208 protein-coding genes, 8 tRNA genes, 6 rRNA genes, 5 pseudogenes and 1 riboswitch (2 of these 228 cut by a window edge) are annotated in these 230686 nt (G+C 33.3%); of the genes and pseudogenes, 170 read left to right on the top strand and 57 right to left on the bottom strand.

Translation table 11 applies throughout. The features are described 5' to 3' along the window. The 3 genes from amaP to KI230_RS10985 form a co-directional block, all read left to right on the top strand. Window positions 1–495, top strand: partial view of an alkaline shock response membrane anchor protein AmaP gene (amaP, locus tag KI230_RS10995; protein WP_000825819.1) — the 3' portion only. The gene continues 42 nt to the left of window position 1, outside the view; only the last 495 of its 537 coding nucleotides appear in the window; its start codon lies beyond the left edge, outside the window; the stop codon is at window positions 493–495. A gap of 12 nt (window positions 496–507) precedes the next feature. After that, complete coding sequence (locus KI230_RS10990) at window positions 508–747, top strand: DUF2273 domain-containing protein (protein ID WP_000002683.1); 240 nt, start codon at window positions 508–510, stop codon at window positions 745–747. 62 nt (window positions 748–809) lie between these two features. Continuing rightward, window positions 810–1319, top strand: a complete 510-nt coding sequence (locus tag KI230_RS10985; protein ID WP_000215236.1) for an Asp23/Gls24 family envelope stress response protein — start codon at window positions 810–812, stop codon at window positions 1317–1319. Window positions 1320–1478: 159 nt separating this feature from the next. Here KI230_RS10985 and sfaD read toward each other — a convergent pair whose 3' ends face one another. Further along, the gene (sfaD, locus tag KI230_RS10980; RefSeq protein WP_214958265.1) at window positions 1479–3455 is read right to left on the bottom strand and encodes an IucA/IucC family protein; all 1977 of its coding nucleotides are present in this window, start codon (window positions 3453–3455) and stop codon (window positions 1479–1481) included. A gap of 101 nt (window positions 3456–3556) precedes the next feature. On the opposite strand from sfaD, the gene sfaA reads away from it, so the two are divergent. The 3 genes from sfaA to sfaC are packed head-to-tail and all read left to right on the top strand — an operon-like array spanning window position 3557 to window position 7571. Next, on the top strand, window positions 3557–4750 hold the full coding sequence (sfaA, locus tag KI230_RS10975; protein ID WP_000170408.1) for a staphyloferrin A export MFS transporter: 1194 nt from the start codon (window positions 3557–3559) through the stop codon (window positions 4748–4750). Further along, window positions 4737–6494, top strand: a complete 1758-nt coding sequence (sfaB, locus tag KI230_RS10970) for a staphyloferrin A synthetase SfaB (RefSeq protein ID WP_000262633.1) — start codon at window positions 4737–4739, stop codon at window positions 6492–6494. The genes sfaA and sfaB overlap by 14 nt, the downstream gene beginning before the upstream one ends. A gap of 6 nt (window positions 6495–6500) precedes the next feature. Further along, a complete protein-coding gene (sfaC, locus tag KI230_RS10965; RefSeq protein ID WP_000951637.1) occupies window positions 6501–7571 on the top strand; it encodes a staphyloferrin A biosynthesis protein SfaC in 1071 nt (356 codons plus the stop codon). A gap of 100 nt (window positions 7572–7671) precedes the next feature. Here sfaC and KI230_RS10960 read toward each other — a convergent pair whose 3' ends face one another. Beyond that, entirely contained in the window at window positions 7672–7797 is a 126-nt protein-coding gene (locus tag KI230_RS10960; RefSeq protein ID WP_001789076.1) for a hypothetical protein, read from the bottom strand. A gap of 165 nt (window positions 7798–7962) precedes the next feature. Between KI230_RS10960 and KI230_RS10955 the strand changes: the two genes are divergently transcribed. From KI230_RS10955 to KI230_RS10935, 5 genes are all read left to right on the top strand, one after another. After that, window positions 7963–8946, top strand: coding sequence for an ABC transporter substrate-binding protein (locus KI230_RS10955; protein ID WP_001214662.1), 984 nt, complete (start codon window positions 7963–7965; stop codon window positions 8944–8946). Window positions 8947–8957: 11 nt separating this feature from the next. Beyond that, window positions 8958–9989: a FecCD family ABC transporter permease gene (locus KI230_RS10950; protein WP_000974922.1), complete on the top strand. Its 1032-nt coding sequence runs from the start codon at window positions 8958–8960 to the stop codon at window positions 9987–9989. After that, a complete protein-coding gene (locus KI230_RS10945) occupies window positions 9986–10240 on the top strand; it encodes an iron chelate uptake ABC transporter family permease subunit (RefSeq protein WP_000989096.1) in 255 nt (84 codons plus the stop codon). Before KI230_RS10950 ends, KI230_RS10945 begins: the two co-directional genes overlap by 4 nt. Next, the gene (locus KI230_RS10940; protein ID WP_214958264.1) at window positions 10237–11205 is read left to right on the top strand and encodes a FecCD family ABC transporter permease; all 969 of its coding nucleotides are present in this window, start codon (window positions 10237–10239) and stop codon (window positions 11203–11205) included. Before KI230_RS10945 ends, KI230_RS10940 begins: the two co-directional genes overlap by 4 nt. Window positions 11206–11439: 234 nt before the next feature. Beyond that, window positions 11440–12810 carry a YjiH family protein gene (locus KI230_RS10935; protein ID WP_001549577.1) on the top strand — a complete coding sequence of 457 codons (1371 nt, stop codon included), beginning with the start codon at window positions 11440–11442 and terminating at the stop codon, window positions 12808–12810. Between the two features lie 131 nt (window positions 12811–12941). Here KI230_RS10935 and KI230_RS10930 read toward each other — a convergent pair whose 3' ends face one another. After that, window positions 12942–13202 (bottom strand): SunI/YnzG family protein, encoded by a 261-nt coding sequence (locus tag KI230_RS10930; protein ID WP_001251935.1) that lies wholly within the window; start codon window positions 13200–13202, stop codon window positions 12942–12944. Window positions 13203–13378: 176 nt separating this feature from the next. On the opposite strand from KI230_RS10930, the gene KI230_RS10925 reads away from it, so the two are divergent. The 22 genes and pseudogenes from KI230_RS10925 to fmtB all read left to right on the top strand — a co-directional run bounded on the left by KI230_RS10925 (window position 13379) and on the right by fmtB (window position 39209). Further along, entirely contained in the window at window positions 13379–13894 is a 516-nt protein-coding gene (locus tag KI230_RS10925) for a metal-dependent hydrolase (protein WP_000147089.1), read from the top strand. A gap of 43 nt (window positions 13895–13937) precedes the next feature. Next, window positions 13938–15125 carry a UTP--glucose-1-phosphate uridylyltransferase gene (locus tag KI230_RS10920; RefSeq protein WP_000884746.1) on the top strand — a complete coding sequence of 396 codons (1188 nt, stop codon included), beginning with the start codon at window positions 13938–13940 and terminating at the stop codon, window positions 15123–15125. Window positions 15126–15143: 18 nt separating this feature from the next. Then, on the top strand, window positions 15144–15827 hold the full coding sequence (gene trhA, locus KI230_RS10915) for a PAQR family membrane homeostasis protein TrhA (RefSeq protein ID WP_000047255.1): 684 nt from the start codon (window positions 15144–15146) through the stop codon (window positions 15825–15827). Window positions 15828–16005: 178 nt separating this feature from the next. After that, window positions 16006–17349, top strand: coding sequence for a multidrug efflux MFS transporter SdrM (gene sdrM, locus KI230_RS10910; protein ID WP_001237506.1), 1344 nt, complete (start codon window positions 16006–16008; stop codon window positions 17347–17349). Between the two features lie 98 nt (window positions 17350–17447). Beyond that, on the top strand, window positions 17448–17921 hold the full coding sequence (gene sepA / locus KI230_RS10905) for a multidrug efflux transporter SepA (RefSeq protein ID WP_000636857.1): 474 nt from the start codon (window positions 17448–17450) through the stop codon (window positions 17919–17921). A 322-nt stretch (window positions 17922–18243) separates the two neighbouring features. Beyond that, entirely contained in the window at window positions 18244–19686 is a 1443-nt protein-coding gene (gene lmrS / locus KI230_RS10900) for a multidrug efflux MFS transporter LmrS (protein WP_001141006.1), read from the top strand. Window positions 19687–19833: 147 nt separating this feature from the next. Continuing rightward, window positions 19834–20898 (top strand): iron-sulfur carrier protein/transcriptional regulator SalA, encoded by a 1065-nt coding sequence (gene salA / locus KI230_RS10895; RefSeq protein ID WP_000958531.1) that lies wholly within the window; start codon window positions 19834–19836, stop codon window positions 20896–20898. Between the two features lie 88 nt (window positions 20899–20986). Continuing rightward, window positions 20987–21171: pseudogene (locus KI230_RS10890) on the top strand (hypothetical protein). 183 nt (window positions 21172–21354) lie between these two features. Next, window positions 21355–22905, top strand: a 16S ribosomal RNA gene (locus tag KI230_RS10885). A 548-nt stretch (window positions 22906–23453) separates the two neighbouring features. Further along, a 23S ribosomal RNA gene (locus KI230_RS10880) occupies window positions 23454–26375 on the top strand. Between the two features lie 72 nt (window positions 26376–26447). Continuing rightward, a 5S ribosomal RNA gene (gene rrf / locus KI230_RS10875) occupies window positions 26448–26562 on the top strand. The 16S, 23S and 5S rRNA genes sit together here with 6 tRNA genes alongside, the layout of an rRNA operon. 10 nt (window positions 26563–26572) lie before the next feature. Then, window positions 26573–26647, top strand: a tRNA-Asn gene (locus KI230_RS10870). Between the two features lies 1 nt (window position 26648). Beyond that, window positions 26649–26720, top strand: a tRNA-Glu gene (locus KI230_RS10865). Between the two features lie 7 nt (window positions 26721–26727). Further along, window positions 26728–26803, top strand: a tRNA-Val gene (locus KI230_RS10860). A gap of 29 nt (window positions 26804–26832) precedes the next feature. Further along, window positions 26833–26916 (top strand) — tRNA-Tyr (locus KI230_RS10855). A 9-nt stretch (window positions 26917–26925) separates the two neighbouring features. After that, window positions 26926–27000 (top strand) — tRNA-Gln (locus KI230_RS10850). Window positions 27001–27003: 3 nt separating this feature from the next. Beyond that, a tRNA-Lys gene (locus KI230_RS10845) sits at window positions 27004–27076 on the top strand. Window positions 27077–27212: 136 nt separating this feature from the next. Then, complete coding sequence (gene rocF, locus KI230_RS10840; RefSeq protein WP_045177717.1) at window positions 27213–28121, top strand: arginase; 909 nt, start codon at window positions 27213–27215, stop codon at window positions 28119–28121. A 188-nt stretch (window positions 28122–28309) separates the two neighbouring features. After that, a complete protein-coding gene (gene cdaA, locus KI230_RS10835; RefSeq protein ID WP_000347896.1) occupies window positions 28310–29119 on the top strand; it encodes a diadenylate cyclase CdaA in 810 nt (269 codons plus the stop codon). Window position 29120: 1 nt separating this feature from the next. Further along, on the top strand, window positions 29121–30053 hold the full coding sequence (locus tag KI230_RS10830) for a CdaR family protein (RefSeq protein WP_000894032.1): 933 nt from the start codon (window positions 29121–29123) through the stop codon (window positions 30051–30053). A gap of 26 nt (window positions 30054–30079) precedes the next feature. Beyond that, complete coding sequence (glmM, locus tag KI230_RS10825; protein WP_138271856.1) at window positions 30080–31435, top strand: phosphoglucosamine mutase; 1356 nt, start codon at window positions 30080–30082, stop codon at window positions 31433–31435. A 277-nt stretch (window positions 31436–31712) separates the two neighbouring features. Then, the gene (gene fmtB / locus KI230_RS10820) at window positions 31713–39209 is read left to right on the top strand and encodes an LPXTG-anchored DUF1542 repeat protein FmtB (RefSeq protein WP_053520969.1); all 7497 of its coding nucleotides are present in this window, start codon (window positions 31713–31715) and stop codon (window positions 39207–39209) included. Window positions 39210–39527: 318 nt separating this feature from the next. Here fmtB and KI230_RS10815 read toward each other — a convergent pair whose 3' ends face one another. Genes KI230_RS10815 through KI230_RS10800 form a run of 4 tightly spaced genes read right to left on the bottom strand, consistent with a single transcriptional unit; the run spans window position 39528 to window position 44785 of the window. Beyond that, window positions 39528–40634, bottom strand: a complete 1107-nt coding sequence (locus KI230_RS10815; protein ID WP_000648723.1) for a mannitol-1-phosphate 5-dehydrogenase — start codon at window positions 40632–40634, stop codon at window positions 39528–39530. After that, window positions 40634–41068 (bottom strand): PTS mannitol transporter subunit IIA, encoded by a 435-nt coding sequence (locus KI230_RS10810; RefSeq protein ID WP_001292149.1) that lies wholly within the window; start codon window positions 41066–41068, stop codon window positions 40634–40636. Before KI230_RS10810 ends, KI230_RS10815 begins: the two co-directional genes overlap by 1 nt. A gap of 11 nt (window positions 41069–41079) precedes the next feature. Beyond that, window positions 41080–43212: a BglG family transcription antiterminator gene (locus tag KI230_RS10805; protein ID WP_000927340.1), complete on the bottom strand. Its 2133-nt coding sequence runs from the start codon at window positions 43210–43212 to the stop codon at window positions 41080–41082. 34 nt (window positions 43213–43246) lie between these two features. After that, window positions 43247–44785, bottom strand: a complete 1539-nt coding sequence (locus tag KI230_RS10800) for a PTS mannitol transporter subunit IIBC (RefSeq protein ID WP_000083807.1) — start codon at window positions 44783–44785, stop codon at window positions 43247–43249. Between the two features lie 680 nt (window positions 44786–45465). On the opposite strand from KI230_RS10800, the gene glmS reads away from it, so the two are divergent. From glmS to KI230_RS10785, 3 genes are all read left to right on the top strand, one after another. Then, the gene (glmS, locus tag KI230_RS10795) at window positions 45466–47271 is read left to right on the top strand and encodes a glutamine--fructose-6-phosphate transaminase (isomerizing) (RefSeq protein ID WP_000334463.1); all 1806 of its coding nucleotides are present in this window, start codon (window positions 45466–45468) and stop codon (window positions 47269–47271) included. Window positions 47272–47502: 231 nt separating this feature from the next. Further along, on the top strand, window positions 47503–48285 hold the full coding sequence (locus tag KI230_RS10790; protein ID WP_045177727.1) for an ABC transporter ATP-binding protein: 783 nt from the start codon (window positions 47503–47505) through the stop codon (window positions 48283–48285). Between the two features lie 66 nt (window positions 48286–48351). Beyond that, a complete protein-coding gene (locus tag KI230_RS10785) occupies window positions 48352–49209 on the top strand; it encodes an HAD family hydrolase (RefSeq protein WP_045177730.1) in 858 nt (285 codons plus the stop codon). A gap of 659 nt (window positions 49210–49868) precedes the next feature. On the opposite strand, the gene KI230_RS10780 is transcribed toward KI230_RS10785, so the two are convergent. Continuing rightward, window positions 49869–50027: a hypothetical protein gene (locus tag KI230_RS10780; RefSeq protein WP_001792784.1), complete on the bottom strand. Its 159-nt coding sequence runs from the start codon at window positions 50025–50027 to the stop codon at window positions 49869–49871. 420 nt (window positions 50028–50447) lie between these two features. Between KI230_RS10780 and KI230_RS13865 the strand changes: the two are divergent. Both KI230_RS13865 and KI230_RS10775 read left to right on the top strand, forming a co-directional pair. Beyond that, a pseudogene (locus KI230_RS13865) lies at window positions 50448–50546 on the top strand (recombinase family protein); the annotation flags it as partial. 160 nt (window positions 50547–50706) lie between these two features. Next, the gene (locus KI230_RS10775; protein ID WP_001802298.1) at window positions 50707–50811 is read left to right on the top strand and encodes a hypothetical protein; all 105 of its coding nucleotides are present in this window, start codon (window positions 50707–50709) and stop codon (window positions 50809–50811) included. Between the two features lie 498 nt (window positions 50812–51309). Here the strand turns inward: KI230_RS10775 and KI230_RS10770 are convergent, their stop codons facing one another. The 3 genes from KI230_RS10770 to czrA form a co-directional block, all read right to left on the bottom strand. Next, on the bottom strand, window positions 51310–52401 hold the full coding sequence (locus KI230_RS10770) for a lytic regulatory protein (protein ID WP_045177732.1): 1092 nt from the start codon (window positions 52399–52401) through the stop codon (window positions 51310–51312). Window positions 52402–52666: 265 nt separating this feature from the next. Beyond that, the gene (gene czrB, locus KI230_RS10765) at window positions 52667–53647 is read right to left on the bottom strand and encodes a CDF family zinc efflux transporter CzrB (RefSeq protein WP_000019744.1); all 981 of its coding nucleotides are present in this window, start codon (window positions 53645–53647) and stop codon (window positions 52667–52669) included. Window position 53648: 1 nt separating this feature from the next. Beyond that, window positions 53649–53969 carry a Zn(II)-responsive metalloregulatory transcriptional repressor CzrA gene (czrA, locus tag KI230_RS10760; RefSeq protein WP_000003759.1) on the bottom strand — a complete coding sequence of 107 codons (321 nt, stop codon included), beginning with the start codon at window positions 53967–53969 and terminating at the stop codon, window positions 53649–53651. A gap of 151 nt (window positions 53970–54120) precedes the next feature. Here czrA and KI230_RS10755 point away from each other — a divergent pair, with 151 nt between their 5' ends. From KI230_RS10755 to KI230_RS10730, 6 genes are all read left to right on the top strand, one after another. After that, on the top strand, window positions 54121–54786 hold the full coding sequence (locus KI230_RS10755) for an SDR family oxidoreductase (RefSeq protein ID WP_045177733.1): 666 nt from the start codon (window positions 54121–54123) through the stop codon (window positions 54784–54786). A 434-nt stretch (window positions 54787–55220) separates the two neighbouring features. Beyond that, on the top strand, window positions 55221–56159 hold the full coding sequence (locus tag KI230_RS10750) for a type I phosphomannose isomerase catalytic subunit (protein WP_001127960.1): 939 nt from the start codon (window positions 55221–55223) through the stop codon (window positions 56157–56159). 30 nt (window positions 56160–56189) lie between these two features. Then, entirely contained in the window at window positions 56190–56420 is a 231-nt protein-coding gene (locus tag KI230_RS10745) for a hypothetical protein (RefSeq protein ID WP_000808817.1), read from the top strand. A gap of 671 nt (window positions 56421–57091) precedes the next feature. Continuing rightward, entirely contained in the window at window positions 57092–58465 is a 1374-nt protein-coding gene (locus KI230_RS10740; RefSeq protein ID WP_000123402.1) for an EVE domain-containing protein, read from the top strand. A gap of 456 nt (window positions 58466–58921) precedes the next feature. Continuing rightward, the gene (locus KI230_RS10735; protein ID WP_001123303.1) at window positions 58922–59335 is read left to right on the top strand and encodes a thiol-disulfide oxidoreductase DCC family protein; all 414 of its coding nucleotides are present in this window, start codon (window positions 58922–58924) and stop codon (window positions 59333–59335) included. Window positions 59336–59534: 199 nt separating this feature from the next. After that, on the top strand, window positions 59535–59978 hold the full coding sequence (locus KI230_RS10730; RefSeq protein ID WP_000070866.1) for a Dps family protein: 444 nt from the start codon (window positions 59535–59537) through the stop codon (window positions 59976–59978). 120 nt (window positions 59979–60098) lie between these two features. Here KI230_RS10730 and deoD read toward each other — a convergent pair whose 3' ends face one another. Further along, on the bottom strand, window positions 60099–60809 hold the full coding sequence (gene deoD, locus KI230_RS10725) for a purine-nucleoside phosphorylase (RefSeq protein ID WP_000160304.1): 711 nt from the start codon (window positions 60807–60809) through the stop codon (window positions 60099–60101). A gap of 314 nt (window positions 60810–61123) precedes the next feature. Here deoD and deoC point away from each other — a divergent pair, with 314 nt between their 5' ends. From deoC to KI230_RS10710, 3 genes are all read left to right on the top strand, one after another. Next, complete coding sequence (gene deoC, locus KI230_RS10720; RefSeq protein ID WP_045177736.1) at window positions 61124–61786, top strand: deoxyribose-phosphate aldolase; 663 nt, start codon at window positions 61124–61126, stop codon at window positions 61784–61786. Between the two features lie 278 nt (window positions 61787–62064). Continuing rightward, window positions 62065–63366: a pyrimidine-nucleoside phosphorylase gene (locus KI230_RS10715; protein ID WP_001242317.1), complete on the top strand. Its 1302-nt coding sequence runs from the start codon at window positions 62065–62067 to the stop codon at window positions 63364–63366. Between the two features lie 13 nt (window positions 63367–63379). Continuing rightward, window positions 63380–63730 carry a DoxX family protein gene (locus KI230_RS10710; protein WP_001024035.1) on the top strand — a complete coding sequence of 117 codons (351 nt, stop codon included), beginning with the start codon at window positions 63380–63382 and terminating at the stop codon, window positions 63728–63730. 151 nt (window positions 63731–63881) lie between these two features. On the opposite strand, the gene KI230_RS10705 is transcribed toward KI230_RS10710, so the two are convergent. After that, the gene (locus KI230_RS10705) at window positions 63882–64352 is read right to left on the bottom strand and encodes an S-ribosylhomocysteine lyase (protein WP_000164421.1); all 471 of its coding nucleotides are present in this window, start codon (window positions 64350–64352) and stop codon (window positions 63882–63884) included. Between the two features lie 310 nt (window positions 64353–64662). Between KI230_RS10705 and KI230_RS10700 the strand changes: the two genes are divergently transcribed. The 3 genes from KI230_RS10700 (at window position 64663) to KI230_RS10690 (ending at window position 68110) form a co-directional block, all read left to right on the top strand. Continuing rightward, a complete protein-coding gene (locus KI230_RS10700; protein ID WP_001291497.1) occupies window positions 64663–65847 on the top strand; it encodes a M20 family metallopeptidase in 1185 nt (394 codons plus the stop codon). Next, window positions 65847–67040, top strand: a complete 1194-nt coding sequence (ldmS, locus tag KI230_RS10695) for an L-aspartate--L-methionine ligase LdmS (protein WP_045177741.1) — start codon at window positions 65847–65849, stop codon at window positions 67038–67040. The genes KI230_RS10700 and ldmS overlap by 1 nt, the downstream gene beginning before the upstream one ends. 398 nt (window positions 67041–67438) lie before the next feature. Then, window positions 67439–68110: a DUF2750 domain-containing protein gene (locus KI230_RS10690; RefSeq protein WP_000120549.1), complete on the top strand. Its 672-nt coding sequence runs from the start codon at window positions 67439–67441 to the stop codon at window positions 68108–68110. 129 nt (window positions 68111–68239) lie between these two features. On the opposite strand, the gene coaW is transcribed toward KI230_RS10690, so the two are convergent. Beyond that, on the bottom strand, window positions 68240–69043 hold the full coding sequence (gene coaW / locus KI230_RS10685; RefSeq protein ID WP_000862728.1) for a type II pantothenate kinase: 804 nt from the start codon (window positions 69041–69043) through the stop codon (window positions 68240–68242). Between the two features lie 423 nt (window positions 69044–69466). On the opposite strand from coaW, the gene KI230_RS10680 reads away from it, so the two are divergent. The 3 genes from KI230_RS10680 to pyrG all read left to right on the top strand — a co-directional run bounded on the left by KI230_RS10680 (window position 69467) and on the right by pyrG (window position 72915). Next, window positions 69467–70327 (top strand): GNAT family N-acetyltransferase, encoded by an 861-nt coding sequence (locus KI230_RS10680; RefSeq protein ID WP_001040736.1) that lies wholly within the window; start codon window positions 69467–69469, stop codon window positions 70325–70327. A 111-nt stretch (window positions 70328–70438) separates the two neighbouring features. Continuing rightward, window positions 70439–70969, top strand: coding sequence for a DNA-directed RNA polymerase subunit delta (gene rpoE / locus KI230_RS10675; RefSeq protein ID WP_000701483.1), 531 nt, complete (start codon window positions 70439–70441; stop codon window positions 70967–70969). Between the two features lie 335 nt (window positions 70970–71304). Then, a complete protein-coding gene (gene pyrG / locus KI230_RS10670) occupies window positions 71305–72915 on the top strand; it encodes a CTP synthase (RefSeq protein WP_000159960.1) in 1611 nt (536 codons plus the stop codon). Window positions 72916–73023: 108 nt separating this feature from the next. Here pyrG and KI230_RS10665 read toward each other — a convergent pair whose 3' ends face one another. Continuing rightward, window positions 73024–73545 (bottom strand): DUF2529 domain-containing protein, encoded by a 522-nt coding sequence (locus tag KI230_RS10665; protein ID WP_000036005.1) that lies wholly within the window; start codon window positions 73543–73545, stop codon window positions 73024–73026. A gap of 217 nt (window positions 73546–73762) precedes the next feature. Here KI230_RS10665 and fdaB point away from each other — a divergent pair, with 217 nt between their 5' ends. The 28 genes from fdaB (at window position 73763) to fabZ (ending at window position 98211) form a co-directional block, all read left to right on the top strand. Beyond that, complete coding sequence (gene fdaB, locus KI230_RS10660) at window positions 73763–74623, top strand: class IIb fructose-bisphosphate aldolase FdaB (protein ID WP_001131841.1); 861 nt, start codon at window positions 73763–73765, stop codon at window positions 74621–74623. A 465-nt stretch (window positions 74624–75088) separates the two neighbouring features. Then, a complete protein-coding gene (murA, locus tag KI230_RS10655; protein WP_000046602.1) occupies window positions 75089–76348 on the top strand; it encodes a UDP-N-acetylglucosamine 1-carboxyvinyltransferase in 1260 nt (419 codons plus the stop codon). Between the two features lie 88 nt (window positions 76349–76436). Further along, window positions 76437–76772 carry a winged helix-turn-helix transcriptional regulator gene (locus KI230_RS10650; RefSeq protein ID WP_000451438.1) on the top strand — a complete coding sequence of 112 codons (336 nt, stop codon included), beginning with the start codon at window positions 76437–76439 and terminating at the stop codon, window positions 76770–76772. 237 nt (window positions 76773–77009) lie between these two features. Further along, on the top strand, window positions 77010–78437 hold the full coding sequence (locus tag KI230_RS10645; RefSeq protein WP_001206093.1) for an aldehyde dehydrogenase family protein: 1428 nt from the start codon (window positions 77010–77012) through the stop codon (window positions 78435–78437). 246 nt (window positions 78438–78683) lie between these two features. Then, window positions 78684–80000 carry a transcription termination factor Rho gene (gene rho / locus KI230_RS10640; RefSeq protein WP_001115101.1) on the top strand — a complete coding sequence of 439 codons (1317 nt, stop codon included), beginning with the start codon at window positions 78684–78686 and terminating at the stop codon, window positions 79998–80000. A 117-nt stretch (window positions 80001–80117) separates the two neighbouring features. Continuing rightward, on the top strand, window positions 80118–80372 hold the full coding sequence (locus tag KI230_RS10635) for a type B 50S ribosomal protein L31 (protein ID WP_000808968.1): 255 nt from the start codon (window positions 80118–80120) through the stop codon (window positions 80370–80372). A gap of 346 nt (window positions 80373–80718) precedes the next feature. Next, window positions 80719–81318 carry a thymidine kinase gene (locus KI230_RS10630; protein ID WP_000273356.1) on the top strand — a complete coding sequence of 200 codons (600 nt, stop codon included), beginning with the start codon at window positions 80719–80721 and terminating at the stop codon, window positions 81316–81318. Next, window positions 81319–82395, top strand: coding sequence for a peptide chain release factor 1 (gene prfA, locus KI230_RS10625; protein WP_000460242.1), 1077 nt, complete (start codon window positions 81319–81321; stop codon window positions 82393–82395). It begins immediately after the preceding gene. Further along, window positions 82382–83218: a peptide chain release factor N(5)-glutamine methyltransferase gene (prmC, locus tag KI230_RS10620; protein ID WP_000248735.1), complete on the top strand. Its 837-nt coding sequence runs from the start codon at window positions 82382–82384 to the stop codon at window positions 83216–83218. Before prfA ends, prmC begins: the two co-directional genes overlap by 14 nt. 83 nt (window positions 83219–83301) lie before the next feature. Beyond that, window positions 83302–84348 (top strand): L-threonylcarbamoyladenylate synthase, encoded by a 1047-nt coding sequence (locus tag KI230_RS10615; RefSeq protein ID WP_000379892.1) that lies wholly within the window; start codon window positions 83302–83304, stop codon window positions 84346–84348. Further along, window positions 84345–84764 carry a low molecular weight protein arginine phosphatase gene (locus KI230_RS10610; protein ID WP_000697334.1) on the top strand — a complete coding sequence of 140 codons (420 nt, stop codon included), beginning with the start codon at window positions 84345–84347 and terminating at the stop codon, window positions 84762–84764. Before KI230_RS10615 ends, KI230_RS10610 begins: the two co-directional genes overlap by 4 nt. Before the next feature lie 106 nt (window positions 84765–84870). Then, complete coding sequence (locus tag KI230_RS10605) at window positions 84871–85395, top strand: TIGR01440 family protein (RefSeq protein WP_000654185.1); 525 nt, start codon at window positions 84871–84873, stop codon at window positions 85393–85395. A 26-nt stretch (window positions 85396–85421) separates the two neighbouring features. Then, window positions 85422–86660 (top strand): serine hydroxymethyltransferase, encoded by a 1239-nt coding sequence (gene glyA / locus KI230_RS10600; protein WP_000120494.1) that lies wholly within the window; start codon window positions 85422–85424, stop codon window positions 86658–86660. 27 nt (window positions 86661–86687) lie between these two features. Then, entirely contained in the window at window positions 86688–87317 is a 630-nt protein-coding gene (upp, locus tag KI230_RS10595) for a uracil phosphoribosyltransferase (protein WP_000048712.1), read from the top strand. A 23-nt stretch (window positions 87318–87340) separates the two neighbouring features. After that, on the top strand, window positions 87341–88468 hold the full coding sequence (gene wecB / locus KI230_RS10590) for a non-hydrolyzing UDP-N-acetylglucosamine 2-epimerase (protein WP_000723418.1): 1128 nt from the start codon (window positions 87341–87343) through the stop codon (window positions 88466–88468). 67 nt (window positions 88469–88535) lie between these two features. Beyond that, window positions 88536–88988 (top strand): ATP synthase subunit I, encoded by a 453-nt coding sequence (locus KI230_RS10585; protein ID WP_001801792.1) that lies wholly within the window; start codon window positions 88536–88538, stop codon window positions 88986–88988. 20 nt (window positions 88989–89008) lie between these two features. Continuing rightward, a complete protein-coding gene (atpB, locus tag KI230_RS10580; RefSeq protein ID WP_000349655.1) occupies window positions 89009–89737 on the top strand; it encodes a F0F1 ATP synthase subunit A in 729 nt (242 codons plus the stop codon). 42 nt (window positions 89738–89779) lie between these two features. Then, window positions 89780–89992: a F0F1 ATP synthase subunit C gene (gene atpE, locus KI230_RS10575; RefSeq protein ID WP_001048816.1), complete on the top strand. Its 213-nt coding sequence runs from the start codon at window positions 89780–89782 to the stop codon at window positions 89990–89992. A 197-nt stretch (window positions 89993–90189) separates the two neighbouring features. Further along, a complete protein-coding gene (locus KI230_RS10570) occupies window positions 90190–90711 on the top strand; it encodes a F0F1 ATP synthase subunit B (RefSeq protein WP_000140679.1) in 522 nt (173 codons plus the stop codon). Further along, window positions 90711–91250 (top strand): F0F1 ATP synthase subunit delta, encoded by a 540-nt coding sequence (locus tag KI230_RS10565; protein WP_045177753.1) that lies wholly within the window; start codon window positions 90711–90713, stop codon window positions 91248–91250. The genes KI230_RS10570 and KI230_RS10565 overlap by 1 nt, the downstream gene beginning before the upstream one ends. Window positions 91251–91271: 21 nt before the next feature. Beyond that, entirely contained in the window at window positions 91272–92780 is a 1509-nt protein-coding gene (atpA, locus tag KI230_RS10560) for a F0F1 ATP synthase subunit alpha (RefSeq protein ID WP_000974881.1), read from the top strand. Between the two features lie 30 nt (window positions 92781–92810). Continuing rightward, the gene (gene atpG, locus KI230_RS10555) at window positions 92811–93677 is read left to right on the top strand and encodes an ATP synthase F1 subunit gamma (protein ID WP_000157603.1); all 867 of its coding nucleotides are present in this window, start codon (window positions 92811–92813) and stop codon (window positions 93675–93677) included. A gap of 21 nt (window positions 93678–93698) precedes the next feature. Continuing rightward, window positions 93699–95111: a F0F1 ATP synthase subunit beta gene (gene atpD / locus KI230_RS10550; protein WP_000511135.1), complete on the top strand. Its 1413-nt coding sequence runs from the start codon at window positions 93699–93701 to the stop codon at window positions 95109–95111. A 19-nt stretch (window positions 95112–95130) separates the two neighbouring features. Next, the gene (locus KI230_RS10545; protein ID WP_001094394.1) at window positions 95131–95535 is read left to right on the top strand and encodes a F0F1 ATP synthase subunit epsilon; all 405 of its coding nucleotides are present in this window, start codon (window positions 95131–95133) and stop codon (window positions 95533–95535) included. 368 nt (window positions 95536–95903) lie between these two features. Beyond that, window positions 95904–95996, top strand: coding sequence for a hypothetical protein (locus tag KI230_RS10540; protein ID WP_045177772.1), 93 nt, complete (start codon window positions 95904–95906; stop codon window positions 95994–95996). A 131-nt stretch (window positions 95997–96127) separates the two neighbouring features. Beyond that, entirely contained in the window at window positions 96128–96361 is a 234-nt protein-coding gene (locus tag KI230_RS10535; protein WP_000384523.1) for a DUF1146 family protein, read from the top strand. Between the two features lie 110 nt (window positions 96362–96471). Beyond that, on the top strand, window positions 96472–97737 hold the full coding sequence (murA, locus tag KI230_RS10530) for a UDP-N-acetylglucosamine 1-carboxyvinyltransferase (protein WP_000358006.1): 1266 nt from the start codon (window positions 96472–96474) through the stop codon (window positions 97735–97737). 33 nt (window positions 97738–97770) lie between these two features. Beyond that, window positions 97771–98211: a 3-hydroxyacyl-ACP dehydratase FabZ gene (gene fabZ / locus KI230_RS10525; RefSeq protein ID WP_000447678.1), complete on the top strand. Its 441-nt coding sequence runs from the start codon at window positions 97771–97773 to the stop codon at window positions 98209–98211. 60 nt (window positions 98212–98271) lie between these two features. Here the strand turns inward: fabZ and KI230_RS10520 are convergent, their stop codons facing one another. Continuing rightward, complete coding sequence (locus KI230_RS10520) at window positions 98272–98712, bottom strand: YwpF-like family protein (protein ID WP_000846746.1); 441 nt, start codon at window positions 98710–98712, stop codon at window positions 98272–98274. Between the two features lie 193 nt (window positions 98713–98905). On the opposite strand from KI230_RS10520, the gene KI230_RS10515 reads away from it, so the two are divergent. The 7 genes from KI230_RS10515 (at window position 98906) to yidC (ending at window position 104854) form a co-directional block, all read left to right on the top strand. Further along, on the top strand, window positions 98906–99301 hold the full coding sequence (locus KI230_RS10515) for a single-stranded DNA-binding protein (protein WP_000932694.1): 396 nt from the start codon (window positions 98906–98908) through the stop codon (window positions 99299–99301). Window positions 99302–99689: 388 nt separating this feature from the next. Beyond that, window positions 99690–100385, top strand: a complete 696-nt coding sequence (gene sceD, locus KI230_RS10510; protein ID WP_000752001.1) for a lytic transglycosylase SceD — start codon at window positions 99690–99692, stop codon at window positions 100383–100385. A gap of 398 nt (window positions 100386–100783) precedes the next feature. Beyond that, window positions 100784–100886: riboswitch (TPP riboswitch) on the top strand. Between the two features lie 79 nt (window positions 100887–100965). Further along, window positions 100966–101655: a thiaminase II gene (gene tenA / locus KI230_RS10505; protein ID WP_000396072.1), complete on the top strand. Its 690-nt coding sequence runs from the start codon at window positions 100966–100968 to the stop codon at window positions 101653–101655. Next, on the top strand, window positions 101648–102478 hold the full coding sequence (gene thiD, locus KI230_RS10500) for a bifunctional hydroxymethylpyrimidine kinase/phosphomethylpyrimidine kinase (protein ID WP_000594959.1): 831 nt from the start codon (window positions 101648–101650) through the stop codon (window positions 102476–102478). Before tenA ends, thiD begins: the two co-directional genes overlap by 8 nt. After that, window positions 102462–103253, top strand: a complete 792-nt coding sequence (gene thiM, locus KI230_RS10495) for a hydroxyethylthiazole kinase (RefSeq protein ID WP_001108479.1) — start codon at window positions 102462–102464, stop codon at window positions 103251–103253. Before thiD ends, thiM begins: the two co-directional genes overlap by 17 nt. Before the next feature lies 1 nt (window position 103254). Continuing rightward, a complete protein-coding gene (gene thiE, locus KI230_RS10490) occupies window positions 103255–103896 on the top strand; it encodes a thiamine phosphate synthase (protein WP_000483164.1) in 642 nt (213 codons plus the stop codon). 85 nt (window positions 103897–103981) lie between these two features. Then, complete coding sequence (gene yidC, locus KI230_RS10485; protein ID WP_000725802.1) at window positions 103982–104854, top strand: membrane protein insertase YidC; 873 nt, start codon at window positions 103982–103984, stop codon at window positions 104852–104854. Between the two features lie 465 nt (window positions 104855–105319). Here yidC and KI230_RS10480 read toward each other — a convergent pair whose 3' ends face one another. Both KI230_RS10480 and cls read right to left on the bottom strand, forming a co-directional pair. Beyond that, the gene (locus KI230_RS10480; RefSeq protein WP_001187630.1) at window positions 105320–105967 is read right to left on the bottom strand and encodes an HD domain-containing protein; all 648 of its coding nucleotides are present in this window, start codon (window positions 105965–105967) and stop codon (window positions 105320–105322) included. Window positions 105968–105994: 27 nt separating this feature from the next. After that, window positions 105995–107479, bottom strand: coding sequence for a cardiolipin synthase (gene cls, locus KI230_RS10475; RefSeq protein WP_000571549.1), 1485 nt, complete (start codon window positions 107477–107479; stop codon window positions 105995–105997). 165 nt (window positions 107480–107644) lie between these two features. Between cls and csoR the strand changes: the two genes are divergently transcribed. From csoR to KI230_RS10460, 3 genes are all read left to right on the top strand, one after another. Continuing rightward, entirely contained in the window at window positions 107645–107938 is a 294-nt protein-coding gene (gene csoR, locus KI230_RS10470; protein WP_000138932.1) for a copper-sensing transcriptional repressor CsoR, read from the top strand. Between the two features lie 11 nt (window positions 107939–107949). Further along, window positions 107950–108159 carry a putative copper chaperone CsoZ gene (gene csoZ / locus KI230_RS10465; protein WP_000581792.1) on the top strand — a complete coding sequence of 70 codons (210 nt, stop codon included), beginning with the start codon at window positions 107950–107952 and terminating at the stop codon, window positions 108157–108159. A gap of 127 nt (window positions 108160–108286) precedes the next feature. Next, window positions 108287–108424, top strand: coding sequence for an Lmo0850 family protein (locus KI230_RS10460; protein ID WP_000828354.1), 138 nt, complete (start codon window positions 108287–108289; stop codon window positions 108422–108424). Window positions 108425–108687: 263 nt separating this feature from the next. Here KI230_RS10460 and KI230_RS10455 read toward each other — a convergent pair whose 3' ends face one another. Next, entirely contained in the window at window positions 108688–109890 is a 1203-nt protein-coding gene (locus KI230_RS10455) for an FtsW/RodA/SpoVE family cell cycle protein (RefSeq protein ID WP_001109939.1), read from the bottom strand. 317 nt (window positions 109891–110207) lie between these two features. Between KI230_RS10455 and KI230_RS10450 the strand changes: the two genes are divergently transcribed. The 3 genes from KI230_RS10450 (at window position 110208) to cshA (ending at window position 114688) form a co-directional block, all read left to right on the top strand. Continuing rightward, window positions 110208–111278, top strand: a complete 1071-nt coding sequence (locus KI230_RS10450) for a D-alanine--D-alanine ligase (protein ID WP_000159631.1) — start codon at window positions 110208–110210, stop codon at window positions 111276–111278. Window positions 111279–111292: 14 nt separating this feature from the next. Then, window positions 111293–112651 carry a UDP-N-acetylmuramoyl-tripeptide--D-alanyl-D-alanine ligase gene (locus KI230_RS10445; RefSeq protein WP_045177762.1) on the top strand — a complete coding sequence of 453 codons (1359 nt, stop codon included), beginning with the start codon at window positions 111293–111295 and terminating at the stop codon, window positions 112649–112651. Between the two features lie 516 nt (window positions 112652–113167). Further along, window positions 113168–114688: a degradosome RNA helicase CshA gene (gene cshA / locus KI230_RS10440; protein ID WP_001178942.1), complete on the top strand. Its 1521-nt coding sequence runs from the start codon at window positions 113168–113170 to the stop codon at window positions 114686–114688. Window positions 114689–115057: 369 nt separating this feature from the next. Here cshA and KI230_RS10435 read toward each other — a convergent pair whose 3' ends face one another. Continuing rightward, a complete protein-coding gene (locus KI230_RS10435; protein WP_001190841.1) occupies window positions 115058–115753 on the bottom strand; it encodes a response regulator transcription factor in 696 nt (231 codons plus the stop codon). Then, on the bottom strand, window positions 115753–118410 hold the full coding sequence (locus KI230_RS10430; protein WP_000072283.1) for an ATP-binding protein: 2658 nt from the start codon (window positions 118408–118410) through the stop codon (window positions 115753–115755). Before KI230_RS10430 ends, KI230_RS10435 begins: the two co-directional genes overlap by 1 nt. A 137-nt stretch (window positions 118411–118547) precedes the next feature. On the opposite strand from KI230_RS10430, the gene kdpF reads away from it, so the two are divergent. The 23 genes from kdpF to KI230_RS10315 all read left to right on the top strand — a co-directional run bounded on the left by kdpF (window position 118548) and on the right by KI230_RS10315 (window position 140761). Beyond that, entirely contained in the window at window positions 118548–118658 is a 111-nt protein-coding gene (gene kdpF, locus KI230_RS10425) for a K(+)-transporting ATPase subunit F (RefSeq protein WP_001789641.1), read from the top strand. Window positions 118659–118681: 23 nt separating this feature from the next. Next, window positions 118682–120358 (top strand): potassium-transporting ATPase subunit KdpA, encoded by a 1677-nt coding sequence (gene kdpA, locus KI230_RS10420; protein ID WP_000402656.1) that lies wholly within the window; start codon window positions 118682–118684, stop codon window positions 120356–120358. Window positions 120359–120376: 18 nt separating this feature from the next. After that, a complete protein-coding gene (gene kdpB, locus KI230_RS10415; protein WP_000546597.1) occupies window positions 120377–122404 on the top strand; it encodes a potassium-transporting ATPase subunit KdpB in 2028 nt (675 codons plus the stop codon). 19 nt (window positions 122405–122423) lie between these two features. After that, on the top strand, window positions 122424–122984 hold the full coding sequence (locus KI230_RS10410) for a K(+)-transporting ATPase subunit C (protein WP_001092409.1): 561 nt from the start codon (window positions 122424–122426) through the stop codon (window positions 122982–122984). Between the two features lie 208 nt (window positions 122985–123192). After that, window positions 123193–123672, top strand: a complete 480-nt coding sequence (locus KI230_RS10405; RefSeq protein WP_001287079.1) for a PH domain-containing protein — start codon at window positions 123193–123195, stop codon at window positions 123670–123672. Next, window positions 123665–125248 carry a PH domain-containing protein gene (locus KI230_RS10400; RefSeq protein ID WP_045177766.1) on the top strand — a complete coding sequence of 528 codons (1584 nt, stop codon included), beginning with the start codon at window positions 123665–123667 and terminating at the stop codon, window positions 125246–125248. The genes KI230_RS10405 and KI230_RS10400 overlap by 8 nt, the downstream gene beginning before the upstream one ends. Continuing rightward, window positions 125235–125726, top strand: a complete 492-nt coding sequence (locus tag KI230_RS10395) for a PH domain-containing protein (RefSeq protein WP_072353916.1) — start codon at window positions 125235–125237, stop codon at window positions 125724–125726. Before KI230_RS10400 ends, KI230_RS10395 begins: the two co-directional genes overlap by 14 nt. A 3-nt stretch (window positions 125727–125729) precedes the next feature. Beyond that, window positions 125730–126089 (top strand): holo-ACP synthase, encoded by a 360-nt coding sequence (gene acpS / locus KI230_RS10390; protein WP_000581197.1) that lies wholly within the window; start codon window positions 125730–125732, stop codon window positions 126087–126089. 65 nt (window positions 126090–126154) lie between these two features. Further along, a complete protein-coding gene (alr, locus tag KI230_RS10385) occupies window positions 126155–127303 on the top strand; it encodes an alanine racemase (protein ID WP_001281154.1) in 1149 nt (382 codons plus the stop codon). Window positions 127304–127387: 84 nt separating this feature from the next. After that, on the top strand, window positions 127388–127558 hold the full coding sequence (mazE, locus tag KI230_RS10380; protein ID WP_000948331.1) for a type II toxin-antitoxin system antitoxin MazE: 171 nt from the start codon (window positions 127388–127390) through the stop codon (window positions 127556–127558). Next, on the top strand, window positions 127555–127917 hold the full coding sequence (locus KI230_RS10375; protein ID WP_000621175.1) for a type II toxin-antitoxin system PemK/MazF family toxin: 363 nt from the start codon (window positions 127555–127557) through the stop codon (window positions 127915–127917). The genes mazE and KI230_RS10375 overlap by 4 nt, the downstream gene beginning before the upstream one ends. A gap of 349 nt (window positions 127918–128266) precedes the next feature. Then, window positions 128267–129268 carry a SpoIIE family protein phosphatase gene (locus KI230_RS10370; protein WP_000390829.1) on the top strand — a complete coding sequence of 334 codons (1002 nt, stop codon included), beginning with the start codon at window positions 128267–128269 and terminating at the stop codon, window positions 129266–129268. A 118-nt stretch (window positions 129269–129386) separates the two neighbouring features. Then, the gene (locus tag KI230_RS10365) at window positions 129387–129713 is read left to right on the top strand and encodes an anti-sigma factor antagonist (RefSeq protein WP_001052491.1); all 327 of its coding nucleotides are present in this window, start codon (window positions 129387–129389) and stop codon (window positions 129711–129713) included. Window position 129714: 1 nt separating this feature from the next. Further along, window positions 129715–130194: an anti-sigma B factor RsbW gene (gene rsbW, locus KI230_RS10360; protein ID WP_001190829.1), complete on the top strand. Its 480-nt coding sequence runs from the start codon at window positions 129715–129717 to the stop codon at window positions 130192–130194. Then, window positions 130169–130939, top strand: a complete 771-nt coding sequence (sigB, locus tag KI230_RS10355; RefSeq protein WP_001041102.1) for an RNA polymerase sigma factor SigB — start codon at window positions 130169–130171, stop codon at window positions 130937–130939. Before rsbW ends, sigB begins: the two co-directional genes overlap by 26 nt. Before the next feature lie 433 nt (window positions 130940–131372). Further along, window positions 131373–133523, top strand: a complete 2151-nt coding sequence (locus KI230_RS10350) for a Tex family protein (RefSeq protein WP_000370140.1) — start codon at window positions 131373–131375, stop codon at window positions 133521–133523. Next, on the top strand, window positions 133516–133971 hold the full coding sequence (locus KI230_RS10345; protein WP_001058111.1) for a SprT family protein: 456 nt from the start codon (window positions 133516–133518) through the stop codon (window positions 133969–133971). The genes KI230_RS10350 and KI230_RS10345 overlap by 8 nt, the downstream gene beginning before the upstream one ends. Window positions 133972–134618: 647 nt before the next feature. Continuing rightward, window positions 134619–134701: transfer RNA gene (locus KI230_RS10340), tRNA-Leu, on the top strand. Between the two features lie 21 nt (window positions 134702–134722). After that, a tRNA-Gly gene (locus KI230_RS10335) sits at window positions 134723–134796 on the top strand. A 118-nt stretch (window positions 134797–134914) separates the two neighbouring features. Beyond that, a 16S ribosomal RNA gene (locus KI230_RS10330) occupies window positions 134915–136464 on the top strand. Window positions 136465–136907: 443 nt separating this feature from the next. After that, a 23S ribosomal RNA gene (locus KI230_RS10325) occupies window positions 136908–139829 on the top strand. A 72-nt stretch (window positions 139830–139901) separates the two neighbouring features. Then, window positions 139902–140016, top strand: a 5S ribosomal RNA gene (gene rrf, locus KI230_RS10320). Between the two features lie 328 nt (window positions 140017–140344). Beyond that, window positions 140345–140761 (top strand): hypothetical protein, encoded by a 417-nt coding sequence (locus tag KI230_RS10315; protein WP_000688533.1) that lies wholly within the window; start codon window positions 140345–140347, stop codon window positions 140759–140761. A 76-nt stretch (window positions 140762–140837) separates the two neighbouring features. Here the strand turns inward: KI230_RS10315 and ilvA are convergent, their stop codons facing one another. The 10 genes from ilvA to KI230_RS10265 form a co-directional block, all read right to left on the bottom strand. Beyond that, window positions 140838–142106: a threonine ammonia-lyase IlvA gene (gene ilvA / locus KI230_RS10310; protein WP_000216862.1), complete on the bottom strand. Its 1269-nt coding sequence runs from the start codon at window positions 142104–142106 to the stop codon at window positions 140838–140840. Between the two features lie 14 nt (window positions 142107–142120). Continuing rightward, window positions 142121–142693, bottom strand: coding sequence for a 3-isopropylmalate dehydratase small subunit (gene leuD, locus KI230_RS10305; protein ID WP_000718949.1), 573 nt, complete (start codon window positions 142691–142693; stop codon window positions 142121–142123). After that, window positions 142694–144064 (bottom strand): 3-isopropylmalate dehydratase large subunit, encoded by a 1371-nt coding sequence (leuC, locus tag KI230_RS10300; protein ID WP_000531834.1) that lies wholly within the window; start codon window positions 144062–144064, stop codon window positions 142694–142696. 13 nt (window positions 144065–144077) lie between these two features. Further along, entirely contained in the window at window positions 144078–145124 is a 1047-nt protein-coding gene (gene leuB, locus KI230_RS10295; RefSeq protein ID WP_000221945.1) for a 3-isopropylmalate dehydrogenase, read from the bottom strand. A 2-nt stretch (window positions 145125–145126) separates the two neighbouring features. After that, window positions 145127–146656 carry a 2-isopropylmalate synthase gene (locus tag KI230_RS10290; RefSeq protein WP_214958263.1) on the bottom strand — a complete coding sequence of 510 codons (1530 nt, stop codon included), beginning with the start codon at window positions 146654–146656 and terminating at the stop codon, window positions 145127–145129. Between the two features lie 29 nt (window positions 146657–146685). Next, window positions 146686–147690, bottom strand: a complete 1005-nt coding sequence (ilvC, locus tag KI230_RS10285) for a ketol-acid reductoisomerase (RefSeq protein WP_001633966.1) — start codon at window positions 147688–147690, stop codon at window positions 146686–146688. A gap of 136 nt (window positions 147691–147826) precedes the next feature. Then, window positions 147827–148081 (bottom strand): ACT domain-containing protein, encoded by a 255-nt coding sequence (locus KI230_RS10280; protein WP_000196911.1) that lies wholly within the window; start codon window positions 148079–148081, stop codon window positions 147827–147829. Beyond that, window positions 148081–149850: a biosynthetic-type acetolactate synthase large subunit gene (ilvB, locus tag KI230_RS10275; protein WP_000047810.1), complete on the bottom strand. Its 1770-nt coding sequence runs from the start codon at window positions 149848–149850 to the stop codon at window positions 148081–148083. Before ilvB ends, KI230_RS10280 begins: the two co-directional genes overlap by 1 nt. Window positions 149851–149877: 27 nt before the next feature. Beyond that, window positions 149878–151566, bottom strand: a complete 1689-nt coding sequence (gene ilvD / locus KI230_RS10270; RefSeq protein ID WP_001255780.1) for a dihydroxy-acid dehydratase — start codon at window positions 151564–151566, stop codon at window positions 149878–149880. 317 nt (window positions 151567–151883) lie between these two features. Beyond that, window positions 151884–152039 carry a hypothetical protein gene (locus KI230_RS10265; protein WP_001791591.1) on the bottom strand — a complete coding sequence of 52 codons (156 nt, stop codon included), beginning with the start codon at window positions 152037–152039 and terminating at the stop codon, window positions 151884–151886. A gap of 37 nt (window positions 152040–152076) precedes the next feature. Between KI230_RS10265 and tsaE the strand changes: the two genes are divergently transcribed. Genes tsaE through tsaD form a run of 4 tightly spaced genes read left to right on the top strand, consistent with a single transcriptional unit; the run spans window position 152077 to window position 154636 of the window. Next, complete coding sequence (gene tsaE, locus KI230_RS10260; RefSeq protein WP_000590798.1) at window positions 152077–152538, top strand: tRNA (adenosine(37)-N6)-threonylcarbamoyltransferase complex ATPase subunit type 1 TsaE; 462 nt, start codon at window positions 152077–152079, stop codon at window positions 152536–152538. After that, window positions 152519–153181, top strand: coding sequence for a tRNA (adenosine(37)-N6)-threonylcarbamoyltransferase complex dimerization subunit type 1 TsaB (gene tsaB / locus KI230_RS10255; RefSeq protein ID WP_001086736.1), 663 nt, complete (start codon window positions 152519–152521; stop codon window positions 153179–153181). The genes tsaE and tsaB overlap by 20 nt, the downstream gene beginning before the upstream one ends. Then, window positions 153154–153618 carry a ribosomal protein S18-alanine N-acetyltransferase gene (gene rimI, locus KI230_RS10250; protein WP_000372755.1) on the top strand — a complete coding sequence of 155 codons (465 nt, stop codon included), beginning with the start codon at window positions 153154–153156 and terminating at the stop codon, window positions 153616–153618. Before tsaB ends, rimI begins: the two co-directional genes overlap by 28 nt. Further along, window positions 153611–154636 carry a tRNA (adenosine(37)-N6)-threonylcarbamoyltransferase complex transferase subunit TsaD gene (tsaD, locus tag KI230_RS10245; protein ID WP_000159038.1) on the top strand — a complete coding sequence of 342 codons (1026 nt, stop codon included), beginning with the start codon at window positions 153611–153613 and terminating at the stop codon, window positions 154634–154636. The genes rimI and tsaD overlap by 8 nt, the downstream gene beginning before the upstream one ends. A 101-nt stretch (window positions 154637–154737) precedes the next feature. Here the strand turns inward: tsaD and KI230_RS10240 are convergent, their stop codons facing one another. Next, a complete protein-coding gene (locus tag KI230_RS10240) occupies window positions 154738–156348 on the bottom strand; it encodes a MutS family DNA mismatch repair protein (RefSeq protein ID WP_045177642.1) in 1611 nt (536 codons plus the stop codon). Between the two features lie 88 nt (window positions 156349–156436). Between KI230_RS10240 and KI230_RS10235 the strand changes: the two genes are divergently transcribed. Continuing rightward, window positions 156437–156565 (top strand): hypothetical protein, encoded by a 129-nt coding sequence (locus KI230_RS10235; protein ID WP_001790685.1) that lies wholly within the window; start codon window positions 156437–156439, stop codon window positions 156563–156565. A gap of 144 nt (window positions 156566–156709) precedes the next feature. On the opposite strand, the gene KI230_RS10230 is transcribed toward KI230_RS10235, so the two are convergent. Continuing rightward, entirely contained in the window at window positions 156710–158638 is a 1929-nt protein-coding gene (locus KI230_RS10230; RefSeq protein WP_000602053.1) for an ABC-F family ATP-binding cassette domain-containing protein, read from the bottom strand. Window positions 158639–158890: 252 nt separating this feature from the next. On the opposite strand from KI230_RS10230, the gene KI230_RS10225 reads away from it, so the two are divergent. From KI230_RS10225 to KI230_RS10195, 7 genes are all read left to right on the top strand, one after another. Next, window positions 158891–159526, top strand: coding sequence for a redox-sensing transcriptional repressor Rex (locus tag KI230_RS10225; protein ID WP_001283612.1), 636 nt, complete (start codon window positions 158891–158893; stop codon window positions 159524–159526). Between the two features lie 303 nt (window positions 159527–159829). Beyond that, window positions 159830–160909: a YeeE/YedE family protein gene (locus tag KI230_RS10220; RefSeq protein WP_045177640.1), complete on the top strand. Its 1080-nt coding sequence runs from the start codon at window positions 159830–159832 to the stop codon at window positions 160907–160909. A gap of 59 nt (window positions 160910–160968) precedes the next feature. After that, window positions 160969–161193: a sulfurtransferase TusA family protein gene (locus tag KI230_RS10215; protein ID WP_000581077.1), complete on the top strand. Its 225-nt coding sequence runs from the start codon at window positions 160969–160971 to the stop codon at window positions 161191–161193. A 207-nt stretch (window positions 161194–161400) separates the two neighbouring features. Next, on the top strand, window positions 161401–162651 hold the full coding sequence (locus KI230_RS10210) for an ammonium transporter (RefSeq protein ID WP_001052271.1): 1251 nt from the start codon (window positions 161401–161403) through the stop codon (window positions 162649–162651). Window positions 162652–162833: 182 nt separating this feature from the next. Next, on the top strand, window positions 162834–163784 hold the full coding sequence (locus tag KI230_RS10205; protein WP_000790325.1) for a LacI family DNA-binding transcriptional regulator: 951 nt from the start codon (window positions 162834–162836) through the stop codon (window positions 163782–163784). Window positions 163785–163932: 148 nt separating this feature from the next. Next, window positions 163933–165417 (top strand): sucrose-6-phosphate hydrolase, encoded by a 1485-nt coding sequence (locus tag KI230_RS10200; RefSeq protein ID WP_000141416.1) that lies wholly within the window; start codon window positions 163933–163935, stop codon window positions 165415–165417. Next, window positions 165414–166373, top strand: a complete 960-nt coding sequence (locus KI230_RS10195) for a carbohydrate kinase family protein (protein WP_001253310.1) — start codon at window positions 165414–165416, stop codon at window positions 166371–166373. Before KI230_RS10200 ends, KI230_RS10195 begins: the two co-directional genes overlap by 4 nt. A 187-nt stretch (window positions 166374–166560) precedes the next feature. On the opposite strand, the pseudogene KI230_RS10190 reads toward KI230_RS10195, so the two are convergent. From KI230_RS10190 to agrB, 5 genes and pseudogenes are all read right to left on the bottom strand, one after another. After that, window positions 166561–166670: pseudogene (locus tag KI230_RS10190) on the bottom strand (hypothetical protein). 71 nt (window positions 166671–166741) lie between these two features. After that, window positions 166742–167458 carry a quorum-sensing response regulator AgrA gene (agrA, locus tag KI230_RS10185; RefSeq protein ID WP_000688498.1) on the bottom strand — a complete coding sequence of 239 codons (717 nt, stop codon included), beginning with the start codon at window positions 167456–167458 and terminating at the stop codon, window positions 166742–166744. An 18-nt stretch (window positions 167459–167476) separates the two neighbouring features. Continuing rightward, window positions 167477–168769 (bottom strand): quorum-sensing sensor histidine kinase AgrC, encoded by a 1293-nt coding sequence (gene agrC / locus KI230_RS10180; RefSeq protein WP_001789596.1) that lies wholly within the window; start codon window positions 168767–168769, stop codon window positions 167477–167479. 24 nt (window positions 168770–168793) lie between these two features. Further along, window positions 168794–168934 (bottom strand): cyclic lactone autoinducer peptide AIP-I precursor, encoded by a 141-nt coding sequence (gene agrD, locus KI230_RS10175; protein ID WP_001093929.1) that lies wholly within the window; start codon window positions 168932–168934, stop codon window positions 168794–168796. Then, on the bottom strand, window positions 168931–169500 hold the full coding sequence (gene agrB, locus KI230_RS10170) for an accessory gene regulator AgrB (RefSeq protein WP_001105707.1): 570 nt from the start codon (window positions 169498–169500) through the stop codon (window positions 168931–168933). The genes agrD and agrB overlap by 4 nt, the downstream gene beginning before the upstream one ends. Window positions 169501–169789: 289 nt before the next feature. Between agrB and hld the strand changes: the two genes are divergently transcribed. Continuing rightward, window positions 169790–169870, top strand: coding sequence for a delta-hemolysin (hld, locus tag KI230_RS13905; RefSeq protein WP_000046022.1), 81 nt, complete (start codon window positions 169790–169792; stop codon window positions 169868–169870). Window positions 169871–170466: 596 nt separating this feature from the next. Here hld and KI230_RS10160 read toward each other — a convergent pair. After that, window positions 170467–171252 (bottom strand): carbon-nitrogen family hydrolase, encoded by a 786-nt coding sequence (locus KI230_RS10160; RefSeq protein ID WP_000867940.1) that lies wholly within the window; start codon window positions 171250–171252, stop codon window positions 170467–170469. Window positions 171253–171612: 360 nt separating this feature from the next. After that, window positions 171613–172239: a nitroreductase family protein gene (locus KI230_RS10155; protein WP_000522384.1), complete on the bottom strand. Its 627-nt coding sequence runs from the start codon at window positions 172237–172239 to the stop codon at window positions 171613–171615. A gap of 196 nt (window positions 172240–172435) precedes the next feature. Between KI230_RS10155 and KI230_RS10150 the strand changes: the two genes are divergently transcribed. Next, window positions 172436–173695, top strand: coding sequence for an SdrH family protein (locus KI230_RS10150; RefSeq protein ID WP_000120323.1), 1260 nt, complete (start codon window positions 172436–172438; stop codon window positions 173693–173695). Between the two features lie 24 nt (window positions 173696–173719). Here the strand turns inward: KI230_RS10150 and mroQ are convergent, their stop codons facing one another. Next, window positions 173720–174463: a CPBP family intramembrane glutamic endopeptidase MroQ gene (mroQ, locus tag KI230_RS10145; RefSeq protein WP_000197635.1), complete on the bottom strand. Its 744-nt coding sequence runs from the start codon at window positions 174461–174463 to the stop codon at window positions 173720–173722. A 174-nt stretch (window positions 174464–174637) separates the two neighbouring features. Here mroQ and groES point away from each other — a divergent pair, with 174 nt between their 5' ends. Both groES and groL read left to right on the top strand, forming a co-directional pair. Beyond that, window positions 174638–174922, top strand: coding sequence for a co-chaperone GroES (groES, locus tag KI230_RS10140; RefSeq protein WP_000917289.1), 285 nt, complete (start codon window positions 174638–174640; stop codon window positions 174920–174922). Window positions 174923–174997: 75 nt separating this feature from the next. Continuing rightward, the gene (gene groL / locus KI230_RS10135) at window positions 174998–176614 is read left to right on the top strand and encodes a chaperonin GroEL (RefSeq protein ID WP_000240645.1); all 1617 of its coding nucleotides are present in this window, start codon (window positions 174998–175000) and stop codon (window positions 176612–176614) included. Window positions 176615–177144: 530 nt separating this feature from the next. Here groL and KI230_RS10130 read toward each other — a convergent pair. Then, window positions 177145–178452: a TrkH family potassium uptake protein gene (locus KI230_RS10130; protein WP_001045085.1), complete on the bottom strand. Its 1308-nt coding sequence runs from the start codon at window positions 178450–178452 to the stop codon at window positions 177145–177147. A gap of 160 nt (window positions 178453–178612) precedes the next feature. Between KI230_RS10130 and KI230_RS10125 the strand changes: the two genes are divergently transcribed. Both KI230_RS10125 and KI230_RS10120 read left to right on the top strand, forming a co-directional pair. After that, a complete protein-coding gene (locus KI230_RS10125; protein WP_000825510.1) occupies window positions 178613–179524 on the top strand; it encodes an iron-hydroxamate ABC transporter substrate-binding protein in 912 nt (303 codons plus the stop codon). 61 nt (window positions 179525–179585) lie between these two features. After that, window positions 179586–180430 (top strand): annotated as a pseudogene (locus KI230_RS10120) (class I SAM-dependent methyltransferase). A gap of 372 nt (window positions 180431–180802) precedes the next feature. On the opposite strand, the gene KI230_RS10115 reads toward KI230_RS10120, so the two are convergent. Beyond that, window positions 180803–182026 carry an ArgE/DapE family deacylase gene (locus KI230_RS10115; RefSeq protein ID WP_214958262.1) on the bottom strand — a complete coding sequence of 408 codons (1224 nt, stop codon included), beginning with the start codon at window positions 182024–182026 and terminating at the stop codon, window positions 180803–180805. A gap of 435 nt (window positions 182027–182461) precedes the next feature. On the opposite strand from KI230_RS10115, the gene lukH reads away from it, so the two are divergent. Beyond that, window positions 182462–183514: a bi-component leukocidin LukGH subunit H gene (gene lukH, locus KI230_RS10110; RefSeq protein ID WP_000791404.1), complete on the top strand. Its 1053-nt coding sequence runs from the start codon at window positions 182462–182464 to the stop codon at window positions 183512–183514. Window positions 183515–183535: 21 nt separating this feature from the next. After that, window positions 183536–184552 carry a bi-component leukocidin LukGH subunit G gene (lukG, locus tag KI230_RS10105; protein WP_000595401.1) on the top strand — a complete coding sequence of 339 codons (1017 nt, stop codon included), beginning with the start codon at window positions 183536–183538 and terminating at the stop codon, window positions 184550–184552. Window positions 184553–185052: 500 nt separating this feature from the next. Here the strand turns inward: lukG and sph are convergent, their stop codons facing one another. Next, complete coding sequence (sph, locus tag KI230_RS10100) at window positions 185053–186045, bottom strand: sphingomyelin phosphodiesterase (RefSeq protein ID WP_078369135.1); 993 nt, start codon at window positions 186043–186045, stop codon at window positions 185053–185055. A 388-nt stretch (window positions 186046–186433) separates the two neighbouring features. Here sph and eap point away from each other — a divergent pair, with 388 nt between their 5' ends. Continuing rightward, on the top strand, window positions 186434–188179 hold the full coding sequence (gene eap, locus KI230_RS10095) for an extracellular adherence protein Eap/Map (protein WP_001823221.1): 1746 nt from the start codon (window positions 186434–186436) through the stop codon (window positions 188177–188179). Window positions 188180–188193: 14 nt separating this feature from the next. Next, a complete protein-coding gene (locus KI230_RS10090) occupies window positions 188194–188484 on the top strand; it encodes an MAP domain-containing protein (RefSeq protein WP_000671712.1) in 291 nt (96 codons plus the stop codon). 323 nt (window positions 188485–188807) lie between these two features. Here KI230_RS10090 and KI230_RS10085 read toward each other — a convergent pair whose 3' ends face one another. Then, window positions 188808–190094: an aminotransferase class I/II-fold pyridoxal phosphate-dependent enzyme gene (locus KI230_RS10085; protein ID WP_214958261.1), complete on the bottom strand. Its 1287-nt coding sequence runs from the start codon at window positions 190092–190094 to the stop codon at window positions 188808–188810. Window positions 190095–190293: 199 nt separating this feature from the next. Here KI230_RS10085 and KI230_RS10080 point away from each other — a divergent pair, with 199 nt between their 5' ends. The 7 genes from KI230_RS10080 (at window position 190294) to pmtD (ending at window position 194633) form a co-directional block, all read left to right on the top strand. Next, on the top strand, window positions 190294–190392 hold the full coding sequence (locus KI230_RS10080; RefSeq protein WP_000990056.1) for a Trp-rich small protein: 99 nt from the start codon (window positions 190294–190296) through the stop codon (window positions 190390–190392). 242 nt (window positions 190393–190634) lie between these two features. After that, the gene (locus KI230_RS10075) at window positions 190635–190811 is read left to right on the top strand and encodes an SE1626 family protein (protein ID WP_000681968.1); all 177 of its coding nucleotides are present in this window, start codon (window positions 190635–190637) and stop codon (window positions 190809–190811) included. A 258-nt stretch (window positions 190812–191069) separates the two neighbouring features. Further along, window positions 191070–191450, top strand: coding sequence for a PSM export ABC transporter transcriptional regulator PmtR (gene pmtR / locus KI230_RS10070; protein ID WP_000691584.1), 381 nt, complete (start codon window positions 191070–191072; stop codon window positions 191448–191450). Next, on the top strand, window positions 191447–192343 hold the full coding sequence (pmtA, locus tag KI230_RS10065) for a phenol-soluble modulin export ABC transporter ATP-binding protein PmtA (RefSeq protein ID WP_214958260.1): 897 nt from the start codon (window positions 191447–191449) through the stop codon (window positions 192341–192343). The genes pmtR and pmtA overlap by 4 nt, the downstream gene beginning before the upstream one ends. Further along, window positions 192344–193024 carry a phenol-soluble modulin export ABC transporter permease subunit PmtB gene (gene pmtB, locus KI230_RS10060; RefSeq protein ID WP_000645727.1) on the top strand — a complete coding sequence of 227 codons (681 nt, stop codon included), beginning with the start codon at window positions 192344–192346 and terminating at the stop codon, window positions 193022–193024. Further along, window positions 193021–193893 carry a phenol-soluble modulin export ABC transporter ATP-binding protein PmtC gene (gene pmtC / locus KI230_RS10055; protein ID WP_000763045.1) on the top strand — a complete coding sequence of 291 codons (873 nt, stop codon included), beginning with the start codon at window positions 193021–193023 and terminating at the stop codon, window positions 193891–193893. The genes pmtB and pmtC overlap by 4 nt, the downstream gene beginning before the upstream one ends. Further along, window positions 193893–194633, top strand: coding sequence for a phenol-soluble modulin export ABC transporter permease subunit PmtD (pmtD, locus tag KI230_RS10050; RefSeq protein WP_001221651.1), 741 nt, complete (start codon window positions 193893–193895; stop codon window positions 194631–194633). The genes pmtC and pmtD overlap by 1 nt, the downstream gene beginning before the upstream one ends. Window positions 194634–194698: 65 nt before the next feature. Here pmtD and KI230_RS10045 read toward each other — a convergent pair whose 3' ends face one another. After that, the gene (locus KI230_RS10045; protein WP_000182842.1) at window positions 194699–195262 is read right to left on the bottom strand and encodes a thioredoxin family protein; all 564 of its coding nucleotides are present in this window, start codon (window positions 195260–195262) and stop codon (window positions 194699–194701) included. Window positions 195263–195382: 120 nt separating this feature from the next. Between KI230_RS10045 and KI230_RS10040 the strand changes: the two genes are divergently transcribed. Genes KI230_RS10040 through KI230_RS10030 form a run of 3 tightly spaced genes read left to right on the top strand, consistent with a single transcriptional unit; the run spans window position 195383 to window position 197363 of the window. Further along, window positions 195383–195907 carry a membrane protein gene (locus KI230_RS10040; protein ID WP_000966288.1) on the top strand — a complete coding sequence of 175 codons (525 nt, stop codon included), beginning with the start codon at window positions 195383–195385 and terminating at the stop codon, window positions 195905–195907. A gap of 59 nt (window positions 195908–195966) precedes the next feature. Further along, window positions 195967–196524 (top strand): HAAS signaling domain-containing protein, encoded by a 558-nt coding sequence (locus KI230_RS10035; protein WP_001033971.1) that lies wholly within the window; start codon window positions 195967–195969, stop codon window positions 196522–196524. Then, window positions 196521–197363, top strand: coding sequence for a DUF4097 family beta strand repeat-containing protein (locus tag KI230_RS10030; protein WP_000713071.1), 843 nt, complete (start codon window positions 196521–196523; stop codon window positions 197361–197363). The genes KI230_RS10035 and KI230_RS10030 overlap by 4 nt, the downstream gene beginning before the upstream one ends. Window positions 197364–197419: 56 nt before the next feature. Here KI230_RS10030 and KI230_RS10025 read toward each other — a convergent pair whose 3' ends face one another. Then, a complete protein-coding gene (locus KI230_RS10025; RefSeq protein WP_001188074.1) occupies window positions 197420–198460 on the bottom strand; it encodes a C45 family autoproteolytic acyltransferase/hydrolase in 1041 nt (346 codons plus the stop codon). A 450-nt stretch (window positions 198461–198910) separates the two neighbouring features. Between KI230_RS10025 and KI230_RS10020 the strand changes: the two genes are divergently transcribed. After that, window positions 198911–199084, top strand: coding sequence for a hypothetical protein (locus KI230_RS10020; protein ID WP_000267034.1), 174 nt, complete (start codon window positions 198911–198913; stop codon window positions 199082–199084). Between the two features lie 346 nt (window positions 199085–199430). Continuing rightward, window positions 199431–199639 (top strand): annotated as a pseudogene (locus tag KI230_RS10015) (transposase); the annotation flags it as partial. A gap of 17 nt (window positions 199640–199656) precedes the next feature. Here KI230_RS10015 and KI230_RS10010 read toward each other — a convergent pair. Continuing rightward, on the bottom strand, window positions 199657–200058 hold the full coding sequence (locus KI230_RS10010) for a YolD-like family protein (protein ID WP_000205106.1): 402 nt from the start codon (window positions 200056–200058) through the stop codon (window positions 199657–199659). 269 nt (window positions 200059–200327) lie between these two features. Here KI230_RS10010 and pglS point away from each other — a divergent pair, with 269 nt between their 5' ends. Further along, window positions 200328–201356, top strand: coding sequence for a 6-phosphogluconolactonase (pglS, locus tag KI230_RS10005; RefSeq protein ID WP_000181326.1), 1029 nt, complete (start codon window positions 200328–200330; stop codon window positions 201354–201356). Between the two features lie 119 nt (window positions 201357–201475). Here pglS and KI230_RS10000 read toward each other — a convergent pair whose 3' ends face one another. After that, window positions 201476–202855: an aldehyde dehydrogenase gene (locus KI230_RS10000; protein ID WP_045176501.1), complete on the bottom strand. Its 1380-nt coding sequence runs from the start codon at window positions 202853–202855 to the stop codon at window positions 201476–201478. Between the two features lie 50 nt (window positions 202856–202905). Here KI230_RS10000 and KI230_RS09995 point away from each other — a divergent pair, with 50 nt between their 5' ends. Continuing rightward, window positions 202906–203079 (top strand): hypothetical protein, encoded by a 174-nt coding sequence (locus KI230_RS09995; protein WP_072384913.1) that lies wholly within the window; start codon window positions 202906–202908, stop codon window positions 203077–203079. A 192-nt stretch (window positions 203080–203271) separates the two neighbouring features. Here KI230_RS09995 and KI230_RS09990 read toward each other — a convergent pair whose 3' ends face one another. Both KI230_RS09990 and KI230_RS09985 read right to left on the bottom strand, forming a co-directional pair. Then, window positions 203272–204201: a manganese-dependent inorganic pyrophosphatase gene (locus tag KI230_RS09990; RefSeq protein WP_001140871.1), complete on the bottom strand. Its 930-nt coding sequence runs from the start codon at window positions 204199–204201 to the stop codon at window positions 203272–203274. 52 nt (window positions 204202–204253) lie between these two features. Next, entirely contained in the window at window positions 204254–204814 is a 561-nt protein-coding gene (locus KI230_RS09985; RefSeq protein WP_000149686.1) for a cysteine hydrolase family protein, read from the bottom strand. 371 nt (window positions 204815–205185) lie between these two features. Here KI230_RS09985 and KI230_RS09980 point away from each other — a divergent pair, with 371 nt between their 5' ends. Together KI230_RS09980 and KI230_RS09975 are read left to right on the top strand one after the other, a co-directional pair. Next, a complete protein-coding gene (locus KI230_RS09980) occupies window positions 205186–206283 on the top strand; it encodes a glycosyl hydrolase family 28-related protein (protein WP_000275730.1) in 1098 nt (365 codons plus the stop codon). Window positions 206284–206487: 204 nt separating this feature from the next. Then, window positions 206488–208050: an SLC13 family permease gene (locus KI230_RS09975; protein ID WP_138277929.1), complete on the top strand. Its 1563-nt coding sequence runs from the start codon at window positions 206488–206490 to the stop codon at window positions 208048–208050. A 10-nt stretch (window positions 208051–208060) separates the two neighbouring features. Here KI230_RS09975 and KI230_RS09970 read toward each other — a convergent pair whose 3' ends face one another. The 3 genes from KI230_RS09970 to KI230_RS09960 all read right to left on the bottom strand — a co-directional run bounded on the left by KI230_RS09970 (window position 208061) and on the right by KI230_RS09960 (window position 210130). Further along, a complete protein-coding gene (locus KI230_RS09970; protein WP_001802312.1) occupies window positions 208061–208168 on the bottom strand; it encodes a hypothetical protein in 108 nt (35 codons plus the stop codon). A 71-nt stretch (window positions 208169–208239) separates the two neighbouring features. Next, window positions 208240–209034 (bottom strand): prephenate dehydratase, encoded by a 795-nt coding sequence (locus tag KI230_RS09965; protein WP_001177828.1) that lies wholly within the window; start codon window positions 209032–209034, stop codon window positions 208240–208242. 19 nt (window positions 209035–209053) lie between these two features. Continuing rightward, on the bottom strand, window positions 209054–210130 hold the full coding sequence (locus KI230_RS09960) for a nitric oxide synthase oxygenase (RefSeq protein ID WP_000897635.1): 1077 nt from the start codon (window positions 210128–210130) through the stop codon (window positions 209054–209056). Between the two features lie 183 nt (window positions 210131–210313). Here KI230_RS09960 and KI230_RS09955 point away from each other — a divergent pair, with 183 nt between their 5' ends. From KI230_RS09955 to KI230_RS09940, 4 genes are all read left to right on the top strand, one after another. Next, entirely contained in the window at window positions 210314–211783 is a 1470-nt protein-coding gene (locus tag KI230_RS09955) for a nicotinate phosphoribosyltransferase (protein ID WP_000284433.1), read from the top strand. Further along, a complete protein-coding gene (nadE, locus tag KI230_RS09950; protein ID WP_214958259.1) occupies window positions 211776–212597 on the top strand; it encodes an NAD(+) synthase in 822 nt (273 codons plus the stop codon). Before KI230_RS09955 ends, nadE begins: the two co-directional genes overlap by 8 nt. A 270-nt stretch (window positions 212598–212867) precedes the next feature. Then, the gene (locus KI230_RS09945; protein ID WP_000011542.1) at window positions 212868–213470 is read left to right on the top strand and encodes a DUF2179 domain-containing protein; all 603 of its coding nucleotides are present in this window, start codon (window positions 212868–212870) and stop codon (window positions 213468–213470) included. Next, the gene (locus KI230_RS09940) at window positions 213451–213624 is read left to right on the top strand and encodes an NETI motif-containing protein (protein ID WP_000669862.1); all 174 of its coding nucleotides are present in this window, start codon (window positions 213451–213453) and stop codon (window positions 213622–213624) included. The genes KI230_RS09945 and KI230_RS09940 overlap by 20 nt, the downstream gene beginning before the upstream one ends. Window positions 213625–213914: 290 nt before the next feature. Here KI230_RS09940 and KI230_RS09935 read toward each other — a convergent pair whose 3' ends face one another. Next, window positions 213915–214241, bottom strand: coding sequence for a staphostatin A (locus KI230_RS09935; protein WP_000434933.1), 327 nt, complete (start codon window positions 214239–214241; stop codon window positions 213915–213917). 30 nt (window positions 214242–214271) lie between these two features. Further along, a complete protein-coding gene (gene scpA, locus KI230_RS09930; protein ID WP_000827762.1) occupies window positions 214272–215438 on the bottom strand; it encodes a cysteine protease staphopain A in 1167 nt (388 codons plus the stop codon). 860 nt (window positions 215439–216298) lie between these two features. Between scpA and purB the strand changes: the two genes are divergently transcribed. The 6 genes from purB (at window position 216299) to KI230_RS09900 (ending at window position 224277) form a co-directional block, all read left to right on the top strand. Then, on the top strand, window positions 216299–217594 hold the full coding sequence (gene purB, locus KI230_RS09925) for an adenylosuccinate lyase (RefSeq protein ID WP_000572878.1): 1296 nt from the start codon (window positions 216299–216301) through the stop codon (window positions 217592–217594). Between the two features lie 108 nt (window positions 217595–217702). Continuing rightward, the gene (locus tag KI230_RS09920) at window positions 217703–218005 is read left to right on the top strand and encodes a YerC/YecD family TrpR-related protein (RefSeq protein ID WP_001165363.1); all 303 of its coding nucleotides are present in this window, start codon (window positions 217703–217705) and stop codon (window positions 218003–218005) included. A 171-nt stretch (window positions 218006–218176) separates the two neighbouring features. Beyond that, window positions 218177–218869 carry a heptaprenylglyceryl phosphate synthase gene (pcrB, locus tag KI230_RS09915; protein WP_000272070.1) on the top strand — a complete coding sequence of 231 codons (693 nt, stop codon included), beginning with the start codon at window positions 218177–218179 and terminating at the stop codon, window positions 218867–218869. Next, window positions 218866–221058, top strand: coding sequence for a DNA helicase PcrA (gene pcrA / locus KI230_RS09910; protein WP_000992921.1), 2193 nt, complete (start codon window positions 218866–218868; stop codon window positions 221056–221058). Before pcrB ends, pcrA begins: the two co-directional genes overlap by 4 nt. A gap of 3 nt (window positions 221059–221061) precedes the next feature. Continuing rightward, window positions 221062–223065 carry an NAD-dependent DNA ligase LigA gene (ligA, locus tag KI230_RS09905; protein ID WP_000774568.1) on the top strand — a complete coding sequence of 668 codons (2004 nt, stop codon included), beginning with the start codon at window positions 221062–221064 and terminating at the stop codon, window positions 223063–223065. A 12-nt stretch (window positions 223066–223077) separates the two neighbouring features. Then, complete coding sequence (locus tag KI230_RS09900) at window positions 223078–224277, top strand: CamS family sex pheromone protein (protein ID WP_000831695.1); 1200 nt, start codon at window positions 223078–223080, stop codon at window positions 224275–224277. An 88-nt stretch (window positions 224278–224365) separates the two neighbouring features. On the opposite strand, the gene putP is transcribed toward KI230_RS09900, so the two are convergent. Beyond that, complete coding sequence (gene putP, locus KI230_RS09895; RefSeq protein WP_000957020.1) at window positions 224366–225904, bottom strand: sodium/proline symporter PutP; 1539 nt, start codon at window positions 225902–225904, stop codon at window positions 224366–224368. A 366-nt stretch (window positions 225905–226270) separates the two neighbouring features. Here putP and gatC point away from each other — a divergent pair, with 366 nt between their 5' ends. From gatC to KI230_RS09870, 5 genes are all read left to right on the top strand, one after another. Further along, window positions 226271–226573, top strand: coding sequence for an Asp-tRNA(Asn)/Glu-tRNA(Gln) amidotransferase subunit GatC (gene gatC, locus KI230_RS09890; protein WP_000170162.1), 303 nt, complete (start codon window positions 226271–226273; stop codon window positions 226571–226573). A 1-nt stretch (window position 226574) separates the two neighbouring features. Next, entirely contained in the window at window positions 226575–228032 is a 1458-nt protein-coding gene (gene gatA / locus KI230_RS09885) for an Asp-tRNA(Asn)/Glu-tRNA(Gln) amidotransferase subunit GatA (RefSeq protein WP_000027917.1), read from the top strand. Between the two features lie 12 nt (window positions 228033–228044). Further along, window positions 228045–229472: an Asp-tRNA(Asn)/Glu-tRNA(Gln) amidotransferase subunit GatB gene (gatB, locus tag KI230_RS09880; RefSeq protein WP_000545370.1), complete on the top strand. Its 1428-nt coding sequence runs from the start codon at window positions 228045–228047 to the stop codon at window positions 229470–229472. Between the two features lie 39 nt (window positions 229473–229511). Further along, complete coding sequence (locus tag KI230_RS09875; RefSeq protein WP_001789566.1) at window positions 229512–229658, top strand: hypothetical protein; 147 nt, start codon at window positions 229512–229514, stop codon at window positions 229656–229658. 523 nt (window positions 229659–230181) lie between these two features. After that, a protein-coding gene (locus KI230_RS09870; protein ID WP_001231451.1) for a diacylglycerol kinase crosses the window boundary here: on the top strand, window positions 230182–230686 show its 5' portion. 443 nt of this gene lie beyond the right edge of the window; 505 of the gene's 948 nt are visible here — the first part of the coding sequence; it begins with the start codon at window positions 230182–230184; its stop codon lies beyond the right edge, outside the window.

Below are 230686 nucleotides of genomic sequence, written 5' to 3'. Positions count from 1 at the left end.
GTAATCGTGGGGTTCCTGTTATTCATGTATATCCAAGATGGACGTATAACTGAATATCAAGACTACTTCCTTCAATTTGAATGGTTCCAACCATTACTTATTTCACTTGCTGCACTATTGATATTAATAGGTCTTATATTAGTATTTAGTATCTTCAAACCTACGCATCGAAAACCTGGATTATACAAAGACTTCGATGATGGTCATGTTTACGTATCTCGTAAAGCTGTTGAAAAGACGGCATTCGATACGGTTGCAAAATATGATCAAGTAAGACAACCAAATGTAGTTGCGAAACTATATAACAAAAAAAATAAATCTTATATCGACATTAAAACTGACTTTTTCGTACCAAATAATGTTCAAGTTCAATCTTTAACTGAAGCAATTCGTTCTGATATTAAAAAGAATGTAGAATATTTCACAGAAATGCCAGTACGTAAGTTAGAAGTTAATGTGAGAGATCAGAAAACTTCTGGTCCACGAGTGTTGTAAGGGAGGTATATCATGGCTAACAATCATAACCAAAACGGACAAGACTCTACACAACAAGTGATTAATTTTTTAAAAGTATTTAAATGGAGAATCGTTGGTTTCCTAGCGTTTCTATTAATCGCGATATTATTCTTAACGTTAGGTTTTTGGAAAACAGTACTTATCATCGTTTTATGTTTAATTGGTGTAGGTATTGGGTATATGAAAGACCGTAAGCAAGATTTTATGAATTTTTTAAATCGATGGAGTTAATTCATCAATTTAGAATTTAATTAAAAAAATATAAAAATTAACAAGTAAAAGGAGAATCTATTATGACTGTAGATAACAATAAAGCAAAACAAGCATACGACAATCAAACTGGTGTTAACGAAAAAGAAAGAGAAGAGCGTCAAAAACAACAAGAACAAAATCAAGAGCCTCAATTCAAAAATAAATTAACATTCTCTGATGAAGTTGTTGAAAAAATTGCTGGTATCGCTGCACGTGAAGTTAAAGGTATCTTAGACATGAAAGGTGGCTTAACTGATACATTCACTAATGCATTCTCAAGTGGAAATAACGTTACTCAAGGTGTATCTGTTGAAGTTGGTGAAAAACAAGCTGCTGTAGACTTAAAAGTAATTTTAGAATATGGTGAATCAGCACCTAAAATCTTCCGTAAAGTAACTGAATTAGTAAAAGAACAAGTTAAATATATTACTGGTTTAGATGTTGTTGAAGTTAACATGCAAGTTGACGATGTAATGACTCAAAAAGAATGGAAACAAAAACACGAAAAAAATAATGAAAACAATAACCAAGAAAGACAAGGTTTACAATAAGTTATTCGATAAAAAGCTCGGCACTCAATTTAAGTGCCGAGCTTTTTTGTGATTTTTAATAATTTGAATATGGAAAATGTATTATTCTCTCATTTGTATAGATTGTATTTAATAAGTTAATGTAATCCTTGAGCTCACGATTAATAAAATTCTATAACCTTAATTATTTTCTCGATACAAAGGGTTATTAACTTTAATATAAGTATAATGATGTGCCTCATCTTCAAGACGCATTGTTGTAACACACTTATAATCTATAAATGGCGCGAACATGGTATCTTTAATTTCATTTATGCGATTCTCATTTACTTGATTAGATTTGTGTGTCGAAAGTACAAGTTGATCAAAAATGTTATCTAGTACATCACGAACGATATACCACATATGTGTTTCTAAGTTTGAATCATTTGATGCTTTAGAGATTGTAAGAATTAATTCGCCTAAATGGTTTTGAACGGTAGAATAAAAGGCTTTGTTAAACACAGACGTTTTTGAATCAGTAAGAATTCTTGATTTTTCATGGAAATGAGATGTACTGTATCCCATTTCATTTAGTTGTACTTTATCAATTCTTAAACCTTCAAAGTCTCTAATATACATCGTGTCCAATAGACCATCTTTCCGAAATGTTGCAATAGCATTTTGCAAGTGAGCCTCTAATGCAATGCCATATTTAGTAACTAGTGGGATTACGAGACCAAGCAATGCTTTACTATAAGTTTCAATCCACGATTTCGCCGATGATTCAAAATCAGACAATGATGCAGCTGATTGATAACGTTTAATCAATGTCACGATAGGTGATTCATTGTTAAATGGGTAGGTTGCAACTAAGCTTGAAGGAATCATTGGTGTGACTTCTTGTGGAATCATTTGGTATATGTTTTTTCTAAATAATGTACCTAATTGTTCACTTCGTTCAGTTTGATAGTCTACTTCGTCTTGCTCATTATAAAAATGAATACCAGTAACTTCATCAATAATTGTTGATGCATAGGACTTAAATATGACATCTTTCTCCAAAATATCATTTAAAATACGTGTCATTAGTGGACCATTGTGCGTCGTTTGTTCTGATAATGTACGAATTTCACCTGTAATATGAACGTTTGTCGACAATTTGATGTGTGGCGACATAGCTGGGTATTTAGGAACTAATGTTCTGAAAGATAAACCGGCATAATAATCCAACGTATGTTTTGCTTCAATGATTAATTCTTTATCTACTTCTGCTTGATAATCAGAATGTAATACGTCATCTAATTGCCATGGATGAACAATCATAATGTGATAATCATTAAAGTTAAACTTTGGCGTAAATTCATTTTCTAATTGTTTAATTAATTCCGGAAATAGTTGATGAACAGTTGTATCATAATCTTTAGACAGTGACATAGTCCGGCCTAATTTACTGTGAATCAGTACTATTTTCAACTTAATAGGTTGATTGAATTCTGAAGAATATAGGAATGTTTGTAATGCATTTAAACCTTTACGTAATTTAGCCCCAGGATGTAGCGGATGACCTTCAATAACGGCTTGCTCTGAACGCAAGTAACTATCTTCGCTATTTTCGATAATATTAAATAAAGGTGCAGAATCATGTTGCATTGACAGTGCTTGATAGCTAATTGCAAATGTCATATTAGTTGCACTGTTTATTAAATCTTGCTGAAATTGATCACTAGCAGCATTTTTTAAATCTGGTGCTTCAATTAAAATACACTCAAGAATTTCATTTGGATGGTGTACTCGTGTAATCGTATTTGTAATGTCATCTTTAATGTAGAAAGGGCCTTCAACATCAATTCGATCAAAGGCGTGTTCTCCAGTGATAGGAGCATATAATGTTTGCTTAGCTTGTGGGAACTGGATTTCTAGTATATGAGTCGTTGAGATATCTAACATAATCAAATCACGACTCAATATTTTCTTACTTTGAGTGCGCGCTTTAACTAAGTTTTCGCGATGCATTGATGTGACTAATCTCTGAGTGACTTTATCTCTTCCTTGTAAAATCATCTCTTTAAAAATATTAGCCCAATCGCTATTATGTTGTTGTAAAAATAAATATGTTTCTTGTTCTTCTTTGTTAAATTTTAATGTCTGTTCTTTAAAAATTAAGTTCAAGTTCATAATTCACCTCTATGAAATATTTTACAAAAGCAAGATAGATTTGTATAATCCATATTAATGATAATGATTCTTATTATCAACAGAATGCGGGTGTAAGTTTTATGACAAAATATTTTTTTAGCAGTTCTTTTCTACTATTTCTAGGTAATTGGATTGGACAAATAGGGCTAAATTGGTTTGTACTTACCACTTATCATAACGCAGTTTATCTGGGGATTGTCAATTTTTGCAGACTTGTACCAATATTATTACTAAGTGTGTGGGCAGGGGCAATTGCCGATAAATATGATAAAGGGCGATTGCTGAGAATTACAATTTCATCATCATTTTTAGTAACTGCAATTTTATGTGTGCTCACGTATAGTTTCACTGCAATTCCAATTAGCGTCATTATTATATATGCGACATTAAGAGGAATTTTAAGTGCTGTTGAAACACCTTTAAGACAAGCAATCTTACCAGATTTATCAGATAAAATATCTACTACACAAGCTGTATCATTTCATTCATTCATCATTAATATTTGTCGTTCAATAGGGCCTGCCATTGCTGGTGTCATATTAGCAGTCTATCATGCGCCAACAACATTTCTTGCACAGGCAATTTGTTATTTTATCGCAGTTTTATTATGTTTACCATTACATTTTAAAGTAACTAAAATACCTGAAGATGCAACAAGATACATGCCGTTAAAAGTTATTATAGATTACTTCAAATTACATATGGAAGGTCGACAAATATTTATAACATCATTATTGATTATGGCGACAGGTTTTTCATATACGACACTTTTACCAGTTTTGACAAACAAAGTATTTCCGGGGAAATCTGAAATATTTGGTATCGCTATGACGATGTGTGCCATTGGTGGTATTATTGCAACGCTAGTTTTACCTAGAGTACTTAAATATATTGGTATGGTAAATATGTATTATTTAAGTTCACTTTTATTTGGCATTGCTTTGTTAGGTGTGGTATTTCACAATATTGTCATCATGTTCATTTGTATTACATTGATTGGGTTATTTAGTCAATGGGCACGTACGACAAATCGCGTTTATTTTCAAAATAATGTTAAAGATTATGAACGTGGTAAAGTACTGAGTATTATTATGATGGATAGAGGTATGATTCCATTGGGAAGTCTGTTAATGAGTATATGTGCAGATGTGTTTGGCATTGTTAGAACTTTTTCAATAATGGGAATAAGTACTATATGCATTACAATGGTATTCTATTTTATAAATAGAAAGTTGAAGTTAAAGTTGGAGGAAAGTAATCATGGTATATCTTGAATGGGCAAAGGCAGATAGAAATATTCAATATCGTGTAATTAACGCCATTATTAAAGAACGTATTTACCCCGAGCAAACATTTATTTCGCAAAAAGGATCTTTAATTGAAATTCAGTATCATATGCATGTGTTGACTATTGAAATTGTTAGAAAAAGTGCATTAGAACGCTACGAGTTTACAGGTGATATTACTTATTTAAATAAAGGTGAAACGTCATTAATTATAACTTTAGAAGGTTTATTAGATGTGTTGAATCATGACTTTGATATCCCTATTTCAGAGCGACTACGCGAAGAGTTAATACACAGTCGAGATAGTTTAGTTGAAACATATAAGCAAATGTCTCACAGACAAACGTTAATAAGTCAAAGTTTTAAATTTTCAAGATTACCACAAGATATTAACTTTTTTTCATGGTTACAACATGTAAAAGATAGTGATAAGACAGATGATTTAACTTATTCTGAGAGTTTGGTACCAGAGGGGCATCCAACACACCCTTTAACCAAAACGAAATTGCCCTTAACTATGGAAGAAGTACGAGCATATGCACCTGAGTTTGAAAAAGAAATCCCTTTGCAAATTATGATGATTGAAAAAGACCATGTTGTGTGCACAGCTATGGATGGTAATGATCAATTTATTATTGATGAAATAATTCCTGAATACTACAATCAGATTCGTGTGTTTTTGAAGAGTTTAGGTTTGAAAAGTGAAGACTATAGAGCGATTTTAGTACATCCTTGGCAATATGATCATACGATAGGGAAATATTTTGAAGCATGGATTGCTAAAAAAATATTAATTCCAACGCCGTTTACAATACTTTCAAAAGCAACTTTATCATTCAGGACGATGTCTTTAATTGATAAACCATATCATGTTAAGTTGCCCGTCGATGCACAAGCAACAAGTGCCGTTAGAACAGTCTCAACTGTGACTACTGTAGATGGACCAAAGTTAAGTTATGCTTTACAAAACATGTTGAATCAATATCCAGGATTTAAAGTTGCTATGGAACCGTTCGGTGAATATGCAAATGTTGATAAAGATAGGGCACGTCAGCTTGCTTGTATCATAAGACAAAAGCCTGAAATTGATGGAAAAGGTGCAACAGTAGTTAGTGCAAGTCTAGTTAATAAAAATCCAATAGATCAAAAAGTTATCGTGGATAGTTACTTAGAGTGGTTAAATCAAGGAATTACTAAAGAAAGTATTACGACATTTATTGAACGATACTCTCAAGCATTAATCCCGCCTTTAATTGCTTTTATTCAAAATTATGGAATTGCATTAGAAGCACACATGCAAAATACAGTAGTGAACTTGGGGCCACATTTTGACATTCAATTTTTAGTGAGAGATTTAGGTGGTTCTAGAATTGATTTAGAAACATTACAACATCGTGTATCAGATATTAAAATTACAAATGATAGTTTAATAGCTGATTCTATAGATGCAGTGATTGCAAAATTCCAACATGCTGTTATTCAAAATCAAATGGCAGAATTAATCCATCATTTTAATCAGTATGATTGTGTTGAAGAAGCCGAATTATTTAACATAGTACAGCAAGTAGTAGCGCATGCCATTAACCCAACACTACCACATGCAAATGAGTTAAAAGATATTTTGTTTGGACCAACAATTACTGTCAAAGCGTTGTTAAATATGAGAATGGAAAATAAAGTAAAGCAATATTTAAATATTGAGTTAGATAATCCGATAAAAAAAGAGGTGTAGTACTACATGGCACACGTTAACATAAATATATCGAAGATTAAATATAACGCCAAAGTACTTCAAACAGTTTTTCAAAGTAAAAATATGCAATTCACACCAGTAATTAAGTGCATAGCTGGTGACCGTACAATTGTAGAAAGCTTAAAAGCGTTAGGTATCAATCATGTTGCAGAATCCAGATTGGATAACATAATTAGTATTGCAGATCAGGATTTAACATATACGTTATTGCGTACGCCTGCCAAAAAAGAGATTTCAGATATGATAGAAAAAGTTGATATGAGTATCCAAACAGAATTATCTACCATACATCAAATAAATGAAGTAGCAGAAGTTTTAGGAAAAAAACATAAGATTTTATTAATGGTAGATTGGAAAGATGGCCGTGAAGGTGTTCTGACTTATGATGTTTTAGATTATATTAAAGAGATTATTCACTTGAAAAATATCCATTTTGTAGGTTTAGCATTCAATTTTATGTGTTTTAAATCTGATGCACCAAGTGATGATGATATCTTTATGATTAATCGATTCGTCTCAGCTGTTGAAAGAGAAATAGGATATCGATTGAAAATTATTTCAGGTGGTAATTCGAGCATGTTACCACAACTTTTATATAATGATTTGGGTAAAATAAATGAATTGCGAATAGGTGAAACGTTGTTTAGAGGTGTTGATACAACGACAAATCAAGCGATAGCTATGTTATATCAAGATGCGATTACATTGGAGGCTGAGATTTTAGAAATTAAACCTCGAGTTAATACACAAACGCATGAATCATTCTTACAAGCTATTGTAGATATTGGTTATTTAGATACAAAAGTCGATAATATTTCACCTATGGATCAGCATATCAATATTTTAGGCGCTTCGAGTGATCATTTAATGCTTGATTTAAATGGTCAAGGACACTATCAAGTTGGAGATCATATATCTTTTTCATTAAATTATGAAGCACTTTCTCATTCGATGTATATGAAAAATTTACATAAGGTATATATTGATGATTCAAAGATTGATACGCTACTTCAAAATTTTGATGTGAAATCTCCTGCTATGGTAAACCAATATTAATATATTTATCAATAAGTCTAAGTTGACAAGTTATACTACATATCGTTTGCACGGTTGTATCATAATTGTTCAACTTAGATTTTTTGTATTTGTTGATTTATCAAATTAAGTGCAACAGTTCGTCACATAAAATTGCAACAGATAATATCAGCTGAATTACAGGGATAACGGTCATACTAAATGGTGTCAATTGTATTAATGCAAAGATGATATAGCAATGATACATTATCAATATTTTTTCTAAGGAAATGTGCTAATTGTAGTCATAATTACTAGAGGAAATATATAGTCATACATTTTAGTAATATAAAAAAGATTGAACGCTACTTGACAATGATAATTGTTATCAATAAAATAATAAATGAAGTTATACATATTAAGGAGTGGAACGATGAGAGGTCTAAAAACTTTTAGTATATTGGGATTAATAGTTGCCTTACTTTTAGTTGCAGCTTGTGGTAATACGGATAATTCAAGTAAAAAAGAATCATCAACTAAAGATACTATTTCGGTAAAAGATGAAAATGGTACAGTAAAAGTACCTAAAGATGCAAAACGTATCGTTGTATTAGAGTACTCATTTGCAGATGCATTAGCAGCATTAGACGTTAATCCAGTTGGTATTGCTGATGATGGTAAGAAAAAACGTATCATTAAACCAGTTAGAGAAAAAATTGGGGATTATACTTCTGTAGGTACACGTAAACAGCCAAACTTAGAGGAAATTAGTAAATTAAAACCGGATTTAATTATCGCTGATAGCAGTAGACATAAAGGTATTAATAAAGAATTAAACAAAATTGCACCAACATTATCATTAAAGAGTTTTGATGGAGACTACAAACAAAATATTAATTCGTTCAAAACAATTGCTAAAGCTTTAAATAAAGAAAAAGAAGGCGAAAAACGTCTTGCTGAGCATGATAAATTAATCAATAAGTATAAAGATGAAATTAAATTTGATAGAAATCAAAAAGTGCTTCCAGCAGTAGTTGCTAAAGCTGGTTTATTAGCACATCCAAACTATTCATATGTTGGACAATTTTTAAACGAACTAGGATTTAAAAATGCATTAAGTGACGATGTAACAAAAGGTTTAAGTAAATATTTGAAAGGACCTTACTTACAATTAGACACTGAACATTTAGCTGATTTAAATCCAGAGCGTATGATCATTATGACAGATCATGCTAAAAAAGATTCTGCTGAATTCAAGAAGTTACAAGAAGATGCAACATGGAAAAAGTTGAATGCAGTTAAAAATAATCGCGTGGATATTGTTGACCGTGACGTTTGGGCAAGATCTCGTGGCTTAATTTCTTCTGAAGAAATGGCTAAAGAACTTGTTGAATTATCAAAAAAAGAACAAAAGTAAGGTGGAAGTAAATGGCTATAAAAGAAATAAGTAGCCAATCTGCCATAAATCATAAAAGAAAAAGACGCACAACACTCACGTATATAGTGAGTTTGTGCTTTCTTTTTATTTGTATATATTTAAATATGGCGATTGGTTCTTCGAAAATTAATTTTAGCGATATCGTTCACTATGTTACTGGTCATACAGATACGAAAGCAACGTTTTTATTGCATAATGTACGTATGCCAAGGATGATTGCAGGGTTATTTATTGGCGGTGCATTAGCGGTATCTGGTTTGTTAATGCAAGCAATGACACGCAATCCGCTAGCATCACCTAAAATTTTTGGTGTCAGTTCTGGTGCATCGTTTTTCATTGTATTTGTGACGATTATCATTCCATCATTAGAATATTATGCATTATATTTAGGTGTGATAGGTGCATTTATAGGTGGTTTAACTGTTTATACGCTTTCAGGTGCTACGAAAGGTATGACACCCATTAAATTAGCATTGGCTGGTATGGCCATCCATTTGTTTTTTAGTAGTATGACCGAAGGTATTATTATTTTGAATGAGAATTCAAACGAACAAGTGATGTTTTGGCTTGTCGGTTCATTATCCAGTATGAAGTGGGATGAGATTTTAACCATTCTACCATGGCTTATTGGTGCTTTAATTGCAACGATTTTTATTGGACGTCAACTAACGATAATGGAACTAGGCGATGACATTGCTAAGGGATTGGGTCAAAATATAAATAAAGTTAGAATTATCATTGGACTATTAGTCATTATTCTTACAGGTATGTCGGTGTCAGTGGCAGGACCAATTGGATTTGTCGGCTTAATCGTACCGCATATAGTCAAACGCTATGTGAGTAAGAATTATTTAGTCATGATTCCATTAACATTTATTATAGGTGCAGATTTGTTACTACTATCAGATGTATTAAGTCGTTTAATTACATATCCTTATGAATCACCAGTAGGGATTGTGACATCATTCGTAGGTGCACTTTACTTCTTATTTATAACGATTAAAGGGGTGAAAAGAATATGATGACAACGAAAATTATACGTCGTTATAGTTTAATCACAATCCTTTTAATTGTGAGTATATTCATAAGTTTATGTGTAGGGTCTGTCATGATTCCATTAACATTTATTATAGGTGCAGATTTGTTACTACTATCAGATGTATTAAGTCGTTTAATTACATATCCTTATGAATCACCAGTAGGGATTGTGACATCATTCGTAGGTGCACTTTACTTCTTATTTATAACGATTAAAGGGGTGAAAAGAATATGATGACAACGAAAATTATACGTCGTTATAGTTTAATCACAATCCTTTTAATTGTGAGTATATTCATAAGCTTATGTGTAGGGTCTGTCATGATTTATCCGATTGATGCTATTAAGGGAATCTTTGCACAAGATGATTTTATTTTAAATGAGTATCGTATACCTAGAACATTACTTGGTATTATTATCGGTAGTAGCTTGGCTATTTCAGGTGCAATTATACAAGCTGTAATAAGAAACCCGTTAGCCTCACCTGATGTTATAGGTATTTCTAAAGGTGCCAGTTTAGCTGCTGTGATTATTATTATGATTTTTCCAACAGCACCATTGTTTGTATTACCTATAGGTTCATTCTTAGGTGCCTTTGCAGTAAGTTTATTTTTATCATTTTTAATTTCAAAATATGATGTTAAAGGTTCAAAGCTTGCCTTAATTGGTTTAGCAATAGGCGCAATATGTACGGCGATTGTGCAGTTCTTATTAATCAGAAATCCACTGGAAGCAAACAAAGCGCTTGTTTGGTTGACAGGTAGTCTATATGGTCATGATATGTCGAATATTTATACTATATTACCTTGGTTTTTAATAACGATACCAATCATCATTTTATTGAGTTATCAATTAGATGTATTGAATCTAGGTGATGCTGTTGCAACCGCACTCGGTTTAAAAGTTAAAACTATTAAAATGCTATTGCTAATTTTAGCAGTAATATTAGCAGGATCCGCAATTTCAGTTGTCGGTGGTATTAGCTTTTTAGGATTAATTGCACCTCATATTGCGAGACAATTAATAGGAAATAAAACATTACACGTTATTATCATGTCGGGGTTAATTGGTGCTATATTGTTAACATTTGGAGATGGTTTAGCCCGTGGCATTCATCCGCCACTGGATATTCCTGTAGGGGTTATCATTGCAATTATCGGTGCACCATACTTCTTAATATTATTACGAAGAATGAAATAACTAACATATGATTAGAGTTAAAAAAGGTTAAGTACGAAATCAGTAATTGTACTTAACCTTTTTTGAATTCATCTTGAAAAATTACAAGAAATAGCGTATATTTAATAACTGTAATTATTCATTATTTTGCATACATAAACATTTTGAAAGATATAATGATAAGGAATATGTTTGTTAACTGAATAGAATTCTGTATATACTTAAAACGAATACATAGAGAAATGGATTGATTTTATGGATAGCTTTTCAAGGAAAGAGATAGTCATTGGGAGACTTAAGTTTATTACGATGTCTTTAATTGGTATCTTATTATTTCTAGTACCAATTCCAGTCGAACAAGATGGACAGAAGCAAACAACGTTGCCCGTGGCATTTTTAGCAGGCGTGCTTAAAGATGTATTAGGTGGCGTAATGCCATTTTTAATTGTGACGATAATTACTTTATCGGGTATCATAACTCTGATTTGTTCAACTATTTTAAAAGATAAATTGAAACCTGACGGGCTAATGAACAATGCTTTTAACGTTAGAATTGGTTGGTTAATTTTACGAATATTAGCAGTTGTTTTTGCATGGATGACATTTTTACGAATTGGTTCAAAGGTCATTTACTCAGATGAAACAGGTGGATTATTGTTCTCAAGTTTATTGCCAACATTAGTGGCAGTATTCTTATTTGCAGCTCTATTTTTACCGCTATTAATGGAATACGGTTTGTTAGAGATGTTGGGTCCTATTTTTAGACCGGTTATGAGACCTTTATTTACATTGCCAGGACGTTCGACGGTAGATAATTTAGCATCATTTATTGGAGACGGAACTGTTGGGGTCTTAATTACAAGTAGACAATATGGTGAAGGATATTATTCTCGTCGTGAGGCAACAGTTATTTCAACGACATTTAGTGTAGTTTCTATCACCTTTGCAATTGTAGTTGCTGAAACAGTGCACATGCAAAATCAATTTTTTGCTTTCTATTTATCAGTGATAGTATCCTGCCTCGTTGCAGCAGTCATTATGCCAAGAATTTGGCCTTTAAATAAAATTCCTGATGAGTATGCTAAGGAGGTACCTGAAAGTGCGCGTACTGAGGCATTGCCAGAAGGAAAGACGGCATTGAGACATGGCTTTGATACTGCAACAGAAGTTGGTATTAAAGCACCGGGCGTTATTGACTTTTTTAAGTCAGGATTAAAAACAGTCATTGATATGTGGTTTGTTATTTTGCCTGTAGTGATGAGTATTGGTACTATTGCTACCATTATTGCGAACTACACGCCCTTTTTTGTCATATTGGGTAAACCTTTTGTTCCATTTTTAGAGTTAATGCAAATACCTGAAGCGGCACAGGCTTCTCAAACGATTATTATCGGTTTTGCCGATATGTTTTTACCTTCTATTTTAATTGAAGGTGTACAAAATGATATAACTCGTTTTGTTATTGGGGCACTTAGTATATCGCAGTTAATATACTTGTCTGAAGTAGGTGGCGTCATACTTGGTTCGAAGATTCCTGTAAGCATCGGCAAATTGTTTATGATTTTCTTGATTAGAACAATCATTACACTACCAATTATTTCTTTGATGGCACATCTTTTGTTATAAATATATGTGAAAAAGGACAACTGTTAAAATTATGGGAACAGTTGTCCTTTTGTATTTGTTTATGCTGGGTGTTGAATCAATTAAAAAAATCATTCATGAAGCCCTTACCATGAATGATTTTTTTATACAATTTATTTAGTTAATTCATTGTAAACTTTTTGATCATTTTGAGTATAAATAATGTATTCGTGGTCTTCAGTATCGATAATAACGCGATTCGTTTTACCAAATGTTGAGCCGATTCTAGATACATCTTTGCTGTCTAATTTAGGAACTGCATGAATATCTTGGTCTTGTGTAATATTTTTAATTTCACTTGTAGGAATTTTGATATCAGCAACTCTCCATTGAATACGCACTTCATTATTATCTTTCTTTACTGTCATTGCCATTATTCAAACACATCCTTTAAATATTTTGTAAATACATCATAAACGATTTTGTAATCGTTTTCAAGAGTTATGTGATACTTTTTTAAATTGTGTCATACTAATGAATTTTAACCCGAAAATATGTTCGTGTTTTTGTTAGGGATATGGTAAAATGTGAGTATTAAAGGAGAACAAATATGACAGGTAAAACACATGCTTCATGCGGCATGCTCGTTGGAGCGCTAACAACACAATATTTTCAAACGGATATTTTTTTGTCGGTTACGGTTATCATTCTAGCAACTCTAGCTAGCTTATTACCCGATATATGTCACACTCAAAGTAAGATTGGCAGAAGGTTTAAGGTAATTAGTTTTTTTGTGAGATTGATCTTTGGACATCGAACCTTTACGCATTCAATATTATTTATCGCAATCATAGCATTTTTATTGCAAATTATTCAGACGCCTAATTATTATATGGCAGCAATTATAATTGGGTTAGTGTCACATGTTATACTAGATATGATAACACCAAAAGGCGTGAAATTATTTTATCCGTTACCGTTTAATGTGAAGACACCGATCCAATTTAAAACAGGTGGACTTGTAGACTTATCTTTAGCTACTGCGTTAATGGTCGGAACAGTTTATGTTTTATTTCAGCCTTTCATCAATGATATAATAAGCAACTGGAATACTAAGTTTTTATAGAAAATAAATTATTAAAGGTTACAAACTCAGCAGGAGGCATAAAATGCTAGATAAAAATCAATTAGCTAAATATAAACAAGATCATTTGTGTGAATATGAAAAATTAATGAGTAACAATGAAAAAGAAGCACTTGAAGAGAAGGTAGCGTCATTAGATTTAGATTTTATTGCCAAATTATATAACGATTTATACATCAATAAGAAAACAATAGATGATGTATCTGCAGTTTCTGAAGTGAAATATGATATTAAATCACAAATGAGTGATGATGAGATTAAGCGTTTAGAGGAACAAGGACTTCAAGCTATTAAAGAAGGACAATTTGCAGTACTTTTGATGGCAGGTGGTCAAGGAACAAGACTTGGTTACAAGGGCCCTAAAGGTTCGTTTGAAATTGAAGGTGTAAGTTTATTTGAACTTCAAGCTAACCAATTAAAAACATTGAATCATCAATCTGGACATACGATTCAATGGTATATTATGACAAGTGATATCAATCATGAAGAAACTTTAGCTTATTTCGAAGCACATAGTTATTTTGGATATGATCAAGAAGCAATCCATTTCTTTAAACAAGATAATATTGTGGCGCTTAGTGAAGAAGGGAAGTTAATTTTAAATCAACAGGGTCGTATTATGGAAACGCCGAATGGTAATGGTGGCGTGTTTAAATCTTTAGACAAGACAGGATACTTAGAAGAAATGTCTAATAATGGCGTTAAGTATATTTTCTTGAATAATATCGACAATGTTTTAGTAAAAGTGTTGGATCCACTATTTGCAGGATTTACGGTAGAACATGATTACGATATTACTTCTAAAACGATTCAACCAAAACCAGGAGAAAGTGTTGGACGTTTAGTTAATGTCGATTGTAAAGATACAGTACTGGAGTATTCAGAATTAGATCCAGAAGTTGCAAATCAATTTAACAATGCTAATATCGGTATTCATGCATTTAAACTTGGTTTTATTTTAAACGCTGTAAATCGTGAGTTACCTTATCATTTAGCTATTAAGAATTTGAAGCAATTAGATGAGAACTTTGGTGTTATTGAACAACCAACTTTAAAATTCGAATTGTTCTATTTTGACATATTTACTTATGGAACTAGTTTTGTCACGTTACAAGTTCCTAGAGAAGAAGAATTTTCACCTCTTAAAAATAAAGAAGGTAAAGATAGTGTTGCAACTGCAACAGAAGATTTACGTAGAATGGGTTTAATTTAATGATAGGCGGTGACTATGATGTCCAAATCAACTAAAAAAAGTAATGACACAATCGTAGAAACATTTAAGGATATCATCCCTTTATCATTTGGAGAAGAAATTGGTAATGCGGCATCTCATGGTGTTGCAGCTTTGTTAACATTATTAGTGTTACCCTATGCGGCTGTGCACAGTTATATTGCACATGGTACGCTTGCGTCTGTGAGTATGTCTATTTATGTTATTTCTATCTTTATGATGTTTATTTCATCTACTATTTATCATTCTATGCAAAATGAAACACCTCATAAATATATTTTAAGGATTATCGATCACAGTATGATTTACGTAGCAATTTCTGGTACATATACGCCTATTTTGTTAACAGTTGTAGGTGGTTGGATAGGTTGGACAGTATTTATTTTATTATGGGGAACGACACTTTGGGGGATTTTATATAAATCCATAGCTGTCAAAGTTAACCAAAAGTTAAGCTTAATTGTCTATTTAGTGATGGGCTGGGTAGGTATTATCTTGTTACCAATTATTTTTATTCGCACATCATGGATATTCATATTATTCATTTTCTTAGGTGGTGTGTCTTATACAATTGGTGCATGGTTTTATGCACAAAAGAATAGACCATATTTTCATATGATTTGGCATATTTTTATTGTAATAGCATCACTATTGCATTTAATTGCAATCTTATATTTTATGTAGTCGTTTAGAAAAGCTGGGGGAAACTCCGCTTTTTTTATTACATAAATCATTCTAATAGGGGATTGTATTGTAATAGAATTATCGTTAAGATTTGAAAGTCAAAAGTGTTTATACATATGAAAACCAATTATTTGTAAATGAAATCTTATAAATAAATATATATAGAAGGAGGTATTTCATGCGATTAAAGTCAATCATAACTGTTATAGCTTTAATATTAATTATGTTTATGTCAGCGATTGAATCATCTATTATTTCGCTTGCATTACCTACAATTAAACAAGATTTAAATGCAGGAAATTTAATTTCATTAATTTTCACAGCGTATTTTATCGCATTAGTAATTGCCAATCCTATAGTGGGCGAATTACTTTCGAGATTTAAAATTATTTATGTGGCAATTGCAGGATTACTTTTATTTAGTATAGGTAGTTTTATGTGTGGTTTAAGTACTAATTTTACTATGCTAATTATATCACGCGTGATACAAGGTTTTGGATCAGGTGTATTGATGTCATTATCGCAAATTGTTCCAAAGTTAGCATTTGAAATTCCGTTACGATATAAAATTATGGGCATAGTTGGCAGTGTTTGGGGTATTTCGAGTATCATTGGGCCACTTCTAGGTGGTGGTATATTAGAATTTGCAACATGGCATTGGTTATTCTACATAAATATACCGATTGCGATCATTGCCATTATATTAGTTATATGGACATTTCATTTTCCAGAGGAAGAAACAGTTGCTAAATCAAAATTTGATACTAAAGGGCTCACGCTATTTTATGTATTTATTGGATTGATTATGTTTGCTTTATTAAACCAACAGCTATTACTTTTAAATTTCTTGAGTTTTATCTTAGCTATCGTTGTGGCAATGTGTTTATTTAAAGTAGAAAAACATGTTTCTTCACCATTTTTACCTGTGGTGGAATTTAATCGTTCGATTACTTTAGTTTTTATAACTGACCTTCTAACAGCTATTTGTTTAATGGGATTCAATTTATATATTCCAGTCTACCTTCAAGAACAACTAGGATTATCTCCATTGCAAAGTGGATTGGTTATTTTTCCTTTATCTGTAGCTTGGATTACATTGAATTTTAATTTACATCGAATTGAAGCAAAACTATCAAGGAAAGTTATTTACTTACTATCATTTACATTGCTACTAGTAAGTAGTATTATCATTTCATTTGGTATTAAATTGCCGGTACTTATAGCATTTGTGTTAATTTTGGCAGGATTAAGTTTTGGATATATTTATACGAAAGATAGTGTAATTGTCCAAGAGGAAACTAGCCCATTACAAATGAAGAAAATGATGTCATTTTATGGATTAACTAAAAATCTTGGGGCATCAATAGGTTCAACAATAATGGGATATCTTTATGCGATACAATCAGGAATCTTTGGTCCAAACTTACACAATGTGTTAAGTGCTGTTGCTGTAATTAGCATTGGGCTTATTGTTTTATGGGTCGTATTTTTTAAAGAACAGTCATCTCAATCAAAAGAATAGAATTATGATTAAAATTGATGTAGTGTAATTAAAGTAAGAAATAATAAATTCCCTAGATACTAGATAAATCGTTCAATATTTTATTAATAAGGAGGCCAATGATTGTGAATTATCTTAAACATAAGTTTTATAACTTGTTAACTACAATGATTGTTCTCTTTATTTTTGTACTTTCTGGTGCGATTTTTTTAACATTTCTAGGGTTTGGTTTATATGGATTAAGTAGAATACTTATTTATTTTAGGTTAGGTGACTTTACATATAATAGAAGTATGTACGATAACCTATTATATTATGGCAGTTATATAATCTTTGGGTACTTCATCATATTTGCAGTCGAGCATTTAATGGATTATTTTAGAAAAATGTTGCCTGAAAATGCATATTTTAGAGGCGCGACTTTTCATTTGATTTCTTACACAGTTGCAACAACGTTATTTTATTTCATCATTCATTTAAATTATGTTTATATCAATATCGATTTTTGGGTCATCATGGTTATTATAGGGTTCTTATATGTTTGTAAGCTTCAATTTTACCCTGAAAGTAAAAATTTAAATAATAGAAAATAGATATCTGAAGTTGAGGGCACATATGTGTTCCAACTTCTTTTTGTTCAATAGAAGAATCGATAATAGTGAGTCTTAGTGCTCAATTTGTGGTAAATAAGTTAAATAACCATTGTATGAGTCTGAGACATAAAATAAATTATTAGGCCCTACAATGTTATATTGTTAGTTTTTTAAGTACACATTAGCTGTGCCTAATGTGTAAGAACCAATAATGATTTAATATGTAGTGCTACTTTATCATTTGAGTACTACTCCCATTATGTTCATGGCTATATGTATTGAAGGGACAAGTGTATATCTGTTTTAAAAAGGAGGAATTATGATGGCTAAAGTTGAATTAACAACCCGGAGACGAAACTTCATAGTTGCTGTTATGTTGATTAGTGCGTTTGTAGCTATTTTAAATCAAACATTATTAAATACAGCGTTACCTAGTATAATGAGAGAATTAAATATTAATGAAAGTACATCGCAATGGCTAGTTACTGGGTTTATGCTTGTTAATGGCGTCATGATACCTCTGACGGCATATCTAATGGATAGAATTAAAACTAGACCTTTATACTTAGCGGCGATGGGGACATTTTTATTAGGTTCTATTGTTGCAGCCTTAGCTCCGAATTTTGGAGTTTTAATGTTAGCACGTGTAATTCAAGCGATGGGTGCAGGCGTACTTATGCCCTTAATGCAATTTACGTTATTTACATTGTTCAGTAAAGAACATCGAGGTTTTGCAATGGGACTAGCAGGTTTAGTAATTCAATTTGCACCAGCAATAGGCCCTACAGTTACAGGATTAATTATTGATCAAGCGAGTTGGCGAGTACCATTTATTATAATTGTAGGAATTGCTTTAGTTGCCTTTGTTTTCGGCTTAGTTTCAATCTCAAGTTACAATGAAGTGAAATATACGAAATTAGATAAGCGCTCAGTAATGTATTCAACTATTGGATTCGGGTTAATGCTATACGCATTTAGTAGTGCAGGAGATTTAGGATTTACAAGTCCAATAGTAATAGGTGCGTTGATAATAAGTATGGTTATTATCTATTTATTTATACGTAGACAATTTAATATTACTAATGCACTTTTAAATTTAAGGGTTTTTAAAAATAGAACATTTGCATTATGTACGATTAGTTCAATGATTATAATGATGTCAATGGTTGGACCTGCGCTGCTTATACCGCTATATGTTCAAAACAGTTTATCTTTATCTGCCTTGTTATCAGGACTTGTTATCATGCCTGGTGCAATAATAAATGGTATTATGTCAGTTTTTACAGGTAAATTTTATGATAAGTATGGTCCTAGACCATTGATTTATACTGGTTTTACAATTTTAACAATTACTACAATTATGTTGTGTTTCTTGCATACAGACACATCTTATACGTATTTAATAGTCGTATATGCAATTAGAATGTTTTCAGTTTCTTTACTCATGATGCCGATAAATACTACAGGAATTAATTCTTTGAGAAATGAAGAAATCTCACATGGCACGGCTATTATGAACTTTGGTCGTGTAATGGCTGGTTCACTAGGCACAGCTTTAATGGTTACATTAATGAGTTTTGGTGCAAAAATATTTTTATCTACATCGCCATCGCATTTAACTGCAACTGAAATTAAACAGCAATCCATTGCTATAGGGGTGGATATCTCATTTGCTTTTGTAGCTGTGCTTGTTATGGCAGCTTATGTGATAGCACTTTTTATAAGAGAACCTAAAGAAATAGAAAGTAATAGAAGGAAATTTTAAAATAATTATAGTAGTTGGTCTATTTAAAATAATAGGCTAACTGCTTTTTTTATTTAATAAAAAGTTTTATACTTTTAGTGATAGACTAAGCAAAAATTGTTATTTGCTATGATGTAGATGTCTTAAAATGATTAAGGGGGATTTGCTTTGTTAACGGTAGATCAAGTGAAAGAATTGGTAGGAGAAATTAAAGATCCTATTATAGATGTGCCTTTAAAAGAAACAGAAGGTATTGTTGAAGTTTCTATTAAGGAAGAAAAAGAACATGTGAGTGTTAAATTAGCAATGGCACAATTAGGTGGTGCACCGCAATTAGATTTACAGATGGCTGTTGTTAATGCATTAAAAGAAAACGGTGCGAAAACGGTCGGTATACGATTTGAAACATTGCCGGAAGAAAAAGTAAATCAATTTAAACCAAAAGAAGAAAATAAACCTAAAACGATAGAAGGCCTATTATCTCAAAATAATCCAGTCGAATTTATTGCAATAGCCTCCGGTAAAGGTGGTGTCGGTAAATCTACTGTTGCAGTAAATTTAGCCGTTGCCTTAGCTCGTGAAGGGAAAAAAGTCGGATTAGTAGATGCCGATATATATGGATTTAGTGTACCAGATATGATGGGTATTGATGAAAAGCCTGGAATTAAAGGGAAGGAAGTAATTCCAGTTGAACGTCATGGCGTTAAAGTTATATCAATGGCCTTTTTTGTGGAAGAAAATGCGCCAGTTATATGGAGAGGGCCAATGTTAGGTAAAATGTTGACGAATTTCTTTACAGAAGTTAAATGGGGAGACATTGAATATTTAATACTCGATCTTCCACCTGGAACAGGAGATGTAGCTTTAGATGTTCATACGATGTTACCTTCAAGTAAGGAAATTATTGTAACGACACCTCATCCTACAGCAGCATTTGTTGCAGCTCGCGCAGGTGCGATGGCAAAACATACGGATCATTCTATTCTTGGCGTAATTGAAAACATGAGTTATTTTGAAAGTAAAGAGACGGGTAATAAAGAATATGTCTTTGGCAAAGGTGGCGGTACTAAGTTAGCTGATGAACTTAATACTCAATTACTTGGGGAATTACCTTTAGAGCAACCATCTTGGAATCCAAAAGATTTTGCACCGTCAATATATCAATCAGATGATCGTCTAGGTAAAATTTATAGCTCGATTGCACAAAAAGTTATAGCTGCTACAAATAAATAGGTATAATATATGCTAAACGTACAAAATTACTTTTATTTTGTACGTTTTTATGTTGATTTGTTTTGGAATGCTGGTAAAATAAGTTCTTGTGTTAAGCAATAAACGCGTTGAAAAAGAAGCGGGTTGTGAACACAAAAAGTTTTAAAAAAGTTATTGACTTTAAATTCCAAAGTTGATAATATGATAAAGTCGTCAAAAACGACGCAGTTGTTTTTAAAGAAGGATTTCAAAAGTGTAAAACTTACCATTGAAATAACTATAAAAACAATATAGAATAAATAAAGTAATCGTTCAAAAAGTTATTGACTTCAAGAAACAAATGAAGTAGAATAAAAGAGATTGAACATTAATGAACATTGAAAACTGAATGACAATATGTCAACGTTAATTCCAAAAAACGTAACTATAAGTTACAAACATTATTTAGTATTTATGAGCTAATCAAACATCATAATTTTTATGGAGAGTTTGATCCTGGCTCAGGATGAACGCTGGCGGCGTGCCTAATACATGCAAGTCGAGCGAACGGACGAGAAGCTTGCTTCTCTGATGTTAGCGGCGGACGGGTGAGTAACACGTGGATAACCTACCTATAAGACTGGGATAACTTCGGGAAACCGGAGCTAATACCGGATAATATTTTGAACCGCATGGTTCAAAAGTGAAAGACGGTCTTGCTGTCACTTATAGATGGATCCGCGCTGCATTAGCTAGTTGGTAAGGTAACGGCTTACCAAGGCAACGATGCATAGCCGACCTGAGAGGGTGATCGGCCACACTGGAACTGAGACACGGTCCAGACTCCTACGGGAGGCAGCAGTAGGGAATCTTCCGCAATGGGCGAAAGCCTGACGGAGCAACGCCGCGTGAGTGATGAAGGTCTTCGGATCGTAAAACTCTGTTATTAGGGAAGAACATATGTGTAAGTAACTGTGCACATCTTGACGGTACCTAATCAGAAAGCCACGGCTAACTACGTGCCAGCAGCCGCGGTAATACGTAGGTGGCAAGCGTTATCCGGAATTATTGGGCGTAAAGCGCGCGTAGGCGGTTTTTTAAGTCTGATGTGAAAGCCCACGGCTCAACCGTGGAGGGTCATTGGAAACTGGAAAACTTGAGTGCAGAAGAGGAAAGTGGAATTCCATGTGTAGCGGTGAAATGCGCAGAGATATGGAGGAACACCAGTGGCGAAGGCGACTTTCTGGTCTGTAACTGACGCTGATGTGCGAAAGCGTGGGGATCAAACAGGATTAGATACCCTGGTAGTCCACGCCGTAAACGATGAGTGCTAAGTGTTAGGGGTTTCCGCCCCTTAGTGCTGCAGCTAACGCATTAAGCACTCCGCCTGGGGAGTACGACCGCAAGGTTGAAACTCAAAGGAATTGACGGGGACCCGCACAAGCGGTGGAGCATGTGGTTTAATTCGAAGCAACGCGAAGAACCTTACCAAATCTTGACATCCTTTGACAACTCTAGAGATAGAGCTTTCCCCTTCGGGGGACAAAGTGACAGGTGGTGCATGGTTGTCGTCAGCTCGTGTCGTGAGATGTTGGGTTAAGTCCCGCAACGAGCGCAACCCTTAAGCTTAGTTGCCATCATTAAGTTGGGCACTCTAAGTTGACTGCCGGTGACAAACCGGAGGAAGGTGGGGATGACGTCAAATCATCATGCCCCTTATGATTTGGGCTACACACGTGCTACAATGGACAATACAAAGGGCAGCGAAACCGCGAGGTCAAGCAAATCCCATAAAGTTGTTCTCAGTTCGGATTGTAGTCTGCAACTCGACTACATGAAGCTGGAATCGCTAGTAATCGTAGATCAGCATGCTACGGTGAATACGTTCCCGGGTCTTGTACACACCGCCCGTCACACCACGAGAGTTTGTAACACCCGAAGCCGGTGGAGTAACCTTTTAGGAGCTAGCCGTCGAAGGTGGGACAAATGATTGGGGTGAAGTCGTAACAAGGTAGCCGTATCGGAAGGTGCGGCTGGATCACCTCCTTTCTAAGGATATATTCGGAACATCTTCTTCAGAAGATGCGGAATAACGTGACATATTGTATTCAGTTTTGAATGTTTATTTAACATTCAAATATTTTTTGGTTAAAGTGATATTGCTTATGCGAGCGCTTGACAATCTATTCTTTTTAAAGAAAGCGGTTGTCAGACAATGCATTAAGAAAAATTAAAGCGGAGTTTACTTTTGTAAATGAGCATTTGATTTTTTGAAAATAAAGCAGTATGCGAGCGCTTGACTAAAAAGAAATTGTACATTGAAAACTAGATAAGTAAGTAAAATATAGATTTTACCAAGCAAAACCGAGTGAATAAAGAGTTTTAAATAAGCTTGAATTCATAAGAAATAATCGCTAGTGTTCGAAAGAACACTCACAAGATTAATAACGCGTTTAAATCTTTTTATAAAAGAAAACGTTTAGCAGACAATGAGTTAAATTATTTTAAAGCAGAGTTTACTTATGTAAATGAGCATTTAAAATAATGAAAACGAAGCCGTATGTGAGCGTTTGACTTATAAAAATGGTGGAAACATAGATTAAGTTATTAAGGGCGCACGGTGGATGCCTTGGCACTAGAAGCCGATGAAGGACGTTACTAACGACGATATGCTTTGGGGAGCTGTAAGTAAGCTTTGATCCAGAGATTTCCGAATGGGGAAACCCAGCATGAGTTATGTCATGTTATCGATATGTGAATACATAGCATATCAGAAGGCACACCCGGAGAACTGAAACATCTTAGTACCCGGAGGAAGAGAAAGAAAATTCGATTCCCTTAGTAGCGGCGAGCGAAACGGGAAGAGCCCAAACCAACAAGCTTGCTTGTTGGGGTTGTAGGACACTCTATACGGAGTTACAAAGGACGACATTAGACGAATCATCTGGAAAGATGAATCAAAGAAGGTAATAATCCTGTAGTCGAAAATGTTGTCTCTCTTGAGTGGATCCTGAGTACGACGGAGCACGTGAAATTCCGTCGGAATCTGGGAGGACCATCTCCTAAGGCTAAATACTCTCTAGTGACCGATAGTGAACCAGTACCGTGAGGGAAAGGTGAAAAGCACCCCGGAAGGGGAGTGAAATAGAACCTGAAACCGTGTGCTTACAAGTAGTCAGAGCCCGTTAATGGGTGATGGCGTGCCTTTTGTAGAATGAACCGGCGAGTTACGATTTGATGCAAGGTTAAGCAGTAAATGTGGAGCCGTAGCGAAAGCGAGTCTGAATAGGGCGTTTAGTATTTGGTCGTAGACCCGAAACCAGGTGATCTACCCTTGGTCAGGTTGAAGTTCAGGTAACACTGAATGGAGGACCGAACCGACTTACGTTGAAAAGTGAGCGGATGAACTGAGGGTAGCGGAGAAATTCCAATCGAACCTGGAGATAGCTGGTTCTCTCCGAAATAGCTTTAGGGCTAGCCTCAAGTGATGATTATTGGAGGTAGAGCACTGTTTGGACGAGGGGCCCCTCTCGGGTTACCGAATTCAGACAAACTCCGAATGCCAATTAATTTAACTTGGGAGTCAGAACATGGGTGATAAGGTCCGTGTTCGAAAGGGAAACAGCCCAGACCACCAGCTAAGGTCCCAAAATATATGTTAAGTGGAAAAGGATGTGGCGTTGCCCAGACAACTAGGATGTTGGCTTAGAAGCAGCCATCATTTAAAGAGTGCGTAATAGCTCACTAGTCGAGTGACACTGCGCCGAAAATGTACCGGGGCTAAACATATTACCGAAGCTGTGGATTGTCCTTTGGACAATGGTAGGAGAGCGTTCTAAGGGCGTTGAAGCATGATCGTAAGAACATGTGGAGCGCTTAGAAGTGAGAATGCCGGTGTGAGTAGCGAAAGACGGGTGAGAATCCCGTCCACCGATTGACTAAGGTTTCCAGAGGAAGGCTCGTCCGCTCTGGGTTAGTCGGGTCCTAAGCTGAGGCCGACAGGCGTAGGCGATGGATAACAGGTTGATATTCCTGTACCACCTATAATCGTTTTAATCGATGGGGGACGCAGTAGGATAGGCGAAGCGTGCGATTGGATTGCACGTCTAAGCAGTAAGGCTGAGTATTAGGCAAATCCGGTACTCGTTAAGGCTGAGCTGTGATGGGGAGAAGACATTGTGTCTTCGAGTCGTTGATTTCACACTGCCGAGAAAAGCCTCTAGATAGAAAATAGGTGCCCGTACCGCAAACCGACACAGGTAGTCAAGATGAGAATTCTAAGGTGAGCGAGCGAACTCTCGTTAAGGAACTCGGCAAAATGACCCCGTAACTTCGGGAGAAGGGGTGCTCTTTAGGGTTAACGCCCAGAAGAGCCGCAGTGAATAGGCCCAAGCGACTGTTTATCAAAAACACAGGTCTCTGCTAAACCGTAAGGTGATGTATAGGGGCTGACGCCTGCCCGGTGCTGGAAGGTTAAGAGGAGTGGTTAGCTTCTGCGAAGCTACGAATCGAAGCCCCAGTAAACGGCGGCCGTAACTATAACGGTCCTAAGGTAGCGAAATTCCTTGTCGGGTAAGTTCCGACCCGCACGAAAGGCGTAACGATTTGGGCACTGTCTCAACGAGAGACTCGGTGAAATCATAGTACCTGTGAAGATGCAGGTTACCCGCGACAGGACGGAAAGACCCCGTGGAGCTTTACTGTAGCCTGATATTGAAATTCGGCACAGCTTGTACAGGATAGGTAGGAGCCTTTGAAACGTGAGCGCTAGCTTACGTGGAGGCGCTGGTGGGATACTACCCTAGCTGTGTTGGCTTTCTAACCCGCACCACTTATCGTGGTGGGAGACAGTGTCAGGCGGGCAGTTTGACTGGGGCGGTCGCCTCCTAAAAGGTAACGGAGGCGCTCAAAGGTTCCCTCAGAATGGTTGGAAATCATTCATAGAGTGTAAAGGCATAAGGGAGCTTGACTGCGAGACCTACAAGTCGAGCAGGGTCGAAAGACGGACTTAGTGATCCGGTGGTTCCGCATGGAAGGGCCATCGCTCAACGGATAAAAGCTACCCCGGGGATAACAGGCTTATCTCCCCCAAGAGTTCACATCGACGGGGAGGTTTGGCACCTCGATGTCGGCTCATCGCATCCTGGGGCTGTAGTCGGTCCCAAGGGTTGGGCTGTTCGCCCATTAAAGCGGTACGCGAGCTGGGTTCAGAACGTCGTGAGACAGTTCGGTCCCTATCCGTCGTGGGCGTAGGAAATTTGAGAGGAGCTGTCCTTAGTACGAGAGGACCGGGATGGACATACCTCTGGTGTACCAGTTGTCGTGCCAACGGCATAGCTGGGTAGCTATGTGTGGACGGGATAAGTGCTGAAAGCATCTAAGCATGAAGCCCCCCTCAAGATGAGATTTCCCAACTTCGGTTATAAGATCCCTCAAAGATGATGAGGTTAATAGGTTCGAGGTGGAAGCATGGTGACATGTGGAGCTGACGAATACTAATCGATCGAAGACTTAATCAAAATAAATGTTTTGCGAAGCAAAATCACTTTTACTTACTATCTAGTTTTGAATGTATAAATTACATTCATATGTCTGGTGACTATAGCAAGGAGGTCACACCTGTTCCCATGCCGAACACAGAAGTTAAGCTCCTTAGCGTCGATGGTAGTCGAACTTACGTTCCGCTAGAGTAGAACGTTGCCAGGCATAATATTAATCCACAGTAGCTCAGTGGTAGAGCTATCGGCTGTTAACCGATCGGTCGTAGGTTCGAGTCCTACCTGTGGAGCCATGGCTCCTTGGTCAAGCGGTTAAGACATCGCCCTTTCACGGCGGTAACACGGGTTCGAGTCCCGTAGGAGTCATTATTTTGGAGAATTAGCTCAGCTGGGAGAGCATCTGCCTTACAAGCAGAGGGTCGGCGGTTCGAACCCGTCATTCTCCACCATTTTGATTATTAAATTATATGAATAAGCTGGAGGGGTAGCGAAGTGGCTAAACGCGGCGGACTGTAAATCCGCTCCTTCGGGTTCGGCAGTTCGAATCTGCCCCCCTCCACCATCTATATATTGGGCTATAGCCAAGCGGTAAGGCAACGGACTTTGACTCCGTCACTCGTTGGTTCGAATCCAGCTAGCCCAGCCATTAGAGCCATTAGCTCAGTTGGTAGAGCATCTGACTTTTAATCAGAGGGTCAGAGGTTCGAATCCTCTATGGCTCACTACTTGCACTTTCCATTTTTGGGAAGTGTTTTTTTTATGAAGTAATAAGATAAACAGATTATATGTGTAGCTATTGCTTGATAATGGTAAGCGCATACATTATTCTTTAATTACATAGAGCAAAGGGGGACGCTTATGACAAAGACAAAAGCAATTGATATTATAGGTGCACCATCAACATTTGGACAAAGAAAATTAGGTGTTGATTTAGGACCAACAGCAATTAGATATGCTGGATTAATTTCAAGATTAAAGCAATTAGACCTTGATGTATATGACAAGGGGGATATTAAGGTACCTGCTGTGAACATTGAAAAATTTCATAGTGAACAAAAAGGATTAAGAAATTATGATGAAATTATAGATGTTAATCAAAAATTAAATAAAGAAGTTTCAGCATCAATTGAAAATAACAGATTTCCTCTAGTTCTTGGTGGAGATCATTCTATTGCGGTAGGTTCAGTATCAGCAATAAGTAAACATTATAATAATTTAGGTGTTATTTGGTATGATGCACATGGTGATTTAAATATACCTGAAGAGTCACCAAGTGGAAATATTCATGGTATGCCTCTAAGGATTTTGACAGGCGAAGGTCCCAAAGAACTTATAGAATTAAATAGTAATGTAATCAAGCCAGAAAACATCGTACTAATTGGTATGAGAGATTTAGATAAAGGTGAAAGACAATTTATCAAAGATCATAATATTAAAACATTTACTATGTCAGATATTGATAAATTGGGGATAAAGGAAGTAATTGAAAATACAATAGAATATTTGAAGTCACGCAATGTTGATGGCGTTCATTTATCTTTAGATGTTGATGCTTTAGATCCGCTTGAAACGCCAGGCACTGGTACTAGAGTTTTGGGTGGTCTTAGTTATAGAGAAAGCCATTTTGCATTGGAATTACTGCATCAATCACATTTAATTTCCTCAATGGATTTAGTTGAAGTAAATCCATTGATTGACAGTAATAATCATACTGCTGAACAAGCGGTTTCATTAGTTGGAACATTTTTTGGTGAAACTTTATTATAAATAAATGATTTGTAGTGTATAAAGTATATTTTGCTTTTTGCACTACTTTTTTTAATTCACTAAAATGATTAAGAGTAGTTATAATCTTTAAAATAAATTTTTTCTATTTAAATATATGTTCGTATGACAGTGATGTAAATGATTGGTATAATGGGTATTATGGAAAAATATTACCCGGAGGAGATGTTATGGATTTTTCCAACTTTTTTCAAAACCTCAGTACGTTAAAAATTGTAACGAGTATCCTTGATTTACTGATAGTTTGGTATGTACTTTATCTTCTCATCACGGTCTTTAAGGGAACTAAAGCGATACAATTACTTAAAGGGATATTAGTAATTGTTATTGGTCAGCAGATAAGTATGATATTGAACTTGACTGCAACATCTAAATTATTCGATATCGTTATTCAATGGGGGGTATTAGCTTTAATAGTAATATTCCAACCAGAAATTAGACGTGCGTTAGAACAACTTGGTAGAGGTAGCTTTTTAAAACGCTATACTTCTAATACGTATAGTAAAGATGAAGAGAAATTGATTCAATCGGTTTCAAAGGCTGTGCAATATATGGCTAAAAGACGTATAGGTGCATTAATTGTCTTTGAAAAAGAAACAGGTCTTCAAGATTATATTGAAACAGGTATTGCAATGGATTCAAATATTTCGCAAGAACTTTTAATTAATGTCTTTATACCTAACACACCTTTACATGATGGTGCAATGATTATTCAAGGCACGAAGATTGCAGCAGCAGCAAGTTATTTGCCATTGTCTGATAGTCCTAAGATATCTAAAAGTTTGGGTACAAGACATAGAGCTGCGGTTGGTATTTCAGAAGTATCTGATGCATTTACCGTTATTGTATCTGAAGAAACTGGTGATATTTCGGTAACATTTGATGGAAAATTACGACGAGACATTTCAAACGAAATTTTTGAAGAGTTGCTTGCTGAACATTGGTTTGGCACACGCTTTCAAAAGAAAGGTGTGAAATAATATGCTAGAAAGTAAATGGGGCTTGAGATTTATTGCCTTTCTTTTGGCATTGTTTTTCTTTTTATCTGTTAACAATGTTTTTGGAAATATCTTTAACACTGGTAATCTTGGTCAAAAGTCTAGTAAAACGATTCAAGATGTACCCGTTGAAATTCTTTATAACACTAAAGATTTGCATTTAACAAAAGCGCCTGAAACAGTTAATGTGACTATTTCAGGACCACAATCAAAGATAATAAAAATTGAAAATCCAGAAGATTTAAGAGTAGTGATTGATTTATCAAATGCTAAAGCTGGAAAATATCAAGAGAAGTATCAAGTTAAAGGGTTAGCTGATGACATTCATTATTCTGTAAAACCTAAATTAGCAAATATTACGCTTGAAAACAAAGTAACTAAAAAGATGACAGTTCAACCTGATGTAAGTCAGAGTGATATTGATCCACTTTATAAAATTACAAAGCAAGAAGTTTCACCACAAACAGTTAAAGTAACAGGTGGAGAAGAACAATTGAATGATATCGCTTATTTAAAAGCCACTTTTAAAACTAATAAAAAGATTAATGGTGACACAAAAGATGTCGCAGAAGTAACGGCTTTTGATAAAAAACTGAATAAATTAAATGTATCGATTCAACCTAATGAAGTGAATTTACAAGTTAAAGTAGAGCCTTTTAGCAAAAAGGTTAAAGTAAATGTTAAACAGAAAGGTAGTTTAGCAGATGATAAAGAGTTAAGTTCGATTGATTTAGAAGATAAAGAAATTGAAATCTTCGGTAGTCGAGATGACTTACAAAATATAAGCGAAGTTGATGCAGAAGTAGATTTAGATGGTATTTCAGAATCAACTGAAAAGACTGTAAAAATCAATTTACCAGAACATGTCACTAAAGCACAACCAAGTGAAACGAAGGCTTATATAAATGTAAAATAAATAGCTAAATTAAAGGAGAGTAAACAATGGGAAAATATTTTGGTACAGACGGAGTAAGAGGTGTCGCAAACCAAGAACTAACACCTGAATTGGCATTTAAATTAGGAAGATACGGTGGCTATGTTCTAGCACATAATAAAGGTGAAAAACACCCACGTGTACTTGTAGGTCGCGATACTAGAGTTTCAGGTGAAATGTTAGAATCAGCATTAATAGCTGGTTTGATTTCAATTGGTGCAGAAGTGATGCGATTAGGTATTATTTCAACACCAGGTGTTGCATATTTAACACGCGATATGGGTGCAGAGTTAGGTGTAATGATTTCAGCCTCTCATAATCCAGTTGCAGATAATGGTATTAAATTCTTTGGATCAGATGGTTTTAAACTATCAGATGAACAAGAAAATGAAATTGAAGCATTATTGGATCAAGAAAACCCAGAATTACCAAGACCAGTTGGCAATGATATTGTACATTATTCAGATTACTTTGAAGGGACACAAAAATATTTGAGCTATTTAAAATCAACAGTAGATGTTAACTTTGAAGGTTTGAAAATTGCTTTAGATGGTGCAAATGGTTCAACATCATCACTAGCGCCATTCTTATTTGGTGACTTAGAAGCAGATACTGAAACAATTGGATGTAGTCCTGATGGATATAATATCAATGAGAAATGTGGCTCTACACATCCTGAAAAATTAGCTGAAAAAGTAGTTGAAACTGAAAGTGATTTTGGGTTAGCATTTGACGGCGATGGAGACAGAATCATAGCAGTAGATGAGAATGGTCAAATCGTTGACGGTGACCAAATTATGTTTATTATTGGTCAAGAAATGCATAAAAATCAAGAATTGAATAATGACATGATTGTTTCTACTGTTATGAGTAATTTAGGTTTTTACAAAGCGCTTGAACAAGAAGGAATTAAATCTAATAAAACTAAAGTTGGCGACAGATATGTAGTAGAAGAAATGCGTCGCGGTAATTATAACTTAGGTGGAGAACAATCTGGACATATCGTTATGATGGATTACAATACAACTGGTGATGGTTTATTAACTGGTATTCAATTAGCTTCTGTAATAAAAATGACTGGTAAATCACTAAGTGAATTAGCTGGACAAATGAAAAAGTATCCACAATCATTAATTAACGTACGCGTAACAGATAAATATCGTGTTGAAGAAAATGTTGACGTTAAAGAAGTTATGACTAAAGTAGAAGTAGAAATGAATGGAGAAGGTCGAATTTTAGTAAGACCTTCTGGAACAGAACCATTAGTTCGTGTCATGGTTGAAGCAGCAACTGATGAAGATGCTGAAAGATTTGCACAACAAATAGCTGATGTGGTTCAAGATAAAATGGGATTAGATAAATAAATACTGTATTACAAATAAGCCGATGCGTATGCATCGGTTTTTTTGTGTTTCTAGAAAAAATTTATAGTACAAACGTAAAATGATATAAACAAAATAAAAACAAAGTAATCAATATGTAATATAAAATACACTGGTACTCAATATATAATGATGATAAAATTAATTTTAATTAGATAGAGTTGCTTTGTGTTTTTAATGCAGATGCTACTACTTATCTTAACAGTTGATTAAGTGAAATCATTTAACAGCGAGAATAATCAACCAGGAGGATGACTTAATGAATTTATTCAGACAACAAAAATTTAGTATCAGAAAATTTAATGTCGGTATTTTTTCAGCTTTAATTGCCACTGTTACTTTTATATCTACTAACCCGACAACAGCGTCTGCAGCAGAGCAAAATCAGCCTGCACAAAATCAACCAGCACAACCAGCTGATGCCAATACACAGCCTAACGCAAATGCTGGTGCTCAAGCTAATCCTGCAGCACAGCCAGCTGCACCTGCCAACCAAGGACAACCAGCAGCACAACCAGCTAACCAACGTGGACAGGCTAATCCAGCAGGAGGAGCAGCACAACCAAATACACAACCAGCTGGACAAGGTAATCAAGCTGATCCGAATAACGCTGCACAAGCACAACCTGGAAATCAAGCAGCACCGGCAAACCAAGCAGGTCAAGGAAATAACCAAGCAACACCTAATAATAATGCAACACCGGCAAATCAAACACAGCCAGCGAATGCTCCAGCAGCAGTGCAACCAGCAGCACCTGTAGCAGCAAACGCACAAACTCAAGATCCAAATGCTAGCAATACTGGTGAAGGCAGTATTAATACGACATTAACATTTGATGATCCTGCCATATCAACAGATGAGAATAGACAGGATCCAACTGTAACTGTTACAGATAAAGTAAATGGTTATTCATTAATTAACAACGGTAAGATTGGTTTCGTTAACTCAGAATTAAGACGAAGCGATATGTTTGATAAGAATAACCCTCAAAACTATCAAGCTAAAGGAAACGTGGCTGCATTAGGTCGTGTGAATGCAAATGATTCTACAGATCATGGTAACTTTAACGGTATTTCAAAAACTGTAAATGTAAAACCAGATTCAGAATTAATTATTAACTTTACTACTATGCAAACGAATAGTAAGCAAGGTTCAACAAATTTAGTTATTAAAGATGCTAAGAAAAATACTGAATTAGCAACTGTAAATGTTGCTAAGACTGGTACTGCACATTTATTTAAAGTACCAACTGATGCTGATCGTTTAGATTTACAATTTATTCCTGACAATACAGCAGTTGCTGATGCTTCAAGAATTACAACAAATAAAGATGGTTATAAATACTATTCATTCATTGATAATGTAGGTCTATTCTCAGGATCACATTTATATGTCAAAAATAGAGATTTAGCACCGAAAGCAACTAACAATAAAGAATATACTATTAATACTGAAATCGGTAACAATGGTAATTTTGGTGCTTCATTAAAAGCAGATCAATTTAAATATGAAGTAACATTACCACAAGGTGTAACTTACGTTAATAATTCATTAACTACAACATTCCCTAATGGTAATGAAGACAGTACAGTATTGAAAAATATGACTGTTAATTATGATCAAAATGCAAATAAAGTTACATTTACAAGCCAAGGTGTGACAACGGCACGTGGTACACACACTAAAGAAGTTTTATTCCCAGATAAATATTTAAAATTATCATATAAAGTTAATGTTGCGAATATCGATACACCTAAAAATATTGATTTTAATGAAAAATTAACATATCGTACTGCTTCAGATGTTGTAATTAATAATGCGCAACCAGAAGTTACACTAACTGCAGATCCATTTTCAGTAGCGGTTGAAATGAACAAAGATGCGTTGCAACAACAAGTAAACTCACAAGTTGATAATAGTCATTACACAACAGCATCAATTGCAGAATACAATAAACTTAAACAACAAGCAGATACTATTTTAAATGAAGATGCGAATCATGTTAAAACTGCAAATCGTGCATCTCAAGCGGATATTGATGGTTTAGTAACTAAATTACAAGCTGCATTAATTGATAATCAAGCAGCAATTGCTGAATTAGATACTAAAGCTCAAGAAAAGGTTACAGCAGCACAACAAAGTAAAAAAGTTACGCAAGATGAAGTTGCAGCACTTGTAACTAAAATTAACAATGATAAAAATAATGCAATCGCAGAAATTAATAAACAAACTACAGCACAAGGTGTCACAACTGAAAAAGATAATGGTATCGCAGTGTTAGAACAAGATGTGATTACACCAACAGTTAAACCTCAAGCGAAACAAGATATTATCCAAGCAGTTACAACTCGTAAACAACAAATTAAAAAGTCAAATGCATCATTACAAGATGAAAAAGATGTAGCAAATGATAAAATTGGTAAAATTGAAACAAAGGCAATTAAAGATATTGATGCAGCAACAACAAATGCACAAGTAGAAGCCATTAAAACAAAAGCAATCAATGATATTAATCAAACTACACCTGCTACAACAGCTAAAGCAGCAGCTCTTGAAGAATTTGACGAAGTTGTTCAAGCACAAATTGATCAAGCACCTTTAAATCCTGATACAACAAATGAAGAAGTAGCGGAAGCTATTGAACGTATTAATGCAGCTAAAGTTTCTGGTGTTAAAGCAATTGAAGCGACAACGACTGCACAAGATTTAGAAAGAGTTAAAAACGAAGAAATCTCAAAAATTGAAAATATTACTGACTCTACGCAAACAAAAATGGATGCCTATAATGAAGTTAAACAAGCTGCAACAGCTAGAAAAGCTCAAAATGCTACAGTTTCAAATGCAACAAATGAAGAAGTAGCAGAAGCTGATGCAGCAGTAGATGCAGCTCAAAAGCAAGGTTTACATGACATCCAAGTTGTTAAATCAAAACAGGAAGTTGCTGATACAAAATCAAAAGTATTAGATAAAATCAATGCAATTCAAACACAAGCAAAAGTTAAACCTGCAGCTGATACGGAAGTAGAAAACGCATATAATACACGTAAACAAGAAATTCAAAATAGCAATGCTTCAACTACAGAAGAAAAAGAAGCTGCATATACAGAATTAGATACTAAAAAGCAAGAAGCAAGAACAAATCTTGATGCTGCAAATACAAACAGTGATGTAACAACAGCTAAAGACAATGGTATTGCTGCAATTAATCAAGTGCAAGCGGCCACAACTAAGAAATCGGATGCTAAAGCGGAAATCGCTCAAAAAGCAAGTGAACGCAAAACTGCAATTGAAGCAATGAATGATTCGACTACTGAAGAACAACAAGCAGCGAAAGACAAAGTTGATCAAGCAGTAGTTACTGCAAACGCTGATATAGATAATGCTACAGCAAATACAGATGTAGATAATGCAAAAACTACAAATGAAGCTACAATCGCAGCCATTACACCTGATGCAAATGTTAAACCTCAAGCGAAACAAGCAATTGCAGATAAAGTACAAGCTCAAGAAACAGCAATTGATGCTAATAACGGTTCAACAACAGAAGAAAAAGAAGCTGCTAAACAACAAGTTCAAACTGAAAAAACGGCTGCTGATGCCGCAATAGATGCAGCTCATTCAAATGTGGAAGTTGAAGCGGCTAAAAATGCAGAAATTGCTAAAATTGAAGCGATTCAGCCAGCAACAACAACTAAAGATAATGCGAAACAAGCAATTGCTACGAAAGCGAATGAACGTAAAACAGCAATCGCTCAAACGCAAGATATTACTGCTGAAGAAATTGCAGCGGCTAATGCGGACGTAGATAATGCTGTGACACAAGCAAATAGCAACATTGAAGCTGCTAATAGTCAAAATGATGTAGACCAAGCGAAAACGACAGGTGAAACTAGTATTGATCAAGTAACACCAACAGTTAATAAAAAAGCAACTGCACGTAATGAAATCACAGCAATTTTAAATAACAAATTGCAAGAGATTCAAGCTACACCAGATGCAACAGATGAAGAAAAACAAGCAGCTGATGCAGAAGCAAATACTGAAAATGGTAAAGCAAATCAAGCCATTTCAGCAGCAACTACTAACGCACAAGTTGATGAAGCGAAAGCTAATGCAGAAGCAGCAATTAATGCGGTAACACCAAAAGTTGTTAAGAAACAAGCGGCTAAAGATGAGATTGATCAATTACAAGCAACGCAAACAAATGTTATCAATAATGATCAGAACGCTACAAATGAAGAAAAAGAAGCAGCTATTCAACAATTAGCAACAGCAGTTACAGACGCGAAAAATAATATTACAGCTGCAACTGATGATAATGGTGTAGATACAGCGAAAGACGCTGGAAAGAATTCAATTCAAAGCACACAACCAGCAACAGCAGTTAAATCGAATGCGAAAAATGAAGTTGATCAAGCTGTGACAACTCAAAATCAAGCAATTGATAATACAACTGGCGCTACAACTGAAGAGAAAAATGCAGCAAAAGATTTAGTTTTAAAAGCTAAAGAAAAAGCGTATCAAGATATCTTAAATGCACAAACAACTAATGATGTTACGCAAATTAAAGATCAAGCAGTTGCTGATATTCAAGGTATTACTGCAGATACAACAATTAAAGATGTTGCGAAAGATGAATTAGCAACAAAAGCAAACGAACAAAAAGCGCTTATTGCACAAACTGCAGATGCGACTACTGAAGAAAAAGAACAAGCAAATCAACAAGTAGACGCACAATTAACACAAGGTAATCAAAATATTGAAAATGCACAGTCAATCGATGATGTAAACACTGCAAAAGATAATGCAATTCAAGCAATTGACCCAATTCAAGCATCAACAGATGTTAAAACGAATGCAAGAGCAGAATTGCTAACTGAAATGCAAAATAAAATAACTGAAATACTTAATAATAATGAGACTACTAATGAAGAAAAAGGTAACGATATTGGACCAGTTAGAGCAGCATATGAAGAAGGTTTAAATAATATTAATGCAGCAACTACTACAGGTGATGTAACTACTGCTAAAGATACAGCAGTACAAAAAGTTCAACAACTTCATGCAAATCCTGTTAAGAAACCAGCAGGTAAAAAAGAATTAGATCAAGCTGCAGCTGATAAGAAAACACAAATAGAACAAACACCAAATGCATCACAACAAGAAATTAATGATGCAAAACAAGAAGTTGATACTGAATTAAATCAAGCGAAAACAAATGTCGATCAATCATCAACAAATGAATATGTTGATAATGCAGTTAAAGAAGGAAAAGCTAAAATTAATGCAGTTAAAACATTTAGTGAGTACAAAAAAGATGCTTTAGCTAAAATTGAAGATGCATATAATGCTAAAGTAAACGAAGCGGATAACTCTAACGCATCGACTTCAAGTGAAATTGCTGAAGCGAAACAAAAACTTGCTGAATTAAAACAAACTGCGGATCAAAATGTTAATCAAGCTACTTCTAAAGATGACATTGAAGTTCAAATTCATAATGACTTAGATAATATTAACGATTACACAATTCCAACAGGTAAAAAAGAATCAGCTACAACAGATTTATATGCTTATGCAGATCAGAAGAAAAATAATATTTCAGCTGACACTAATGCAACACAAGATGAAAAGCAACAAGCAATTAAGCAAGTTGACCAAAATGTTCAAACTGCATTAGAAAACATTAATAATGGTGTGGATAATGGTGACGTTGATGATGCATTAACACAAGGTAAAGCAGCAATTGATACTATTCAAGTAGATGCTACTGTTAAACCTAAAGCGAACCAAGCTATTGAAGCTAAAGCAGAAGATACGAAAGAATCAATTGATCATAGTGACCAGTTAACTGCTGAAGAAAAAACTGAAGCATTAGCAATGATTAAACAAATTACAGATCAAGCTAAACAAGGTATTACTGATGCAACAACAACTGCTGAAGTTGAAAAAGCGAAAGCTCAAGGACTTGAGGCATTTGATAACATTCAAATTGACTCAACAGAAAAACAAAAAGCTATCGAAGAATTAGAAACTGCACTAGACCAGATTGAAGCAGGTGTAAATGTCGACGCTGATGCTACAACTGAAGAAAAAGAAGCGTTTACGAATGCTTTAGAAGACATTTTATCAAAAGCAACTGAAGATATTTCTGATCAAACTACAAATGCAGAAATCGCTACTGTCAAAAATAGTGCGCTTGAACAACTTAAAGCACAACGTATTAATCCAGTAGTTAAGAAAAATGCTTTGGAAGCAATTAGAGAAGTGGTTAACAAGCAAATAGAAATAATTAAAAATGCAGATGCAGATGCATCGGCGAAAGAAATTGCACGTACAGATTTAGGTAGATATTTTGACAGATTTGCTGATAAATTAGATAAAACACAAACAAATACAGAGGTTGCTGAATTACAAAATGTAACGATACCTGCAATTGAAGCGATTGTGCCTCAGAATGATCCAGATGCTAATGATACTAATAATGGTACAGATAATAATGATGCAACAGCAAATTCAAATGCTAATGCAACACCAGAAAACACTGGACAACCTAACGTATCTGAGACGACAGATAATGGCAAAGCAGACGCTTCTCCGACAACACCAAATAATAGTGATGCGGCAACAGGTGAAACAACAGTAACATCAGCAACTGATGATGCAAAGGATAAACCGCAAGCTAATAACAATTCTAGTGCAGATGCATCAACAAACAGTCCGACAATGGATAACGATGTAACTAGTAAACCAGAAGTAGAATCAACTAATAACGGCACAACTGATAAACCTGTAACAGAAACAGATAATGCAACGCCAGCAGAAAGCACAACAAATAACAATAGTACAACTACAGCAACAAACGAGAATGCACCAACAGGATCAACAGCAACGGCTCCAACAACTGCGAGCACAGAAGCAGCATCATCTGCTGATAGCAAAGATAATGCATCTGTAAATGATTCAAAACAAAATGCTGAAGTAAATAATAGTGCTGAATCTCAATCAACTAATGGCAAGGTTGCACAACCAAAATCTGAAAATAAAGCTAAGGCAGAAAAAGATGGTAGAGATTCAACAAATCAAAGTATGGTTGAATCAACAACTGAAACATTGCCTTCAGCAGACATAACAGAACCAAATGTACCTTCTAATACATCAAAAGATAAAGAAGAAAGTACGACAAATCAAACTGATGCAGGACAACTTAAGTCTGAAACTAACGTTGCATCTAACGAAGCAGATAAATCGCCAAGCAAAGCTGATACTGAAGTTTCGAATAAACCATCAACATCTGCATCTTCTGAAGCAAAAGATAAAATGACTTCAACTAATGTTAGCCAAAAAGATGATACGGCAACAGCAGATACTAATGATACGCAAACATCAGTTGGCCCAGTTGCAAACAATAAAGCTAAAGATATGCAAACTAATGATACGCAAAAATCAGTTGGTTCAGCTGCAAACAATAAAGCTACGCAAAACGACGGTGCCAATGCATCTCCAGCAACAGTTTCAAATGGTAGTCATAGTATGCATCAAGATATGCTTAATGTAACTAAGCCTGAAGAAAACAAAGCAAATGCAAAATCAGACCAACAAGGAAAAGTTAATAAGCCTAAACAACAAGCTAAAACTTTACCAGATACTGGTATGTCACATAATGACGATTTACCATATGCTGAATTAGCTCTAGGTGCAGGTATGGCATTCTTAATTAGAAGATTCACTAAGAAAGACCAACAAACTGAAGAATAAAATTTATTCAAGAATGTGAACATCTAGTTATTTCATAGGGAAATATTCCTTACTAAGTAACCAAGTCTAACAGTTAATATGAATTTGTTTTAGTAATGACCAATAGCAATTGAATAGGTCGCTGTGGCTCGAAAATAAAACAAATTATTAACGCAAAAATACTCCTTTCATACATAACACAAGTTAAGTGTCTATGTTGAAGGGAGTATTTTTTATGTTCAGAAATTTAATATTGTTAATTCAACGGAACTACTACATTATTACTGATTGTTAACGAATAACGTTGGAAACTTCTTGTTTCAAACAAAGCTCAATAAATTATGAAAGTGAATTGTACGCTTCAATTATTTCATCGGCTAAGCCATCGTCAACTTTAGCATATTCGCTTAAAAACGCTTTTAAACCGTGTTCTTTAATGTAATTATTTTTCTCAACAGTTTCTTGGTCTGCTGTATCATCATACTTCAATAACAATGCAGCTGTATTTAATAAACCAGTGCGTTCTAAATCTTTATTATAAAGATATGTTAATGGTTTTATAATTCTATCTTTAGGGCCAATTTTACGTAACGTACCTCGTCCGACACGTGTCACTTCATCAGATAAATAAGAATTGTTGAAACGGTCTATTATTTTTTCAACATAACCAGCTTGTTCCGCTTCAGTAAAATCAAATTCATTAGTAATATATTGACTTGTTTCAGCTAAAACACGGCGTAAGCCAGCTTCAATTGAACTATCTTTTACAGCGTCTAATACGGTAGCTTTACCTGCAAATTTACCAGCATACGCTAAATATGCATGTCCTGTATTCACAGTTAATAATTTACGCTCAATATATGGTGTTAAATCATCAACATATTTAATATGATTTAGTTCTGGACCATACCATGCATCTTTTTCAACAACCCATTCGTAAAATGGCTCAACCATAACGTCTAATATATTTTCATTCTTTTGTAATGGTACAATTCTATCAACTGCTGAGTTAGCAAAATGAATATTGTTACCAAGAGGGCCAGTAATATCAAGTACTGCTTTTTTCAATGTATCAGTTGCCATAATAGCATTCTCACAAGCAACAATATTAACATGGTTTGTTTTTTCTTTTAAGAAAGGCGCAAAAGATTTAGCAATAATAGGTAGTATGTTAACACCAACAGCTGTTGTAATAATATCAGCTTCTAGAATTGCTTGTTTCAACGCTTCAGAAGGTTGCATTGAATTAATTGCATCAACATTATTCACGCGCGTCGTTGTTTTAGACTCATCAGCTAAAATAACATCGTATTGATGATCATGAGCTAAAGCATTAATGATTTCTTCATTGACGTCTGCAAATGTTACTTTAACATTGTTGTCTGCAAGAATATAACCAATGAAACCACGACCTATGTTACCAGCACCAAAGTGAACTGCTTTCATTATGCATCTGCCTCCTCGAATACTTGTTTAATTTCTTCTGCAGATTTTGCTTGAACGATACGATCCACATTTTCTTCTTCGCTAAATGTAATTGCAATTTTAGATAACAAGTCTAAATGTTCGCCATCTTTACCAGCAATTCCCACGACAACTTTAACTACTTCGCCATCCCAGTCAACGCCTTCAGGGATTTGTAATAATGTTAAACCTGAGTGAATCACATTTGTTTTAGCTTCATCTGTGCCATGAGGAATTGCTAAGCCATTTCCCATAAATGTTGATACGACTTGCTCACGATCTTTCATTGCTTGAATATAAGCATCTGTTACAGCACCACTATCAACTAAGGCTTTACCTGCTTTTTCAATTGCTTCATTTTGGCTGTTAACATTTACATTTAAAAAGATATTGTCATTACTAAATAATTCGCTCATTTTGTACACTCCTAAATAAATTGTTTTTTAATTCGTTCTAAAAATTTGTTTCTTAATAATGTTTCAAGTTCCTGTGGATTTTCCATAAAAGTATCAATAGATTCTAATTTCAAACTTAAAAATTCGGACAAGTCACTTACCAGTGATGCCATAAAATCATTGTCAGGAATAAACATGGAAATCATATATTTAATTGTTTGATTGTCATTTTGAATACTAGGCAATGTTAATGGTTCTTCTAAAACTGTGATTAGAATCATAGGGTGTTTAATCATATTGTCTCTTAGGTGTGGTATCGCAACAGGATATGGACTTAATATCCATCCTGGATTGTCAATCAATCGTTGCTCTAGTAGTTCAGCGAATGACGTTGGATCGTTTATTACATCGCATTGATATAGATAATCTGCGATATATGTTTGCCACTGTTTAACTTCGGTACTAACTATTTTCACTGAATCAAGCAAAGTTAAACCCGAACGCATATGATGCATTAATTGTTCTGATTTTTCGTCACTTAAATGTTTTTCGAAAACTGAAGTTAAGTATGAAGTTTGTTCATTTTCAAAAGATGTGTTGCCATCAACATCTTTCGTTTCAACATGAACATCATCCTTATCAATCATGTTTGATGATTTATCATGCGTCTCTTGGAACGTAGACTTTGTATTTAAAAACTGTGCGACATAACTGATATCACTATCTGGTAATAATGGGTTTACCGTTAAATAGGGGGAGTCGATGTCTAAATTCACAGTAGAAATAATGCCATCATATTGACTTAAATCTAGTGACTTCAAATCGCTGACTGATGCTTGTGTAATACGCTCAATCTCACTAAAAACTTGCTCTAGACGAGTTGATAATAGACGACTAGTTCCCATACCACTGCTGCAAACGACTAATATGTTTAAAAATCGATTACCTTGGTTTTTAATCGAGCCACCAAAGTGTAAAACTATAAAAGCAATTTCACTCTCTGGAAAAATCAAATCAGGCCAACAATCATTTAAAGCTAATCTTACATTTTCAAATAGTCTTGGATATTTGAACTTAATCATGTCTGTTAACGGATTATAGGTCTCGATATTAGCTTGCAAACGATTGATTGCAGGATTAAGGTGTAGCGTCAGTCCATCTACTAAAGTATCCAAATCTGCAAATGTCATACCGGAAATCATTTCTACTTTGTTAACAAACGCTTTAATTTTGTTTTCTTCACAACGATTATTTAATGATGTATCATTAAGATTTTTTCGTTTAGCTCCACGTAAATGGATAGTAATGAAAGCAATTTCTGCCTGATTAAACGTGACGTCATATATTTGACCAAGTTTATCAGCAAGTTCGCTTGCTACTTTGTGTTCAAATGTGTTTTGTACAGAATCATAAATATCATCGTTTAATGCGACATACTCTCCATTTTTTATACGTGAAATGGATAGCACGATATGGACAGTTAAAGTTAAATAACTTGATTCGGTAAGTTGGTAGGGTAAGGCACTTAGGTAGTCCATTAATAGTCTTTCAACATTAAAAATACGCTCTAAGTCAACAAAGTCTTTGTGGATTTGATTTAATGAATGAAAGACAAAATGATTTTCAATTACTGAATAAACGCTAGTACTATTTAAGTTATTCACCATCAATTGACTTAAAAATTCACGTTTCTTTGATTCAGTACCTACCAAGTAAATGCCTTCGCCACGCTTTCGAGATAAAGATAGTTGGTACTTATTTAAATCAAGCTCTAAATCATCTAACATCTTTGCTAAAGTCTGGACAGAAACGCCAATTTCTTGCGCTAAACTATATTGTTTAACTGGCTCCTTGGCTTGTATCAAAGCGTATATAATAATTACTTTCTGCTCTTCAACAGATAAGTCAATGGTTTGATGTTGTGCAATCGATTGCTTCAAATCGTTTAAATCAGAATCTGCGCCAGCAATGCGTAGCCCTTTTTTGTTTGCGCGTTCTAAAGTTAATGAAAATGAAGTTAAATATGCTTCAACACCTTTTAATTCACGGTGAATAGTACGAGAGGACACCGCAAGTTGCTGAGCAATGTCGTGTATAGTGATATATTGACCGTGGTACTTAATCAATAGGGCTATCATTTCTTTTTCACGTGTACTCAATAACATGGCGGTATCCTCCATTTTTTAATTTATTTAATTATTATGCTTGATCATCTTTTTTTAGATTATTTAAAAGTTCTTCATATCTTGGTGAATTAAGGAAATTATCCACTGAAATATGGATGGCATTTGGTGTTTGTTTAATAGCACGATCAGTTAGTTTTTTCTGAGTGATAACTAATTGAGCATCTTTTGGCAATTGATTAATCGCAGTATTTGTAACTGTAATATCATTAATGCCCGCCTTTTTAAATTTATTACGTAACATGCTTGCACCCATTGCACTAGAACCCATACCCGCATCGCAGGCAAAAATAACATGATTTATATTATTGTAATTGTGTGCATCAACATCTTCAGTGTTGTAATTATCCAATAGCGCTTCAGGATCATCATCTGATGAAGATGTTTCACTAACATTACCACTAGCATTTTCTTCTGTATTAACATTTTTATCAGAAGATACTAACTTAGAAGCAACGCTTGATTTTTTCCCTTTAGTATTTTCCATTTGAGCTGTCGCAGCTTCTAAATCCTGCTTTGGTTCTCTAGTGAACTTCATAATTAAAGCAGCTACAACGAATGATACAAGTGCAGCAAGGAAGACACCGAGTAACATGTGCAAGAATTCACCTCTAGGTGCATTTAAACAGTAAACTATAAATGAACCTGGTGACGCGGGACTTTTAAATCCAAATCCTGTTGCTTGATAAGTTGCAACCCCAGTCATTCCACCTAAAATAACAGCGATAAATAATAAAGGACGCATTAATACATATGGGAAATAAATTTCATGAATACCACCTAAGAAGTGGATAATTCCAGCACCATATGACGTTGCTTTTGCAGTGCCTTTTCCAAAAATCATATAAGCAAGTAAGATACCTAAACCTGGTCCAGGGTTAGATTCAATTGTGTATAAAATTGATTGACCAGCTTTTGCAGCTTGATCTGCACCAAGCGGTGTGAATACACCATGGTTAATCGCATTGTTTAAAAATACAATTTTTGCAGGCTCTACTAAAATACTTACAAGTGGAAGTAGGTGTGCATGTACTAATGCTTCAACTGCCACTGATAAAATATGCATAATAAATTTCATAAGTGGTGCTAAAATTTTAAATCCTGCAATCGTCATGATAAATCCTAAAATACCAGCAGAAAAGTTATTAAATAACATTTCAAAACCTTGCGGCGTTCTAGGTTGAATCAATTGGTCGGTCTTCTTCATTAACCAACCAACAAGTGGACCCATAATCATTGCACCAAGTAACATTGGTGTATCAGGTAATGCAACGATGACCCCCATAGTTGCTGTTGCTGCGATGATACCACCACGTAAATCATAAATTAAACGACCGCCACTAAATGCGATCAATAATGGGATTAAATAAGTAATCATTGGTCCTGCTAAAGTAGCTAAATCTTTGTTAGGTAACCATCCATTATCTATAAAAATGGCCGCGATAAAACCCCAAGCGATGAAAGCGCCAATGTTTGGCATGATCATACTACTTAAGAATGATCCAAATGCTTGAACACGACGACCAATTCCTTTTTTCTCTTCAGTTTGTGACATGTTTACACCTCTTTTTTAATATATGTGACTATATATAGTGTATAGAGAGGTTACTTGTTACTCAATATAAACAAAAATCAACTTTGTCAAAATAAATGTGACAAAATTAAATAAAGTGTCATCAATGTGACAGTATAGATATTTTGAAAAAGTAAAACAAAAAAATTGTTTTAGGATTTTTAAAATTTTATTGTGAAAATATTTGCAAAACAAAACAACACCGTTGTACAATAATGATTAATGGAAAGGGGGAAAGTTCGGCAGTACAGTTAAAGCGCCTGTGCAAATAAATATTTGTATTTGAAGATTAAAGGTTAATATATGAGTGGCCTTTATAGAGTGCAATATATGTATTTGTAGACGAGGAGGATAGTGATCGAATAGATCGGCGGATGCTATCCCGGATGTGGCTCATTCGTTAGCTTATTAAGTAAAACATTAGGGTGACTTAATGGACAAAGTTAATAAGATCGCCAGAAATTGAATATAAAAAATATTAATATGGAAAGTACAGTGTGAGCAATTTGTATAGTTGTAAAAATAACTATGCTTAATTTGTTATGGATGAATGCGATGATAGCATGTTCCTATTTATATTATGAAAGCAGATTGTCAATCTAAATTATCGGCAATAAATCATAATTTACGCGTACTATTCCAATATGGAGGAAAATGTCGTTATGTGTGGAATTGTTGGTTATATTGGCTATGATAATGCCAAAGAATTATTATTAAAAGGTTTAGAAAAATTAGAATACAGAGGTTATGACTCTGCAGGTATCGCAGTAGTAAATGATGATAATACCACTGTATTTAAAGAAAAAGGTCGTATTGCAGAATTACGTAAAGTTGCTGATAGTAGCGATTTTGATGGACCTGTTGGAATCGGTCACACACGTTGGGCAACACACGGTGTACCGAATCATGAAAACTCTCATCCACATCAATCATCAAATGGCCGTTTTACTCTAGTTCATAACGGTGTTATTGAAAACTATGAAGAGTTAAAAGGTGAATACTTACAAGGTGTATCATTCATTTCAGAAACAGATACAGAAGTTATCGTTCAATTAGTTGAATACTTTTCAAATCAAGGACTTTCAACTGAAGAAGCATTTACAAAAGTTGTGTCATTATTACATGGTTCATATGCATTAGGTTTATTAGATGCTGAAGACAAAGACACAATCTATGTTGCTAAAAATAAATCACCATTATTATTAGGTGTTGGTGAAGGTTTCAATGTTATCGCATCAGACGCACTTGCAATGTTACAAGTGACAAGCGAATATAAAGAAATCCATGACCATGAAATCGTTATTGTTAAAAAAGATGAAGTTATTATTAAAGATGCAGATGGAAACGTTGTAGAACGTGATTCATATATTGCTGAAATTGATGCATCAGATGCTGAAAAAGGTGTTTATGCACACTACATGTTAAAAGAAATTCATGAACAACCAGCAGTAATGCGTCGTATTATTCAAGAATATCAAGATGCAGAAGGTAACTTGAAAATTGATCAAGACATCATCAATGATGTTAAAGAAGCAGACCGCATTTACGTTATTGCAGCAGGTACAAGCTACCATGCAGGTTTAGTAGGTAAAGAATTTTTAGAAAAATGGGCTGGCGTACCAACTGAAGTACACGTTGCATCAGAGTTTGTCTACAACATGCCATTATTATCTGAAAAACCATTGTTCGTTTATATTTCTCAATCAGGTGAAACTGCAGATAGCCGCGCCGTATTAGTTGAAACTAATAAATTAGGTCATAAATCATTAACAATCACTAATGTTGCAGGTTCAACTTTATCACGTGAAGCAGACCACACATTGTTATTACACGCGGGTCCTGAAATCGCAGTTGCATCTACAAAAGCATATACTGCACAAATTGCAGTATTATCAATCTTGTCTCAAATCGTTGCAAAAGAGCACGGTCGTGAAGCAGATATTGATTTATTGAGAGAATTAGCAAAAGTAACAACAGCAATAGAAGCAATTGTTGACGATGCACCAATTATGGAACAAATTGCTACAGATTTCTTAGAAACAACACGCAATGCATTCTTTATCGGACGTACTATTGACTATAACGTAAGTTTAGAAGGTGCGTTAAAACTTAAAGAAATTTCTTACATTCAAGCAGAAGGTTTTGCTGGTGGCGAACTTAAACATGGTACGATTGCATTAATCGAAGATGGCACGCCAGTTGTAGCTTTAGCAACTCAAGAAAACGTTAATTTATCAATTCGTGGTAATGTTAAAGAGGTAGTAGCACGTGGTGCGCATCCATGTATCATTTCTATGGAGGGTCTTGAAAAAGAAGGCGACACTTATGTCATTCCTCATGTACATGAATTGTTAACGCCATTAGTATCAGTGGTTGCATTACAATTAATTTCATACTATGCAGCATTACACAGAGATTTAGATGTTGATAAACCACGTAACCTTGCTAAATCAGTTACTGTGGAATAATTCACTTTTTTAGAATCAATCATGTATTAAAATTAAAGTATATGGCACCCTTTTAGATTAATCGACTAGAAGGGTGCTTTTTTAGGTCGACTTAGCTTTTACTTCATCTTAATTTGGCAGAAATGCGTAAAAATGAAGTGTTTTATTTATTTAAATAGTCTGACAATTAAGGGTGTTATGTTAATATGATTTTATGAGAAGTATGGAGTAGCAATAAAGGGGTGACCTCGCATGTTAATTCAATTAGATCAAATTGGGCGAATGAAGCAAGGAAAAACAATTTTAAAAAAGATTTCTTGGCAAATTGCTAAAGGTGATAAATGGATATTATATGGGTTGAATGGTGCTGGCAAGACAACACTTCTAAATATTTTAAATGCGTATGAGCCTGCAACATCTGGCGGTGTTAACCTTTTCGGTAAAATGCCAGGCAAGGTAGGGTATTCTGCAGAGACTGTACGACAACATATAGGTTTTGTATCTCATAGTTTACTGGAAAAGTTTCAAGAGGGTGAAAGAGTAATCGATGTGGTGATAAGCGGTGCTTTTAAATCAATTGGTGTTTATCAAGATATTGATGAAGAAGTACGTAATGAAGCACATCAATTACTTAAATTAGTTGGAATGTCTGCTAAAGCGCAACAATATATTGGTTATTTATCTACAGGTGAAAAACAACGAGTGATGATTGCGCGAGCTTTAATGGGGCAACCCCAGGTTTTAATTTTAGATGAGCCAGCAGCTGGTTTAGACTTTATTGCACGAGAATCGTTGTTAAGTATACTTGACTCATTGTCAGATTCATATCCAATGCTTGCGATGATTTATGTTACGCACTTTATTGAAGAAATTACTAGTAACTTTACTAAAATTTTGCTATTAAAAGATGGGGAAAGTGTACAACAAGGATTAATAGATGATATTTTGACATCTGAAAACATGTCACGATTTTTCCAGAAAAATGTAGCAGTTCAAAGATGGAATCAACGTTTTTCAATGATGATGTTAGAGTAAATACTTTGCAAATAATAAGTAATAATGACACAATTTAATTAAATAGCATTGATAGTGGAGGATAATATGGATAACGTAAAAGCAATATTTTTAGACATGGATGGTACGATTTTACATGAAAATAATAAGGCATCAACTTATACCAAAGATGTTATTAACCAGTTGCGAGAAAAAGGCTATAAAGTATTTTTAGCAACAGGCCGTTCACATTCTGAAATATATCAACTAGTACCACAAGATTTTGTTGTTGATGGTATTATTAGCTCAAATGGTACTATTGGTGAAGTAGATGGACATACAATTTTTAAACATGGATTATCTTTAACACAGGTAAAGCAAATAGTTGATTTGGCTAAACAACAACATATTTATTATGAAGTATTCCCATTTGAAGGAAATAGAGTAGCTTTAAAAGAAGATGAAACATGGATGAGAAAGATGATTCATAGCCAAGATCCAATTAATGGTGTGAGTCATAGTGAATGGTCTTCTAGACAAGATGCACTTGCAGGCAAGATTAAATGGGTAAGTGACTTTCCGGAGGGTGAATATTCAAAAATTTATCTTTTCAGTTCGAATTTAGAAAAAATCACGACATTTAGAGATGAATTGAAGCAAAATCAAGTGCAACTACATATAAGTGTTTCAAATTCATCGAGATTTAATGCAGAAACAATGGCTTATCAAACTGATAAGGGCACTGGTATTAAAGAAATGATTGAACACTTCGGCATTCGTCAAGATGAAACGTTGGTTATTGGAGATAGCGACAATGATAGAGCAATGTTTGAATTTGGACATTACACAGTCGCAATGAAAAATGCACGTCCTGAAATCCAAGCATTAACTTCAGATGTAACGGCATACACGAATGAAGAGGATGGCGCAGCAAAATATTTAGCAAAGCATTTTTTAGCTGATTAATAACATCGGCAGTTATTTATTATTTAATTTACAATAGTTGAAGAGTAATTTACAAAGGAGCAGTAAAGTTATTTTCTATTAGAAAATGTCTTACTGCTCCTTTGTATGCTAGTAATCCAGATACTAGTGTTATTTCTTCTTTTTGTCTTTCTTCTCCATATATGGAATGAAGAAAATCACAAATAGGGCACAGAGTATAGCTACAATTGAACCGTATGTCATATTAGCATCACCTTTTATATGGTTTATGCATTTAAGTATACTATAACAACTACCGTTATTTTAAGTAGGGGTGTATTTGCGTTAGAGCCCCTAACAACTCCAAAATCGCATTTGTGATTTTGGGATAATCAAACATTTCATTCCATAAGTAAGATATGTTTCACTTTATATGAGTTTTTTACATTCACATTCTGTAGTGGTTGTAAGAAAATTTTTTCTTTCTCTTAGGCAGTAATAGGCAATTTACCTGTACTAGTATGAACTTAGTAGTTAAATCGTTCATTAAGATTAAAAAAAACTTAGGAATCTCTTCCAAATGCAATTCGTCTTGGTAAGCATTAATTTCATCTAATATTTTTGTTATTGATTCAACTTTATCTTTTTCTAGGGAGGCCGGAAATACAAGGTTTTACTTGAAATTTAAAACCATCAGCGAATTATTTAAATCTACGATTTATTCGACCACTTGTACTTTCTTTTCTTGGCTTATACATGACTATTTTCAAGTTATCCGTTACAAGTTCATTATATACACCTTCTATTAGCTCAAACGATTGTGTTAATGAATTAAATAAGGCATCACTTGATTTACTCATTGTTATGCATGATTATAAAACGAGAATAATAAAGTAGTAGCACACCTATATATAGTGGAATCCTTTGATTATCTTTCGTTTTAAAGTTAATGCTTTCTTTCCAGTCAAACTGTGCTTGATGATCAGGTTTTGTCTCGAATCTTGTTGTATCTTTAGGCGACATCTATTGATAACATTTCATAATATAAGGAGTAAATTCATCATGTTTAAGTATATAAGCTCTAAATGTATAATATGCACAGGTTAATCCATGTTTTTCCTTCGAATATTGCCAAAGTATACGCTTATAGTAAAATTTTTGTTCACTAGTGTCTGAAAGTAATTTTTCGAGGATAGGATAATACTTATCAATAATAGACTGACGATTTCTCTTTCAAAGTTTTCATTTTTCAATGTCTATTTTGAAGGGAGCATATCAGCCGAAAAGGTTGGTGCTCTTCTTTATCAGAGAATAAAAAATGAGAAATTAAATTTTTATATGATGAACAAACGATAACAGGGGAAGAAATAGCTAGTTAGACAAGGGTATGTCACTCAACTGTTTATCGAGTTGATTAAGAAATGAAAAAACTTATACTATGAATTACTGTTTAAAAGTGTGCATGTTATAATATTTATTGAGCAAGTTGGATAGATGGTGGCTAATCTCTTAATAAAGGGGTGATGCCTATGGTTATAGTTGTTACTCCTAGAAAGGACTAGCATGTCTGATTTTGAAATGCTGATGGTTGTATTAACAATCATTGGTTTAGTATTGATTAGTACTCAAGACCATAAAAAATAACCTTCTATTCGCTTTGACCGGCATTTTGAAGGCTATTTTTAAATAAAATATAAGGTCACCGTCTTTTTAACGGGCTCATTAGGGTAACATGTTTCCGAGTGTTGCCCTTTTTGTGTTTCAAGAGTTAAAGATTTTCATCTTTTGCTTCTACTTACTACAAATATATTTTAACACATTTTTCTTATGAATTGTAGTTCTGAACATAATCAGAATTAATAAAACCAACTTTCCATACAGCAGAAAATACAATTAAAAGTATAGAATGTAATCACGAATTATATAAAAAGTATTGGAGACCTCTTCATATATAGATAATTCACTTAGTTATTTTAGAAAGAAGCCCCTAACAACTAAAGTTGAAAAATAGAGGAACACAGTTGGATGCTACGCATCAACTGCATAAGAGCCCCTAACAACTAAAGTTGAAAAGTAGGAGCGCCTGCGCTAAGCGCATGCATAAGAGCCCCTAACAACTAAAGTTGTAAGGGGCTCTAAAATTTATTTTGGTTGATTGTCTTCTGGTTTATCTGAAGTCATTGTTTTTGTTGTATTATCATTTAATGAATCTTGTGCTTTTTCTGTTTTTGTTTCAACAGATGTTGTCACTTTATCATTTTCTACTTTTGTATTTTTTGGTTCAGTGACAACTTTTTTATTCTTGTCAGCTGTTTTTACTTTATCTTTAGTAATTTTTTGACCACGTTTTAAGTAATATTGAACGATACCCATTAAAATGATTGCATGAATAACAACGAATAAAATAATTGTCATTACTGTATAAACTCTTATGATATTTTCTGCAACACTTTGAGAGAGTGATTGCGTATTAAATGAAATCAAGTAACCAACAGGTGTTTTAAATAAAATAATAATTAAGTTTAATAATAGTATTCCAATGAAAAATTTGAAAAATGTTTTTTGACCATTTTTCATTGCTTTAAATCCATTAGCTAAGTGTGTTTTTACTTTATCGTTAGTTGATTCAACGAAACTAGTCATAAAGTTGAAAACAGGTATTAACAATAACCAAGTAATAATTGCTTTAATCAATAAAACAACAATGATTATGATGCTTTGAGTTGTAATAGCAATACCAATCAGGTGTGTACTATCTGCATATGATGATTGTACTGAATTCATAATCATTTCTGATACTGGAGAAAATAATTTGTATAGTAATGATGTCAGAAGTGAAAGAACGATAATCATTGCTATAGATACAAGACCGATCAGAACGCTCTTTAAATAATTACCTTTTTTAAATGCAATAAATAAATCGGTAAATTTTACTTTTTCATGACTCATTGCTCGTTTCATAACATTTGTAATTCCGATAAAAATTTGAACTAAAACAAACAGTGAAACTACAGCTGCTATAAGTAATACAGCGATAACTTTTAAATATGCATCTACTGGTGGTTTTTGCCCAAATTGTGAATAAATTGCAATAGTTTGTGCATACTTAGCAAGCTGGAAATTAGCAAGTAAATATACAACTGCAATTACAGCAAATGCTATAAGTGCATATATCAATGTTATTAATAATTGTGGTTTAGCATTTTTAAATGCTGATTTAAAGTAAGTAAACAAAGTGGTGCCTCCTTTTCTTCATATAAATACAATAACAAAAAACACGTTATTTTCATATTAATATCTAATAAAAATTAATTAAAGTGACTAAAGTTAGAGAATTATAATAGTAAATTGTCAAAAATATGACTAATGTAAGAAATAATAGTTGAAAATTTGTTAATAAACATTGCATCATCAAAGACCAAACAAGTCGCCATAAAGACATAAAAAACCTACTGCCATTGAAAAGTTTAATCGATGCAATGGCAGTAGGTTAAAATTATTAATGTACATGCGCGTGATGATGAGCATGATGGTTATGTGAATGACTATGTGTTCCTGAACATATAATCGATTCATCATGTTTGTGATTAGGCGTTTCTAATTGAATAGTCATATGGTGAATATTTAAATGTAATAAATCATGCTCAATGTTTTCTAATAATAATTCACATTCTTTCATTGTCAATGTATGGTCTACAACAACATGACAACTCAATGCATTCATATCATTTGAAATTGTCCAAACATGGCAATCATGCACACTTTGTATTCGTGAATCCTTTTTAATAGTAGTTATAACTTCATCTATATCAACATCACTTGGTGTGCCTTCCATTAAAATGTTAATTGAAGATTTTGTGATACCCCAAGCACTTTTTAAAATAATAACGGAAACTAAAATACTTGCGATAGGATCGGCGATTGTCCATCCAAATGCCCAAATTAAAATAGCTGCAGTAATGGCGCCAACTGAACCTAATAAGTCTCCGATAACATGTAGAAAAGCACCACGCATATTTAAATTGTGTGAAGTGTCGCCGCCTTTAAACATAAAGAATGCAACAACGATATTGACAATTAAACCGATAATACTAATGATTAACATTTCTTTTGATTGAACTTCAGAAGGAACAAAGAAACGTTTAATCGCTTCAAAAACAATCAAAATACTTATTACAAAAAGCGTTACACCGTTAAATAACGCTGCGAGTACTTCGAAACGTTTATAACCAAATGTTTTTGTAGTTGTGGCATTCTTTTCAGCATAAATAAATGCGACAAGTGCAACACCTAATGAGAATGTGTCGCTAAACATATGGATACCGTCAGATAGTAATGCCAAGCTGTTAGCAAGGAGACCGCCGATGATTTCGATAAACATATATAGACCGATTATTAAAAACGATATAAACAATACTTTCTTATTATTTGTAGTTACATGACTATGCATATGGTCATGATGATGATGTGAATGAGACATATTATAACCCACTTTCTTTAGGATGATTCGCGTGATGTATGGCTTGCTTTAACATAGTTGCTACGTGGATGTCATCTAATGAATAAATCATTGATTGGCCTTGTCGTTTTGCTTTCACAAGATGCACACTTTTAAGTAATTTTAATTGGTGCGAGACATTTGATTGAGATAAATTCAATTGATGTGAAATGTGACCAACACTTGCTTCGCTGACTGATAACAATTCCATGATACGTATTCGATTGTAATCGCCTAATGCCTTGAAAATTTCAGTTACGCGTTCTAATGTATCTGTATTTATTTCTGAATATTGTTCTGACATTATATGACAATCCTTTCATATGAATATTTGTTCATATATTAATTTAATACGTTCCCAGTAGTATGTCAATTGATTTTTATAGTTGTAACAAGTTTTACATATCTCATAAAGTGGTATGGCATAGAGAATAATAAATAGGAGAGTGTTGTAAATGAATATTTTGGTTATAGGTGCTAATGGCGGTGTAGGTTCGTTACTAGTGCAACAATTAGCAAAAGAAAATGTACCATTTACTGCTGGTATTAGGCAATCAGATCAACTTAATGCGTTAAAATCACAAGGTATGAAAGCAATTCTTGTTGATGTTGAAAATGATTCAATAGAGACTTTAACTGAGACGTTTAAACCATTCGATAAAGTTATCTTTTCAGTAGGTTCTGGAGGGAACACGGGTGCAGATAAAACAATTATTGTCGATTTAGATGGTGCTGTTAAATCAATGATTGCGAGTAAAGAGGCCAATATTAAACACTATGTCATGGTTTCAACATATGATTCGAGACGTCAGGCTTTTGATGATAGCGGTGATTTAAAGCCATATACAATAGCTAAACATTACGCTGATGACTATTTAAGACGTTCAGGTTTGAATTATACAATTTTACATCCAGGGGCACTTACAAATGCAGCAGGATCTGGAAAGATAGAAGCTGCACAATATTTTGATGGTAAAGGTGAAATTCCTAGAGAAGATGTTGCGACAGTATTAAAAGAAATTGTCACATCCAATCATTTTAATCACCAAGAGTTTCAAATTATTAGTGGTGATCAGGACATTAAAGATGCTTTAACTCAATTTGAAAATGAAACGGATTAATAAGGATAGTAAATATGATTTGAAGCGGGTTACGTTTTCGTAACTCGTTATTTTTTGAAAATGATGAATTATAAGTATGAATAAGTACGTATTGTCTATGCGTTTTACAAAGAATTTGAACAATGTATGGCACAACTATTAAAGTTGTTTATTAATTGGTATAATGGGCGAGTAAATTTAAAGGGAAATATGTACAAATGTAAGAGAGATATAATCTCTATGCTATAAATTTTTGAAAATGTTAAAGTACTGTAAATTTAAGTGAAGCGCTTTAATTGGCAGTACTGCAATGTTAGTAAATATGGTACAATCACTAATAGTTAATTTGAAATGTGGAAGTTAATAATACGATGTAAATGAGAACAAAATCAAAATATAATGGAACAACAACATCAGAGTTCTATTGCTTACTTAATCACAATGGAGGTGCAACAATGCCATTATTTTTACAACCAATTTTAAAAACAAAATTATGGGGCGGTCAACGTCTAAGTGAGTTTGGATATCAATTAGACAATGATACAACTGGGGAATGTTGGTGTGTGTCAGCACATCCAAATGGTACGAGCGAGATTATTAATGGACCATATCAAGGTCAAACATTAGACCGTATTTGGTCAGAACATCGTGAATTGTTTGGTGATTTCCCAAGCAAAGATTTTCCGCTTCTAACTAAAATAGTGGATGCAAGAGAATCACTTTCTATTCATGTGCACCCTGATAATTCTTATGCTTATGAGCATGAAAACGGGCAATATGGCAAATCTGAATGTTGGTATATTATAGATGCAGAAGAAGATGCAGAAATAGTTATAGGGACATTAGCAGAGTCTAGAGAAGAAGTTGCGAATCATGTTCAACACGGAACGATAGAGTCGATACTTAGATATATTAAAGTAAAACCTGGAGAATTCTATTTTATTCCAGCAGGAACAGTACATACTATTTCTTCAGGAATATTAGCATACGAAACGATGCAATCGTCAGACATTACATATAGACTTTATGATTTCAATCGTCAAGATAATCAATATAATGATAGACCGTTAAATATTGAAAAAGCTTTAGACGTTATTCAGTACAATGCACCATTACCTAATATTTTGCCTGAAAGCGAAATTATTGAAAACCATAAGTGTACACACATTGTATCGAATGATTTCTTTACATTGGTTAAATGGGAAATTTCTGGCACGTTAAATTATATGAAGCCTAGAGAGTTCTGTTTAGTTACAGTGTTGGAAGGTGAAGGACAAATGATTGTCGATGGTGAAATTTTCAAACTGACTACTGGTACAAACTTTATTTTGACTTCTGAAGATTTGGATAGTGTCTTTGAAGGCGATTTCACATTGATGATTAGCTATGTGTAATAGTGTAATAACAATTTAGGAGTGAATGATTTGAAGCAATTTCTATATATTGCGTTAGTATGTGGTGTGATAGCAGGTCTTGGTGCTTTCTTACATATACCGCAGTATCCGAGCATGACAATTCCACGTATAGTAGCTATTTTAGGAATTATCAGTGCTATGTTGACTTTTAAAGACAAGCAAATCAGCGCCTCATTAAAGTTTAGCGCATTGTTAATTAATGTGCTGCCATTATGCGGTACCTTTGTAGCTTCAAATTAATTGTCGATAGCGCGTTTGAATAAAGTACAGTGCATTAACAGAAGAAATATGATCGTGTTAATGACATTGATGAAAATAAAGCACATCAACATAACCTCTCACTTGCATAGTAGTGAGGGGGTTTTTGTTGGTTTATATAAAATGAAGTAATTAATATTTAATGAAAATTAAGACATGATAAAATTCTAACGGCAGTATAGATATTTAAAAATGTGTATCAATGGCGCTATAGAGATAAGCAAGCATAGTGGTATCATATATAAATTTGTAATTTTTATTGCATAGTGTATGCAAGCATGTTTTTTATATGCAAAATAGGTAGCTAAATATGTTAAACTGTTTGTAACAATTTTTATCATTAAGACAGATATAATAAATAAAATATAGAAAACTGATTAAAAGGTATACAGTTGCTCGTATGTGTTTCCAACTGTATTTAGAGTCGCACTTGTTGTAAAGCAAAATAGTTCGACTTACTTAGAAGTGAAAACGATAAGGGTCTGGGACGTAAATTAATGTCCTGGGCGCTACAATGTTATAGGAAATGCGATTAAAATCGCAGTGAACAAAGGGGATATAGTTGTTCGCATACGCGTCCAACTGCATAAGAAACACTAAAAGAATGTAATTCATAGTGTTTCTAAAATTTATTCAGGTTAAGGAGTATTAAGATGACAGCAGAAACGAATTATTTTTGGTTGAATTGTGGATATAACCGTTGGAATCATAATGAACCGTTAGTAGGACAAACAGCTTTATTTGAATCAGGCGCACATTTTAACCCATCTCAAGGATTTAGAGCGTTTAAAAAGGCTAAAGTAGGAGATCAAGTCATCTTTTATCAAGTTCAGACGGATACTGGACTACTTGGATGTGGTGAAATTATTAGTGTTGAAACAGGTGCACAAAATAAAATACGTGTACAGTTTCGTTTTAATGAACAATTGAAACCATTAACAGCAGATTATTTAAAGCGTAGTGAAGCTTTGGAATTTCGTATGAGTAATATGAAAGAGACATTGTTCAATCAAATCACTGCAGAAGAGTTTGATTTAATAAGTGGTCTTGGTAAAGGCGAAATTAAGATACCGCGTTATTTCTTTTTAGCTGAAACTGAAGAATTTGAACCTGGAAACCAATATACGATTTATACGCACACGTACAACGGTATTAAACGTAATGGTTATCATTTTTATACTCAGTTAGAAGAAGGCGACAATATTATTTTTTATAATCGAACGAAAAATCAATCTGTCGTTGGAATTGGAGAAGTATCAAAGCATATTCATGAAAAACCACCAATTCCTGGTAGAACAAATAGTACAGTGATTGAAGTGTCTTATGAGAAAGACATTACACCGATTACATTAAGTACATTAAATAAGCATCCTAAATTGAAAAACTTATATTTCCTTCAAGAAAATGCAAAACAGGCTATTGCAAGTATGTCACAAGCACAGTATGATGCAATTATTGAAATGAGCGATAATAATGGATTGAAATCTCCATTTGAAATGGTTCAAAAACCAGATATGCTTGAAAGTGAAAAAGAAGAAGCGTTAAAGCCATTTATTTTACTTGTTGTAGATCGAAAAGAAGAAGGCTTAAAAGCGGCTAATGACTTATTGCAAAAAGCGAATGCAAATCCTGTTATAACAACAGGTCATCCTGATTTTTCAGAAGATATGCTTTATGGCAAGTATTTACCAAATGAAACAGGGGCATTATACTATCGTGAAGGGTTTATTACTCAATTAATGCCTAAAAAGGATAAAAGTTATTTAGTTATTGATAATTTTAATCGTATAGATACAGACATTTTCCAAACGTATATTAATGTGTTAGAAGGCTATGAAGTAACATTACCACGTTATAATAAAGACGGTAATATGATTAAATGGTCACGACAAAAAGATTCTTTCTATTATTTCAATCCTAATTGGCATATTGTAGGTATTACATATGACAGTTTAGAGGAAATTAAGGAGAAATATTCAGAGCAGTTTTTAAAATACACACGTATAGTCAAAGTCAAACATGACTAATGATATATGGTAGTTTTTGAAAAGAAGTAAGGATAGGATTAAAAATTGCATAATTGCATATTTGAATAACCGCATAAAGAAAAATGACGGGTAATCAACCATAAGAGCTAATTAAGAGCTTATGATAGATTACTCGTTTTTATTTTAATAAATAATAAAGACAGTATATGAATATAAATGAATTTATGTTACTGAATTAAAACTTTATATGAGTTTTCCAGTCGTATGTTGAATAAGACGAATGACCAAACGCTAAGTTAATAATAAGAAATAAGATTACACTGTAGATTGAGAAATTTAAAGTAAATAAAAAATACATTATACAATAAATATAAAACTGAAAAATAAATTTTATGGCAATTTCGTGTCGCGAGGACTTATCAAGTGACAACCTTGTTTAAATGTTTTTAAATTAGGAAAAATGACTATAAGTACTATTAAAGGAGCGAATAAATTATGCCAATCGTATATTATGATGGAAACTGTATATATTGTTATAACTATGTCATTTGGTTAATTCAACATGACCTACCAAGAAATTATCAATTTGCCACGTTAAAAGGTGAAGTTGGACAACAATTTTTTAAACAACATCCAGAAGCGGCAAATAAAAATAGTGTGATTTTACAGAAAGGTGATCGTATATATTTTGAATCGCAGGCGATTATTAAACTAATCACAGCACTACCTAATCGAACTAAATTATTGGGCGTAGGTTTATGGCTTGTACCTAAACCAGTCCGTAATTTCGGTTATCGAATGTTTGCTAATAATAGAAATAGAATGTGGAAAACAACATGGCACCAACCAAATGATTATGAAAAATCGTTCTTTTTAGATGATAATGCGAAAGTAAAACTTACTGATTGATAAAACATACTTGCTAATTGATAATGGATATACTAGATGATGAATTAAAATTTAGACATTTAAAAAGCGGAACACCTTACATTTAGATTAGAATAATTATAAAAAAGAGAGTAAAAACACTTTACAGATTAGAATAATTATAATATAATAATTAATATAAACAAGCAAGACGTAGACAATTTTAAGGAGTGTATTAAATATGAGTAATCAACAAGATGTTGTAAAAGAATTGAATCAACAAGTAGCAAACTGGACAGTAGCTTACACAAAGCTACATAATTTCCACTGGTATGTGAAAGGACCTAACTTCTTCTCATTACACGTTAAATTTGAAGAATTATATAATGAAGCAAGCCAATATGTAGACGAATTAGCTGAAAGAATTTTAGCGGTAGGAGGAAACCCTGTAGGTACATTAACTGAATGCTTAGAGCAATCAATTGTTAAAGAAGCTGCGAAAGGTTACTCTGCAGAACAAATGGTTGAAGAATTATCACAAGACTTCACAAATATCTCAAAACAATTAGAAAACGCAATCGAAATTGCTGGTAATGCTGGCGATGATGTATCAGAAGATATGTTTATAGGTATGCAAACATCAGTAGATAAACATAATTGGATGTTTAAATCTTACTTAAGCTAATCTACAGATAAGTAATAATATAAATAAAAGCCAACACATAAATGGGGATACGCCCAGAATGTGTTGGCTTTTTGAGTTTAATCGCATTGTTAAAGAGCAATTAAAGTCAATTTAAATAAGTTACTCTGCGATTTCTAAAGCGATTTCCATCATTTGTGTAAATGAATTTTGACGTTCTTCAGGTGTAGTAGCTTCGTCACGTAAAATATGATCACTTACTGTGAAAATACCAAGTGCTTTTTTACCAGCATGAATCGCATTTAAATATAAACCAGCTGATTCCATTTCGATACCTAAAATACCCATTTTTTTCCAAGCATCATTGAATGTTGGATCGGCATTGTAAAATGTATCAGAAGATAATACGTTACCTACGTGTGTAGTAGCACCGATTTGGTCAGCGACATTTTTAGCTTTAGTTACTAACTCGAAGTCAGCGATAGGCGCGAAATGACCTGGAATATTGTATTGATCTACATAATTTGAATTAGTTGATGCAGCTTGTGCAATAATAACATCGTATAAGTTAACATTTTCTTGTAATGCGCCACAAGAACCGATACGAATGATTGTATCTACATCAAAGAAGTTGTATAACTCATATGAGTAAATACCAATACTTGGAATACCCATACCAGAACCCATTACAGAAACTTCTTTACCTTTATATGTACCAGTGTAACCAAACATGTTACGTACATCGTTAAATTGTTCAACATTTTCTAAAAAATTATCAGCAATATATTTTGCGCGTAGCGGATCGCCAGGCATTAATACTGTTTTAGCAATTTTTACTCCATTTGGTTGAATATGTGGTGTACCTTTTGTCATTTGTTATCTTCTCCTTAATATTCATTAATAATTTTAAGATAACATTTGTTTCCCTTTTTTGCGAATTTTTGTACTATAGAATTAAAGAATTATAAAAATATAATCCTGATTAGCTTGTTGTCAAGTCATCGTTCATAATGAAGATATCACGTTCAATTGTATTGTTTGTTTATGGGAAATGAATTAATGTAATAGTATATGTATGCGGTTACATAAAAAGCGAACATCTAACCTGATATTTAAATGAACCTGACGCTCAATCAACTAATTTACAACCGTATTTTTATAATCAACCATAAAGGAGGAGATAGAAAATGAATAGTGCAAAATTGATTGATCACACTTTATTGAAGCCTGAGTCAACACGTACGCAAATCGATCAAATCATCGATGAAGCGAAAGCATACCATTTTAAATCTGTATGTGTGAATCCAACGCATGTTAAATATGCAGCAGAGCGACTAGCTGATTCAGAGGTGTTAGTTTGTACGGTAATAGGATTCCCATTAGGTGCATCGACAACTGCGACGAAAGCATTTGAAACAGAAGATGCGATTCAAAATGGTGCAGATGAAATTGACATGGTCATCAACATCGGCGCATTAAAAAATGGACGTTTTGATGATGTACAACAAGACATTGAAGCAGTGGTTAAAGCTGCGAAAGGTCACACAGTAAAAGTGATTATTGAGACGGTATTGTTGGACCATGACGAAATCGTAAAAGCGAGTGAATTAACAAAAGCGGCTGGTGCGGACTTCGTTAAAACTTCAACAGGTTTTGCAGGTGGCGGTGCGACTGCAGAAGACGTTAAATTAATGAAAGATACAGTAGGTGCTGATGTAGAAGTAAAAGCATCAGGTGGCGTACGTAATTTAGAAGATTTCAATAAAATGGTTGAAGCAGGTGCGACACGTATTGGTGCGAGCGCAGGCGTTCAAATTATGCAAGGTTTAGAAGCAGATTCAGATTACTAATTTTATAAAAATATGTAAGCATGGGACATCGTAACCATATATAAGTATGTCGATATCAGCTTTAAGACATCATAAATGCCATGATGATTCTAAGATAATTTAATAGGGACTTTAACGTTATAACCAATCTATTTAAGAATAATAACATCGCATTGAAATTGTGATATTAAAAATGAAATCGATAGCTTGCTATAATAATTTTCGCTTGTGCTTTTAAAAATGGACTAGAGAAAGCGCAGATGCTTTGTCCTAAGCTTTTTAAGAAAAGGATGATAAAAATGAGAATGATAGACATTATTGAGAAAAAGCGTGACGGTCATACACTAACAACGGAAGAAATTAATTTCTTTATTGGCGGCTATGTTAAAGGGGATATTCCTGATTACCAAGCATCAAGTTTAGCAATGGCGATTTATTTCCAAGATATGAATGATGATGAGCGTGCAGCATTAACGATGGCTATGGTTAATTCTGGTGATATGATAGATTTGAGTGATATTAAAGGTGTCAAAGTAGATAAGCACTCAACAGGTGGTGTAGGAGATACAACTACATTGGTTTTAGCACCATTAGTAGCAGCTGTAGATGTTCCTGTTGCAAAAATGAGTGGGCGTGGATTAGGTCATACAGGTGGTACGATTGATAAATTAGAAGCAATTGATGGTTTTCATGTTGAAATAGATGAAGCAACATTTGTGAAATTGGTTAATGAAAATAAAGTGGCAGTTGTAGGACAATCAGGAAATTTAACTCCTGCAGACAAAAAATTATATGCCTTAAGGGATGTTACTGGTACTGTCAATTCAATACCATTAATTGCCTCTTCAATTATGAGTAAAAAGATTGCTGCTGGTGCAGATGCAATTGTATTAGATGTAAAAACTGGTAGCGGTGCATTTATGAAAACATTAGAAGATGCTGAAGCATTAGCGCACGCAATGGTACGTATTGGTAATAATGTGGGACGTAATACGATGGCGATTATTTCTGATATGAATCAGCCACTTGGACGTGCGATTGGCAATGCGCTTGAGTTACAAGAAGCAATTGATACGTTGAAAGGACAAGGTCCGAAAGATTTAACAGAACTTGTATTAACATTAGGTTCTCAAATGGTTGTACTTGCAAACAAAGCTGAAACGCTTGAAGAAGCGAGAGCGTTGCTAATTGAGGCAATTGATTCAGGTGCAGCATTAGAAAAATTCAAAACATTTATTAAAAACCAAGGTGGCGACGAAACCGTTATTGACCATCCAGAGCGTTTGCCACAAGCTCAATATCAAATCGAATATAAAGCTAAAAAATCAGGTTATGTGACTGAGTTAGTCTCTAACGATATAGGTGTCGCTTCGATGATGTTAGGAGCGGGACGTTTAACAAAAGAGGATGATATTGATTTAGCGGTTGGTATTGTTTTAAATAAAAAAATTGGTGATAAAGTAGAAGAAGGAGAATCATTATTAACGATTCACAGTAATCGCCAAGATGTAGACGATGTTGTTAAAAAATTAGATTCAAGCATAACAATTGCTGATCATGTTGTATCGCCTACATTAATTCATAAAATCATTACAGAGTAGGAGTTGAAGCTGATTGAACATACTAAGATATTTATTAGGAATAGGTTTTAGTGTAATAGGTGTATTGCATTTTACACGAGAACGACAATTTAGAAATATCATACCGAAATGTTTGCCACTTCGAAAAACAGCGGTTCTTGTTACAGGAATCTTTGAGATATTATTTGGACTTGCACTTTTAATTAAAAGACCATCTCAATGCTTGAAAAATACAATCAATCTATTCTTGCTAGCTGTATTCCCAGCTAATATCTATATGGCAGTTAAAAAGTTACCTTTAGGAGATAAACAATTGCCAACATGGCAACTATATTTAAGGTTACCTATGCAGTTCGTGTTAATGGGACTAATTAAGAAATTATAGTGGTTCTCAAATAAATCGGACAAATGTTAAAGATTTTACTTTTTCATTTGTTCGATTTTTTGACTTTGAAGCATAATAAAAAGCAGTTGGACAATGGCGATTGTAACATCATTGTTCGACTGCTTTTCTGATTAACTTGATTGACTAAGATTTATTTTCCTGTACCGAAAACATCATGCCATTCGTTTCGTTTGTCTAGAAATGCTTGAGCGATAGTTTTAGCACCTTCTAATGAATGACTTGCTGCCCAGCCACATTGTACTTCATTACAAGCAGGCACTTCAGTAGCATTTAGCACATCATTTAAAGTTGCTTCAACAATATTTAATACATCATCATAATTATCATGATTAATAAATGATACATAGAAACCAGTTTGGCAACCCATAGGACTTAAATCAACAACTTTGTCACTATGATTTCTAATATTTTCAGCCATTAAATGTTCTAATGAATGTAGTCCTGGCATATCCATATGTTCTTTGTTTGGTTGTTTGAAACGAATGTCGTATTTGTGAATGACATCTCCGTTTAATCCTTCCATCGTTCCCGCTAATCTAATAAATGGGGCAACCACTTTAGTATGATCTAAATTGAAACTTTCAACATTCATTTTTGTCATTTTGAATTTCCTCCTATTTACTACTCAAAACTATAAAACGCTTATGATTTGTTGCAATATAAAACTTAAGTTTGTTGTAAGTTGTGTTTCTAACAATACTTAAATTGTAACAATAGGGCTTATGTTTTACAATTTGAAACTGTTTTATAAATTTATGAAAGGCTTTTAGTTATTAGAAAATTTTGTAAATAAAGAAAAACTAGATGACATCATGAGATAAAACCGATAGAATAAGTAATAATTCATTTTGAAAGAACAAAATATTGTGGATGATTAAAATGAGTGTAGGGTAAAAGGGAGATAGTAAAAAATGAGTGAAAAACAACAAATTCTCGATTATATAGAAACAAATAAATATAGTTATATCGAAATCAGTCATAGAATTCATGAACGTCCTGAACTTGGTAATGAAGAAATATTTGCGTCTCGAACTTTAATAGATCGTTTGAAAGAGCATGATTTTGAAATTGAAACCGAGATTGCTGGGCATGCAACTGGGTTTATAGCGACATATGATTCAGGTCTTGACGGGCCAGCTATAGGTTTTTTAGCAGAATACGATGCTTTGCCAGGGTTGGGTCATGCTTGTGGTCATAATATCATTGGAACTGCAAGTGTGCTTGGTGCAATTGGTTTGAAGCAAGTGATTGACCAAATTGGTGGTAAAGTAGTCGTTCTTGGATGTCCAGCTGAAGAAGGTGGGGAAAATGGTAGCGCTAAAGCTTCTTATGTCAAGGCTGGTGTGATTGATCAAATAGACATTGCCTTAATGATTCATCCGGGAAATGAAACTTATAAAACGATTGATACTTTGGCAGTGGATGTTTTAGATGTTAAATTTTACGGAAAAAGTGCTCATGCCTCTGAAAATGCAGATGAAGCGTTAAATGCATTAGACGCTATGATTAGTTATTTTAATGGTGTAGCACAACTACGACAACATATTAAAAAAGATCAACGTGTGCATGGTGTGATTTTAGATGGCGGGAAAGCAGCTAATATTATTCCAGACTATACACATGCTCGTTTTTATACTAGAGCAATGACGCGTAAAGAATTGGATATATTAACAGAAAAAGTAAATCAAATCGCACGTGGAGCTGCGATACAGACTGGTTGTGATTATGAATTTGGTCCAATTCAAAACGGTGTGAATGAATTCATTAAAACGCCGAAATTAGATGATTTATTTGCTAAATATGCTGAAGAAGTTGGTGAAGCAGTTATTGATGATGATTTTGGTTATGGCTCTACGGATACAGGGAACGTAAGTCATGTTGTGCCAACAATACATCCTCATATTAAAATAGGATCACGTAATTTAGTAGGACATACGCATAGATTTAGAGAAGCGGCTGCGAGTGTACATGGTGATGAAGCATTAATTAAAGGTGCTAAAATAATGGCGTTGATGGGGTTAGAGTTAATTACAAATCAAGACGTTTATCAAGACATTATTGAAGAGCATGCGCATTTGAAAGGGAATGGGAAGTAATGACAAATAATGGTAATGAGCCGAACTTAACGTTAAGTGATTTATATGACAAAGATGTTGTCTATACGTCAAGACCTTCGTATATATCGAATCCATGGTTGAAACCGGACGAACATCAATCTAATTTTTTAACTGGTAGGGAGTTATTAATAGCAAATCAATTACCTGTTATTGTTCACGAAGCTAGTGCGACAGACAAATTGCATCAGCTATTTCAAGTTATTGGTAAGGAAGTACCGAACTCAATTTATACATTTAACAATCAGCAATCTTACGAAAACTTGATCAAACAATTGGCACATAAGGAAAATAAAAAGATTTATTTTCAATATATTCATGATGAAACAATCTTGAATCAGCAATATTATGCATTAGATAAAACGTTATTTGTTGCTTTAAATAATAAAGCAAGAATACCTGAATGGACAAATGGGAAGTTTTTACCAAAAAGAAAAGTTGTAAAAATTGAGCAATTCGAAAACGAGATTAAGAATTGGGAATTCCCGTTAGTAATTAAGCCGGGAGATGATCTTCCGACAGCAGGTGGCTATGGCGTTATGATTTGTTATCATGATGCAGATTTACAAAAAGCGATAACGCGTATTAAACAGGCAACTGCTGAAACGAATTCGCTTATTATCGAACAGAAGATTGAAGAAAAAGCGAATTATTGCGTTCAGTTTGCATACTCGGAATCGCTAGGCATTCAATATCTTGGTGCGGCAACGCAATTAACGGATAAGTACGGATTTTATAACGGAAATGAAAATACTACTAATGTACCAGAGCACGTTATAGAAGCAGGTAGACAAATTATGGAAAACGGTGTGAATCAAGGATTCTTTGGTGTAGCTGGTTTTGACCTACTCGTCGATGAGGATGATAACGTTTATGCGATTGATTTAAACTTTAGACAAAATGGTTCAACGAGCATGTTATTACTTGCTAACGAGTTGAATTCAGGATATCAAAAGTTTTATAGTTATCATTCAAAAGGTGATAACACACATTTCTTCAATACGATTTTGAAATATGTCAAAGAAGGTAGTTTATACCCGTTATCTTATTATGATGGTGATTGGTACGGTGAAGATAAAGTTAAATCAAGGTTTGGCTGTATTTGGCATGGTGATTCAAAAGAAACAGTACTGGAGAATGAACGCGCATTTTTAGCTGAACTTGAACACTATTAGAGTTCGGAACATAAGGCGCTACAATGTTGTGTTGCCAGTAGTTGACTGAATATGCGTTTGTAACAAGCTTTTTTCGATTCTAGTCAACAGTAATTAAATTTATGATATGGCAATACTTTGTAATACTAATATTAAATGGCGACTTTTATTTCACTATGTTATAAGAGTTGCCATTTTGTTGATAAAGGTATACTAAAGGTTATCGTTTTGAAATTTTTAGTAACTAAATATGTTTCGTGTTATAGACCGAATTTGTGTATACGTAAAATTTAATGCTATTGAATTTTTAAAATGAAAAACATGACATTAAATTGAATTCATAATATGTCTAATTGACTAACTTGTTGGAGTCATTTACTATTTTATGTATGACATATTTTAAAAAGTGAGGGTCAAGCATGTCTTATAAAGCATATCCATTCTTTAGAGATATATTAATAAATGAATGTATTTATTTCGCCTCTAAAAATAAAAAACTAGTACGCCTAAATTATAAAAGTGAAGCGTATGTAGGCGTTTGGACAGAAGAAAGTGTGGCCGTATCATTTTTAACAAGTCGTGATATTCCATTTGATAAAGTTGTAAAAATGGACGTTGATCGTTTTGCTACTTATGAATTAGATGAATTGTTTGATGAACAAGACCATATTATTATGAATCAAACAATGGAAGAAGAAGGGCATCTACTAAACGTTGTAGCTGTTACACAAGAAGTGATGACGGAATTAGATAAAATTAGAATCAAAGAATTTGTCCAAGATGTAGCGAAATATGATGAAGTATACGGCTTAACTAAAAAAGGTAGTAAGCAGTTTATTCTCATTAGTGAAAATGATAGCGACGAAAAAAAGCCGCATATTATGCCTGTATGGAGTATTAAAAACAGAGCGTTAAAAGTTCGAGATGAAGATTTTGAAGAGTGTGATTTAATTACGATTGAAGGTTCTGTTTTCGGAGAATGGCTAGATGAACTTAGAGATGATCATAAAGCCGTTGCGATAGATTTAAAAACTGGCGTGGTTGGTACAATTGTTTCAGCGCAAAAATTGTCTAATGAACTTACATTTTAATTGAATTGAGTTGTAATTAATTAAGTGATAATAAATGGAACAATACGTATTCAAAACACTTAGACCATAAAATAAAAGGCCATTTATATAGCGTTTATTTAAAACAACGCGCATATAAATGGTCTTTTTCTATTTACCTAAATATAATGCACCAATAGCACCTGAAAATGCGCCGTTTTCAACATAGTACGGTTTGCAACCGCGTAACACAGTATAATCTTCCACAACTTTGCGTAATAAAGCGTTATTATGAAATGAAGAACCGATATAAACGATATTTTCAGTTTTAAATTCACGTGCAACAGTAATGGCCATTGTCGTAACAACTTCGCCAACGACACCAATAACGGCTGCTAATTTATTGCTAGGTGTAAAATCAGCATCTAAATGATGTAGTACATGACCAAAATTAGCTGCTGTTAAATCACCGGGAATGGGTGGTTCGGTATCTTTATAAATATGTCTAACCTTTAAATCGATAGTGTTACGATCACCGTGTTGTGCCATGTCAGTTAACTGTTTATAATCAGTGATTTGACTTAGTAAATAACCGAGTCCTTGAATCATGCCTCCACCTGTACCGATACCGCCTACACGACGTTGTGATTGGCCGTCGAAATAATGTAGTGACGTACCGGTACCAACATTTGCAAAAATATAATCTGCTAAGTCATGGCCTTGCTCTTTTAACAAAATACCTAGTCCTTGAGATGCAGCATCAAACTCTACAAAAATTTGTGCAGGAATGTTGATGTTTTCAGCAATGACACCTGCATTACCTCCAGTTAAGCATAATTTTTCAATTTGCTGTTGGTTTAACCATTCCACAACTTGATCAATATTTTTAGTTAATTCAGTTTTAAAAGTACGTTGGTTATCTTGCTCTTGAACGATTTTAATTAGTGTACCGCCAGCGTCAATGCCAACTTTCATAAGATTCCCACCTCATTATTAATGTCTATCCTTAAATAATAGTATAGTAAAATGACTAAAAAACAAGTAATAATAGTAATTATTAACAAATTTGATGCCATTGCATTTCAACATTGTAAGCGTATCGCAATTAATGTTTTACAAACGTGGACGTTAAGTTATATATATTATTTTCTAGGAATTTTGAAGTTGTATAGGATTGTTAGTTAGTGACGCAATATTAAAAGTAGTTCGTACGCAGTGTATTTGTAACTCTCTGATTAAAATGATAAGTAATGAGGAATAGTACATTAATTTTGAAATTTAAAAAATATAAATAAGTAATTTATTTAACTTAGAGCAAATAATGGTATCGTAGTGAAATAATAGGTAAAATAATATGGGGATTCATGCTTCATATATAAAAAGATAGGGGTTAAATATATGGCTAAAGAACTTTGTTTTGAAGGTATCACTTTAAAAGCATTTGATGAACAATATCGTTCAGCAATTAATGATTTTGACTTGAATGAAAGACAACAAATATATTCATCTTTACCTAAAGAAGTTATTGATGATGCAATTAATGATGCTGATAGGATTGCTAACGTAGCAATAAACGATAAAAATGAAGTGGTGGGCTTTTTTGTATTACATCGTTACTATCAGCATGAAGGTTATGATACACCTGAAAATGTCGTTTATATTCGTTCATTATCGATTAATGAAAAATATCAAGGTTTTGGATATGGCACGAAAATAATGATGTCATTGCCGCAATATGTTCAAGGTGTATTTCCTGATTTTAATCATCTATATCTAGTAGTAGATGCGGAAAATGACAATGCTTGGAACCTATACGAACGTGCTGGATTCATGCATACAGCTACTAAAGAAGAAGGACCAATTGGCAAAGAACGACTATATTACTTGGACTTAGATTCAAAACATGTTTCGTCATTAAAGCTTGAAGAAGAAAGTCGTTCAGAAGTGACCAATGTACATATCATTAATTTAATGATTGATGGCCAAAAGGTTGGCTTTATCGCATTGGAGCAGATTGGTGAACGCATGAACATTGCTGCTATTGAAGTGGATAAATCATATCGCTTTAATGGTATTGGTTCAAGTGCGCTGCGACAATTGCCAACTTACTTAAGAAAAAACTATGACAACCTTAATGTGATTACGATGATTCTGTTTGGAGAGAATAATGATTTTAAACCATTATGTCTAAATAGTAATTTCGTTGAAATCGAACAAACTGATGATTATGTCGTTTTTGAAAAATATTTAAATTACTAACAGTGATTGCGAAATATGATATTGTCATTTATAATTTAGTTTTGTTACTATATATAAATGAATTCAGACGTATAAATTTAGATTATATCCTTCGAAAGGAAGTATTGGGCAATGAAAATTCAAGATTATACAAAACAAATGGTTGATGAAAAATCATTTATTGATATGGCTTATACATTATTGAATGATAAAGGCGAAACAATGAACTTATATGATATCATCGATGAATTTAGAGCGTTAGGTGATTATGAGTACGAAGAAATTGAAAATCGTGTTGTACAATTTTACACGGATTTAAACACAGATGGTCGTTTTTTAAATGTTGGAGAAAATTTATGGGGATTACGTGATTGGTATTCGGTAGATGATATTGAAGAGAAAATCGCACCAACTATTCAAAAATTCGATATTCTGGATGCAGATGATGAAGAAGATCAAAACTTAAAATTATTGGGCGAAGATGAAATGGATGACGACGATGATATTCCAGCTCAAACAGATGATCAAGAAGAACTAAATGATCCAGAAGATGAGCAGGTTGAAGAAGAAATCAATCATTCGGATATAGTCATTGAAGAAGATGAAGATGAACTAGACGAAGACGAAGAAGTGTTTGAAGACGAAGAAGACTTCAACGATTAATTTTTTGTTTGACTTTTAGTTGAAAGATGATAAAATTTTATTCGGGCTCCTTTAAATAGGACACGTGTATAAAATTTATACGCTCCCCTTACAGAATTTGTGAGAGGGAGCGTTTTTTTATTTAATTGAGTAAATCAAGAAATGATAACGCAAAAATCAAAGTTGTAAATGATATACATAGTGACATAGCAGTATGGAAACGGTAAGTAAACAGAATTTAATTTTGTCGAATTCGACAAATAAACAACTTGAATGAGCTTGCTTTAATGTTATGTTTTACGTAATTTTTACAATTGATGAGGAAGCATTCCCTTTAATAATTAGGAGGTCAAGACATGACAAAATTTATTTTTGTAACAGGTGGCGTAGTTTCATCATTAGGGAAGGGTATTACAGCATCTTCTCTAGGTAGATTATTAAAAGATAGAGGTCTAAATGTAACAATTCAAAAATTCGATCCATACTTAAATGTTGACCCAGGTACAATGAGTCCTTATCAACATGGTGAAGTATTCGTAACGGATGATGGTGCAGAAACTGACCTAGACTTAGGACATTACGAAAGATTTATTGATATTAATTTAAACAAGTTTTCAAATGTGACAGCCGGTAAAGTGTATTCACACGTATTGAAAAAAGAACGTCGTGGTGATTACTTAGGCGGAACAGTTCAAGTTATTCCGCATATTACAAATGAAATTAAAGAACGTTTATTACTTGCAGGGGAAAGTACGAATGCAGACGTTGTTATCACTGAAATTGGCGGTACAACAGGTGATATTGAGTCATTACCGTTTATTGAAGCGATTCGTCAAATTCGTAGCGATTTAGGTAGAGAAAATGTTATGTATGTTCACTGTACATTACTGCCTTATATTAAAGCTGCTGGAGAAATGAAAACGAAGCCAACACAACATAGTGTTAAAGAATTACGAGGCTTAGGTATTCAACCAGACTTAATCGTTGTAAGAACTGAATATGAAATGACACAAGATTTAAAAGATAAAATTGCATTATTCTGTGACATTAATAAAGAAAGTGTTATTGAATGTCGTGATGCAGACTCTTTATACGAAATTCCATTACAATTAAGCCAACAAAATATGGATGATATCGTTATTAAACGTTTACAATTAAACGCGAAATATGAAACACAGCTTGATGAATGGAAACAGTTGTTAGATATCGTTAATAATTTAGATGGTAAAATTACAATTGGTTTAGTAGGTAAATATGTTAGCTTACAAGATGCATATTTATCAGTTGTTGAATCATTGAAACATGCTGGATATCCTTTTGCCAAAGATATTGACATTAGATGGATTGATTCAAGTGAAGTAACAGATGAAAATGCAGCCGAATACCTTGCAGATGTCGACGGTATTTTAGTACCAGGTGGATTTGGTTTCCGTGCAAGTGAAGGTAAAATTAGTGCAATTAAGTATGCTAGAGAAAACAATGTACCATTCTTTGGTATTTGTTTAGGAATGCAACTTGCAACAGTTGAATTTTCAAGAAACGTATTAGGCCTTGAAGGCGCACATTCAGCTGAATTAGACCCTGCAACACCATACCCAATTATAGATTTATTACCAGAACAAAAAGATATCGAAGATTTAGGTGGTACATTACGCTTAGGCTTATATCCATGTTCAATTAAAGAAGGCACATTGGCACAAGATGTTTATGGTAAAGCGGAAATTGAAGAAAGACATCGTCATCGTTATGAATTTAATAATGACTATAGAGAACAATTAGAAGCAAATGGTATGGTGATTTCTGGTACAAGTCCAGATGGACGTTTAGTAGAAATGGTAGAGATTCCGACAAATGATTTCTTTATTGCTTGTCAATTCCACCCAGAATTCTTATCTAGACCAAATCGTCCGCACCCGATTTTTAAATCATTTATTGAAGCTTCATTAAAATATCAACAAAATAAATAAATTTGCTAATAAAACCGGTACTTTCATTGTTAAACATTGAAAGTACCGGTTTTTCGTATAATTTTAATATTATGTTAGTGACAAGGTATGAAATAACAATAGTGACTTTTATAATTCTAAGTCTCTTGTCATTTCAATCATTTGTGTATAAATGTCATAGTATACATAATTCAATGCCATCGCATGTGGTTGGACAATCTTATCGTAATCTTCAGTGTAGACTATAGGTCTTGGTGTAGATAAATCGATAAAATGTACGAGATGATCAGGGAAATCATCTGTTTTAGGTTTGTTGCTTATTAAGACCACATCGATATCTAAGTCGATAAGTTTTTGAATATCTAATGCAACTTGATCATTATAAAATGGTGCGAATAATAATACACGATCAGTTGAGTCAATTTCTTTAAAGTCTTTAATAGCGTCAAGTTTTCGGCTAGATTTTAAACGCTCATCACTATGTAGAATGAAACTTTCGAAAAACTGTAAATCATCATAACCTTTTACATAAACATAACCTTCGCCACCAATTGCTTGAATTAAACATTGGGCGGCCATTTGAATTTCTAAAGATTGTTTTTCTAGCCTATTAAAGATACCTATTAGTTGTGTGTTTAAGATTTTTGACATCTTTATCCTCCAATCTACTTATAAAATATTGTAATTAATGACTACATATTATGCAACGGCTTAAATTGTATAAAAATGTATACGTTTGCATTTAGTATAACTATCGCATTTTTCAAAAAATACACATTTAATCTGCAGTATTTCAATGCATTGACGCTATTTTTTTGATATAATTACTTTGAAAAATACGTGCGTAAGCACTCAAGGAGGAACTTTCATGCCTTTAGTTTCAATGAAAGAAATGTTAATTGATGCAAAAGAAAATGGTTATGCGGTAGGTCAATACAATATTAATAACCTAGAATTCACTCAAGCAATTTTAGAAGCGTCACAAGAAGAAAATGCACCTGTAATTTTAGGTGTTTCTGAAGGTGCTGCTCGTTACATGAGCGGTTTCTACACAATTGTTAAAATGGTTGAAGGGTTAATGCATGACTTAAACATCACTATTCCTGTAGCAATCCATTTAGACCATGGTTCAAGCTTTGAAAAATGTAAAGAAGCTATCGATGCTGGTTTCACATCAGTAATGATCGATGCTTCACACAGCCCATTCGAAGAAAACGTAGCAACAACTAAAAAAGTTGTTGAATACGCTCATGAAAAAGGTGTTTCTGTAGAAGCTGAATTAGGTACTGTTGGTGGACAAGAAGATGATGTTGTAGCAGACGGCATCATTTATGCTGATCCTAAAGAATGTCAAGAACTAGTTGAAAAAACTGGTATTGATGCATTAGCGCCAGCATTAGGTTCAGTTCATGGTCCATACAAAGGTGAACCAAAATTAGGATTTAAAGAAATGGAAGAAATCGGTTTATCTACAGGTTTACCATTAGTATTACACGGTGGTACTGGTATCCCGACTAAAGATATCCAAAAAGCAATTCCATTTGGTACAGCTAAAATTAACGTAAACACTGAAAACCAAATCGCTTCAGCAAAAGCAGTTCGTGACGTTTTAAATAACGACAAAGAAGTTTACGATCCTCGTAAATACTTAGGACCTGCACGTGAAGCTATCAAAGAAACAGTTAAAGGTAAAATTAAAGAGTTCGGTACTTCAAACCGCGCTAAATAATTAATATTTAGTTTTTAAGTTATTAATAACGTAGGGATATTAATTTTAAAAGAAGCAGACAAAATGGTGTTTGCTTCTTTTTTATGTCGTATAAGTAATAAATAAAACAGTTTGATTTTAAAATGAAAGCGTAAAAATGGTAAAATATACCAAAATTGATTGTGATATAATTATAAGGAAAATGAGCAATTTATGAAAAAAGTTTACGTACAAATCGTAGAATTAAAACTAAATAATTATCAAAACAACGTCAATATTTAGTTGAATAATCAGACTTTAGACCATGGTCAAGTGGGGAAGAACAGCATATATTAGTAAAGGTGAATGATTTGTTATTAATCAATCGAAAATAGAAAGACAAGATTTTAACGATTAAAATAAACTATTTTACAAATAAAGTAAAATTAATTTATAATGCTAATAATGCAAAAAATTAAAAAGTAATGGACAAAGGAGATAAATGATATGGCTCAAGAGGTAATAAAAATAAGAGGTGGACGCACACTAAATGGGGAAGTTAATATCAGTGGCGCGAAAAACAGTGCTGTAGCTATCATTCCTGCAACATTATTAGCTCAAGGACATGTGAAATTAGAAGGGTTACCGCAAATCTCTGATGTTAAAACTTTAGTGAGTTTATTAGAAGATTTAAATATTAAGGCATCACTAAATGGTACGGAATTAGAAGTTGATACAACTGAAATACAAAATGCTGCATTACCAAATAATAAAGTTGAATCATTACGTGCTTCATACTATATGATGGGTGCCATGTTAGGTAGATTTAAAAAATGTGTGATTGGTTTACCGGGAGGATGTCCACTTGGGCCACGTCCAATTGATCAACATATTAAAGGATTTAAAGCTTTAGGTGCTGAAATTGATGAATCAAGTACGACATCAATGAAAATTGAAGCTAAAGAGTTAAAAGGTGCGCATATTTTTCTAGATATGGTTAGCGTAGGTGCAACAATTAACATTATGCTAGCTGCAGTTTATGCAACAGGACAAACTGTAATTGAAAATGCTGCTAAAGAACCGGAAGTAGTTGATGTTGCTAACTTCTTAACAAGTATGGGAGCTAATATTAAGGGAGCGGGTACATCAACAATTAAAATCAATGGCGTCAAAGAATTACATGGTTCTGAGTATCAAGTTATACCTGATAGAATTGAAGCAGGCACATATATGTGTATCGCTGCAGCATGTGGAGAAAATGTTATATTAAATAATATTGTTCCGAAACATGTAGAAACATTAACTGCTAAATTTAGTGAATTAGGTGTGAATGTCGATGTAAGAGACGAAAGAATTCGCATCAATAATAATGCACCATATCAATTTGTTGATATTAAAACACTAGTATATCCAGGTTTTGCTACTGATTTGCAACAGCCTATTACACCATTATTATTTATGGCAAATGGTCCTTCATTTGTAACTGATACGATTTATCCAGAGCGTTTTAAACATGTTGAAGAATTAAAGCGCATGGGTGCAAATATTGAAGTTGACGAAGGCACAGCAACGATAAAACCATCAACATTACATGGTGCTGAAGTTTATGCTAGCGATTTAAGAGCAGGAGCTTGTTTAATTATTGCTGGTTTAATTGCTGAGGGTGTAACTACAATTTACAATGTAAAACATATTTATAGAGGTTATACAGATATTGTAGAACACTTAAAAGCTTTAGGTGCAGATATTTGGACGGAAACTGTATAGATTTATCTTGTTTTGTGGTATAATAATTATACTGATTAAAAAAGGGTGTTCGTTTACATTCTAAATTTATTGATGAGAGGTGAAGATGATGGAAGTATGTCCGTATCTCGAAGAAACTTTTAAAATACTTGGTAGAAGTTGGAATGGATTAATCATTAATTATCTCTCAAGATGTAATGACTGTTCAGCACACTTTTCCGATATGAAAAGAGATTTGAAAACAATAACACCACGTGCTTTAAGTCTTAAGTTGTCAGAGCTTGCACAATGGGAGTTAGTTGAGAAGCAAATCATTTCTACGAGTCCAGTACAAATTATTTATGTGCTAACTGAAAAAGGTAAAGCGTTAGCAGAGGCTTTACATCCAATTGAAGCATGGGCGCAATCATATGTCGATTTAACAGATCAACGTACTGCTAAATAATTACATGACCTTTAAACATAGCATTGATTATAACTATTTCTAAGTCTTCGCATTATTTGCGATGATGTGGGAATGGTTATTTTTATTTAAAAATATAAAAAAATAGATGCAGCAAAATTTTAAAGCATTTTATTTTGAACATATTAAAAGGGAGCGTATCATAATGGAATGTAATGTTTATATCGTATGCATTACGGATAAATAATATATAAATCATTCTTGAGGAGTGAAAGAATAATGAGAGACTACACAAAGCAATACATTAATGGCGAATGGGTAGAAAGTAATAGTAATGAAACGATAGAAGTTATAAATCCAGCAACCGAAGAAGTAATCGGGAAAGTTGCTAAAGGTAATAAAGCTGATGTTGATAAAGCCGTCGAGGCGGCAGACGATGTTTATTTAGAGTTCCGTCATACATCTGTGAAAGAAAGACAAGCGTTATTAGATAAAATTGTAAAAGAATATGAAAACAGAAAAGACGATATTGTACAAGCTATTACGGATGAATTAGGTGCTCCTTTATCATTATCTGAGCGTGTCCATTATCAAATGGGACTAAACCATTTTGTTGCAGCGAGAGACGCATTAGATAACTACGAATTTGAAGAACGCCGCGGAGATGATTTAGTTGTTAAAGAAGCAATCGGTGTATCTGGATTAATTACACCGTGGAACTTCCCTACAAACCAAACATCATTAAAATTAGCAGCAGCATTTGCGGCTGGTAGTCCAGTTGTACTTAAACCATCTGAAGAAACACCATTTGCAGCTGTTATTTTAGCTGAGATTTTTGATAAAGTCGGTGTTCCTAAAGGTGTATTTAACCTTGTTAATGGTGATGGTGCTGGCGTTGGGAATCCTTTATCTGAGCATCCTAAAGTACGCATGATGTCATTTACAGGATCAGGCCCTACTGGTTCTAAAATTATGGAAAAAGCTGCTAAAGATTTTAAAAAGGTATCATTAGAGCTTGGTGGCAAATCACCATACATCGTCCTAGATGACGTAGATATTAAAGAAGCGGCTAAAGCAACAACAGGCAAAGTTGTTAATAATACTGGTCAAGTATGTACAGCTGGTACACGTGTTTTAGTGCCTAACAAAATTAAAGATGCATTCTTAGCTGAATTAAAAGAACAATTTAGCCAAGTGCGTGTCGGTAATCCAAGAGAAGATGGTACACAAGTAGGCCCTATCATTAGTAAAAAACAATTTGATCAAGTACAAAATTATATTAATAAAGGTATTGAAGAAGGTGCTGAATTATTTTATGGTGGTCCTGGTAAACCAGAAGGACTTGAAAAAGGATACTTTGCACGTCCGACAATTTTTATTAATGTAGATAATCAAATGACGATAGCACAAGAAGAAATTTTTGGGCCAGTAATGTCAGTTATCACTTATAACGATTTAGATGAAGCGATTCAAATTGCAAATGATACAAAATATGGTTTGGCAGGATATGTTATTGGTAAGGACAAAGAAACATTGCATAAAGTAGCTCGTTCTATTGAAGCAGGTACAGTAGAAATAAACGAAGCAGGTAGAAAGCCAGATTTACCATTTGGTGGCTATAAACAATCTGGTTTAGGTCGTGAATGGGGCGATTATGGTATTGAAGAGTTCTTAGAAGTGAAATCTATAGCTGGATATTTTAAATAAATTTGATTTTTGAATTAAAAATCGCAATAAAACAGTGCACATGACTAATTAAGTTTTGTGTACTGTTTTAATTTTGCAATTTTTATAAATAGATTTTGTAATTAAAATAAAAATTTGCTATAGTTATTCATGTATTTAAAAGGTTGGGGATTAGCATAATGGGATTGTGCTAGCACAGTTATTTATGCATTGTCATGCCTATCTATTACTTACTAACTAAAAAATAATGAAATGGGTGTAAACTATATGCCTGAAAGAGAACGTACATCTCCTCAGTATGAATCATTCCACGAATTGTACAAGAACTATACTACCAAGGAACTCACTCAAAAAGCTAAAACTCTTAAGTTGACGAACTATAGTAAATTAAATAAAAAAGAACTTGTTCTAGCTATTATGGAAGCACAAATGGAAAAAGATGGTAACTATTATATGGAAGGTATCTTAGATGATATTCAACCAGATGGTTATGGTTTTTTAAGAACAGTGAACTATTCTAAAGGGGAAAAAGATATTTATATATCTGCTAGCCAAATTCGTCGTTTTGAAATTAAACGTGGGGATAAAGTAACTGGGAAAGTTAGAAAACCTAAAGATAACGAAAAATATTATGGCTTATTACAAGTTGACTTTGTCAATGACCATAACGCAGAAGAAGTGAAGAAACGTCCGCATTTCCAAGCTTTGACACCACTTTATCCAGATGAGCGTATTAAATTAGAGACAGAAACACAAAATTATTCAACGCGCATCATGGATTTAGTAACACCGATTGGTTTAGGTCAACGTGGTTTAATAGTGGCGCCACCTAAAGCAGGTAAAACATCGTTATTAAAAGAAATAGCGAATGCAATCAGTACGAACAAACCAGATGCAAAGCTATTTATTTTGTTAGTTGGCGAGCGTCCTGAAGAGGTAACAGATTTAGAACGCTCAGTAGAAGCTGCTGAAGTCGTTCATTCAACGTTTGACGAACCACCAGAACACCATGTTAAAGTAGCTGAATTATTACTTGAACGTGCAAAGCGTTTAGTAGAAATTGGGGAAGATGTCATTATTTTAATGGATTCTATAACGAGATTAGCACGCGCTTATAACTTAGTTATTCCACCAAGTGGTCGTACATTATCAGGTGGTTTAGATCCTGCATCTTTACACAAACCAAAAGCATTCTTCGGTGCAGCGAGAAATATTGAAGCGGGTGGAAGTTTAACAATACTTGCAACTGCATTAGTTGATACGGGTTCACGTATGGACGATATGATTTACGAAGAATTTAAAGGAACAGGTAACATGGAGTTACATTTAGATCGTAAATTGTCTGAACGTCGTATCTTCCCTGCAATTGATATTGGCAGAAGTTCAACGCGTAAAGAAGAATTGTTGATAAGTAAATCTGAATTAGACACATTATGGCAATTAAGAAATCTATTCACTGACTCAACTGACTTTACTGAAAGATTTATTCGCAAACTTAAAAGGTCTAAGAATAATGAAGATTTCTTCAAGCAGCTACAAAAGTCTGCAGAAGAAAGTACTAAAACGGGTCGACCTATAATTTAATAAACATTATATAGGGGCTTGCGTTTTGAATTAATTACCTTTATAATTACACAGTATTGGGTAAAAACTCACAAATAACTCTGTTCCAGATGGTTCAGGGCAAAGGAGCTGAAAATAATGAAACAAGGAATTCATCCTGAGTATCACCAAGTAATCTTTTTAGATACTACTACAAACTTCAAATTCTTAAGCGGTTCTACAAAAACATCTTCAGAAATGATGGAGTGGGAAGATGGAAAAGAATACCCAGTTATTCGTTTAGATATTTCATCTGATTCACATCCATTCTACACTGGACGTCAAAAATTCGCTGCTGCGGATGGACGTGTGGAACGTTTCAACAAAAAGTTTGGTCTTAAATCAAACAACTAATATAGTAATCGTTAAGCTGTCTGCATCCTATAATGGAATTGTAGACAGCTTTTTTATTTATAAGCGTAGTAAGGGTATATACTTACGACTGTGTTCAAAGAAGTGACTCAATACCATGTTGTTAATACATAATGATAAATTTCCCCCTTTATTAAAGTTTGTATTGAGTAGAAACACCGCACGAATAAGAAGCAACAAATTAGAATAGCTGTATATAAATATGCAAGACAAATTTATAAAATAATTGTTCATGTACAATATCGATATAATTATGAAAAAGACATTTATGAATATTTGAAATATGATATAATAAAGCGATTATGTTTTGAAAAAGGTGGAACTCTCAATGTATGAAACTTACCATTCCGGTTGGATAGAATGTATTACAGGTAGTATGTTTAGCGGTAAATCCGAAGAACTAATAAGACGTCTAAGAAGGGGTATATACGCTAAACAAAAAGTCGTTGTATTTAAACCGGCGATTGATGATCGATATCATAAAGAAAAAGTGGTCTCTCATAATGGTAATGCCATTGAAGCGATTAATATTTCTAAAGCAAGTGAAATTATGACGCACGACTTAACTAATGTTGATGTTATAGGAATAGACGAAGTGCAATTTTTTGACGATGAAATTGTAAGTATAGTAGAAAAACTATCAGCAGATGGACACCGTGTTATTGTTGCTGGATTAGATATGGATTTTAGGGGCGAACCGTTCGAACCAATGCCTAAATTGATGGCTGTCAGTGAACAAGTAACGAAACTTCAAGCAGTTTGTGCTGTTTGTGGTTCTTCATCTAGTAGAACGCAACGATTAATAAATGGTAAACCAGCTAAAATCGATGATCCGATTATCTTAGTAGGTGCCAATGAAAGTTATGAGCCACGTTGTCGCGCGCACCATATCGTAGCACCTAGTGATAATAATAAGGAGGAATTATAAGTGTTTGATCAATTAGATATTGTAGAAGAAAGATACGAACAGTTAAATGAACTGTTAAGTGACCCAGATGTTGTAAATGATTCAGATAAATTACGTAAATATTCTAAAGAGCAAGCTGATTTACAAAAAACTGTAGATGTTTATCGTAACTATAAAGCTAAAAAAGAAGAATTAGCTGATATTGAAGAAATGTTAAGTGAGACTGATGATAAAGAAGAAGTAGAAATGTTAAAAGAGGAGAGTAATGGTATTAAAGCTGAACTTCCAAATCTTGAAGAAGAGCTTAAAATATTATTGATTCCTAAAGATCCTAATGATGACAAAGACGTTATTGTAGAAATAAGAGCAGCAGCAGGTGGTGATGAGGCTGCGATTTTTGCTGGTGATTTAATGCGTATGTATTCAAAGTATGCTGAATCACAAGGATTCAAAACTGAAATAGTAGAAGCGTCTGAAAGTGACCATGGTGGTTACAAAGAAATTAGTTTCTCAGTTTCTGGTAATGGCGCGTATAGTAAATTGAAATTTGAAAATGGTGCGCACCGCGTTCAACGTGTGCCTGAAACAGAATCAGGTGGACGTATTCATACTTCAACAGCTACAGTGGCAGTTTTACCAGAAGTTGAAGATGTAGAAATTGAAATTAGAAATGAAGATTTAAAAATCGACACGTATCGTTCAAGTGGTGCAGGTGGTCAGCACGTAAACACAACTGACTCTGCAGTACGTATTACCCATTTACCAACTGGTGTCATTGCAACATCTTCTGAGAAGTCTCAAATTCAAAACCGTGAAAAAGCAATGAAAGTGTTAAAAGCACGTTTATACGATATGAAAGTTCAAGAAGAACAACAAAAGTATGCGTCACAACGTAAATCAGCAGTCGGTACTGGTGATCGTTCAGAACGTATTCGAACTTATAATTATCCACAAAGCCGTGTAACAGACCATCGTATAGGTCTAACGCTTCAAAAATTAGGGCAAATTATGGAAGGCCATTTAGAAGAAATTATAGATGCACTGACTTTATCAGAGCAGACAGATAAATTGAAAGAACTTAATAATGGTGAATTATAAAGAAAAGTTAGATGAAGCAATTCATTTAACACAACAAAAAGGGTTTGAACAAACACGAGCTGAATGGTTAATGTTAGATGTATTTCAATGGACGCGTACGGACTTTGTAGTCCACATGCATGATGATATGCCGAAAGCGATGATTATGAAGTTCGACTTAGCATTACAACGTATGTTATTAGGAGAGCCTATACAGTATATAGTTGGCTTTGCCTCATTTTATGGTAGAACGTTTGATGTAAACTCAAATTGTTTGATACCAAGACCTGAAACTGAAGAAGTAATGTTGCATTTCTTACAACAGTTAGAAGATGATGCAACAATCGTAGATATCGGAACGGGTAGTGGTGTACTTGCAATTACTTTGAAATGTGAAAAGCCGGATTTAAATGTTATTGCTACTGATATTTCACTTGAAGCAATGAATATGGCTCGTAATAATGCTGAGAAGCATCAATCACAAATACAATTTTTAACAGGGGATGCATTAAAGCCCTTAATTAATGAAGGTATCAAGTTGAACGGCTTGATATCTAATCCACCATATATAGATGAAAAAGATATGGTTACGATGTCTCCAACGGTTACGAGATTCGAACCACATCAGGCATTGTTTGCAGATAACCATGGATATGCTATTTATGAATCAATCATTGAAGATTTACCTCACGTTATGGAAAAAGGCAGCCCAGTTGTTTTTGAAATTGGTTACAATCAAGGTGAGGCACTTAAATCAATAATTTTAAATAAATTTCCTGACAAAAAAATCGACATTATTAAAGATATAAATGGCCACGATCGAATCGTCTCATTTAAATGGTAATTAGAAGTTATGCCTTTGCTATGATTAGTTAAGTGCATAGCTTTTTGCTTTATATTATGATAAATAAGAAAGGCGTGATTAAGTTGGATACTAAAATTTGGGATGTTAGAGAATATAATGAAGATTTACAGCAATATCCTAAAATTAATGAAATAAAAGACATTGTTTTAAACGGTGGTTTAATAGGTTTACCAACTGAAACAGTTTATGGACTTGCAGCAAATGCGACAGATGAAGAAGCTGTAGCTAAAATATATGAAGCTAAAGGCCGTCCATCTGACAATCCGCTTATTGTTCATATACACAGTAAAGGTCAATTAAAAGATTTTACATATACTTTGGATCCACGCGTAGAAAAGTTAATGCAGGCATTCTGGCCGGGCCCTATTTCGTTTATATTGCCGTTAAAGCCAGGCTATCTATGTCGAAAAGTTTCTGGAGGTTTATCATCAGTTGCTGTTAGAATGCCAAGCCATTCTGTAGGTAGACAATTATTACAAATCATAAATGAACCTCTAGCTGCTCCAAGTGCTAATTTAAGTGGTAGACCTTCACCAACAACTTTCAATCATGTATATCAAGATTTGAATGGCCGTATCGATGGTATTGTTCAAGCTGAACAAAGTGAAGAAGGATTAGAAAGTACGGTTTTAGATTGCACATCTTTTCCTTATAAAATTGCAAGACCTGGTTCTATAACAGCAGCAATGATTACAGAAATACTTCCGAATAGTATCGCCCATGCTGATTATAATGATACTGAACAGCCAATTGCACCAGGTATGAAGTATAAGCATTACTCACCCAATACACCACTTACAATTATTACAGATATTGAGAGCAAAATTGGAAATGACGGTAAAGATTGGTCTTCTATAGCTTTTATTGTGCCGAGTAATAAGGTGGCGTTTATACCAAGTGAAGCGCAATTCATTCAATTATGTCAGGATGACAATGATGTTAAACAAGCAAGTCATAATCTTTATGATGTGTTACATTCACTTGATGAAAATGAAAATATTTCAGCGGCGTATATATACGGCTTTGAGCTGAATGATAATACAGAAGCAATTATGAATCGCATGTTAAAAGCTGCAGGTAATCACATTATTAAAGGATGTGAACTATGAAGATTTTATTCGTTTGTACAGGTAACACATGTCGTAGCCCATTAGCGGAAAGTATTGCAAAAGAGGTTATGCCAAATCATCAATTTGAATCAAGAGGTATATTCGCTGTGAACAATCAAGGTGTTTCGAATTATGTTGAAGACTTAGTTGAAGAACATCATTTAGCTGAAACGACCTTATCGCAACAATTTACTGAAGCAGATTTGAAAGCAGATATTATTTTGACGATGTCGTATTCGCACAAAGAATTAATAGAGGCACACTTTGGTTTGCAAAATCATGTTTTCACATTGCATGAATATGTAAAAGAAGCAGGAGAAGTTATAGATCCATACGGTGGAACAAAAGAAATGTATGTACATACCTATGAAGAACTTGTAAGTTTAATTTTAAAATTAAAAGATATTATTTGCTAGTAGGAATTCTGTATAATTAGTATATGTTAACAGTTAAATAAGTTATAATAGAGGAGTGTAGCACTTTGCTATATTCCTTTTTTATTTTTAGGAAGGGTGGGCTTTTATGAAAGATTTGACAATGTTATTAGACGAATTAAAAGATATGTCCTTTTTTAATAAAGGAGATATATGTTTAATTGGATGTTCAACATCGGAAGTCATTGGCGAAAAAATAGGGACTGTCGGTTCGATGGAAGTTGCAGAAACTATTTTTAATGCATTAGATGTTGTGAGTAAAGAGACAGGCGTTACTTTTGCTTTTCAAGGATGTGAACATATCAACAGAGCGATAACAATAGAAAAATCTCAGTATAATCCATTAACAATGGAAGAAGTTTCCGTCGTTCCAGATGTCCATGCTGGAGGGAGTTTGGCAACATACGCTTTTCAGCATATGAAGGATCCGATCGTGGTCGAACATATTACTGTTCCTTGTGGAATTGATATTGGTCAAACGTTAATAGGCATGCATATTAAACATGTATGTGTACCTGTAAGGACTTCAGTAAAGCAAGTAGGACAGGCAATTGTAACTATTGCCACATCTAGGCCGAAAAAGATTGGTGGCGAACGTGCTAAATACCAATAAGTTTTTTTGAAAGAAGGGGAGATTTTATGTCTTATATCACCAAGCAAGATAAAGTTATCGCAGAAGCAATCGAGAGAGAATTTCAGAGACAAAATAGCAACATAGAGTTAATCGCATCGGAAAATTTTGTATCGGAAGCGGTTATGGAAGCACAAGGTTCAGTGTTGACTAATAAGTATGCTGAAGGCTATCCAGGACGCCGATATTATGGTGGCTGTGAGTTTGTAGATGTTACTGAAAGCATCGCAATTGATCGTGCTAAAGCATTGTTTGGAGCTGAACATGTCAATGTTCAACCACATTCAGGTTCACAAGCGAACATGGCTGTTTACTTAGTTGCATTAGAAATGGGCGACACAGTTTTAGGTATGAATTTGAGTCATGGTGGTCACTTGACACATGGAGCGCCTGTTAATTTTAGTGGTAAATTCTACAATTTCGTTGAATATGGAGTAGATAAAGACACAGAACGAATCAATTATGATGAAGTTCGTAAATTAGCGTTAGAGCATAAGCCTAAGCTTATTGTGGCAGGAGCATCAGCATATTCAAGAACAATTGACTTCAAAAAGTTTAAAGAAATCGCAGATGAAGTAAACGCTAAGTTAATGGTAGACATGGCACATATTGCAGGATTAGTAGCGGCAGGTTTACATCCAAATCCAGTAGAATATGCTGATTTTGTAACAACTACAACACACAAAACATTACGCGGACCACGTGGTGGTATGATTTTATGTAAGGAAGAATATAAAAAAGACATAGATAAAACAATTTTCCCTGGTATTCAAGGTGGACCTCTTGAGCATGTTATTGCAGCAAAAGCAGTTGCTTTTGGAGAAGCGTTAGAAAATAATTTCAAAACGTATCAACAACAAGTGGTTAAAAACGCAAAAGTTCTTGCAGAAGCATTAATTAATGAAGGATTTAGAATTGTTTCTGGCGGTACAGATAATCACTTAGTAGCTGTTGATGTAAAAGGGTCTATAGGACTTACTGGTAAAGAAGCTGAAGAGACTTTAGATTCAGTTGGTATCACATGTAACAAAAATACCATTCCGTTCGATCAAGAAAAACCTTTTGTAACGAGTGGTATACGTTTAGGTACACCTGCTGCAACAACGCGTGGATTTGATGAAAAAGCTTTTGAGGAAGTTGCAAAAATCATCAGTTTAGCATTGAAAAATAGTAAAGATGAAGAAAAATTACAACAAGCTAAAGAACGCGTTGCGAAATTAACAGCTGAATATCCTCTATATCAATAAACATACACAAAGATAGGAGTAATTTTTATGAGTAAAGTACACGTTTTCGATCATCCATTAATTCAACACAAACTAAGCTATATTAGAGATGTAAATACAGGTACTAAAGAATTTAGAGAACTTGTAGACGAAGTTGGTATGTTGATGGCATATGAAGTAACTAGAGACTTAGAGCTTCAGGATGTTGATATTGAAACGCCTGTAACTAAAATGACGGCTAAACGATTAGCTGGTAAAAAATTAGCTATCGTTCCAATTTTAAGAGCTGGTTTAGGTATGACTGATGGTATTTTAAGTTTAGTACCTGCAGCCAGAGTTGGACATATCGGTTTATATCGAGATCCCGAAACATTAAAGGCTGTAGAGTATTTTGCTAAGTTACCTCAAGATATTACTGAAAGACAAATCATTGTTGTTGATCCTATGTTAGCAACAGGCGCATCAGCAATTGAAGCTATTACTTCATTGAAGAAACGTGGCGCTAAAAATATTCGCTTCATGTGTTTAATTGCAGCACCAGAAGGCGTAGAAAAGATGCATGAAGCACATCCGGATGTAGATATTTATATTGCTGCACTTGATGAAAAGCTAAATGATAAAGCATATATCACACCAGGGTTAGGCGACGCTGGAGATAGATTGTTTGGTACTAAATAGAAGAATCGGAGATAAGTAGTTTGATGAAAAAGATTATGACCATATTTGGAACAAGACCCGAAGCCATAAAGATGGCTCCTTTAGTTAAAGCTTTGGAACAAGAAAAAATGCTCGAGCCAATTGTTGTTGTTACAGCACAGCATAGAGAAATGCTTGATTCAGTATTAAGTACCTTTGAAATCAAACCAAAATACGATTTGAATATTATGAAATCAGGACAGACACTTTCTGAGATAACTTCTAAATCAATCACTCAATTAGAGCAAGTGATTCAATTAGAAAAACCAGACATGGTACTTGTACATGGTGATACGATGACGACATTTGCAGGTGGTTTAGCGGCATTTTATAACCAAGTGCCGATTGGACACGTTGAAGCAGGGCTTAGAAGTTATGATAAATATTCACCTTTTCCGGAAGAGGTGAATAGACAATTAGTTGGTGTATTAGCTGACTTACATTTTGCACCTACTAAAAATGCTGCATCGCATTTGTTAAGTGAAGGGAAATATTCAGAAAGTGTTGTTGTCACTGGTAATACAGCGATTGATGCTATGAAATATACAGTTGATGACAATTATAAATCTAACATCATGGATAAATACCATGACAAAAAATTCATTCTTATGACAGCACACCGACGAGAAAATATCGGGAAACCCATGGAAAATATATTTAAAGCGGTTAGACGCTTAATAGATGAGTATACTGATTTAGCACTAGTATATCCAATGCATAAAAACCCGAAAGTTCGAGAGGTGGCTCAAAAGATTTTAGGTAGTCATGACAGAATTGAATTGATTGAACCTTTGGACGTAGTAGATTTCCATAATTTTGCTAAAAAATCTTATTTTATTTTGACAGATTCAGGTGGAATTCAGGAAGAAGCGCCATCATTTAATAAGCCAGTTTTAGTTTTGCGAAGCGTTACAGAACGTCCTGAAGGTGTTGAAGCTGGCACATTAAAAGTCATTGGAACAAATAAGCAAAATGTGTATCAAGCTGCAAAAGAATTAATCGATGATGAGAGATTATATCATCAAATGTCTGAAGCATCTAATCCTTACGGTGATGGATTTGCTTCAGAAAGAATAGTTAATCATATTAAGTATTATTTGAATTTAATCACTGAAAAACCAAGCGATTTCTGAGGAAAATAGACTTTTTGTCCAATTGTGTCTAAATTGTGTCTAACTATGCTTATTTTTTTACAACAATTTGAATAGAATTGACACCACAAATCGCCTATATTATCATTTAGTTTGTATGAGTGGAACGGTTTTCATGATTGATATCAGTCACACGGAGGCATATAAAATGAGTCGTTTCTACAACATTTTTAAACAGTTCATTCAATATTATTTTTATCTAATAATAATATTGGGAGGATTATACCTTTATACACACCATGCATTTATCTTAGGATTAATCATTGGTGTTACTGGTTCTGCAATCAACACATGTATTTTTGAATGCTATTTAGCTAAAGCTAAAAGACCAGACACTATGCATATTTCAACTGGAAATATGTGGCGATACTTAGTTGCAATTATTGCCTGTATGATTTGGTACCTTAATAAAGCGCATGTAAGTATCATCGGTATAATTATTGGTTTAATGATTTCATATGTTGTAGTTATCATACGTCCTTTACTAAAGGTGAGCAAATAAATTAAGAAAGAGGTGAGATTATGGATCACAAATCCCCGCTCGTGAGTTGGAATTTATTCGGTTTTGATATCGTTTTCAATTTATCAAGTATATTGATGATACTTGTTACGGCGTTTCTTGTTTTTCTACTTGCTATCATTTGTACGCGTAATTTGAAAAAAAGACCAACTGGCAAACAAAATTTCGTTGAATGGATTTTTGATTTCGTGAGGGGAATCATTGAAGGTAACATGGCTTGGAAAAAAGGTGGTCAATTCCACTTCTTAGCAGTAACGCTGATTCTGTACATTTTTATAGCTAATATGTTAGGTCTTCCGTTTTCTATAGTAACGAAAGATCACACATTGTGGTGGAAATCACCAACAGCTGATGCAACAGTGACTTTAACGTTGTCTACAACGATAATACTGTTAACTCACTTTTATGGAATTAAAATGCGTGGTACGAAACAATATCTTAAAGGTTATGTACAGCCGTTTTGGCCATTGGCAATTATTAATGTTTTCGAAGAGTTCACTTCAACATTAACGCTTGGTCTGCGTTTGTACGGTAACATATTTGCAGGTGAGATACTATTAACATTACTTGCTGGCTTATTCTTTAACGAACCAGCATGGGGTTGGATTATTAGTATCCCAGGATTAATTGTTTGGCAAGCATTTTCAATATTTGTAGGAACAATCCAAGCATATATCTTTATTATGCTTTCGATGGTTTATATGTCACATAAAGTGGCAGATGAACACTAAAAATTTCAATAATTATATACAATCACAGGAGGAAATTAAATTATGAATTTAATCGCAGCAGCAATCGCAATTGGTTTATCAGCATTAGGAGCAGGTATCGGTAACGGTTTAATCGTTTCAAGAACAGTTGAAGGTGTAGCACGTCAACCAGAAGCACGTGGTCAATTAATGGGTATCATGTTCATTGGTGTAGGTTTAGTTGAGGCATTACCTATCATCGGTGTAGTAATTGCATTCATGACATTTGCTGGATAATTAACAGATAAAAGAGGTCGGGACAAAGCGCATAGGACATAATTCATGATGCATATATAGTAATATCTTTGAACTTTATTAAATAGTTGAGATATGAATGCACCATGCCTATCGCATAAATTCAGTAGGTCCTAACCTCGTCGTTTTTTTCTATATAACACTAGCGATTATTTTAATGAAAGGAGTGTCATGAACCCGTGACTGAAACAGCTAACTTATTCGTTCTTGGTGCAGCTGGAGGCGTTGAGTGGGGTACTGTGATTGTACAGGTCCTAACTTTCATCGTGTTACTTGCGTTACTTAAAAAGTTCGCATGGGGTCCATTGAAAGATGTAATGGATAAACGTGAAAGAGATATTAACAGAGATATCGATGACGCAGAACAAGCTAAGTTAAATGCACAGAAACTTGAAGAAGAAAATAAACAAAAACTTAAAGAAACACAAGAAGAAGTTCAAAAGATTTTAGAAGATGCTAAGGTTCAAGCACGTCAACAGCAAGAACAAATTATTCATGAAGCAAACGTACGTGCAAACGGTATGATTGAAACAGCACAAAGTGAAATCAATAGCCAAAAAGAACGTGCCATTGCAGATATTAATAATCAAGTATCTGAACTATCAGTGTTAATTGCTTCTAAAGTTCTTAGAAAAGAAATTTCTGAACAAGACCAAAAAGCATTGGTTGACAAGTATCTAAAAGAGGCAGGCGATAAATAATGGTAAAAGTAGCTAACAAGTATGCTAAAGCATTATTTGACGTGTCATTAGATACAAATAATTTAGAGACTATTAATGAAGAATTAACAGTTATAAATGAAGCAGTAAAAGATAAAATTGAGCAATTGAAAATGGTTGACAGTAATCCAACTCAAACAGCAGAACAACGTCGTGAGTTGATTAATAGTGTATTTACTGACATTAATCCATACATTAAAAATATGATGTACGTGTTAGCAGATAATAGACATATCTCATTAATAGCTGACGTATTCAAGGCGTTCCAAAGCTTATATAACGGACACTACAATCAAGATTTTGCAACAATTGAGTCAACATATGAATTGAGTCAAGAAGAGTTAGATAAGATTGTCAAACTAGTAACTCAACAAACGAAGTTATCTAAAGTTATTGTAGATACAAAAATTAATCCAGATTTAATTGGTGGATTTAGAGTTAAAGTCGGCACAACTGTATTAGATGGTAGTGTTAGAAATGATCTTGTCCAATTACAAAGAAAATTTAGAAGAGTTAATTAATTATAAAGAGGAGTGACATAGATGGCCATAAAAGCTGAAGAAATCAGTGCATTACTTCGCTCACAAATTGAAAATTATGAGTCAGAAATGTCCGTAACTGATGTAGGTACTGTATTACAAATTGGTGATGGTATTGCATTAATTCACGGATTAAATGACGTTATGGCTGGTGAGCTAGTAGAATTCCATAACGGCGTACTTGGTTTAGCCCAAAACCTTGAAGAGTCAAACGTGGGTGTGGTTATTTTAGGACCATACACAGGTATTACTGAAGGTGACGAAGTTAAACGTACTGGTCGTATCATGGAAGTACCAGTAGGTGAAGAACTAATCGGAAGAGTTGTTAATCCATTAGGACAACCTATTGATGGACAAGGACCGATTAACACAACTAAAACACGTCCAGTAGAGAAAAAAGCTACTGGTGTAATGGATCGTAAATCAGTAGATGAGCCATTACAAACAGGTATCAAAGCAATTGATGCTTTAGTACCAATTGGTAGAGGTCAACGTGAGTTAATCATCGGTGACCGTCAAACAGGTAAAACAACAATTGCAATTGACACAATTTTGAACCAAAAAGATCAAGGTACGATTTGTATCTATGTTGCTATTGGTCAAAAAGATTCAACAGTAAGAGCAAATGTTGAAAAGTTAAGACAAGCAGGCGCTTTAGACTACACTATTGTTGTAGCAGCATCAGCTTCTGAACCTTCTCCATTATTATATATTGCACCATATTCAGGTGTAACAATGGGTGAAGAATTCATGTTTAACGGTAAACATGTTTTAATCGTTTATGATGATTTAACTAAACAAGCAGCAGCTTATCGTGAGTTATCATTATTATTACGTAGACCTCCAGGTCGTGAAGCATACCCAGGTGACGTATTCTACTTACATAGTAGATTATTAGAAAGAGCAGCAAAATTAAACGATGACTTAGGTGGCGGTTCAATTACTGCATTACCAATTATCGAAACACAAGCTGGTGATATTTCAGCTTATGTACCAACAAACGTTATTTCAATTACAGATGGACAAATCTTCTTACAATCTGATTTATTCTTCTCAGGTGTAAGACCAGCGATTAATGCCGGACAATCTGTATCTCGTGTTGGTGGATCTGCACAAATTAAAGCAATGAAGAAAGTTGCTGGTACGTTACGTCTTGACTTAGCGTCATACAGAGAACTTGAATCATTTGCACAATTCGGTTCAGACCTTGATGAATTTACTGCAAGTAAATTAGAACGTGGTAAACGTACTGTTGAAGTCTTAAAACAAGATCAAAACAAACCATTACCAGTTGAACACCAAGTGTTGATTATTTATGCATTAACAAAAGGATATTTAGATGATATTCCAGTTGTAGATATCACACGTTTTGAAGACGAGTTAAACCACTGGGCAGAATCAAATGCTACTGAACTGTTAAATGAAATCAGAGAAACTGGTGGCTTACCAGATGCTGAGAAGTTTGACACAGCAATTAACGAATTCAAAAAAAGCTTTAGCAAATCTGAATAATAAACAAGTTTAGTATAAGGTGGTGAGATAGTGGCTTCTCTTAAAGAAATAGATACTCGAATAAAATCAACCAAAAAAATGAAGCAGATTACGAAAGCGATGAACATGGTATCAAGTTCAAAACTTCGTAGAGCTGAAAAAAATACAAAACAATTCACACCATATATGGATAAAATGCAAGATGCAATTACTGCAGTTGCAGGGGCAAGTAGCAATACAAACCATCCAATGCTAAGACCTCGTAAAATTACTAGAAGTGGATATTTAGTTATCACGAGTGATAAAGGTTTAGCAGGTGCATATAGTGCAAACGTGCTTAAAAAATTGATTACTGATATTGAAGCGAAACATCAAGATAGTAGCGAATACAGTATTGTAGTTTTAGGGCAACAAGGTGTTGATTTCCTAAAAAATAGAGGTTATGACATTGAGTATTCTCAAGTAGACGTACCTGATCAACCTTCTTTCAAATCTGTTCAAGCACTAGCTAACCATGCTATAGACTTATACAGTGAAGAAGAAATTGATGAATTAAATATATACTATAGTCATTATGTCAGCGTTCTTGAAAACAAGCCTACATCTAGACAAGTATTACCATTATCTCAAGAGGATTCTAGTAAGGGGCATGGTCATTTGTCTTCTTATGAATTTGAGCCAGATAAAGAATCTATCTTAAGTGTAATCTTGCCTCAATATGTTGAGAGTTTGATTTACGGAACAATATTAGACGCAAAAGCAAGTGAGCATGCAACACGTATGACTGCGATGAAAAATGCCACTGATAATGCAACTGAACTTATTGATGACTTATCATTAGAATATAACAGAGCGAGACAAGCAGAAATTACGCAACAAATTACTGAAATTGTTGGTGGTTCCGCAGCGCTTGAATAATATTTAAAGGAGGAAAATAGCATGGGAATTGGCCGTGTAACTCAAGTTATGGGTCCTGTAATTGATGTTCGATTTGAACATAACGAAGTTCCTAAAATTAATAACGCCTTGGTTATTGATGTGCCTAAAGAAGAAGGTACAATACAACTAACATTAGAAGTTGCGCTGCAATTAGGTGACGACGTTGTTCGTACAATTGCGATGGATTCAACTGATGGTGTCCAAAGAGGCATGGATGTAAAAGATACAGGCAAAGAAATTAGTGTACCTGTTGGTGACGAAACATTAGGTCGTGTATTTAATGTACTAGGTGAAACAATTGACCTTAAAGAAGAAATTAGTGATTCTGTTCGCCGCGATCCTATCCATCGTCAAGCACCAGCATTCGATGAACTTTCAACAGAAGTTCAAATTTTAGAAACAGGTATTAAAGTAGTAGATTTACTAGCACCTTATATTAAAGGTGGTAAAATCGGATTGTTCGGTGGTGCCGGTGTAGGTAAAACAGTATTAATCCAAGAATTAATTAACAACATCGCTCAAGAGCACGGTGGTATTTCTGTATTCGCCGGTGTAGGTGAACGTACTCGTGAAGGTAACGATTTATACTTCGAAATGAGTGACAGTGGTGTAATTAAGAAAACAGCCATGGTATTCGGGCAAATGAATGAGCCACCTGGTGCACGTATGCGTGTTGCATTATCTGGTTTAACAATGGCTGAATATTTCCGTGACGAACAAGGTCAAGACGTATTATTATTCATCGATAACATTTTCAGATTTACACAAGCTGGTTCTGAGGTATCTGCATTATTAGGTCGTATGCCTTCTGCAGTAGGTTACCAACCAACACTTGCTACTGAAATGGGACAATTACAAGAACGTATTACGTCTACAACAAAAGGATCAGTAACTTCTATTCAAGCGGTATTCGTACCTGCCGATGACTATACTGACCCAGCGCCTGCGACAGCGTTTGCCCATTTAGATGCAACTACAAACTTAGAACGTAAATTAACTGAAATGGGTATTTATCCAGCCGTGGATCCATTAGCGTCTACATCAAGAGCATTGGAACCATCAATTGTAGGTCAAGAACATTATGAAGTAGCTCGTGATGTACAATCAACACTTCAAAAATACCGTGAATTACAAGATATCATTGCTATCTTAGGTATGGACGAATTATCTGATGAAGATAAACAAACAGTTGAACGCGCACGTAGAATTCAATTCTTCTTATCTCAAAACTTCCACGTAGCGGAACAATTTACTGGTCAAAAAGGTTCTTATGTACCTGTTAAGACAACAGTTGCAAACTTTAAAGATATCTTAGATGGTAAATATGACCATATTCCAGAAGATGCTTTCCGTTTAGTTGGTAGCATGGATGATGTTATTGCAAAAGCTAAAGATATGGGTGTTGAAGTATAACAATTAGGAGGAATGGATAATGAATACATTAAACCTAGATATTGTCACTCCTAATGGTTCTGTTTACAATCGTGATAATGTTGAACTCGTTGTTATGCAAACAACAGCTGGTGAGATAGGTGTCATGAGTGGACATATTCCAACTGTAGCTGCTTTAAAAACAGGCTTTGTAAAAGTGAAATTTCACGATGGAACTGAATATATTGCTGTAAGCGATGGCTTTGTTGAAGTTAGAAAAGATAAAGTTTCAATCATTGTTCAGACTGCAGAAACTGCAAGAGAAATTGATGTTGAAAGAGCTAAATTAGCCAAAGCAAGAGCAGAGTCTCACTTGGAAAATGATGACGACAATACTGATATTCATAGAGCCGAAAGAGCTTTAGAGAGAGCAAATAACCGTTTGCGTGTGGCTGAATTAAAATAGTAAATAAAGGGTCGAAGATGTGATTTCATATCTTCGACCCTTTTTTGAATTATATTGATTTAAAGATACAAAACATGAGAGGGGGGAAGGAATTGATAAAGAACTATTAAAGATTTATGATGTAGTGGTTCTTTATCATTAAACACAGCTAATGTGTATTAAAAATAGGAGGGAGTGGGACAGAAATGATATTTTTACAAAATTTATTTCGTTGTTCACCCCAACTTGCATTGTCTGTAGAAATTGGGGTTCCAATTTCTCTATGTTGGGGCCCCGTCAACTACTGCCAAATACAACACTATAGAGTCTAGACATTGATTTATGTCCGACTCCCAAGAATAGTTTTACTTTTTACAATCACTAATAGATTGCTAAAATCAAAATTTCATTCACCACTATCTGCAGTCGACGTTTCATTTTTTGAAAGTAGCTACATTTTTTCATACCAAGATACTTTATAGTTATGATATTTATGTAAAAAGAATTATATAGTAAGTTAGCTTAAACTTTACTAAAAACGGGTATTAAACTTTGTATCATTATTTAAATTTTTCATGTACAATGTAATACAGTAATCTTATGAGGTGATAAAATGGATTATATCGGACAATATGCAGTTATCCATTTAGTGTTACATGTTGTATGTATTTGTATTGCCTATTGGGCTTTACAATCAATTAGATTAGATCAATTTTTTAAAAAAGGATACGCCACTCAATTACAAGTGTGTATGATATTTGTTGCTATTTTATTAGGCACTGCAGTAAGCAATTTTATTGTAGATTTGTTACAATACTCGACGCAGGTAAAATATTTAATAAAATAAGTCTAACTCTATGATTTGTAATCAAAACTAGATATAATTAAATAATGACTTAAAATAATTTTAAAATAGGGAAATGTAAAGTAATAGGAGTTCTAAGTGGAGGATTTACGATGGATAAAATAGTAATCAAAGGTGGAAATAAATTAACGGGTGAAGTTAAAGTAGAAGGTGCTAAAAATGCAGTATTACCAATATTGACAGCATCTTTATTAGCTTCTGATAAACCGAGCAAATTAGTTAATGTTCCAGCTTTAAGTGATGTAGAAACAATAAATAATGTATTAACAACTTTAAATGCTGACGTTACATATAAAAAGGACGAAAATGCTGTTGTCGTTGATGCAACAAAGACTCTAAATGAAGAGGCACCATATGAATATGTTAGTAAAATGCGTGCAAGTATTTTAGTTATGGGACCTCTTTTAGCAAGACTAGGACATGCTATTGTTGCATTGCCTGGTGGTTGTGCAATTGGAAGTAGACCGATTGAGCAACACATTAAAGGTTTTGAAGCTTTAGGCGCAGAAATTCATCTTGAAAATGGTAATATTTATGCTAATGCTAAAGATGGATTAAAAGGTACATCAATTCATTTAGATTTTCCAAGTGTAGGAGCAACACAAAATATTATTATGGCAGCATCATTAGCTAAGGGTAAGACTTTAATTGAAAATGCAGCTAAAGAACCTGAAATTGTCGATTTAGCAAACTACATTAATGAAATGGGTGGTAGAATTACTGGTGCTGGTACAGACACAATTACAATCAATGGTGTAGAATCATTACATGGTGTAGAACATGCTATCATTCCAGATAGAATTGAAGCAGGCACATTACTAATCGCTGGTGCTATAACGCGTGGTGATATTTTTGTACGTGGTGCAATCAAAGAACATATGGCGAGTTTAGTCTATAAACTAGAAGAAATGGGCGTTGAATTGGACTATCAAGAAGATGGTATTCGTGTACGTGCTGAAGGGGAATTACAACCTGTAGACATCAAAACACTACCACATCCTGGATTCCCGACTGATATGCAATCACAAATGATGGCATTGTTATTAACGGCAAATGGTCATAAAGTCGTAACCGAAACTGTTTTTGAAAACCGTTTTATGCATGTTGCAGAGTTCAAACGTATGAATGCTAATATCAATGTAGAAGGTCGTAGTGCTAAACTTGAAGGTAAAAGTCAATTGCAAGGTGCACAAGTTAAAGCGACTGATTTAAGAGCAGCAGCAGCCTTAATTTTAGCTGGATTAGTTGCTGATGGTAAAACAAGCGTTACTGAATTAACGCACCTAGATAGAGGCTATGTTGACTTACACGGTAAATTGAAGCAATTAGGTGCAGACATTGAACGTATTAACGATTAATTCAGTAAATTAATATAATGGAGGATTTCAACCATGGAAACAATTTTTGATTATAACCAAATTAAACAAATTATACCTCACAGACAGCCATTTTTATTAATTGATAAAGTAGTTGAATATGAAGAAGGTCAACGTTGTGTGGCTATTAAACAAGTATCAGGAAACGAACCATTCTTTCAAGGGCATTTTCCTGAGTATGCGGTAATGCCAGGCGTATTAATTACTGAAGCGTTAGCTCAAACAGGTGCGGTAGCTATTTTAAATAGTGAAGAAAATAAAGGTAAAATCGCTTTATTTGCTGGTATTGATAAATGTCGTTTTAAACGTCAAGTAGTACCTGGTGATACTTTAACGTTGGAAGTAGAAATCACTAAAATTAAAGGACCAATCGGTAAAGGTAATGCTAAAGCTACTGTCGATGGTCAACTTGCTTGTAGTTGTGAACTTACATTTGCAATTCAAGATGTAAAATAAAACAAAAAAAAAACATTCAAAGATTTAATGTGTTGGCATAATCTTTGAATGTTTTTTATTTTACTCTTCTAATTTTTCATCCTTTAACTTTGGTTTAGACTGCATCATTCGATTAAATGATTTTTTTAATTCTTCACCAGATAATCCATCATCAATAAGTTGTTCTAATAAACTTTCAGCATACTGTTGACGTAAAGTGTAAATATGACATTCAAATACGATAGACATTGTTGTTTTAAAATTTTTAATACTTTTCACAGTAGATTCAAATAAAGCTGGATCATTGGCTGGACGCGTGATGACGACACGAATATCCAATAACTGTTCATTGTCTTGATATTCCTTAAATGTTTCATAATGCTCATTAGAAATGACAATTTCAAGCAACCAACCCGTGCCACTTTCCTCTTTATTAATTATTACGCCATCTTCTAATTCATATTCTATAATTCTGCCGTGTTCATTCACAATTTGAAACCTTACTGCTTTAAAAGTTTTCATATTCCCACATCCCATTAGTTTAATATTTATGATTTTTGAATTATTTAGAAGATTTAAGGTCATTTCATGACTAATTTCTTTAAATATAACAAATAACGAGATGCTATAGCTATTAATTATATAAAATTTGCCATTTTGACCATTTTTAAGCTAGTAATTAAGATATAGGCATAGGAGGTGAATCACACACTACATGCTAAATAAAATCGTAATTGTCGGGAGACTGACGAAAGACGCACAAATATTTGAAAAGGAGGATAGAAAAATTGCAACGTTTTGTGTTGCAACGCACCGAAATTATAAAGATGAAAATGGAGAAATCGTCTGTGATTACTTATTCTGTAAAGCATTTGGCAAGTTAGCTTCTAATATAGAAAAATATACTAATCAAGGTACATTGGTTGGTATAACTGGTCAAATGAGATCAAGAAAGTATGATAAAGACGGACAAACACACTTTGTCACTGAATTATATGTTGAAACAATAAAATTTATGTCCCCTAAATCCCAAAATAATGAAATTCTCTCAGATAGTATTTTAGATATTGACTCTCAAAATATAGATAATCATGACTTATTAGAAATTTAAATCCAATTATCCTAAACATCCTTAATATACATTTAATCCATCCTAAATTTTTTATAGATCTAATTAACTTGAAATATACTCACTTAAAAACGACTTACATGACTAGTACTGTTGTGTAGGTCGTCTTTTTGTGTAGTTTTTCTAATAGAAAATAGACATAGATTGCAAAACGATTACATAAAAAATTGCAAATGAAAAACATTTTTACTGTCATGACAATTCTCGATAGAATCATATTTGAAATTATGGGGGATTTCGTTGTAATCACTGTGTAAAAAACAAGGCTATTTTTTTATTTTGTTGTAACCTGCACGGATTTTATAGATGTTACAGTAGTCTCTGTAAAACTTTTAGAGAAACAAATTACTTGTAGGAGGATTTTAAGATTATGAAGAAAACATTACTCGCATCATCATTAGCAGTAGGTTTAGGAATCGTAGCAGGAAATGCAGGTCACGAAGCCCATGCAAGTGAAGCGGACTTAAATAAAGCATCTTTAGCGCAAATGGCGCAATCAAATGATCAAACATTAAATCAAAAACCAATTGAAGCTGGGGCTTATAATTATACATTTGACTATGAAGGGTTTACTTATCACTTTGAATCAGATGGTACACACTTTGCTTGGAATTACCATGCAACAGGTGCTAATGGAGCAGACATGAGTGCACAAGCACCTGCAACTAATAATGTTGCACCATCAGCTGTTCAAGCAAATCAAGTACAATCACAAGAAGTTGAAGCACCACAAAATGCTCAAACTCAACAACCACAAGCATCAACATCAAACAATTCACAAGTTACTGCAACACCAACTGAATCAAAAGCATCAGAAGGTTCATCAGTAAATGTGAATGCTCATCTAAAACAAATTGCTCAACGTGAATCAGGTGGCAATATTCATGCTGTAAATCCAACATCAGGTGCAGCTGGTAAGTATCAATTCTTACAATCAACTTGGGATTCAGTAGCACCTGCTAAATATAAAGGTGTATCACCAGCAAATGCTCCTGAAAGTGTTCAAGATGCCGCAGCAGTAAAATTATATAACACTGGTGGCGCTGGACATTGGGTTACTGCATAAGCCATTTATGCATAGCTAATCAATAGTTATATAAGTAACTTTTAGATTGGAATATATCGGGGAATTCTCGATATGTTCCAGTCTTTTTTATTTCGCAAATATATGTCATTATACAGGCTGGGACATAAATCAATGTTCTATGCTCTACGAAGTTATATTGGCAGTAGTTGACTGAACGAAAATGCGCTTGTAACAAGCTTTTTCCAACTCTAGTCAACCTTGCCGGCGGGGCCCCAACACAGAGAAATTGGATTCCCAATTTCTACAGACAATGCTAGTTGGGGTGGGACGACGAAATAAATTTTGCGAAAATATCATTTCTGTCCCACTCCCAACTGAGCAACAATAATTGAAAATGTTGAAACCGTTTGCTAAGATTAATTTGCAATTGAATACTAAGGAACTACTAGGGGAGCCTAATGATATGGCTGAGATGAATTGTTCAGACCCTTATGACCTGATTTGGTTAGTACCAACGTAGGAAAGTAGTTATTGAAGTGATGGGGCTAGTATAGCAACATTGCCATCAAACTACTTTCATGTTGGAAGTAGTTTTTTTATTTAGGGAGGATTTTTAACAATGGAATTTTCACAAAAATTGTACCAAGCTGCAAAGCCAATCATTAATGATATTTATGAAGATGATTTTATTCAGAAGATGTTATCCGGAGATATAGGAGCTGACGCATTACGCCATTACTTAAAAGCTGATGCTGCGTATTTAAAAGAATTTACAAACTTATATGCATTGCTAATTCCAAAAATGAACAACATGGATGATGTGAAATTTTTGATAGAGCAAATTGATTTTATGGTAGAAGGTGAAGTGTTAGCGCATGATATTTTAGCACAAATTGTTGGTGAACCTTATGAAGAAATTATTAAAACTAAAGTTTGGCCACCAAGTGGCGACCATTACATTAAGCACATGTATTTCCAAGCGCATAGTCGTGAAAATGCTATTTATACAATTGCTGCAATGGCACCTTGTCCATATATTTATGCAGAAATAGCTAAGCGCTCTCAAAGTGATCATAAGCTTAATAGAGAAAAAGATACGGCAAAATGGTTTGATTTTTATAGTACTGAAATGGATGACATAATTAACGTATTTGAGGCATTAATGAATAAATTAGCCGAATCAATGTCTGACAAGGAATTGGAACAAGTAAAGCAAGTATTTTTAGAAAGTTGCATACATGAGCGTCGATTTTTCAATATGGCTATGACACTAGAACAATGGGAATTTGGAGGAAAAGTAAATGATTAAACCTAAAATAGCATTAACCATTGCAGGTACTGATCCAACAGGTGGTGCCGGCGTAATGGCTGATTTAAAATCATTTCATTCATGTGGTGTATATGGTATGGGCGTCGTTACAAGTATTGTTGCTCAAAATACATTGGGCGTACAACATATTCATAATTTAAATCATCAATGGGTAGATGAACAACTTGATAGTGTCTTCAACGATACCTTACCGCATGCTATTAAAACGGGGATGATTGCTACAGCAGATACTATGGAAACGATTCGTCATTATTTAATGCAACATGAATCTATTCCATATGTAATTGATCCTGTTATGTTGGCGAAAAGCGGTGATTCATTAATGGATAATGACACAAAGCAAAACTTGCAGCATACGTTATTGCCATTAGCTGACGTAGTAACACCGAATTTACCAGAAGCTGAAGAAATAACGGGACTAACCATTGATAGTGAAGAAAAAATTATGCAGGCTGGCCGCATCTTTATTAATGAGATTGGTAGTAAAGGTGTCATCATTAAAGGCGGCCATTCAAATGATACTGATATAGCAAAAGATTATTTATTTACTAACGAAGGTGTTCAAACATTTGAAAATGAACGATTTAAAACAAAACATACGCATGGAACAGGGTGTACATTTTCAGCAGTTATAACGGCAGAACTTGCAAAAGGTAGACCATTATTTGAGGCTGTACACAAGGCTAAAAAGTTTATTTCAATGAGTATACAATATACGCCTGAAATCGGCCGTGGTAGAGGTCCAGTGAATCATTTTGCATATTTAAAGAAAGAGGGATTAGACGATGAATTATCTAAATAAAATACGTATTGAAAACCCATTAACAATTTGTTATACAAACGATGTAGTTAAAAATTTTACAGCGAATGGTTTATTAAGTATTGGTGCTAGCCCTGCAATGAGTGAAGCTCCCGAAGAAGCTGAAGAATTTTACAAAGTTGCACAAGCGCTATTAATCAATATCGGTACTTTAACAGCAGAAAATGAACAAGATATTATTGCGATTGCTCAAACGGCAAATGAGGCAGGCTTACCTATTGTATTTGACCCTGTAGCTGTTGGTGCTTCTACATATCGAAAGCAATTTTGTAAATTATTATTGAAATCAGCGAAAGTATCAGTAATTAAAGGCAATGCATCTGAAATATTAGCGTTGATTGATGATACAGCAACTATGAAAGGTACAGATAGTGATGCTAATCTTGATGCGGTTGCAATAGCGAAAAAGGCTTACGCAACATATAAAACTGCAATAGTAATCACAGGTAAAGAGGACGTTATTGTTCAAGATAATAAAGCCTTCGTATTAGCTAATGGATCTCCATTATTAGCACGAGTAACTGGAGCTGGTTGTTTATTAGGAGGCGTTATTGCTGGATTTTTATTTAGAGAAACAGAACCAGACATAGAAGCGTTAATTGAAGCGGTAAGCGTATTTAATATTGCTGCTGAGGTAGCTGCTGAAAATGAAAATTGTGGTGGTCCTGGTACGTTTTCACCATTGTTGCTTGATACGTTATATCATTTAAATGAAACAACCTATCAACAACGGATTCGTATTCAAGAGGTGGAATAATATGTTTAACCAATCGTATCTAAATGTGTATTTTATTTGTGGGACCTCCGATGTTCCGAGTCATCGAACTATTCATGAAGTATTAGAAACAGCATTAAAGGCAGGGATTACACTTTTCCAATTTCGAGAAAAGGGTGAATCAGCTTTAAAAGGAAACGATAAACTTGTATTAGCTAAAGAATTACAGCATCTCTGTCATCAATATGATGTGCCTTTTATCGTTAATGATGATGTATCCTTGGCAAAAGAAATTAACGCGGATGGTATACATGTCGGTCAAGATGATGCGAAAGTCAAAGAGATAGCACAATATTTCACTGATAAAATTATTGGACTTAGTATTAGTGATTTAGATGAGTATGCAAAATCTGATTTAACTCATGTTGATTATATAGGTGTTGGACCAATCTATCCTACGCCGTCTAAGCATGACGCGCATATACCAGTAGGTCCAAAAATGATTGCAACGTTTAAAGAAATGAATCCGCAACTACCGATTGTAGCTATTGGCGGTATCAATACTAATAATGTGGCGCCGATTGTAGAAGCAGGTGCCAATGGAATTTCAGTCATTTCAGCCATTTCTAAAAGTGAAAATATTGAAAAGACTGTTAATCGATTCAAAGATTTTTTTAATAATTAGTTAAATTTTTCCACTTATTGTTTCATACGTACTCATTAATGTGATAGAATAAATCCTATGTGAATATAATGATAGAGGTGGAAAAATGAAGAAAAAAGCGTTACTACCATTATTTTTAGGTATTATGGTCTTTTTGGCTGGTTGTGACTATTCTAAACCTGAAAAACGTAGTGGGTTTTTCTACAATACATTCGTAGATCCAATGAAAAATGTATTGGATTGGTTGGGAAATAACTTATTAAACGACAATTATGGTTTAGCTATTATTATCCTTGTATTGGTAATTCGTATTATTTTATTACCATTCATGTTGTCAAACTATAAAAATAGTCATATGATGCGTCAAAAAATGAAAGTTGCAAAGCCAGAAGTTGAAAAAATTCAAGAAAAAGTGAAACGTGCGCGTACACAAGAAGAAAAAATGGCTGCAAACCAAGAATTAATGCAAGTATATAAAAAGTATGACATGAACCCGATTAAGAGTATGTTGGGTTGTTTACCAATGCTAATCCAATTGCCAATCATCATGGGATTATACTTTGTACTTAAAGACCAACTTGTAGATGGTTTGTTTAAATATCCACACTTCTTATGGTTCGATTTAGGACGTCCTGATATTTGGATTACAATTATTGCCGGTGTTTTATACTTTATCCAAGCATATGTATCAAGTAAAACGATGCCAGACGAACAACGTCAAATGGGTTACATGATGATGGTCATTTCACCAATTATGATTATCTGGATTTCATTAAGCTCAGCATCAGCACTTGGTTTGTACTGGTCAGTCAGTGCGGCGTTCCTTGTAGTTCAAACACACTTTGCGAACATTTATTATGAAAAAGTCGCTAAAAAAGAAGTACAACCTTTCATTGAAGCGTATGAAAGAGAGCACAACGGCGGCAGCAATAAAAAAGGCAAAAACACACAAGTAGTGTCTAAAAAGAAAAAGAAATAACCTTAGCAAGTCCAAATAATGTGCACCCTAAAAGTTGAAGATAATTTTAACTTTATAGGGCGCACATTATTTTTCGCTTCAATAGCGAAACTTAGTGTCACATTATACAATATGTGATAAATAGAAACAGCAGTAAGATGATTTCAAATGTGAAAGTCATCCTACTGCTGTTTTTATTTGAAATAATATTAACGAGTTTTCAGTATGTAAAAAGTGGTTAATAACAGAGTTGTCATTCTTCATCGCAATGTCATCTTGACACAATGATTCATCAGTGTAGCAGTATATGTCGCAAATTTCCACAGCAATTCACTAATACATGTAACAGTGTGAAATAATAACGTCACAACGGCATAATACACACTGCAACGTCCCAACAACATATCATAGAATCGTAACGGCATGACACCAAGCTTCCACAACAACACGCCATTACATCGCATCATCATACTACAACTTCAATGTCTAGTCGTGATAATTCCATTCCGTAAAAAACTGTTTCAAGTACATCATCATAAAGTCGTGACGTTCTTTAGCAATCATCTTCGCCGTATCTGTATGCATTAAAGATTCTAACTTAAGTAATTTTTCAAAGAAATGCTTAATTGCAGATGGTGGCAACTGTTCAACTAAATCATCATTAATCTTATCTAGTGACATATGTTCTGTCCACATTGGTTCACCAAAGTGTCCTGCAAATTGAAATGTTCGTGCAACACCTATAGCGCCTATAGCATCAAGACGATCTGCATCCCTGACAATTTGACCTTCTAAAGATAAAGTGACATGATCGTTTTTGCCATTGCGATAGCTCATATTATTAATAATAAATAAAATGTGCTCTTGATCTTCGGTTGATAGTGATAAAGAAGATAAAAATGACTTCAATTCAACATATTGTTTGTTAGCATCTACAACTTTTTCGTCAACGGTATCATGAAGCAAACATGCGAGTTCAATGACTAAAGTATCATTAACACCTTCATTTTCAGCGATTGATTTAGCTAAAGCAGTGACACGATATACATGCGCAATATCATGGCCTGTATAATCATTTTGATGAATAGATTCCATATATTTTTTGGCAGCACTAATGACGTCTGATTGTTGCATTAAAGTTACACTCCTCATATTTCTATTTTATAAGATAGGTGACAATAATTGTGAAATACCTTCTTTAAATTTAATCCAAAGACTTCGCTTAGCATAACGTGCTTTTGTTAATTCAGAAGATACTGCTAAATCATCTATAAAAGCTTGTTTTAATTTTTTGGCAATTTGTTGGTCATAAATAAAAGCGTTGACTTCGAAATTCAATGTGAAACTGCGATGGTCCATATTAGCTGTTCCCACACTTGCAATTTCATCATCTATAACAAGTGTTTTTGAGTGTAAAAAGCCATTGTCGTAGTGAAATACTTTAACACCGGCATCTAATAAGGATGCTGCATTTTTTAAAGTAGCCCAAAAAACAAACGGATGGTCAGGTTTATTAGGAATCATGATATTGACATCAACACCACCTAATGCCGCAATTTTAATAGAATCTAAAAAGGCTTGATCAGGTATGAAATAGGGAGATTGAATATAAATCGATTTTTTAGCAGATGAAATCATTTTCAAATAGCCGTATTTAATCTGTTCCCATTCTTCGTCAGGACCACTAGAAGCTATTTGAACGCCAATTGTTCCACCAGAATTTACATCTGGGAAATAACGATCATCATAGGAGATGTGGTCACGTGTGGCTTGTGAATTCCAATCTAGAATAAATCGTAATTGCAATGCATTCACTGCATCCCCGACAATTCGTAAATGCGTATCTCGCCAATAGCCGAATTTTTTTGATTTACCTAAGTACTCATCACCAACATTAAAACCACCAACATATCCAATTTGCCCATCTATTACAACAATTTTTCGATGGTTTCGATTGTTCATACGCAAGTTAATTAAAGGTAATTTTGATGGGAAAAATGCTTCAGCATGTCCACCTTTATTGCGAAACGGGCGTAAGCCTTTTTTACGCAGTCCACGAGAACCCATGTCATCATAAAGAATTTTAACTTCTACACCTTGTTCCGCTTTTTTACCAAGTTCATTTAAAATGGTACGACCTAATTCATCATTTTGAATAATATAGTACTGAAAATGAATATAATCAGTAGCATTACGGATGTCTTGTATTAGGTCATCAAATTTTTCTTGGCCGTCTGTGTATATTTTTAAATCGTTGTCTGTTGTTAAAAATGCTGCGTTATTATATAACAACATTTGAATCATTTCTTTAAATTTTACAATTTGATAATTGGAATTTGAAAAGTTTTCATTTTTTAAAGCAGCTAATTGCTCATCAACGATTAACTCTAATCCTTTTTTATCTTCCTTATCAATTTTGAAAATTTGGTCACGTTGAATTTGTCGTCCTAATAGTAAGTATAAAATGAAGCCGAATAAAGGCAAGAAAACTAAGACTAGTAACCAAGCCCAGATAGAATTGGCAGAACGTCTTTCCATGAAAATAATGGTAAAGGCGAATAATAAGTTTAAAATAAATGCACCAATAAATATTGAATTTAAAATAATATTAGAATGCTTGAGTGCAATGGATAATAACTCTATCATTTGAAACCTCCCATCGAAAATCTTAAACGAGTAGTATATCTTATTAATTGTATCATGAAGCAATTTAAATATCATGACAATTTAGTTTGAAAAACACACTTTGTGTTGACGTTGTGTTTTATGGGATATAGTATAGTAAGGAATGTAAATGAAGGAGTGAATGCTATGACTGAACAAGATAATGCACATCATTCTGAACAAATAAAAACGAATCTTAAATCACGTTTAAATCGAATTGAAGGACAAGTGAGAGCGATTAATCGCATGATTGAAGAAGATGTCTATTGTGATGATGTCCTTACGCAAATAAGAGCGACACGTTCGGCGTTAAACAGTGTTGCGATAAAGTTATTAGAACAACATATGAAAAGTTGTATTATGAATAAAGTTAATCAAGGTGCTCAGGAAGAGGCAATGGAAGAGTTATTAGTGACTTTTCAAAAATTGATTAAAGACTAAAGGAGTTTAAGATGATACATCAAAATACGATTTACACAGCGGGAATTGAAACAGAAGAACAAGTAAGTCAATTGACAGAACGCATTTCAAATATGATAGGTGTTCATCAAGTGAATATTAATATAATAGATGGTCAAGTAACTGTATCGTATGAGACACCAGCAAATTTGAATAGTATTGAAAAAGAAATCTATGATGAAGGATACAAAATTGTATTTTAGGGTATAATGTAGAGTGCGCTATAGATTTTAATTTTGAAAATAAATTAAAAATTTTGTAAATGATGTAGTAAAGGTATGTCGAATAGGGTAAGATAATATTGAAAGCGATCCAAACGAGGTGATAATAATGAAACGTCCTGAAAAGATTCAAAATGTAGTCAAACTATTGTCATCATTAGGTGTGAATATTAAAAAAACTAAATCTCGTTTAGACATTATTAATACTTTGCCAGCATCTAATAAAGTAAGTCACGAATTAAAATAATTGACTGTGATTGTGAATCACACACCGTTAAAGCTATCGTCGGACTATTCGATGATAGCTTTTTTGACTGGATTTACTAAAATGAAAGCAAGTACTATATAACAAAATCCCTCTTTAGAGTGTACATTTTACAATGTGTACTTCAAAGAGGGATTGTTATTATCGAGTAATATCTATATATGACATTTTAAATCGACGACGTAAATAGACTATATAACGTCATCTTGAAAAGTTATGATATTTGAAACTCAAAATAGTTTAAATTAATTACTTTTTGGATGGTATAAATCGACATATCGTTTTGGTTCATGATAATAAATTGATAAGACTATACCTATTCCAGTCATCATACTCCATAGCGCACTACCACCATAACTAATAAATGGTAATGGAATACCAGTGATTGGTAACAACTGAATTGTCATACCAATATTTTGTAAAATATGGAACACAAGTAAAGTGACGAAACCAACGATAAAGATTTTGTTAAATTGATCTTCAATTTTCGCAGCTAATCTTATTAGATGGAAGATTAAAAATAAAAATATTAAGATCAATATGACAGAACCGATAAAGCCAAGTTCCTCTCCAATCACTGAAAAGATAAAGTCAGTATGATTTTCAGGTATATAAACTTCACCGTGATTGTATCCTTTACCTAGTAACTGTCCAGAACCGATAGCTTTAAGTGATTCAGTTAAATGATAGCCATCACCACTACTATATGTATAGGGGTCAAGCCATGAATTGATTCGTCCCATTTGATACAGTTGGACACCTAATAAATTTTCAATTAATGCGGGTGCATATAGAATACCTAAAATGACTGTCATTGCACCAACAATACCTGTAATAAAGATAGGTGCTAAGATACGCCATGTTATACCACTTACTAACATCACACCTGCAATAATAGCAGCTAATACTAATGTAGTTCCTAGGTCATTTTGCAGTAATATTAAAATACTTGGTACTAACGAGACACCAATAATTTTGAAAAATAATAACAAATCACTTTGGAATGATTTATTGAATGTGAATTGATTATGTCTAGAAACGACACGCGCTAATGCTAAAATTAAAATAATTTTCATGAATTCAGATGGCTGAATACTGATAGGGCCAAACGTGTACCAACTTTTGGCACCATTGATAATAGGTGTAATAGGTGACTCAGGAATAACGAGCAAGCCTATTAATAATAGACAGATTAAGAAATACAATAAATATGTATAATGTTTAATCTTTTTAGGTGAAATAAACATGATGATACCTGCAAAAATTGCACCTAAAATGTAATAAAAAATTTGTCTGATACCGAAATTAGCACTGTATTGACCACCGCCCATTGCCGAGTTAATAAGCAGAACACTGAAAATTGCTAAAACAGCTATAGTGGCTACTAATACCCAGTCTACTTTGCGAAGCCAATGCTTATCCGGCTGTTGACGAGATGAATAATTCATTGCAAACTCCTTTTATACTCACTAATGTTTATATCAATTTTACATGACTTTTTAAAAATTAGCTAGAATATCACAGTGATATCAGCTATAGATTTCAATTTGAATTAGGAATAAAATAGAAGGGAATATTGTTCTGATTATAAATGAATCAACATAGATACAGACACATAAGTCCTCGTTTTTAAAATGCAAAATAGCATTAAAATGTGATACTATTAAGATTCAAAGATGCGAATAAATCAATTAACAATAGGACTAAATCAATATTAATTTATATTAAGGTAGCAAACCCTGATATATCATTGGAGGAAAACGAAATGACAAAAGAAAATATTTGTATCGTTTTTGGAGGGAAAAGTGCAGAACACGAAGTATCGATTCTGACAGCACAAAATGTATTAAATGCAATAGATAAAGACAAATATCATGTTGATATCATTTATATTACCAATGATGGTGATTGGAGAAAGCAAAATAATATTACAGCTGAAATTAAATCTACTGATGAGCTTCATTTAGAAAATGGAGAGGCGCTTGAGATTTCACAGCTATTGAAAGAAAGTAGTTCAGGACAACCATACGATGCAGTATTCCCATTATTACATGGTCCTAATGGTGAAGATGGCACGATTCAAGGGCTTTTTGAAGTTTTGGATGTACCATATGTAGGAAATGGTGTATTGTCAGCTGCAAGTTCTATGGACAAACTTGTAATGAAACAATTATTTGAACATCGAGGGTTACCACAGTTACCTTATATTAGTTTCTTACGTTCTGAATATGAAAAATATGAACATAACATTTTAAAATTAGTAAATGATAAATTAAATTACCCAGTCTTTGTTAAACCTGCTAACTTAGGGTCAAGTGTAGGTATCAGTAAATGTAATAATGAAGCGGAACTTAAAGAAGGTATTAAAGAAGCATTCCAATTTGACCGTAAGCTTGTTATAGAACAAGGCGTTAACGCACGTGAAATTGAAGTAGCAGTTTTAGGAAATGACTATCCTGAAGCGACTTGGCCAGGTGAAGTCGTAAAAGATGTCGCGTTTTACGATTACAAATCAAAATATAAAGATGGTAAGGTTCAATTACAAATTCCAGCTGACTTAGACGAAGATGTTCAATTAACGCTTAGAAATATGGCATTAGAGGCATTCAAAGCGACAGATTGTTCTGGTTTAGTCCGTGCTGATTTCTTTGTAACAGAAGACAACCAAATATATATTAATGAAACAAATGCAATGCCTGGATTTACGGCTTTCAGTATGTATCCAAAATTATGGGAAAATATGGGCTTATCTTATCCAGAATTGATTACAAAACTTATCGAGCTTGCTAAAGAACGTCACCAGGATAAACAGAAAAATAAATACAAAATTGACTAACTGAGGTTGTTATTATGATTAATGTTACATTAAAGCAAATTCAATCATGGATTCCTTGTGAAATTGAAGATCAATTTTTAAATCAAGAGATAAATGGAGTCACAATTGATTCACGAGCAATTTCTAAAAATATGTTATTTATACCATTTAAAGGTGAAAATGTTGACGGTCATCGCTTTGTCTCTAAAGCATTACAAGATGGTGCTGGGGCTGCTTTTTATCAAAGAGGAACACCTATAGATGAAAATGTAAGCGGGCCTATTATATGGGTTGAAGACACATTAATGGCATTACAACAATTGGCACAAGCTTACTTGAGACATGTAAACCCTAAAGTAATTGCCGTCACAGGGTCTAATGGTAAAACAACGACTAAAGATATGATTGAAAGTGTATTGCATACCGAATTTAAAGTTAAGAAAACGCAAGGTAATTACAATAATGAAATTGGTTTACCTTTAACTATTTTGGAATTAGATAATGATACTGAAATATCAATATTGGAGATGGGGATGTCAGGTTTCCATGAAATTGAATTTCTGTCAAACCTCGCTCAACCAGATATTGCAGTTATAACTAATATTGGTGAGTCACATATGCAAGATTTAGGTTCGCGCGAGGGGATTGCTAAAGCTAAATCTGAAATTACAATAGGTCTAAAAGATAATGGTACGTTTATATATGATGGCGATGAACCATTATTGAAACCGCATGTTAAAGAAGTTGAAAATGCAAAATGTATTAGTATCGGTGTTGCTACTGATAATGCATTAGTTTGTTCTGTTGATGATAGAGATACTACAGGTATTTCATTTACGATTAATAATAAAGAACATTATGATCTACCAATATTAGGAAAGCATAATATGAAAAATGCGACGATTGCCATTGCGGTTGGTCATGAATTAGGTTTGACATATAACACAATCTATCAAAATTTAAAAAATGTCAGCTTAACTGGTATGCGTATGGAGCAACATACATTAGAAAATGATATTACTGTGATAAATGATGCCTATAATGCAAGTCCTACAAGTATGAGAGCAGCTATTGATACACTGAGTACTTTGACAGGGCGTCGCATTCTAATTTTAGGAGATGTTTTAGAATTAGGTGAAAATAGCAAAGAAATGCATATCGGTGTAGGTAATTATTTAGAAGAAAAGCATATAGATGTGTTGTATACGTTTGGTAATGAAGCGAAGTATATTTATGATTCGGGCCAGCAACATGTCGAAAAAGCACAACACTTCAATTCTAAAGACGATATGATAGAAGTTTTAATAAACGATTTAAAAGCGCATGACCGTGTATTAGTTAAAGGATCACGTGGTATGAAATTAGAAGAAGTGGTAAATGCTTTAATTTCATAGAGATTAATCGAGGGACCTTTTACTTATAAAAATGATTTGAATTAATACTAAAAGATTACAAAGAAGAGGTGGTTTTGTGTGTAAATACAAAATTGCCTTTTTCTTTTTATGTTAAATCTATAAATTTGAAACTAAATCAAGGTTAATTCTATGTACACACTTTATATAGGAAGTAGTTTGAATGTTTATATAATGTTTTACAAAAAGATGTAGTATTATAATGTCTAATTTCACATGTGTTTCAGTAAAATTTGTTGTGGAATGTTAACGATATACGTATTTTATAAAAAAATTTTTATAATGATTATTCGAATGATGCGTAACGCTTACATCTTATCTAATGCTAGCTTTTTGACAAAAATATGACAATCAATTAATGTGATTCTAATAAATATTCGCAAATTGCTTTATTGCGATTAAATTTTTTTGGTGGTACTATATAGAAGTTGATGAAATATTAATGAACTTATATGCAAAAGTATATTGAGAAATAAACAGGTAAAAAGGAGAATTATTTTGCAAAATTTTAAAGAACTAGGGATTTCGGATAATACGGTTCAGTCACTTGAATCAATGGGATTTAAAGAGCCGACACCTATCCAAAAAGACAGTATCCCTTATGCGTTACAAGGAATTGATATCCTTGGGCAAGCTCAAACCGGTACAGGTAAAACAGGAGCATTCGGTATTCCTTTAATTGAGAAAGTAGTAGGGAAACAAGGGGTTCAATCGTTGATTTTAGCACCTACAAGAGAATTGGCAATGCAGGTAGCTGAACAATTAAGAGAATTTAGCCGTGGACAAGGTGTCCAAGTTGTTACTGTATTCGGTGGTATGCCTATCGAACGCCAAATTAAAGCCTTGAAAAAAGGCCCACAAATCGTAGTCGGAACACCTGGGCGTGTTATCGACCATTTAAATCGTCGCACATTAAAAACGGACGGAATTCATACTTTGATTTTAGATGAAGCTGATGAAATGATGAATATGGGATTCATCGATGATATGAGATTTATTATGGATAAAATTCCAGCAGTACAACGTCAAACAATGTTGTTCTCAGCTACAATGCCTAAAGCAATCCAAGCTTTAGTACAACAATTTATGAAATCACCAAAAATCATTAAGACAATGAATAATGAAATGTCTGATCCACAAATCGAAGAATTCTATACAATTGTTAAAGAATTAGAGAAATTTGATACATTTACAAATTTCCTAGATGTTCATCAACCTGAATTAGCAATCGTATTCGGACGTACAAAACGTCGTGTTGATGAATTAACAAGTGCTTTGATTTCTAAAGGATATAAAGCTGAAGGTTTACATGGTGATATTACACAAGCGAAACGTTTAGAAGTATTAAAGAAATTTAAAAATGACCAAATTAATATTTTAGTCGCTACTGATGTAGCAGCAAGAGGACTAGATATTTCTGGTGTGAGTCATGTTTATAACTTTGATATACCTCAAGATACTGAAAGCTATACACACCGTATTGGTCGTACGGGTCGTGCTGGTAAAGAAGGTATCGCTGTAACGTTTGTTAATCCAATCGAAATGGATTATATCAGACAAATTGAAGATGCAAACGGTAGAAAAATGAGTGCACTTCGTCCACCTCATCGTAAAGAAGTACTTCAAGCACGTGAAGATGACATCAAAGAAAAAGTTGAAAACTGGATGTCTAAAGAGTCAGAATCACGCTTGAAACGTATTTCTACAGAGTTGTTAAATGAATATAACGATGTTGATTTAGTTGCTGCACTTTTACAAGAGTTAGTAGAAGCGAACGATGAAGTTGAAGTTCAATTAACTTTTGAAAAACCATTATCTCGCAAAGGCCGTAATGGTAAACCAAGCGGTTCTCGTAACAGAAATAGTAAGCGTGGTAATCCTAAATTTGACAGTAAGAGTAAACGTTCAAAAGGATACTCAAGTAAGAAGAAAAGTACAAAAAAATTCGACCGTAAAGAGAAGAGCAGCGGTGGAAGCAGACCTATGAAAGGTCGCACATTTGCTGACCATCAAAAATAATTTATAGATTAAGAGCTTAAAGATGTAATGTCTTGAGCTCTTTTTTGTTTTCAATAATTGATTCTCTGTAGATATCAAAGTACTAACGTTTTAAAGGTTAAATATTTAATTGGATTGAGATCTGTATGCGGTTATATCATTCTGTGTAAATATGGTTCTCCACCAAATGTGGTGAGTATATAATTTAAAGAACTATTTTTAAATTAAGAGTAATCGAACATAAATAAACTTTATGAAATTTCAGTATCATGTTCTTGTAAAAAAATAATAGGGCTTTTTGCTGACGCTAGTGCGCGATAAATAATAAGTTGAATATAAAAAAGATCACTGCCAATCATTCTTTTAATGGCAGCGATCTTTTTTATTTAATTATTTCTCTTTCCACTGCAACATTTGATAACCAATGCGTGGATGTGTTTTAATAATATCTTTTGCGTCCTCATGACATTGTGAAAGTTTTTGTCTTAATGATGTCATATGCACTCTTAAACTAGGCATTTCAGTCTTATTAACATAGCCATATATTCGTTTTAATATCATCTCATAAGTGAGTACTTTTCCTTTATGATTTGACAATAGTTCTAACAAGCTAAATTCATTTGGCGTCAAATGTACCTCCTGATTATTAATAACAACAGATTTGGAGCCAAAGTCGATGCTTAGCAAACCGTTAGTAAATACAATGTTAGTTTCTTGATGTGACTTAGCGATTCTCTCGATGACTCGTATTCGTGCCCGAAGCTCATCAACATTAAAAGGTTTAGTCATATAGTCATTCGCACCGTTATCTAAAGCTTGAATAATTGTTTGTTCTTCTTGTCTTGCACTTATTACAATGATAGGAATGTCAGTATGTTGCCTGATTTCTGAAATCAAACATAATCCATCTTTATCTGGTAAACCTAAATCTAATAAAATGACATCTGGTTTATCAATTTGAATTTTAAAGTGTGCTTGTGTGGCATTGTCGGCTGTAGTTACATTGTAATAATCTAAAGTTAATGCAACATCAAGTAAATGTGTGATTGCGTGATCATCTTCAATTATCAATATTTTAGATTGCATTATATGTCTCCTTCATTAAAGTCTGTATCTATATTGAAATAGAATATACTGCCGTGTGGTTGGTTCGGTTTATATTGTAAGTTTGATTGATGTTTGTGTAGGATAGTCTGTACTAAATATAAGCCTAGTCCCATGCTTTCTTTTTGGTTATCTTTAAAATATTTATTTGATCCTGTGTAAAAAGGCTCGAATATCTTTTGTTGTTCTTCTAAACTAATTCCAGGTCCTTCGTCTATAACGGCAAATTCGATTTGTTCATCGCTAGCATAACGAATAGATAAATTGATTTTGGTGTCAGTAGAAGTGTGTTTAACTGCATTTTCAATCAAATTGAATAAAGCTTGTAAAATCAACTTACTGTCAATGTGTATAAACTGTAAATCTACTGAGGATGATACAGTTATACGCTTTTTTAAATGGCGACGTTCTAAAATCATATCGATTTCTTCTACTAATTCACTAACAAGATAAGGTTGCAATTTTATTTGAACATTTGATGACTGTAATTTTGTTAATGATAAAATATTTGTCACTAATAGATATAAATACTGACTTTCTTGAAAACTATGCACAAGTAATTGTTCCTTTTCTATGATAGACATATCTTTACTATGTGATACTAAAATATCTAAATTTCCCATAATTGTTGTTAACGGTGTACGTATGTCATGCGAAATTGATCTTAAAAAATTTGAATGTGTCAGTTGACGTTCAGCCTGTAACATGGATTCTCTCGTTTGTTTAAGTAACGTCACATTTTCAACGGCGAGAGAAAGTTCATTTAACATTGATTCTAATATTGATGCATCATATGGATTAATCACTTGAGAACTTTGGTAATCAATGGCTAGAATGCCTTTAATCGGAGATGTGCCAATTGGTATCAACCATTTATTAATGCCTGGAAATGTATCTGTTGTTGCACCAGCTTGTCTTTCATTTTTAATTACCCAGCTTAATGCTTGTTCATGCTGTTGAGTCGTATTATCGATATGGTTTTGCAATGGTATTGTTTTAATTACTTTCGATTGATTGATAACGTATATAGTAATTGATTGTTGCAATAATTGATTAATTTGGTATCCAGCATTTATTAGTAAGTTTTCAACTGTATAAGTTTGTTTAATCGAATCATTAAATTGAAATAATAAATCTGTACGATAAAGTTGCTTTTTAGTAATGGAGTATTGGAATTTAATTTGTTTTAATAAAGCACTCGTTAAAATACTTGTTAAAATGCTAACGATAAATGTAATAGGATAGTCAAAGCGATATACTTCAAATGTATATCTAGGTTCCGTAAAAAAATAATTAAAAACAAATACGTTAATAATTGCTGCTAAAAAGCCAATGATGAAGGATCGCGTCCAAATGGATAATAAAATGATGCCGATGAGAAAAATCATTAAAATAATCGTACTAGACTCATGCTTATCAAGTTGATAAATCCACAGTCCCATCATTACACAAATTATTTGAATCAAAATCATTTTTAACATATCTATGGCGAAACGTTTGCCTTTAGGGCGATAGGGTGATTTGTTCATTTTCAATTCAACAGGTATTTGTTTGATTGGAACGATTTCGACTTTATAGCTATGTTCAAAGGACATTAAATGGTCAATTAAAGGTGTATTGAAAAAGTCTCGCCACTTATTTCTAATATGTTGTCCGATAATTAATTTGGTTACATCTTGATTTTTACACCATTCGTCTAATCCTAATGCAACGGTTTGGCTATAAACTACTTTTACTTTTGCTCCTAATGATTTTGCAAGCATGAGATGTTGATGCACTTGCTTTTGACTATCTTTATATTGCCTGTTTTTTTCGAATACATCTATATAAATAGCAGTGAATTTCGCATGTTCTTTTTGAGCAATATGGAATGCCTCTTTAATTACTGCTTCATTATAAATGCTCCCACTAATTGCCACAGCAATATGAGGTTTGAGTGACGTTTTATGATTGTGTCGGACTTTTTCTTTATCACTCATCAAGTCGGCAACTGTTCTTAACGTCAATGTACGCAGTTCGCTTAGGTGGGCATACGTAAAGAAATTACTAAATGCTACATCTAGCCTATCCTTTTTATATACCTTGCCAGCTTTTAAGCGTTTAATTAATTGTTCAGGTGAGATATCTACGACTTCTAATACATCGGCGCTCATTATGAAATAGTCGGGTACACGTTCTTTAACATGTACACCGGTCATCAGTTCAATTTGACTACTTAAACTTTCAATATGTTGAATGTTCAAAGTGGTATGAACATCGATACCATGATTTAAAATTTCTTCAATATCCATATATCGTTTCTCATGACGATCTCTAGAAATATTCGTATGTGCTAACTCATCGATAAGTACTATTGTCGGCGATTCTTCGATTATGCGGTCGACATCTAAATATTGAAAATGATGACTACCATGTTTAGTAAAATTGGTTGTGATTTTAGGTAATTGTTCAGCTAATGCATTTGTTTCATCACGCTGATGCGGTTCAATATATCCTATTTTAATATCAACGTTACTTTGAAATAGTTCAATGGCATTTGAAAGCATCTCAAATGTTTTACCAACACCTGGACTGTAACCGATGTAAATTGTTAAAGATCCACGCTTTTTTCCTATGTTTAGCGATTCAGTGTTTGACATAACCTTCACCTCGATAGCAATATCATAATATTCTTCACAATTAAATGCTATAAAATTTATTTCTGCATACACATCTTAATGATTTCTTAATAACTAAGTTTGAAAATTAATATTTCTCTCATAAACAAGTTGTTACGATGTTGTTGTGTTGTAAGGAGGTTATGGCAATGCTCATCGTTTTATTACTGGTAGTTATTGCATTAGTTTTGTATTTATTTTATGCCTTAATTCGTAGTGAAAAATTTTAGAAATATATTAAGTGAGGGTTATCATGGAAATAATTTTGTTTCTAACAATGATGGTTATGATTACGTATGTTTTTAGTGGATATCTATATCGCGTAGCATTGGTGCAATCGTCAAGAGTAGATTTAATATTTACTAGATTTGAAAATATGTGTTTTAAAATTATCGGCACAGATTTAGAACACATGTCAGCTAAAACATATGTCAAACATTTTCTGGCATTTAATGGATTTATGGGGTTTATAACATTTGTATTGCTAATAGTTCAGCAATGGCTTTTTTTAAATCCAAATCATAATTTAAACCAATCGATAGATTTAGCGTTTAATACAGCAATATCTTTTTTAACAAATAGTAATTTACAACACTATAACGGTGAATCAGATGTGACATATTTAACGCAAATGATTGTAATGACATATTTAATGTTTACATCTAGTGCATCAGGTTACGCCGTTTGTATAGCGATGTTGAGACGTTTAACTGGATTAACTAATATCATTGGTAATTTTTATCAAGATATTGTTCGGTTTATTGTCCGAGTACTTTTACCATTATCATGTTTAATTAGTATTTTATTGATGACTCAAGGTGTACCACAAACGTTGCATGCTAATTTAATGATTCGGACTTTAAGCGGACATATTCAACATATTGCATTTGGACCTATTGCATCACTTGAATCAATAAAACATCTTGGTACGAATGGTGGAGGATTTTTAGCAGGAAATTCTGCAACACCTTTTGAAAATCCAAATATTTGGAGCAATTTTATAGAAATGGGCAGTATGATGTTACTTCCTATGTCAATGTTGTTCTTATTTGGTCGCATGTTAAGTAGACATGGTAAACGAGTACATCGTCATGCGTTGATATTATTTGTCGCAATGTTTTTCATTTTTATAGCAATTCTTACATTAACTATGTGGAGTGAGTATCGTGGTAATCCAATACTAGCGAATTTAGGCATTTATGGACCGAATATGGAAGGTAAAGAGGTACGGTTTGGAGCAGGTTTGTCAGCACTATTTACAGTTATTACGACGGCATTTACAACGGGTTCTGTTAATAACATGCATGATAGCTTAACGCCTATAGGTGGATTAGGACCAATGGTATTAATGATGCTAAATGTTGTATTTGGTGGCGAAGGCGTAGGACTCATGAATTTATTGATATTTGTCTTACTGACGGTGTTTATATGCAGTTTGATGGTTGGTAAAACACCAGAATATTTAAATATGCCAATTGGCGCCCGTGAAATGAAATGTATTGTCTTAGTCTTTCTCATACACCCAATTTTAATTTTAGTATTTTCAGCACTTGCTTTTATGATTCCTGGAGCAAGTGAAAGTATAACGAATCCGTCTTTTCATGGTATTTCGCAAGTTATGTATGAAATGACATCAGCTGCTGCGAACAATGGATCAGGGTTTGAAGGACTGAAAGATGATACAACATTCTGGAATATCTCTACAGGAATCATTATGTTGCTTTCTCGTTATATACCAATTATTTTGCAATTAATGATTGCATCAAGTTTAGTGAATAAAAAATCATACCACCAAGATAAATATACAATAGCGATTGATAAACCTTATTTTGGCGTATCACTAATCGTATTTATCGTTTTACTAAGTGGTTTGACATTTATTCCAGTACTATTACTTGGTCCTATTGGTGAATTTTTAACTTTAAAATAAAGTAAAGGGATGGAAAAAATGCATCATGTAAATAAATATTTCAATCAAACAATGGTGATAGAAGCTTTGAAAATGAGTTTTTATAAGCTGAATCCTAAACAATTAATAAAAAATCCGATAATGTTTGTCGTTGAGGTTGGAATGATTTTAACGTTGATATTAATATGTTTTCCTGACATATTTGGAACTAGTTATCTATCGCGAGGTTATTTGATTACAATTTTTATCATATTATTAATAACTATATTGTTTGCTAATTTTTCAGAAGCCTTTGCTGAAGGTCGTGGAAAAGCGCAAGCTGATAGTTTAAGACAAGCACAATCAAATTTAACTGCTCGATTGATAGAAGAAAATGGTGCGTATCGGATAGTGAACGCCACAGAGTTAAAAGCCGGACAAAATATTCGGGTAGAAAATGGAGAAACAATCCCTGCTGATGGCGTTGTAATAAATGGATTAGCAACCGTTGATGAATCTGCAATTACTGGTGAGTCTGCACCTGTGATAAAAGAATCAGGTGGCGATTTTGATGGAGTCATTGGCGGTACACTTGTAACATCTGATTGGTTAGAAATACGTGTTGAGAGTGAAGCGGGTACATCTTTTTTAGATAAAATGATTGCCTTAGTTGAAGGGGCGGAAAGAAATAAAACACCAAATGAAATTGCACTTTTTACATTATTAACAACGTTAACAATTATATTTTTAGTCGTTATTGTAACGTTATATCCAATAGCATCTTACCTGCATTTAATTTTACCTATTGCGATGCTCATTGCGTTAACAGTATGTTTAATACCAACGACAATCGGTGGTTTGTTATCGGCGATTGGTATTGCAGGCATGGATCGTGTTACTCAATTCAATGTATTAGCGAAAAGTGGGCGTGCTGTAGAAGTATGTGGAGATGTCGATGTAATGATTTTAGACAAGACAGGCACAATCACTTATGGCAATCGAATCGCTAGTGAATTTTTACCAGTGAATCAACAAATGCTGGAAAAATTGATAGTCGCTGCTTATATGTCATCAATCTACGATGATACGCCAGAAGGAAAAAGTATTGTACGATTAGCGAAGCAGATGTATATAAATGAGCTGCCTAAAGACATTGATGGCACATATAAGCCTTTTACAGCTGAAACTAGAATGAGCGGAATCATTACAAATGAAATATCGGTATTCAAAGGTGCACCTAATAGTATGATAAATCTTGTCAAACAACAACAAGGCAATATTCCTCTTAACATTGAGTCTCTCTGTATGGATGTATCGAGTAAAGGTGGCACACCATTAATAGTCATTGAAAACAATGTCATGCTTGGCGTGATTTATTTAAAAGATGTGATTAAAGATGGTCTTGTAGAACGATTTACTGAATTGAGAAAAATGGGGATTGAAACAGTTATGTGTACAGGTGATAATGCTTTAACAGCAGCTACAATTGCAAAAGAAGCCGGGGTTGATAGATTTGTTGCAGAGTGTAAACCCGAAGATAAAATTAAAGTCATCAAAGATGAACAAGCGAAAGGCCATATTGTTGCGATGACAGGAGATGGTACAAATGATGCACCTGCGCTAGCACAAGCGAATATAGGATTAGCAATGAACTCAGGGACAATTAGTGCTAAAGAGGCAGCTAATCTAATTGATTTAGATTCGAATCCTACAAAGTTAATAGAGGTTGTAAAAATAGGCAAACAATTATTAATGACGAGAGGTGCATTAACGACATTTAGTTTGGCTAATGACGTAGCAAAATACTTTGCAATTTTACCTGCACTAATGATGTCAACAATTCCAGAAATGACTTCACTAAATATTATGCATTTATCGTCACCTAAATCTGCAATTATATCAGCTTTGATATTCAATGCATTAATCATTGTTGCCTTAATTCCAATTGCCATGAAAGGTGTAAAAGTAAAGGGTTACAGCATTGATAGAATCTTTATAAATAATATGTTGATTTATGGATTAGGTGGATTAATCGTCCCGTTTTTAGGCATTAAATTAATAGATATGATTGTACAATTTTTTGTGTAAAGAGGAAGGAGCCTGTACCATGAATACGATAAGAAATAGTATTTGTTTAACGATAATAACTATGGTATTATGTGGATTTTTATTCCCGTTAGCTATCACGTTAATTGGTCAAATATTTTTTTATCAACAAGCAAATGGCAGTTTAATTACGTATGACAATCGTATAGTTGGATCAAAATTGATTGGACAGCACTGGACAGAGACACGATATTTTCACGGGAGACCGAGTGCAGTTGATTATAATATGAATCCTGAAAAATTATATAAAAACGGCGTATCATCAGGTGGAAGTAATGAATCGAATGGAAACACCGAATTAATAGCACGCATGAAACATCATGTTAAATTTGGGAATTCAAATGTAACAATAGATGCTGCAACAAGTTCTGGGTCGGGCTTAGATCCGCATATTACGGTTGAAAATGCATTGAAGCAAGCACCTCGTATTGCTGATGCTCGTCATATATCTACTTCAAGAGTGGCCGACTTGATTCAACATCGTAAGCAGCGTGGTGTGTTAACAAATGATTATGTGAATGTGCTTGAACTAAATATTGCTCTTGATAAGATGAAAGATTGAATATAGATGAAAGGCATCATGTTGATAAAATTATAACATGGTGTCTTTTTAACAATTCAAGCACTTTCTGCTTAACTAAATTTTTAGATGTACCTTTAGGAAGAATAAATTAGCATGAAATATTCCATATGCTATAATTATCAACATATAAAAATAAAATGAAATAGATTATAAATCCGTATAATTTTTTATTTGGGGAGAGGGGTATATGTCAGATTATACTAAGTTGTCTAAGAGTCCTAAGTCAGCATTGTTGTATTACTACATTACGAATGGCTTAGAATTTATATTGAGTGTAGCTGTGTATGTCATTTTTTATTTTATATGGTTAAGATTTGAATGGCCACATTACTTACTTTATATTTTGTTGGTTTTAGGTGCTCTGAGTACATTAAAATTATTTATTAAGCCTTTATGGCAATATCATTGTCGCTTTTATAAAGTTGATCAACTAAGTGTACAATATCGTACATCATTTTTTATATATAAAGAAGAAACGAGTCGAATTGAACGTTTACAATACTTGTCGATTAAATCTAATCCAATTAGTAAAGTGCTTAATTTGTATAAAGTTGGATTTATGACTGCAGGTCATACTATTTATTTACCGATGATGTCTCATGACGATGTTAAAATAATCGAAGCGAGAACTATGTCGAATTTGAGAGGGGTTGAAAGTGATGTCTGAACCTCAAAAATTACATCCGATTTCATATTTTAATGGCATAATCAATGCTATCAAACAAAACATAGTCGTCTTTTTTATTTTCATTATCTTTCAATTGAAAGATTTTGATTATGCGAATCCCGAATCATATTTATGGATAGGTATTGTATTTGTATTCTTTTTAATATCATACATTTCTCAAATTGTCGGAATTATGAACACGCGATATTGGATTGAGGATAATTATTTCATTTTAACAACAGGTATTTTTAATAAAAAGCGTAAAGAATTAAATATAAAACGTATTCAGTCCGTTGATATGACACAAGGGGTCGTCAATCAAATTATTGGTGGTGTGGATTTACAAATCAAAACACCAAGTGATGGTATTGTCTTAAGTGTTATTTCGAAAAAACAAGGTGAATATCTTGAACGATATATTGATCAATTGCAAACAGAGTTGAAGACAGAAGTGGCGCAAAAGTCTAGTGCTGAGAAGAATGACAACTGTAATCATGACATTGAAGGTAATGTGGAAGACATCGCAGAAGGTCGCTTAGATGAAGTGCAGAACACTGATAGTATGCTTAATCAGAAAAATAAACGCATTCCTATATATCAGATGAATTTTAAAGAATCACTATTTATGGCAATGACCAGTGGCGCCATTGGTGTAACGTTAGCAGCTTTAGTACCGATTTACGGGGCTGTAAGAGAGTTGATCCCATGGTCGAAGCTAAATCATGAAATTAGTCAATGGGTTCAAATTGTAAGTATTTCAGTATTAATCATCATTTTACTAGTATTAATAGTGGCATATATTATTGGAACGATTATAACGATGATAAGATTTTATGGCTTTTCGGTGATGCTTGAAAATGAGCAACTTAAAATTGAATTTGGTCTCTTTAACAAGAAGAAAGTAACTGTACCAACGAAACGATTGCAAGCTGTTGTTGAACGTCAGTCATATATACGAAGATTATTTGGCTACACAGCAATACATTTTATCATCACAAGTGATTTTGAAAATAAAAAAATCGAAGATGATGACAATGATTCAGGTAGTGTGCCGATATTGCCGTTTATTAAACGAGACAAAGCATATCAAATTATCCAGAATTTAGTACCAGATTTATCTTATCAACAAGTTAATGAAGGTATGCCTTTGTCAGGTTTCCACAGACACTTTTTAATACCTAGTATTATTGTCATAGCTATGGCAGGTATAGGCTGTTATTTTTGGAATCAATTATTATTGTTATTTACGATTATAACAATAGTCATTATTGGTTTATTTGTGATCAAAGGATATCTTTATGTCAAACATGCGGGTTTTAAAATGACAGAAGAACAAATTACTATCCAGAATTTCGAGCTATTGAAACGAAATATTTATTATTTTAAAGCGCATCACATTATAGGATTTGACACTTGGCAACATACATTACTTAAACGCAACAATTTAAATAATTTTAGCTTTATTGTTGCTAAAGGTGTGGGAGCCCAATCGATTAATTTAAAATACGCAAGAAGTGAAGATGCAAATAAATTGAAATCATGGTATTTAAGAGGTGAAAATGATGAGGGATTATAATTTTATGTCACCACACGCTAAAAAAGTGATGAGGTTAAGTGCTGTGCTGTTTTGGATACCCATAGCGCTTGTACTTTTAACCGCATTTAATATTTTGAACTGGCTATTTTGGGAGATTTTAGATAACTATATATCCATTGTTAGTAGTGTGATTATAATATTACTTGTTGCTGTTTTCACGCTTGTCATAGCGCCAGTATATCGATATAAGCACTGCAGATATGCATTTGAAAAACACCATTTGCGTGTACGAAACGGCATTTTATTTTTGGATGAAAAAGTAATACCATATTTTCGTATTCAAAATATTGATATCGATGTTGGTCCTATAATGAGACGCTATCGATTAGCAACTTTGACCCTTTATACAGCGGGTGGTCAAGCTGAAATTGAATTAATAGATAGAAGTGAAGCACGTAGATTGAAACGATGGTTAAATAACGAGAGACATTTAGAAAACAATAAAAATGAGGAATAATCAATGATACATGGAATTGGTGTAGATTTAATCGAAATCGATCGAATAAAAGTGTTATATAGTAAGCAACCAAAATTGGTTGAGCGGATTTTAACTAAAAATGAACAGCACAAATTCAACAATTTCACACATGAGCAACGTAAAATTGAATTTTTAGCTGGCAGGTTTGCTACAAAAGAAGCGTTCAGTAAAGCATTAGGCACAGGCTTAGGAAAACATGTAGCTTTTAACGATATAGACTGTTACAACGACGAACTTGGCAAACCAAAGATTGATTACGAAGGGTTCATCGTACATGTTAGTATCTCACACACTGAGCATTATGCGATGAGCCAAGTTGTTTTAGAAAAGTCAGCATTTTAAATTTGTTATACAATGATAATTAAGATCTAGTTTTAAAACGTGTGGGAATTACAGGAGGAAGTAATATGTCGGATAAATATTATAGATCTGCGTATATGAATGTAGATTTAAACGCTGTTGCATCAAATTTCAAAGTATTCAGTACATTGCATCCAAATAAAACAGTGATGGCTGTCGTTAAAGCCAATGCCTATGGACTAGGTAGTGTTAAAGTAGCACGTCATTTAATGGAAAATGGCGCCACATTTTTTGCTGTAGCAACGTTAGATGAAGCGATAGAACTTAGAATGCATGGGATTACTGCTAAAATTTTAGTCTTAGGTGTGTTACCAGCTAAAGATATTGATAAAGCGATACAACACCGAGTTGCCTTAACGGTTCCGTCTAAACAGTGGTTGAAAGAAGCAATTAAAAACATTTCTGGTGAGCAAGAGAAAAAGTTATGGTTGCACATTAAATTAGATACAGGAATGGGACGTTTAGGTATTAAAGATACTAATACGTATCAAGAAGTGATTGAAATCATTCAACAATATGAGCAACTTGTATTTGAAGGCGTGTTTACACACTTTGCCTGTGCTGACGAACCAGGAGATATGACAACTGAACAATATCAACGTTTTAAAGATATGGTCAATGAAGCAATTAAACCTGAATATATACATTGTCAGAACTCAGCAGGCTCTCTATTAATGGATTGCCAATTCTGTAATGCAATAAGACCAGGAATTTCCCTTTATGGATATTATCCATCAGAGTATGTACAGCAAAAAGTTAAAGTACACCTTAAACCAAGTGTGCAATTAATTGCTAATGTAGTTCAAACAAAGACGCTACAAGCGGGTGAGTCTGTAAGTTATGGTGCAACTTATACAGCTACTGACCCAACTACAATAGCATTGTTACCTATTGGATATGCAGATGGCTATTTACGCATAATGCAAGGTAGCTTTGTAAATGTAAATGGTCATCAATGCGAAGTTATTGGTCGCGTATGTATGGATCAGACAATTGTTAAAGTGCCAGATCAAGTTAAAGCTGGAGATTCGGTGATTTTAATAGATAATCATAGAGAAAGTCCACAGTCGGTAGAGGTGGTAGCTGAAAAGCAACATACTATTAATTATGAAGTGCTTTGTAACTTGTCGAGACGTTTGCCGCGAATCTATCATGATGGTGATCAACGTTTTGTAACAAATGAATTGTTAAAATAATATGGTCAGTGCATATAAAATTTGTTATCATTAGAGTAATTAAAGGTCATTTAATAACTTTTGGAATCAATTGGAGGTTCTCATATGTTATCTTTTAGTCAAAATAGAAGTCATAGCTTAGAACAATCTTTAAAAGAAGGATATTCACAAATGGCTGATTTAAATCTCTCCCTAGCGAACGAAGCTTTTCCGATAGAGTGTGAAGCATGCGATTGCAACGAAACATATTTATCTTCTAATTCAACGAATGAATGATTAGACGAGGAGATGTTTATTTAGCAGATTTATCACCAGTACAGGGATCTGAACAAGGGGGAGTCAGACCTGTAGTCATAATTCAAAATGATACTGGTAATAAATATAGTCCTACAGTTATTGTTGCGGCAATAACTGGTAGGATTAATAAAGCGAAAATACCGACACATGTAGAGATTGAAAAGAAAAAGTATAAATTGGATAAAGACTCAGTTATATTATTAGAACAAATTCGTACACTTGATAAAAAACGATTGAAAGAAAAACTGACGTACTTATCCGATGATAAAATGAAAGAAGTAGATAATGCACTAATGATTAGTTTAGGGCTGAATGCAGTAGCTCACCAGAAAAATTAGGCGTCTATTATATGTATTTTTCAGAGATAAATAAAATATTGATATAAAAGACAATAACTTTATAATAATTATAACTATTTCTAAATTCTGTACGAAGAATTTTCTTATAAACAAAGATTTTAGCAAATACCAGTTATGATATTCATATTTTTTATTATAAAAGGATGTCTTAAGTTTTTTAGGCTTTAGGTATTCCATCCTAAAGTTTTTTTTAGCTTAAAAGTATCATCTACAGCAAAATTGCAAACGACAAAATTGATAAGTGCAATTAAATAAATGTTAGTAAGTGAATCATAATTATCCTTGCTTAAGCATTTGCTTTGTAAGGGAAGTGAGGAGGCAACTAATCGTGGAAGAATTTAAGCAACATTATAAGGGTTTAATTGATGAAAGTTTAACGTGCCAAGATAAAGTAGAATTGATAAAAAAGTGTGAAAAATACACTGACGAAGTGATTCGTAAGGACGTCTTGCCTGAAGACATTGTCGATATTCACAAAAACTATATATTGACGTTAAACTTAACGCGTGAAGATGTGTTCAAGACATTAGATGTCTTACAAGAAATCGTTAAAGGCTTTGGTTATAGTTATCGAGATTATCAAAGATTGGTAGATAAACTTCAAGTTCACGATAAAGAGATAGACTTAGCTTCTAGCTTACAACAAACAATGCTTAAAACAGATATTCCACAATTTGATAGTATTCAAATTGGCGTTATTTCAGTGGCGGCACAAAAAGTAAGTGGAGATTATTTTAATTTAATTGACCATAACGATGGCACAATGAGCTTTGCTGTTGCAGATGTCATTGGAAAAGGTATACCAGCTGCTTTAGCAATGAGTATGATAAAGTTTGGCATGGATTCTTATGGACACTCACAATTACCGAGTGATGGTTTAAAACGTTTAAATCGTGTTGTTGAAAAGAATATTAATCAAAATATGTTCGTCACAATGTTTTATGGTTTATATGAAGAAATGAACCATTTATTGTATTGTAGTTCAGCTGGTCATGAGCCTGGATATATTTATCGCGCTGAAAAAGAAGAATTCGAAGAAATTTCAGTTAGAGGTAGAGTGTTAGGAATCAGTTCACAAACACGATATCAACAACAAGAAATTCCAATATACCTTGATGATTTAATTATCATTTTAACGGATGGTGTGACTGAAGCTAGAAATAGTGAAGGTACCTTTATAGATAAACAAAAACTTTTAGAATATATTAAAAAACATAAACATATGCACCCACAAGATATTGTTCAAATTATCTATGAAGCAATTTTAAAGCTTCAAAACCCAAATAAAAAAGATGATATGACTATTTTGATTATAAAAAGAGTAAATTAATTTAAAAAAGAAGATTAGAAATTATTTCGATGGGTATATAATAATTTGAAATATAAATATGGTGGATACAGCGCTTAAAATGAAGATAAATATTTTTAATAAGTAGGAGTGTAATGAAATGAATCTTAATATAGAAACAACCACTCAAGATAAATTTTACGAAGTTAAAGTCGGTGGAGAATTAGATGTTTATACTGTGCCTGAATTAGAAGAGGTTTTAACACCTATGAGACAAGATGGAACTCGTGATATTTATGTTAATTTAGAAAATGTGAGTTATATGGATTCGACAGGTTTAGGTTTATTCGTAGGTACATTAAAAGCATTAAACCAAAATGATAAAGAGCTATACATTTTAGGTGTGTCAGATCGTATCGGTAGACTATTTGAAATTACTGGTCTTAAGGATTTAATGCATGTTAATGAAGGAACGGAGGTCGAATAACATGCAATCTAAAGAAGATTTTATCGAAATGCGCGTGCCAGCATCGGCAGAGTATGTAAGTTTAATTCGTTTAACACTTTCTGGCGTTTTTTCGAGAGCTGGTGCTACATATGATGATATTGAAGATGCCAAGATTGCAGTTAGTGAAGCTGTGACAAATGCAGTTAAACATGCATACAAAGAAAATAACAATGTAGGCATTATTAACATATATTTTGAAATTTTAGAAGATAAAATTAAAATTGTTATTTCTGATAAAGGTGACAGTTTTGATTATGAAACAACTAAATCAAAAATAGGTCCTTACGATAAAGACGAAAATATAGACTTTTTACGTGAAGGTGGCCTAGGTTTATTTTTAATCGAATCTTTAATGGATGAAGTCACAGTATATAAAGAATCTGGTGTGACAATCAGTATGACTAAGTATATAAAAAAAGAGCAGGTGCGAAATAATGGCGAAAGAGTCGAAATCAGCTAATGAAATTTCACCTGAGCAAATTAACCAATGGATTAAAGAACACCAAGAAAATAAGAATACAGATGCACAGGATAAGTTAGTTAAACATTACCAAAAACTAATTGAGTCATTGGCATATAAATATTCTAAAGGACAATCACATCACGAAGATTTAGTTCAAGTTGGTATGGTTGGTTTAATAGGTGCCATAAATAGATTCGATATGTCCTTTGAACGGAAGTTTGAAGCCTTTTTAGTACCTACTGTAATCGGTGAAATCAAAAGATATCTACGAGATAAAACTTGGAGTGTACATGTTCCGAGACGTATTAAAGAAATTGGGCCAAGAATCAAAAAAGTGAGCGATGAACTAACCGCTGAATTAGAGCGTTCACCTTCTATCAGTGAAATAGCTGATCGATTAGAAGTTTCAGAAGAAGAAGTGTTAGAAGCAATGGAAATGGGACAAAGTTATAATGCGTTAAGTGTTGATCATTCCATTGAAGCTGATAAAGATGGTTCAACTGTTACGCTATTAGATATTATGGGACAACAAGATGACCATTATGACTTAACTGAAAAACGTATGATTTTAGAAAAAATATTACCTATATTATCTGATCGCGAACGAGAAATCATACAATGTACGTTTATTGAAGGTTTGAGTCAAAAAGAGACAGGTGAGCGTATCGGTTTAAGTCAAATGCATGTATCACGACTTCAAAGAACGGCAATTAAGAAATTACAAGAAGCAGCACATAAATAGAATTTGCTTATTAATGATACGTTTTATAATGAAAAATCCATATAATTATCCCTTGATTATTAAATTGAAATCGAGGGGTATTTTTAATTTAATTAAGATTTTCGAATTAATACATTATTAACGTAGTTTAATGTGTATCCACATAAATGTCGCGATATAGTATTAATAATTTAAGTGAAGAAGATATCTAATTGTCGTTTTAAATAGGTGGATTGCTATTAGAATAAAAAAAGTAGTCTTAGATTATGAAATTTAGAAATGATGGTGTGTCATTTTCAATAATCTTAGTGCGTTTTAAAATATAGTATGACCTAATCATTCGTTTTAAATGTTTTGGAAGTGAAAATTACATTAAGTATCATACCTTAATAGAAGTATTTTAGAATATGTTAAAATAAATGAGTAAATTTAAGAAAAAGTGTGGGTTAAGTAAATGGACAATCAATTGATTAATTCAATCATAGAGAAATATCAATTTAGTAAAAAACAAATTGAAGCAGTATTAACACTGCTAGAAGAAAAAAATACAGTACCATTTATTGCGAGGTATCGAAAAGAGCAAACTGGTGGACTAGATGAAGTTCAAATAAAGCAAATTGATGACGAATACCAATATATGGTCAATTTACAAAAACGTAAAGAAGAAGTTATCAAAAATATAGAACAGCAAGGATTACTTACTGAGGAATTAAAGAACGATATTTTAAAACAGAACAAATTACAACGTGTTGAAGACCTATATAGGCCTTTTAAACAAAAGAAAAAGACAAGGGCAACTGAGGCGAAACGTAAAGGATTAGAGCCATTAGCGATATGGATGAAGGCACGTAAACATGAAGTCTCAATTGAAGAAAAAGCACAACAGTTTATAAACGAAGAAGTGCAATCGGTTGAAGATGCTATCAAAGGTGCACAAGATATTATTGCGGAACAAATTTCAGATAATCCTAAATATAGAACAAAAATTTTAAAAGATATGTATCATCAAGGTGTGTTAACTACATCTAAAAAGAAAAATGCTGAAGATGAAAAAGGTATTTTTGAAATGTACTATGCATATAGTGAGCCAATTAAACGCATTGCTAATCATAGAGTTTTAGCTGTTAATCGTGGTGAAAAAGAGAAAGTATTATCTGTAAAGTTTGAATTCGATACGACATCAGTAGAGGATTTCATTGCACGTCAAGAAATCAATCATAATAATGTAAATCGCAGTTATATTTTAGAGGCGATTAAAGATAGCTTGAAACGCTTAATTGTCCCTTCGATAGAGCGTGAAATCCATGCTGATTTAACTGAAAAAGCTGAAAATCATGCAATAGATGTTTTTAGTGAAAACTTAAGAAATCTATTACTGCAACCTCCTATGAAAGGTAAGCAAATATTAGGCGTAGATCCAGCATTTAGAACAGGTTGCAAATTAGCAGTCATTAACCCATTCGGTACTTTTATAGCAAAAGGTGTGATTTATCCGCATCCACCAGTTTCTAAAAAAGAGGCAGCAGAGAAGGATTTTGTACAAATGGTTAAAGCGTATGATGTGCAATTAATTGCAATTGGCAATGGTACTGCAAGTCGTGAAACAGAACAATTTGTTGCAGATTTAATTAAAAAGCATCAGTTGCCAGTACAATTCATCATTGTCAATGAAGCGGGCGCTTCAGTATACTCAGCATCAGAAATTGCTAGAGATGAATTTCCTGATTTTCAAGTGGAAGAAAGAAGTGCCGTATCAATTGGACGACGCGTTCAAGATCCATTAAGTGAATTAGTTAAAATCGATCCTAAATCTATTGGTGTCGGACAATACCAGCATGATGTTAATCAAAAAGCACTAGAAAATGCATTAACTTTCGTCGTTGAAACAGCAGTTAACCAAGTAGGTGTTGATGTCAATACAGCATCATCATCATTATTACAATATGTGTCTGGTCTAAGTTCGCAAATTGCTAAAAATATAATTGCATATAGAGAAGAAAATGGCGCAATAAAGCATAATAAAGAGTTAAGCAAGATTAAGCGTTTGGGTGCTAAAACTTTTGAGCAGAGTATAGGATTTTTAAGAATAGTAGACGGTTCAGAGCCATTGGATAATACATCGATTCATCCCGAAAGCTATAAAGTAACGTATCAGTTATTAGATAAACTCGGATTTGGTGGCAATGATTTAGGTAGTGATGCATTAAAAGATAAATTAAATTCATTGGATATGGATGAACTGGCGATTGAATTACAAGTCGGTGTACCTACATTAGAGGATATTATTAAATCCTTGAAAGCACCTAATCGAGATCCAAGGGACGAGTTTGAAACACCAATCCTTAAATCCGATGTGCTATCAATTGAAGATTTACAAGAAGGAATGAAATTGAGTGGCACAGTTAGAAATGTAGTAGATTTTGGAGCATTTGTAGATATAGGTGTTAAACAAGATGGACTTGTCCATGTTTCGAAACTTTCTAAGAAGTTCGTAAAAAATCCAATGGATATTGTCAGTGTTGGTGATATCGTTGACGTTTGGATTTACAGTATTGACAAAAATAAAGACAAAGTATCATTAACGATGATTGATCCACATGAATAATGACAAACTTCAGCGAATGGTTGAGAATCTTTCGGAAGAAAAATTTGGACGTACGTTTCGACATTGTGCATATTTTAATAAAAGGTTACGTACAACAGGCGGACGTTATCTTTTAAAGTCCCATGATATTGAAATTAATCCAAAACAATATGAGCATTATGGAGAAGATGCTGTTGTAAAAATTATACTGCACGAACTGTGTCATTATCACTTGCATATCGCTGGTAAAGGTTATCAACATAAAGATCAAGATTTTAAACGATTGAGCCAACAGGTTGGAGCACCTAGATTTTGTAACAGCATTGAAAGCTATCAACAACGGGCGAATTATGAATATTATTGCACTAAATGTCATGCAAAATATATACGTATCCGTAAAGTTGATACGAATCGTATGCGTTGCGGACATTGCAATGGAAAATTAAGAATGAAAAGACAATTGAAATAAGTACAATACAAATAGAGCTAATTCGTGTATATGTAAGATTATTTATGAGTTGTATGGAATTTATATAAAATTTATCAGTGAGTTATTTTGATTGGTAAACATAGTAATTGAATAAGAAGAAATTGTGTTTATAAAATGTTTAAAGCCGAGATTGTCGTAATTTAATACTTCGCAATCTCGGCTTTTCTACTTATGATATAGGTAATGGCATAAATTGTGGCTTGATAGGATGAAATTAAAATGATTAGATTAAAAATCTTGGCGTATTTTAGTAATAATTAATATATAAACTTTACCCAATTAAAGCTTTAAAGTAGCACAAAAGATAATTATACATTTTTTTATGACATTTTGATTGAACTTTTCTATTGACTGTACAGCTTATAGTTAGTATGATTAAACACGTTCCTTAAAAAAGAACAAATTAAATAAACTTTGATTTGAAAGACAGTCAATTCTAAATTTAATTTATAAAATATGTTGACAATAAGTTCTTAATGTTTTATTATAAATAGCGTTGTGTTAACAACTGATAACACAAATTAATTTAATGTAAAAAAACGATTAAAAGTTATTGACAAATATTTTCAAACATAATATAATAAATAACGTTCTGAAAAACGAAGATGTTTTAAATGCCTATATCCGCGGTCGTGGCGGAATGGCAGACGCGCTAGGTTGAGGGCCTAGTGGGAGAAATCCCGTGGAGGTTCAAGTCCTCTCGGCCGCATCAAAATTCTTAATTAAATAAGCGGGTGTAGTTTAATGGCAAAACCTCAGCCTTCCAAGCTGATGTTGTGGGTTCGATTCCCATCACCCGCTCCATAGATAATTTTAATGAACATTGAAAACTGAATGACAATATGTCAACGTTAATTCCAAAAACGTAACTATAAGTTACAAACATTATTTAGTATTTATGAGCTAATCAAACATCATAATTTTTATGGAGAGTTTGATCCTGGCTCAGGATGAACGCTGGCGGCGTGCCTAATACATGCAAGTCGAGCGAACGGACGAGAAGCTTGCTTCTCTGATGTTAGCGGCGGACGGGTGAGTAACACGTGGATAACCTACCTATAAGACTGGGATAACTTCGGGAAACCGGAGCTAATACCGGATAATATTTTGAACCGCATGGTTCAAAAGTGAAAGACGGTCTTGCTGTCACTTATAGATGGATCCGCGCTGCATTAGCTAGTTGGTAAGGTAACGGCTTACCAAGGCAACGATGCATAGCCGACCTGAGAGGGTGATCGGCCACACTGGAACTGAGACACGGTCCAGACTCCTACGGGAGGCAGCAGTAGGGAATCTTCCGCAATGGGCGAAAGCCTGACGGAGCAACGCCGCGTGAGTGATGAAGGTCTTCGGATCGTAAAACTCTGTTATTAGGGAAGAACATATGTGTAAGTAACTGTGCACATCTTGACGGTACCTAATCAGAAAGCCACGGCTAACTACGTGCCAGCAGCCGCGGTAATACGTAGGTGGCAAGCGTTATCCGGAATTATTGGGCGTAAAGCGCGCGTAGGCGGTTTTTAAGTCTGATGTGAAAGCCCACGGCTCAACCGTGGAGGGTCATTGGAAACTGGAAAACTTGAGTGCAGAAGAGGAAAGTGGAATTCCATGTGTAGCGGTGAAATGCGCAGAGATATGGAGGAACACCAGTGGCGAAGGCGACTTTCTGGTCTGTAACTGACGCTGATGTGCGAAAGCGTGGGGATCAAACAGGATTAGATACCCTGGTAGTCCACGCCGTAAACGATGAGTGCTAAGTGTTAGGGGGTTCCGCCCCTTAGTGCTGCAGCTAACGCATTAAGCACTCCGCCTGGGGAGTACGACCGCAAGGTTGAAACTCAAAGGAATTGACGGGGACCCGCACAAGCGGTGGAGCATGTGGTTTAATTCGAAGCAACGCGAAGAACCTTACCAAATCTTGACATCCTTTGACAACTCTAGAGATAGAGCTTTCCCCTTCGGGGGACAAAGTGACAGGTGGTGCATGGTTGTCGTCAGCTCGTGTCGTGAGATGTTGGGTTAAGTCCCGCAACGAGCGCAACCCTTAAGCTTAGTTGCCATCATTAAGTTGGGCACTCTAAGTTGACTGCCGGTGACAAACCGGAGGAAGGTGGGGATGACGTCAAATCATCATGCCCCTTATGATTTGGGCTACACACGTGCTACAATGGACAATACAAAGGGCAGCGAAACCGCGAGGTCAAGCAAATCCCATAAAGTTGTTCTCAGTTCGGATTGTAGTCTGCAACTCGACTACATGAAGCTGGAATCGCTAGTAATCGTAGATCAGCATGCTACGGTGAATACGTTCCCGGGTCTTGTACACACCGCCCGTCACACCACGAGAGTTTGTAACACCCGAAGCCGGTGGAGTAACCTTTTAGGAGCTAGCCGTCGAAGGTGGGACAAATGATTGGGGTGAAGTCGTAACAAGGTAGCCGTATCGGAAGGTGCGGCTGGATCACCTCCTTTCTAAGGATATATTCGGAACATCTTCTTCAGAAGATGCGGAATAACGTGACATATTGTATTCAGTTTTGAATGTTTATTTAACATTCAAATATTTTTTGGTTAAAGTGATATTGCTTTTGAAAATAAAGCAGTATGCGAGCGCTTGACTAAAAAGAAATTGTACATTGAAAACTAGATAAGTAAGTAAAATATAGATTTTACCAAGCAAAACCGAGTGAATAAAGAGTTTTAAATAAGCTTGAATTCATAAGAAATAATCGCTAGTGTTCGAAAGAACACTCACAAGATTAATAACGCGTTTAAATCTTTTTATAAAAGAAAACGTTTAGCAGACAATGAGTTAAATTATTTTAAAGCAGAGTTTACTTATGTAAATGAGCATTTAAAATAATGAAAACGAAGCCGTATGTGAGCGTTTGACTTATAAAAATGGTGGAAACATAGATTAAGTTATTAAGGGCGCACGGTGGATGCCTTGGCACTAGAAGCCGATGAAGGACGTTACTAACGACGATATGCTTTGGGGAGCTGTAAGTAAGCTTTGATCCAGAGATTTCCGAATGGGGAAACCCAGCATGAGTTATGTCATGTTATCGATATGTGAATACATAGCATATCAGAAGGCACACCCGGAGAACTGAAACATCTTAGTACCCGGAGGAAGAGAAAGAAAATTCGATTCCCTTAGTAGCGGCGAGCGAAACGGGAAGAGCCCAAACCAACAAGCTTGCTTGTTGGGGTTGTAGGACACTCTATACGGAGTTACAAAGGACGACATTAGACGAATCATCTGGAAAGATGAATCAAAGAAGGTAATAATCCTGTAGTCGAAAATGTTGTCTCTCTTGAGTGGATCCTGAGTACGACGGAGCACGTGAAATTCCGTCGGAATCTGGGAGGACCATCTCCTAAGGCTAAATACTCTCTAGTGACCGATAGTGAACCAGTACCGTGAGGGAAAGGTGAAAAGCACCCCGGAAGGGGAGTGAAATAGAACCTGAAACCGTGTGCTTACAAGTAGTCAGAGCCCGTTAATGGGTGATGGCGTGCCTTTTGTAGAATGAACCGGCGAGTTACGATTTGATGCAAGGTTAAGCAGTAAATGTGGAGCCGTAGCGAAAGCGAGTCTGAATAGGGCGTTTAGTATTTGGTCGTAGACCCGAAACCAGGTGATCTACCCTTGGTCAGGTTGAAGTTCAGGTAACACTGAATGGAGGACCGAACCGACTTACGTTGAAAAGTGAGCGGATGAACTGAGGGTAGCGGAGAAATTCCAATCGAACCTGGAGATAGCTGGTTCTCTCCGAAATAGCTTTAGGGCTAGCCTCAAGTGATGATTATTGGAGGTAGAGCACTGTTTGGACGAGGGGCCCCTCTCGGGTTACCGAATTCAGACAAACTCCGAATGCCAATTAATTTAACTTGGGAGTCAGAACATGGGTGATAAGGTCCGTGTTCGAAAGGGAAACAGCCCAGACCACCAGCTAAGGTCCCAAAATATATGTTAAGTGGAAAAGGATGTGGCGTTGCCCAGACAACTAGGATGTTGGCTTAGAAGCAGCCATCATTTAAAGAGTGCGTAATAGCTCACTAGTCGAGTGACACTGCGCCGAAAATGTACCGGGGCTAAACATATTACCGAAGCTGTGGATTGTCCTTTGGACAATGGTAGGAGAGCGTTCTAAGGGCGTTGAAGCATGATCGTAAGAACATGTGGAGCGCTTAGAAGTGAGAATGCCGGTGTGAGTAGCGAAAGACGGGTGAGAATCCCGTCCACCGATTGACTAAGGTTTCCAGAGGAAGGCTCGTCCGCTCTGGGTTAGTCGGGTCCTAAGCTGAGGCCGACAGGCGTAGGCGATGGATAACAGGTTGATATTCCTGTACCACCTATAATCGTTTTAATCGATGGGGGACGCAGTAGGATAGGCGAAGCGTGCGATTGGATTGCACGTCTAAGCAGTAAGGCTGAGTATTAGGCAAATCCGGTACTCGTTAAGGCTGAGCTGTGATGGGGAGAAGACATTGTGTCTTCGAGTCGTTGATTTCACACTGCCGAGAAAAGCCTCTAGATAGAAAATAGGTGCCCGTACCGCAAACCGACACAGGTAGTCAAGATGAGAATTCTAAGGTGAGCGAGCGAACTCTCGTTAAGGAACTCGGCAAAATGACCCCGTAACTTCGGGAGAAGGGGTGCTCTTTAGGGTTAACGCCCAGAAGAGCCGCAGTGAATAGGCCCAAGCGACTGTTTATCAAAAACACAGGTCTCTGCTAAACCGTAAGGTGATGTATAGGGGCTGACGCCTGCCCGGTGCTGGAAGGTTAAGAGGAGTGGTTAGCTTCTGCGAAGCTACGAATCGAAGCCCCAGTAAACGGCGGCCGTAACTATAACGGTCCTAAGGTAGCGAAATTCCTTGTCGGGTAAGTTCCGACCCGCACGAAAGGCGTAACGATTTGGGCACTGTCTCAACGAGAGACTCGGTGAAATCATAGTACCTGTGAAGATGCAGGTTACCCGCGACAGGACGGAAAGACCCCGTGGAGCTTTACTGTAGCCTGATATTGAAATTCGGCACAGCTTGTACAGGATAGGTAGGAGCCTTTGAAACGTGAGCGCTAGCTTACGTGGAGGCGCTGGTGGGATACTACCCTAGCTGTGTTGGCTTTCTAACCCGCACCACTTATCGTGGTGGGAGACAGTGTCAGGCGGGCAGTTTGACTGGGGCGGTCGCCTCCTAAAAGGTAACGGAGGCGCTCAAAGGTTCCCTCAGAATGGTTGGAAATCATTCATAGAGTGTAAAGGCATAAGGGAGCTTGACTGCGAGACCTACAAGTCGAGCAGGGTCGAAAGACGGACTTAGTGATCCGGTGGTTCCGCATGGAAGGGCCATCGCTCAACGGATAAAAGCTACCCCGGGGATAACAGGCTTATCTCCCCCAAGAGTTCACATCGACGGGGAGGTTTGGCACCTCGATGTCGGCTCATCGCATCCTGGGGCTGTAGTCGGTCCCAAGGGTTGGGCTGTTCGCCCATTAAAGCGGTACGCGAGCTGGGTTCAGAACGTCGTGAGACAGTTCGGTCCCTATCCGTCGTGGGCGTAGGAAATTTGAGAGGAGCTGTCCTTAGTACGAGAGGACCGGGATGGACATACCTCTGGTGTACCAGTTGTCGTGCCAACGGCATAGCTGGGTAGCTATGTGTGGACGGGATAAGTGCTGAAAGCATCTAAGCATGAAGCCCCCCTCAAGATGAGATTTCCCAACTTCGGTTATAAGATCCCTCAAAGATGATGAGGTTAATAGGTTCGAGGTGGAAGCATGGTGACATGTGGAGCTGACGAATACTAATCGATCGAAGACTTAATCAAAATAAATGTTTTGCGAAGCAAAATCACTTTTACTTACTATCTAGTTTTGAATGTATAAATTACATTCATATGTCTGGTGACTATAGCAAGGAGGTCACACCTGTTCCCATGCCGAACACAGAAGTTAAGCTCCTTAGCGTCGATGGTAGTCGAACTTACGTTCCGCTAGAGTAGAACGTTGCCAGGCAAGTTGAGACCGTAAGGTCTCTTTTTTTATGTCTGAAGTTACATAGTAAAAAGCAAACACAAAGAAAGATGGCTTGGCGAAGTGAAAACGTTTGAATCTGACGAAACGAGAAAAGAGCGCAACGAGTTTAGTAGAGCTAAATGAGTAAGCGAGAGCCGAAGGAGAGGAAAGAAGCAAGCGATTGTCACAAGTCAAGAAAGGTCTTTAGCGACGATGGTAGCCAACTTACGTTCCGCTAGAGTAGAACGTTGCCAGGCAAATCGAGACTATAAGGATTTTTAAATACTAAATATACATGTAAGAATGAATGGTTGAAAGGAGAACGGATTTGAAAATATTTATTGGTACGATGTTAACTTTTTTATTTGTATGCTCATTGATAGTGTGTGGATTTTTTGCATATAAAATATATTTTCCTGCAGATGCTAAAAATAAGTCAGAAGTCCCGAATCATATGCAAGAAAACAAACATGAAAAAGAAAACACGCATAATATTAATAATAATGGTAGTGAAGCTAATGAGAATTTTAATAATAAGAAGAACCGTATAGAAAACATTGAAGATAAACAAAAAGCATATGCTTTGATGAGTATACCACGACATAATTTACCAGAAAGTGAGAAGGCTATTTATGACAAAGTAATTTCAACTGCCATTCAAAATATAAATAATGGGGTGGGGAATGAAGAAGACTTTAGGCTCAAAGAAATATACGATGGTATACAAAGCGTGCAACCTCAATAATGTAAAGTATAATAAAAAGCAGTCATAAGATGATTTCAATTAGAAATCAATTTATGACTGTTTTTCTTACTATGTGTTAAATTAACAATGAATATAACATCTTATTTTCATTAATATAAATATTGGAAGGATCGAAATGATTTACACGTTGTTTGAGTTGTATTAAATCATCATGATCTTTAAGTTGAATACCAATAATGACAGTACCTGTATTTTGAGAAGATTTTTTTAAGTATTCAAATTTAGTAATATCGTCTTGAGGTCCTAATACGTCATTTACAAATTCTCTCAATGCACCTGGACGTTGAGGGAAATTTAAGATAAAGTAATGCTTCATTTCTTCGTATAGTAATGAACGTTCTTCAATTTCTTTCATTCGATTAATATCATTATTACCACCACTAATGACACAAACCACTGTTTTACCTTTAATATGATCTTTATAGTTTTCAAGCGCACTTACACTTAATGCGCCAGCAGGTTCTGCTACAATTGCTTGTTTTGAATACATATCTAAAATCGTAGAACAAACTGCACCTTCATCTACTTGAACGTAATCATCTACATTTTCTTTTGCAATTTCAAATGTAATATCGCCAACTCTAGCTACAGATGCACCGTCCACAAATTTATCGATATTAGGCAATGTGACTACCTGATTATTTACGACAACAGATTCATACATACTACTTGCACCTGAAGGTTCAACACCTATAATTTTCGTAGTAGGTGAATAGGTTTTAAAGTAAGTACTAATACCTGAAATTAATCCACCACCACCAATAGCGGCAAATAAATAATCAAAGTTAACATTGTCAGTCTTTGATTGTTCTAGCATTTCTTTAGCAAGCGTACCTTGTCCAGAAATTGTATGAACATTATTGAATGGATCTATAAAGTTCATTTGATGTTCACTTGTATAAGTTAAAGCTTCAGCTAAACAGTGATCAAATGTATCACCAGTGAGTACAACTTCAACGTTACTATTTCCAAAGAACTTTACTTGATTTACCTTTTGTAAAGGTGTAGTGACTGGCATAAAGATAACAGCGTTTAAATTAAGTTTTTTAGCTGTATAGGCAACACCTTGAGCATGATTACCTGCACTCGCACATGTAATACCTTTACTTTTAGCTTCATCTGATAAAACAGAAATAGCGTTGTAAGCACCTCTTAATTTAAAAGAACGTACCCATTGTAAATCTTCTCGTTTTAAATAAACTTTACATTCATACTTTTGAGATAAGTAATGGTCTAATTGTAAAGGTGTTTCTTTGACAATATCTTTAAGTCTTAAAAATGCTTCATCGATATCTTTCGTAGAAACTGTTGTTTTGACTGTCATAATATTCAACTCCCTTAAAGTGATTTTTCATATTTTTCTATTAATGATTCATATTGTAGGGTGATTGCAATGTCATCTAAGCCATTTACAAGTTTATTCTTCCAAGTTTCATCAATTTCAAAATGGAAACTTTTGTCTGGTGATGACACAGTTTGATTTGGTAAATCGACCTCAATTTCAACATATTTCGCAAGATGTTCACGTGCATTTTTTTCTAAAACAATTGGTAACATTGCATTTTTTGTACAATTCATATAAAAAATGTCACTGAAACTTCCTGCAATAATAATATGAAAGCCATAGTCCTTAAGTGCCCAAGCTGCATGTTCACGACTTGAACCACATCCGAAATTATCTCCAGTAATTAAAATAGAAGCCCCTTTATATTGAGGCTTATTTGGATTGAAATCAGGATTATCTGAACCATCAGGTAAGTACCGCCATTCATCAAAAGCAAATGGACCAAAGCCACTTTTTGAAATACGCTTTAAGTGTACTTTAGGAATGATTTGATCTGTATCGATATTATCGTTGAAAAGAGGGACTATTTTACCTTTATATGTTGTAATAGGTTTGATTGCTGCCATTTAAACAACCACCTTTCTTACGTCCACAAATTTACCATGAATAGCTGCTGCTGCTGCCATAGCAGGGGATACTAAATGTGTTCTAGCACCTTTGCCTTGTCGTCCTTCGAAGTTTCGATTACTTGTAGATGCACAATGTACGCCCTCAGGTACTTGGTCAGGATTCATGCCTAAACACATTGAACATCCTGGTTCACGCCATTCAAATCCTGCATTTTTAAAGATAGTATCTAGACCTAATTTTTCAGCTTCTTTTTTTACTGTACGAGAACCTGGCACGACAATAGCTGTAATATTTGGGTGAACTTTATTTCCTTTAACAATATGACTAGCTTCAATCAAATCTGATAGTCTAGCATTCGTACATGAACCGAGGAAAACATACCCTAAGTCGATATCTTCAGCTTTTTGTCCTGGTTCTAACCCCATATAATCATACGCACGTTGATCGTTGATATCACTGATTTCAGGGAATGGTTCACTGAAATTAACACCCATTTCAGGATTAGTTCCCCATGTCACTTGTGGTTCTAATGTTGAAACATCAAGTTCAATTACACGATCAAATATCGCGTCGTCATCAGAATATAGCTCACGCCACTTATCAACTGATTTAACGAAGTTATCGGCAAATGGTCTCCCTTTAACATATTCAAATGTTATATCATCAGGTTGGATTATGCCGTATTTGGCACCACCTTCGATAGCCATGTTACAAATAGTCATTCGACCGTCCATTGAAAGGTTTTTAATTGTTTCGCCAGTAAATTCCAAAGCATAGCCTGTACCAAAGTCAACACCATACGTTTTAATTAAATGCAGAATAATGTCCTTAGCATAGACGCCTGTTGGTAAGGTACCATTAATATCGATTTTTAAGTTTTTGGGTTTTGTTTGCCATAGCGTTTGAGTTGCGAAAACATGTTCAACTTCACTTGTTCCAATTCCAAATGCAATAGCACCAAATGCTCCATGTGTTGCTGTGTGAGAGTCACCACAAACGATTGTCTTTCCAGGCTGTGTAAGTCCTGTCTCAGGTCCTACCATGTGAACAATACCTTGTTCATCAGAACCCATATCAAAAATATGCACCCCAAAATCTATGGCGTTTTTTTGTAATGTTGTGATTTGTTTGTTTGCAATTTCATCTTTAATATTGAATATATCAATAGTAGGAACATTGTGATCGAGTGTTGCAAATGTTAAATCTGGGCGTCTTAATTTTCTGTTTTGAAGCCTAAGTCCTTCAAATGCTTGAGGAGAAGTAACTTCATGTATAAGGTGTAAATCAATGTATAATAGTTGCGGTTCGCCCAATTTCCCGTATAACACATGTCTGTTCCACACCTTGTCAAATAATGTTTGACCCATTTACATCTCCCCCTTAGTGATTCAATTTTTGAGATAGAATTTCGAAAATATCAGTAGTATTCAATTTGCCGCCTAAATCTGCTGTCGTTTGCCCATGTTCAATCATGTTATAAATATGTTGTTCTAATTCATCTGCAGCATCTGGTTGATTTAAGCTTTCACGTAAACACATCGCTAAAGATAGAATCATTCCAAATGGATTGGCAACGTTTTTACCTGCAATATCTGGTGCTGATCCATGAATAGGCTCATACAATCTTGGACCATCGTTACTAAAACTAGCAGAAGGTGATAAACCAAGTGAACCAGGAATCACTGAAGCTTCATCACTTAAAATATCGCCAAATAAGTTTTCACATACGATGACGTCAAATTGTTTTGGATTTGTGATTAAATGCATACTACAAGCATCAACAAGTAAGTGATTTACTGTTACTTCTGGATATAATTGACTTACTTCATTTACGACTTTGCGCCACAATTTACTAGAAGCTAATACATTTTCTTTATCAACTGATGTTAGTTTTCCTCGTCTTGAAGCGGCCAATTTAAATGCTACGTGAACAATGCGTTCTATTTCTTCTCTTGTATAAGTAAGAGAATCTAAGGCCTCGTGATTATTAAAATGTCTAGGTTCTCCAAAATAAATACCACTTGTCAATTCACGGACTATAACTAAATCTGTGCCTTCAACGCGTTCTTCCTTTAAAGGTGATAAAGAACTAGCGCCTTTGACAACGGTAGTGGGGCGTATATTTGCAAATAAATTTAAGGATTTACGCAATTTTAATAATCCTTGTTCTGGTCGATTGTTAGGATCTGTCCATTTAGGTCCACCGATTGCACCCAGTAAAATAGCATCTGCTCTTTTACACGCATTTAAGGTTTTCTCAGTTAAAGGTTCGCCGAATGTATCAATAGAGGCACCACCAAATTCGTGGTGCTCTATTTGATAATTAAAGTTATATTTATTACTTATAATTTCAAGCAATGATAGAGATCCGTTCAAAATTTCTGGACCGATTCCATCACCAGGTAGGGCAACAATGTTATAAGTCATAATTAATTACCTACCTTCTCAACATTTTCAGCTGCAAATTTAGCATGTGCTTCTACGTATGCTTTACAAGAGGCTTGTAAAATATCATGATCAATACCAAAGCCATTGACAGTCTTACCTTCAATCAATAAATTTACATGTACTTCTGCTTGGGCATCAGTACCTTCAGTGACAGAATTAATACGATAATCAATTAATTCTGTTTCTTTCTGGAAAATACGATCAACTGCATTGTAAATTGTTACGATTGAGCCAGTACCAATACTTGAATCCTGGTAAATATGACCCTCTTTATCTTTAACAACAACAACAGCACTTTGAAGGCCGCTAGAGACATATTGTAGTTGCAGTGTTTCCAATTTATAAAGTGCTTGATGCTCATGCTCAGAACCTTGAATAATCGCATGAATATCTCTATCTGAAACAGATTTCTTTTTGTCCGCAATGGCCTTGAATTGTTTAAATAAATCTATTTGCGCTTCTTTATCAATGCCATAACCTAATGCTTTTAACTTCTCTGAGAAGGCGTGTTTACCAGATAATTTTCCTAATGGAAGTTCAGTCGTGCTTACACCAACAAGTTGAGGTGTCATAATTTCATATGTTTCACGATGTTTTAATACGCCATCTTGGTGAATACCTGATTCATGACTAAATGCATTTTGGCCAACAATTGCTTTATTTCTAGGCACTCGAATACCTGCATATCTTGAAATTAAATCCGATGTTTTTTTAGTTTCTTCGAGATTAAGAGCAGTTTGAGCACCATAATGATCATTTCGAACGTATAGTGCAAGCGCGACTTCTTCAAGTGCTGCATTACCTGCTCGTTCACCAATACCATTTACAGTGCCTTCAATTCGTCTCGCACCGCCTTCAATTGCAGCTAAACTATTTGAAACAGCCATTCCTAAATCGTCATGGCAATGAGCACTATAAATAATTTCATTTGAAGATGTTACAGATTCTGTTAAGGTTTTGAAAATATGTGCATATTCATCATGGTAACTGTAGCCGACTGTATCAGGAATATTAATAACTGTAGCTCCAGCGTCAACGGCAGTTTGTACACATTTCACTAAGAATGGTAATTCAGTACGCGTTGCATCTTCAGGTGAAAATTGAACAACGTCAAATAATTGTTTCGCGTATGTGACATGTTCTTTAATAGATGCTAAAACGTCTTCTTGAGACATTTTAAGTTTATGTTCAAGATGAATAGGTGATGTTGCTATAAAAACATGCACGACCGGCTTCGCTGCATCTTTTGTTGCTTCATATACAGCATCGATGTCAGATTTTTTACATCTAGCTAAACCACATACAGCCGTTGTTGTTAATGTTTGTGCAATTGCTTGAACAGATTTAAAGCTACCTGTACTTGAAGCAGGAAATCCAGCTTCAATAACATCTACACCCCATTTTTCTAATTGCAATGCAATACGCAAGCGTTCATCAAAAGTAAAATTCACTCCTGGTGTTTGTTCACCGTCTCTTAGTGTCGTATCAAAAATTTGAATATGACTACTCATATTTAACAACTCCTCATTGTAGGTCTATCTTATTTTTCAATGCTTTTAGATTTAATAAAAGGCATCATTTCGCGTAATTCACGACCAACTTTTTCAATTTGATGACCATGTTGTTCTTCGCGTAATTTATAAAATTCTTTGAATCCATTTTTATTGTCTTCGATAAAGCGATTACTGAAGTTACCATTTTGGATATCAGTTAATACAGCTTTCATATTTTCTTTAACATCTGGTGTGATAACACGTGGTCCTGAAACATAGTCACCAAATTCAGCAGTATTTGAAATTGAGTAACGTACATTTTCCATACCGCCTTCATACATCAAATCAACGATTAATTTCATTTCATGTAATACTTCAAAATAAGCTAATTCTGGTTGATAACCCGCTTCTACTAATGTTTCAAAGCCACTTTGAATTAATTTCGATACACCACCGCAAAGTACTGCTTGTTCACCAAATAAATCTGTCTCAGTTTCTTCTTTAAATGTTGTTTCAATAACACCTGCACGAGTTGCACCAATACCTTTTGCATAACTTAAAGCAATATTACGTGCTTGACCTGAAGCGTCTTGTTGAATACCAAATAGTGATGGTACAGCAGAACCTTCAACAAATGTACGTCTAACTAAATGACCCGGTCCTTTAGGAGCTACTAAAAATACATCAACATCAGCTGGTGGTTGAATAACACCAAAATGAATGTTAAAGCCATGAGCAAATGCAAGCGCATTATATTTTTCTAAATTTGGTTCAATTTCGTTTTTGTATACATCACCTTGAATTTCATCAGGTAATAGCACCATAATTACATCAGCTTGCTTAACTGCTTCTGCAACAGGGAACACATCAAATCCATCTTCTTTAGCTTTGTCAAAAGAACGACCTGGGCGAATGCCGATGACTACATCATATCCATTGTCTTTTAAGTTTTGTGCATGCGCGTGACCTTGTGATCCATAACCTACTACTGCAATTTTTTTGCCTTGTAAAGCGTCCGTTTTTACATCTTGATCATAATAAACTGTTGTCATAATAAATTCCTCCAAATAATTAAATATTTTGTTTTTCGAAAATTCTGAAATATAACTTTGTAATAGTGGCAGATGTTAACTAGCAGCCTATGATTTATCTATAACTAATTAGCGCATCATTGCCTTTGTCTTAAAATTAAGCTTCGTTATCAACAAGGTCGTAGCATTCAACCGTTAAAACATTAATTTGTTGTTTTAATTTTTTAATTAATATATGAAGTGATGTATCATCTTGAATATCGACTTGAATTTCCATGTTAGAAATCCCAGGTTGTTCAGAATGTGTAACATGTAATGTATCGATATTATATTGTAGGCGAACAAAAGCACTTGTAATTCGATTTAGCGTGCTGACTTGATCCGCAACTTGTAATTTAAGAATTCTTGTCATTATAAGCCCTCCATTTCATGATTTGATTTGCCACTCGGAACCATTGGGGTTACAGCTTCAGTAGGGGAAATACGAACCTCAATTAAAGCTGGTCCTTGATAAGCAAACGCTGCATCTAATTGTTCTTCCAGTTGTTCTGGCTTATCGATTAAGAAACCTTTGACGCCATATGCTTCTGCCATTTTCATAAAATCAGGTTGACCATTAAATACTGAGTGTGAGAAGCGTTGATTAAAGAACTTATCTTGCCATTGTTTAACCATACCTAATGTTCCATTATTGATTAGTACGATTTTGACATCTAAACCATATTCGGGTAAAAGTGCCATTTCTTGGTTTGTCATTTGGAAACCACCGTCACCGACGAAACATACGACTGTTTTATCAGGATTAGCTAATTTGGCACCAATTGACGAAGGAATACCGAATCCCATTGTTCCTAAACCACCGCTTGTAACCCATTGTCCGTGATTTTTAAATGGATAAAATTGAGCTGCCCACATTTGATGTTGTCCCACGTCTGTAGTAACAATTGCTTCACCATTTGTAATTTTGCCGATATATTCGATTGTTTGTTGTGGCTTACAAAATACTTGATCTTCTTCACCAAGTTTAAATGGGTGTTTCTGCTTATTATTTTGACAATGTTTAACCCAGTCACTGTGTTCTATAGTCTCAACATTTTTATCATTTAAACATTCTAAAAATCTTTTACAGTCTGCAATAATACCTAAATCTACATGAATAACTTTATTGATTTCTGAAGGATCAATATCTACATGTACAATTTTGGCGTTAGGTGCAAAGGCATCAGGTTTGCTTGCTAATCTATCATCGAAGCGGCTACCTAAATTAATGAGTAAATCACACTCAGTTAATGCCATGTTACTAGCATAAGAACCATGCATACCTCCCATACCTAAAAATAGTGTATCCTCATAAGGTACAGCACCTAGACCTAGTAAAGTAGTAACTGTTGGGATTTGATGTTTATTAACAAACTGTGTTAATAATTGATTTGATTTTGATTGATTAATACCTGCGCCGGCTAATACGACAGGCTTTTTCGCTTCTTTTAAAAGTGAGATGAAAGTGTCAATGTCTTTATTTTCTGGTTCTGTAACAACTTCATAACCTGGAATATTGATTTCGTCGCATAAATCCACATTTGTAGCTAAAACACCCATATCTTTTGGAAAATCAATCACTACAGGACCTTTGCGTCCAGAATTAGCTACATGGAAAGCTTCGTGTACGATTTTAGGGATATCTTCAACACGTTTCACTTGATAATTTTGTTTTGTAATTGGTGAAGTCATAGATAGAATATCCGCTTCTTGGAATGCATCTTTACCAATGCCTGGTGTAGCAACTTGTCCAGTGAATACAACTAGAGGTAAAGAGTCGCAATGTGCATCCGTAATACCTGTCATTACATTAGTTGCACCTGGACCGCTTGTAACTACAACGACGCCAGTTTTACCAGATACACGTGCATAACCTTCTGCAGCATGAACAGCACCTTGTTCGTGTCTTGCTAAAATATGTTTGATTTTACCATCATAAAATGTGTCGTATAAAGGTAGTACGGCACCACCAGGATAACCGAATAAATAATCCACATTTTCTTTAAGTAGAGCTTCTACTAGCACTTCTGATCCTGAACGCATGTCATTTAAAGTTTTTTCATTTAGTTGTTCAAGTTCAAGTGATTCAGCCATTTTTAAAGGGTCAATATTTTGGTTTACTTCATGTTGAGTTTTAGACATTTTAACCATCTCCAATATAAAAATAAATTAAATTAAATTCTCAGGGACTTGCATGACGCCACCTGTATTTGCGCTAGTTACTAGGGCAGTATAACGAGCTAGATAACCTGTTTTTACTTTCGCTTTAAACGGTGTTAAAGATTCTCGGCGACGCGCTAGAACATCTTCAGGCTGGTTTACGTTTAATGTACGATTTGTTAAATCAATAGTAATCTCATCTCCATCTTCAATTAAGGCAATTGGTCCACCAGATGCAGCTTCAGGGGAAATATGACCAACTGCAATACCTCTTGTGGCACCGGAAAAACGCCCATCAGTAATTAATGCAACATCTTTACCTAAGCCGCGACCAACAATAGAGGAAGTAGGTGCTAACATTTCAGGCATACCTGGTCCACCTTTAGGTCCTTCATATCTAATGACAACGACGTGGCCTGCACGAACGGTACGATTGTCTATTGCTTCAACAGCTTCATCATGCGAATTGAAACAAATTGCTTTCCCAGTAAATGTTTTGATAGATGGATCAACGCCGCCAACTTTAATAACTGCGCCTTTAGGGGCGATATTACCAAATAAGATAGATAAACCGCCTTGTGCATCATATGGTGCATCAAGAGGGTGAATGACATCAAAGTTCTTAATTTCTTTGCCTTCGTTATTTTCACGTAACGTTTTGCCAGTAACTGTGATTCTATCTGGGTGTAACGTGCCATCTTTCTTCATCAATTCATTAATAATTGCTGGGACGCCACCAGCTTCATGCACATCATGCATTGAATACGATGAACTAGGTGCTATTTTTGATAAATATGGCGTGCGTTTGGCAATAGCATTAATGCGCTCTAAGTCATAATCAATACCAGCTTCATTGGCAATGGCTAACGTATGCAGTACCGTGTTTGTTGAACCACCCATAGCCATATCAAGTGCAAATGCATCATCAATTGCTTCGCGAGTAACGATATCACGTGGTTTTAAATCATTTTTAATATTTTCAACTAATTTAAAAGCTGCTTGGCGAATCATTTCTCGTCGCTGATCACTGACTGCAAGTGCAGTACCGTTGTATGGTAATGCTAGACCTAAAACTTCCATCAAACAGTTCATTGAATTTGCAGTAAACATCCCAGCACATGAACCACAAGTAGGGCAGGCATTTTGTTCCATATCTAAAAATTCTTCTTTAGAAATCGATCCTTCTTTAAATGCGCCGACTGCTTCAAACATTGATGAAAGTGTTAATGCTTTTCCATGTGCAGATAAGCCAGCTTTCATTGGTCCACCAGAGCAAAAGATAGCTGGTACGTTTGTCCTCATGGCTGCTAAAATCATACCGGGTGTAATCTTGTCACAATTAGGAATGTAAAATACGCCGTCAAACCAATGAGCGTTAATTACAGTTTCAGCTGCATCTGCAATAATTTCACGTGATGGTAGAGAATATCGCATTCCGATATGTCCCATAGCTATTCCATCATCAACACCAATTGTATTGAATTCAAATGGAATGGCACCGGCTTCTCTAATTGCTTCTTTAGCTATATCTGCAAGCTCTCTCAAGTGAACATGTCCAGGAACAATATCAATATAAGAGTTACAAATAGCTACAAATGGTTTGTTCATATCAGTTGGACTTTTTAGCGCGCCCGTGGCATGTAAAAGACTTCTTGCTGGTGCTTGGTGATCTCCTTTTTTGATCATGTCGCTTCGCATAGTAAATTCCCCCGTAAATTTTAATGATTAATCATGTTTTATAGTAATAAAAATAAGTAATTGAAAGATAAAACATAAAAAAACGTCCCAATATTATTGGGACGTTTACAAGTCCCATTCAAACAGAAATAGGACTTAAAGCGTTTAGTAAATATTTACTAACGTTCGAGTCCTAAAGAGTATAATAAAATAATAATATTTGAAGTTGTCGGTTGATGTTCAGTATATTGATTAAGCATTTTATTATACTCCTTCCGTGAATGGTATATATCACTTTAATAGTTAGAATTGTCTAAAAATTTGATAAATTTAATTTACTATATCTGCTTTAGTATGTCAACAAATATTTTAAATTTTCTTACAATTAACTTTGAAGAGATAATCTGTTTCAAAGATAAGAAATTTAAGTTGAAATTTGTTACAATATAAAGGTTAAATATAAAGTTAGATACGATTGAACAATGGATAATCATTTTTATGAATGAAAAGCATAATATAGGAGAATCAACATTGATAAAGATAAATAATTTAGATGAAATGAATCAATTTGCTATATTTTTAGTTGAGCAATTGAAAAGTGGTGATTTGATTTTACTTAACGGAGATTTAGGAGCAGGTAAAACAACGTTAACGCAATTTATAGGAAAAGCTCTTGGTGTAAGACGTACGATTAATTCCCCGACATTTAACATCATTAAATCATATAGGGGTAAAAATTTAAAATTGCATCATATGGATTGTTATCGCTTAGAAGATTCTGATGAAGATTTAGGATTTGATGAATTTTTCGAAGATCAGGCAATTACTGTTATTGAATGGAGTCAATTTATAAAAGATTTACTTCCAGCGACGCATTTATCTATTAATATTTCAACAATATCTGAAAATACAAGACAAATTGAGTTGTTCGCGCAAGGAGAACATTATGAACAAATTAAGGAGGCAATTATTCATGAATTCGCTGCTCATTGATACATCGAATCAACCATTATCAGTAGCATTGATGCAAAACGATGAAGTTTTAGCTGAAATAACTACGGATTCTAAACAAAATCATTCAGTGCAATTAATGCCTGCGATTAGTCAGCTATTTGAGCAGAGCAAAATAGCTAAACAGCAATTAGATGCGATTATTGTTGCTGAAGGTCCTGGTTCATATACTGGCTTACGTATCGGTGTTACTGTTGCTAAAACATTAGCGTATGCGTTAGATGTTAAATTATATGGTGTTTCATCATTAAAGGCATTGGCAGCAACAATCGACCATACTGATAAATTATTGGTTCCTGTGTTTGATGCAAGACGACAAGCAGTTTATACAGGCATATTCCAGTGGCAAAATGGTCAATTAGTGACTATTTTAGAAGATCAATATATGTCGATAGAGGCATTGCGAGCTTTTTTAGAAGATTTAAACCAACCATTTATTTATATTGGGAAAGATACTATAAAATTACAAGATGAATTACAAGGTGAAGTGATTGCGCAGCTACCAAATGCATCAGTCATGTATCAATTGATAGATAAACCTTCAGACGTACATACATTTACTCCTAAATACCATAAATTAGCTGAGGCGGAACGAAATTGGATCAACAGTCAAAAGAACAATTAAACATTAGAGAGATGACTAAAGAAGATGTGCCACAAGTCTTTGATATTGAGCGTCGGAGTTTCAATGACAGTTCTTGGACAATTGACGCATTTTATCATGAAATAGAGCAAAATAACTTTGCGAAATATTTTGTCTTAGAATTTGAACAACAAATTATTGGTTATTTAGGTTTATGGATTGTTATCGATCAAGCTCAAATTACAACAGTTGCAATCGATGATAATTATAGAGGCTATGGTTTAGGTCAAATGCTTTTAAAATACGGAATAAACTATGCAAGTCACACTTGTGATGTGATGAGTTTAGAAGTAAGAGTTAATAATAAAGTGGCACAACATGTATATGAAAATTTAGGATTTCAATATGGTGGTAAACGTAAAAATTATTATGGTGAAGGTGAGGACGCAATGGTTATGTGGGTGAATTTAAATGACTAAAGATATATTAATACTAGCTGTTGAAACAAGTTGTGATGAAACAAGCGTTAGTGTTATAAAAAATGGCAGAGATATTTTATCAAATACAGTTTTAAGTCAGATTGAAAGTCATAAACGATTTGGCGGTGTCGTTCCCGAAGTGGCAAGTAGACATCACGTTGAAGGTATAACAACAACAATAAACGAGGCTCTAGTGGATGCCGATGTATCAATAGAAGATATTGATGCCATAGCGGTTACAGAAGGCCCTGGACTTATTGGTGCGTTACTAATAGGTGTTAATGCAGCCAAAGCATTGGCATTTGCTTACGATAAGCCACTTATTCCTGTTCATCATATTGCAGGACATATATATGCTAATCACATAGAAGAGCCATTAACATTCCCGCTAATTGCACTTATTGTTTCAGGTGGACATACTGAATTAGTTTATATGAAGGATCATTTATCATTTGAAGTCATTGGTGAAACACGAGATGACGCAGTAGGTGAGGCTTATGATAAAGTGGCACGAACAATTGGTTTAAATTATCCAGGTGGTCCACAAGTTGATCGGTTGGCTGCTGAAGGTGAAGATACTTATTCATTCCCTCGTGTTTGGTTGGATAAAGATAGTTATGATTTTAGTTTTAGTGGGTTGAAAAGTGCCGTAATCAATCAACTTCACAATCAACGACAAAAAAATATTCCAATCATTGAAGCTAACGTAGCAACGAGCTTTCAAAATAGTGTTGTAGAGGTGCTTACGTTTAAAGCTATTCAAGCTTGTAAAGAATATGGTGTTCAGCGATTAATTGTTGCTGGTGGCGTGGCGAGTAATAAAGGATTACGTCAATCTTTAGCGGATCAATGCAAAGTCAATGACATTCAATTAACTATCCCAAGTCCTAAATTATGCACAGATAATGCTGCAATGATAGGCGTTGCCGGCCACTATTTGTATCAGCAAGGTCGATTTGCTGATTTAGCATTAAATGGGCACAGCAATATAGATTTAGAAGAGTATTCTGCAGAATAAAATAAACGTCAGTTATTAACATGATTACGATGAACATTATTGAAACTGTTCATAGTCTTCTGTCATGTGATAGCTGACGTTTTTATATTTAAAGTTAAATGCTAAATTTTCGGGACATTATCTTTTGCTCGTTCATATATTTTTGCTGGAAATGAAGTGATTTTTAATAATTCGATGGCATTACGTGTATTTGCTTTGCCAGGCTTAATTTTGTAATCAAAATGTATGTTATTATTTTCTATTACCTCATTGAAATGATAATTTTCATAACGTTGTTTTAAGAGTTCAGCCAACTCAATATCATGTGTTGCTGCAATAACTCTAAAGTTAGATTTTTCATGTAAAAATGATAGTACTGATTCTGAAGCGGCAATTCGTTCAGTTGTGTTGGTACCTTTAAAAATTTCATCTATAAAGCAGTATATTTTTTGATTATCTGGAATTTCAACAATACGCTTAATAGATTTTAATTCAGCCATAAAATAACTATCGCCTGATAACACATCATCGGCATTTGCCATTGACGTGAACACAATTCCAGGTTGATATACAAATTTGCTTGCGGTAACTGTTTGTATAGCCGATGCAAGAATAATGTTTATTGCTATGGATTTCATAAATGTTGATTTACCCGAAGCATTAGACCCAGTTAACAGTATATTTTGTGATAGTGAGAAATCATTGGCTACTGCATCTGCTATGAGTGGATGTGTTAACTCAGAGAATACTATGCCATCATTTGAATCATCAATTTGTGGTTCAGTATAACATTCTAGCGTTCTAGGATACATTGCTAATGCATAATGATTATCTAATTCAGCTATGTAATCGAAACAATTTTTAAGCTCATTCATATGTGTTGTATAGCTTTTTTGAATTGAATGAAATAAAACATAATCAAGCATGAAAATAAGTTTAACTAGTTTAATTACCATAGCTCCGATATCTTCATCATTAACTTCAGCTAAAACACTCGTTAAATGACGTGCTGTTCTAAATTGCTTAAAATTGACTTCAGGTTGTGGAGCATGTTTAATTTTTGAGATAGTATAGCCTTGTTTTAAAACATTGGATGCATAAAAGATAGATTTTAAGTCATCCTCATATGTACGCTTTAAAGTTGCTGATAAAATGATATTAAATAGGCAACTCATAAGAAATAATAAAATACCAACTTGTGAATTAATAAATATAACTGCAAATGAGATAACTGGTAAAAACGGGCATAGAAACAATATATTTTGACGTTTTACAGGTGTGATTTGGTCTGGAAATGTTGGATAAACAGTTTTACCAATCAAAGCTAAATGATATGTTACGTTTTTTCTAAATTCAGCATTATCATTAAATAAACTAAGTAATGATTTGTTCGTAATTGAAAGCATTCCACGTAAACAGGCATATAGTTTCATTTCACCAATAGCTGTTAAATTATAATTCATCTTATGAAAGATTGCATTCATATTTAAGTCGGACCAAGTTTTATCATCAACTAATGAATGTGATTCAAATTTTTCCTTGTAGAGCTTATACTCATAGTCGAAATGTGAGTTCGGTCTGATAAAAGCTTCTAATGGAGAAATCGTTTGCCATAATGTTTCCATAGATTTTAATAGACGTTGACGACTCATGTATCGTCCAACAATTCCTATTACAGATGTAAGTAGAATAATTGCTATAACAAATATTAAAAATGTTTGATTTGTGCTCATAAGTATCTCCTTATTTATTTTTAATAATAATAAAAATATACTTCAATATTATTATTATTTCATAAAGAAAATGTCTTAACAATGAATTTTGATAAAAACAATGTCAATAGAGAACATGCGTACTTATCAACAAAGAGTGAATAACTTGTGGATAAAAGGTGTTGATAACGTCATTTATTGTGGATATCAGGTGGGAAAACAGAAAATAAATGATTGATTAGTGTTAATTTACTTGTGGATAACTAGGATAACTCTGTGGATAGCTATAATATCAGCGTTTTTATTGTGAATAAAAAAATTTAAAATTTGTAAAAAAATAACTCTAACTATAGCGATTTTACAGTTAGAGTTATGTATATTTTTATAGTTTTTGTTGTAATTCTTCCCATTTAGACATAGCGTGTTCTAATTTTTGTTCGCTATCTTGTTTTTGGATAGCTAATTCGTTTGCTTTTTGTGGATTGTTATAAACTTCTGGTTGGGTTAATTGCTCGTCTATTTGTAAGATAGTAGTCTCTAAAGTTTCTATTTCATTTTCACACTCGGATATTTGTCGTTCAAGTTTGCGTTGTTCACGTCTTTGTTCTTTTTGGTTATGATACGACGATTGTTCCATAGACTTTTCATGTGCTTGTACGTTAACTGACTGTTCTTCTTGGTGCGCTTTCAACGCTTCCGCTTCCTCAACTTTTTCAATGTAATATTGATAATCTCCTAAATACATCTTTCCGCCATCAATTGTTAAATCAAATACCTTGTTTGCTAATTGGTTAATAAAGTAACGATCATGGGAAACAAATAGTATTGTTCCTTCAAAATGTTGGAGTGCTTGCTCTAACATTTCTTTTGAATCTATATCGAGGTGGTTGGTAGGTTCATCTAAAATAAGTACATTGTCACGTTGCAACATAAGTAGTGCTAGTTGTAAACGTGCTTTTTCACCACCAGATAAATCATTAATTATCTTTTTAACATCGTCTTGTACAAATAAGAAACGACCAAGAACTGCACGAATATCTTTTTCATTCATTAACGGATATTGATCCCACACATAATCTAAAATCGTTTTACTAGATTTAAATTCTGCTTGTTTTTGATCATAATAACCAATTTGTAAATTTGCGCCGAAAGTAATATCGCCATTAAGCGCTTTTTGTTGATTAGCAATAGTTTTAATTAAGGTCGATTTTCCAATACCATTTGGCCCAATGATTGCTATATGATCGCCTTTAGAGACCTCTATACTGATAGGTTTGGTAATTGCAGTTTGATAACCGATTTCTAAATTTTTTACATGCATGACGTCATTACCTGTATTCCGGTCAAAGCCAAATTGAATATTTGCACTTTTGGCATCTAACATTGGTTTATCAATGCGTTCCATTTTTTCTAAAATCTTACGTCTACTTTTTGCCATTCCACTTGTTGAAGCACGGGTAATATTTTTCTCAACAAAAGTTTCTAATCGTTTTATTTCTGCTTGTTGACTTTCATATTCTTGCATTCGTTTTTGATAATATAAATCCCGTTGCTGTATAAATTCCTCGTAATTACCAACATAGCGTTTGACATCACCTAAAGCCACATCATAAATTTGAGTAACTATTTTATCTAAAAAGTAACGATCATGGCTGATGATGACGATTGCACCTTTAAAATAACGTAGATAATCTTCAAGCCACTTTGTCGTTTCTAAATCTAAGTGGTTAGTAGGTTCATCTAAAAGTAATAAATCAGGTTCGTTTAATAGCATTTGAGCTAAAGATAAACGTGTTTTTTGGCCACCGCTAAAATCATTGATAGGTTTATTGAAATCTTCTTCACTAAAATTTAACCCGTGAAGTACTGTTTTAATTTTACTTTCATATTGATACCCTTCTAATTGTTCAAATTGATTCGATAAAGATTCATAACGGGACATATGTGTTTTATATGTATCACTATCGTAATCATTTGCATGTTTTGATAACCAATCTGTTTCTTCTTTGATTAAGCTTTCCATTCGTTTAATATGTTCAAATGGTTTTGACATTTCTTCAAAAACTGTTGCATTAGAATTTAAAGTCATTTGTTGAGTTAAATAACCTAGTTTTAAGTTTTTAATTTTTGACACATTTCCAGAATCATAGTTTTCTACGCCAGCTATAATTTTCATCAATGTTGATTTACCGGCGCCATTTCTTCCTACGATACCAATTCGTTCACCAGTTTTTACTTCAAAATCAACATCAGTAAATATATCTTCACCATCGAACGATTTTGATATATGATTGAGTTGTAAAAGTATCATTCGATCTTCACCTTTCGTCTTTCTCAAATTTTATTAACTTATGAAAAAAGTCGTAATTATTACATTAATAACCATTTTACAGTATAAAACGCCGTCTTGAAACTAAGATATTTATTTTTAAAATTCAATAATGTATAATATTTAGGTATTCATTGTAATCAATTATTTGTTTTTTAATAATCTAACAATTACGCTCTAACTCGTTTGAATACATAGATATAATTCATTCAAACACGAAGGAGGAAATAGCGAATGAGTGACCAAGTTAAAATTCCTCGAGCAACTTTAAAACGTTTGCCGTTATATTATAGATTTGTCAGTTCATTAAAATCTAAAGGTATAGATCGTGTAAATTCAAAAGCGATTAGCGATGCGTTACAAATTGACTCGGCAACAATTCGTCGTGACTTTTCATATTTTGGCGAATTAGGTAAAAAAGGGTACGGATATAATATAGATAGTTTATTGGATTTCTTTAAATCTGAACTAAGCGAGAGTGACATGATCAAAATCGCAATTGTCGGAGTTGGGAACCTAGGGAAAGCTTTGCTCACATATAACTTTTCAATACATGACGATATGACGATTACAGAAGCGTTTGACGTAAAAGAAGATGTTATTGGCCAGAAAATAGGGAACGTTATTGTTAAAGATAACGATGAATTAATAACAACATTGAAGAAGGAAGAAATAGATGTTGTGATTCTAACTACACCAGAAAGAGTTGCACAGAAAGTTGCAGATGAACTCGTCCAAGCTGGTGTGAAAGGTATTTTAAACTTCACTCCTGGTAGAATTAATACGCCTTCAGATGTGCAAGTACATCAAATTGACTTAGGTATAGAATTACAGTCGTTATTATTCTTTATGAAAAATTACAGTGAATAAATGTGATGTTAGCTTTGAATGATTAACCTTGTTATATCTTTAATTAATTATAGAACAGTCTGGGACTAAGTATGTCTCAGGCTTTTTCTGTTATGTTTGAAAATGAAAGGAAAAACTGTTGTGTTGATAAATATAGTATAGGTTAATAAATTAACACGTAGAGATATAATGATGAATCGTAATTAATCGCCTTCCTTATATGAATATAATATAAATATCAAAAATATTGTGTATAAGGTTGAAAACAAGAAAATCATCACCTATAATACATACTAAACTTATCGGAAATGAGAGGTTAGGATTATGTGGATGATTTTTAGTGGCTTAATTGTCGGGGGACTCTTAGGTTTTGTCATGCAAAGAACAAGATTTTGTTTAACAGGTGGCTTTCGAGATATGTATGTGCAAAAGAATAATAAGATGTTCTATGCATTATTAATCGCTATTACTATTCAAAGTATAGGATTATTGATTTTGACGGCAACAGATATTTTACAAATTCCTGCACATAGTTTTCCAATATTGGGAACAATTATAGGTTCTTTTATTTTTGGAATTGGAATAGTATTGGCTGGAGGATGTGCAACAGGTACTTGGTATCGCGCTGGTGAAGGGCTAATTGGTAGTTGGATTGCATTAGTATTATATGCTGTTACTGCAGCAATCACTAAAACAGGGATTTTAAAGCAAGTAATGGATAAAATTAATCAACCAACGAATGTAAATAGTGATATGTCTCAAACAACTGGCATTCCGTTTTGGGGATTAGTCGTTATATTAACTATAATCACCATTTTTCTAGTTGTAAGAACACTCAATAATAAGAAAGTTCGAGTTGCTGTTCCAAAACTAAAGCAACGTTATACAGGTATTAGATATTACCTTTTCGAAAAACGATACCATCCATTTATTGCAGCAATTGTAATTGGACTTATCGCACTCTTAGCTTGGCCAATGAGTGCATCAACTGGAAGAAATGACGGTTTAGGTATAACAACGCCATCAGCAAATTTAGTACACTTTTTGATTACAGGTGAAACTAAATTTATTGATTGGGGTGTCTTTTTAGTTCTAGGAATTTTCATTGGTTCATATATTGCAGCTAGAGGATCAAGAGAATTTAAATGGCGATTGCCAGATAAGATTACAATACGAAACAGTGCTATTGGTGGCATATGTATGGGATTTGGTGCGTCAGTTGCTGGTGGTTGTTCTATCGGTAACGGTTTGGTTGAAACAGCAACGATGACTTGGCAAGGATGGATTGCGCTAGCATCAATGATAGTTGGTGTATGGACAATGAGTCATTTTATCTTTGTTCGTCCAATGAAAAAAGTACAACAACAATCTGCAAAGGTTAAACAGCAAACGCAAATAGTATAGAAGATTATTATGCAAATGATGTTGATCAAATAAAAGTGATTGGAAAAGGAGAAATAATTATGATACACGAATTAGGTACAGTAGGAATGGTATGTCCATTTCCGTTAATTGAAGCGCAAAAGAAAATGGCAACATTGCAATCTGGAGATGAATTAAAAATTGATTTTGATTGCACGCAAGCGACGGAAGCTATTCCAAATTGGGCAGCAGAAAATGGATATCCTGTAACAAACTATGAACAAATTGATAATGCTTCATGGACAATTACAATTCAAAAAGTTTAACGTTATCATTTTAACAATAAAATAGATGTTAGATTCTATGGCTACTTCCGCTAATTTAAAAGTGAGTAAGTAGTCTTTTTTGTTTTAGTTCATGAAATCACTTTTATATAGTGTGGCACATTTTATCCCAAAAGATGTAATAAAACTTAACGCATTTTTGCTTTTTATAAATTGTCAGATTATTATGAAAACAAGGGAGTGGTAAGTATGAATCTTAACGATACGATATTTATGTTTTTGTGTACATTATTAGTTTGGCTAATGACACCAGGATTAAGTTTATTTTATGGTGGATTAGTTCAATCTAAAAATGCGCTTAATACTGTCATGCAAAGTATGGCAGCAATTGTGCTTGTTACATTTGTATGGATAACAGTTGGTTTTACAATTAGTTTTGGGAATGGGAATTTATGGTTCGGAAATTGGGAATATACTTTTCTTAATCATGTAGGTTTTGCGACTCAAGAAGATATTAGCCCACATATTCCTTTCGCTTTGTTTATGTTATTTCAAATGATGTTTTGTACGATTGCAATTTCTATTTTATCTGGTTCAATCGCTGAGAAAATGAAGTTTATTCCTTATTTATTATTCGTAGTAATATGGACTGCTCTTGTATACAGTCCAGTAGCACATTGGGTTTGGGGCGGCGGTTGGATTAACAAACTCGGTGTATTAGATTTCGCTGGAGGTACGGTTGTTCATATTACATCAGGTGTTTCTGGTTTAGTATTAGCTATTATGATTGGAAAAGGAAACAAACATTCTGAATCAACACCACATAATCTTATCATTACGTTGATTGGCGGTATATTCGTGTGGATTGGTTGGTATGGATTTAATGTAGGTAGTGCTTTTACATTTGATAATATTGCGATGCTTGCATTTACAAATACTGTCATTTCAGCCAGTGCAGGTGCTATAGGTTGGTTAATTTTAGAATATATTTTTAAAAAGACGACAAGTTTACTTGGACTTTTACTCGGTGCATTAGCAGGATTAGTTGTCATTACTCCTGCAGCAGGATATGTAACATATCTTAGTGCAACAATAATGGCTTTAATAGGAGGTATCTGTTGTTATATTGTCATTAATTACATCAAGGTAAAACTAAAATATCATGATGCATTAGATGCATTTGGTATTCATGGTGTTGGTGGTATTATTGGTGCTGTTTTAACAGCAGTTTTCCAAAGTAAAAAAGCCAATCCTGACATTGAGAATGGCTTTATTTATACTGGTGACATACATATTATACTTGTACAAATATTATGTGTAACAACAGTTGTAATTTTTAGTATAGTCATGACGTTTATTATTGCGAAAGTAATTAAATTAATTACACCATTATCTGTTACGGAACAAGAAACGAATATAGGATTAGACAAGATTGTTCACGGTGAACATGCTTACTTTGAAGGTGAGCTAAATAGATTCAATAAACATATTCGATATTAGAATATATTTACATAGAATATTCATTGTCCTGACATTTAACTAAAGGTTGATGTTGGGACATTTTGTTATACAAAAGTTTTATTTTGAAATCTTTTTATGAAAGAAGCAGAAATATTATTTAAAGCGGTTACACATATGCTAAAATAAGGCTAAGTGTCACAAATAATGATAGGTGAATAAGTATGAAAAATATATCTGATATTGCCAAATTGGCAGGCGTTTCAAAAAGTACAGTATCTAGATTTTTAAATAATGGATCTGTCAGTAAAAAAACAAGTGAAAAATTAACAAAAATTATAGCAGAACATGACTATCAACCGAATCAATTTGCTCAAAGTTTAAGAGCGAGACAAACACACCTTATTGGTGCCATTATACCTAGAATGAATTCATATGCAGTAGATGAAACAATCAAAGGATTGGCAAAACAATGCCAAAAATATGAATCACAATTAATTTTAAATTATACAGGATTAAATATCGAAGCAGAAATACAAGCGCTTGAAACATTAGCACGCAGTAAAGTAGATGGTATTGTTTTAATGGCTACAGACATAACAGAGAGACATATTGAAGTCATTAATAAAATGAATGTACCAATCGTTATTGTTGGTCAACAACATGAACAACTTCATAGTATTGTGCATGATGATTATAAAGCAGGTCAAATTATAGGTGAATGGATTGGTCAACAGGGATATCAACAAGTTGAAGTGTTTAGCGTAAGTGAAAAAGATATTGCAGTTGGTATACATAGAAAACGTGGTTTACTTGACCAGTTAGCTAAATACCAAATTAAACCTAATATACATGAAACAAATTTTACTTATGTGGAAGCACAAAAAGATGTTGCAAATGTTTTGGAAAATGTGGAGCAAGTAGATGCGGTTGTTGGAGCAACTGATACGATTGCATTAGCTGCCTATAAATATTATTCTGATAAAAAAGATGTTATGAAACCACATCAAATATATGGTTTTGGTGGTGACCCAATGACACAATTAGTGTCTCCATCGATAAAAACAATTCATTATAATTATTTTGAAGCTGGCCAATGCGCGATGGAAGAGATACAACAGATGCTTAAAAAGCAAGATATGCCATATAGCGTCACAGTAGATGTTAATATTTAGACGCTGTATTTTTTAAATTAAATGTGGAACCGATACCATATAACTATAAATGGATAGGTTAAAAGTTAAAGAACGTAGGTAAAATTTGCTATAATAGAATATAAATTGTTAACAGCATAAATTATAAAAGGAGGACTGGGTAAATATTATGACCGAATGGACTAGAGAAGAACGTTATCAACGAATCGAGGACGTTGATACTGAGTATTTTAAAACATTAAAACAACAAGTTGATCAATCAAAATTTCGTCAACAATTTCATATACAACCAGAAACAGGCTTATTAAATGACCCCAACGGACTTATTTTTTATAAAGGGAAGTATTATGTTTCACATCAATGGTTCCCATTAGGCGCAGTACATGGCTTAAAGTATTGGTATAACTACACGAGTGATGACTTAATAAACTTTAAAGCTGAAGGGCCAATTTTAAATCCAGATACTAAATATGACAGCCATGGTGTATATAGCGGTAGCGCTTTTGAATATAACGGGCATTTATATTATATGTACACAGGAAATCATCGAGATAATCATTGGCAACGACATGCAAGTCAGATGATCGCACGACTGAAAGAAGACGGTTCAGTTGAAAAGTTTCCAAAGCCAGTAATTAGCCAGCAACCAGAAGGATATACAAGTCATTTTAGAGATCCTAAAGTTTTTAAATATGATGAGAAATATTATGCGATCATTGGCGCACAAAATAATAATCAGCAAGGTCGATTATTACTTTATAATACTGAAGATATAATTAATTGGCATTATTTAGGTGAAATAAATACAGAGTTGGATGATTTTGGATATATGTGGGAATGCCCAGATTACTTTAATGTAGATAATCAAGATGTCATACTTATTTGTCCACAAGGTATTGAACCAAAAGGCGATCAGTTCAAAAATATTTATCAAAGTGGTTATATACTTGGAAAGTTTGATATTGAAAAGTTAACATATGAACATGAAAATTTTGTCGAGCTTGATAATGGCTTTGATTTCTATGCACCTCAAACATTTTTAGATGAAAAAGGCCGACGAGTACTAATTGGATGGATGGGGTTACCGGAAATCGAATATCCTACTGATAATGAAGGATGGGCCCATTGCTTAACAATTCCTCGTGTATTAAATGTAGAAAATGGTCAACTTAAGCAACGTCCATATCCAGCGTTGGAAAAATTACGTCACAATAAAGAGACAGCATTAGGCTACGCAAATAAATTTACTCGAAAATTACATCCGTATGAAGGTAAACAGTATGAATTAATCATAGATATTTTGGATAATGATGCTACCGAAGTGTACTTTGAATTACGTACATCTAAGACTTCTTCAACATTAATTGCTTATAACAAGCGTGAAAATAAAATAACATTAGATCGCAGCGACAGTGGTTTATTGCCGACAAATGTTGAAGGTACGACGCGTAGTACGATATTAGACACGCCATTAAAGCAATTACAAATTTTTGTTGATACATCTAGTATAGAAATTTTCTGTAATGATGGAGAACGTGTTTTGACATCTCGAATTTTCCCGACAGAAGACGCACTAGGTATTAAAACATCAACAGAATCAGGGCAAGTATATTTACAATTTACTAAATATGATTTAAAGGATGAACATAAATGAGACGTCTATTTTCAATAGGAGAAGCGTTAATTGATTTTATTCCAAATGTTACAAATGCGAATTTAAAAGATGTTCAAACATTTACGAAGCAAATTGGTGGCGCGCCATGCAATGTAGCTTGTACAGTTCAAAAGTTAGGACAACAAGCGTATATGATTACACAATTAGGTAATGATGCATTTGGAGATAGCATTATTGAAACGATATCAAGTATTGGTGTAGATGTATCAAAAGTGTATCGCACGAATGAAGCCAACACTGCGTTAGCTTTTGTAAGTTTGACTGAAGCGGGCGAGCGAGATTTTTCTTTTTATCGTAAGCCCTCTGCTGATATGTTATTTGAACCAAGTTTTGTGAATGATATTGATGTGAATGAAAATGATGTGGTACATTTTTGTTCTGTTGATTTGATCGATAGTCCGATGAGAGAAGCACATTATCAATTGATTACCAAAACATTAAATTCAAATGGTACTGTCGTATTTGATCCTAATGTAAGATTGCCATTATGGGATAACGCTGAAGATTTAAGACAAACTATTCATACCTTTTTGCCATTGGCGCATATTGTAAAAGTTTCAGATGAAGAATTAGAATTTATTACAGGTATTCATGATGAAAATGAAGCCATTCAATCATTATTTACAGGTAATGTTACTGTAGTCATTTATACGAAGGGAGCAGATGGTGCTGCCGTATATTTGAAAAATGGTAATAATCATTATCATAGTGGCTATAAGGTAAAACCTGTTGATACAACTGGGGCAGGGGATGCTTTTATTGGTGCAGTTATTAGCAGGATTTTAGCAACCGATGTGTTAAATTTAACTCAGTTATTTGAAAATGAAGGTGAGGAAATTTTAGCGTTTAGCAATCGCGTTGCTGCAATAGTGACAACGAAGTATGGTGCCATTAATAGTTTGCCAACATTACAAGAGGTTGAACAAGCATTTTAAATAATTCATTTATAAAACAGTGTAGGAAACAAGTTGAATCTTGTGCTACACTGTTTTTTAAAACAAAATAAGATTCATGGGGTAGGAAATTGTAGTATTTTATTTAAGGAAACTGTCGATTTCAAATTTAGTATATTTTGTTAAAAATTGCGCCATAGGATTGTAGAGTGAAATAGAAATTGATAAATTATGTAGTAATAGGAATAGGTATACAAAGAGACGTTACATCATTTTTTAATTCACGCGTCATATTTAATTTTGTTATTAAACAATTAAAAAGCCAGCTATACAGTGCATTTGCTAGTTATCTTGTTAAAATCCAACAAGATTTACAATTGAATACGCCGTTAACTGACTTTATTATCTTATTATATTTTTTTAACGTTTCTCACCGATGCATAGCAGTGTTCTTTATTTTTAAAATAGACAATTCGCTCTTTCGAATCTATAGATTCAATATTATGGCGATTGACGACAAAGCTATTATGACATCTAAAGAAACGATCATCTAATTGACTCAGTTCTTTTAAATTACCATAAAATTCAATTTGACGGTTATCTAAATGGGCAATGAGTCTGTGAGATTTTGTTGATGATTCAAAAAACATAATATCATCATATTGAACATACACTGAATTACTGCCACGTTTTAATTCAATCGTTTCAACGCTATTATCTCTTGATAATAATTGTAAACGTGTATGTGCAGTTTCTAAACAATCTATAATTCGAGTTCTTAATTCTGCTGGATCATCTTTAAAAATAAAATCCATCGCTGCAACTTTGTAGACAAATGTTAAATAGGTAAGTTCACTGTGACTCGTAACGAAAATAATGTTACCAACTGGGTCATGCTTACGAATTTCACTGCCTAATTTGATACCATTAATATCAGTTGAAAGTTGAATATCTAAAAAGTAACAGCCTATGTCATTCATATTTTTAGCTTGCTCAAGCACCTCATAAGGATTATCAGTTGCGAGGGCAATTTCCATAGGCTTTTCTTCTATCATTATATAATTTTTAATAATGGTAACCATGTTTTCTCTTTGTTTTGGATCGTCTTCGCAAATGAAAATTTTCATACATTCACATCCTTATGGCTAGTTGTTAATAATTTCAACTTTTTGAATAAAGAAACCATTTTCGATAATTGTATCTAATAAGACATTGTCTGCATTATCAGCAATTTCTTTTAAAGTTGATAGACCTAAACCACGACCTTCACCTTTAGTAGAAAAACTTTCTTGGAACAATTCATGAATGCGTGGTATATCATCAGCGCATTTATTCATAACAATAAACGTTACTGAATTTTCACTTTCAATAAATGCAACGCGAATGATAGGGTCATCAATTTCAGTTGATGCCTCAATTGCATTATCAAGAATAATACCAATACTGCGACTTAAATCGATCATATTCAAGTTAATGCTACTTACTTCATCGGGTATTTCGATACTAATCGGAATATTCATTTCTTGTGCACGTAAAATTTTCGCAGTAATTAAGCCTTTTATCTCACGTACTTTAAGATTCTCGATACCATTTAATTTAATAGCATTCATCTGCAAATTATCTTTCATAGGTACAATATTTTTATTGAAATAAGCGCGTAGACCAATCATGTCATCTTCGCGAATGTATTCTGAAAGTGTCGTTAAGATATTGACATAATCATGACGGAACTTGCGCATTTCGTTGTTGATAGCTTCAATCTTCAATGTATATTCATAATAGGTTTCAATTTCTTCCTGGTTTCGTTTATATTTCATCTCTTTAAGGAGAAATTGAGAAATAACAAATGTTAATATACTTAAAAATATAGTGATACCAATAAAAATAAAAGAATACTGCCTTATTACTTTAGCTTCATCCGAGTTTATTTGTGAATAAAAGAAAAATAATGAAAAAGTAAGCAGTAAGATAGTCGAAATAACTATTAAAAATCCTTTGTTTAGTATTAGATATGGTGTGCTAATTTTTTTGAGAACTCTATTTATTATATATGAGAATAGTATACTAATAGTCACATAAACTACAAAAAAGCTAGGGAATATTACAAATATACTATCAGAAATCTTGGTGATATATGCATATATAACAATATACATGTAGTTAGCACAGTACAGAATAATCTGTGAAGTCATAATCAACAAAATAGAATACCATTTGATTTTGACAAAATACATTATAATAATGAATGAAGTTAAAATGATTAAGGACGCGCTATCAAACATTTTAAATAGAAATAACGATAATGTCGAAATTCCTATAATGAAAAAATAATCAAGTTTACTGTACTTAATACCACTAATTATAGCTGGTATTGTAAACATTAATATCATTTGAGTTAATACGAATAAAACAAAATTATAACTATTTAATAATTCCACCTACTATCACACTCTCTATTTAAATTATTCGTGTAATTGTGTTAATTCTTTTGGTACTTCAACTTCATCCATTATGAAGTCACAAGTACTATAAGCTGCGATGTTACCAATGTTTTTTAAAATCCCAGTAATAAAATCAAAAAATAAGTTAAATAATGTATTCATTTTAAGTCCTCCTTAATAAAGAAAATAGGTAATAATGTAATAGCTTCTATTATGATGCCTAATTGAATGAATTGGGCAAATGGCTCTTTGATGATAAGTGTGATAATGAAAAGGGTTAAACTAACAATAATCGCATAATATTTTTTTCGTTTAATAAGTCGCACAGGAATGGGCTTCTTTTTAGTTGCTGCAGGAGCATATACTGAGATTACACCTAAAGAAATAACTGTTAAAATAATCATAATTAAAAAGTTAATATGAAAATTTACTATTACTAAAGGTAAAAGTATAAATAGTATAATACTTTCTACATAACACCAAAAAGAAGAAGGTGCATGTGCACCATGTGCATGTCTTCTTATTAAATAAAATGTTAAATTCGTAATTAACGTAAACAGAAAAATGTTTAAAATATAGGCAATAGTATACATAACAATTAATTTACCTATATTTTTAGCTAAGACCTGCATCCCTAATCGTACTTGCAAAAATTGAATATGATCTAAGTTATTTCTCTTTTGAAGATACGTGGCAAACTGGTCAATTTTATTATCAAAATAATTCAATTTTACACCACTCTCCTCACTGTCATTATACGATTTAGTACAATCTTTTATCATTATATTGCCTAACTGTAGGAAATAAATACTTAACTGTTAAATGTAATTTGTATTTAATATTTTAACATAAAAAAATTTACAGTTAAGAATAAAAAACGACTAGTTAAGAAAAATTGGAAAATAAATGCTTTTAGCATGTTTTAATATAACTAGATCACAGAGATGTGATGGAAAATAGTTGATGAGTTGTTTAATTTTAAGAATTTTTATCTTAATTAAGGAAGGAGTGATTTCAATGGCACAAGATATCATTTCAACAATCGGTGACTTAGTAAAATGGATTATCGACACAGTGAACAAATTCACTAAAAAATAAGATGAATAATTAATTACTTTCATTGTAAATTTGTTATCTTCGTATAGTACTAAAAGTATGAGTTATTAAGCCATCCCAACTTAATAACCATGTAAAATTAGCAAGTGAGTAACATTTGCTAGTAGAGTTAGTTTCCTTGGACTCAGTGCTATGTATTTTTCTTAATTATCATTACAGATAATTATTTCTAGCATGTAAGCTATCGTAAACAACATCGATTTATCATTATTTGATAAATAAAATTTTTTTCATAATTAATAACATCCCCAAAAATAGATTGAAAAAATAACTGTAAAACATTCCCTTAATAATAAGTATGGTCGTGAGCCCCTCCCAAGCTCGCGGCCTTTTTTGTAATGAAGAAGGGATGAGTTAATCCTCATTATGAGACCCGCCGTTAAAATTTTTGAATAAGTCTAATGTTGGAAAAGGTCAAAAAATTAATCAATTTAATTAAGAAAATCATTCATTTGCAAAGGGCGAAATGGATTCTTACTGAGTTATCTATTATAAAAAAATAAACATAGACTTATGAAAAATCTCTCATAAATCTATGTTTAGTCATGACATGTGTTAAATATTATTTCGGGCGCTTCTTATTTATACAAATCTAATTTAATACTTTTAAATACAGGTATATTTTCGCGTTGCTGTTCTACTTCATTTAAGTTTAAATCTACAGTCAAAATATCTGCGGATTCATTTAATTCTCCAACTAAATCTCCATTTGGGTTTATAACTATCGAATGACCAGCATATTCTGTGTTACCATCGAATCCAGTGCTATTAGTTCCAATGACAAACATATTATTTTCAATTGCACGTGCCTTTAGTAATGAATGCCAATGTTGAAGACGTGACATAGGCCATTGCGCCACATAAAATGCAATTTTAGCACCACTGCGAGCAGGATATCTTAATAATTCTGGAAAACGTAAATCATAACAGATAAGTTGGGTCACATAAGTACCGTCAGACAATTGAAAGGGTTCAGCTACGTTTTCGCCAGCAGTTAAAAATTCATGCTCTCTTAACATAGGAACTAAATGAACTTTGTCGTATTCATTAATTAGCTGGCCACTTTTATTCACACTAAAAGCTGTATTAAATATTTGATTGTTTCTAATGTTAGAAACTGACCCAGCTACGATATCGACTTTATATTTTTCAGCTAAATGTTTAATAAATGAAAAACTTTGTCCTAGATTATTATCTGCTTTTTCATTTAAATGCTCTAAATCATAGCCATTATTCCACATTTCAGGTAAAACGACTACATCTACTTCAGCATTCATATTTTTTTCGAACCATTGCGTTATTTGAGCTTCATTTTTAGAACTATCTCCAAAAATAATCGGTAATTGATAAATTTGGACTTTCATAACATCACATCCTTGATAGATCTTATATATAACTTACTAAAAGTTATGTTGAAACGCAAAAAACGAGCCCAGGACATAAAATCAAAGTCCTAGGCTCTACAATGTTATATTGACAGTAGTTGATGGGGCCCCAACATAGAGAAATTGGAACACCAATTTCTACAGACAATGCAAGTTGGGGTGGGCTCTAACATAAAGAAATACTTTTTCTTTAGAAATTAGTATTTCTTATACATGAGTTTTACTCATGTATTCCTATTCTTAAGTGCACATTAGCAGCGGCTAATGTGTAAGAACTACTACATAATGAATAACTAATGATTCTTTATCATTTCTGTCCCATTCCTAACAATATATTGATTATTTTTTTATTACGAAACGATCTTCCACTGGATTAAATGTTTTTTCGCCAGCAGCTTCACGAATATCACCAAATGGCATTTGAGCAATAAGTTTCCAACTTTTAGGAATATTAAATTCATTTGAAGTCATCTCATCAACAAGTGGATTATAGTGTTGTAATGAAGCACCTATGCCTTTAGTAGCTAATGCAGTCCAAATTGCAAATTGATGCATGGCATTTGTTTGAGTTGACCATATTGCAAAATTATCATAGTAGTTTGGCATTTGTTCTTGTAAACCACTTACAACATCTTGATCTTCATAAAACAAAATTGTACCGTATGAATGTTTGAAGTTATCAATTTTTTGTTCAGTTGGCTCGAAATCACGATTCTCTCCCATGACTTCTTTTAAAATTGCTTTTGTGTTATCCCAAAATTTATTATTGTTGTCATTTAACAAGAGAACAATTCTAGTTGATTGAGAATTAAATGATGAAGGAACATGTTTAACTGCATGTGCAATCATTGATTCTAATTCGTCATCGCTAATTGATATCGAATCTTTCAAATTATATATTGAACGTCTTTCTTCCATTGCATTGTCAAAAGTCATTGCTTTTTTATCTTTTTTAAATAAGCCCATAATTATTGCTCCTTCTTTAGTAAAGAATACTTAATAGATTAAGTATAAAATTTATACTCGTACTTGTAAAGCAATATTTACGAAAATTTCAAGAATATTAATATTCATTTTCAAATTCCAAATATAAATGCATTTTCAACGCATATTTATTATACTTAGATTAATACTTACATGAAAAAGGGAGGTGTCTCGTGAAATGTCATATCATTGGTTTAAGAAAATGTTACTTTCAACAAGTATTTTAATTTTAAGTAGTAGTAGTTTAGGGCTTGCAACGTACACAGTTGAAGCAAAGGATAACTTAAATGGAGAAAAACCAACTACTAATTTGAATCATAATATAACTTCACCATCAGTAAATAGTGAAATGAATAATAATGAGACTGGGACACCTCACGAATCAAATCAAACGGGTAATGAAGGAACAGGTTCGAATAGTCGTGATGCTAATCCTGATTCGAATAATGTGAAGCCAGACTCAAACAACCAAAACCCAAGTACAGATTCAAAACCAGACCCAAATAACCAAAACCCAAGTCCGAATCCTAAACCAGATCCAGATAACCCGAAACCAAAACCGGATCCAAAACCAGACCCAGATAAACCAAAGCCAAATCCGGATCCAAAACCAGATCCAGATAACCCGAAACCAAATCCAGATCCAAAACCAGACCCAGATAAACCAAAGCCAAATCCGGATCCAAAACCAGATCCAGATAAACCAAAGCCAAATCCGAATCCAAAACCAGACCCTAATAAGCCAAATCCTAACCCGTCACCAGATCCCGATCAACATGGGGATTCCAATCATTCTGGTGGCTCGAAAAATGGGGGGACATGGAACCCAAATGCTTCAGATGGATCTAATCAAGGTCAATGGCAACCAAATGGGAATCAAGGAAACTCACAAAATCCTACTGGTAATGATTTTGTATCCCAACGATTTTTAGCCTTGGCAAATGGGGCTTACAAGTATAATCCGTATATTTTAAATCAAATTAATAAGTTGGGCAAAGATTATGGAGAAGTTACTGATGAAGACATTTATAATATTATTCGAAAACAAAATTTCAGCGGAAATGCATATTTAAATGGATTACAACAGCAATCGAATTACTTTAGATTCCAATATTTCAATCCATTGAAATCAGAAAGGTACTATCGTAATTTAGATGAACAAGTACTCGCATTAATTACTGGTGAAATTGGATCAATGCCAGATTTGAAAAAGCCCGAAGATAAGCCGGATTCAAAACAACGCTCATTTGAACCGCATGAAAAAGACGATTTTACAGTAGTTAAAAAACAAGAAGATAATAAGAAAAGTGCGTCAACTGCATATAGTAAAAGTTGGCTAGCAATTGTATGTTCTATGATGGTGGTATTTTCAATCATGCTATTCTTATTTGTAAAGCGAAATAAAAAGAAAAATAAAAACGAATCACAGCGACGATAATCCGTGTGTGATTCGTTTTTTTTATTATGGAATAAAAATGTGATATATAAAATTCGCTTGTTCCGTGGCTTTTTTCAAAGCCTCAGGATTAAGTAATTGGAATATAACGACAAATCCGTTTTGTAACATATGGATAATAATTGGAACAGCAAGCCGTTTTGTCCAAACATATGCTAATGAAAAAATGACACCCATGCCAAAATAAACTGGAATAAATTTGAAATCATTATGTGCTAATGCAAATATTAATGAACTTACTGTTGTAGCAATAATAAATGCCACGATACGATTACCTTTAATCGCATTAAATAATTCTCCAAAGATTACTTTTCTGAATACATATTCTTCTAATAAAGGACCAATAATAGATACAAAGAAGATAAATATAGGTATTTTTCGAGCAATAATAATTAGCTTTTCTGTATTAGGACTTACTTGTTGTCCACCATAAATTTGCGTTAATACAATGCTCACTACCATTTGATAAATCATTACCAATGCAAATCCAAGCAATGCCCATGGAATGATATATTTTTTAGGTTCTTTAACTTCTAATTCTAATTTTGTTGGATTTTTAATTTTTAAATTAATTAAAATAATCGTCGTGGCGGCGATTAAAAATAGAACAAGTTGTATGTAAATGACTGCTTTAGTCAGTTCTATGCCACTATATTGTACAAATGGTAATTTTTTTACAATGAGAAGCGGTAAAAATTGAGACAATATATAAATAATAACAGTTAGCAATGATGCCCATAATCTTGTCATAATTTTCCTCCAAATATTTGTTTATAATTTATTTTATCGTAAATAACTTGAAGTTACAAAACTTAATTAAAAGGTTATGACTTGAAATTTTGACCAAATTTGATTATTATAAATGTATGTTAGCACTCTTTAATGTTAAGTGCTAAACTTTAGGTTTTTTAAGGAGGAACAATCATGCTAAAACCAATTGGAAATCGTGTGATTATTGAGAAAAAAGAACAAGAACAAACAACTAAAAGTGGTATTGTTTTAACTGATAGTGCTAAAGAAAAATCAAACGAAGGCGTTATCGTTGCAGTAGGAACTGGACGTCTATTAAATGATGGTACAAGAGTGACTCCTGAAGTGAAAGAAGGGGACCGTGTCGTGTTCCAACAATATGCTGGTACAGAAGTTAAACGAGATAATGAAACATATCTGGTATTAAATGAAGAAGATATTTTAGCAGTTATTGAATAATACAGAACTTAATTCATAGATAAATTGTAAAGAACGAAAATGAAATATGACTAAACAAATGGAGGTTTATCATTTATGGTTAAACAATTGAAATTCTCTGAAGATGCACGTCAAGCAATGTTACGTGGTGTAGACCAATTAGCAAATGCAGTTAAAGTAACGATTGGTCCTAAAGGACGTAATGTTGTATTAGATAAAGAGTTTACAGCACCTTTAATTACGAACGATGGTGTAACGATTGCTAAAGAAATCGAATTAGAAGATCCATATGAAAATATGGGGGCTAAACTAGTTCAAGAAGTCGCAAATAAGACAAATGAAATTGCAGGTGACGGTACTACAACTGCAACAGTATTAGCTCAAGCAATGATTCAAGAAGGATTGAAAAATGTTACAAGTGGTGCGAACCCAGTTGGTTTACGACAAGGTATCGACAAAGCAGTTAAAGTTGCTGTTGAAGCGTTACATGAAAATTCTCAAAAAGTTGAAAATAAAAATGAAATTGCGCAAGTAGGTGCGATTTCAGCAGCAGATGAAGAAATTGGACGTTATATTTCTGAAGCTATGGAAAAAGTAGGTAACGATGGTGTCATTACAATTGAAGAATCAAATGGACTAAACACTGAACTAGAAGTGGTTGAAGGTATGCAATTTGATCGTGGTTATCAATCACCGTATATGGTTACTGATTCAGATAAAATGGTTGCTGAATTAGAACGCCCATACATTTTAGTAACAGATAAGAAAATCTCGTCTTTCCAAGATATCTTACCTTTATTAGAACAAGTGGTTCAATCTAATCGTCCAATCTTAATTGTAGCTGATGAAGTTGAAGGCGATGCATTAACAAATATCGTGCTAAACCGTATGCGTGGCACATTTACAGCTGTTGCAGTAAAAGCACCTGGTTTTGGTGATCGTAGAAAAGCGATGCTTGAAGATTTAGCTATTTTAACTGGTGCGCAAGTGATTACTGATGATTTAGGCTTAGATTTAAAAGATGCATCAATTGATATGTTAGGTACTGCAAGTAAAGTAGAAGTAACTAAAGATAATACCACTGTTGTTGATGGTGACGGTGACGAAAACAGCATTGATGCACGTGTTAGCCAATTGAAATCTCAAATTGAAGAAACTGAATCTGACTTTGATCGTGAAAAATTACAAGAGCGCTTAGCTAAATTAGCAGGTGGTGTTGCAGTTATCAAAGTAGGTGCAGCAAGTGAAACAGAGCTTAAAGAACGTAAATTACGTATTGAAGATGCATTAAATTCTACACGTGCAGCAGTTGAAGAAGGTATTGTTGCAGGTGGTGGTACTGCATTAGTAAATGTTTACCAAAAAGTAAGTGAAATTGAAGCTGAAGGTGACATTGAAACAGGTGTAAATATTGTACTTAAAGCATTAACTGCACCAGTTCGTCAAATTGCTGAAAATGCAGGATTAGAAGGTTCTGTTATTGTAGAACGTTTGAAAAACGCAGAGCCGGGTGTAGGTTTTAACGCTGCTACAAACGAGTGGGTTAATATGTTAGAAGAAGGTATCGTTGATCCAACTAAAGTAACACGCTCAGCATTACAACATGCTGCAAGTGTTGCAGCAATGTTCTTAACGACTGAAGCGGTTGTAGCATCAATTCCAGAAAAAAATAATGACCAACCTAACATGGGTGGCATGCCAGGAATGATGTAAAACTGTTTATAGTTTTGACTAACTAGAACATTCCATGATAGACGAGTATGATTCGTTCCAAATAAATATTAGAGCGTATGAAAATATGTTAATTTAAGACGCCTTCCATTAGTTGACTAAACTTATGAGAGGCGTCTTTATTATGTGCTGATGTGTTATTGAGATTCATAAATCATTGTGGTGCGGAAGTTATTGTATTGCCCTTAATATGAGAGTACATCAACTTCTATAAGTAATGCATATTGCGAGTGCAGGAATGAATGAGTGCTTGATTAAAATCCTTATGGGTGGTTGACATAATTAAAAGAAACCACATTTAAAATTTCTTAATCACAAGCGGTTAACTAGGTATAGTTTAGTTTTGAGTAGATCTTTTTAAAGGTGTACTTGTGCATTTTACTTAATTAAAGACATAAGACATTTAATGGGCCTAAAATAAATAAAAAACAAAAAACTACCTGTTTAGGTAGTTTTTTAAATGTAATAAATTAAAACACTAGTTCATTTCTTGTTAAAGATGGATAGTTATTTTATAGATAAATTTGTCCTTTAGTGTAGCGGTAATTTTTAGGACTTTTTGGTGGTATAAATGTTCTTAATAAAGTTAATAGTCCTACTTTACCGCAAAGCATAACGAATATAATAATTATTTTAGTAATACCATGATATTCTGTGGTAAGGTTCATACTTAACCCGACTGTTCCAAATGCAGAAACCACTTCGAATAATAACTTGATTAATGATATGTTCGGATTAATTATCGATAATATAAAAGTAATGATACTGATAAATAGAAATGAGATATTAATGGTAACAATAGATAGTTTTATATGTTTGTCAGATATTTCTTTATTGAATACTGAAACATTATTTTCTTTACGTATATAATTTAGAACAAATATAAACGCCACTGCAAAAGTAGTTATTTTAATTCCTCCAGCTGCACTGAGAGGGGCACCACCAATAAACATAAGTAACATTAACATTAAGGCGGTAGATTTGTTAATGCTTGCTATATCAATACTGTTAAAACCCGCTGTTCGTGTTGTTACTGATTGGAAAAAAGAATTTCCGATTTTTTCAACTAGTCCCATATGTTGCATAGTATTAAACTGTTCTAATAAAAAGAATGTAATAGCTCCTATAATTATTAGGATACTAGTTGTAGTTAAGACTAATTTAGAATGTAAAGATAATTTACTCAATTTTTTACAATTAATAAAGTCTATTACGACAAAATGTCCAATACCTCCAAATATTATGAGTATTGAGATTGTAATAATGACAATTGGATCACTAGAATAATTTATTAAGTTATTCTTAAAAAGGGCAAATCCAGCATTATTAAAAGCTGATACTGATGTAAATAAGCTTAAAAATAAACCTTTGCCTATACCAAATTTTGGTATAAAAGATAAACACAAACAAATCATACCAATTAATTCAGTGACTAAACTATAAATAGCCAAGTGTTTAATTAGCTTAATAACACCACCAGGTTCGTCAATATTCCATGTAACCATAATCAAGAATCTATTTTTCATTGATATCTTTCTATTTAAAAATACTAGTGTCAATAGGGTTACGGTCACGATACCCAGACCACCTATTTGAATTAATAATAGTATTACTATTTCACCAAGTATATTAAACTGTGATCCTATATCAACTGGGGATAGGCCAGTAACTGTAAATGCACTTGAAGCTATAAATAGGGCATCTAAAAAAGATATTGGCTTTTTACCAGTAAAAGGTAAATACAATAAAAGTGCACCTATGATAGTTGTAGAGAAGAAAAGCATTAAATAAAAATATAAAGGTTTGTGGACTTTGTTCATTTTAATTTCATACTCCTTTATATTATAAATTAATAATTAGATAATATCATAAATGAAAATAGAAATGTTACTGATGTGTATTACTAACAGGCGTTGACTAATTCTTTTAATATTTTATAATTGAAAATGAATATCAATTGAAAAACAAAAGGATGATATTATGAAAAGATTAATTGGAATTTTATTATGTAATTTATTTATTTTGACTGCGTGTTCAGCATCTGTCGATAAAACAAGTAACTCGACAAAGACTACAGACTATAAAATTGAAAATGGTGAAACACTGAAAGTACCAGAGAAACCTAAAAGAGTTGCTGTATTAACTGGATTTTATGTTGGTGATTTTATAAAGTTAGGAATCAAACCAATTGCTGTTTCAGATATAACTAAAGATTCTTCAATTTTAAAACCTTATTTAAAAGGGGTTGATTATATTGGAGAAAATGATGTTGAAAGAGTTGCTAAAGCAAAACCAGATTTAATTGTTGTAGATGCTATGGATAAAAATATAAAAAAATACCAAAAAATAGCGCCAACAATCCCATATACATACAATAAATACAATCATAAAGAAATATTAAAAGAAATAGGCAAGTTGACTAATAATGAAGATAAAGCTAAAAAATGGATTGAAGAGTGGGACGATAAAACTAGAAAAGATAAAAAAGAAATTCAAAGTAAAATTGGTCAAGCAACAGCATCTGTGTTTGAACCAGATGAAAAGCAAATATACATATATAACTCTACATGGGGTCGTGGTTTGGATATTGTTCATGATGCATTCGGTATGCCAATGACAAAGCAATATAAAGATAAATTACAAGAAGATAAAAAAGGCTATGCTTCCATTTCAAAAGAAAATATTAGTAAATATGCTGGTGATTATATATTTTTAAGTAAACCTTCGTACGGAAAATTTGATTTTGAAAAAACACATACATGGCAGAATATTGAAGCTGTAAAAAAAGGACATGTAATTTCATATAAAGCAGAAGATTATTGGTTCACAGATCCTATTACATTAGAACATTTGAGAAGTAAATTAAAAAAAGAAATTTTAAATAAAAAATAATAGAAATAAGTTGTAAAAATTTTCTTATGCATTGGTACTAATGTTTTTAAGGAGTGATTAAATGAAGCAACTGGTTGGAATTCCCGAATCAATGTTAATTCCTTTGATAGCTCGAGCAAAAGAGTACGAAAACGAAAAACCAATAATAAAAGACGCACTATCTAAAAAAATATTTGATGGTTTAGATGATATGTACAAAAATGTTACATGTGATGACATGTCTCAAATTGGAATTAGTATACGTACTGTGATAATAGATTGTGTTACTAAGAGGCTTATCAAGGATAATAAAGATTTAATCGTGGTCAATATAGGTTGTGGCTTAGATACAAGGTTTCAAAGATTTAATAAAGAAAAAATATCATGGATAGATTTAGATGTACCAGAATCAATAGAAATACGAAAAACATTTTTTAAAGAAAGTAATAGTTATAAGATGATATCTAAATCTATGCTAGATTACAGTTGGATTGATGATGTCAAAAATTATAAATTTTTTAATAGTAAGTCAGATATATTGTTTATTATTGAAGGTGTATTGATGTATTTTGATGAGAGTGTAATGACTCAATTATTGGACACTATTATCAAAAAGATGGGAGATCATAATTTGACATTTGCGATTGAATTTTGCTCAAAAACAATTGCGAATAATACAAAGAGACATCAATCGGTATCAAAGTTATCCTCACAACCTGTTTTTAAATATGGTTACAATGATTTAAAAAAATTGAATGAAATTTTACCAAATACAATAAGAGTAATACATGAATATAATTATTTTGACTATTATAAGAATCGATGGGGCTTATTTGGATATTGTAGATTTATACCTTATTTAAAAAAAGGTTAAACAATAAAATAGTACTTATGAAATATAAAGTTCCAAAGAGACAGAGACATTAAGTTCTTAGACAATGTAAAAAAGCTGATTTCTATAAATTATTTGATAGAAATCAGCTTTTTTCAAATGTATTTGATAATTTACAGCTCGTTGAGCTGCTGTTTTCTAGGGATTTATGTCCCATTCCTTTTACGAGAAGGTTTTTACGAGTTTTATGTAACTATTAGAAGCTATCTTTTTATATGACCATAAGTCAATATATGTATAACAAATCAGCACTATAGTTTCAGTTTTACATCACTTAATCAATGAAAATGTGCTTGTTGATATTTGAATATTTACATTCAAACAATATTCATCGCTATTTCTATTAACTTAAATCTCGCAATAAAAAACTGCCAACAAGACGAAAAACATTGCTGACAGTGTACTTCTTATTTCTCTTTTAAATATTTAATGGAAGCCTCTTTAAAAATATCAATATATTTCAGATACATATCTTTTTCAATATATTCATCGATTTGATGTGCCATTAATGGATTACCTGGTCCAAAAATGGCTAAATCAACATTGTCCTTATTATCACCTAAGAAACTAGAGGCATCTGTTGCACCTACAAGCGCCGAAACAAATATATCGTCTTTGTCTACATAACTAGAAGCTACATCTTTAATCGTAGTAATTAATTTGCTATTTTTATCGCTTGTTACAGGTCGGTGATTACTTGGAATATCGAGTGAAAGCTTATTGCTATCCACATTATTAATGATATTTTGGAAAAACGATTCTATAAAGTCGTTATCATACTCAGGAACTGGTCTTACGTTAAATTCAAGTGAAGCTTCATCTGGTACAGAGTTAAATTGTTTGCCGCCATTTATAATCGAACATACAGCTGTAAGACCAGATGCATAATTTGCATCCTCTTCAGAAATTTCTTTTCCTATCAATGATTTAAACATGGGTGCAACATCTAATTCATGTTTAGTATCATGTTTTTTAAGCTCTGAATATTTTTCTTTAAATTGATTATAAAATTCAAGCAGTGTATCAATTGCATTGTCACCAATAAATGGAACTGAGCTATGGACAGTTTTACCAGTTGCAGTTACTTTACATGACATAGACCCTTTATGTGCATAATAAATTCCAGATCCAGTTGGTTCAGCAATAATTAAGCCATCTACATCGTCTAAATAGCCTTTATCAGCCAATAATTTGGCACCTTCTTGTTCTTTCTCTTCGCCAGCAGTAGCTAGTAATCTTATCGTTCCTTGAGGTAATTGATTTTGTTCTTTTAATTCAATGAGTGTGATGACCAAAGCCATCAGACCGCCTTTCATATCTGTTGTGCCTCGACCATATAATTTGCCATCTTTTTCTGTGAGTTGAAAAGGGGAATAAGTCCAATTATCTTGATTTCCTGCATCAACAACATCCATATGACCACTCAATGCGAGTATAGGTGAGCCGTTACCGATTTCTGCAACGATATTGGCGCGGTGTTCATTAACTTTCAAAATCTCAGATTTAATATCGTACTTGTCGAATAAATCTTTTAAATAATTACAAACGTCTATTTCATTATTATTTTCAGTTTGTAGTTCAACAATATCTGCTAGTAATTGAATTTTTTCTTTTTCACTAAAAGTTGTCATTAAGCTCACACCTTTTCAAAGTAGTATATATATTTATATAAACATAATTTTTATTCTTAAACATAATTTAAAATGCAGAAAGTAGTGTGTTATTTGATTTCGTTCTATGAAATTTACTGTCTAGTATCTACGATCTTATTAACACTGATATCGGCTATGCTTAATTTTATAGTAAATTGTATGAGAAAGATGCAGGATATTATTTAGCTAATAATTATATATAAATTTCAAATCGATGGTTATTAACTACTAAATAAAAATATTTGCTAAATTAATGACTTTGTACACACATTATTTTTAAAGAGGATAAAGTATTTAATAATATTAACAAAATCATTTAATAAATAGTTAAATATATATTCTCTGTTTTTGTGATATTATTCACATGTCGATACATATCAACAAATATCAATCATACGAAAGAAGGTTATAACAATGAAAAATAAAAAACGTGTTTTAATAGCGTCATCATTATCATGTGCAATTTTATTGTTATCAGCAGCAACGACTCAAGCAAATTCAGCTCATAAAGACTCTCAAGACCAAAATAAGAAAGAACATGTTGATAAGTCTCAACAAAAAGACAAACGTAATGTTACTAATAAAGATAAAAATTCAACAGCACCGGATGATATTGGGAAAAACGGTAAAATCACAAAACGAACTGAAACAGTATATGATGAGAAAACAAATATACTCCAAAATTTACAATTCGACTTTATCGATGATCCAACTTATGACAAGAATGTATTACTTGTTAAAAAACAAGGCTCAATTCATTCAAATTTAAAGTTTGAATCTCATAAAGAAGAAAAAAATTCAAATTGGTTAAAGTATCCAAGTGAGTACCATGTAGATTTTCAAGTAAAAAGAAATCCTAAAACTGAAATATTAGACCAATTGCCGAAAAATAAAATTTCAACTGCGAAAGTAGATAGTACATTTTCATATAGCTCAGGTGGTAAATTCGATTCAACGAAAGGTATTGGACGAACTTCATCAAATAGCTACTCCAAAACGATTAGTTATAATCAGCAAAATTATGACACAATTGCCAGCGGTAAAAATAATAACTGGCATGTACACTGGTCAGTTATTGCGAATGACTTGAAGTATGGTGGAGAAGTGAAAAATAGAAATGATGAATTATTATTCTATAGAAATACGAGAATTGCTACTGTTGAAAACCCTGAACTAAGCTTTGCTTCAAAATATAGATACCCAGCATTAGTAAGAAGTGGCTTTAATCCAGAATTTTTAACTTATTTATCTAATGAAAAGTCAAATGAGAAAACGCAATTTGAAGTAACATACACACGAAATCAAGATATTTTGAAAAACAGACCTGGAATACATTATGCACCTCCAATTTTAGAAAAAAATAAAGAAGGTCAAAGATTAATTGTCACTTATGAAGTTGATTGGAAAAATAAAACAGTTAAAGTCGTTGATAAATACTCTGATAATAAATCATTTAGAGAAGGATAAAATCGAAGGGAAGGATTACAAATGATTAAACAACTATATAAAAATATCACAATTTGTACGTTAGCACTATCGACTACTTTCACTGTATTACCAGCTACTTCTTATGCAAAAATTAATTCTGAAATTAAAGCTGTTTCTGAGAAGAATCTTGATGGTGATACTAAAATGTATACTCGTACAGCTACAACAAGTGATAGTCAAAAAAATATTACTCAAAGCTTACAATTTAACTTCTTAACTGAACCTAATTATGATAAAGAAACAGTATTTATTAAAGCGAAAGGAACAATAGGTAGTGGTTTAAGAATTCTAGACCCAAATGGTTATTGGAATAGTACATTAAGATGGCCTGGATCTTATTCAGTTTCAATTCAAAATGTTGATGACAACAACAATACAAATGTGACTGACTTTGCACCAAAAAATCAGGATGAATCAAGAGAAGTTAAATATACGTATGGTTATAAAACAGGTGGAGATTTTTCGATTAATCGTGGAGGGTTAACTGGAAATATTACAAAAGAGAGTAATTATTCAGAGACGATTAGTTATCAACAACCATCGTATCGTACATTACTTGATCAATCTACGTCACATAAAGGTGTAGGTTGGAAAGTAGAAGCACATTTGATAAATAATATGGGACATGACCATACGAGACAATTAACTAATGATAGTGATAATAGAACTAAAAGTGAAATCTTTTCTTTAACACGAAATGGAAATTTATGGGCGAAAGATAATTTTACGCCTAAGAATAAGATGCCTGTAACTGTTTCTGAAGGGTTTAATCCAGAATTTTTAGCTGTTATGTCACATGATAAAAAAGATGAAGGTAAATCAAAATTTGTTGTTCATTATAAAAGATCAATGGATGAGTTTAAAATAGATTGGAATCGTCATGGTTTCTGGGGCTATTGGTCTGGTGAAAACCATGTAGATAAAAAAGAAGAAAAATTATCAGCATTATATGAAGTTGATTGGAAGACACATAATGTGAAGTTTGTAAAAGTACTTAATGATAATGAAAAGAAATAAGTAATAAAAGTTGCCTGCTACATAGAATGTAGTAGGTAACTTTTATTTATATTTGAATAGATAGATTTATTATGATGTGCAGTGTATGAATCTTGTTTAAGTGCAGACGAAGTATCTATATTAATGAAGAAATATAGGAGTGGAACAGAAATGATAAAGAGCCACTAATGATTTATTATGTAGTGGTTCTTACACATTAGCCACAGCTAATATGTACTTAAAAATAGGAATACATGAGTAAAACTCATGCATAAGAAATACTAATTTCTAAAGAAAAAGTATTTCTTTATGTTGGGGCCCCGCCAACTTGCATTGTCTGTAGAAATTGGTGTTCCAATTTCTTTTCGAAATTCTCTGTGTTTGGATCACGCAGTCAACTAATACCATAACATTATAGAGCCTAGAACTTGATTTATGTCCTAGACTCAGTCAATTCAAATTTTAACAATATAACTCGCTTCGTCCTTTTAGAACGAAGCGAGTTATTAGTTAGTTGAGCACTATTTACTATAGGCTTTGATTGGGTAATGATCTGAAAAATCATTGTAAACGTAGTAATATGGGAACGCATATACATCCCATGGCTTAGGTTTTTCAGTCACAACTTCATTTACTAATTGTTTTGGTTGTTTATGATCCTTATCTGTAAATATATAGTCTAAATGTTCTGGTTTGCCATTAGGGTAATTATATTTAGCAATAGAATTTGATTGAGGGTCCCATGTGCTATTATGACCTGCATATAGAACATCATTTACATTCAAGTTTTTAAACATATCTTTGAACTCTGGAGTGCCTTTATTAACATTAAGGTCGCCACCTATATATACCGTTTCATCTTTAGGGATATTTTTCTTTTTAACAAAGTCACTGATTTCTTTCATTTGTTCAGCTCTAATTTTTCGATCATGTCCAGCACCACAACGTGAATCTTCAGATTGTGTATGTGTACCGATAACGTGAACGTTCTTACCATTTTTCTCTATTTTTGTATAAACAAAGCCTTTGTTGCTATCATTATCAAATCCACAACCGCTTTTGAAAACATGCTGGATTTTTTCTTTAATAGGATATTTACTTACAATCGCTACGCCACCATCTTCAGCAACAGTTGATGAGTAGCTACCTTCAGTTTTGTCCCACCCTGATTGAGAACGACCGAGTACAGGTGTTTGGTAAGGATATTCTTTTTTCACATTACTTAATAATTTATCTGATGCACCATTATCAAATGCTTCATTGAATATTACGACATCATTATTTTTAATATAAGAAGATTGTCCGATTAAATCAGCGCGTTTATATTGTCCCCAGTTTGGATACAAAACGGTCGATAACATATAAACGTTATGACTAACTAACTTCAAATCAGTATCATCTTTCTTAGATTCGGCTTTGGCACTATTGTCAGTAAGTGCACCAACTAATAATAAATTTGCTAATGCAAGTGTTGCAACTTTTTTTAGTGAATTGGATTTTGTTTTTTTCACCATCATTATCACTCCTTTTATATAGCTTACAACAAAATAGATGCAAAATTGATTAACTAAATTTAAATTAATTATTAAATCGAATTTATATTTTTAAGTAAATGTTTTTTGAGTATAAAGATGCTGTAAATATAATTGACAAATATAATCGGAATTAAGAAATGAAGATTGTTATGACATTTAAGTTTGAAACTTGGTATAAACAAAATCAAACAACATTTTAGGTATTGTAAATTAGTTAGTTAATCAAAATTAAAAGAACTTTTAACAGTGTTAAAAAATTATTGTTAAAGATAATTTATTATTAATATTCAGTTAATTCAAAAAATAGAGAAAGTCTGGCTATAATAAAGTTGCAATCACGAATTACATAAAAAAGGAGAGATAATTTATGAAATTTAAGTCATTGATTACAACAACATTAGCATTAGGCGTTATAGCATCAACAGGAGCAAACTTTAATACTAACGAAGCATCTGCCGCAGCTAAGCCATTAGATAAATCATCAAGTACATTACACCATGGACATTCTAACATCCAGATTCCATATACAATTACTGTGAACGGTACAAGCCAAAACATTTTATCAAGCTTAACATTTAATAAGAATCAAAATATTAGTTATAAAGATATAGAGAATAAAGTTAAATCAGTTTTATACTTTAATAGAGGTATTAGTGATATCGATTTAAGACTTTCAAAGCAAGCGGAATATACGGTTCATTTTAAAAATGGAACAAAAAGAGTTATCGATTTGAAATCAGGTATCTACACAGCTGACTTAATCAATACAAGTGACATTAAAGCTATCAGTGTTAACGTAGATACTAAAAAGCAACCTAAAGATAAAGCTAAAGCAAATGTTCAAGTGCCATATACAATCACAGTGAACGGCACAAGCCAAAACATTTTATCAAACCTAACATTTAATAAAAATCAAAATATTAGTTACAAAGATTTAGAGGGTAAAGTTAAATCAGTTTTAGAATCAAATAGAGGTATTACTGATGTTGATTTAAGACTTTCGAAGCAAGCGAAATATACAGTTAATTTTAAAAATGGAACGAAGAAAGTTATAGATTTGAAATCAGGTATTTACACAGCGAATTTAATCAATTCAAGTGATATTAAAAGTATCAATATTAACGTAGATACAAAAAAACATATCGAAAATAAAGCTAAAAGAAACTATCAAGTTCCATATTCAATTAATTTAAATGGTACATCTACAAACATTTTATCGAATCTTTCATTTTCAAATAAACCTTGGACAAATTACAAAAATTTAACTAGTCAAATAAAATCAGTACTGAAGCATGATAGAGGTATTAGTGAACAAGATTTAAAATATGCTAAGAAAGCTTATTATACTGTTTATTTTAAAAATGGTGGTAAAAGAATCTTACAGTTAAATTCAAAAAATTACACAGCAAACTTAGTTCATGCGAAAGATGTTAAGAGAATTGAAATTACTGTTAAAACAGGAACTAAAGCGAAAGCAGACAGATATGTACCATACACAATTGCAGTAAATGGCACATCAACACCAATTTTATCAAAACTAAAAATTTCGAATAAACAATTAATTAGTTACAAATATTTAAACGACAAAGTGAAATCTGTATTAAAAAGTGAAAGAGGTATCAGTGATCTTGACTTAAAATTTGCGAAACAAGCAAAATATACAGTATATTTCAAAAATGGAAAGAAACAAGTAGTGAATTTAAAATCAGACATCTTTACACCTAATTTATTTAGTGCCAAAGATATTAAAAAGATAGATATTGATGTTAAAACAGGGTCAAAAGCGAAAGCGGATAGCTATGTACCATATACAATTGCAGTAAATGGCACATCAACACCAATTTTATCAAAACTAAAAATTTCGAATAAACAATTAATTAGTTACAAATATTTAAATGACAAAGTGAAATCTGTATTAAAAAGTGAAAGAGGCATCAGTGATCTTGACTTAAAATTTGCGAAACAAGCAAAATATACAGTATATTTCAAAAATGGAAAGAAACAAGTAGTGAATTTAAAATCAGACATCTTTACACCTAATTTATTTAGTGCCAAAGATATTAAAAAGATTGATATTGATGTAAAACAATACACTAAATCAAAAAAAAAATAAATAAATCTAATAATGTGAAATTCCCAGTAACAATAAATAAATTTGAAAACATAGTTTCAAATGAATTTGTGTTCTATAATGCAAGCAAAATTACAATTAATGATTTAAGTATAAAACTTAAATCAGCAATGGCAAATGATCAAGGGATAACTAAACATGACATAGGACTTGCTGAACGCGCAGTGTATAAAGTGTATTTTAAAAATGGTTCGTCAAAATATGTAGACTTAAAAACTGAGTATAAAGATGAAAGAGTATTTAAAGCAACTGACATTAAAAAGGTAGATATTGAACTTAAATTCTAATCTTTAATTTTATAATAAGGCATCTCACAATCGTGGGGTGCCTTTTACATTTGTAGAGATGTGATGCTTGAATGTTTGAAGTGATTTGCCAAAAGTTATATAAATTGGTTCTATAATAAATCGGACTGATAGAAAAAGTTTTTTACTTTTCATCTGTCCGATTTTTTGATTTTGTTAGGAGAGATGTATAAAACTAATTAGGTATAGTGTTTGACAAGTTGCTGAATAAAATATATCTTATGATACTTTGAAAGAAGGAATAATTTTAAAAATAAAAAACCAATAATCCGAGTCATACTCATCAGATTATTGGTTGAAATTAATTATCTTAAGTCATCAATCGCTTTAGCAATTGAATCAAATACATGTGGGATATCTTCTTTTTCTACACAGCTAAACGCAATACGAATATCTGTTGCATTAAGTGCAATAACACCAATTGAATATTTTTCAATTAAATGTTTACGAAGTTCTTCAGGGTCAACATCATGAACTTTTATTGCCATAAAGTATCCAGAGTTAAAGTCATAGGCTTGCCAATGTGAATGATATTGATCAGCATAGACAACTTCCTTAGTGACTTCATAGCGTTCTTTTAATGTTTGAATATTTTGTTCGATTTCTTTATCTAATTGTTTATTATTTTTTAATACATGCTTAACAGCGCTTTGTGTTGGAAGAGGTCCACTAGAAATGTTACTTCGTATAAGACCTTTTACTTTGGCTTCTAATACTTCTTTAGTTGTTTGATCAGACGTTCCAAATGTCATAAACCCAACACGGAATCCCCATGCGAAAAATTCTTTTGTTGCACCATCTAAACGAACAGGTAATATTGCATTTGAATTTAAATTAGATAATGCAGTAAATAATGATTGAGTATACACATCTTCATAGAATAAACCATAGTATGCGTCATCCACAACAGCTATAACTTTTGTACCTTTATCAGCTAATGCTTTAATTGCATCGACGATGGTAGTCACTTCTTTATGCGTAGGTGTGTAACCTGTCGGATTATTAGGATAATTTAAAATCATAATGACTTTATCTTTATTGTATGATTGTAAAGCTTCTACAAGTGAATCAGTAGTATAATGCCCGTCTTTATCAAAGATAGGATATGTTTGAAGGTTTGCACCATTTCTCGTATTGAAAACAAGTTTGTAATTACCCCAATTATGATCTGGTAACAAGATAGTGTCACCTTGATTTACAAATAAATCGCCAACTAAAGATAAACCATGTGTTAATGCATTCGTAACAATTGGTAGTGACATGTTGTCGATTGATAGCTCTGGATTGTCACGCAACATTTTTTGTTGCCATAAATCACGTAATTCTTCGATGCCTTGTGGTGGCGCATAAGGGAATATTTCATCTGGAGTTAAATCATTAAACATTGCATCTAAAGATGATGCAAACATTTTTCCGTCTTTGTTTGTCGCCATACCTATAGTTGCATTATATGTTGTACTCTTTGCTTCAGCAGATTGAGATAAAATGCCTTTTGGATAAAACATATTTTGACCTAAGTCAGATAACATTGCAAAGGCAGTTGCATTTGACTGTTGAAGTTGTTCATTTAAGCTTTGGGCTAAAGGATTCATTATTGCTTAACCTCTCTTTAAAAAAATTGTATGCCTATATATTATCTTCAATTATACCAAAGATAAAGTGTTGTTGGTGAATTAACGAATAATATGTAAAATCTGCTGCCAAAATACGAACATATGTTCTGTTTTTATGTTAGAATAGGTGTAGGTCATCCTTCAGTATGATACTTTAGTCGAACGGAGGTGTAGTGTAATGATGTGGTGGCAAGAAGGGATGATGACACTTATTACAGGTGGCTTACTAATTATTTTTCGACTTTGGTTAGAACTGAAATGGAAAAATAAAAAATGATCCTACACACATAAATAACCCCAAGTCTGCTGGTACCAGACTTGGGGTTGTGTAGTATAATTCTGTGGATACACTTAAATAATATCATTGAACACAATATATCGCAATCAATAATCATTTTGATTGAATGGTTTTGTTGCGCTATTTTAGTTGAAAGTGATTAGTACCTTGAACTTTTGAAATTCAATAACTTATTAAAAAAATTTATATTTGTTATAATGTCGATGTTGAGGTGAAATAAATTGAAACATCTAACAAAAATATTTGTAGTACTTGCAATTATTTTATTTATTATTGGTTATTATTTACAAGCAACTAATCATGAAAGCCAAGGTATAAAATTATTATTAGCAGCGATTATGTTTATGATTTGTGCTTTTATAAGTAGAAGTAATGATCGACGTAAAAATAGTAAATAGAATTGACTGTTTAAAACGATTGTTTATGTTGACGCTACGGTTGTCACGTAGAGATTAAAGACATTCGTTTTAGCAGTCTTTTTTATTGAAGTAGACAATGCAAGATTAAATGGTAGTGTCATTTCATTTTATTCAACTGCTAGTAATACAATACTCAGTGTTATTTCTGAAGACTGGTTGATAATGAGACATGCATATTTACAAAACTGTGCATATTGTGTATATTGTATATATACAGAAAGTGATAGGGGGACGTTGATGAAAATAATTTTAAAAAACAATAGTGATTTTCCGATTTATGAACAGATTAAGCAACAAGTAAAACAAAATATTTTAAAGGGACATGTTGCTCCTGGAGAGCATTTGCCGTCAATGAGAGAACTTGCCAAAGATCTTCAAGTAAGTTTGATTACTACCAAACGTGCTTATGAAGATTTAGAGAAAGACGGTTTTGTTACAACAATTAGAGGAAAAGGGACCTTTGTTAAGGAGCAAGATAGTTCTATTTTAAAAGAGAAACAATTTTTTACCATTGAAAATTTGGTTAAAGAATTGGTTAATGAAGCGCAAGCCATCGAAATGTCACTTGAGGAACTTCAAGATATTTTAACGTTCATTTATGAGGAGGAATCATCATGAATGCCATAGAATTAAGTAATGTTAATTATTCAAGTGATCAGTTTAATTTAAAGAATATCTCTTTCAAAGTTCCTCAAGGATTCGTCACTGGTTTTATTGGTAGAAATGGCGCTGGTAAAACCACAATAATAAGGTTAATTATGGATTTGTATCAACCACAAACTGGTGTTATTAGAGTATTAGAAGAGGATATGGCTCTCAATCCGATAGAGTTAAAGAATAGAATTGGGTTTGTTTACTCTGAAAATTATTTTAATGAGAGATGGACTACGAAGCAACTTGAAAAAATGATTGCCCCTTTTTATCGTAAATGGGACCATCAAGTATTTGAATTTTATCTTGAAAAGTTCGATTTACCAATCAATAAATCAATAAAAACATTTTCGACTGGGATGAAAATGAAATTTTCACTAGCAGTTGCATTTTCACATCATGCTGAATTGTATATTTTTGATGAGCCTACTTCAGGTCTTGATCCCTTAGCTAGAAATGAGCTATTGGAGATAATTCAGCAAGAATTAATTGATGAAAATAAAACAATATTCATGTCGACACACATTATCTCAGATTTAGAAAAAATAGCTGATTATATCATTCACTTAAGTGACGGTGAAGTTATCTTAAATGGTTCAAAAGAACAACTGTTACAAAGATATCAAGTTGTGAGTGGTGCTATTGAGGACCTTGATGATGAATTAGCATCTCTACTTATTTATGAAGAACATAAGCGTACGGGATTTATAGGATTAACAGAACATGCGCAAGTATTTAAAGAAATTTTAGGTCATAAAGTGAATATCATTACACCTTCTATTGAGAACTTAATGGTTTATCTTGAAAAGAGAAAACCTAAATATCATGAAAACATCAAATTGATGGAAGAAGGTTTTTAAATGAAGGCATTGTTAATTAGGAATTTTAAATTACGACGATATACACTTATCATCTATGTTCTATTATTAACCTTATATCCTTTTTATATAATGCTTGACTCAACAAAGTTCTTTTACCTATTGCAATCTTTTATAAGTCCAACAATATTGATTATTTGGATTTTAGATGCTGGTCACTTATTTAGACTCAATCGTAGATTAGGTGGTAATGATTCATATTATTTTTATATGAGTTTACCAGTGTCAAAAAAACAATTGCTTAATGCCAACTATATTACATGCATTGTTTTAACATTAATTGGAACGCTTGTTATTAGTTTATATGCTTATGAAGCAGATGTGATTGAACCAAATTCAATCTATTTTTCAACTGCATATGCATTTGTCATATCTAACTTCTTGTCTATACCAATTGCATTTAGTCAATTTACAGAATTGCGTAGAGTCAAAGTGCCATATGGTATATACGTTTTTACTATTATCATTTTAGTTCCATTTTTATTTTCAATTGCAATAGTGTTGGTGAATTATTTTGTTCTAAGTCAATCATCATTCCCAGATTTATATTCATATATTTTAAATATTGGTTTTCTAATTATAAGCATTGTTATACTTATTGTTAATTATTTTAAACAGCTCAATAAAATAAATACTAGAAAATTTAAAGGAGGCAGTCGATGAAATTAGAACATATTACAAAAAAATACGGCTCAAATGTCGTTTTAAATGATATTGATTTTGACTTTGGCGATAGTAGAATTGTCGGATTAATAGGAAAAAACGGTGTTGGTAAAACAACCGTTATGAAAGTAATGAATGGTAATATTATTAAATTTGATGGAAAAGTAGATATTGATAATGCAGATAATATCGGTTTTTTAATTGAGCATCCTAAATTATATGATAATAAATCAGGATTGTATAACTTGAAATTATTTGCACAAGTATTAGGTAAGGGTTTTGATAAAGCATACACAGACAAAATTATAGATGCATTTGGTATGAGACCTTATATTAAAAAGAAAGTTAAGAAATATTCAATGGGGATGAAGCAAAAATTAGCAATTGCAGTATCTTTAATGAATAAACCTAAATTTTTAATCTTGGATGAGCCTACAAATGGTATGGATCCAGATGGCTCAATTGATGTGCTGACTACAATTAAGTCTTTAGTAAATGAACTTGATATGAGAATTCTAATATCAAGTCATAAGTTAGAAGATATTGAATTAATTTGTGATAGAGCTGTATTTTTAAGAGACGGACATTTTGTTCAAGATGTAAACATGGAGGAAGGTGTTGCATCTGACACAACGATAGTTACTGTTGATCATAAAGACTTTGATAGAACTGAAAAATATCTTGCAGAGCATTTCCAATTACAAAATATCGACAAAGCAGACGGACATTTAATGATCAATGCACAAAAAAATTATCAAGTTATACTAAAAGCATTATCTGAATTAGATATTTATCCGAAATATATTGAAACACGTAAAAGTTCATTGCGTGATACGTACTTCAATATAAATCAAAGAGGTGATAAATAATGAGAATTTTAAATTTAGTTAAGTATGATTTTTATAGTATATTTAAAAGTCCTTTAACATATTTAGCGATACTAGTCGTATCTAGTTTGATTGCAACTCAAAGTATACTTATGGCAAATTCGATGGATAACCCGAAACATATTATTGTCTATGGATCTGTATTTGCTGCAGCAAAATGGTTATTGTTAATAATTGGATTAATGTTTGTTGTTAAGACAATTACGCGTGATTTTTCACAAGGTACAATTCAACTATATATGAGTAAAGTTAAAACACGCGTTGGATACATTATTTCGAAAACAATTTCAATTATTTTAATTTCAATATTATTTGCATTAATTCATTATGTGATTTTGATTGTTGTGCAGGCATCTAGTAATGGAAAAAATTTGGCGTTTTCTAAATATGTAGATAATTTATGGTTCTTCCTAATCTTTTTACTATTCTTTGGCTTGTTTTTATTCTTAATCACACTTGCATCACAAAAAACAGCAATGATATTTTCATTAGGTGTATTTTTAGTACTCATTGTACCGTTTATTAAACCTTTTATTACATTTATCCCAAGATACGGTGAAAAAGTTTTAGATGCTTTTGATTATATCCCTTTTGCTTACTTAACTGATAAAATGATTAGCTCTAACTTTGATTTTAGCAATTGGCAATGGGTAATTTCATTAGGTTCTATAGTGATATTCTTCATTTTGAATATCTTATATGTCGCTAAAAAAGACATTTAATAAAAATAATTTTGAGGTTGGGAATTTTAAATTTTCCCAACCTCAAAGTTTGTCTTATTGTAAATTTATTTATTTTCTAATTTATTTAGGATGGAATTATAAACTGCTTTCCAAAATGAAGCGTCAGTTTTATAGCGGTTTGATATAACTAAGTGTGTTTCTTTTTCTAAATCTGCATAGTCTGGATGATCTTTGCTCGGTAATTTATCAGCACGAACATCAGTTACAAATTTTTGGACTTCATTTGCTCTTGGTCCCCAAACTGTTTCTTGTTCGAATTGATCATTCAAGAATACGAAGATAGGAATTGCACGTGATTTACCATTTGTTAAATATTGATCGATCAGTTTTGTATCATCATCTCTATGGAACACGCGTACTTCTAAATTTAATGCTTCACTGATGTGTTTTAGAATTGGGAGATTCATCATTGCATCTCCACACCAGTCTTCAGTAATTACTAATACTTTAGAATAATTCATCTCTTTTATTTTTTTGATGCGTGAATCATCTTCTGGTAACTCAAATGATTGATAGATACTGAGAACGGTATCTTGATTTGTCTTCATTCCATCAATGTATTCATTTAAGGGTTGGCTATTTTTGAAATAAGTTTCTAAATTTGTCATTGTAAAAACCTCCTTTAGCATTTACAACATTATACCAATTTATAGTAATAAAAGGTAATGAAATAAATTAATTGCAAATTCTTTGTTAATTTTTGTTAAGGATGAAACGGGAAGCACCTTATGCTATATTTAAATAAGTACAAAGAAAGGGTGACATCAGTGCGTATTCAAAATCGCTGGGTTGTGTTTATATTATTTTTAATCTGTTCTTTTGGTGTATTAATTGGTTTATATCAATATCGTCATACGAAAACTGTGGATTTGTCTAATCTTGAAATAAACGATATTAAATTAAATGAGAAGTTTGATAAAAAAGGCTATGAAGTAAATAAAAAAATTAAGTTTGATCGTTTTAAATTTTATAACAGTAAAGCTCACCCTGATCTTACCGTTAAAGTGAGAGAAAAGGATAACATCGTTAAGGGGATAATATTAGTAAGAGATGAAAAGATACATACTAATTTTGATGGGGGAATTGGTTCGCCGATAAATAACGCGATTGAAAATCTTGGATTCGGATATAAAAGAACAAAAGTTGGCAATGATTTCTCATCGGTAAAGTATATTGATAGAGATAACCATTTAAAATTAAACTTACTTTATCAAGATTTAGAAATTAAACGTATTGAATTTTTTAGTAAATAGCTTTAGGTCTTAAAGTTATAAAAAACGAATGAATAATTTTATTGGGATGAGTGACCTATATGAACAAGATTACTTATTTAAATGAATTAGAAACAGCACTTGATGCGCTACCTAGGCATTTAAGAGATCAAAAAATGTATGAATATGAACGTTATTTTTATGAGCAAGAACTTAATGGCGTTGATGAAGGGGAAATTTTAAAGAAGTTAAAAGACCCACAAGATGTTGCAGCTGAAACAAAAGCTAGAAGTGTTATTGATTATGCTGAATCTAAACCAACATTTGAAAATATTTCAAGAGCTGTTGCTGCTTCATTAAGTTTAGGCATTCTATCTATTTTTGTCATCCTTATACCAGTATCTATAGTTGGATTATTTGTATTAGCATTATTTTTAATATCACTTTTGCTGCTGTTTTGTCCAATTATTTTATTAGCATCAGCAATATCCAGAGGAATTGTGGACTCAATTAGTAATGTATTTTTTGCCATATCATATTCAGGATTAGGATTAGTATTTATCATTGTCATATTTAAGATTTTAGAATACATTTATCGTTTAATCTTAAAATATTTACTTTGGTATATTAAAACTGTCAAAGGAAGCGTTAGAAAATGAAGAAATTCTTTTTTATTGGGCTTTTAGTGTTTGTTGTCTTTTTTACAGCAGCAACCATTATTTGGTTCAGCTATGATAAAAACAAATATGGTACTAAACAATATGATAAAACATTCAAAGACGATGCTTTTGACAATGTATCTATAAATTTGGATAGTACAGAACTTCGTATAAAACGGGGGAATCAATTTAGAGTTAAATATGATGGTGACAATGATATATTAATTAATATAGTAGATAAGACGTTGAAGATTAGTGATAAAAGGTCTAAGACAAGAGGATATGCAATTGATATGAATCCTTTTCATGAGAATAAGAAAACGTTAACGATTGAAATGCCTGATAAAATGATTAAACGTTTAAATCTATCATCTGGGGCAGGAAGTGTTAGAATCAGTGATGTTGATTTAGAGAACACAAGTATTCAAAGCATTAACGGTGAAGTAGTTATTAAAAACTCAAATCTTGACGCACTAGATTCAAAGACAAATAATAGTTCTACTTATATTAGTAAAAGTAACATTAAAAATAGCAATATTAAAGTTGTTATTGGTACGCTACAAATCGACAAGAGTCAAATTAAACAATCCATATTTTTAAATGATCATGGTGACATTGAATTTAAAAACATGCCATCAAAAGTAGATGCAAAAGCTTCTACTAAACAAGGAGATATTCTTTTTAAGTATGATAGTAAACCTGAAGACACTATACTAAAGCTAAATCCGGGAACGGGTGATAGCGTAGTTAAAAATAAAACATTTACTAATGGTAAAGTTGGGAAAAGCGACAATGTTTTAGAATTTTATACGATTGATGGTAATATCAAAGTTGAATAAATAAAGGATGTAAGCACCGATATTAGGAAGCATAATTTCTCTAATATCGGTGTTATTTATTTGTTGGCAAAAGTTAAGTCGGTATCTATATTGCCAGTAAAGTGAGTGATATTAAGGTCTTGACCATCTAACCATGATTTGAAATCTATTATTTCTGGTGGCGCATTTTCTCCCAATGTAAAATATGCAGTTAATGTTTCAGGGTGATACATTGATGTATGGATGGTGCCAGACCAGCTTTTGAATAGTTTACTGTAAATTTCATACTGAGGATTATTGAATAACTTAAATGCTGTAGTCATATCTAAATTATCATTAGTTTGTGAAATGGTACGCGCCAGTCTTTCTTTAGATTCTTTTGTATAATTGCGATTTTCATGTGTTAATATTTCAAAATGATTTGTACATATATTATCATAACGAACATCTATTGATCTCGGCGTCACTTCAACAATTGCATGGTTCAATGATTTGTCCATCAGTATGTAGCTAAATGAGCTTCTGTGTGGTATTTCTTTCAATAATTGTATTGCTTCTGTTACATTTCGGCAATTTTCAAGAATTAGACGACCAATCATATAACATACAAAACCATTTGCTGGTTTCTTCCGGTGCATAAAGTTATAGCCCATAGTTAATCCTGACTCATTCATACCATCCATTCTTCCAGTTACCCTTGATACAGGACCAATTTGAGCTAAACCGCTATCTGTAGGTTGATATAGTAAGTAGCGACCATCATAAGTTGCAGGGTGGTAATCATAATTTCTAACCATGAAGTCTTTGCCTTGAAAGACCGTGCAACCACTTTCTTTTAAATCGGTAAAACGATAATGTCCAAAGTTTAAAATAATTTGGCGTGTTGGCATTTTGAGTATACTTTGTAGTCCCATTAATTCTTCCCATATTTGAGGTGCGTATGTTTGGAATATTTGATAAGTTTCATTTACATCTATATCGAAACGTGGGACACGTTTTTTCCATTCTTTTTCTCGATTTTTTAGAAGAGGTGTTTGTTGAAGCCATTTACCAGTTTTAACACCTAACTCGAAATGTGAACCTCTAAAAGTCATAATATCTGATGTCACTTGTTGCATATCATCGGCCCCTTTCTTTTTAGTTGTAATATATTGTAAATAAATAGTAATCGTATGTATATTGAATGTCATGTTAAATAAAGTTATATTTTACTAAATGAAATATAAAATTGTTTGAGGTGATTTCTCGGTGTATAAGACTTATCAATCAGTTAAAACATATTTTTATAGATGGTGGGGATATTAAGTTAAAAACTTAAAATCATCTTATCATAAATAACAATCTTAAGTTAGCATTCACGATAATAGTCATTGTTAACATTAGCATATAAGGTCATGTCACGTTGAAACAGAGGTTCCTCGGCATTTTTGAAAATAATCATTAGCTTGCTCGCTATATAATTTGATGAATATATTTCGTAAAAGTGGGTATTTATTTAATGATTATTCTATATATGATAGTATAATGAAATGTAGATAGGTATTTAATTTAACAGAGGTGAAATTGAGATGTGGAATTTTATTAAATGTGTGTTTAAATTCGTATTTAGCTTAGTTGCTATTACAACATTAGTTGCTGGTGTTGGTGTAGTAGCATTTGCTTATATCTTTAAAAAAGATTTTGAAGATATTGAAAGAAAAACTAAAGAAATTATTTCTGATATTGAAAGTAAAAATAACTAATAACATTTAGAGGCTGGGACATAAATCCCTAAAAAACAGCAGTAAGATAATTTTCAATTAGAAAATATCTTACTGCTGTTCTCTATTTATACAATACTTCGTATTGAATGGCTTCGCTTTCCTAGGGTGCCGTCTCAGCCTTGGTCTTCGACTGGCACTGCTCCCTCAGGAGTCTCGCCATTAATACTACGTATTAACATGTAATTTTACTTTGAAATACTTTTAAAAAATAAGACACTTTGCCCAACTTGCACATAAATGTAAAATTCAATAAAATGAATTTTCTGTGTTGGGTCCCTTCTTATAATTTAATAAATACCACTAAACTAAATTAACGAGGTGCCTTATGTATAAAAATTATAACATGACCCAACTACACTACCAATAGAAACTTCTGTTAGAATCCCTCAAAATGATATTTCACGATATGTTAATGAAATTGTTGAAACAATACCTGATAGCGAATTCGATGAATTCAGACATCATCGTGGCGCAACATCCTATCATCCAAAAATGATGTTAAAAATCATCTTATATGCATATACTCAATCTGTTTAATTATGTTCAAAGCATTAAGGTAACAAGACAATATCTAAGATATCAAAGATAGAAATTTTTTGACGTTGTTGCTGATTGTAAACATAACCATCAATTTCATAATTAATAGCATCAATACGATAAATGGTTAAGCGTACTGAATCTACAAAGCCATTATTATAAAATTTAACTTCTACAGGTTGGGCATATTGTAGCGCCTCGTGTAGCCGAATGTTTAGCTCAGCCAATTGATCATCTGATAATACAGGACGTGTAATTTTGTTTTGGTCGATAATGTATTGTTGAATCGTTTCGAATTGTTCGGGTAATGTTGCAAAAGGAGCCCATTTAATCATGCCTCTTCCCATAGGTATATTGTTATCTAGTAATTCTCTTGGAACGTTACGATAATCAGTTTCTTCTTCATAACTTGTCATCCTTAATTCACCCCAATCTGATAATTACATTATACGAACATGTGTTCTATTTTGCAACAAAAATTTTGTGGAAGCATAAACGCGTTAATAATTAATGCTCGTGTAAGTAAAAAAGAGGGATTAATTAAAATCGAATAATGACATATCACAGCAAATAGTTCTTTTAAAGTAGTTAAATAGTTTTAGCTTTAAGGAAATGATAAATGATTGTTAATTCTAGCTAAAATTTAATAAAATGAAAATAAGACTAACATGGAGGGGTAAAAGTAATGACAAATGGATATATTGGTTCTTACACTAAAAAGAATGGTAAAGGGATTTATCGTTTTGAATTAAACGAAAATCAGTCACGTATTGATTTATTAGAAACAGGATTTGAATTAGAAGCGTCTACATATTTGGTGCGTAATAATGAAGTTTTATATGGAATCAACAAAGAAGGAGAACAATGCGGTGTTGCAAGTTTGAAAATTGATGACAATGGTGAATTGCATTTATTAAATAAATGTTTGTCTTCAAAAGCTGGTACAGGTTGTTATGTATCGATTTCAGAAGATAAACGATATTTATTTGAAGCGGTATATGGTGCTGGCATCATACGTATGTATGAATTAAATACGCACACAGGTGAAATTATACGTCTAACTCAAGAACTTGCACATGATTTTCCAACAGGTACACATGAAAGACAAGATCATCCACACGCACATTATATTAATCAAACTCCAGATGGTAAGTACGTTGCAGTAACAGATTTAGGTGCTGATCGTATCGTTACTTATAAATTTGATGACAACGGGTTTGAATTTTATAAAGAATCTTTATTTAAAGATAGTGATGGGACAAGACATATTGAATTTCATGATAATGGAAAATTTGCTTATGTCGTACACGAATTATCAAATACTGTGAGTGTTGCAGAATATAATGACGGTAAATTTGAAGAGCTCGAGCGTCATTTAACAATTCCTGAAAACTTTGATGGAGATACTAAACTTGCAGCAGTGCGTTTATCTCATGATCAACAATTCTTATATGTATCTAATAGAGGGCATGATAGCATTGCAATTTTTAAAGTTCTTGATAATGGTCAACACTTAGAACTAGTAACAATTACTGAAAGTGGTGGTCAATTCCCAAGAGATTTTAATATTGCCTCATCAGATGACCTTTTAGTTTGTGCTCATGAGCAAGGAGATTCAGTTGTAACTGTTTTCGAAAGAAATAAAGAAACAGGTAAAATTACGCTATGTGATAACACTCGTGTAGCATCTGAAGGTGTATGTGTCATATTTTAATCTTTAATTAATCATGATAAAAAGAAAACCATGTTTCCAAAAAATTTGTGTATACCTTGAAATTTATTGTTTTCAAGAACATCAAATTATGGAAGCATGGTTTATTTTTGTCTCAAAAATTAATTTTTAAAGAAAGCTTTGATGTATTTAAATTTACCTTTATATGGTGGTAAATGGACACCTGATTCTAATCGTGTAGATTTGAAAATGTAGCTTTTTTCATGTGTAAAAGTGTCGAATGAATATTTACCATGATAGCGTCCCATACCTGAGGCGCCAACACCACCAAATGGTAATTTAGGATTCGCTAGGTGCATCAATGTATCATTAATAGCGCCGCCGCCAAATGATAAATCGTTTATTACACGTTGTGTAGCATTTTCATCTTCGCTAAATAAATATAAACTCAAAGGTTTTGGTCTTTGGTGAATAAAGGCTATTGCTTCATCCAATGACTGATACGTTAAAATCGGTAAGATAGGACCAAAAATTTCTTCTTGCATAATTGCTGAATCATTTGTAACGTGATCTAACAATGTTGGTTCTATATAACGTTCATCCTCATCACTATGACCACCAAATACAATATTCATTTGTGCACTGTTAAGTAATGACGTCAGACGATGATAATGTTTAAGGTTTACAATGCGGCCATAATCTGGACTTTGTTGTATATTTTGACCATAAAATTCACGCAACGTTTTTGATAGGGCTGTGATTAAATCATCTTTTACAGATTCGTGTACTAAAATGTAATCAGGTGCAACACATGTTTGGCCGGCATTAGTGAATTTCCCAAAACAAATGCGTTCACTGGCAACCTTAATATTCGCTGTTTCATCAACGATGACTGGAGATTTACCGCCCATTTCTAATGTCACAGGAACTAAATTTTCGCTGGCAGCTTGATAAACGATTTTGCCTACATTTTCACTTCCTGTAAAGAAGACATAGTCAAAAGGTAAGTGAATTAACGTTTGCGTTTCTTCAATTCCTCCCTCAATAACTTCAATGTAATTTGCATCAAATGTTTCATTGATTAATCGTTTAATCACTCGTGCAACGTTTGGTGTCAACTCAGATGGTTTAATAATTGCTGTATTACCTGCTGCAATAGCACCGATTAAAGGTTCGAACACTAGTTGAAAAGGATAGTTAAATGGTGCAATGATCAAAACTGTTCCATAAGGTTCTTTTTTGATATAGCTTTTTGTTGGAAATAAATATAAAGGTGTGTCTACATTTTTTGTTTTAGTCCAGTTTTTAAGTTCCTTACGGGCATTTTTGATACTTTTCAAAGTTATGCCAATTTCAGTAGCATAAGCTTCGACTTTATTTTTTCCTAAATCTGTATATAGTGCTTCTAAAATATCGCTCTCGTATGATTTAATAGCTTTGCTTAACTTCTTTAATTGCTCTTTTCTAAAACTAATATCTTTAGTTTGTTGTGTATTGAAAAAAGCTTTACTGTCATAAAATTTTTGCTCAATGATATTCATAATGAAAAGAACCTCCTTATATGATTATTTTGGAAAAGTGAGTAATTGATTTGAATGTTGTGGCCGTTAATTTTAAATGTTCTTTTGAATTATATATGTTGAAAGTTGAAAATAGAGCGATGAATCGTGTACATAATAATATTTATAACTTTAATCATAACGAAAAAGGTAGGAAGAAAACAAAAATTTATACTCAACATCGCAAATATTTTAAGAAAATGTAAAGACAAAAGGGGAATTGTATAGAAATCACTAATCTGTGGGTTAGGATAGCTAAAGGAATGAAAACTGCTATTGAAAAGGTTGTAAATTAGTCAAACGTAAATAAAAAACAGTTCATTGAAAGTGAAATAAATTCTACTTTAATGAACTGTTAGTTAAATACAACATGTCTATAAATAGACAGTAATATAGTATTATTTTGTTAATGCTTCAGTGATTTGAGGTACGATTTGTTTTTTTCGAGAAACAACACCAGATAAGAAGGCCATGTCATCTTCTAATTGAACATTGAATGCTTCGCCAACTTTATCTTTTTCAGCACCTACAACTAAAATTTTAGAATCACTATTAATGATGTCAGTAACAACAAGTACAAATAAGTCATATTTTTCTTGTGCACTTACAGCTAACATTTCTTTTTCTAAATCTTCTTTACGATTTAACACTTCGTCAAGGTCAACAGCATTAACTTGTGCAATACGAGTCACATAGTCACCCATAGTAAATGATTTAGCATCCATGTTTAATAAGAATTCAACTGATTTATCAGTTGTTGAAGCACCTGCTTTTAACATATCTAAGCCGTACTTTTGAATATCAACTTTAGCAATATCTTTTAATTCTTCAGCTGCTTTAACATCTTGTTGTGTACATGTTGGTGATTTGAAAAGTAAGCTATCTGAGATAATTGCTGATAACATTAAACCGGCAATTTCAGGTTTAATTTCAAAGCCACGTTCTCTAAACATTTTGTATAAAATTGTAGCTGTACAACCAACTGGTTCAGCACGATAACATAAAGGACCAGCAGTTTCGAAATTTGCAATTCTGTGATGATCAATTACATGCTTAATTGTAGCAGAGGCAATCGTATCAGAACTTTGTTGGAATTCGTTATGATCAACTAAGATAACATCTTGACCATCTAAATCATCCGTTAATAATTCCGGAGCAGGTACATTAAATGTATCTAACGCGAATTGAGTTTCTGCACTCACATCACCTAAACGGTATGCTTTGGCTCCTGAATTACCTCTAAGTTGTTCAAATTCTGCCATAATAATCGCAGATGAAATTGCATCAGTGTCTGGATTCTTATGTCCGAAAATATATGTTTTAGCCATTGTCAAATATCTCCCTTGTATATTGTATTCTTTATAATTATTTTAGCACGATTTAAACGTGTTGTTCTACCTCTGCACCTAATGAGTTTTTGAAATGTGCAAGTGCCCATTCATGCCCTTTTTGATTAAATGAAGCCACTCCCTCAGCAGGTACTGAAATTTTATAACCTAAGTTGTATGCAGAAATTGCTGTATGTAACACGCAAATATCGGTACATACACCAACGATTTCGACTTGATTAATACTTCTTTCTCTCAATAAACTATCAAGCGGGGTACCAAAGAACGAATCATAGCGCGTTTTATCAATGAAATGTACATTAGGTTGCGCTTTAATTGTTTCGTATAATTTACCTACTTTACCGTATAATTCTCTACCACTTGTATCTACGATATTGTGTGGTGGGAATAATTTACTTTCAGGATGATGAATGTCATGTAAATAATGTAAATCCATTAAAAAGAATATATGGTCTTGATAATAATTAAAGTCATTGATACGAGAAACAATAAAATCTTCAATATTTTGTCCAGGTTTACCGCATGTTAGTAAGCCGTCGTCTGCGATAAAGTCATATGAATAGTCAACAACTAATAGTGCGCGATGTGTCATTCAACATCTCTCCTATATAATAATAAAATAAACTCCCATCTATTCATAAATGCTAGAGTAATTTTTAACCCTAATGGTTAATATATAAATATAGATTAAGTATATAGATTAATCAACTTTTTTGGAAGAGCAAATCACGCAATCAACAAATAATATAAGAAGTTTTTGCGATAGTTTTAAAATAGCTGTAATAGAATACTAAATGTGACAAACTTAGAACTAATATCAAGTGTTGATGTTTTGAATATAAAAATGCTAATAGATGGCATCACGAGATTTATGACTATCTGTTAAATCAACCTAACACGATTATAATTTGAATAATTGGTTAATATATGAGTAATTAGAAAATAGACAAAGGATGACGATTTATGTATATCAATATGAAAGATTATGGGTTAACAGGCATAAACAAAACTAAAGATACTCGAGCAATACAACGTGCGTTAAATCGTGGAAGATGTAAACCAACGACAGTTTATATACCGAAAGGGACGTATGATATTTGCAAACCATTAACGATATATGGCAATACAACACTTTTGTTAGATAATGAAACTATTTTACGCCGATGTCATTCTGGTCCTTTATTAAAAAATGGTCGTCGCTTTGGTTTTTATCGTGGTTATAATGGACACAGTCATATTCATATTAAAGGCGGCAAGTTTGATATGAATGGTGTATCGTATCCTTATAACAATACAGCTATGTGCATTGGGCATGCTGAAGATATTCAATTAATAGGTGTGACCATTAAGAATGTAGTGAGTGGTCATGCAATTGATGCTTGTGGGATTAACGGACTCTATATTAAAAGCTGTTCATTTGAAGGATTCATAGACTATAGTGGCGAACGCTTTTATTCTGAAGCAATACAATTAGACATTCAAGTACCTGGTGCTTTTCCAAAATTCGGAACGACAGATGGTACGATAACGAAAAATGTCATTATCGAAGATTGTTATTTTGGACCTTCAGAATTGCCCGAAATGGGAAGTTGGAATCGTGCTATTGGCTCACATGCAAGTAGACATAATCGATACTATGAGAATATTCATATTAGAAATAATATATTTGAAGATATACAAGGTTATGCATTAACTCCCTTGAAGTATAAAGATGCTTTCATTATTAATAATAAGTTTATTAACTGTGAGGGTGGCATTAGATATTTAGGAGTTAGAGATGGTAAAAATGCAGCAGATGTGATGACAGGAAAAGACTTAGGTTCCCAAGCAGGCATAAATATGAATATAATTGGAAATGAATTTAAAGGATCAATGTCTAAAGATGCGATACATGTACGTAATTATAATAATGTTAAACATAAAGATGTATTAATCGTTGGGAATACATTCAATAATTCGACTCAATCAATTCATTTAGAAGATATTGATACAGTGTTTTTAAGTCCTGTTGAAGCGGGTATTCAAGTTACTACAATCAATGTAGATGAAATAAAAAAGTAAAAAGTTTCGCATGACATTAGGATTAAGAATAGTAGATAATTTTTGAAAGCGCATTCATAAAACGGTATAAATATGCTATAATAAACCCAATTATCTGATAAAAGGGGTATTTTGACGGTAATGATAATACAAGATAGACAACTTTCTATACTCTAATATAGTGAGTTGAAGTAGCTTGTCATAATCATCATGAGGGGGAAATTTATGGCTTATTTCAATCAACATCAATCAATGATATCGAAAAGGTATTTAACATTCTTTTCAAAATCAAAGAAAAAGAAACCGTTTAGTGCGGGACAACTTATTGGACTAATATTAGGTCCATTACTTTTCCTATTAACATTATTATTCTTTCATCCACAAGACTTACCTTGGAAAGGCGTCTATGTTTTAGCGATTACTTTATGGATTGCGACTTGGTGGATTACTGAAGCAATTCCTATTGCAGCAACGAGCTTATTACCAATTGTGTTATTACCATTAGGTCATATACTTACACCAGAACAAGTATCATCCGAATATGGCAATGATATTATCTTTTTGTTTTTAGGTGGATTTATTTTGGCAATTGCAATGGAAAGATGGAATTTACATACGAGAGTAGCGTTGACAATTATTAATTTGATTGGTGCAAGCACTTCAAAAATATTACTTGGATTCATGGTGGCAACAGGATTCTTATCTATGTTTGTATCGAACACTGCAGCTGTAATGATTATGATTCCGATTGGTTTAGCAATTATTAAGGAAGCACATGATTTACAAGAAGCCAATACGAATCAAACAAGTATTCAAAAGTTTGAAAAATCTCTAGTTTTAGCAATTGGCTATGCAGGTACGATTGGTGGCTTGGGTACATTAATCGGAACCCCGCCATTAATTATTTTAAAAGGACAATACATGCAACATTTTGGACATGAAATTAGTTTTGCTAAATGGATGATTGTAGGGATTCCAACGGTCATTGTTTTGTTAGGTATTACTTGGCTCTATTTAAGATATGTTGCGTTTAGACATGATTTGAAATATTTACCTGGTGGTCAGACGTTAATTAAACAAAAGTTAGACGAGCTTGGCAAAATGAAGTATGAAGAAAAGGTAGTACAAACTATCTTTGTACTTGCTAGCTTATTATGGATTACAAGAGAGTTTCTTCTGAAAAAATGGGAAGTTACGTCATCTGTTGCAGATGGTACGATTGCTATTTTTATATCAATATTATTATTTATTATTCCAGCTAAAAATACTGGAAAACATCGCCGTATCATTGACTGGGAAGTTGCAAAAGAGCTCCCTTGGGGTGTATTAATTTTATTTGGTGGCGGTTTAGCATTAGCGAAAGGTATTTCTGAAAGTGGTTTAGCAAAATGGTTAGGCGAACAGTTGAAATCATTAAATGGTGTTAGTCCGATTCTTATTGTAATTGTCATAACGATCTTTGTCTTATTTTTAACTGAAGTGACATCTAATACTGCAACTGCAACGATGATTTTACCGATTTTAGCAACGTTGTCTGTTGCTGTTGGAGTGCATCCATTACTACTTATGGCACCTGCAGCTATGGCGGCTAACTGTGCATACATGTTACCAGTAGGGACACCACCGAATGCAATTATCTTTGGTTCAGGTAAAATATCTATCAAAGAAATGGCATCAGTAGGATTCTGGGTAAACTTAATCAGTGCAATAATTATTATTTTAGTTGTGTATTATGTAATGCCTATAGTTTTAGGTATTGATATAAATCAACCACTGCCATTGAAATAGTAATTGCAGATTAGAACGAAAAATAAAAGGTTACATTAGCAATTGCTTGAACGAGTGGTAACGAAACGTATACCGCAGCATCGTGTAAAAACAATACAAACAAAAGAAAGTCAACCAAGGATGGATTCCTATTTTAATCCTTGGTTGACTCTTTATTTTATTTAAATTGTAGAACCTAGAAAATAAAGTTTAATTAAAAGCACCAATCATTTCTACTTTGAAATCTAAGGTTTCTAAAATAGCAATGACTTTCTTTATATCGGTTGTAATTGCAGAATCAGCCTGAACGAAAAATCGATACATACCTAATTGTGTTTTTAAAGGACGAGACTCAATCCAGGATAAATTAATATTAAACAAAGCAAATGTATTAAGCACACTTGCTAACAGCCCAGGTTTATCATGCATTGGTGTAATTAAAAACATCAATGATGTCGCATTTTGATCAAATTGCTGCTGATTTTTTATAACTAAAAAACGTGTCACGTTATGTGGATAGTCTTCAATATGTGTATCAATAGGTGTAAAACCATAAGCTTCGCCACTACCTAAAGGTGCAATTGCTGCAACGCCATTTTCAATTTTAGTCAAACTTTGAATTGTACTGTCGACATAATCATAGTCAAATTGATGTTGATGTATGTAATTTGTTGTTTGACTGATTGCTGGTGCAATAGAATACACTTTTTTAATATCAGAAATGGAATCTGTTCCATTACCATATAATGCAAAGTTAATATCTAAGCGTATTTCACCGTGTGCAAAGACATCTTGCTGTGCAAGTGCATCTGCCACAATGTTGATTGTTCCTTCTATAGAATTTTCAATAGGGACAACACCAATCGATGTGTCATCATCTGCAACTGCCTTGATGACTTCAAATAAATTTGACTTTGGTTGAAAAGTTGCTTCATTTTCAGAAAAATACTGACGACAAGCCAAATATGAAAATGTACCTTTAGGGCCTAAATAATATAATTGCATATGCTACACCTCTACTAACTTAATGATGGAAAGGGCACTGGTTAGCATTTGATTCTTTCTTTTTATAGAAAAAGTTTGGATCTTTTACTGTATTGTCATATCCGTGATGATAATTTGACGTCAATGTTGGAGATAATGGCGGTGCTAGCCAAGACCATTTTCCGGTAACTTGACGACCTTGTTGTGCTTCGTTACGTTCGAATAGTTCGAATTGCTTTGCAGCGGTCAAATGATCGACAATTGATACGCCTTCTTTTTTAAAGGAATGATACACAGCATAGTTCAATTCAACAAGTGCTCGATCTTTATTAAATGAATTATTTTTAAGTGTATCAAATTCAAACGCATCTGCAACTTTTTCTAGTAAATTGTAACGGTAATCATCAATAAAGTTACGTACGCCAATTTCAGTTACCATATACCAACCGTTAAAGGGTGCAGTTGGATACACAATGCCACCGATTTTTAAGTCCATGTTGGAAATGATAGGGACTGCATACCATTTTAAGTTCAATTTTCTTAATTTTGGATAATGATTATGTTCAATAGGTACTTCTTTAATTAATGAAGTAGGATATTCGTAAAATTTAACTGACTCATTAGGTAATTGGTAAATCAGTGGTAACACGTCAAAATTAGTACCTTTTCCTTTCCAACCTAAGTGATTTGCTAAGCGTGTAACTTCTTTTTCAGCAGGATCACCACAATTGTCATAGCCAGCATAGCGAATTAATTGATTGTTGAAAATTTTAGGTCCATCCTTTGGAGCATATATAGTAATATACGGCTTTAATTTACCTTCATTTGTAGCCTGTGTAATATGATAAGTAATTGATGATAAGAACGATGCTTCGTCAGTAACATCTCTTGCATCAATGACATTTAACGAATCCCAAAATAAACGACCAATGCAACGATTTGAATTACGCCAAGCCATTTTAGCACCATAAATAAGTTCTTCTTCTGTATGTGTATATGTCCCAGTTTCTTTTATTTCTAGTTCAATGTCATGTAAACGTTTATTGATAATTTGCGTTTCATAATGACACTCTTTATACATGTTTTCTATGAAAGCTTGAGCCTCTTTAAATAACATTAACAACACCTCGCTTTATATTATAGTCTACATTATTAAAATACTCTTAAAAATTATGTATATGTCATTAAATTGTTGGTTGATTTTAATTAAAAGTATGGAAATTAAGGGGCTCTTATGTATATAAAAAAATGAATTATGATAAAATGTAAGAAAATATTTAGGTCGATTGGAGAGATACAAGTGTACCAATTAGAAGACGACAGTTTAATGTTACATAATGACTTATATCAAATAAATATGGCTGAAAGTTATTGGAATGATAATATTCATGAAAAAATGGCTGTATTTGATTTGTATTTTAGAAAAATGCCATTTAATAGTGGCTATGCTGTTTTTAATGGTTTAAAACGCGTCATTGATTTTATAGAACATTTTGGATTTTCAGAATCTGATTTAGAATATTTAAAGTCTATTGGCTACAAGGATGATTTCTTATCATATTTAAAAGATTTAAAATTCACAGGCAGCATCCGTTCGATGCAAGAAGGCGAATTATGCTTTGGTAACGAACCATTGTTACGCGTAGAAGCACCATTGATTCAAGCGCAATTAATAGAAACAATTTTATTAAACATTGTAAATTTCCACACACTAATTACAACAAAGGCAAGTAGAATTCGTCAAATTGCATCAAATGATAAATTAATGGAGTTTGGTACACGTCGTGCGCAAGAAATTGATGCAGCATTGTGGGGCGCTAGAGCTGCTTACATCGGAGGCTTTGATTCTACAAGTAATGTTAGGGCGGGTAAATTATTTGGTATACCTGTGTCTGGTACACATGCACATGCATTTGTCCAAACTTATGGAGACGAATATGTTGCCTTCAAAAAATATGCTGAAAGACATAAAAATTGTGTGTTCCTAGTAGATACGTTCCATACTTTAAAATCTGGCGTGCCAAATGCAATAAAAGTTGCAAAAGAATTAGGTGACAAAATTAACTTTGTAGGTATTCGATTAGATTCTGGAGATATCGCTTATTTATCTAAAGAGGCAAGACGTATGCTTGATGAAGCAGGATTTACTGAAACTAAAATTATCGCGTCTAATGATTTGGATGAAGAAACGATTACGAGTTTGAAAGCACAAGGTGCAAAAGTAGATTCTTGGGGCGTTGGTACAAAGCTGATTACAGGATACGATCAACCAGCATTAGGTGCAGTATATAAACTTGTAGCTATTGAAAATGAAGATGGTTCATATAGTGATCGTATTAAATTATCAAATAACGCTGAAAAGGTTACGACGCCAGGTAAGAAAAATGTATATCGCATTATAAACAAGAAAACAGGTAAAGCAGAAGGCGATTATATTACTTTGGAAAATGAAAATCCATACGATGAACAACCTTTAAAATTATTCCATCCAGTGCATACTTATAAAATGAAATTTATAAAATCTTTCGAAGCCATTGATTTGCATCATAATATTTATGAAAATGGTAAATTAGTATATCAAATGCCAACAGAAGATGAATCACGTGAATATTTAGCACAAGGATTACAATCTATTTGGGATGAAAATAAGCGTTTCCTTAATCCACAAGAATATCCAGTCGATTTAAGCAAGGCATGTTGGGATAATAAACATAAACGTATTTTTGAAGTTGCGGAACACGTTAAGGAGATGGAAGAAGATAATGAGTAAATTACAAGACGTTATTGTACAAGAAATGAAAGTGAAAAAGCGTATCGATAGTGCTGAAGAAATTATGGAATTAAAGCAATTTATAAAAAATTATGTACAATCACATTCATTTATAAAATCTTTAGTGTTAGGTATTTCAGGAGGACAAGATTCTACATTAGTTGGAAAATTAGTACAAATGTCTGTTAACGAATTACGTGAAGAAGGCATTGATTGTACGTTTATTGCAGTTAAATTACCTTATGGAGTTCAAAAAGATGCTGATGAAGTTGACCAAGCTTTGCGATTCATTGAACCAGATGAAATAGTAACAGTCAATATTAAGCCTGCAGTTGATCAAAGTGTGCAATCATTAAAAGAAGCCGGTATTGTTCTTACAGATTTCCAAAAAGGAAATGAAAAAGCGCGTGAACGTATGAAAGTACAATTTTCAATTGCTTCAAACCGACAAGGTATTGTAGTAGGAACAGATCATTCAGCTGAAAATATAACTGGTTTTTATACGAAGTACGGTGATGGTGCTGCAGATATCGCACCTATATTTGGTTTGAATAAACGACAAGGTCGTCAATTATTAGCGTATCTTGGTGCGCCAAAGGAATTATATGAAAAAACGCCAACTGCTGATTTAGAAGATGATAAACCACAGCTTCTAGATGAAGATGCATTAGGTGTAACTTATGAGGCGATTGATAATTATTTAGAAGGTAAGCCAGTTACGCCAGAAGAACAAAAAGTAATTGAAAATCATTATATACGAAATGCACACAAACGTGAACTTGCATATACAAGATACACGTGGCCAAAATCCTAATTTAATTTTTTCTTCTAACGTGTGACTTAAATTAAATATGAGTTAGAATTAATAACATTAAACCACATTCAGCTAGACTACTTCAGTGTATAAATTGAAAGTGTATGAACTAAAGTAAGTATGTTCATTTGAGAATAAATTTTTATTTATGACAAATTCGCTATTTATTTATGAGAGTTTTCGTACTATATTATATTAATATGCATTCATTAAGGTTAGTTTGAAGCAGTTTGGTATTTAAAGTGTAATTGAAAGAGAGTGGGGCGCCTTATGTCATTCGTAACAGAAAATCCATGGTTAATGGTACTAACTATATTTATCATTAACGTTTGTTATGTAACGTTTTTAACGATGCGAACAATTTTAACGTTGAAAGGTTATCGTTATATTGCTGCATCAGTTAGTTTTTTAGAAGTATTAGTTTATATCGTTGGTTTAGGTTTGGTTATGTCTAATTTAGACCATATTCAAAATATTATTGCCTACGCATTTGGTTTTTCAATAGGTATCATTGTTGGTATGAAAATAGAAGAAAAACTGGCATTAGGTTATACAGTTGTAAATGTAACTTCAGCAGAATATGAGTTAGATTTACCGAATGAACTTCGAAATTTAGGATATGGCGTTACGCACTATGCTGCGTTTGGTAGAGATGGTAGTCGTATGGTGATGCAAATTTTAACACCAAGAAAATATGAACGTAAATTGATGGATACGATAAAAAATTTAGATCCGAAAGCATTTATCATTGCGTATGAACCTCGAAACATACATGGTGGATTCTGGACTAAAGGCATTCGTCGTAGAAAGCTTAAAGATTATGAACCAGAAGAACTGGAAAGTGTAGTAGAACATGAAATTCAAAGTAAATGAGAATGAAACAATTGCTGATTGTTTGTCACGAATGAAAATGCAAGGGTATATGCCGGTAAAACGTATTGAAAAACCCGTGTTTCAAGAGCAAAAAGATGGCACGGTTGAAGTATCACATCAAGAAATCGTTTTTGTAGGTAAGAAAATCCAATAACATAATCCAATTTAAATAAAGACTATTTGAAGAGGAAAGGCTATTCAAAGTTTGAGTAATTTTACTTTGAATAGCCTATTTGTTTATACATGCAAGATGCTCGATCCATATTGTATGAGAAACCCCCAGCAAGCTATATAAAGCATATGCTGGGGGTTCTTAATATTTTAAAAATTATTGTTAGATTATATATATCGTCGCTTTTTCTAAAACAATCTCATCGCATGAAATTTTTCTTCCTAGAGACCTTTAATAAGTTTAATAGTTTACTTAATCATATCTAGATAGTCTTATGACTTATGCTTAATGAAAGTCATTCTAGGAGAAGTTCCCAATGCTTCTGTGTTCATAATTGTTAGTAGTATTTTATTATCATTTGGTATAAATATTTCAATAACAATTGAGCTATTATTTTTATTATATAATGTGAGTTGTTTGTGTTCTGTATTTATATATTTGCAAATGTAATCAGAATCGTCTGAGGTACTGAGAATAAATTTTAAAGGACTATCATTTAAATCTTGAGGATGCCATTCTCCCTCAATAATATTAAGATAATACTTAGCCTCTGAATTACATTTGAATTTATCAATACTAAATAATTCAATTTGTTCCATAATATTATTTACCTTTCTAAAATACAAATTTTAATAACCATAAATAGATGAATACCATCGATAATGGTCGCCATTGGATACTGGAATAACATTGTTTTTAGCATCTTGAGTCATAAAACCATTATCCCATGGATTCCATATAATTATAACCTCTTGTCCATTATCTAATTTAGCGTTCCCAACAACTGCCATGGCATGCCCTGCGTGCATACCATTTCTTGATTCTACTCTACTACCTAAAACAGCAATTCCTTTATTATTTTTAGTAAGATTGTCAACTTCATTATATGTAGTCATTCTATTAAGAAGTTGTGGACTTCTTCCCTGAGTTTGTCCAAAATAAATCATCTCTCTTGGCGTTAAACCAGTAAATTGGAATCGTTGTCCTTGTAAGTTTGGGTGTAAAAATCTCATCACAGCTTCTGCATGATATTTGTTAGTATTATAAGTCGCATTTAGTAATGCAGACATCGTATAGCCTGCACACCAACCATTGTTACCTTGAGTTTCTCTTATCTTGAAATTCTCAAGTTTATTTACATATTGCTCGTTGTAAGTATAATTATTACTTTTAAATTGACTAGTTGGCATAGTGACAGAAGCTTTTTGCTTTAGTTGCGTTACATTATTGCCAGTAGGTATACTCTCAGTCTTTTTTAACTTTTTATCTTCTAGACGTGGTGTTTTTAGTACTAGTTTAGCTTTATGATTTTGAGTAACCACATAGTAACCTTTTGAGTTTGTCAAAATAGTAATTTGTTGATCTTTATATTGATTTAAGACTTTAGATAAAAATGGAGAAACATTGATTGTGTATTTAGAAGATGAACTAGAATACTTAGTGACTTTTGGTGAAATTGTAACTATATAATCGATATTACCTTCAGTGTTCAAAACTGGAAAATAATAATTACCATCACTCTTTTTGTTGAATTTATAAATTTTAAAAGGTTCACCAAGTGTATACGAGGCTTTCTCTTTATTATAGATTTTATCAAGTGAAGTAACATAAGAAAGATAGTCTTTTTGCGCTAAATTACGTACTTCAGTAGGAATACTCTTGTCCTCGACATTAACTTGCACATGCTTCTTATCTTTTGCTTTGATATTTGAATTGCTCTCAGCGTTTGCAATAGGGGTAACACTTAAAGAAAGTATTAAACTTAAAGCTATTAATTTTGGAAAGTTTCTTTTCATATAAAAACTCCTTTATTTTATTATAAAATAATTATATTAAATTTAGTTAAGAGTTTCAATATAAATTTTTAATCTATGTTTAAAAAATATTTAATTTTTACACATTATCAGTTTATGTAATAATTTAGTAGCTTATTTACTAAATTGTAAACATCTCATTCAATAATTAATATGATCGAAAGTTTCATGAAAATATATTAGTCGATTTTGAAAGAAGCGTAGTCAATTTATGTCTTTCTATAAAAATTTACTATTAAGAAAATCTCTGCGTATTTTTCTATAATCAGTTTCGTATTTATACGATTCTGGAGTTCAATATTAATGTCTTATATTTAAAATGCCATACCTATGCAATAGAACATATATTCTTTTTGTGAGTAGAAAGTTTGTTATATTAGAAGTGAATAATTTTAAAACATATTATGGAAATGTAAGAAGGAATATTATGAAACTAGGTAAAGTAGATTATTAGAAATTCCATACAATAGGAGAAGTAAAGTGAATAAAATCTGGTATTACTAAAGCTATTGATTGTCCTAATTGTAATAAAAAGTTGGATAGTGTAGTTGAGGGGAGAAAAACTAAAATGCAAAAATATATTCTCAATGGATCATTATAAATACCAATTAGATTAAAGTATTGCGAACATTTACAATTAGAAATCAGTATTAATCTGCCATAGATAATTGTATTAATGTAAAAAATAAAATAGAATGAGAATATACGGAAATTTTTTATACATTTATAACCAATTCTGTTAAACTGTGAAGAGTAGAGTTAAAAACGAACTTTTTGTTTATTTTTATTAAAAATGTTCTGTTTTTGAAAATTCGAGTATACATACGATAGGAGTTAAAAAAATGATTGAACGCTATTCTAGAGAAGAAATGTCTAATATTTGGACTGATCAAAATCGCTATGAAGCATGGTTAGAAGTGGAAATTTTAGCATGTGAAGCATGGAGTGAATTAGGACATATACCGAAAGCTGACGTACAAAAAATTCGTCAAAACGCAAAGGTAAATGTCGAACGTGCACAAGAAATTGAACAAGAAACGCGCCATGATGTTGTAGCCTTTACTAGACAAGTTTCTGAAACGCTAGGTGAAGAACGTAAGTGGGTACATTATGGTTTAACTTCTACTGATGTTGTAGATACAGCTTTAAGTTTCGTTATTAAACAAGCAAATGACATTATTGAAAAAGATTTAGAAAGATTTATCGACGTTTTAGCTGAAAAAGCAAAAAATTATAAATATACATTGATGATGGGACGTACACATGGAGTGCATGCAGAACCAACTACATTTGGTGTCAAAATGGCATTGTGGTACACGGAAATGCAACGTAACTTACAACGTTTCAAACAAGTAAGAGAAGAAATTGAAGTAGGGAAAATGAGTGGTGCAGTAGGTACTTTTGCTAACATTCCTCCTGAAATAGAAAGTTATGTGTGTAAACATTTAGGTATTGGCACAGCGCCTGTATCAACGCAAACATTGCAACGCGATCGACATGCATACTATATTGCGACATTAGCATTAATCGCGACGTCACTAGAAAAATTTGCCGTTGAAATTCGTAACCTTCAAAAAACCGAAACAAGAGAAGTTGAAGAAGCATTTGCAAAAGGCCAAAAAGGTTCATCTGCAATGCCTCATAAACGAAATCCAATTGGTTCTGAAAATATCACAGGTATTTCAAGAGTCATTCGTGGTTATATTACTACAGCTTATGAGAATGTGCCATTATGGCATGAAAGAGATATTTCTCATTCTTCTGCTGAGCGTATTATGTTACCAGATGTTACAATAGCACTAGATTATGCATTGAATCGTTTCACAAATATTGTGGACCGTTTAACTGTATTTGAAGATAATATGCGTAATAACATAGATAAAACATTTGGTCTGATTTTCTCACAACGTGTCTTATTAGCATTAATTAATAAAGGTATGGTTCGTGAAGAAGCATACGACAAAGTACAACCAAAAGCGATGATATCTTGGGAAACGAAAACACCTTTCCGTGAATTAATCGAACAAGATGAGTCTATTACAAGTGTTTTAACAAAAGAAGAATTGGATGAATGTTTCGATCCTAAACATCATTTGAATCAAGTTGACACTATTTTCGAACGCGCTGGATTAGCATAAAATTAAATAAAGTAACGATTCAGATTTAATAAAATATAAATCGCTACACTTTAATAGATTAATGCGTTAAAATGACATAAAGAATAAAATTATAGGGGTTGTTTCGATATGCAAATTGAAAAATTACGAGGTGCAGCGTTAGATGAATTGTTTGATGCAATACTAACGTTAGAAAATAGAGAAGAATGTTACCAATTTTTCGATGATTTGTGTACTGTAAATGAAATTCAATCACTGTCTCAAAGATTACAAGTTGCTAAAATGATTAAGCAAGGTTATACCTATGCAACGATTGAACAAGAATCTGGAGCATCGACTGCAACGATTTCTAGAGTGAAGCGTTCATTACAATGGGGTAATGATGCTTATACAATGATTTTAGATCGTATGAATATTGAAACAAATGAATAATAAATGAACGATAAACAATGGTTATCTATCTGCACTAATAAGGTAGATAATCATTGTTTTTTCACGAAAAAATTTACAGAGTAAAAGAACTTAAATTTCATATTAAGTCTTTAGAACTCGACACTTAAAAATGCTATAATCATATGTATGTTAAAAAAGGAGTTTCGGAAAATGTATGACATTAAAAAATGGCGCCATATTTTTAAATTAGACCCAGCTAAACATATTTCAGATGATGATTTAGATGCGATTTGTATGTCTCAAACAGATGCAATTATGATTGGTGGAACTGATGACGTTACTGAAGATAATGTCATTCATTTAATGAGCAGAGTAAGAAGATACCCATTGCCTTTAGTACTTGAAATATCAAACATCGAAAGTGTAATGCCTGGTTTTGATTTTTATTTTGTACCTACAGTACTGAACAGTACAGATGTTGTATTTCACAATGGTACATTATTAGAAGCGCTTAAAACATATGGACATAGTATAGATTTTGAGGAAGTAATATTTGAAGGGTATGTCGTGTGCAATGCTGATAGCAAAGTGGCAAAACATACCAAAGCAAATACAGATTTAACAACAGAAGATTTAGAAGCATATGCCCAAATGGTCAATCATATGTATCGATTACCGGTTATGTATATAGAGTATAGTGGCATTTATGGCGACGTATCAAAGGTTCAAGCTGTCTCAGAACATCTAACAGAAACGCAACTTTTTTATGGTGGCGGTATTTCCTCAGAACAACAAGCGACAGAGATGGCAGCTATTGCAGATACAATTATCGTCGGTGATATTATTTATAAAGATATTAAAAAAGCTTTAAAAACAGTAAAAATAAAGGAGTCTAGTAAATGAATGCGTTATTAAATCATATGAATACAGAGCAAAGTGAAGCTGTAAAGACAACAGAAGGACCATTGTTAATTATGGCAGGTGCTGGTTCAGGGAAGACACGTGTTTTAACACATAGAATTGCTTATTTATTAGACGAAAAAGATGTCTCACCATACAATGTTTTGGCTATTACTTTTACAAATAAAGCTGCAAGAGAAATGAAAGAACGTGTTCAAAAATTAGTAGGTGATCAAGCAGAAGTTATTTGGATGTCAACATTCCACTCAATGTGTGTTCGTATTTTACGTCGTGATGCAGATCGAATTGGTATAGAACGCAATTTTACGATAATTGATCCTACAGACCAAAAATCTGTTATTAAAGACGTCTTAAAAAATGAAAATATTGATAGTAAAAAGTTTGAACCTCGTATGTTTATCGGTGCGATCAGTAATTTGAAAAATGAACTTAAAACACCTGCAGATGCTCAAAAAGAAGCCACAGATTATCACTCGCAAATGGTAGCAACGGTTTATAGTGGATATCAACGCCAATTGTCACGTAATGAAGCGTTAGATTTTGATGACCTTATTATGACAACGATTAACTTATTTGAGCGTGTACCAGAAGTTCTAGAATATTATCAGAACAAATTCCAATATATTCATGTAGATGAGTATCAAGATACTAATAAAGCACAATATACATTAGTTAAATTATTAGCAAGTAAGTTTAAAAACTTATGTGTTGTAGGTGACTCAGATCAGTCAATTTATGGTTGGCGTGGTGCTGATATTCAAAATATCTTATCATTTGAAAAAGACTATCCAGAAGCGAATACAATCTTTTTAGAGCAAAATTATCGTTCGACGAAAACGATTTTAAATGCGGCTAACGAAGTGATTAAAAATAATTCTGAACGTAAGCCAAAAGGACTGTGGACTGCAAATACGAATGGTGAGAAAATTCATTACTATGAAGCAATGACGGAACGTGATGAAGCGGAATTTGTAATACGAGAAATTATGAAGCATCAACGTAATGGTAAGAAATATCAAGATATGGCAATTTTATATAGAACGAATGCACAATCACGTGTACTTGAGGAAACATTCATGAAATCTAATATGCCATACACAATGGTTGGTGGCCAAAAGTTCTATGACCGTAAAGAAATCAAAGATTTATTAAGTTATTTGCGTATAATTGCCAATAGTAATGATGACATTAGTTTGCAACGTATTATTAATGTTCCAAAAAGAGGTGTAGGTCCTTCATCTGTTGAAAAAGTTCAAAACTATGCACTTCAAAACAATATCAGTATGTTTGATGCACTTGGAGAAGCTGATTTTATCGGATTGTCAAAAAAGGTGACACAAGAGTGTCTTAATTTTTACGAGTTAATCCAAAGCTTGATAAAAGAACAAGAATTTTTAGAAATTCATGAAATAGTTGATGAAGTATTACAAAAGTCTGGCTATCGAGAAATGCTTGAACGTGAAAATACATTAGAATCTCGAAGTAGATTAGAAAACATCGATGAATTTATGTCAGTACCAAAAGACTATGAGGAAAATACCCCATTAGAAGAACAGTCATTAATTAACTTTTTAACGGATTTATCGTTAGTAGCTGATATTGATGAGGCAGATACTGAAAATGGCGTAACACTAATGACGATGCACTCGGCTAAGGGCCTTGAATTTCCAATTGTCTTTATAATGGGGATGGAAGAATCTTTATTCCCACATATTAGAGCGATTAAGAGTGAAGATGATCATGAAATGCAAGAAGAACGTCGTATTTGTTATGTAGCAATTACAAGGGCTGAAGAGGTGTTATATATCACTCATGCGACATCAAGAATGTTATTTGGTCGCCCTCAGTCAAATATGCCATCCAGATTTTTAAAGGAAATTCCAGAATCACTATTAGAAAATCATTCAAGTGGCAAACGACAAACGATACAACCTAAGGCAAAACCTTTTGCTAAACGCGGATTTAGTCAACGAACAACGTCAACGAAAAAACAAGTATTGTCATCTGATTGGAATGTAGGTGACAAAGTGATGCATAAAGCCTGGGGAGAAGGCATGGTGAGTAATGTAAACGAGAAAAATGGCTCAATCGAACTAGATATTATCTTTAAATCACAAGGGCCAAAACGTTTGTTAGCGCAATTTGCACCAATTGAAAAAAAGGAGGATTAAGGGATGGCTGATTTATCGTCTCGTGTGAACGAGTTACATGATTTATTAAATCAATACAGTTATGAATACTATGTAGAGGATAATCCATCTGTACCAGATAGTGAATATGACAAATTACTTCATGAACTGATTAAAATAGAAGAGGAGCATCCTGAGTATAAGACTGTAGATTCTCCAACAGTTAGAGTTGGCGGTGAAGCCCAAGCCTCTTTCAATAAAGTCAACCATGACACGCCAATGTTAAGTTTAGGGAATGCATTTAATGAGGATGATTTGAGAAAATTCGACCAACGCATACGTGAACAAATTGGCAACGTTGAATATATGTGCGAATTAAAAATTGATGGCTTAGCAGTATCATTGAAATATGTTGATGGATACTTCGTTCAAGGTTTAACACGTGGTGATGGAACAACAGGTGAAGATATTACCGAAAATTTAAAAACAATTCATGCGATACCTTTGAAAATGAAAGAACCATTAAATGTAGAAGTTCGTGGTGAAGCATATATGCCGAGACGTTCATTTTTACGATTAAATGAAGAAAAAGAAAAAAATGATGAGCAGTTATTTGCAAATCCAAGAAACGCTGCTGCGGGATCATTAAGACAGTTAGATTCTAAATTAACGGCAAAACGAAAGTTAAGCGTATTTATATATAGTGTCAATGATTTCACTGATTTCAATGCGCGTTCGCAAAGTGAAGCATTAGATGAGTTAGATAAATTAGGTTTTACAACGAATAAAAATAGAGCGCGTGTAAATAATATCGATGGTGTTTTAGAGTATATTGAAAAATGGACAAGCCAAAGAGAGTCATTACCTTATGATATTGATGGGATTGTTATTAAGGTTAATGATTTAGATCAACAGGATGAGATGGGATTCACACAAAAATCTCCTAGATGGGCCATTGCTTATAAATTTCCAGCTGAGGAAGTAGTAACTAAATTATTAGATATTGAATTAAGTATTGGACGAACAGGTGTAGTCACACCTACTGCTATTTTAGAACCAGTAAAAGTAGCTGGTACAACTGTATCAAGAGCATCTTTGCACAATGAGGATTTAATTCATGACAGAGATATTCGAATTGGTGATAGTGTTGTAGTGAAAAAAGCAGGTGACATCATACCTGAAGTTGTACGTAGTATTCCAGAACGTAGACCTGAGGATGCTGTCACATATCATATGCCAACCCATTGTCCAAGTTGTGGACATGAATTAGTACGTATTGAAGGCGAAGTAGCACTTCGTTGCATTAATCCAAAATGCCAAGCACAACTTGTTGAAGGATTGATTCACTTTGTATCAAGACAAGCCATGAATATTGATGGTTTAGGCACTAAAATTATTCAACAGCTTTATCAAAGCGAATTAATTAAAGATGTTGCTGATATTTTCTATTTAACAGAAGAAGATTTATTACCTTTAGACAGAATGGGGCAGAAAAAAGTTGATAATTTATTAGCTGCCATTCAACAAGCTAAGGACAACTCTTTAGAAAATTTATTATTTGGTCTAGGTATTAGGCATTTAGGTGTTAAAGTGAGCCAAGTGTTAGCAGAAAAATATGAAACGATAGATCGATTACTAACGGTAACTGAAGCGGAATTAGTAGAAATTCATGATATAGGTGATAAAGTAGCACAATCTGTAGTTACTTATTTAGAAAATGAAGATATTCGTGCTTTAATTCAAAAATTAAAAGATAAACATGTTAATATGATTTATAAAGGTATCAAAACATCAGATATTGAAGGACATCCTGAATTTAGTGGTAAAACGATAGTACTGACTGGTAAGCTACATCAAATGACACGCAATGAAGCATCTAAATGGCTTGCATCACAAGGTGCTAAAGTTACAAGTAGCGTTACTAAAAATACAGATGTCGTTATTGCTGGTGAAGATGCAGGTTCAAAATTAACAAAAGCACAAAGTTTAGGTATTGAAATTTGGACAGAGCAACAATTTGTAGATAAGCAAAATGAATTAAATAGTTAGAGGGGTATGTCGATGAAGCGTACATTAGTATTATTGATTACAGCTATCTTTATACTCGCTGCTTGTGGTAACCATAAGGATGACCAGGCTGGAAAAGATAATCAAAAACATAACAATAGTTCAAATCAAGTAAAAGAAATTGCTACGGATAAAAATGTACAAGGTGATAACTATCGTACATTGTTACCATTTAAAGAAAGCCAGGCAAGAGGACTTTTACAAGATAACATGGCAAATAGTTATAATGGCGGCGACTTTGAAGATGGTTTATTGAACTTAAGTAAAGAAGTATTTCCAACAGATAAATATTTGTATCAAGATGGTCAATTTTTGGACAAGAAAACAATTAATGCCTATTTAAATCCTAAGTATACAAAACGTGAAATCGATAAGATGTCTGAAAAAGATAAAAAAGACAAGAAAGCGAATGAAAATTTAGGACTTAATCCATCACACGAAGGTGAAACAGATCCTGAAAAGATTGCAGAAAAATCACCAGCCTATTTATCTAACATTTTAGAGCAAGATTTTTATGGTGGTGGAGATACAAAAGGTAAAAATATTAAAGGTATGACGATTGGTTTAGCTATGAATAGTGTTTATTACTATAAAAAAGAAAAAGATGGACCGACTTTTAGTAAAAAACTAGATGATAGCGAAGTTAAAAAGCAAGGTAAACAAATGGCTAGTGAGATATTATCAAGGTTACGTGAAAATGATGATTTAAAAGATATACCAATTCATTTTGCAATTTATAAGCAATCAAGTGAAGATTCAATCACACCAGGTGAATTTATTACTCAAGCGACTGCAGAAAAGAGTCAAACAAAGCTTAATGAATGGCATAATATCAATGAAAAATCAGCTTTATTACCTTCTTCAACAGCAGCAGATTATGATGAAAATTTAAATAATAATTTCAAGCAATTTAATGATAATTTGCAATCATATTTTTCTAATTTCACACAAGCAGTAGGGAAAGTTAAATTTGTTGATAAAAAGCCACAACGATTAGTAGTAGATTTACCAATCGATTACTATGGACAAGCTGAAACAATTGGTATTACACAGTACGTTACTGAACAAGCGAATAAATATTTCGATAAAATCGATAACTATGAAATTCGTATTAAAGATGGTAACCAACCACGTGCTTTAATTAGTAAGACAAAAGATGACAAAGAACCGCAAGTTCATATTTACAGTAATTAATTGTAAATTAAAGATAATAAAAAGGTACCAATGTTAGTCATAATTTTGATTAACATTAGTACCTTTTTAATTTGTTAAGACTTATGAATTATTTTTCTCTAACGATGTCACGAACTTTGTTTAAGTCAGTTTCAACAAATGCACCAGGTTTTTTAGTAAGTTTACTTACAACATATGTAACGATTACACTTACAATAAATCCAGGAATAATTTCATATAAGCCGAATATTTCGTTGATATGTGCCAATGGTTTAATCCACGCAATCCAAACGATAACGACTAAGGCACCTGAAACCATTCCACTTACAGCACCGGCACGTGTCAAACCTTTCCAGTAAAGTGCAAATAGCACAAGTGGACTGAACGATGCACCAAATCCGGCCCAAGCGTTACCTACTAAGTTTAGAATTGTGTCGTTTGGATTCCATGCAATCGCGATGGCAACAATTGCTACAACTAATACAGATAATCTTCCAATCATAACAAATTCTTTTTGGTGCGTTTTAGCTTTTTCTTCACCACGAATTAATTTATAAAAGTCTTCCGTTAGTGAACTAGATGTTACAAGTAATTGTGAAGAAATCGTGCTCATAATTGCAGCTAGAATCGCAGCAAGTAAGAAACCACCTACAAGAGGATGGAAGAGTACTTGACTCATCACGATGAATAATGTCTCAGGATCTTCTAGTTTAATATGATAAGCAGGTACGAATGCAATACCTGTTAAACCAACAGCCACAGCGCCTAATAAACCAACAGCCATCCAGCTAATACCTAAACGTCTAGCTTTAGGTAGCATCTTGTGTGATTTAATAGACATAAACCTTACAATGATATGAGGTTGACCGAAATAACCTAATCCCCATGAAAATAGAGAGATAATTCCTATAAATGATAACCCTTTAAATAAATTTAAATTTGTAGGTTTCATAGCTGCTACATCATGAAACGTTCCCCAGCCGTTTAAATTCATCATAGCAACAATAGGGACCATAACCATCGCAATTAACATAATGACACCTTGGAAGAAATCTGTAATTGATACAGCTAAATATCCACCAAAGAAAGTATAGAAAATGACAATGAAAGCAACTAATATTAAACCGAAATGATAATCTAATCCAAAAGCACTTTCAAATAATTTACCACCAGATACGAAACCAGAATGTGTATATAATGTAAAGAATACTACGATAATCAATCCAGAAATAATCTTTAACACATTATTTTTATCGTTTAAACGATTTTTAAAGAAATCTGGTAATGTAATTGCATCTCCAGCTAATTCGGTATAAACACGAAGTCTAGGAGCAACAACAAAGTAATTTATATAAGCACCTAATGTTAAACCGATTGTAATCCACATAGCTGATAGACCAGTGCTATAGACAGAACCAGGTAGCCCCATAATCATCCATCCACTCATATCTGAAGCTCCAGCTGATAATGCAGTAATATACGGTCCAATACTACGTCCACCTAACATGTACTCGCTTAGGTTACCAGTTGCTTGCTTGTAACCGTAAAAGCCAATAACGATTAGTATCAAGAAGTAGACGGCAATCATAATATAAGTTTGCCAATTGGCATCTACTTGTTGACTTAATGCTGTCCCCATTGTAAGCATGATAAACACTCCCTTTATTTAATTTATAATTTAGTTACTTGAAAACATTATACATAAAGATAAATGTTTAGAAAAGTAGGAAAATTAAATTTATTCTTTTTGAAATACTTGCATACCAATATAGAAAGCGCTTTCGTATTTTTTGGATATGAGCAAATTTTTATAATTAAAATTGCATAATCATAATATTGAATTGGGTTGTCTAATATTAAAAGAGTGTTGTTTTCATAAAAAATGATTTGATAAACGAATGATAATGTTTATACAGTTTATATGAAATTAAAGTAGCACCTCATAAATACTTAGATTTTTAATTGGAAATTTGATACAATTTAGTGATGAATGACTTAAAGGAGGCTTTTATTAATGACAAAAGTAACACGTGAAGAAGTTGAGCATATCGCGAATCTTGCAAGACTTCAAATTTCTCCTGAAGAAACGGAAGAAATGGCCAACACATTAGAAAGCATTTTAGATTTTGCAAAACAAAATGATAGCGCTGATACAGAAGGCGTTGAACCTACATATCACGTTTTAGATTTACAAAACGTTTTACGTGAAGATAAAGCAATTAAAGGTATTCCGCAAGAATTAGCTTTGAAAAATGCCAAAGAAACAGAAGATGGACAATTTAAAGTGCCTACAATCATGAATGAGGAGGACGCGTAAGATGAGCATTCGCTACGAATCGGTTGAGAATTTATTAACTTTAATAAAAGACAAAAAAATCAAACCATCTGATGTTGTTAAAGATATATATGATGCAATTGAAGAGACTGATCCAACAATTAAGTCTTTTCTAGCGCTGGATAAAGAAAATGCAATCAAAAAAGCGCAAGAATTGGATGAATTACAAGCAAAAGATCAAATGGATGGCAAATTATTTGGTATTCCAATGGGTATAAAAGATAACATTATTACAAACGGATTAGAAACAACATGTGCAAGTAAAATGTTAGAAGGTTTTGTGCCAATTTACGAATCTACTGTAATGGAAAAACTACATAAAGAGAATGCCGTTTTAATCGGTAAATTAAACATGGATGAGTTTGCAATGGGTGGTTCAACAGAAACATCTTATTTCAAAAAAACAGTTAACCCATTTGACCATAAAGCAGTACCAGGTGGTTCATCAGGTGGATCTGCAGCAGCAGTTGCAGCTGGCTTAGTACCATTTAGCTTAGGTTCAGACACAGGTGGTTCAATTAGACAACCGGCTGCATATTGTGGCGTTGTCGGTATGAAACCAACATACGGTCGTGTATCTCGATTTGGATTAGTTGCTTTTGCATCTTCATTAGACCAAATTGGTCCATTGACTCGAAATGTAAAAGATAATGCAATCGTATTAGAAGCTATTTCTGGTGCAGATGTTAATGACTCTACAAGTGCACCAGTTGATGATGTAGACTTTACATCTGAAATTGGTAAAGATATTAAAGGATTAAAAGTTGCATTACCTAAAGAATACTTAGGTGAAGGTGTAGCTGATGACGTAAAAGAAGCAGTTCAAAACGCTGTAGAAACTTTAAAATCTTTAGGTGCTGTCGTTGAGGAAGTATCATTGCCAAATACTAAATTTGGTATTCCATCATATTACGTGATTGCATCATCAGAAGCTTCGTCAAACCTTTCTCGTTTTGACGGAATTCGTTATGGTTATCATTCTAAAGAAGCTCATTCATTAGAAGAATTATATAAAATGTCAAGATCTGAAGGTTTCGGTAAAGAAGTAAAACGTCGTATTTTCTTAGGTACATTTGCATTAAGTTCAGGTTACTATGATGCTTACTATAAAAAATCTCAAAAAGTTAGAACATTGATTAAAAATGACTTTGATAAAGTATTCGAAAATTATGATGTAGTAGTTGGTCCAACAGCGCCTACAACTGCGTTTAATTTAGGTGAAGAAATTGATGATCCATTAACAATGTATGCCAATGATTTATTAACAACACCAGTAAACTTAGCTGGATTACCTGGTATTTCTGTTCCTTGTGGACAATCAAATGGCCGACCAATCGGTTTACAGTTCATTGGTAAACCATTCGATGAAAAAACGTTATATCGTGTCGCTTATCAATATGAAACACAATACAATTTACATGACGTTTATGAAAAATTATAAGGAGTGGAAATCATGCATTTTGAAACAGTTATAGGACTTGAAGTTCACGTAGAGTTAAAAACGGACTCAAAAATGTTTTCTCCATCACCAGCGCATTTTGGAGCAGAACCTAACTCAAATACAAATGTTATCGACTTAGCATATCCAGGTGTCTTACCAGTTGTTAATAAGCGTGCAGTAGACTGGGCAATGCGTGCTGCAATGGCACTAAATATGGAAATCGCAACAGAATCTAAGTTTGACCGTAAGAACTATTTCTATCCAGATAATCCAAAAGCATATCAAATTTCTCAATTTGATCAACCAATTGGTGAAAATGGATATATCGATATCGAAGTCGACGGTGAAACAAAACGAATCGGTATTACTCGTCTTCACATGGAAGAAGATGCTGGTAAGTCAACACATAAAGGTGAGTATTCATTAGTTGACTTGAACCGTCAAGGTACACCGCTAATTGAAATCGTATCTGAACCAGATATTCGTTCACCTAAAGAAGCATATGCATATTTAGAAAAATTACGTTCAATTATTCAATACACTGGTGTATCAGACGTTAAGATGGAAGAGGGATCTTTACGTTGTGATGCTAACATCTCTTTACGTCCATATGGTCAAGAAAAATTTGGTACTAAAGCCGAATTGAAAAACTTAAACTCATTTAACTATGTACGTAAAGGTTTAGAATATGAAGAAAAACGCCAAGAAGAAGAATTGTTAAATGGTGGAGAAATCGGACAAGAAACACGTCGATTTGATGAATCAACAGGTAAAACAATTTTAATGCGTGTTAAAGAAGGTTCTGATGATTACCGTTACTTCCCAGAGCCTGACATTGTACCTTTATATATTGATGATGCTTGGAAAGAGCGTGTTCGTCAGACAATTCCTGAATTACCAGATGAGCGTAAGGCTAAGTATGTAAATGAATTAGGTTTACCTGCATACGATGCACACGTATTAACTTTGACTAAAGAAATGTCAGATTTCTTTGAATCAACAATTGAACACGGTGCAGATGTTAAATTAACATCTAACTGGTTAATGGGTGGCGTAAACGAATATTTAAATAAAAATCAAGTAGAATTATTAGATACTAAATTAACACCAGAAAATTTAGCAGGTATGATTAAACTTATCGAAGACGGAACAATGAGCAGTAAAATTGCGAAGAAAGTCTTCCCAGAGTTAGCAGCTAAAGGTGGTAATGCTAAACAGATTATGGAAGATAATGGCTTAGTTCAAATTTCTGATGAAGCAACACTTCTAAAATTTGTAAATGAAGCATTAGACAATAACGAACAATCAGTTGAAGATTACAAAAATGGTAAAGGCAAAGCTATGGGCTTCTTAGTTGGTCAAATTATGAAAGCGTCTAAAGGTCAAGCTAATCCACAATTAGTAAATCAACTATTAAAACAAGAATTAGATAAAAGATAATTTAAATCATCAAACTATGAAGATTTAAAAAATAAACCCTTGATTGCTGACTTAGATGCAATCGAGGGTTTATTTATATCTATAGAAGTCATATTACTTTTAACTTTATTCATTGTACATGTTAATGGTAAAAATATTAATTTTATTAATGCGTTAGCTTTAATTATATTAAGGCAAACTGTATAATAAAAAGGTATAAAACATTTTTGTATAAAGACAACATTATATTTACAACATCATTTTAAAGGTAAAATAGCATAACTGACGAAGTCTATATAATGAAGAACGGCAAAAAATGCTGAATAAATAACAAGCTTTGTACATATTGAGATAGTATTTGTTTAAGATACAAGTTGGTCTTTAACGATATTAAGAATGATGAAATAAGACTGAGCCTGGGTCATAAATTCAATGTCCTAGGCACTACAATGTTATATTGGCAGTAGTTGACTGAAAGAAAATACGCTTGTAACAAGCTTTTTTCAATTCTAGTGGGGCCCCAACATAGAAGCTGACTTTCTGTCAGCTTACAATAATGTGCAAGTTGGCGGGGCCCCAACATAGAAGCTGACTTTCTGTCAGCTTACAATAATGTGCAAGTTGGGGTAGAACGAAATAAATTTTGTTAAATATTATTTCTGTCCCACTCCCTATTAGACGAAACAAAGATGAAGTTAAAATATATGAATTTTAAGTAGAGGGATAAGATATGAGGAAACGTGCTAGAATCATTTATAACCCGACATCAGGTAAAGAGCTATTTAAAAGAGAATTACCTGATGCCTTAATAAAATTAGAAAAAGCGGGATATGAAACGAGTGCATATGCAACCGAGAAAATAGGTGATGCCACACTTGAAGCAGAAAGAGCTATGCATGAAAATTATGATGTATTAATCGCTGCAGGTGGTGATGGAACATTAAATGAAGTAGTTAATGGTATCGCAGAAAAGCCTAATCGTCCTAAGCTAGGTGTCATTCCTATGGGTACTGTTAATGACTTTGGACGTGCATTGCATATACCTAATGACATCATGGGGGCACTTGATGTCATCATTGAAGGTCATTCTACTAAAGTAGATATTGGTAAAATGAATAATCGATACTTTATTAATTTAGCTGCAGGCGGACAATTGACGCAAGTCTCTTATGAAACACCGAGTAAATTGAAATCTATTGTTGGTCCATTTGCTTATTACATCAAAGGTTTCGAAA

Origin of the sequence: Staphylococcus sp. MZ3 (genome assembly GCF_018622755.1) — a bacterium.
Taxonomy (GTDB): domain Bacteria; phylum Bacillota; class Bacilli; order Staphylococcales; family Staphylococcaceae; genus Staphylococcus; species Staphylococcus aureus.
The sequence above is the reverse complement of the archived record's forward strand: the minus strand, read 5'-3'. Positions and strand labels throughout refer to the sequence as shown.

Excerpts from the sequence above, each read along its gene's own strand:
- KI230_RS10990 (WP_000002683.1), top strand. The coding sequence starts at position 508 with ATGGCTAACAATCATAACCAAAACGGACAAGACTCTACACAACAAGTG.
- KI230_RS10985 (WP_000215236.1), top strand. The coding sequence starts at position 810 with ATGACTGTAGATAACAATAAAGCAAAACAAGCATACGACAATCAAACT.
- sfaD (WP_214958265.1), bottom strand. The coding sequence starts at position 3,455 with ATGAACTTGAACTTAATTTTTAAAGAACAGACATTAAAATTTAACAAA.
- sfaA (WP_000170408.1), top strand. The coding sequence starts at position 3,557 with ATGACAAAATATTTTTTTAGCAGTTCTTTTCTACTATTTCTAGGTAAT.
- sfaB (WP_000262633.1), top strand. The coding sequence starts at position 4,737 with ATGGTATATCTTGAATGGGCAAAGGCAGATAGAAATATTCAATATCGT.
- sfaC (WP_000951637.1), top strand. The coding sequence starts at position 6,501 with ATGGCACACGTTAACATAAATATATCGAAGATTAAATATAACGCCAAA.
- KI230_RS10960 (WP_001789076.1), bottom strand. The coding sequence starts at position 7,797 with ATGTATCATTGCTATATCATCTTTGCATTAATACAATTGACACCATTT.
- KI230_RS10955 (WP_001214662.1), top strand. The coding sequence starts at position 7,963 with ATGAGAGGTCTAAAAACTTTTAGTATATTGGGATTAATAGTTGCCTTA.
- KI230_RS10950 (WP_000974922.1), top strand. The coding sequence starts at position 8,958 with ATGGCTATAAAAGAAATAAGTAGCCAATCTGCCATAAATCATAAAAGA.
- KI230_RS10945 (WP_000989096.1), top strand. The coding sequence starts at position 9,986 with ATGATGACAACGAAAATTATACGTCGTTATAGTTTAATCACAATCCTT.
- KI230_RS10940 (WP_214958264.1), top strand. The coding sequence starts at position 10,237 with ATGATGACAACGAAAATTATACGTCGTTATAGTTTAATCACAATCCTT.
- KI230_RS10935 (WP_001549577.1), top strand. The coding sequence starts at position 11,440 with ATGGATAGCTTTTCAAGGAAAGAGATAGTCATTGGGAGACTTAAGTTT.
- KI230_RS10930 (WP_001251935.1), bottom strand. The coding sequence starts at position 13,202 with ATGGCAATGACAGTAAAGAAAGATAATAATGAAGTGCGTATTCAATGG.
- KI230_RS10925 (WP_000147089.1), top strand. The coding sequence starts at position 13,379 with ATGACAGGTAAAACACATGCTTCATGCGGCATGCTCGTTGGAGCGCTA.
- KI230_RS10920 (WP_000884746.1), top strand. The coding sequence starts at position 13,938 with ATGCTAGATAAAAATCAATTAGCTAAATATAAACAAGATCATTTGTGT.
- trhA (WP_000047255.1), top strand. The coding sequence starts at position 15,144 with ATGTCCAAATCAACTAAAAAAAGTAATGACACAATCGTAGAAACATTT.
- sdrM (WP_001237506.1), top strand. The coding sequence starts at position 16,006 with ATGCGATTAAAGTCAATCATAACTGTTATAGCTTTAATATTAATTATG.
- sepA (WP_000636857.1), top strand. The coding sequence starts at position 17,448 with ATGATTGTGAATTATCTTAAACATAAGTTTTATAACTTGTTAACTACA.
- lmrS (WP_001141006.1), top strand. The coding sequence starts at position 18,244 with ATGGCTAAAGTTGAATTAACAACCCGGAGACGAAACTTCATAGTTGCT.
- rocF (WP_045177717.1), top strand. The coding sequence starts at position 27,213 with ATGACAAAGACAAAAGCAATTGATATTATAGGTGCACCATCAACATTT.
- cdaA (WP_000347896.1), top strand. The coding sequence starts at position 28,310 with ATGGATTTTTCCAACTTTTTTCAAAACCTCAGTACGTTAAAAATTGTA.
- KI230_RS10830 (WP_000894032.1), top strand. The coding sequence starts at position 29,121 with ATGCTAGAAAGTAAATGGGGCTTGAGATTTATTGCCTTTCTTTTGGCA.
- glmM (WP_138271856.1), top strand. The coding sequence starts at position 30,080 with ATGGGAAAATATTTTGGTACAGACGGAGTAAGAGGTGTCGCAAACCAA.
- fmtB (WP_053520969.1), top strand. The coding sequence starts at position 31,713 with ATGAATTTATTCAGACAACAAAAATTTAGTATCAGAAAATTTAATGTC.
- KI230_RS10815 (WP_000648723.1), bottom strand. The coding sequence starts at position 40,634 with ATGAAAGCAGTTCACTTTGGTGCTGGTAACATAGGTCGTGGTTTCATT.
- KI230_RS10810 (WP_001292149.1), bottom strand. The coding sequence starts at position 41,068 with ATGAGCGAATTATTTAGTAATGACAATATCTTTTTAAATGTAAATGTT.
- KI230_RS10805 (WP_000927340.1), bottom strand. The coding sequence starts at position 43,212 with ATGTTATTGAGTACACGTGAAAAAGAAATGATAGCCCTATTGATTAAG.
- KI230_RS10800 (WP_000083807.1), bottom strand. The coding sequence starts at position 44,785 with ATGTCACAAACTGAAGAGAAAAAAGGAATTGGTCGTCGTGTTCAAGCA.
- glmS (WP_000334463.1), top strand. The coding sequence starts at position 45,466 with ATGTGTGGAATTGTTGGTTATATTGGCTATGATAATGCCAAAGAATTA.
- KI230_RS10790 (WP_045177727.1), top strand. The coding sequence starts at position 47,503 with ATGTTAATTCAATTAGATCAAATTGGGCGAATGAAGCAAGGAAAAACA.
- KI230_RS10785 (WP_045177730.1), top strand. The coding sequence starts at position 48,352 with ATGGATAACGTAAAAGCAATATTTTTAGACATGGATGGTACGATTTTA.
- KI230_RS10780 (WP_001792784.1), bottom strand. The coding sequence starts at position 50,027 with ATGAGTAAATCAAGTGATGCCTTATTTAATTCATTAACACAATCGTTT.
- czrB (WP_000019744.1), bottom strand. The coding sequence starts at position 53,647 with ATGTCTCATTCACATCATCATCATGACCATATGCATAGTCATGTAACT.
- czrA (WP_000003759.1), bottom strand. The coding sequence starts at position 53,969 with ATGTCAGAACAATATTCAGAAATAAATACAGATACATTAGAACGCGTA.
- KI230_RS10755 (WP_045177733.1), top strand. The coding sequence starts at position 54,121 with ATGAATATTTTGGTTATAGGTGCTAATGGCGGTGTAGGTTCGTTACTA.
- KI230_RS10750 (WP_001127960.1), top strand. The coding sequence starts at position 55,221 with ATGCCATTATTTTTACAACCAATTTTAAAAACAAAATTATGGGGCGGT.
- KI230_RS10740 (WP_000123402.1), top strand. The coding sequence starts at position 57,092 with ATGACAGCAGAAACGAATTATTTTTGGTTGAATTGTGGATATAACCGT.
- KI230_RS10735 (WP_001123303.1), top strand. The coding sequence starts at position 58,922 with ATGCCAATCGTATATTATGATGGAAACTGTATATATTGTTATAACTAT.
- KI230_RS10730 (WP_000070866.1), top strand. The coding sequence starts at position 59,535 with ATGAGTAATCAACAAGATGTTGTAAAAGAATTGAATCAACAAGTAGCA.
- deoD (WP_000160304.1), bottom strand. The coding sequence starts at position 60,809 with ATGACAAAAGGTACACCACATATTCAACCAAATGGAGTAAAAATTGCT.
- deoC (WP_045177736.1), top strand. The coding sequence starts at position 61,124 with ATGAATAGTGCAAAATTGATTGATCACACTTTATTGAAGCCTGAGTCA.
- KI230_RS10715 (WP_001242317.1), top strand. The coding sequence starts at position 62,065 with ATGAGAATGATAGACATTATTGAGAAAAAGCGTGACGGTCATACACTA.
- KI230_RS10705 (WP_000164421.1), bottom strand. The coding sequence starts at position 64,352 with ATGACAAAAATGAATGTTGAAAGTTTCAATTTAGATCATACTAAAGTG.
- KI230_RS10700 (WP_001291497.1), top strand. The coding sequence starts at position 64,663 with ATGAGTGAAAAACAACAAATTCTCGATTATATAGAAACAAATAAATAT.
- ldmS (WP_045177741.1), top strand. The coding sequence starts at position 65,847 with ATGACAAATAATGGTAATGAGCCGAACTTAACGTTAAGTGATTTATAT.
- KI230_RS10690 (WP_000120549.1), top strand. The coding sequence starts at position 67,439 with ATGTCTTATAAAGCATATCCATTCTTTAGAGATATATTAATAAATGAA.
- coaW (WP_000862728.1), bottom strand. The coding sequence starts at position 69,043 with ATGAAAGTTGGCATTGACGCTGGCGGTACACTAATTAAAATCGTTCAA.
- KI230_RS10680 (WP_001040736.1), top strand. The coding sequence starts at position 69,467 with ATGGCTAAAGAACTTTGTTTTGAAGGTATCACTTTAAAAGCATTTGAT.
- rpoE (WP_000701483.1), top strand. The coding sequence starts at position 70,439 with ATGAAAATTCAAGATTATACAAAACAAATGGTTGATGAAAAATCATTT.
- pyrG (WP_000159960.1), top strand. The coding sequence starts at position 71,305 with ATGACAAAATTTATTTTTGTAACAGGTGGCGTAGTTTCATCATTAGGG.
- KI230_RS10665 (WP_000036005.1), bottom strand. The coding sequence starts at position 73,545 with ATGTCAAAAATCTTAAACACACAACTAATAGGTATCTTTAATAGGCTA.
- fdaB (WP_001131841.1), top strand. The coding sequence starts at position 73,763 with ATGCCTTTAGTTTCAATGAAAGAAATGTTAATTGATGCAAAAGAAAAT.
- murA (WP_000046602.1), top strand. The coding sequence starts at position 75,089 with ATGGCTCAAGAGGTAATAAAAATAAGAGGTGGACGCACACTAAATGGG.
- KI230_RS10650 (WP_000451438.1), top strand. The coding sequence starts at position 76,437 with ATGGAAGTATGTCCGTATCTCGAAGAAACTTTTAAAATACTTGGTAGA.
- KI230_RS10645 (WP_001206093.1), top strand. The coding sequence starts at position 77,010 with ATGAGAGACTACACAAAGCAATACATTAATGGCGAATGGGTAGAAAGT.
- rho (WP_001115101.1), top strand. The coding sequence starts at position 78,684 with ATGCCTGAAAGAGAACGTACATCTCCTCAGTATGAATCATTCCACGAA.
- KI230_RS10635 (WP_000808968.1), top strand. The coding sequence starts at position 80,118 with ATGAAACAAGGAATTCATCCTGAGTATCACCAAGTAATCTTTTTAGAT.
- KI230_RS10630 (WP_000273356.1), top strand. The coding sequence starts at position 80,719 with ATGTATGAAACTTACCATTCCGGTTGGATAGAATGTATTACAGGTAGT.
- prmC (WP_000248735.1), top strand. The coding sequence starts at position 82,382 with ATGGTGAATTATAAAGAAAAGTTAGATGAAGCAATTCATTTAACACAA.
- KI230_RS10610 (WP_000697334.1), top strand. The coding sequence starts at position 84,345 with ATGAAGATTTTATTCGTTTGTACAGGTAACACATGTCGTAGCCCATTA.
- KI230_RS10605 (WP_000654185.1), top strand. The coding sequence starts at position 84,871 with ATGAAAGATTTGACAATGTTATTAGACGAATTAAAAGATATGTCCTTT.
- glyA (WP_000120494.1), top strand. The coding sequence starts at position 85,422 with ATGTCTTATATCACCAAGCAAGATAAAGTTATCGCAGAAGCAATCGAG.
- upp (WP_000048712.1), top strand. The coding sequence starts at position 86,688 with ATGAGTAAAGTACACGTTTTCGATCATCCATTAATTCAACACAAACTA.
- wecB (WP_000723418.1), top strand. The coding sequence starts at position 87,341 with ATGAAAAAGATTATGACCATATTTGGAACAAGACCCGAAGCCATAAAG.
- atpB (WP_000349655.1), top strand. The coding sequence starts at position 89,009 with ATGGATCACAAATCCCCGCTCGTGAGTTGGAATTTATTCGGTTTTGAT.
- atpE (WP_001048816.1), top strand. The coding sequence starts at position 89,780 with ATGAATTTAATCGCAGCAGCAATCGCAATTGGTTTATCAGCATTAGGA.
- KI230_RS10565 (WP_045177753.1), top strand. The coding sequence starts at position 90,711 with ATGGTAAAAGTAGCTAACAAGTATGCTAAAGCATTATTTGACGTGTCA.
- atpA (WP_000974881.1), top strand. The coding sequence starts at position 91,272 with ATGGCCATAAAAGCTGAAGAAATCAGTGCATTACTTCGCTCACAAATT.
- atpD (WP_000511135.1), top strand. The coding sequence starts at position 93,699 with ATGGGAATTGGCCGTGTAACTCAAGTTATGGGTCCTGTAATTGATGTT.
- KI230_RS10545 (WP_001094394.1), top strand. The coding sequence starts at position 95,131 with ATGAATACATTAAACCTAGATATTGTCACTCCTAATGGTTCTGTTTAC.
- KI230_RS10535 (WP_000384523.1), top strand. The coding sequence starts at position 96,128 with ATGGATTATATCGGACAATATGCAGTTATCCATTTAGTGTTACATGTT.
- murA (WP_000358006.1), top strand. The coding sequence starts at position 96,472 with ATGGATAAAATAGTAATCAAAGGTGGAAATAAATTAACGGGTGAAGTT.
- fabZ (WP_000447678.1), top strand. The coding sequence starts at position 97,771 with ATGGAAACAATTTTTGATTATAACCAAATTAAACAAATTATACCTCAC.
- KI230_RS10520 (WP_000846746.1), bottom strand. The coding sequence starts at position 98,712 with ATGAAAACTTTTAAAGCAGTAAGGTTTCAAATTGTGAATGAACACGGC.
- KI230_RS10515 (WP_000932694.1), top strand. The coding sequence starts at position 98,906 with ATGCTAAATAAAATCGTAATTGTCGGGAGACTGACGAAAGACGCACAA.
- sceD (WP_000752001.1), top strand. The coding sequence starts at position 99,690 with ATGAAGAAAACATTACTCGCATCATCATTAGCAGTAGGTTTAGGAATC.
- tenA (WP_000396072.1), top strand. The coding sequence starts at position 100,966 with ATGGAATTTTCACAAAAATTGTACCAAGCTGCAAAGCCAATCATTAAT.
- thiD (WP_000594959.1), top strand. The coding sequence starts at position 101,648 with ATGATTAAACCTAAAATAGCATTAACCATTGCAGGTACTGATCCAACA.
- thiM (WP_001108479.1), top strand. The coding sequence starts at position 102,462 with ATGAATTATCTAAATAAAATACGTATTGAAAACCCATTAACAATTTGT.
- thiE (WP_000483164.1), top strand. The coding sequence starts at position 103,255 with ATGTTTAACCAATCGTATCTAAATGTGTATTTTATTTGTGGGACCTCC.
- yidC (WP_000725802.1), top strand. The coding sequence starts at position 103,982 with ATGAAGAAAAAAGCGTTACTACCATTATTTTTAGGTATTATGGTCTTT.
- KI230_RS10480 (WP_001187630.1), bottom strand. The coding sequence starts at position 105,967 with ATGCAACAATCAGACGTCATTAGTGCTGCCAAAAAATATATGGAATCT.
- cls (WP_000571549.1), bottom strand. The coding sequence starts at position 107,479 with ATGATAGAGTTATTATCCATTGCACTCAAGCATTCTAATATTATTTTA.
- csoR (WP_000138932.1), top strand. The coding sequence starts at position 107,645 with ATGACTGAACAAGATAATGCACATCATTCTGAACAAATAAAAACGAAT.
- csoZ (WP_000581792.1), top strand. The coding sequence starts at position 107,950 with ATGATACATCAAAATACGATTTACACAGCGGGAATTGAAACAGAAGAA.
- KI230_RS10460 (WP_000828354.1), top strand. The coding sequence starts at position 108,287 with ATGAAACGTCCTGAAAAGATTCAAAATGTAGTCAAACTATTGTCATCA.
- KI230_RS10455 (WP_001109939.1), bottom strand. The coding sequence starts at position 109,890 with ATGAATTATTCATCTCGTCAACAGCCGGATAAGCATTGGCTTCGCAAA.
- KI230_RS10450 (WP_000159631.1), top strand. The coding sequence starts at position 110,208 with ATGACAAAAGAAAATATTTGTATCGTTTTTGGAGGGAAAAGTGCAGAA.
- KI230_RS10445 (WP_045177762.1), top strand. The coding sequence starts at position 111,293 with ATGATTAATGTTACATTAAAGCAAATTCAATCATGGATTCCTTGTGAA.
- KI230_RS10435 (WP_001190841.1), bottom strand. The coding sequence starts at position 115,753 with ATGCAATCTAAAATATTGATAATTGAAGATGATCACGCAATCACACAT.
- KI230_RS10430 (WP_000072283.1), bottom strand. The coding sequence starts at position 118,410 with ATGTCAAACACTGAATCGCTAAACATAGGAAAAAAGCGTGGATCTTTA.
- kdpF (WP_001789641.1), top strand. The coding sequence starts at position 118,548 with ATGTTGTTGTGTTGTAAGGAGGTTATGGCAATGCTCATCGTTTTATTA.
- kdpA (WP_000402656.1), top strand. The coding sequence starts at position 118,682 with ATGGAAATAATTTTGTTTCTAACAATGATGGTTATGATTACGTATGTT.
- kdpB (WP_000546597.1), top strand. The coding sequence starts at position 120,377 with ATGCATCATGTAAATAAATATTTCAATCAAACAATGGTGATAGAAGCT.
- KI230_RS10410 (WP_001092409.1), top strand. The coding sequence starts at position 122,424 with ATGAATACGATAAGAAATAGTATTTGTTTAACGATAATAACTATGGTA.
- KI230_RS10405 (WP_001287079.1), top strand. The coding sequence starts at position 123,193 with ATGTCAGATTATACTAAGTTGTCTAAGAGTCCTAAGTCAGCATTGTTG.
- KI230_RS10400 (WP_045177766.1), top strand. The coding sequence starts at position 123,665 with ATGTCTGAACCTCAAAAATTACATCCGATTTCATATTTTAATGGCATA.
- KI230_RS10395 (WP_072353916.1), top strand. The coding sequence starts at position 125,235 with ATGAGGGATTATAATTTTATGTCACCACACGCTAAAAAAGTGATGAGG.
- acpS (WP_000581197.1), top strand. The coding sequence starts at position 125,730 with ATGATACATGGAATTGGTGTAGATTTAATCGAAATCGATCGAATAAAA.
- alr (WP_001281154.1), top strand. The coding sequence starts at position 126,155 with ATGTCGGATAAATATTATAGATCTGCGTATATGAATGTAGATTTAAAC.
- mazE (WP_000948331.1), top strand. The coding sequence starts at position 127,388 with ATGTTATCTTTTAGTCAAAATAGAAGTCATAGCTTAGAACAATCTTTA.
- KI230_RS10375 (WP_000621175.1), top strand. The coding sequence starts at position 127,555 with ATGATTAGACGAGGAGATGTTTATTTAGCAGATTTATCACCAGTACAG.
- KI230_RS10365 (WP_001052491.1), top strand. The coding sequence starts at position 129,387 with ATGAATCTTAATATAGAAACAACCACTCAAGATAAATTTTACGAAGTT.
- rsbW (WP_001190829.1), top strand. The coding sequence starts at position 129,715 with ATGCAATCTAAAGAAGATTTTATCGAAATGCGCGTGCCAGCATCGGCA.
- sigB (WP_001041102.1), top strand. The coding sequence starts at position 130,169 with ATGGCGAAAGAGTCGAAATCAGCTAATGAAATTTCACCTGAGCAAATT.
- KI230_RS10350 (WP_000370140.1), top strand. The coding sequence starts at position 131,373 with ATGGACAATCAATTGATTAATTCAATCATAGAGAAATATCAATTTAGT.
- KI230_RS10345 (WP_001058111.1), top strand. The coding sequence starts at position 133,516 with ATGAATAATGACAAACTTCAGCGAATGGTTGAGAATCTTTCGGAAGAA.
- ilvA (WP_000216862.1), bottom strand. The coding sequence starts at position 142,106 with ATGACAGTCAAAACAACAGTTTCTACGAAAGATATCGATGAAGCATTT.
- leuD (WP_000718949.1), bottom strand. The coding sequence starts at position 142,693 with ATGGCAGCAATCAAACCTATTACAACATATAAAGGTAAAATAGTCCCT.
- leuC (WP_000531834.1), bottom strand. The coding sequence starts at position 144,064 with ATGGGTCAAACATTATTTGACAAGGTGTGGAACAGACATGTGTTATAC.
- leuB (WP_000221945.1), bottom strand. The coding sequence starts at position 145,124 with ATGACTTATAACATTGTTGCCCTACCTGGTGATGGAATCGGTCCAGAA.
- KI230_RS10290 (WP_214958263.1), bottom strand. The coding sequence starts at position 146,656 with ATGAGTAGTCATATTCAAATTTTTGATACGACACTAAGAGACGGTGAA.
- ilvC (WP_001633966.1), bottom strand. The coding sequence starts at position 147,690 with ATGACAACAGTTTATTATGATCAAGATGTAAAAACGGACGCTTTACAA.
- KI230_RS10280 (WP_000196911.1), bottom strand. The coding sequence starts at position 148,081 with ATGACAAGAATTCTTAAATTACAAGTTGCGGATCAAGTCAGCACGCTA.
- ilvB (WP_000047810.1), bottom strand. The coding sequence starts at position 149,850 with ATGTCTAAAACTCAACATGAAGTAAACCAAAATATTGACCCTTTAAAA.
- ilvD (WP_001255780.1), bottom strand. The coding sequence starts at position 151,566 with ATGCGAAGCGACATGATCAAAAAAGGAGATCACCAAGCACCAGCAAGA.
- KI230_RS10265 (WP_001791591.1), bottom strand. The coding sequence starts at position 152,039 with ATGATTATCCATTGTTCAATCGTATCTAACTTTATATTTAACCTTTAT.
- tsaB (WP_001086736.1), top strand. The coding sequence starts at position 152,519 with ATGAATTCGCTGCTCATTGATACATCGAATCAACCATTATCAGTAGCA.
- tsaD (WP_000159038.1), top strand. The coding sequence starts at position 153,611 with ATGACTAAAGATATATTAATACTAGCTGTTGAAACAAGTTGTGATGAA.
- KI230_RS10240 (WP_045177642.1), bottom strand. The coding sequence starts at position 156,348 with ATGAGCACAAATCAAACATTTTTAATATTTGTTATAGCAATTATTCTA.
- KI230_RS10230 (WP_000602053.1), bottom strand. The coding sequence starts at position 158,638 with ATGATACTTTTACAACTCAATCATATATCAAAATCGTTCGATGGTGAA.
- KI230_RS10225 (WP_001283612.1), top strand. The coding sequence starts at position 158,891 with ATGAGTGACCAAGTTAAAATTCCTCGAGCAACTTTAAAACGTTTGCCG.
- KI230_RS10220 (WP_045177640.1), top strand. The coding sequence starts at position 159,830 with ATGTGGATGATTTTTAGTGGCTTAATTGTCGGGGGACTCTTAGGTTTT.
- KI230_RS10215 (WP_000581077.1), top strand. The coding sequence starts at position 160,969 with ATGATACACGAATTAGGTACAGTAGGAATGGTATGTCCATTTCCGTTA.
- KI230_RS10210 (WP_001052271.1), top strand. The coding sequence starts at position 161,401 with ATGAATCTTAACGATACGATATTTATGTTTTTGTGTACATTATTAGTT.
- KI230_RS10205 (WP_000790325.1), top strand. The coding sequence starts at position 162,834 with ATGAAAAATATATCTGATATTGCCAAATTGGCAGGCGTTTCAAAAAGT.
- KI230_RS10200 (WP_000141416.1), top strand. The coding sequence starts at position 163,933 with ATGACCGAATGGACTAGAGAAGAACGTTATCAACGAATCGAGGACGTT.
- KI230_RS10195 (WP_001253310.1), top strand. The coding sequence starts at position 165,414 with ATGAGACGTCTATTTTCAATAGGAGAAGCGTTAATTGATTTTATTCCA.
- agrA (WP_000688498.1), bottom strand. The coding sequence starts at position 167,458 with ATGAAAATTTTCATTTGCGAAGACGATCCAAAACAAAGAGAAAACATG.
- agrD (WP_001093929.1), bottom strand. The coding sequence starts at position 168,934 with ATGAATACATTATTTAACTTATTTTTTGATTTTATTACTGGGATTTTA.
- hld (WP_000046022.1), top strand. The coding sequence starts at position 169,790 with ATGGCACAAGATATCATTTCAACAATCGGTGACTTAGTAAAATGGATT.
- KI230_RS10160 (WP_000867940.1), bottom strand. The coding sequence starts at position 171,252 with ATGAAAGTCCAAATTTATCAATTACCGATTATTTTTGGAGATAGTTCT.
- KI230_RS10155 (WP_000522384.1), bottom strand. The coding sequence starts at position 172,239 with ATGGGCTTATTTAAAAAAGATAAAAAAGCAATGACTTTTGACAATGCA.
- KI230_RS10150 (WP_000120323.1), top strand. The coding sequence starts at position 172,436 with ATGTCATATCATTGGTTTAAGAAAATGTTACTTTCAACAAGTATTTTA.
- mroQ (WP_000197635.1), bottom strand. The coding sequence starts at position 174,463 with ATGACAAGATTATGGGCATCATTGCTAACTGTTATTATTTATATATTG.
- groES (WP_000917289.1), top strand. The coding sequence starts at position 174,638 with ATGCTAAAACCAATTGGAAATCGTGTGATTATTGAGAAAAAAGAACAA.
- groL (WP_000240645.1), top strand. The coding sequence starts at position 174,998 with ATGGTTAAACAATTGAAATTCTCTGAAGATGCACGTCAAGCAATGTTA.
- KI230_RS10130 (WP_001045085.1), bottom strand. The coding sequence starts at position 178,452 with ATGAACAAAGTCCACAAACCTTTATATTTTTATTTAATGCTTTTCTTC.
- KI230_RS10125 (WP_000825510.1), top strand. The coding sequence starts at position 178,613 with ATGAAAAGATTAATTGGAATTTTATTATGTAATTTATTTATTTTGACT.
- KI230_RS10115 (WP_214958262.1), bottom strand. The coding sequence starts at position 182,026 with ATGACAACTTTTAGTGAAAAAGAAAAAATTCAATTACTAGCAGATATT.
- lukH (WP_000791404.1), top strand. The coding sequence starts at position 182,462 with ATGAAAAATAAAAAACGTGTTTTAATAGCGTCATCATTATCATGTGCA.
- lukG (WP_000595401.1), top strand. The coding sequence starts at position 183,536 with ATGATTAAACAACTATATAAAAATATCACAATTTGTACGTTAGCACTA.
- sph (WP_078369135.1), bottom strand. The coding sequence starts at position 186,045 with ATGGTGAAAAAAACAAAATCCAATTCACTAAAAAAAGTTGCAACACTT.
- eap (WP_001823221.1), top strand. The coding sequence starts at position 186,434 with ATGAAATTTAAGTCATTGATTACAACAACATTAGCATTAGGCGTTATA.
- KI230_RS10085 (WP_214958261.1), bottom strand. The coding sequence starts at position 190,094 with ATGAATCCTTTAGCCCAAAGCTTAAATGAACAACTTCAACAGTCAAAT.
- KI230_RS10080 (WP_000990056.1), top strand. The coding sequence starts at position 190,294 with ATGATGTGGTGGCAAGAAGGGATGATGACACTTATTACAGGTGGCTTA.
- pmtR (WP_000691584.1), top strand. The coding sequence starts at position 191,070 with ATGAAAATAATTTTAAAAAACAATAGTGATTTTCCGATTTATGAACAG.
- pmtA (WP_214958260.1), top strand. The coding sequence starts at position 191,447 with ATGAATGCCATAGAATTAAGTAATGTTAATTATTCAAGTGATCAGTTT.
- pmtB (WP_000645727.1), top strand. The coding sequence starts at position 192,344 with ATGAAGGCATTGTTAATTAGGAATTTTAAATTACGACGATATACACTT.
- pmtC (WP_000763045.1), top strand. The coding sequence starts at position 193,021 with ATGAAATTAGAACATATTACAAAAAAATACGGCTCAAATGTCGTTTTA.
- pmtD (WP_001221651.1), top strand. The coding sequence starts at position 193,893 with ATGAGAATTTTAAATTTAGTTAAGTATGATTTTTATAGTATATTTAAA.
- KI230_RS10045 (WP_000182842.1), bottom strand. The coding sequence starts at position 195,262 with ATGACAAATTTAGAAACTTATTTCAAAAATAGCCAACCCTTAAATGAA.
- KI230_RS10040 (WP_000966288.1), top strand. The coding sequence starts at position 195,383 with ATGCTATATTTAAATAAGTACAAAGAAAGGGTGACATCAGTGCGTATT.
- KI230_RS10035 (WP_001033971.1), top strand. The coding sequence starts at position 195,967 with ATGAACAAGATTACTTATTTAAATGAATTAGAAACAGCACTTGATGCG.
- KI230_RS10030 (WP_000713071.1), top strand. The coding sequence starts at position 196,521 with ATGAAGAAATTCTTTTTTATTGGGCTTTTAGTGTTTGTTGTCTTTTTT.
- KI230_RS10025 (WP_001188074.1), bottom strand. The coding sequence starts at position 198,460 with ATGCAACAAGTGACATCAGATATTATGACTTTTAGAGGTTCACATTTC.
- KI230_RS10020 (WP_000267034.1), top strand. The coding sequence starts at position 198,911 with ATGTGGAATTTTATTAAATGTGTGTTTAAATTCGTATTTAGCTTAGTT.
- KI230_RS10010 (WP_000205106.1), bottom strand. The coding sequence starts at position 200,058 with ATGACAAGTTATGAAGAAGAAACTGATTATCGTAACGTTCCAAGAGAA.
- pglS (WP_000181326.1), top strand. The coding sequence starts at position 200,328 with ATGACAAATGGATATATTGGTTCTTACACTAAAAAGAATGGTAAAGGG.
- KI230_RS10000 (WP_045176501.1), bottom strand. The coding sequence starts at position 202,855 with ATGAATATCATTGAGCAAAAATTTTATGACAGTAAAGCTTTTTTCAAT.
- KI230_RS09990 (WP_001140871.1), bottom strand. The coding sequence starts at position 204,201 with ATGGCTAAAACATATATTTTCGGACATAAGAATCCAGACACTGATGCA.
- KI230_RS09985 (WP_000149686.1), bottom strand. The coding sequence starts at position 204,814 with ATGACACATCGCGCACTATTAGTTGTTGACTATTCATATGACTTTATC.
- KI230_RS09980 (WP_000275730.1), top strand. The coding sequence starts at position 205,186 with ATGTATATCAATATGAAAGATTATGGGTTAACAGGCATAAACAAAACT.
- KI230_RS09975 (WP_138277929.1), top strand. The coding sequence starts at position 206,488 with ATGGCTTATTTCAATCAACATCAATCAATGATATCGAAAAGGTATTTA.
- KI230_RS09965 (WP_001177828.1), bottom strand. The coding sequence starts at position 209,034 with ATGCAATTATATTATTTAGGCCCTAAAGGTACATTTTCATATTTGGCT.
- KI230_RS09960 (WP_000897635.1), bottom strand. The coding sequence starts at position 210,130 with ATGTTATTTAAAGAGGCTCAAGCTTTCATAGAAAACATGTATAAAGAG.
- nadE (WP_214958259.1), top strand. The coding sequence starts at position 211,776 with ATGAGTAAATTACAAGACGTTATTGTACAAGAAATGAAAGTGAAAAAG.
- KI230_RS09945 (WP_000011542.1), top strand. The coding sequence starts at position 212,868 with ATGTCATTCGTAACAGAAAATCCATGGTTAATGGTACTAACTATATTT.
- KI230_RS09940 (WP_000669862.1), top strand. The coding sequence starts at position 213,451 with ATGAAATTCAAAGTAAATGAGAATGAAACAATTGCTGATTGTTTGTCA.
- KI230_RS09935 (WP_000434933.1), bottom strand. The coding sequence starts at position 214,241 with ATGGAACAAATTGAATTATTTAGTATTGATAAATTCAAATGTAATTCA.
- scpA (WP_000827762.1), bottom strand. The coding sequence starts at position 215,438 with ATGAAAAGAAACTTTCCAAAATTAATAGCTTTAAGTTTAATACTTTCT.
- purB (WP_000572878.1), top strand. The coding sequence starts at position 216,299 with ATGATTGAACGCTATTCTAGAGAAGAAATGTCTAATATTTGGACTGAT.
- KI230_RS09920 (WP_001165363.1), top strand. The coding sequence starts at position 217,703 with ATGCAAATTGAAAAATTACGAGGTGCAGCGTTAGATGAATTGTTTGAT.
- pcrB (WP_000272070.1), top strand. The coding sequence starts at position 218,177 with ATGTATGACATTAAAAAATGGCGCCATATTTTTAAATTAGACCCAGCT.
- pcrA (WP_000992921.1), top strand. The coding sequence starts at position 218,866 with ATGAATGCGTTATTAAATCATATGAATACAGAGCAAAGTGAAGCTGTA.
- ligA (WP_000774568.1), top strand. The coding sequence starts at position 221,062 with ATGGCTGATTTATCGTCTCGTGTGAACGAGTTACATGATTTATTAAAT.
- KI230_RS09900 (WP_000831695.1), top strand. The coding sequence starts at position 223,078 with ATGAAGCGTACATTAGTATTATTGATTACAGCTATCTTTATACTCGCT.
- putP (WP_000957020.1), bottom strand. The coding sequence starts at position 225,904 with ATGCTTACAATGGGGACAGCATTAAGTCAACAAGTAGATGCCAATTGG.
- gatC (WP_000170162.1), top strand. The coding sequence starts at position 226,271 with ATGACAAAAGTAACACGTGAAGAAGTTGAGCATATCGCGAATCTTGCA.
- gatA (WP_000027917.1), top strand. The coding sequence starts at position 226,575 with ATGAGCATTCGCTACGAATCGGTTGAGAATTTATTAACTTTAATAAAA.
- gatB (WP_000545370.1), top strand. The coding sequence starts at position 228,045 with ATGCATTTTGAAACAGTTATAGGACTTGAAGTTCACGTAGAGTTAAAA.